Below are 173,052 nucleotides of genomic sequence, written 5' to 3'. Positions count from 1 at the left end.
CAGCATCGAAGCGGTATTCGTCGTTGATCTTGCCTTGAACCCAAGACCCGCCAGCACCGCGGTTGCGATTGCTGATCTTGGTGATCGTCAGGTCGAGGTCGTGTTGGGTCATCTGCTGGTCTCCGTTGTTCGGTTGGTGAATCGTTTTCGCGTTAACACACATGAGCCATGCGGTTTGAACCGCATCAAGCCGGATTCAAAAGGAATTCGAATTCTTTTCTTCGGTGCATACTTGCGTGCGGAAATGTTGGGCGAGCTTTGCGGCTGTGGCTTGCACATCAGCCAGTTCGTCGAAGAACTGTTTCATGGTCGATGGGTCGGAAGCGGCGAGGATCGGCATCTCTTCGACCGCTGCGTACAGGTCGCTGATCGTCTCCAGCGCTCGTCGGTGTGCGCCGAGGAACTGGGCCGAAGTAAGGCGTGTTCGGTTGGTCAAAGTTGGCATCGTGGTGATCTCCGTTTGTTTTTGTTTGAAATGTCGTATGTGATGACACACATGAGCCATGCGGTTCAAACCGCATCAAGCCGAAGGGGAAAAGATTCTGAAGGTTTTCCAAAACCTTTCCCCCGGCGCATCGGCGTGTTGCGATCAGCTATCGCGACATGTTTCCCAGGCCCGCTTGCTGCCGTAGCAGATTTGCCCGCCCTCGACAATGTAGACGGTGTTGTCGTCGGCAACGTCTTTGGCGTCGTCGTCTTCATCCTCATCGTCGGACGCATCGTTCATGTCGCGACCGCTGGTCACGCCGCAGATTCGGTTCTCGAAGGGCCAGTTCTGCTGGGTCATCAGCCGCACTTCGGCGTCGCCTCCGAACTCTTCGCGGTAGTCGTTGAGGATTTCGATCAGGGTGTCGAGATTCATGTTTGTTTCTCCGTATGGGTGAATGAAAATTGGTTATGCGATAACACACATGAGCCATGCGGTTCGGATAACCTCAAGCCGTCCTTGCAATGTTTTCAGCAGGTTTTCTCAGCATTCTTTGGAAGGCAAATATTCGTCGATCGCGTCGGGCAACATGCTGCCGGAAAGGACGTCGATTGCTTTCTCAAACATGCGGAGCTCTGCTTCGAGGGCTCGAGCGGAATCTCCGGTCGCTATTACGAATGCGCCGGCCAGGTTGTCAGCCAGTCGCCTCAACCTCGTGACCAATTCACGGTAGTCCTCGCAGAGATCCAGCGCGGTGGCGCGAGGCATTTGCTTAAAGGCGGTTCTGATAGCAACGGGTCTGGCGTTGGTTCGGGACATCGGTTTGTTCTCCTATTGCATGGTGAAAGCGGTTGGTTGCTGGGCGATGACACACATGAGCCATGCGGTTCTACCGGCAGCAAGCCGATTCCAGCAGCTTTTTCCCATGTTCTTCCATCTTGCTCGGGAGGCCTTACGGGCCCCGACGTTGGCCCATGTTGCGATGTTTTGAGTGTTGGGTACTTGGTCGAAGGTGTTCACAAGAACGCGACTGTGGGCGAGTGTCGCGACCAAGCGGAAGAACGCCGCGCTTCCGTTCGCGGCGTCCGTGGCATTCCGCTGGTCTGTGGTTTAGAGGATCTTTCCGAGGCGGCTGTTCTTCATCGCGTCCAGTGCTTGGACCGCGTTGAAATGTTCGGTAAGAAGCGGGCCGGCGCTGGGTGTTTGTTGTGCGTCGGCGACCTCGAGGGTTTCTGCCAAAGTCATCAAACCCTCGATTGCCTTGTAGTAGGCTTCGCGGATCTCTTGGGCTTGGTGGGCGTCCATCGCCTTGAAGATCTGGCGAAGGGTTGCGTCGGTCGCTGCGTGTGGGTTGTTTGCGTTGGACATGTTTGTGTCTCCGTTTCGGAAAAAGGTTTGAATGGTTTACGCGATGACACACATGAGCCATGCGGTTGGCGAAAGCTCAAGCCGAGCATGCGAGAATTAAGCGTGGAATTCGCAGAATTCTTTCAACTGAAACATGTCGCACAAAACGCGATATGTGGCGACGACAAGAATGCTGGCCCACAATCTTTGAACTACTCAAGTCAACGCCACATTGGCGAAACGGTGGGCCACAAAACGCAAAAACGCCGGGTTGGTTCTCCCGGCGCTTCGCGTGGTTTGCGATTAGGCCGCGCGGTCGTATTTGCGGGCGAGCTCGAGGAGTTTGGTTTTGATCTTTTTCCATTCCGGTTTGGTTTCGCTGGCGATCTCTCCGTAGACCTTGTCGCGGAGGGCTCCCTTGTACCAACCTTTGGTCCATCCGAGTCGGTAGAACAATCGGTTGATTTCGGTTTCACCCTGGCCGGCTCCGGGGCGATCCCAGCAGCTCTTGGTGCCTTCCTTCTTGATGTAGTCCCATTCGCTGCAGCGTTTGGTATTGAGGGCGAGTTCGACCAAGCCCAAAACCATCATCAGGTATCCGACCACCTTGGTCTTATTGAGCGTTCCGCCGAAGGCCCGGAATTCGATTCGGTTCTTGCCGCGGGTCAGGTGGGTCAAGTTCAGCAGGTGGTAGCGATCCGATTCGCATCGGCTCTTGGCGTTGTCTTTGTTGCCGTATTGTTTGATCCGCTTGGCGTACATCATCTGTTCGCGTTTTCGGGTTCCGGTCGAGGCGTAGATCGCTCGTTCATGGTTGCCGACCAAGGAAATCAATCTTGCCAAGGCGGCTGCGTCTCCGTTCCAGCTAACCGTTATGTGCAGGCCGCAGCTGGAATTTACTCGGCCTCCGCGAGCGTTGATCTGGTCGATCGCGTTCTCGATCTGCTTTACGCCTTCAACCCCTTTGAGTATTGGGCTTACAAACTCGCATCCTTTGCGGCTGGCGTTCTCGGGTCGGATGCTGCCGTCGCGTTCTGCTTTCCATCCAGTTGGCAGCCAGGGTACTTGGTATCCGTTGTGGTAGGGTCCGATCGGTGTGTTGTCGGTGCCGGGGAGGGTGGTTTCGAATTCGATTCCGAAGGCGATTTCGTTTGCGTTCATCGTTGCGTTCCTGTGTGGTTCGAGATGTGTTTTGCGTCACGTTTTCTGCGTCGCGATGACACACATGAGCCATGCGTTTCGAGGAACCTCAAGCGAAGTCTTGCATGTTTTTCCCAGTAATTTCCATGTTTTTTGAGAGGCCACCGGTGCCCCAACATTACGCCACCGTCGCGTCCAAACATGCTCCGCATAACCAGGCGAACATGCGGCCAAAACGCGACGGTGCGCAAACGGTGGCCCCACGTTTCGAGATACCAAGTCACGGAGGAATGCGATGAGTGAAGGAACGGGCCAGGTCGATCCGACGAGGCTTCCGGTCGAACAAGCGGCGAAGCTACTTGCGGCCGCATACCGAGAGCGGATCGATCCAGATAAGATCCGCCTCGACATACAAAGCGGTGCGCCGGTGAACGCGGATGGCACGATCAACCTCGTGCAGTACAGCGCGTGGCAAGCAAAGGAGATGGGACGTGGCGAGTGATCCGAGGAAACTAAAACCCAGCGAGCTATGCCGACTGCTGAACTCGACGCCGCTAGGCGAGGTGATCAGCGAGCGGCAGTTGTATCGGCACCGTCAACGCGCCGGCGCACGAATTGGTGACAACAAGACAGTTGATCTGCTTCGCTATTGCGCATGGATGCATCTCGTACGTCATACGCCTCGTACGACGAGCGGTGTCGATCCGTACGATGCGATGAAAGAACGAGCGCGTGCGCGTAACGCAGCGCTCGCACTTGCAGGTCGTGACATTGGTGAACTGCCGGAGGTCGATAACGCAGATCGCAAAGATCGCGCGTCGCGAGACTTCCGATACTTCTGTGAGACCTACTTTCCACTAACGTTCCATCTCGCTTGGTCGCCGGACCACATCAAGGTGATTGAGAAGATCGAGCAAGCGGTTGTGCATGGCGGTTTGTTTGCGCTAGCGATGGCGCGTGGTAGCGGCAAGAGTTCGATCGCCGAAGTCGCGTGTATCTGGGCGGTGCTTTATGGTCATCGCAACTTCGTATGTTTGATCGGCAGCGATGAAGGGCATGCGTGCGATATGCTCGACTCAATCAAAACCGAACTCGATAGCAACGAACTGCTCTTAGCCGACTTCCCCGAGGTCTGCTTCCCGATTCAAGCTCTCGATGGCATCTCGAATCGCGCCAACGGGCAGCTCTACAAAGGCAAACGTACGCAGATCGGATGGACCGCAAAAGAAGTCGTACTGCCAACGATCGAAGGCAGCAGCGCCAGCGGAGCGATTATCAAGGTCGCCGGCCTTACTGGTCGCATCCGAGGTATGAAGTTCAAGCGTCCTGACGGTAGAACAGTGCGTCCGAGTCTCGTGGTGCTCGATGACCCGCAAACGGATGAGAGTGCTCGTTCGCTTTCGCAATGCGCGAATCGCGAAAGTATCCTCGCCGGCGCAGTGCTTGGCCTAGCTGGTCCTGGCAAGAAGATCTCTGGCATCATGCCCTGCACGGTTATTCGCCCAGGTGACATGGCCGACAATATCCTCGATAGAAATCGACACCCGGAGTGGAATGGCGAACGCACCAAGATGGTCTATGCGTTTCCCAAGAATGAATTGTTATGGGAACGCTATGCCGAGATCCGCGCCGAAGGGATGCGTGGCGGTGATGGTGGTGAAGCGGCCACCGAGTTCTATCGGCAAAACCAAGCCGCGATGGATGAGGGGGCTGTTATTGCATGGCAGGAGCGGTTCAACTACGACGAGCTCTCGGCTATTCAACATGCTATGAATCTCAAGTTGCAAGACGAAGCAGCGTTCTTTGCTGAGTACCAGAACCAACCTCTGCCAGCGGAGACTGTTGTTGACGGAATGCTCAAACCAGAAGAGGTCGCGAGCAAAACCAACCGAATGGATCGCGGCTTGGTCTCGATCGGTGCGAACCATCTCACCGCATTCATCGACGTCCAGCAAAAGCTCCTGTTCTATGTGGTCACCGCTTGGGAGGACGACTTCACCGGTTATGTGATCGACTATGGTTGCTACCCTGACCAACAGCGTCCGTACTTCACGCTGCGCGAGGCTCGCCAGACGCTGAGTTCCGAAGCGACTGGAACCGGACTAGAAGGATCGATCTACGCTGGCCTCGAATCGCTGACATCGAAACTGCTCGAACGCGAGTGGCAGCGAGACGACGGCGCTGCGATGCGCATTGGACGCTGTCTGATCGACGCTAACTGGGGGCAATCGACAGATGTGGTCTACCAGTTCTGCCGTCAGGCCACGCACTCCTCTGTGATCATTCCCAGCCACGGTCGCTTCGTCGGCGCTTCGAGTTTGCCATTCAGCGAGTACCGACGCCGGCCAGGTGATCGCGTAGGGCTCAACTGGCGTATCCCCAACGTCGCCGGTAAGCGGGCCATCCGCCACGTGGTCTACGATACCAACTGGTGGAAGTCGTTTATCAACGCTCGGCTGCGTGTTTCGATGGGCGATCGCGGCTGCCTCTCGCTCTTTGGTACGAACGCCGAAACGCATCGCATGCTCGCCGAGCATTTGACCTCGGAGTACTTCGTCAAGACGGAAGCCCGTGGCCGAAGCGTCGACGAGTGGAAGCAGCGACCCGAGCAGCCGGACAACCACTGGTTCGACTGCCTCGTCGGTTCCGCCGTTGCGGCTTCGATAAGCGGCGTCGCATTATTTGGTTCTAACGAAAATCGAATCGAAAACCAACAGAGACGAAGTTTTCGAGAAATGCAAAAATTGAAAAAATCTTGACGGGGTTTTATACATAACCAACATTTCTATGGAACATTTCCAGCCACGATTTGGGTCATCTCATTCATTACTGTTTCGATGTCCTCTATAAAACTTCTGAAACGTCGAGATCTCTCTTCAACGGATGTTCGCTTGTGCGCGAACTCTCCCTCTGCCTCCTTTGACAGAACAATTTCTAACGCGGGACGGTATTTGGTTTCCATCGTCTTAAGTATCCGTTTCTCAATCTCCTGCATATTGTTAATCACGATTGGAAATACTTGGTGAGACAGTTGTTCGTGATACTCTCTAACCTTTGCTAAGTAGTGCGAAGTCAATGTTTGACGAATCTGAGCAGTTTTTCCAGCGAAGTCTGCTTCCTGAATTGCTTGCCCTGCGTTCTGCAGATTCTGAGTTCCCATTCGAGCAGCGTGTTCAAGGCCGTCGAGGATCTCGTTCCCACCCATTAAACCCCAGAAACTCTTGGGCTTGAAAAGGAGCAAAGCATCCAGATCCGTGACTCTACCCATCACCTGGCCATCTACGCGCTCGCAGAATAAGCCTGACTCGTGCTGAATTATTTCGTCGAATGGGGTTGTTACTTCCGCGTTGTAATTGACGTCCTCGCGGATTCCCTCAATTGCAGACTGAACACGCTGTGTAAGTTCCTCAAAAAAGGATTCAACTTGCTGACGCACGATTGCCCGAAAGTTGCGTTTTAACAAAGTGTTAAGGTTATCAACAATTCGCATCTCGATTTCAAAGTGGTAGGGATACTTTCGCAGTTCCCGCTCCGAGATAATCTCTTTGTAAATTTGGTACGCATCTGTCTCGGGACCTGTCTCGAGTTTAGACTTTAGTTCGTCCACCAGCTCCTTGGTTTTCGCAACTAAGATCGCACCTTTCTGTACTGCCACCTCATTTCTGAGTTCTCGAAGCTTTTCTTGGATACCCGTCGCGCGTTCTTGAAATCTCAGATCAACTCTCTGGTGCGTAACCTCCTTCTCCTCTCTTTTAAGATTTCCTGTAATCAACGAATCATCAGCCTCCTTTGCTCTGCGAAGATGGTGTGGGAGCGGCTCGCCGAAATTTGCTCTAGAATTCTCTTGCGCTGCTCTGAGCGTTGTCTGCCGAAGCCGTCCATTTAGGAATTGGACAACCTGTTCTTGCAGATGTGGAATCTGGCTCTCTTGAAACGCAGTTGCGTGCGAGTCAGAGTAACGAACCTGTAAGGCATCTTCATAATCTTTAACATGGTTCTGTAGAGCTAGGTCATCTATTGACTCCCCTTTAATCCCAAGTTGCGAGAGCAATCCATGTAAGGCATTTGTTCTAAATGCTTGATAGCCGATTGGTATGGCAAATTCTTGCATCTTTGCTTCAAAATCCGCTATAGTCTGTCGCTGCTGCTGACTCGAAAGCGAATCCCATCGATTTAGTGCCCAAAATGTTTTTTCGGCTACTTTACTTTCGCCCGCGCGAAAAAGTTCCATAATCTCGACTTCGTCTTTATCGAAAAGTCGAGTTGACATGAGTACAAAGACCACCGCATGGGCGTCCTCCTTTACAAACCTAAACGTTATCTCGCGGTGACGCGGGTTTGGTACGCTGACCCCGGGCAGATCGACTACCACAACATCTTCCGGTACCTGAGTTCCCTGCACAAACAGAACGACTCTGTCTAAAAACATAGCCTCTGTTTCATTTCTAATGATTTCTTGTACTTTACCAATACTAGTCTTTACTATTTGCCCACGTGGTTCAACTCGACGTTTGGCTCGCTCCGTGTGAAACGTTTCAAACTGCTCGATAAGGCGTTTTCCGCGTCCCTCATTCGCTAATGGCTTGACAGACTGAATCATGTTTTGGAACGGCAACTGAGCTAAATCAGGCTGGCCGTACAATTTAGAGATTTCCCTGCGGTACATATCATCCAGTTGCGTGACTTCAGCTTCGTTTAGGTAGTGGAGTTCCGCGCACTCGTCATCGGTAGTAGATCTTACGAATGTTGGTACAGCCGTCGTGACCTTGGTTGACTCTGGTAGCAAGTATCGTCCGAGGAAAGCATTCACCAGAGAAGACTTACCTGCGCTAAACCCACCCACAAATGCAATTGTAAGATCGGGATTTCGAAGCCTGGAAGCTTCACGGTCCAATAGCACAAGCTTTTGGCGCACGTCGATCGGTAGTGAATTGACAAACACCGGATCTCTGGCATTAAGCTCATCTCTGATCTCGCGAAGGCGATTGATTCTTTTGAGTAATGCTTCTCTTGCGGCTTGGTATTCGGCTGGCTTCATTGATGCCCCGGCGATATGGCTTTGTTGGGTTAAGTCGGTTTAATCAACATGGGGGGTGATTATAGGCTCTAGTTGCGGTCATTTGAACCAGAGGCTTACTCCTCCTCTGGCTGATCCCGAACAGGACGACAGCAAAATTTAGGAAATTTACCATATCTCGCAAATACCATCGCCCTTTGGATCGCGAGAAAACGAGCTAAATAGCGATGATTGCTGGGGTTACGACTTCCCGGCGACAGGAAAATTGCCTTGATGAAAAACCTGGAAATGGCCTGGGTGGAGACTGATTTTGGGACGTCGTTCGGACAAATTGCATAGTTAGTACTGGAAGAGGCAATCGAGTTTCTTTTTCACTCGAAGAGGGTTTCCAGATGTCAGACAACTTGCAAGAGACTATTCGCGAAAGTGCCAAGGCACCCGCTAAGGCATCGGGAGATGCCGGCAGCGTCGAGCAGCACAAGCTCACCGAGCAGATTGCTGCTGACAAGTATCTGGCATCCAAGGCGGCCGCCTCTCAACCGAAGCGTGGTCTTCGTTTCAACAAGCTCGTGCCACCGGGTGCAGACTAATCGGTTCGCAACGAATCAAGCTTGATTCTATAGGCAGGGGTGTCGGGTTTAACAGAAGGGATTGATTCACGGATGTTTAAGTTGTTGTCAGGGATTCTGAGCAGGAACGGCGATCGCAAAGATCGGTCGCTCGTCCGTGGACGCTCGGCCCGACACCCCTGGTCGTTGGTGAGATTGCTGGGGCGCTACGACGCTGCGACCACCACGGTCGACAACGTTCGCCACTGGGCGGCGGCTGACGGACTATCGGCCAGTGCGGCCAATAGCCCCGAAGTGCGCCGCACGCTACGCAACCGTTCGCGATACGAGATCGCCAACAACTCTTATGCTCGCGGCATCTCGCTGACTCTAGCCAACGACTGTGTTGGCACTGGACCTCGATTGCAGATGCTAACCGCTGACGCATTCGCAAACCGATTTGTTGAGCAAGAGTTCTTTGCTTGGGCCGATGCAATTGGCTTGGCAGAGAAGCTGCGCACGATGCGGCTGGCCCGCGTGTCGGATGGTGAATCGTTTGGCTTGTTAACTAGTAACCCAAGAATCGAATCACCGGTTCAACTCGATTTGAAGCTGGTCGAAGCTGAACAGATCACGTCACCCATCTTGGCTCTCGACAGTTATCGTTACCTCGATGGCATTCGCTTCGATGAGCACGGAAACCCAATTTCGTATGACGTACTTCGAGAGCATCCAGGTGATGACGCGTTCTCGTTGACTGAGAATTACGACACTATCGATGCCAATTCCGTCCTACATTTTTTCCGCAGCGATCGGCCTGGCCAGATCCGTGGTATTCCCGACATCACGCCGGCGCTTCCACTCTTCGCGCAGCTGCGACGATTCACTTTGGCTGTTTTGGCGGCTGCGGAAACGGCGGCTGACTTCGCAGGGATTCTTTACACCGATGCGCCGGCAGGTGGCGAAGCCGATGCGGCTGAACCGTTCGAGCCGATCGAACTGGAGAAGCGAGCGCTCCTAACGATGCCAGGCGGTTGGAAGATGGCTCAGATGCACGCTGAGCAACCGGCAACCACATACGCCGAGTTCAAGCGTGAGATTCTCAACGAAATCGCACGTTGTTTGAACATGCCGTTCAATGTCGCTGCCGGTAATTCGTCGGGCTACAACTATGCCTCCGGGCGACTCGATCACCAAACCTACTTCAAGTCGATCCGTGTCGAGCAGTCCCAAATGGCTCGCACCATTCTGGATCGCATTCTGTACGCATGGCTGCGCGAGGCGATTCTCATCGAAGGCTATCTGCCTAACTCGCTTCGCACTCTCGACTCGTCGTTCGAGCATCAATGGTTCTGGGACGGACATGAGCATGTCGACCCAGCCAAAGAAGCCAATGCCCAGAAAATCCGCCTCGCCAATCATACGACAACTCTAGCCCATGAATACGCGAGGCAGGGGCGTGATTGGGAGGCGGAACTTAAACAACGCGCGAAAGAGATCTCGCTCATGCGTGAGCTCGGACTCTCGACCGATTCAACTTCACTTTCTCCAGGAGATGTAACGGATGACGAAGACATTGCAGTCGAACAAGCAGAGTGAGGTAGACGCCGAGTCGGTACCAAGCTCTCTGCGAATCGTTTGTGACGATGCCAGTTCGATCAATTTACAGGCCGCTGAGGCTGCCGAAGAAGGCAAGCCGGCGCTGCGAAAGTTCTCGATGGTCGCTTACACCGGTGGCGCGATGCGTCTTGGTGGCTGGCCATATCCCGTAGTCGTTGACTTAGCGGGCATGCGAGTTACTCGCAAGTCTCGCCCCATTCTCAAGGACCACGATCGCGCCAGTATCGTTGGTCACACCGACGACATCATGGTCGGCGATTCTCGGCTCGAAGTTGCTGGCGTGATCTCAGGTGTGGGCAATACCGCGCAGGAAGTGATCGCCACCAGCGAGAACGGCTTTCCTTGGCAAGCATCGCTCGGTGCGAACGCGGACAAGGTTGTTTTCATTCCTGAAGGCAAGACTGCGTCCGCCAACAGTCGCGAGTTCAAAGGTCCTGTGTACATCGCTCGCAAGTCAACGCTGGGTGAAGTCTCGTTCGTGGCCCTTGGTGCCGACGATGACACCGAGGCTCGCATCGCGGCTGGCCAAGCTGGCGATGACGAGGAGATCGACAACGAAGAGTCGGACAACGACAGCACCGAGTTCGATGATTCGGAGCTCGACCCGGTGAATGCAAGCCTGGATATGGGCAGCAAGCCCAAGCGCCCTGTCACGAGTGGAGTCGTTTCCAAGATGCGTATCGAAGCCGCTGCTGAATCCAAACGTATCGCCGGCATTCGCAAAGTGTGTGCTGGCAAGCATCCAGAGATCGAAGCTCGCGCCATTGAACAAGGCTGGAGTGTTACCCAAACGGAGTTGGCAGTGCTACGAATCGAACGCCCCAAGGCCCCCGACCAACAGGCGGGTGAACCCACCTATCGCCGCGAGGTTCTCGAAGCGGCTTGCTGCTTGACCCTCAACATGGACGAGCAAAAGCTGCTCAAAGCTTATGGCGAGCGGACGCTCAATACAGCAGCAAAGTTGGGCAGAATTGGCCTATGTGAGCTGGTTGCAGAATGTGCTCGACTGGAAGGGCACTATGTTCCGCGACTGTTCGGTGATGGGAAAGAGACCATTCGAGCTGGTTTCTCCACAATGTCGCTTCCAGGCATTCTGGAAAACGTCATGAACAAGACGTTGCTTGCAGCCTACGAAGGCACTCCTATCGCAGCATTCGACCTCTGTCGCATCGGCACTGTGAACGATTTCAAAGAGATCTCGCGCTATCGTTTACTCGGGACAGGGAGCTTTGAGAAAGTCGCCCCCGATGGCGAACTCAAGCATGGCGTTCTGTCTGAGCAGAAGTATGCCAACAAGGCCGATACTTACGGTCAGATCCTGTCGCTGACTCGCAACGACATCATCAATGATGATCTGCAAGCGTTCATGAGTATCCCTGAGGAATTGGGACGCAGCGGTGCACAACTCGTTGATGAGTTGTTCTTCACGCTGTTGCTCAGCAATCCGAACGGATTCTTCTCTGCCAACAATGGAAATCTCCTTTCGGGGCTGGAGACGACTTTCGGAGCGCCTTCGCTTACGGTTGCTAAAACTACTTTCCGCAAACAAAAGGCTGGTCCAGGTAACAAACCCAAAGACCATAAACCGATCAACATTCGTCCCGAGTTGTTGGTTGTACCGGTGGAACTGGAGACTGATGCTGAACTCTTGATGGGCTCGGCTCAACTGATGATCGATGCATCAGGCCAGCCCACCAAGATCCCTGTGGACAACCCGCATCGCAATCGCTATCGCGTGATCTCGGCTCCTCATTTGAGCGATCCGTATTACGTCGGTGCTAGCCCCAAGGCCTGGTATCTGTTTGCGAACCCTAAGGTTCTAGCGGCCTTTGAAATCGTCTTTCTCTATGGTCGGCGTACACCCGTGGTTGAGCAGGTTGAAACGCCGCCCAACAAGCTGGGCATCTCTTTCCGCAGCTATTTGGATGTAGGGGTGCGTGAGCAAGACCATCGAGCCGTCGTGAAGAGCAAGGGAGAGGCTTAAGCGAATCGGCTACATAGTGCAGCCGATTCATTTCTGGTCTTCACATTCGAGTAATCATTCAAGAAGGTAAACAAGCATGTCGTTCGCACAATTTGTTCAGCAGGGTGAGGCAATCGACTACACACCCAACGCCGACCTGTCAGCGGGTTCCGTTGTAGTGCAAGGAGACTTAGTGGGCATCACTAAACGGGATATCAAGGCCGGTCAGTTGGGGGCGATCTCGGTCGAGGGTGTCTTTGATATCGCCAAAGAGCCAACTGCACCTATCGCCGCCGGCGCAAAGCTCTACTGGGATGCCGGAAACGATCAGGCTGTGACTACGGCCACCGGCAACAAGTTGCTGGGTAAAGCAGTGGCTGCCGCCGGTGTGAACAGCGCTACGGTGCGTGTTCGCCTAAGCCAGTAGCACAGCTCAGCAATTCAGCCTCAGATGAAATTGTTGTAACAAGCGCAGGAGAAGCACACGTTGAATACCCACCACTTGGCCCTGCTGATCGGCCTATACCTTGGCTGCTGCGGATGTATGCCTGCGCCCACACAAGTTCGCTTACTACCCAAGCCGGAACCGGAGCAACCGCCAGCAAACCTGCCGGTGCAATTGCATCAGCGCAATTGGACGGGATCACTTGGTCAGGGGAGCTGCGTTCACGCCTCGCTTGTGAACCACCTGCGTTGGCTGAACAAGTTTGAACTTGGTGAACGCTGGCGAACGACTTATGCCGACGGCGAGTGGGATTCTCGTCTCCGCGATCGCTTGGATGCTGCCGGCATCGACTACAGCTATACGCTCAAGGCCGACCCACGCTTCCTGGATTGGGCCAGTGCAACCAGGCGTGGAGCGATCCTCTGGTGGAAGCCCGCGCACTGCTGCACGTTCGTCGGCTGGATCGAGCGTGATGGACAGCAATACGCAGCGATCCTCGACAACAACTACCCGGGGCGTTTCGAATTGACACCTCGTGAACAGTTCATCCGCTTATGGGCAGGCTACGGAGGCTTTGCCCTGACCGTTCTCAACGATCCCAGCAGTTCACTGCCTTACCCTAGTTATGAGGTTCTGTAATCACCATGATCAACGATACGATTCGAATTCGCTTAAGTCTGGGGCTGATCGTGGTGGCAATTGTCCACGCAATTCTCTTGGGTGTGGTCTTCACTGCTTTGCATAACAAGCCATCGCAACCGCAGCCCGAACATAGCTGGAGGCTGCCTAGTAACCGTCCGATATCACCCACTGTTGGCACAATTGAAAAATTGCCAGAGCCACAGTCGGTGAACTTGCAGGCACAGGGAGAGATCAAGCAACAGATCCGCAGTTTCCCGCCTTACTGCCTGCCACATCGCCTCTATCCAGCGCCAGTAGTTGTGCAGCCTCCCATCGCGCAGCAACCTAGCATACTCACACCAACTCTAGCTCCTCCTTTACCACCGCTGCCTACGCAAGAGCCGCTGGTTGTAACACCAGTCTCCAACCCGGCTCCGCCTCCACCTAAGAAGAGTTACCAGATCGCCCTGTTCGTTAACACCGATGCGACCAGTCAGCGACTTCAAGCGTGGTTCACGCAGAACAAGGAACTAGCAGCGCTAACGGAAACTTGTGAATTCCAGGTCTACACGGCAACCAATGCACTCTACAAGACTCGCTACGCCGACATTGTGCCTGCGGAACAGTTCCCCGTGGTGCTCTTCCAAGATGCAACTGGCGGGCACATCCACGCCGCTGGTCGGTCGATGATCCCGAGTACGCCTGAGGAGCTATACGCAGACCTTCGCCATGGTTTCACGCTCTACAAGCAAGCCAAAGAGGCACAGAAAACTGGAGCAGTGAAAACCAAGGGTTATTCCTGGGACAATGCGATCACGCCGACGCTGTATCTGTCGGCCGAGGATTGTCCCGATGGCTATTGCCCAACGCCACCCTCCGAGGATCGTCGGCCGCTAGATCGAGTCCGCGATCTATTTGAAGGTACGCAGGACACTCGCAACGCACTGCTTTGGCTGTCAGCCGGCGAGATCGCCACGGTCGCGCTCATCGCAATCGCAGCCGTGCTGCTCGTGTTCATTCTGATCAAGCGCGGCATTAGCTGAGCGTTGCGCTAACCCAATCCATCTTCCTAGTGAGGTTCTAAGCAAACATGTTACTAACCATCGCCATCATTGTGGTTGTCGTCCTGCTGGCAATTGCTCTACTTCCTGTGAAGAAACGGGAACCCGAGCAACTCAAGCAAGCGTCGCCCGTTGCTTTCTTAACTCCAGAACCAGCCCCGCCCGTTCGTCAAACAACGCTTCGTCAGCAGCAGCTTGACGAAGAGGCCCATGCGGTTGCTTCCGAATACCAACGACGCGCCAATGCGGTTTGGCTCGATGAAGTTCGAACGAAGGCTTCGAAGCTGCTGGGCAACACGAAGGCAAAAGCCGAGTCATGACCAACATGCTTCAAAAGGGCCAGGAGTGGCTTGCCTCCAAACTTACCCAGCACGCGTCTCGCCAGGTCGTGTATCGCCGAGGAGAGCTGGGAGCCACGCTCCAAGCCACGATTGGCAAGTCGCTGTACGACCAGGACGATGGCGAGGGCATTGTCACTCGCAGCCAGGTCCGCGACTTCCTGATCGACACGCAATCTCTGCTCCAGTCGATCATCGGAACGCTGCCGCGCCGCGGTGACACGATCGTCGAAAACGATGGCAACCATGCCTTCATCTTTGAAGTGATGGCCCTTGGTGGCGATCCACCTTGGCGCTACAGCGACCCATTCCGCTTGAAACTCCGCATTCACACCAAACAGATCGAATCCCATCCCTCATGACGACCGTTCTACAAGTTGCCGACAGCGTCACCGCCCAGCTCAATGCCGCCGAGTTCGATTTCGAGTTCGTGGCCGAGCGTTTGTATGTTCCCAACTTCGACCTCGAAGACATGAAGGAACTCCGCGTCAGCGTGGTACCTCGCGATGTCGAGTTGCTTCCACATGACCGAGCACACAATCGATACCACTGCCGTGTGGATGTTGCTGTGCAGAAGAAGTTTTCGAAGGGAACCAATGAGGAGATCGACCCGCTGGTGGACCTTGTGGAAAAGATCGCCGACGAGTTTCGCTTGAAGCGGCTCGTGTCATTTCAAGCGGCTCGATGCATCAAGGCCGAACATGCCGTGCTGTACTCCAGCGAACACTGGGAGCAACTGCGTCAGTTTACAAGCTTGTTGACCTTAACCTTTGAACTGGCGCGATGATCAGGCTCACCGTTCGAACTCAATTCGATAAGCGAAAGCTGAAGAAGAAGGTGGAAACTGCCACCTTTACATCGATCAGCGAGGCCGGCGGTGCCATCCGTAAAACTGCAAGTCGGAGCATTCGTAAGCGTAAAAACCCATCCAAGCCTGGAAGCCCACCGAATACCCAGACTGGCATGCTCAGGCGAGTAATTCGCTACGAAGTAACCAATAACAAGACCGAAGTCATCATCGGGCCTGTGAATGAGATCGCAGGCCGCCTTTGGAACCTGCATGAATTCGGAGGCGTGGCAACCAAACGTCGCAAGCTGAAGCCACATCGCTTTCGAGTTGGCGAGCATGGTCCGATCCGAATCAAGCAGCACGGAAGCAAGACGAAGTTTGCGCGGATCGAATTGCGAACCGCAGCACAAGCCAATCGAGCCACTCGCTTGATCGCTGAAGAAAACGAACGCCGCAGTGACAACAAACCTCGTCATTACCCCAAGCGCCCCTTCATGAAGCCGGCACTGGATGCCAACCGGAGTCGGCTCCCCATGTTTTGGGCCAACTCAGTTAAGTAAACGTTCGCCATAAGGAATCATTCACGATGCCAGAAGTAAGACTTGGTCTCGAAGCCGTCCTCACCGTCGACGGCGTCGAGATCACCAATGTCAAGGATCTAACCGTCAGCCTTGAAAAGGCCGAAGCCGACGCCAGCACTCGGGCCAACAACGGCTGGCGCGCAACGGTCGGAACGCTGAAGGATGCGTCCATCGAGTTCACAGTGCTGAACAAGGATGGCGATAGCGCTTTCGGCTTGCTTCAGGGCTTGTGGAGCAGTGGTGATCCTTGTGATGTCGGCATCAGCGACGCTGGTGGCACGCTCACACTGACCTGCGAAGTGATGACCTTCAATGTCAACCAGAACTTGGAAGAGGTCATCTCCGCTGATGTGACTCTCAAGCCAACGCAGTCGAGTTCCGGTGGTGGCATGAATGTGGGACCTGGCTTAGCTGGTCCTTGATCGCTGGCGTTGCTGTTGGTTTAGAGGATTCATAACACTCAGGAAGGCATCATGCAGAAGTTCGTTGACCGCGCCGGTCGCATTTGGATTGTGGATATCGATAACACGACGCTGCGCCGCGTGAAGACTCTCACCGGAGTACATCTTCTTGAAGCAATCGATGGTGATTTGATCACGCGACTCTCGACCGATCCGTTGCTGTTGGGCGATGTTCTGTTTGCGATCTGTAAACCGCAAGCGGACCAGCAGCAGATCACCGACGAAGCCTTTGGTGAAGGTCTAGCTGGTAACTCGATCGACGATGCAACCGGTGCACTCCTCGAAGCGCTGATCAATTACTTCCCGGAGTCCCGACGCCGTCTTCTGCGGAAGGCGGCCGAGAAACAGAAGCTGATCGAGACTCGGGGGATCAGTGCGATCGAGAAGCGACTGGACGACCCGAACTTGGTCGACAAGCTCGTAGAAGATCTCGAACGCAAGCTCGCTGTGCCGACATTGAACGACTCATCGTCCGGCTTGCCGGCATCGTCGGAGTCGATCCAGGCCCCTTAACGCTTCGCCAACTTGTGCTGATGGCCGAGGCCAAACGCCAACACGATTGGAATGTCGCGAGCACCATTATGGCGTTGATGGCCGAGATGAACCGTGATCGTAAGAGACGTCGCAAGCCATTCAAGCCCGACGACTTCAATCCCTACGCAGAGCAGAAATCGATCGTTGCTAAAGGAACCGTTGAACAAGCGGCAACCATGTTGGGAGCAGCTTACACGAGAAACACTCAAGTCTCACCCCTCAAGTCTCAAGCCTCATTATGTCCCAAGTCAGAGCCGGAGGAGCCTACGTCGAGCTGACCGCAAGGAGCGCCCAATTCCTTAAGGGACTTGAAGCTGCGCAAAAGCGGCTCAAATCGTTCGGTGCGTCCACGCGACTGGTCGGCACCAAGCTCACTGGCCTTGGTGTCGCGGCGGCAGCACCTGTGGGAGCCAGCCTGGCAGTTTATACCAGTTTCGATGATGCGATCCGGGCCGCTGGCGCAGCTGCCAATGCAACCGGCGCGACATTGGAATCGCTGCGTAACAAAGCCAAGCACCTGGGAGCCACAACCAGCTTCTCGGCCAGCGAGGTCGCTTCTCTGATGACCGAGCTCGGTCGAGCTGGTTTCTCTCCCAAGCAGATTGAAGAGATGACGGGCGCGGTCATGAATCTCGCCAGAGCCACTGGGACAGATGCAACCGTTAGCTCTGGGATCATGTCAGCCACTATTCGTCAATTCAGCTTGGAAGCAACCGATGCTGTGCGAGTCTCAGATCGATTGACCGCAGCGGCCAATATGTCTTTCAATTCGGTCGAGTCCCTTGGGGAAGCGTTGCAGTATGCAGGTCCCGTGGCAGCTGATGCCAACATGAGCCTCGAAGAAACACTGGCTATTCTTGGAACGCTCGGAAACCTCGGCATTCAAGGTAGCGAAGCGGGTACCGCATTACGCCGATTGCTTACGCTCGGCGCAGCAGAATCCGAGAAATTTCAAAAGGTGTTCGGAGTCGCGACTAAGGACGCGCAAGGAAACGCGAGAGACCTGGTAGACATTCTTGGCGAAGTTGTCGCTGCATCGGCAAACATGGGAAGCGGTGATCGCGCCCAAGCCTTTAACGAAGTCTTCGGTTTGATGGGCATCACCAGTGCGTCGGCGATTGGAAAGACGGTTACTGATACCAAGAAACTGCTTGCCGACCTGAAGAAGTCAAATGGTATCGCCGACAAGACCGCCCGCGATATGGATGCGGGAATCGGTGGCGCGTTTCGAATCTTAAAGAGCTCCATCGAAGGCGTGGCCATTGCGATCGGCGAATCGCTCGACCTCTCGGTCACCAAAATGATGAACGCGATCTCACGGGCTCTTTCCGGTCTGATTGAATGGATCGGTAAGAACCAGGAAGTGGTCAAGAAGGTCGCACTCATAGTTGCCGGTGTCGTCGCTGTCGGCGGAGCCTTCATCGGCATTGGTAGTGCTGCTGCAGTGGCTGCGTTCGCCGTCGGTGGACTAGCTTCGATGTTCTCGCTAGTGGGAACCGCAATTGGAGTCCTTGTGACCATGATTGGCGCTCTGTTCACGCCTCTTGGCTTAGTGGTCGCTGCGGTCGCCGCGCTGGGTGCCTACTTCATCTACTCGTCCGGCATTGCTGGCGAAGCGATCGAGTATTTGAAAGGAATTTTCGAGACGCTGAAGGCTGATACGATCAAGGCCTTTGGTGCGATCGCCAATGCACTGGCTGCCGGCGATATCACCGCAGCAGCCAACGTTCTGTGGACCTATCTCAAGCTGCAGTGGATCAAAGGCACGACCTATCTCAAAGGCGTGTGGGCTGACTTCACCAATTATCTCTCCGATGTTTGGGGCGATACGGCTTATGCCATCGGCGATGTATTGATCAGTGCACTTTCCGGTCTTGCTAGCGTATGGAACGCGACGCTCAGTTTCATGGCCGATGGCTGGACGATCCTTACGACCTCGGTGCAGAAGGGCTGGAACTCAACGATTGGCTTCCTAAAAAAGGGATTCATTCGACTGCGAGAGCTCGTAGATGTTGCTGGCGACGTTTCTGTTCAGATCGGTGGCGTGCTCATCAATGCTCTGGCAGGCGTTGAGACCGCCTGGGTCGAAACCATCGACTATCTCGCCGACACCTGGTCGGTGTTCGTTGCTCAAGTTAAGTCGATGTGGAACTCGACCGTTGGCTTTCTGCGCAAGGCCTGGATCAAACTGAAGTCACTGTTCGATGACGATGTGAATGTCGAAGTCGAAATGGCCAAGATCGACAAGGAGATCCGCACAGCGGACGAAGCTGAAGAAAATAAGAAGCAGCAAGCCATCGCCGATCGTATGAAGCGGCGCGACGCTCGTAAACAGCAGATCGAAGCTAATCGCGTACAGATGCAGGAAGGCATCAAGCAGCAACTTGAAGAACGTCGCAAGGCACGCGCAGGTCGCGACATTGATGCTGAGATGGCGGTCATCGATCAAGAAACCGAAGCCAAGAACCAGGTCGTCGATGCATCGCGAGATGATCAGTTCAAACAGAACGAGGCGGCCGGACAGTCGCGGCAACAGACCATCGACGACACCACCGCAGGGGTTCAAAAGACTCTCGATCAAATGCGTGAGGAGGCTCGCGTTGCCCGCGAAGCTGGTCGCCAATCGCCCGAGGATCGCGCTAAAGAACGTGACCAGCAGGTAGCCGCCGCTCAAGCGGAGTTCGATGCTGCCGTGGAAGCAGCCAATGCTGCAAAACCGCAAGAGCCTGAAGCTGCCAAAGAACCAGACGCCGGCACTCCGATTCCTCCCATGCCCGCGCCACCAGTACCCGGCGATGTGAAGGTTCCCAAGGTCGAAGTCGATGGTATCAAAGATCCCAAACTGAAACCGCCCAAGAAGAAGGACCTCAAGCTTGGGCTCGATCGCTCGGCCAAGGATTCGCTAGATCAGTTCTCCAGTGGCCCAGAAACGGCGACAGAGAAGACCGAGGCGGCTGGCAACTTCGATAGTCGCGGCCTGGGACTTGGTAGCGGCGCATCGCTGATTCCAAATTTGCAGGTCGCTGACAAACCCGACGTTGATGAAGATGCCGATGCCGGCGATCTTGATGTCGATCCGCAGCTAGACGCCGAGCCCGAAAACATGGAGGTGCCCGAAGTCCTTGTTCCGACAAAAGAGACGCCAATAACGCAGTCTCAAGACATGTCGGACGAAGAACTCGACGAGTTGGCCGACGCGCTGTTTCCTGAGGAAACCGAGCCATCGCTCAACCTGGAATCTCTCATTGCTTCCTTTGCTGCCGTGCGAGTTCGACTCGAGGAGTTCGACGCAGCTCTATCGCAAAGTGTCGCGCGGCTGCAGATGCCCCCAGTTACTGGCGAAGGCTTGTCGGATGATGTGAAGCGAGCCATCATTCAAACCGCTGAGAACACCGCTCAGCTGGCCGAACGCGCCCGCACGGGAGGCTTCGTGTTCAGCTAATGGGATTCTCACACGGTGGATATGATTTTGAACTCGCTGCGCTGTCCAAGAAGGCAACGCGTGGCAAGACGACCTCGGATACGTTCGTCTATGTGGCCACCAATGGTGGCTCAGTCGATCCGGCAGTCGCTGCGAGTGCGGCGTTGGCCCACTATCGAGCCACCCAGCGAGACCTGATCCCCTATCTACAGATCGATGGCGAGTACATCAACGAGAAGCACGCACTCGTCACGGCGTCAATCAATCGAACCAAGCTTGATCCGGTCTCGTTCAATACCACTGGCGCATCGACTCACCTTAATCAATCCCTCTTCACTCGTGGAATCTACGCGGCCCCTGGCAAGATCGCTCCGAACTATCGCGGTGCAATTGGCGTGAGCGACTCGGGCGTTGCCGGCGTCGACGTGACCGTCCCGGCGTTCGAGTTCTCTGTCCGCAAGAAGTTTGAATTCGTCTCGACAGCTTATCTGCTCGCTATGGTCGCGATGACCGGCCGCGTCAATTCAAGTCCGTGGTCGATCTTTGCGCCAGGCGAGGCCTTGTTCCTGGGTGGCGAGGGCGGCGAGGACGAACAGAACTGGGTTGATGTGACTTATCACTTCGCGGCGCGTCCTAATGAAATCAACCTTACTGTTGGCAACATCTCTGGCGTGGCGAAGCGAGGCTGGGACTACCTCTGGGTCAAGCACGGCGAAGAGGTGGTTGGCGATCGAGTCTTGCAAGTTCCTGAAGCGGCCTACGTCGAGCAGGTTTACCCCGAAGCGAATTTCAACGCATTGGGGATCGAGTAATGGCAAGACGCGTTCGGCCAGGCGAGAAACTCAATATCACGGCAGCGGAATACAACCGTCTGCTCGCGGCCGCCGATGCCGTTGCGCGTGACCGACTCGCAGGTGGCGCAGGAAACCGCACCCACGTTCGCGACGCTACCACCGTTCGCGTTCACTATCAAAGTGCGACCACGGTGCCCATCGGTGGAATCGTCGGTTTTAACGCCCCATTGGGCGATCCTGACGTCGACAATACAGCACTCGCTCGCTTCGTGCGCGATGCCACGATCCAGTCGGTTCGACCTGTCGCCGACGAGCATATGGGACGATTCGGTGTAGCTATCGAGCCGATCGCCGAGGACAAAGTCGGTCGCGTGGTATTCGCCGGAGTGGTTGCCGCTCGTGTGAATGTTCAAGATACCTGGCATCAATATGCTGATGTCGCCGACTCGGGAGGTACGACACTCCAGTCAAAACCCAACGGCTCCGCCCAGATCCTATGGCGACGTGATGCGAATCAGACCGGCGTCCAGTGGGCTGTCGTTCGCGTTGGTAAGCCGGCCGATCCTGCGTTCCTGGTGAAGGTTCCCAGCGGTGGTATCCCTGGTCGCTCTGGTCTCGCGACCGGGTCCGCCAACTGCGACCTCTTTCAGCTCGACGATGCTGGCACCATTGAGCCGGTCTTGAAACCGAATGGACAAGGCGTTCGCATCATCGCTCGCAACCCGAGTGCCCAGCGCATTCGAGGCCCGGTGTCCAACTATGACGATGGGCAGTATCTCAGCGTCACCTACGATAGCATTCGTTCCTGGATCATCGACCCACCCAAGCAAACGTTGCTCTGCAAACCTGTCTCGCGTCTCAAGGCCAAGAGCTGGGGCATGGCTCGCGAACTGCGGTATGCCAACGGTGTCTGGGCACCGATCGGCGTTAAGGTCGCGGTCTACAACGTCTGTGACTATGCCCTTCTGACAAGCCAACAAATTGTCTGCCACTTTCATGAAGACACCAGCGCTTACCTAACCATCGGATGCCGCTGCTGCGAGGGAAGCAGTAGTTCAAGTTCCAGCAGCAGCTCGTCTAGCTCTTCGAGTTCATCCTCATCGTCGTCGTCGAGCAGCTCCAGCAGCTCCGGCAGTAGTTCATCGAGCCCATCCTCGTCGAGCAGTTCAAGCGTCTCATCAAGTTCATCCAGTTCCATCAGCTCATCGAGTAGCCAATCCTCAATGAGCTCATCGTCGAGCGAGCATTCAAGTTCGTCGCAATCCTACTCGGTACCATCGGTCTCAAGTTCTGGATCGAGTTCGTCTAGTCTCTCGAGTTCATCCGGCTCGAGCTCGTCGCATTCAAGCTCAAGCCAATCATCAAGTTCTGGATCATCTGCATCAAGCGGTTCTTCTAGCGATTCGAGCCAATCGATTTCACTGAGTGAGCCCTCTTACTCAAGCAGTGACTCATCGAGCGGATCAAGCTCTGATTCGAGTCATTCGAGCCAATCCAGCGGCTCCAGTGGATCGAGCTCGAGTGAATCGGAGTCGAGTCAGTCCGAATCAAGTGAATCAGAATCGAGCCAGTCTGAATCGAGCGAATCGGATTCGTCGCGAGAAAGCGAATCGTACTCCAGCGACGGCAGTCACAGCCAATCGTACAGCGCAAGCTACTCGGGATCATCCAGCGGTAGCGATTCCAGCAAGAGCAACTCGAGCGGAAGCGACAGCAGTCAATCCGATAGTTCGGAAAGCGAATCGGCTAGCTCGGAAAGCGAGAGCCAATCGGAAAGCCAATCGGATTCCAACGAACCAAGCAGCGATAGCAGGTCGGTACCGAGTTACTCATGGCCCAGCTATTCGGAGCCCAGATACTCCAGTGGCAGCGTGTCTGTGTCGGCGAGTGACTCCAGCGACAGTGAGAGTAATTCCCAAAGCGAGTCGGAGAGCCAGTCGGAAAGCGAATCAGGTAGCGAATCGCGATCAACGAGCGAGCCATCAAGCAGCGATGGGTCAGAAAGCCGATCCAGCAGCGATCGGCCAAGTTACAGCGATAGTGAAAGCTATAGCGTCCCCTGGTCGACCAGCCATTCCACCAGCGGATCTGGCAGCTATTCGCAGAGCGGCTCAGGCAGCGGATCAACTAGCGGCTCAGGCAGTGACTCATCGCCATCAACGAGCGATTCGCATGATCCATCGACAAGTGACTCACATGATCCATCCACCAGCGAGTCGGATCGTCCGAGCGTAAGCCACTCCGATAGCGAACCGCCAAGCGAACCTCCCACTTCCGACAGCAGCACGAGCGAACCATGCAATACGACATGGATCTGGTCCTGCGGTTGGCAGCTCCTTGAAAGTGATTGTCCCGAAGTTGGCGATCCACCGAGCGGATCGGGTGGGTACGACGGTGAAGTTGTGGAGGTGGCGGCATGATGCATTGTCCCAATCTGACCAACGACAACCGCTGCCAAGTCGCCAGCCATCTAGCCGACTGCTCCGTCCAGGCTTCGTCCAGCGGATGCCGAGCCTGCAGCGAGTGTTCGAATCCGCAAGCTGTCAACCTTGTGACGATCGGTATGGCCATCGTCAACAAGCGTCGACGCAATCAAAACGTCGACGAACTCAAAACACTGCTGAAGAGCTACCTGCCCAATCAGGAAGAGCCCACGACGCTGCGGATCGCAGCCTATAGGCCCGGCCCGGGTAACGAACTTCGCAAGATGCTCGCATGGTTCGCAAGACCAAGCGACACCTGCAAGTGTGAGACCCGCGCCGAGACCATGAATGATTGGGGCGTGGAAGGATGCCGTACGAATCTCGACACCATTATCGAATGGCTTTTGGAAGAAGCCCAACTCAGAGGATTACCCCATGGAAAGTTTACTAGAACCATCGCCAAGTCACTCGTGCTCACTGCCATCCGCCGGTTCGAACGTAAGTTCCCAGACGGTGCACCCGAGCCCAACGAAGACGATTTCGATGCCGACGAAGAAGATCGTTGAACGTTGCTTCCTCATGAATCTCGATCGACGCGACGATCGTCTGCGCGAGTGGATGCAGCAACTACCGCAGCCATGGCCATTCCCAGACGTCGAGCGATTCGCAGCCATCGATGGTCGCAGACTAGCGACGCCCGAGCAGTGGCGTGCCGGCAATGGTGCCTGGGGCTGCTACCGTTCGCACTTGCTGATCCTGGAGAAATGTTTGCTTGAAGGGATCGATTCGTATGTTGTCTTCGAAGATGACGCAGGGTTCGTTCCCGACTTCGTTGAACACCTCGATGCATACGTTCGCGAACTTCCTGAAGACTGGGGACTAGCTTATCTCGGAGGCCAACACCTGTACGCTGCCAAACATCCGCCCAAGAAGATCAGCGACCACGTTTACCGACCTTACAACGTCAATCGCACACATGCCTTCATGGTGCGTGGTCGCGCAACGATGAAGACTCTCTATCGCCACCTCAACTGGAATGACTGGCACCTAAAGCACCACATCGATCATCACCTGGGTCGATTGATTCAGCGGCGATACGAAGCTCTGGTTCAAGGTAAGAACGTTGAGAAAGAATCGATTCCGGTTTACACCCCCGATCGCTGGCTCGTCGGCCAACTGCCGACCAAGTCCAACATCTGCGGTCGCAAGTGGACCCAAACCAGGTTCTTCAACGATGCCAAGAATGCCGACCACAGCGACGCGCCGTTCTTCGCCGTCCTCGGGCCCCATCGCAGTGGAACAAGTTGCGTGGCAATGGTCATGCATCATTTGGGCGTTCACATGGGCAACGAACTCGGTGGCTACGAGGCAACTGGAGGTGGCGAGGCGATCGGGCTAGCGAACCTCTGTGAAAAGGCGATGCGATTCCCAGCGATCGATCCCAAGATCCCGGATGGTCAGCTTGCCAAGCAACTGAAGGCCTGGATCGTAACGCGGAAGGCAGAAGCCATTCGTGACCGCACTGTCGCTGGCGGCAGGTATCCGCATCTTTGCAGATTCGCAAGCCACCTCTCCGACGCTCTCGGTAACTCGCTGCGAATCATCGCCGTGGATCGCCCAATCGAAGCATCGATTCGTTCGCTTCAAGATCGAAGTAGCCGACATCCAGGCCAATGGTTCGCAGCCGGCGATGACGCCTGCGACAAGCTACAGCGTTCGCTTCTTGAACATCGCGAGACGTTCATTCAAGAGCATCCAGAAGTCCCCGTCCATCGGATCAACTTCGCCAAGCTAACGGAAGATCCCGAAACCGCAATCAATGAACTGATCGCATTCCTCGGCATTGAGCCCACTGCCGAAGAGATCGATTCGGCGATCGCCCACGTGAACCCGGAGTTGAGGAAGTTCGGATGACACCAGTGGAAGACGTCCTCGCCAAGATTCGACATCGATACCTCATCATCGGCTCCGGCGCACTGCGGTTGCATGGGATCGATTGGGAAGAAGGTGATCTCGACATTTGGCTTGATCCGAGTCTCAGCGATGACGATTGGCAAGCCTCTGTCGATGATGCCGCTGGTTCTCTCAAGCGACCGTGGAAGCGAGGCGAGCCAGACGGAGCCGGAGGCCTGCGTGCATCAACTCGCATCGCGTGCTCGCCACCGCTGGACGTGATGCGTGAAGTCATGGGCTGCACCGCTGACGATTTCGAGAAGGCCTTCGACAACTCCCTGATCTCGTTTTATGGAAACGTCGCTCCACTGAACTCGATCTTGCATATCAAACGCAGCGCGAAGCGTCTCAAAGACTATCGCCATGCCATCAAACTTGCTCGCAAACTCCTTAACGCGTGGTGAAACATGGAAGCAACTGTACCCATTCAAGACATTACCTTTTGCATCAAGACCATTCATCGGCCTTGGGCCTGCCATCGACTCGTCCAATCGCTTCGAAAGGAGTTCGGCGAACCCAAGATCGTTGTCGTCGACGATGGCCTGCCCGAACATTGGTTCTCGCGCAAGTATCCCGAGACCGCTAAACACTGCAAAGTGATTGACCTTGAGCAACACGATGTGGGCGTCGGAATTGGACGCAACACGGCCATTGATGCCGCCGACACCGAATTCATCTTCCTGCTCGATGACGATCAAATCGTCACACCAGAGCTACACCTCGATCGCGTCTACCAGCGGTTCATCGAGTACGAGCTCGACATTCTGGCTGTCCGTCAGGGCGCTGGTGGCCGGCCTATGCTTTTCAGCCCACTGATGAATGGCAGCCGCATCTGGATGCATCGAGGCGAACACAAACGCATCGGTGAAACCTGCTGGTGCGACATGGTCAGCAACGCATTCCTTGCGTGTCGCGACACGCTCGCCCGCGTTCGCTGGGATGACGAGATCAAAACGTACGAGCACTGGGAGTTTTTCTATCGGGCGTCCCAGATCGAGCATCTGCAAATTGCCGTTGCACTCGACTGCTCAGTAGTCCACGACCATGTGGCAGCTAAGCCTTACGGAGCTCTGCGAGCCCGACCCAAGTTCCGCCGATTGGGGCTTCGTAAACACGGCTTTGATTCACTGCGTTATCCAGGAGGAGGTATCGTCCATGCGTGATCGCGTCACATTCTGCATCAAGACCATCCATCGCCCTCATTGCTGCGCAACGCTCGTCCGCAGCATCTACGAGCATTGTGGCGATGACCGTCCGCTGATTTATGTTCTCGACGACGGGAAGCCTGAGCTGCGATTCTCGCTTACCTGTCCTGACGAAGCAGCGTTGGTCGATAGACTCATTGAGACCGAATATGACATCGGATTGTCGGCTGGTCGCAATCGTCTCGTTGAAGCCGCGCAAACTCGGATGGTGATCTTCTCCGATGACGATCACGTCGTTGGTCCGCAGACGCGACTGAATGATCTCGTGCGCAAGTTCGAATCGAGTCGGCTCGATCTATTGGCAACACTCAGCAAGCAACCACATCGCCCTCATCCGGACGGAACGCCCCGGCTGCTCACTTCGTCCGGTGGCGTACTTCACATTCCACGCGGTGAGTATCGGCGCATTGGTGACATCGCAGAGTGCGCATTCGTTTGTAACTGCTTCGTTGCCCATCGTGACATCTTGCAGGCCATTCGATGGGATGAAGAACTGAAGGTCGACGAGCACTGGGACTTCTTCTGGCGAGCCAAGATTGCCGGCGTCAGGGTTGGAGTGGCGATGGACCACGTATTTCCGCACATCCACGTCGATCCGCCGGCCTACACGCGACATCGACCAGTGTTCTTAAGAGCGGCTCTTCGTAAACACGGATTAAGGAAGGTACTTTGGAAATGAAGCGAGTCATCGCAATTCTGGATCTGCCACCGCGCCGTGCGGTACCGACAGTACGAGAGAGTGTCGAGGCTGCTGCCGAGCGATGGAACGCCGAGTTGCATTGGATTCGACGTCCTCTGCAACCATGCCATCCATTTTGGCAAAAGATGTTCGTCTGTGGTGATGTTGCAAAGCGGTTCGGTCCGTCGCATGTCCTGCAGATCGACAATGACATGGTTATTCGAAGCGACTGCCCATCGCCGTTCGAGTTGGCTCAACCCGGCCAATTCGCAATAGTTGCAGAACGCCAGTGCGCTCAAAACCGAATCGACAACGGCGGGTGGCAAAAGACAGCGCACGAGATTTGGGCCAAACGTTGTCGACTAAATCCCGCGCCGACCTGGATGCATCCTAACGGTGGACTGTATCTCTATGACACCGAGACGTTTGCTCGCATGTTCGAGCGAATCATCCAGTACTTGATCGTGACCTTCGGAGCCAACGATCAAGCAACGGATGAGTCGCTGATCATCAATCAACTGTGGAACGATCAACCTGAGACGATCGCATTTCTCCCGCCTGATTTCAACGTCAGCATGTTGCAGACGCCTGAGTGGGCAACCAATCCAGTGATGCAATCCTTTGTCTACCACTTCATTGGCCCCAGCAAATCGCATCTGGATCGATGTCGCTGGCAGCGAAGCAAACCGGCTGAATTGCCATTTCCTGACAACCGTCAATCGATCGAACTGATAAACGAGTGGAAAGACGATCCGCCAGCGAGCTACGACATTGGCTCAATATTTCGACCCGATCTCGCAGCGAACCTTCTGGCTGTTTATCCGAAGCTGCTCGTTTCAGGAACGTGGTCCGATGAGCTGACAGTTTACGACGAGAGACTGACGAGCTTGGATGAGACGTTCTCATCTCACTTGGTGCTTACTCGGTTTCTCATCCGCCTTGGCGTGAATGCTCGTCGTTTCAAGCTTCGTATCAAAGAGGGCGACGATGGAACGCTTCAGCTTGCCCGCTCTTGAGTACCACGTTGCTCATGGTTGCAACTTGTCCTGCCAGCAGTGTAGCCACTACAGCAATTTTCACTTGGCCGGCAGGTTGCCAACGGTCGCTGACGCGGAGTCCGAGTACTCGCAATGGTCGCATCGACTTAAGCCAACGCGATTCGCCTTGCTTGGCGGCGAGCCGCTGCTAAATCCTGCGATCTCGGAGCACATTCAGCTTGCTCGACAACACTGGCACGACAGTGAACTGATGCTGGTCACCAATGGATTCCTCATGCACCGCTTCCCAGAGTTGCCCCAGGTTCTCGTTGATACAGAGTGCCAACTTGAAATTAGCCAGCATGGAACACATCAAGACTACCTCGAACGGTTCCGCGACGTGAAAGCGATAGTGCGGAGTTGGCGTAAGCAGTATCCGAAGCTTCGCATCAACATTCGCAAATCGCACAAAGGCTGGATGCGGCAATACAACGTTATCGATGGCAAGCCGATGCCATTCAACTCCAAGCCAGACGCTGCGTATCGCGTCTGTATGCAGCGAACGTGCACCCAGCTTGTGAATGGCTGTCTCGCTAAATGTCCCGCACTCGCATATTGGCCACAGCTAGAGACAAAAGCCCACCTCGAATCCATTTCGGAGTGGGATTTGTTCCGTGACTACGAATCTTGCCCGCCAACAGCGAGCGACGACGAGCTTCGCTTATTCCTCGAAACCAAGTCGATTCCCCAGTGCGCGATGTGTCCTAGTAGGCGCGTCGCGTTTCGTCATCCCAGTCCCTTGCAAAGGAGTAACTTGCAATGATTGATAAGTTCAAACCCAAGATGCCACCGTACCCATTCATTCCACCCTTCGATCCGCCGTCAGAACAACCACCGTATATTCCACCGGAGAGTTCTGGAGGCGACGATGAAGGATCGTCAAGCGAAGACCCGGGCCCACGTCCGCCATGGTGGCCCGAGGATTGGCCTTGGCCGCCTCCACCAGATGAACCAGTGGTTATTGAAGCACCACCTCCGCTCCCCAACATCATCTGGCCGCGGCTTCCACCAGATCATCCCTATCACTTGCCACCAGGTTACCACTTCCCCGACAATCTGCCCGAAGGCCATCCAGGACACTATTACCCAGGCATGCCTCCCTACCCTGTACAACTACCTTGATGTTTGCAAGGGTGTCATTCTGAAACTTATTAAATAGCACTGCCTCAATTCTCAAGCACGGGGTCAAGACTGTAGTCGTTGAAGCCAAAACTTTCGCTGAACGGTCGACAATTACGAAATCTACTCCGATCGACTCGCCCCACTATTTGATGAGTCCGTGGAATAGGATGTTCATAATCTGCACGTGCCGTTCTTCAGGCTGTTGGCGTCGGCCGTTGATTCGGTCAGTGAAGATGATGCCGTACAGCAAGTCCGCGATGTGATCCAAGATTTGTTCGGCTGGCAGATCTTGTATTTCTCCCTTTTGCGCCAAATCGGTCAACAGCTCACGCCACGGTTCCATATTAGCTTCGCGGTGAGCAAAGTAGGTGGAATGGGTATGGTCTCGAAAAAAGACTCGTTCTTGAATAAACAGCTCAACGACCTCGGAGTTGTCATGGAAGAAAATCAGATAGCTGAGAACCGCTTGGCTTAGTTTTGCCAGTGGAGTGTGACTCGGGTCAACGCTGGATTGAATCGTCTCGTTCAAGCGATTAACGGCATCCTCCAGGCAGGCAGCAAATAGCTTTTCTTTGCTAGCGAAGTAACGGTATACCAATCCCTTGCTGATCTGAAGGTGGTCGGCGATGGATTGGATGTTTGTGTTGGTATACCCGTGCTCAGCGAAAAGTCGTGCCGCTACCTGCAGAATCTCCGCAATTCTGCGATCTCGAAGCTCAGGATCAACCGGCCGCCCTGGTGAGGGATGCTTTGTGCTGCTATCGCGCGACAATGAACGCTCCTCTCTCAGGGAAACCACGTTAAAAAGTTGGCAAACATTCGGCTTTGCACTTTCCAGGTCAGAAAACTGCATTCAACCAGTGGTGCTTCTGTAGCCATTGTACACACCAAGTGCTTTGTGTTTTCTAAAAGAACCAGGCATATTCAGGGCATCGACAAGCTCTTGTCACGAAACCGTCTAATCAATCTCGTCGAATGACTCGAGTGCTGGCATTGGTGCCGCTTCAATGACCGGATTCTGCGTCATAGCCTGATCGACAACTGGTGTGGAATTCTGCAGATTCCAGCCGCCGCCGAGTGCTTTGTAGAGGCGCACCACGCTCACCACAATATTGCCTTGGGCGGAAATCAATTCGTCCGTGATGAGTGTTAACTGACGTTGGGAATCGAGCACCGCCTGAAATGGGATGGCACCCGATGCGTATTGCTCAGTCGCATTGTCAACCCCCCGTTTCGCGGAAGCAACCGCTTGTTCAAGCTGCTCGGCGATTTCTTGATTGCGACGGTAGCTCACCATAGCATCTTCGACCTCTCCCACGGCGCTGAGCACCGATTGACGATACTGCAATTGTGCTTGACGGTATACAGATTCGGCGGCGTCAATTCCTCGAAGGACTCGACCGAAACTGAAAATGTTCCATCGCACTGCTGGGCCGACGCGCATTCCGAAGCTATCGCTCTCAAAAAGGCTTGAAAGGTTTTTTGTGTCCATTGTAAAGACGCCGGTTAAGGAAACGGACGGGTACAGCTCGGCCTGGGCTACTCCGATGCGCGCACCGGACGCGATGACTTTTTGTTCGGCGGCACGCACGTCAGGTCTCCTGCGGACTAAATCGTGTGGTATTCCGATGTCTATCTGAGCTGGAACGCGAGGAATTGAACTCGAAGGTTCAACGATGTCCAATAATCCCCGGGGTTGCTCGCCGCGCAAGATCGACAAGCGATTGTTAATAATCTCCCGTTCACGCGCGAGATTTGGCACGCTCGCACGGGTCGAGTACAACTGCGCTTCGGCCTGAGCCACATCTAGGTCACTAATGGCTCCCGCCTCAAATCGTCGACGAGTAATAGCTAGCGTTTCCTCCTGGATCGCAATATTGGCGTTAGCTTGTTCGATTCTTGCTTCGATCACTCGCATTGAGACATATGATGCAGCCACGTCGCCAAGCATGCTAACTTGCAAAGCGTTCTTCGCTTCGGCAGTTGCGCGAAGATCGGCACAAGCCGCCTCCGTTAATCGCTTCACGCGACCAAATAAATCAACTTCCCAATTGACGTTGAAACCTGTGGACCACAAATCGAAGGGCGGGAATGGAACCCCCGAGATGCCCGCAGGATTGCCATTATCACTAATATCGATTCGGTTGTACGAAGCCTGATGGGTGACGGAAGGGAACAATCCGCTACGAGTTACGCCCACGCGTGCTCGAGCCTCTTGAATTCGTTCCGCAGCCTCCTGAATGGATAGATTTTGATCTGCGACTTGGTAAATCAATCGATGCATCGCTGGATCTTCGAAGTTCATCCACCAATGGTGGTCAGCCGCATTTCCTGGACCAAATCGTTCGTCGTGATGAGCGTGCCAGTCGGACATCAGCGGGTCGTGCGACGGTCGAACATTAGGCCCCACCACGCAGCCAGTGGCCGACAAGAACAGGCAAGTCGCAAGTAAGAAACCTGCCACGGTCGCGATCCGATCCACCCGCGGCAAGCCCCCAATTGATCGAACGACCCTACCAGACGTAGTCTGAATTTGGCAGTCTTCAGGAATCGCCCCTCTACGTGGTAGACGGAGGGCAGTTTGGAACCAGGATTTATTGCCATCCTTTTCGAAGGAATTCTTTAGGTCGCGTGAAACTTTGCGGCTGAAAACGCATGTCGCCGACTTGAATGACTCGCGGGTCATGTTATTCTACCTGTTTTGATTTTCATTTATGTGACCGGCCAGTCATAAAACTCGAGCACTTGGCTGTATAGTCGGCATTTCCGCGTTGTTAGGCTTAATGCTCGTAACCGTAGTTAGCCTTAGACGGGTAAACAGGTTTGGGAAAACTAGGAGAAATTTTGTGTTTAGGCAATATATTGCTGCTAGGAGCTGGCCCCCGATCGGTGTGCAAACGATAATTCGAGTCACTCAAGCCTTGATAGCCAAGTCCAGCCAACCAGGGTACTTCCAGCTTTGGTTAGCTGTCATGTGGGCATTGGGGTTCGCTTTGGCGGCTGGATGTAACGAGCATCACGAATCGGTGGAGCCTTTCAGGTATGAAGGTCCCCGGAAAGTGAAAACGGCTGCGTTAGAGTCAATCGTTGATAATGTGTTTGCTCAGACTGGGACGATACGTGCGCGACGCGAAATACCGCTGGCCTTTCAGGTACCCGGCCGGATTACCAGTCGGCATGTCGATACGGGTATGACCGTCCGTGCGGGCGATGTGTTGCTGGAACTGGATCGGAAGGACTTCGATGACCAGCTTTCAGCCGCTGTGGCTCAATTGCGAGCCGTTGAGGCGGAGGCGCGCGATTCCGAACGAGAGCTCCAGCGTCAAAAGCAAATGATCACGACCAAAGCCACCAGCCAAATGGCACTCGACAAAGCACTGGCGGCCGTCGATGCCGTGACTCAGCGAGTCGTTGCCACTCAATCGCAGTTAGCTTTGGCCAAAAATTCTCTGGAGTACACCCAGCTTCGGGCTCCCGTGGATGGTCTGTTGGTTGATGTCTTTGGCCAAGCGGGGCAAGTCGTTGGCGTGGGGCAAGAAGTTGCTCGCCTAGCGGAATCGGGAGAACTGGAAGTCGAGGTGGCTTTACCCCAATCGTTGATCGGAAATGTGCCTCAAAACGGCGAATGCTTTCTCAATGGCGGAGAGAAACGATTTCTCATTGAGCTGCGTGAGGTCTCGGGATCAGCAGATCCGATGAGCCGTACTTGGCGGGCTAGGTACCGGGTTCTTAAACCCGAAACTGCTTCCTTACCGCTTGGGTCGATTGTTCGCGTCCGCCTCAAGCTGTCAGATGTCGATCCCTATCTGAAACGAGTCCCCATTGCAGCCATAGATGAACGGGGAGATCAACCGCGTGTCTGGTTGCTGGAAGAAGGCAAAGCAAATCCTCATTCTGTGGAGATTGTCGAATACAACGGGGAGTATTGCAAAATTCGTAGCCAACTACCTGATGGTGCGCCCGTCATTTCCATGGGAACCCACCTGCTGGAAAAAGGAATGTTCGTGGAGGCGATCCAGCAATGAGTTTCCCCAACCTATCCGCATTAGCTGTTCGTGAACGGTCTCTCACTCTATTCTTCATGCTTCTGGCGTTGGCCTCAGGGGCCTACGCTTTTCTGTCTCTTGGGCGTGCTGAAGACCCGGCATTCAAGATTCGAGCTTTGGTCGTGTCGGCAATCTGGCCGGGGGCAACGGCTCAAGAGATGGTCGATCAAGTTGCCGATCGATTGGAAAAGCGATTTCAAGAGGTACCCTATTTCTACCGAGTCGAAACGACTGCCCGGCCTGGTCGGGTCGACATGGTAGTTGAATTCCATGACTATACTCCTGCCAAAGAACTGCCCGAGGTGCTGTACGAAGTTCGCAAGCGAATGTTGGACGACGCCCCTTTCTTGCCTCAGGGCGTGATTGGGCCGATTGTCAACGATGATTTTGCGGATGTCTACTTTAACCTCTTGACAGTAACGGCCCCACAAGTCCCCATGAAGGATATTGTGCGAATCGCTGAGCAAACACGCGACCGACTTTCCCGCGTTCCGGGCGTGCAGAAAGCAGTTCTGATCGGCGAGCGTGCAGAGCGGGTTTATATCGAGTTTGATATGGTCAAGCTCAACTCATTGGGAATAGCCGCTACATCTGTTTTCGAGGCCATCCAAGCCCAGAACCAATTGGTTCCCGCAGGCTTGATTGAAACCGGCGGCCCACGCATCTATTTTCGTTCCGGCGCAGATCTCTCGGACATCGAACGTATCCAACGCCTTCCCATTCGAATCGGTGATCAGCTGATCCAATTGTCGGAACTGGCTGAAGTTCACACCGGCTATGAAGAACCGCCACTCTTTTTGGTTCGTTCGGGTGGCGAAGATGCCCTATTGGTTGGTGTAGTGATGGCGAATGGAGAGAACGGGCTCGAGCTAGGAGATCGTTTAAAGAGTTTTTTGGAGGAAGAGCAATCGCGATTGCCATTAGGGGTCGAGCTACGTCAGTTCACGAACCAAGCCGAGGCGATTTCCCAAGCGGTCGACCTGTTTCAGGTTAAGTTTCTGGTTGCCCTTGGTGTGGTGATGTTAGTGACGCTTTTAGCGTTGGGATTACGCGCCGGTTTAATTGTCGGCATTGCAGTACCAGTGACGCTGGGCATTACGTTTGTGGTCATGAGTATCGTGGGGATCAACTTAGATCGTATCACGCTGGGTGCATTGATTATCTCGCTAGGCTTGTTAGTCGACGACGCCATGATTTCGATCGAGATGATGATTGTAAAGCTGGAAGAGGGCTGGGATCGGGTAAGCGCGGCGGCTCACGCCTGGGACGTGACCGCCGCACCTATGCTATTCGGTACTTTGGTTACGGTGGCAGGTTTTGTACCGATTGGGTTCGCTCGCTCTGGTGTAGGTGAATATGCGGGAAATATCTTTTGGGTACTTTTATATTCTCTAATGGTTTCTTGGGTCGTAGCCGTGACTTTCACACCCTACTTAGGTGTGATGCTGCTTCCAAATTATAAGAAGCATGATGCGGACCACGATATCTATCAGACTCGAGCTTTCCGCATTTTCCGGTCATTGGTTCGCGGTTGCTTGAGATTTCGCTGGCTCGTCATCCTTGCAACTTTTGGGGCTCTGGGCTTATCCATCGTTGGTTTAGCAGGTCCCGTGAAAAAGCAGTTCTTTCCTGGATCTGACCGCCCCGAAGTTCTCATCAACGTCTACATGCCGCAGGGCACTTCGATTCAAGCAACTGAAGCTGTCGTGCGACGATTGGAGGCAGTCGTCGAAGACATTCCCGAGTTCGACCGCTACGCCAGTTTCATTGGGGCAGGTGCTCCGCGGTTTTTCATTTCACTCAATCCAGAACAGCCTGACGGTTCCTTTGGCAAGGTCGTTGCCATTGCGAATGATTCCCATGACCGCGACATCGCCATCAACAAAATTAGAAAGGTGATATCGGAAGGGGCGTTCCCCGAAGCTCGGGTACGCGTCGACAGATTGCTATTTGGACCGGCCTCTGCTTGGCCGGTAGGTATACGGGTAATCGGTCCTGACCCGCAGAAACTTCGAGAAATTGCTGGCAGGGTTCGTGAAATCATGGTTGCCCACCCGCACACGGACAATGTCAACCTTGCATGGAATGAGAGAGTCCCGGTTTACCGGCTCAATGTGGATGTGGACCGATTGCGAGCCATCGGTTTGACCCCCATTGATGTCGCCCGACAGTCTCAGTTTTCGTTCGACGGAGTCCCAGTCACCGAACTGCGACAAGACATTCGAACTGTTGAATTGCGCGCTCGCGGGTTATCAAGTGTCAAGCAGATCGAAGCGTTGCAAGGGCTAGAGATCAAGACACAGGACGGAAGAACGATCCCGGTTGCACAACTAGGGGAATTGCAGGTCGACTTCGAAGAACCTGTTGTACAGCGATATAACAGGGAATTAATGCTTGCCGTTCAGTCCGACGTGATTGGAGCCGAATCGCCAGACGTTGCGGCCCAAGTCTGGCAGGATCTAACCGAGTTACGGACCGAATTGCCTGCTGGCTATCAGTTGACGCAAGCGGGGACGGTAGAAAATTCGGAAAAGGCCAACGCTTCGATCAACAAACTCGGGCCCGTTATGCTCGGATTGATGCTCATCTCAATCATGCTTCAGGTGCGCACCTTTAACGGTGCCTTTACCACACTGGCGACTGCTCCACTGGGGTTGATTGGTGCCGTGGCTGCCTTGCTAATTTTCAATCAACCATTTGGATTCGTTGCTTTGCTAGGCCTGATCGGATTAGCAGGGATTCTAATGCGTAACACATTGATTTTGACCCAGCAGGTCTCTGACAATTTTGCCGCTGGCATGTCGCCTGAAGATTCCATTGTTGAAGCGGTAGTGCGTCGAGCTAGACCGGTGATTTTGACGGCATTGGCTGCCATGTTTGCCTTCATCCCTTTGACCCACGATACGTTTTGGGGACCAATGGCCTACGTCCTCATAGGCGGAATCGCATCCGGAACCGTCATCACACTGTTAGCGGTTCCTGCTTTGTGTAGCCGGTATTTCCTCGCTCGACAGCGCCGTGACGTTCCGAGTAAATAACGATACTTCTTTCGAAATTTGGAGACCGTGATACGACAAGCCGAGAGGACATGATGAATCGATTATTTGAAAGCTCTCTGCTGAACCATGTGGCGGCGTCCAGTCTCCGATTCGACTACACGCCATTGCTCACAGCCAAGGCACAGCCCGAACAGAAGGATTTGGTGGTCAAGGATGAGAAACGGTCGCGCGAGATTCCAATTCGCGTCTACCTGCCCACGGGCCAGGCGACTGCGCCCGTCGTGGTGTTCAGCCACGGACTCGGCGGCAACCGCGAAGGCTCTGCATTTCTGGGCAAGCATTGGGCCGCGCGGGGGTATGTCGCAGTTTTTCTGCAACATCCAGGAAGCGACGACTGCGTCTGGAAGGACAAATCCTTGGCCCAGCGCCGGGCTCTGTTAAAGCAAGCAGCGACTCTAGAGAATCTTCTCCTTCGGGCTCAGGATATACCCGCTGTGCTTGATCAACTCGAAGTTTGGAACATGGAAACCGCGCACGCTTTCGCGGGTCGATTGGACCAAAAGCGGATCGGCATGTCGGGTCACTCATTCGGCGCGGCGACGACGCAGGCGGTCAGTGGCCAGACGTTTCCGATGGGCCAACACGCCGGCGATCTTCGCATTAAAGCCGCCGTCGTGATGAGCCCCACCCGTCCGCTTACCGGAGATACACAACAGGCCTTCGGCGCGGTAAAGATTCCCTGGCTGCTGCTCACCGGGACGAAAGACACGACGATCTTCAACAGAACCGATGCGAAGTCACGGCTCGTAGTCTTCCCAGCGCTGCCCTCGGGTCGCAAATACGAACTAGTGCTTAACAAGGCGAAGCACTCGGTCTTCACCGAACGCGCGTTGCCGCGCGAGACCGCGTCATGCAATCCGAACCATCACCGGGCGATTCTGGCGGTGACGACCGCATTCTGGGATGCGTACCTGTGCGATGATACCGAGGCCCGGAAGTGGCTAGACGGCGAGACTGTGCGGAGCGTACTTGAGAAGGACGATCAGTGGCGGAAGAAATAAGCCGCTCGCCGCAAAGACCGATCCGCGAATTATCGGGAGACATTGCTGGAACTGCTATTCGCAGGCGTTGTGGCGCACCAACAATCGACGGCGGGCTGCGTGAATTCTGGGACAATCCAAGATGCTCACGGATTTCGCATCTTTGCTGACAACTCGCTCCCCTGAAGCCTTCACCTCACTCGCCTGCAACCTCTCGTTCATTTCAATGGTCGCTCAGATTCTTTATAATCCGTTTCAAAAATTCACGAAGCGTCTCGATCTCCACCGGACTCAAACCGTGCTCCGCAATAAGACGGGCTCGCACCGAGCATTCAACAACCACCTCGGCGAGTTCCTCCCCGCATTGATTGAGACCAATCATCTTTCGACGTCCGTCCGACCGATCAGCAACGCGTAGGATCAGGCCATCGCGTTCCATGCGCTCCAGGACGCCAGAAAGAGTGGCGGGTTCGATCCTGAGCACCCTCGCTAGTTGACACTGCGAAAGGTTCCCATTCTTTCGAAGCCAGCCTAGTACTTGAGACTGCCGATAAGTGACACCATAATGAGCAAGTTCAGCATTCAGCGATTGTTGGTATACTCGAGCCGTTTGCGAGAGAATATTTCCGATGTCATGCGAAACGTCAGTCTCGTGAGCTCGACCGTGCGACTTATTTGGTTTAGGTACCGACATCCTAGTTTCGTTCACTTATTCCCCGGCAGCAATCGCCAGACCAAAGAGCAGCCACGACCATTTATTGCTCCAATTGTTTTTCATTTCGTCATACCTGCTGAAACCTCCCGATCCGTCGAGCGCCAACACGAACCGGGCCGTGGCAGAAGCGGACTTCCATCAATTCGCATGTACGCTCTCACTCTTACTCAAAGCGGCTAATTGCTGCGAGTGAAAGCTCGGTGATGTATTGTGCGACCTCGTCGTTTGACGGCGGGTCACTATGCTTTTGCGGTAGCATGGCGAAAGCTACCTTTGCGAACATGCATTGGCTTATGATGCTGCAGGCCAGCCAGAGTCGCTTTGACTGCAAGGAATCGCGGGGGAGCAAGTCCTCAAGAATCGGCAAAAGGACATCCATTATCAGTTGAACGAAACGTGCAGTCTCATCGCTGCGTATTCCAGTTGGTGCCAGCCACTCACGTAGGATCAGCCGCGTCTGCCATGCGACATCGTTCAACTCAGCCATTTGTTCAACAAGCGTGCAAACACACGCATCAAGCCGCACCTTCGCCGGTTCTTCTGGGGAACACGTTGGAAATTGCGATCGGCTGACGGTTGATTCGAGGGCCAAGCCAAGGCTAGCGACATAGAGCGTCCGCTTTTTACGGAAATAGTAATTGACTGCGGCATTGTTCACGCCAGCCGCTTCGCATATCTCGCGGATCGTGGCACCATGGTAACCCTTCGCAGCGAAAATGGGCCCAGCCGCTTCGAGTATTCGTGCGCGGGCTTCGTCATTTGCCATACGGGTGCGCCCCCAGTCCCGTTACAAAGCGCTCGTGAGACTGCCTACCCCGGCGTAGGGAGGAGGCAGTTGATGTACACTTCAACGTTGTCGTAATTCGGATCAAGGTCCTCCACCGAGGTCAATAGAGCTTTCAGTTCATCAGGAATCATTAATCGCTATCCTTGAAACCTTCCAATCGGACGAACATCGAACCGGAGCAGGCCCCACCGAAGAAGACGCGCCCCTTCATCGACGATGCGACGCACTCCGCCGCATCAGCTTGCTTTCGCGGTCTCACGGGTTTTTAATGCGGCAGCCACTTGCGGTTCATTCTTTTCACGCTGTTCGACATCCTGGTCTGCCAAATGAATCGGTCTGGCTTCGATATCCTGCTGCACTGTAACTCCCAGGATGCGCAAGACACCGCAGCTTAGGTCATCCAGCAGGCTGTACACCACCGGGATAACCACGAGCGTTAGCAGCGTCGACGTGAGCATTCCTCCGATTACGCAGGCACCCAAGGGCTGGCGGGTCTCCGATCCAGCCCCCAAGCCGATAGCAATCGGGATCATGCCGGCGATAGTGGAAAAGGCAGTCATCAGAATCGGGCGAAGCCGCACTGGTCCCGCCATTAAGAGCGCTTCGTTCTTTTCCATTCCCTGCTCGCGACGGAGCAGGTTTGTGTAGTCCACCAACAGAATGGCATTTTTGGTGACCAACCCCATCAACATGACCATGCCGATCATACTGTAGATGTTCAGAGTCAGCCCCGTTATCGCCAAGGCGCCCAATGCGCCACCGATCGACAACGGCACCGAGACCATAATAGTGACTGGGTGAATGAAGCTCTCGAACTGCGACGCTAGAACCATGTAGATCAGGACGATCGCGAGAAGGAGCGAGAAAATGATGCTGGCGAATGATTCGGCCATCATGTCTCCGGCACCAGTAAATGCACTGACCACTCCCGGCGGGAGTCCGATTTCACGTTCCATGGACAGCACGTCCGTCATGGCGGCCCCAAGCGGCTTAAAACTCTCTAGGTTGGCCATGATAGTGACCTGCCGCTGCCGATTCTGTCGGTCGATTTGCACCGGGCCGGTGCCTTCCACAACGTCAGCGAGCTGACGGAATTCAACTAAACGTCCACTCCGGGTTCGCACGGGCAGCGCCGCAATCGCCTCGGCACGGTCGCGATCGCCTTCCGCCAGACGCACGCGAACGTCGAAACTCTCGCCCCCCTCCTCGAATGTGCTGACGGGCCTGCCACCCACGAGCGTTTGGACGGCAAGTCCCAGTTTCTCAACGTTGATACCCAGATCGGCCGCCCGATCGCGATCGGGCAGGATCGCCACTTCCGGCTTGCTGGAGTCATACGTAAGGTTGACGTCGACAATCCCCGGGGTCTCGCGCATCCGCTGCGTGACCTGCAGGGCCATCTTCTCAAGTTCAGCGATGTCCGTCCCGCGTAGGTTATATTGCAGCGGAGCCGATCGGAATCCACCGCCCGAAACGCGTGGGATGTATTCGACGCTGATTTTGGAGTGGCCAAGATCCTCCACACTTTGTCGGGCCATTGCCATGATTTCATGCTGGCTGAGTGTCCGCTCCGCCTTGTCCGGGAGTTGGACCAGAATCATGCCGTAATTCACGCGACCTTCCTGGCCGGCTCCAATGGTTGTGTACAAGTTCGTAACATGCGGCAATTCCCACAGCCGACGCTCCACTTCTTCGAGAATTCGGCTGGTTCGATCAATGGACGAGCCGAGCGGCGTTTCGACCTGCACGTTGAACTGCCCCTCGTCCTGCGAGGGCGAGAACTCGGTCCCTATCAACGGCAGGAGCATTACGCTGCCAACTAACACGCCGATTGCCAGCGCCGATACCAACCAGCGGTGCCGCAAAGCAAATCGGAGCGTCAAGCCATACAGCCATTCGGTGCCCGTGAAGAATCGTTCCACGACATTGAATAGTCGCCCGTGTTGAGGGGTAACCTTTAGTACCCGGGAACAGAGCATCGGTGAAAGCCATACGGCGATGAACGTCGAAACCACGACCGCGAATGTGACGGTCATCCCGAACTCATAAAAGAATCGCCCAACCAGGCCATCCATGAAGGCGACTGGAATAAACACGGCGACAATGGCGAGCGATGTCGCAATGACTGCAAAGCCAATTTCCTTCATGCCGGCGATGGCAGCATCGACGCGTGACTTCCCTTGCTCCATATGCCGAAACGCATTCTCCAGTACGACGATGGAGTCGTCGATGACCATGCCGACCGAGATGCTCAACGCCAGAAGCGACATCATATTCAGAGTGAAGCCAAAGGCGAGCATGAAGGCATAGGTGGTGACGATTGTCGTCGGAATGGTGACGGCTGCCACGAAGGCGCCGCGCCAACTCCTCAGGAACAGCAGAATCACCAATACGGCGAGAACACCACCCCGCAGCAGTTCGCCCTGGGCTTCGTTGACACTGTCTGCCACGAACAGCGACAAATCCTGAGTCATTGTCAACTCGTACCGATCCGGGAGGTCGGATTCAATATTGGCCAGGCGCTTCTTAACCTCCGTGGCAACTGCCAGCATGTTCTCACCCGACTGCCGGCGGACTTGCAGCGAGACTGCCCTCTGACTGTTGAGTCGTGAAAGACTGCGGAAGTCTTCCATTCCGTCTTCAACTGTGGCAACGTCCTTCAGGCGAATGGGTGTTCCTTGACGATGCGCCACCACAATGTTTTCGAAGTCCGCAGGACGTTCGATACGTCCTTTGGTCTTGACGACCAATTCGCGCACGTCTGTCTCGACGCGACCGCCGGGAAACTCAACATTTTCCTTTTCGATCGCCTCCACCACGTCCGAAGCCGTTAGGGCATATCCGCGAAGATCGTCCACTCGCAGCCAGATGCGGATTTCGCGGTCACGACCTCCCACGACTTCAACGGCACCGACACCGTCCACGCCTTCAATTTGCGGTTTGATTACGTTGTCCGCGTATTGCGTCAGCTCGCGGATGGAATCGGTTCCCGCCAGCGTAATCGACATGATAGGAGCCGAATCGGGGTCGAACTTCTCGACGACCGGGGGGTCGATCCCCTTCGGCAGGTCCGCCCGAATCGCCGCGACTTTATCCCGCACGTCCTGGGCGGCAATGTCGATGTTCCGCCCCAATTCAAACTCGACGAACGTCATCGACAAGCCGGTTACGCTCTCGCTGCGTAGCGACTTGATGCCGCTGATCGTATTGACCGCTTCCTCGATCGGCTCGGTGACATCCGTTTCGATCGTTTCCGGATCGGAACCTTCATAAAACACCGATACGGTGACGATCGGGAAATCGACGCTTGGAAACAGGTCCACCCCGATTCGGTTGTATGCCACAAGACCGAACACGACCATCGCAGCGACGACCATCGTCGAAAAGACGGGTTGCTTGATCGAAATCTCAGAGATCTTCATCAGTGGTTTCCTCCCGTCAATCCAGCAGCCAATACATGCTTCTCGTCCTGATGCGCTGCATGTCGCTCCGATTCACCGGATTGCACCCGCATGCCGTCAGCCAGCACCGCGGGATCCTGAAGCACGATGCGGTCGCCGTCTGTCAGTCCATCAATGATTTCTGTAATCCCATCTCCTTCCAGTCCCAGGCGGACGACCTTCTGAGTGACTCGTTGAGATTCAGCGTCGTAAACAAATACCTGGGGTTGTCCTCCAGAGTAAACCAGGCTTTTCGTTGGGACGACGAGTGCGTCGCGTGCCGAGTCGATCTCAAATGCCACCTTCACAAACTGCCCGGCCTTAAATTTGCGCTCGTGATTCTCGACCGCCACGCGGACACGGAACGTGCGAGTTTCGTGGTCAATTTTCTCATTGACGAGGACCACCAACCCGGGCACCGAATCGACAGTCCCCGCAGCCTGAACGCGAACCCAATCCTCTATTTGGACTCGCCCCATGTAGCGCTCTGGTATACCAACCTGCACGACGACGAGGCTCAAGTCCATCAGTTCCATCAGTTCCACGCGTGGCTGCGACGTCACGCGTTCCCCCTCTTCGACGAACCGTTCCACGATGACCGCATCATAAGGCGATCGAATGACCGTCTTTTTGAGGCGATCTTCCTTGATCCGTACATCGGCCTCGGCCTGGCTGACAAGGGCCTGTGATACGGCAATTTGCGCCTCGGTCGGACCGGCTTCAGCCTCGGCCAAATCGGCTTCCGCCCGTTCCACTGCAGCCCGCGCAGATCGAAGCTCTGCCCGCACGCGTCCAAATTCCTGCTGCGAAGTGGCCCGCTGGTCAATCAGCGATTCCATTCGCTTAAAGTCAGATTGATTGCGTTCCTCACGGGCCAGGGCTTCCTCACGGGCCGCTGTCAGGCGGCGGATCTCTTCCGGCCTCTTCCAGGCGAGAAGGTCCTCCAGATCCTTTTGAGCCTTCAGCAACTTTGCTTTGGAGGCAGCCAACTCCAGCTCATATTCGGTCGGATCGAGATGAACGAGCACCTCACCTTGAGCGACGGTTTGACCGAGGTCGAGACCCTGGTTTTCAGAATACTTGCGTCCCTCAATTTCGACTTCGATTTTGCGCGATGACCGCGGAATCGACTGAATCACACCATCAACTTCGGCTACCACCATTGTCCGCCGTCGTGGAAGAAAATTGCCTGTCAGTTCCAGTGTCTTGGCGACCGTGCCCTGCCGGACGCTAACCAGTTCGACCGCCATCGCCGGAATCTCCTTCCGGGCACTGGGCTCATGTTGCGAGACGGCTTGCGACTTTTCGAAAAACCAATGACGCGCCGCCAGCGCCAGCGCTCCAACACTTACAACGACAATGAGCGTCGTCACGACCGGTCGTATCAATTTCCTCATATTATTGCATTCTTTTCAGAGGTTTTCTTCGGGCGAACTATTCGACGGACGGAGTTTCGCGACCGACGAGCAGGCCATGAAACACCATGTCCAGGATGGTGTCGCATTGACTGGAGAGCGTTGCCTTACGACCCGAAAAGTAGTTGGTGAACATCGTCCCGTATACCACGTCGGAAACGAATTCGGTGATCCGCTCGACCGGGATGTCGCGCACTACTCCCACTTGTATCAACTCGCGGAATAACGCTTGCCACGGCGCCATGTTGGCGTCGCGGTGAACGAAATAGGTTGGCTTCTTCCTGTCCCGAAAGTGGGCACGTTCATGAATCAGCAGCTCGACGATTTCCGGATGCTCGTCGAAGAAGGCTAGGTAGGCGCGAACACCTTCGGCAATTCGCTCCAGCGGTGGCTCCACGCCTGCGATTGCCGCATCTACCGCACTTTTGAGCCGCCTCATCCCATGATCGACAGCCGCCAGAAAAAGCTCTTCCTTGCTTGGGAAGTAACGATAAACCGTCCCCTTACCGACGCCTGTTTTGTTGGCGATTTCCTGCACGTCTGCCGCCGCGAACCCGTTCTCCGAGAACACGACCGTTGCGGCGTCAAGGATTTCCGCACTGCGCCGCTCCTGGAGTTCTGCGTCAGGAGGGCGCCCCACCGGTCGGGTACTTTTTGAGGTGACTGGCATGGACAGGAATCTCCGGAGGCACTATTTTGTTAACGGACCGGTCCGTCCGTGAATGGAGTTAAGACTAATCGGCTGCCGACACGGCGTCAATCCCAGCTTTTGAAACAGGTGGACCGGAACATTCCGCAGCAGTCGCATCCCGATGCTAAGGCTGTTCAAAAATCCCACCGCAGGAGATCAAATCAATGTCGAAGTGGTTCGTCGTGCTGTCATTCGTTGCCGGGGCAGCCTTATCCTGGGGCGTCTACGTTCCAGTTGTCCACCGGGCCGCGTTCGAGTTAAAAAGCAACCTGCGTGCGTTCATGTTCGTCGGTGCAGCCTACTTCGTCGTCGCGGTGCTGATACCGGCCTTCTTCATCTTCGTGGCTAAGTCCGATCCAACCGTAAAGCCCGGTACCGTGCCGAATTTTCACCTGCACGCCTCGCTCTGGGGGTTGGCCGCAGGGATGGCTGGCGCAATGGGTGCGTTATGCGTGATCTTCGCCGCAACCAAGGCTGGTCCGGGAGCTGCAATCTTTGTGGCACCTCTCGTGTTTGGGGGAGCCCCGATTATCAACACTTTGGCGACGATCTATTACTTTCATCCCACCAAAACCTTGCCAGACTGGCGATTCTTTGCCGGCTTGATCCTGGCAGTCGTCGGTGCGTCGCTCGTGCTGGTCTATAAGCCCGTTGACAAGCCACAGGTGCCAGCACTCTCGCCGGCCGATACTTTGCCCGTCGAACTTCACCGCACTGTCGAACATTGACGTGCGCAAAAAATGGCAAGCAACCTACTGGTTTTTACCAGAGCATGCCGTAGGGTACAGCCAATGACAGAGCGGCAGTCTAACGCACTTGTACCATTCGTTGGCAGTCGGGCGGCAAAGCGAAGGAGCAGGCTTGGGACAGTAATTGTCAGGGCTGCATTGTTTTTGAGGGCACGGCAACACGACGCCCGGTTTGCTGCAGTACCTGTCGGCACAGCGACACGCAATAGGAGTGACGCACGGCGATGGTTTGCGGACGTAGTCATCGGGGCAACACAATGACCAGATGCCAACTCCCCAACCTACATTGCTCGATGGAGCCATTGCATCGCAGGATGCTTCGTCGGCGTGAACTGTCGCTAGCCCCGCTGTCAAGGCGATCGCAACCATCAGCATTCGCACGCTTACTGTAAGAATCCAGCCGCGTTTTATTCTCGATTCAGATTTCATTCTTACATATCCTCCATGTCGTCGGTAACTGGTTGTGGTAGGGGCTGTATCTCAGGGATCTCAGGGCTGGGCGGAACTGGCAGATCTTCGGGCAATCCAGATGAGGAGGCGCTAGCCATCGAGGGATTAAGCCGAATTTCCCACCCGCCACCCATTGCGCGGTAGAGATCGACGAGGCTTTGTGCAGCGTTACCGCGGGCGACCGCCAGTAACTCTTGTTGGTTGAGGAGCAACTGCTGAACGGTGAATAGGCGATTGAAGTCGATTTCGCCCTCCTGGTATTTGACCTGCGCCACACGCTCCGCCTCGCTCGCCTGGCGGGCACTCTCTTCCCGCACCTTGATCTGATCGGTGAAGTGCAGATAAGCGACGATGGCGTTTTCCGCTTCCTCATTGGCTTGGAGAACTGTTTGCTGGTAGCTGGCTACCAATTGCTGGAACCTTGCATCCTGAACGCGAATGTTGTTCAACAGTCGCCCATAGTTGAGCACGTTCCATCGCAAAGATGGCCCTACGGTCCCCCCGAAAGCGCCGCCATTGAAGACATCACTAAAACGTTCGGCCTCCCATGCCATCATGCCGTTGATTGACATGTGGGGATAAAGTTCAGATTGAGCGATTCCGATTTCCGCGCTCTGTGCAGCAACCAATCGTTCAGCACGTCGCACATCGGGACGTCGCCAGATCAATTCTGCGGGTACGCCAGCGGTGACGACATCGGAAGCGCTTGGAATCGAAGCCGGGCCATCGAGCATGTACGATAGGTCGTGAGGGGGCATGCCCATCAGTACTGCCAATCGGTTTTGAGCCTGTCGACGCTGAATCTCAAAGGCCTCAATAGCCGCCAAGGTATTGCCCAGATTCGCCTTCGCCTGCGGGGTGTCCAGTTCACTGTCGGCGGCTTTCGCGTCCAGGCGAGCCTGAGCTACGCGAACACTTTCATTTTGTAGAGTGGCATTCTCACGCGCAACTTCGAGACGTTGCTCCAGCGCTCGCAGTTCCACATAGGTCGTCGCCACCTCTCCGATGAGAACGACTATCGCGTCATCGAATTCTTCCACTGAGGCGTCTAGACGCGCGTCGGCACCCTCGATAGCGCGGCGATATCTGCCCCAAAAGTCCAGCTCCCAGCTGAGGCTACTTCCCACGCGCCAGTTGCTGAATTGCGGCGCAGCCAAATTCGCGAACGGTGAACCGGCAGGAATAGTTGGGAACAAAGCCGTTTGCTGGCTGCGCTGCGTGCGCGTGTAATCCGCGAATACCTCCTGAGTCTGCGGAAAGAGATTGCCTGCCACCACTCCGCGCCTGGCCTGGGATTCCGCCACACGAAAACCTGCTTCGCGCAGTGTGATATTCTGAGAGTAAGCCGTCTGGATAAGGCGGTCGAGCACCGGATCGTTGAAGACGGTCCACCAAGTGCGGTAGTCACCAGACTCGCTGGAAACACGCGAGCTCTGCGAGTCGATCCATTCATCGGCCACTGGCGCGGCGGGCCGCTTGTAATTGGGGCCCACCTTGAAGCCGTTGCGATAGTATTCGCGAACCCCTGTGCAGCCGCTCGCGCAGACGAGTGTCAGCAGGCATGCTGACGCGAGGGCGGCAAGTCGCCGTGAAGCTTCAGCCATCTTTTCGGTCCTCCGTGACCCATAAAACCTATTCGCTCGTCCAGAGCCCTATCGAACCGAAAAGGCCTACGCGAGACGACATAATTCGCGGACCAGCCAGTCCGCAAAATGCTCATCGGCGAAATCCTCGTGCTACTTGATACAAACCGTGCTGTCGGAGCGACCATTTCGCCGCTGTGATGGTTGCAACGGATATTCCGATTTCAAGGACATCCCGCGAGGGATTTAATGCGTCGGGCCATCCCTTATAACACGACGGACCAGTCAGTCTTGAAATTCTGCCGGTGCGATGCTACCCTGTGGACGGACCAGTCAGTCAGAGGATTCTAGTCAGCCAGGAGATTTCCGTGAGCACCATCAAAAACACCCGAGTACGACCCGTTGACGAAGAACTTTGGGAGCGACGCACTGATGAGATCCTTCACGTCGCCGCAACGCTCTTTGCAGAGCGAGGATTCGCTGGCACCGACACCCAAGAGCTGGCTGATCGCGTAAATATTGGAAAAGGAACTTTGTATCGGTATTTTCCCAGCAAGCGGGAGCTATTTCTGGCAGCAGCTGATCGCGCCATGGGCCGACTTCGCGAATACCTCGACGCCGCGATAGGCACTCGCGACGATCCTCTGGAGCAGATTGTCGCAGCGATTGAAGCGTTCCTTGGATTTTTCGACCAACATCCTGAATTCGCCGAGCTCCTGATCCAGGAACGCGCTCTGTTCCGCGATCGCAAGAAACCTACCTACATTGAGCACCGCGAGAAGAACCTCGAGCGTTGGCAGCAGTTGTACAGGTCGCTGATTGATGCGGGGCGCGTGCGCTCGATGCCCGTTCAACGCATCACATCGGTTATCAGCGACCTTGTATATGGAACTATGTTCACAAACCACGTCGCCGGCCGGCAGAGATCCTTGCGTGAACAGGCCGACGATATCGTGGAAATCGTTTTCTACGGCATCCTTTCTGATTCCGAACGAATTTATTGGGAGAGGAAGCGATGAGCCGATTCGCCAGGACAATTTCGCCAATCACTCGCCAAACTGAATACGTTCCGACAGACGCACCAACGCCCGTAGTCTGTAACTGTACCTTTGATGTTCGATGGATGGGGCTACTAGCAGGAGCCTTGTTCATTCTTGCCGGATGCCAGAGGGGCGAGAGCCCCCCGGGAACTTCGGCTGCAGCACCACCTCCACCAAAAGCACTCGTGAGCCACCCGGTAGAGCGCTCTTTAGCCGAGACACGCGAATATACAGGGCATCTTGAAGCTGTCGCGACGGTCTCCATCCGTGCGCGGGTGCGCGGCGTCTTGCAGAAGATCCACTTCCAAGAAGGAGCCGAAATTGAACAGGGAACATTGCTCTACGAACTTGATCCCAGCGAGTATCAGGCAGCAGCAGATGAAAAGGCGGCCGACATAACGGGCCTCGAGCAAGAGTTGAAGCTTGCTGAGTCTGAAGCGAAGCGATCTTCGGAACTATATGAACAGAAAGCGACTTCCAGAGAAACATGGGAATCGAAGCAGAACAAACTGGCGGTGACCAAGGCGGAACGGGAAAAAGCTCGTGCAGCACTCAAGCAAGCGGAATTCAATTTGAGTTACACCAAGATTTACGCACCGATTTCAGGCCGTGTGGGAAGGACGCTCGTGACAGTGGGAAACCTGGTCGGATACAACGAGCCAACCCTATTAACAACCATCGTGAAGATGGACCCCATTTACGTAGATTTCGAGATTCCCGAACGGGATCTCCTGCGTTTCCAGCAAACGGACGAGGCGCAATCTTCGAACTGGTCGCTGATGCGAGCGCCGCTGGGGATCGGATTGGAATCAGAAACGGGTTTTCCGCACGCTGGCATTATTAACTTCCGGGAAAACCGCGTCGAATCAGAAACCGGAACTGTTCTCGTTCGCGGGACGCTTCCTAATTCGGACAGGAAACTCGTCCCCGGCTTGTTCGCTCGCATTCAGGTTCCAGTCGGTCTGCCAAGGACGCGCCTGCTCGTTCCCGAAACCGCACTCGCCGCAGACCAGCGTGGCCGCTACGTACTCGTCGTCGATGCCAACAACACCGTGGAACAACGCCCCGTGCAGATCGAAATAAACATGGAGCACAGAGGATACCTGTCGATTCGCCAAGGATTGACCGCCACCGATCGGGTCATCGTGAGTGGCCTGCAAAAAGCACGTCCTGGCGCCAAGGTAGCACCGGAGTTAGTGCAGCCAGAAGAGGTTGTGAAAGTTGCGGCACCCACCAAAGCGTCACGGCGGGATGTTCAGTGACCCAAGTCCTCGCTTTGCGCCTTCGAACTTGGCTTACAGCGTTCCGCTTTGTGGATGCAATAGAATTCTAAGGTAAACCTATGCTGTCCAAATTCTTCATCGACCGCCCCGTTTTCGCGAATGTCATTGCCATCATTATGGTAATCCTTGGCGTCGTTGCGATGTTCAACCTGCCGGTGGAACAGTATCCCAAGATCACTCCACCGACCGTGCAGGTCACAACTGTGTATCCAGGGGCCAACGCCCGTGTCGTCGCGGAAACCGTCGCCGCACCTATCGAGCAGCAGGTCAACGGTGTTGAAGGTATGTTGTACATGTCGTCCAACTGCTCGGCAGACGGTTCTTACGCGCTAACTGTCACGTTTGACATCGGCGTCGACCTTGACACCGCCCAAGTACTGGTTCAAAACCGCGTCGCGATCGCCGAGCCACTTCTACCGGAGGAAGTACGCCGCCAGGGTATCTCTGTCAAGAAACAATCAACCGACATCATCCTAGTAATCTCGCTTGTTTCTCCAGACGAGACATTCGACAGCCTTTTCATGGCGAACTATTCGACCCTGCGTTTGCGCGATGAGCTGAGCCGTGTTTCAGGAGTAGGTGATGTGGTTGTTCGAGGGGGAACGGACTATAGCATGCGGGTCTGGCTCGATCCCGAGAGACTCAGCGCACGCAATTTAACTACTCAGGACGTGATCTCCGCTTTGCGCGACCAGAACGTCCAGGTGGCTGCTGGCCAGATTGGGCAGGCTCCCGCACCGGAAAATCAGTTGCTTCAGCTCCCCGTGACAGCGATCGGCCGGCTCAGCGATGCTGAACAATTTGAAGAGATTGTCGTCAAGAAGCAGCAAGGACGAGTTACATACCTCCGCGACATCGCCCGCGTCGAACTGGGAAGCCAATCGTACGATTCCTTTAGTGTCCGATCCGGCACCCCGGCCGTGAGTATTCTTATTTACCAGTTACCCGGCGCGAATGCTCTGGAAGTAGCGGAGAATGTTCGCGAGTCCATCGAGCGACTCAAGCAGGATTTTCCAGTTGGTTTGGACTACAACATTCCCTTCGATACTACCAAGTTTGTCGAGGCGGGCGTCGAGGGAGTGTACCATACCTTGATCGAAGCTGGCGTCCTCGTCCTACTGGTAATCCTCGTCTTTTTGCACGACTGGCGTGCAGTGCTGGTACCCGCCACAACCGTTCCGGTGACGATCGTCGGCGCGTTCGCTGTTATGCCGCTTTTGGGCTTCACGATCAACTTCCTAACCTTGTTCGGCTTGGTGCTGGCGATTGGGATCGTCGTCGATGACGCCATTGTCATCGTGGAGAACGCGGCGCACCATGTCGAGCGAGGGCTCAAGCCGCGCGACGCTGCTATCAAGGCGATGGAAGAAATGACGGGGCCGGTCATTAGCATCACGCTAGTTCTTACGGCCGTATTTCTTCCTGCTGCCTTTCTCGGCGGCATTACCGGGCAACTCTACCGACAGTTCGCACTAACAATTGCTGCGACTGCCATCCTCAGCGCGATTAACGCCTTGACGCTGAAGCCGGTGCAGTGTGCGACCTATCTGCGTCCGTTGCCAGAAAAACGCAATCTTTTCGTTCGGGCATTCAATCGAGTCTATGGCTGGGTGGAGCGCCTCTATGTGTTTTTTCTTGGCCAGTTCCTGCGGGTGGCCTTCTTAGGGATGCTACTGTTTTTCGGGCTGATAGCTGGCACCGGCTGGTGGTATTTCTCTCTGCCAACCGGATTCCTACCGACAGAGGACCAGGGATATGTTTTAGTGAGCGTTCAACTGCCCGACGGTGCATCGCAGGAACGGACCAGGGCGGTAGTGGACAAGCTGGACAAAGTGTTTGCGAATGAGCCGGCGATTGACAATTGGCTCGTTCTCGGCGGGCTTTCGATTCTGGATGGTACGACCGCCCCTAATGCCGCGACGGCCTTCGCCGTTTTCAAGGACTGGGGCGAACGTCATGACTCGAAACTCAAGCAAGAGGCGATTGTCGCCAGGCTGCGACAGGAGATGGGACAACTTCACGAGGCCGTGGTTTTCCCGATCGTCCCACCTGCAATCCGAGGGCTGGGGAGTTCAGGCGGTTTTCAGATCCAGATCGAAGACCGCGCCGGCGTGGGCCGAGAAGAATTGTTCCAACGACTTCAAGAGATTATCCAGACCGCACAAAGTCGGCCCGAGCTCGGACCCATGCAGACGACGTTTCGTGCGGGTGTCCCACAATTGTTCGCTGATGTGGATCGGGTAAAAGCACAAAAGCTGGACTTGGACCTCGATGACGTATTCAGCACCCTGCAGGCAAATCTCGGATCGTTTTATGCCAACGATTTTAACAAGTTTGGTCGCACCTATCAGGTCCGTCTTCAAGCTGAGCCGCAATTCCGCAATTCGGCTGACGACATATATCGCCTGCGCGTGCGTAACGCCAACGGGCAAATGATTCCGATTGGATCAGTGCTTACCATCGACGAAGCCTTTGGGCCACAAGTGATTAACAGGTACAATCTTTATCCGACCGCTTCGATTATCGGATCGTCGGCTCCGGGACGAAGTTCCGGCGAAGCGCTTCAGGCGATGGAGAAGGTTGCCCGTGATGTGCTTCCAAACACGATGGGATTCGACTGGACGGGAATGGCCTATCAGGAAAAACTGGTAGGCGGGCAAGCGTTCGCAGTGTTCGCCCTTGCCGTGTTGCTCGTTTACCTCGTCCTCGCCGCCCAATACGAGAGCTGGATTCTCCCCTTTGCCGTGATTCTCGTTGTTCCGATTGGAATGCTTGGTATCGTGGCCGCAGTTTCGTTTCGTGGGATGGACAACAATGTGTACACCCAGATAGGAACGGTCTTGATTATTGCGCTAGCCAGCAAGAATGCGATTCTCATCGTCGAGTTCGCACGAGAATTGCGAATGCACGGTCGAAGTATTCGGGAAGCGGCAATCGAGGCCTCTCGTCTGCGTTTCCGTCCGATCTTGATGACCTCATTCGCATTTATTCTCGGTGTGATGCCGCTGGTCAGAGCCCAAGGAGCCGGCGCCGCCAGCCAGCAGTCCTTGGGAACGGCGGTGGTCGGCGGAATGCTAACTTCTACGATTTTGGCCGTTTTCTTCGTACCTCTCTTCTACGTTGTCATGCAGCATTTGAGTGAATGGCGAAAACCGACTGAAAGTCATGCTGAATCCGATTTCCGAAAAACAGATGAACTTCTGCCATCAGCCGCGCCCAATCCAGACAGGCACACGCCCTAACCTAACCGTAATTAATAGCTTTTGCGCTGCGGCAGCGTGCTGACTTGCACGCTCCCAGACATTAAAAACTCTAACATCGCGATCATCCTGGGGGGATTCCTGAACATAATGAACTGCGCCACCTGATCAGCGGGTTTTGTGGGTGTAATGGATGTGTTAATGATAAAATAGGAATTGCTTCCGCCGCGCGGAAGGTTTAGACTCGCCGGCATGTGAAATCCCATCAATGGTGGGTTTTTGATAACTGCGGAGGTTCGAAGGCGTTTCACCCACAACATAACCGAACGGGTCTCGAACTTCGTAAATCCTTGCGTTGCAAGGCTTTACGAATTTCGAGCGCAGAGAGTATTGTTACGAAGAGGGTTGCGCACGGGGAGCTTTCGTCAAAGTTCTAACTTTGGCGACCAAAAGACTTAACGCCCGGCGTCGAGAGATCGATCGCCGGGCGTTTTTCGTTTCTACCCACTTATTCGCGGGTTTCCTACGCTTTTCGCGGTTCGCCGGCCCAAACCGCCGCGCTCTCTGTTTGCAAAGAGATTTCCGACTCTCGAACGCAACCTTCAAGGTTGCACCCGCCGGTGCGAAAAATCGGACTCGAACTCTCTGACTCTCTCTTTTCGGGGGCCTCCAGAGTTAACAAAGAGTTCTCGTTCGAAGTCCGGGCGAGAACGGTTTCGAACCTTTGTTGCGTGATTCGCAGTCTATGACTCTAATGCCCCTCTGGCGACCATCGAAAGCTAGTTCTCATTGTGCTTGGCAGATGGCGGAAGCATTCAGGCGATACAATAATTGGAAGGTTTATGGGCAAATGGTCAGTGCAAGCACTAGAAACGCAGTTCGGTAGACACAGATGTTAATGACGGATGATCTAGCACAACGAATTGCGAAGGATTTCCAAGGCGAAAAACTAGACGGTTTCACCATCGAGGGGCTACATGCTAAGGGCGGTACAAGCGTAGTTCTGATTGGTACAAATGGCGGCAATCAAGCTGCGATCAAAATCTACGCGCAAGAGCTGTTTCAGAAATCGAATGCCGAGAAGGAGCGGATTGATCGGCAGGTCGAAAAAAGTCACTTGGTTCACCCAAATCTTGTAAGGACTTACTGTGCTGGTGTGCACCGAGGCTATCACTATTTGACGATGGAGTTCGTTGCAGCACCAACCCTAGAAGAGGTTGTTCAAGATTTGCCACGCGAGAAAATTCGTGCAGTTATTCAGCAGATCGCTAAGGCTGCACTCTTCATGCATGCGGACATGCAACAGGTTCATCGAGACATCAAGCCCGCCAATGTTGCCGTCCGAATGGAAGATTTTCACGTTACGCTCCTGGATCTAGGTCTGGTTCGACCTGTAACTGGCGCGACAATTACGGATCAACTTTCTGTTCACATCAGAGGCACCAAAGAATACGCTCCTCCCGAACTGTTGGACAACATGGTGCAATTAGATGAACAAGGCTGGCTTGCTGTAACTTTTTACCAACTAGGCGCAACGCTGTATGAGATGCTGACTTGGAAGGCACCATTTGCGGAACTTCAGGGCGATGCATTGCTAAGAGCGATTCGTGAAGTCCCACCAAGCATTGACTCTGCCGATGCGCCGACAGATCTCGTTAAGCTTTCTCTGGATTGCATGCACAAGGACCCAATTAAACGACTTTCTCTTGTCAGCTGGGAGCGATTCCTAAACACTCCGTCTATTGGCGATCAACTGTCGCAACTAGAAGAGCTTTTAGGAACTTTGCACAGAACAGAAGCCAGAACATTGAACTTCCCAGAAGGAGCCGAGTCTAAACATCGTCTCAAACGGACATTCACAGAGATTGCACATGAAGTCGAGCTAGCGATCCGGTCCTTCATGTCGGGAAAAGAGCTAGTGTTTCCAAACTATACAATCGCAAGACGTGAAGACTTAGAATCGGAGACAAGGTCGATTTTGGTGGTCGAAATTGAGTATGGAGCCCCTCGGCTTCCTAGCTCTGTGTGTTCCGTAATCTCGACAGAAATCACTGACGCTAGTTCACGGTCTTGTACTTGCTCTATGTCTACCTCACTCGGTCAACTTCCACCTCATATTGACGAGCAGGCATTTAGAACATTCTACGAGGGCGTTTTCGTTCTTGAGCAATTCTCGATTTCTGTTCGTGAAGAATTAGCGAGGGACTTAATGCAAATATTAAGGCAAGCCAATGAACAATGAATGGTGGCTCAATTTGACGAAGCTAGATGCCGAGCAAGGAGGAATTCTCAACTTACCGCTTGACCAAGATCATTTGATACTTGGACCTCCCGGTAGTGGGAAGACAAATCTACTGCTGTTGCGAGCCAACTACGTCTCAAAAGTCACGCCCAACATTCTCGTCGTAGTGCTTGGAAGAACGCTGCGTGAGTTTCTTGCTCGCGGGTCCGATCAATACAATTTTGACGTCGATAAGCTAAAGACAAGTTCGAGATGCTTTTACGATCTTCTTAGAGAGTATGGGCACGCAGCCCCGGACGTCGATGTCCCTTTCGATCAAGTTAGGCGAGAACTCGTTGAGAGAGCACGCGCACTACGAGCAAGCCTGGATTATCCACCTTATGATGCGATATTCCTGGATGAGGCACAAGACTTTCTACCCGAAGAAATCGATGTGTTTCGGAGCTTATCGAACCGTATCTTTGCAGTTGCGGATTCAAGGCAACAGCTTTACACGGGCGGTTCAGGCGTTTCAAGTTTGCAATCGGCATGTGCAGTCCATCGACTTCGTTACCACTATCGAAACGGAGTTCAGATTTGCCGAATAGCAGATTCAATTGGCAAAGGAATGGCTTCCTACGAAAGGACGCTTCCCACCTGCAGATATCCCGAGGATAGCTTACCAAGTTTTTTCGAATGGAAAGAATTAGATTTCGATGGGCAAGTTGCAGCCATAGTGAAACAGCTTCAAATTCAAACTAAAGCATTTCCGGGTGAAATGCTCGCAGTAATTTGCCCTCGAAACTCCGATGTCGATCGCATGGGCGACGCGTTGTCGAAGACGGCGCTTGCAGGGATGGTTGTTAAACAATCGTCGGCTGACGGTTACTCGACGTTTGACATGAATATTCCAATTTGTCTAACCACGATGCATGGTTGTAAAGGACTTGAATTTCGAGCGGTACACGGTGCGATGATGGATTCTCTAAAGCGATTTCCCCTGCAGCGCAACCTAATTTTCACCCTTGCAACTCGTGCCAAGACGTCATTGGCGATCTATGGCGATCCCATACCACCATTCGTGAAGAGTGCCATTCTGTCAGTCTCGCCACCAGAAACTCTGCCCTCAATCAATCTGGCTTTTGGGGGTGACGAATAATGATCATAGTTAGTGGCGAGCGCAACGTATTGCTGAGACTGTTTTCGCGGCAACTCTCTCCGGCTGCTCACGGGCGAGTTATCGATTCAGCCAAAGAAATACCACACGAAGAAGTCGTCGCAATTTATCATGATGTGGATAACTCGCAATCTTTTCCTGATACTTTAATAATTGAAACTCCCAATATCCAAGAGTTTTTTGCCTGGTCGAGTACTTACTTGCCTCAGTGGTCACCACTTTCATCAAACATTCGCATCCTCTCGCGAGATCAAATCGACAGGCTAGAAAGAACTCGCCAAACGGCAATTCCACAACGCTTCTTGCGAGGACTCTTTTGCCTTACGGTCGGTGAACTATTTTACGAATGGCGCATGGCCAAAGGACAAGCTTCGCCTAACTTGTTATCTCTCAGGAGCACGTTTGGCTACGCTGCAACCAATGCACTCCTTCTGGGTGAGTATTGCCTCAATAACCTACTTGCTAGATGGTCAAGAACTCAGCATCTTCTTCAGTTAAACCCGCGCCGAATGAACTCAAATACGCTGAAGAATATCTGGTCGCCATTTTTTTTGATGGCAGAATCAGCTTCTTTAGAGAAGGCTATGTCAGTGGAGGCGATTGCGGCTGCAATTTCTGAGGGCTCGCAAGGCAAACTGTTTGATGACAGGGCGTTTGGTGTTTTAGTAAATCCAAGAGGCCGTCGTGAGGATTTCGTTGTTGAGCTCGAGAGGTTTATCCGCACAACAAGATTCGACAATCCAGTTGATTGCTTCTGGGCCGCTACCGTAGCTTCGAAAATGTCATCTGCACCTCTTACGCACTTTGATGTCCTCGGTGACATGACGAACTCAGAGCCTCGTATTTTGCTTTGGTATGCCTTTCTTAGCGGCATGCTTGCCAATGAGCCAGCCTCCAAAGTAATTGAGCGACTTCTATTTCAGTTGGAGGGTGACCTGCGGTCTCAGCTTAGACTAAAGCCGGACATTACTCTTGATGAACTAGAAGTCATTATGAAGCCAGACTCTCAAATTCCAGAGTGGGTGGGGATTGGCGCTCGCTTTGTTAATGTTGAAATTGAACCGGGAGTTTGCTCTTCTTTTCGATTACGTGCACCCACCACAGAGCATAGCGGCCTGCCCATAGCAACCATAGACGATAAGCGTCTATTCGAACAATTGCTTACTCAACTCCGTGATGTCTTTGAAAGAAAGGCAGCGACTCCCACGACCTCCTCTACCAATGACATCAACCCTCGAACGTCAAAGACAAGCCGAAAGAAGAAAAATTGAAGGCGACAGTAGTAGTCATTGCGAACAAATGGTGGGAGGTTACGCCTTTGATGGCTGTCTTGCAGCACTGCAGGAGCATAAAGCCTGAATTCTCTGCTTGTCCCTTTGTTTTTAAGGTTCTAGATTATACGCCACCGCATGCGGCTACTAAGGAGAAGCCCCGATTGCGGCTTCAGTTCGACAGCACCAGAATCGATGTGTGGTGTATAGAGGATTTGATTCCTGAAGGTAGGGACACTTCGTATACCGCAGAAAAGCTTACTGCAATTCAACTTCTGAAAGAGCGACATATAGATCCCGGAAGTATAGTAATTGCTTTTGGTACGGCAGCGAGTCCTAACGCAGACTTTGCGGGAAGTGTTGTCGTTGGCTGCAAGGTCTTTGTCACGGACGCAAAAGAGTACGACAAAGGTTCTCCCACAGCGTCGATTTCCGATAAGCTGAATAGCATAATCGGCTCGTCGTCGGGTGAGATTTTGATAGGTTCAATTAATCAAGAACGCATCAACGATGCGGAGCTGAGGTTTTTAAGTGCGAGAAACGGTGCGGCGGTAGTTCCGAAGCTCTTTGCGAGTCCCACAAGCGTTTCCGTTGGAGTAGTGAATGTTTCGAATAACAAAGAATACAAGAAATGGGATAGTGCTGCATTAGAGCGATTCGCGGTTGTGGCGAGCGGATCATATACCTTATCCATGGATACGACACTCGGGCTCGTGAGACTTAGCCTCAACAATCCATTTTTATTCATTGCGGGGATTGCCAATCGAGTAGGATTTTTTAACGAAGAGGTTGGTAATCGCAAATATTCTCAGAATTTCGCCGCAGTTCACAACGCTGCAATTTGTCTCGCATGGCTCCTGCCGGGTTTCTGCGATAACACGAACGATTGAAAAATTGTCTATCAACGATCACCCACGTAATTCCACTTTTCGGGATCGTTTCGATCGATTTCGAAGTCATCCCATTTGAAGCGATTGGCGTCTGAGATCTTCGCAAGCATACCTACGACCTTCTCCCAATCGGGGCTTGAGTCCGCATTGTCCCAAATCAAGAGGTTCGAGTTTAAGGTAACTGCCAAGATACGCAGCAGAACACTCGTATTAGCGCCGTTATCAAGAGGGATTGGCCGCTCAGCAAGATGCTGAATCGAAATCTTAGTCGCGCCTGTTCGGTGTATTCGATGAGGGACGAAACGCTCAAACTGTGGATGTACATCCACTGCTTGATCACCAGGCAGCGAGCGAAGCTGATGCGGTACACTGCTGGCCGTTCCTTCAAAAAAGACCTTCGCTAGTTGCTCGAAGGCCCAGATGAATGCAGTCACATGACAATGCAATGACAAAACAAATGGAATATATCCTGGTTGGCAATCTCGACTGTCCCTTTCAATTGAAAGTACGTAAACGAAATCATCGTACGGTGTTGTAACACAAGCGTGGCCGAATGCATATGAAACAAGCTGGTTAAACTGATCGCTAAACTTCTCAAATACCTCTTTGTCAATTCCTTTCTTGTCGTTTTGAGTCGGAAGTCGAATAGGGGCTGCGTAAGTCGCAATCTTACTTAGCTGCAAAGACTGCCAATTGAGCTTTTCAGTTCGCTCGGGTGGCAACGCGAGTTCATCTCGCGCTCGCCTCTCTGCTTCTTCTTTCAGCCTCAATAGTTCTTGGACAGGAAATCGAACTTCGTCATCGTCTATCAGTTTTGCACATCCCGTGCACAACCAAATGCCATTCTCGATCGATCTGCGCTGCTCTTTCGTTTGGCTAGCATCGAAGCGGGGGCCGCCAGGCGACGCAGCACAAATGTGTGCCGCAACTCCAATCATCACTCTGCCGTCGGCTTCCGTCGCGGGGCCAGCGGTTGGTGACTTACAACGTGAACACCGCATGCATACCCGAGCTGCAAGCGTATCTTTCGTATCCTTGCTGAAATCATCCCGTCGATTTGGCATAAGTGGACATTGCCCCGATTCTTTCCCGTTCCAATAGTCCCTTGAAAGCTAATGCACTTTCTAAGATTTCTTCCGCACCCTAATCCGTCATTTCGAACCCGCACCGGGTATTCCTACAGATAGACGCGGCTGTTGTGGCTGCGAGTGTCTGTCTTCGAGCCGCCAATTATAGCGGTGTTGAGCATGGAGGTGCGAGTTGCTCTCGTCTGTTCCCCCTTCTTCACTGTCCGCGCCGGCTCGGCGATCGGAAATCGCTGCGATTCTTGCGGCCGGCATCGTTCGGATGAAATCGCGTATGGCGATCCTGGATTCAGAAATCGACGACGATCCAGCGGAATTGCCAACAGCTTGCCTTGAGGTTTCTTCGGAAAGCGTGCTCTCTGTGACCAACGTGGTTAACGACCAGTGAGTCCGTATTTCCGGGAGAAATCAGTGCAAATCGACATCGACAAAGAGGTCGCTCTGCTCCAACGCATGACAGTGGGGCAGCTGCGAGAGAAATTCGAAGAGACGTGGGGCGAGCCGACCAACACTCGCAACAAGCAGTGGCTTGTCAAACGCATCGCTTGGAAGATGCAGGCCAACATCGAAGGTGACATTTCACAGCGGGCCAGGCGTCGCGCCGCTGAACTTGCTCGCGGTACCGACATCCGGACGACTGCCCCCAAAGCCATCAAGCCAGCCCCGAAGGCGACGGGCGACACCGTGACGGGTTTCGTCCAGCCAGAAGAGAACAATCGTCTCCCGCCGCCGAGATCAGAGATCGAGCGAGTCTACAAAGGCGAGAAAATCGTGGTGCTCGTTCTGGATAACGGCTTCGAATACGAGGGAGCCATCTACAAGACGCTCAGCGCTGTGGCCAAGAAGATCACGGGCCAGCACTGCAACGGATACCACTTCTTCAAGCTCAACAAAAAAGGCGGTGACAAATGAACAAGGCCAACATCAATCGCCAGTTGAACTGTGCGATCTACACCCGCAAGTCCACAGACGAAGGGCTCGACAAGGAGTTTAATTCGCTTGACGCTCAACGCGAATGCGCCGAAGCGTACATCAAAAGCCAAACACAGGAAGGCTGGCACTGCCTTCCCGATCGCTATGACGACGGTGGATTTACCGGTGGCAACATGGATCGTCCGGCGCTCAAGCAATTGCTGGCAGACATCGAAGCAGGCAAGGTGAACTGCGTGGTCGTCTACAAGGTCGACCGTCTGAGCCGCTCGCTGATGGACTTCGCTCGCATGCTCGAAGTCTTCGAACGCAACCAGGTCGCGTTCGTCAGCGTGACGCAGCAATTCAACACAACCAACTCCATGGGCCGGTTGATGCTCAACGTGCTGTTGTCATTTGCTCAGTTCGAACGCGAGCTGATCTCTGAACGCACCCGCGACAAAATCGCTGCCGCGCGACGCAAAGGCAAATGGTCTGGTGGCATGCCGCTGCTGGGCTACGACATCGAGCCTCAAGGTGGCAAGCTTCGAATCAATGAGGTCGAGGCCAATAGAGTCAGGGCGATCTACGACCTGTACTTGGAACGTGAATCGATCATGGCGACCATCGCTGAGCTCGACAACCGTGGCTGGAACAATAAGTCATGGAAAACGAAAAAGGGAACTCTTCGGGGCGGCTCGCCGTTTACCAAGGCGACGCTGTTCCGGCTCCTCACCAATGTCACCTACATCGGCAAGCTGGTCTACAAAGACGAAGTGAACGAAGGAGAACACGACGCGATCATCTCAACGGACGTCTGGCAGAAGGTTCAATCGCTTCTGAGTCGCAACGGCCGAACTGGCGGCGTTGAGGCGAGAAACAAATTCGGTGCGATGCTCAAAGGAATCCTTCGATGTGCATGCTGCGACTGTTCGATGACGCCGACGCACACGACCAAGAACGGATCGAAACGCTACCGTTACTATGTTTGCATGAAGGCCCAGAAGCGTGGCTGGAAGAACTGCAAGTCGAAGTCCGTGCCGGTTGCCGAGATCGAGAAGTTTGTCGTTGACAAGATACGCCACGTTGGCCACGACGCGGCGCTCGTCGACGAGGTGGTGGAGCAAACCAAGATCCAATCCGAGCGCGAACTGGGGGCACTTGTGGCCGAACGGGACGAGCTTGTGAAAGAACTGGAGTACTGGAACGAAGCCATCCGCGTTGCCGCTCCCAAGATTAAGCCAGGCTCGCCCGACGCAACCTCTCTGGAGCAATTGGCTGACTGGCACGAGAGTCTTCGGCGCGCCGAACATCGGCATGCGATCGTTACCGCGAAGCTGACGGCGATGCAGGCCCAGACGCTAACCCGCGAAGATGTGGTCAACGCATTGACCAGCTTCGAACCAATCTGGGAATCGCTTACAGTCCGAGAGCAATCAAGGATCGTACAGTTGATCGTCAAGCAGATCGATTACGACGGAGCGACCGGTCGCGTGACCATCACCTTCCATCCTGATGGCATCAAGACGATCGCCATGGAGAACCGTCCTGAACTCGTGGAGACGCATCATGAATAAGCCAGTAAGCGTCGACTTTCAGTTCTCAATAAAGCAACGCGGCCGTGGAGCCAAGAAGCGAATCGTCGAAGGGGCAGCCCCATCGGACGAGTCCAAGTCAGCGCTCGAACGCATCCCTCGCATCTCGCGATACATGGCACTCGCGATCCACTTCGAGGACCTCATTCGGCAACACGTCGTCACCGACTACGCCGACCTCGCCCGCCTCGGGCACGTGACCAGAGCACGCGTGACGCAGATCATGAACTTGCGGCTACTCGCGCCAGAGATCCAGGAGCAGCTACTTGATAATTCAGAGCCTAGCCGCAGAATTCAGGAGGCCGTACAGCTTAAGACCGCTCAATTAATCACTGGACAATTCAGTTGGATTCAACAACGAGAGCTGTGGCATGACTTGATTCTATCGCATTCGCTCAATAGCAAAGTTTCCAGAATCAGGACGTGATGAGTAGTCGACGTATGGGCCGTCATAGCCACACAATTTCAAGATGAATTTGTTTACGAGAACCCGCAACGTATCGAACACTCGATTACCTTCATCTCGAACAGCCAATGATGTTGCACCTTGATCGCTGCCATGTAACGCCGCATTGCGCTGTTTTATTGCGGAAACTTCGTTTGAGTTGAGTAACAAGCCAACCTCCTGAAATGGTAGTTGCAGTTTCGCAGAGTTCGGTGCTCCAGTTAGATTTGACAGCCTTGCTTCCAGCACACCACTCAATTCAAACAATGCTGCCTCGTCAATTCCTGTCAAGTCGGATGATTCTAAATGAGTACGTAGCCTAGAGACGAGCGTTTGGCTCACTAATTCCTGGACTGCAGTAAGCAACTCACGTCGGATGCCCTTCAACAATGGTCTGTTGGACCATATCTGACTCGTGTTGCAATCCAACTCGGGGCGAATCTGCATCCTCGATTTCGTCCAGATGCTTGCCAGCCTTTCGATACTAAGAGACGCTAGAGCAAGTCGGTCATCGAGGACGCCGTGTAACGCTGTCCAGATCGGATGTAAAATTCCCACAAAGTCAACTAACTCCGAATTCTTCTTGAACTCTTCGTACAGCTTTGGCAGGCGTTCTAGAACTTCGTGTCCGAATTCAAATCGCTCGACACCAAACATGGGAAGCGGCGCATGCAACGGCTCGTTTTCTTCGTTATTGGATTGCCGGCATCGCACCGGCCCAAAGTATGTTCGGGTGATTAAATCGTCATTTAAAAACGTGTCCGCAAACGGAAACGCGACCATATCACCATTCAAAAAACTGATAAACGATCGCTCTTCATGTCCAACCCAATCTGTTTCAGAAGCTACTGGCGAGCGCCCGTATGAGACCCAAGATGCGGGTCTCGTGGTAACGAGACCGTTCGCGCCATAGAGCTCGATCTTTGGTGAATTGGATAACAGAATGCGAGACCGCCCTGTGGAAATCGAGCTACCATCCAGATCGTGGAAATCAACTGACTCCGATTGGTGAAAGCAGTTTCCAACATGCCCTATAAAGAACATCCTATATGCGAACGAATCTGTGCCATTGCGAAAAGCAAGTTTTCGTTTTGTCGGAATATCAACAGCAACCGATGCGCAAGAACCCGAAAAGCCGCTACTGCAAGTCAAGCGACCGTTGTGATTGGTTTGAGTCGATACCGGTTTGCCCAGGAATCCGTAGATCCGAACTTCTGTTCCGTCAATCGTAAGTGCAGTCCAGTCCGGTAGGGAAAGATCTACTGTGACGAATCGACCGACGCCGCAAGGCATTTCTTCGGTCGGTCGATAATATGCAGATTGTTCGACGCGAAAGAGATCATGGAAAGTGAATTCTAACTCGACTCCTTCCGTGGCAGTCCATTTCAACCAACCTTCTGTTTTTGGGTACAGTGGACAGTCTCGAAACCGAATACTGTTCAAAGTTACGTGATGTGAGCCGTCCTGATTCTGATCAAGCATAAAGTTGATCCCTGCTCCGCGCTGCGATACGACTACCTGACGTGCGTACGTGATGACCGACTGTAGGTCTCTGCTTTCTCGGCAATTCGTTCCAGTTCTTCTGCATTCAGGGATGCCAGCGCACGAAACACTCCAGGCTGCTCAATGATCCGGTCAGCAATACGCTTGGGGACATGGTGGGCGAGTAGCAATAGCTCCTCTTCGTCCGCCTCCAGGACGTCCGCAAGGCGGTGAATCAGCGACTCGGACGCCGTGCCCTCGAAGTCGAGTTTGTCGTTCTCGACTTTGCTCAGATACGAAAACCCGACGCCGACCAACGGAGCCAGTTGGCGGAGGGAATAGCCTTTTGCTTTGCGGAGTTCACGAATTCGGTCGCCGAACTTGTTCATCTTCATTCCCTGCTTGTTCCAGTGAGGCTAGCATTGTACGATTGTAGCAGCTTGCAGGCAACACTGCCGGTGGTGGAAGAGGTTGTCGAGCGAATCAAGAATGGATCGATCAGCGACTATGTGTTTGATGTGGAAACTGCGAGGATGAAGCGACGGCGATAGGCTGAAATTGACGTGTCCCCAGCGGCAGCTTAAGAGAGCACTCGTTCAACCGGTCTGCTCGAAATGGATTTCTGTTGGTCGAGACTGAGGTAACGAAATTGTTGCGGTGGATGAAATGTCTGCCAAGCTTCTCGCAACTCAACGAGAGTAATTGGCTTTTCAAAGACCTTTACCTGCGAGAAGTGGATGCCGACGGCTAACGTATGGTTACGAAAGTAATCATCAAATTCTGCACGGGTTACTGCTGCAAGCTTTCGTACATTCTTCCACAATTGCTCTGGCTCAGCTGCCTCAATGCGTTCGATAATGGCAGTTGCAACAACGGCGCATGTTGGCATTGATGCATAGATCGCTAGTTGGGAACCTACCTCGGCTCGCGGTACTCGCTTCCTCAACTCCACCAACTTTTGCCCATCCAAAATTGCTTGGACATACCGCGGATGTATCGATAAAAACAGCATTTTCTTAATCCAGTCGTGAGGCTTGCAGATAAATCGTTTCGAATGCCGCTTGGCTTATCTCCAATGCTGAGATGAATTGCTGGCGTTTCATCCCATCTTCTATCAAAATTGCGTTTAGCTCGTCCAGCGAAATTGTCCGTGGGAACAGCTCGGTATTCGTGAATTCCATGGCGAAAGCGAGTGTATCGGGGTTCCCAAAGTGATCCATGAGGTGCCGCCATTCGAAAACTCCAAGTCGCTGATACTCTCGATACAGATCTTTGACGGTACCCGTGACACCTTTGGTCATCACCGAGCATGCTCGAATGCAACCGCCTCCGCGCTGTTTGCTGCCACTCACGTACCAAAGGATGCGCGCGTTATCGCCTTTCGGACTATTCTTGGGTCTCTTGTAATACACGGAATCAGGGTTGATTACCAAGCGAGTGTCCATCGAAAGTAGCGGACGACTCCAGATGCGAAAGTCGAATAATTCCTGCGCCCATTCGGGTTGAATTGGAACAACGTAGGTTGGCAGCTTACCGAATGCTAATTTTCCAGGATGGATCAAGGCCTCAAGCCGCTGCGTACTAGTTTGACAACCGCCTGCAGCTGCGTCCGCGAGGCCAAGGATGCCTGCAAACAACACCGCAGGTAGGCCATTTGCGTCAGTGATTTCATTTATCACTTCCAGAAACGACTTATGATCCCACACTCCCGGTAGCATCGCTCTGATGTATTGTTGATCGGCAATTTGGAACCCACGACGCAAGCATGCCGCAAGAAGTGACGGCTCCACGTGCGGATCTTCAATTTTCAGGATTGTACCTTTGGGAGAGTTTGCTGTTCCAAGTGGCAAATACGCGAGCAATTCAGAGATGACATTACCAAGTCTTGTGCCTGCGAGCCTGCGAGTTACGCGAAAGATGCGAAGACTCTTCTCGCTAGCACTCTTGATTTCAGTCAGAATCATAGCCAAAGACTGTTGATTTGCATCGCGAATGTGAGCGACCTCAAAACGATCCGGAAGGCTGAGTGCTCCGTCGATCATCGCCGCAAGTACGCGCCGACTTTCTCCCTGTTTTTCTTTCGCAAACTCCGCGAGATCGAGTTCATTGATCGATTTTACTCGATGTCGCTCGATGCCTGTGTTTCGCATTTCGCGATATTGATAGATACCTACTCGAACAACTGAGTCAAGTTCCGAAATGATCTCTGAGGGCCGCTGCACCCGAAGGCCAAGGCTACCTAGAATGTCAGGGGCCTTCTTTAGAAGTTCCTCGTCGTAGGTTGCAAACGCGGCAGCATTTCGTGATGCGGCAATCGCTAGATGCCGTTGGTCTGAAATCTCGCTTGGGTCTTTTGGGTCGCCAAATATTTCACGTAGTGCATCTCGGTGTCGCTCAGCTGCGTCAATATCGGAGGAGATGACATTCCACGACGTGCGGATTGATGAAATCATCTCACTTCTCATCGGCTCGTCTTGTCGATCCAAATCATTGAAGACTTCTTCTGTAACCGCAATCGATATTTGATCCGCCAACCAATCGGCAAGCAACCCTGAGGCGCTTTCATGTCTTGGCCGGCTTGGGTATCGAATGTCAATGCAGACGTTTGCGTCGCACACGATCAATGGCTGCTCTGGAAGGCTGGGGGAAAGCTCGAACAACGGCGTATCGTTTAGTGTTAAGGTGTAGCCTATGAGCTCGCTTCCATCGAGTTTCTTACCAGGCATCCGTTTACCTACCACGAACCCTAGACTATGCCAGACTTGTGCTGCCACATAGTCAGCCCTGCAATTGAGACGAATGCGAGCATTTTCCGAATAGTCTGACCGCAACTGGTTTATCAGTAGTCGGCTAATTCCTTTTCCTCTGGATTCGCTGGACACAGCCAAGTGGGCAATCCTGATTTCGCTCTTTTGATTTACGGAGAACAGAACGTATCCCACAATACCTCCACCACTCTTGGCTACAAGTATTTGGCGTTTCGCCAAGCGCTCTTTAAATGCACCCTCCGGAAGAAATCCCAGCTCGCGTTTATTCTGTCGATAAATCGATGTGATTCCTTCGAGTTCTTTCTGCGATGATGCGTACGAGATGGTTGTGTCGTCGATAACTCGGCCTCGCGTTGCAGAGTGGCTAGCATTGGGGGGAATTCGAAGGCCTCATTGTAGGCGAGTTGGCTCTGGCTTTGCATTGGCTGGGTAATTAATCGTTGCACTCTCCCTGCCGGGTTACAGGTTCACCCGTCAAGACGTTGAATTCCAGGCCGTTTTTTTTGGACTGCCTAGGCTCTATCTGTAGGAATACCCCGTGGTACGCGGAAATGACGGCCCAGAGCCGCATCTTTCCCGAGTCGCTGTCAGCGGAAGCAAAGTTCAAATATATTTCCCGATTCGTAGGAGCTGTCACCTAACGTGTCACAGCCATCGGGATGATAGCATTCGCGATTGGCAGTGGCTTGGCCTGGATGGAATCACTCAGGACAACGGTCATGGACTGGCGGATGGGATGCCTACGCTAGGAATTTGCACGGTGGAAGCCGTAGGCCAGCCCCTGCCAATCGCACTTTTTGTGCGTCAGTCGTTTGGATCGCTTGACGTTTTAATCAATGAAGGATTCGTATGGCTATCGACACCTGGGTCGGCCACCAGACTGACGAACAACGTCGTCGCTATAGGCACCTGTTCCAAGATTCACAGAAGAAGGCTCTAGACTCAGTGTTCGCCTAGTGCCTTATCATAGGCCAAGTACTCGGCAAGGAAAGTGACTTCTTGGGTGCTAAAGTAGATGGCCAAGTAAAAGCCCGGTGTGGCTTTCGGTCTGAACTTCTGGCAGACACTAATTTCCTGAATACCAGAGAATTAAGAGCGGCCACGCAAGGTCGCTTCAATTGGTTTGTCGATAGCTAAAAATTGGTCTACAATGGAGATCAGGGCTGAAATGATAGGAGACCACTATGAGTAACCAGATTCCAGTTGAAAGCATGTCGGTTGCTGAGAAGCTCGAAGCAATGGAGCAGCTCTGGGGATCTCTTCGCGAATTTCCTGACAAGATACCTTCGCCTGACTGGCACCGAGAAGTTCTGGAAGAACGGCAGCGCCGTCTTGAAAGCGGCCAGGCGACCGTCTCCAGCTTGGAAGATGTCAGGAAGCGGCTCGAAAATTTGGGCTCATGAATGTTTACCTCTCGTCGGATGCCGAGCAGGATTTGGTCGATGGCTACTGGTTCTACGAGTACCAGGAACTGGGGGCGGGTGCCCACTTCAAGTCATGTCTCTTGAACGACGCGGAACGACTGCGGACGACCGGGGGATCACATCCAATTGTTTCGAATTTTCACCGGGCACTAAGCCAAGTTTTCCCGTTCAGCATCTATTACCGCATGGACGATGAACAATCACTGACCGTTGTGGCAATTTTGGACCAACGGCAAAACCCGTCCAAATTGAGGCGGTTGCTCAAGAATCGAAATTGACAATCTTGGACACTTGGTTTTGTCATTTGTTCGCGGCATATTGGGTGCTAACCAGCGCTGCTAGGCATCGTGAAAACCGGCGGGTATCTGCCCCAATCTTGTTGAAGCAATTGCGTCAAGCGGCATTCTTTTCCAGCCAGAGTTTCAGGGCTTCGTTCTGAATCTGCTGAAAGGAAAATGAGCTTTCTCCCCTCGCCTCTTGTTCTCGAATCCATGCTTCCATCTGAGCGATCAACTTGGGCTGAAACCGCACTGTCTTCTGAACTGTGGCCTTGGCCAGTAGTCGCTGCATCTCATCGGGAGTCTGGAAAGTTTGAGATCGAGCTGCGACTCGTCGCTCGGGTTGACGACTCGGCTTTTTGATTTGGCCTGACGTTTCCTGTGATTCAGTATTCGGCAGATCTGATTCAATCTCTGATTCCGCTGATCGGATTTCCGGATCTGTTTTCATCTGAACCACTTTTTCAGATCGAGATTCAACAACTGTGGGAGTAATTCCCTTTGCGATAAACTCTTCAATTTGAGGCGACAGCGCTAAGGCGTCAGCCGCTGAACGTCTTTCTTTAACCATTTGCAACCTTCCTTAAGTTTTTTACCTTCACAATTTCGCGAAACAATTTGTTGATGTCCTCTTTGGCTTTGATAATCGAAGCAGAATCAGAATCCATTCGCGTGACAACAGTCCCCTTCTGATCAGCTTCAGGAAATGCTTGCAAGTCGCGAATGACTGTCTTTGCAACTTTCAATCCCAACTTTGGAGCCAGCAATTCGATCTCGCGAAAAATCCGCGTGCGAGTTTTCGCTTTGTTTAGAACGAGCCAAGCCTCCCTGGGATTGCCTCCGGTTATGTTTCGTGCAAATTCCAGCACTTCCACAGATGATTGAGTAGATCGTAGACATTTGATGGTTGGCTCCATTGGGAAAATCGCCACATCAGCCATCACCATCAACGCTCGTGCCTCGTCTTCTAGCTTTGCAGGTGCGTCCGCAACAATGTCGTCATACTCTTTGGCGAGTTGCCGAATTGTCTTTGGTATCTGATTGGCATCGAACAAAGTGCCAACCTTGATCGTTGGTTCGGCTTCGGCCACCGCTCTGGCAGTATGCATCTGCTTGTCTGTGTCCAGAACGGCAACCCTTCTCCCCAGATCGTGCAAATAGATCGCTAGCGAGGTCGCTAACGTCGATTTGCCGACTCCACCCTTCTCATTGGCTAATAAGTACATCATGAGAAATGGAATCGCACGGATTCCTGAATCAGGCAAGATGCATTCTTGCCTGAGTGCCTGATTCAGTCACGACTGACTGCAAGACTGCCTGAATCATGACTGATTCAGGCGTGATTCATTCCTGAATCAGTCAGGCAAGCATGAATCATGCAGGCATGACTGAATCGCCAACTATTTGAAATCCAACCGGAATTCGGCCCCAACAGTGGTTTCCGAAAGACAGAAATTGGGACGGAGCGGCCCGTCAGCGAAATTTCTTGGCCAACCCTAGGGGCAAGGAAGGGTTGTCGCTCCAAAAGCCTCTGGAGGCGAATAAACGAACCAGCCAATTTCACCAAAGGACCGATTGTCGGCTCGAAAAAGAGTGCTGATCTTGAACCAAGCGGCTGTGCTGAGTGCTTGCCACTCGATTTACACCCATGCTGGACTGTTGGGACACCTTGCCAGCTCCATTGCAGCAAAACACCGGTAGCCGGTGGTTGACTGAATTGTTTTTCTACTTGCCAGACCCGGACAAAGCAGGGTAGGCTCTGGCTTCAAGTCAATTAAAGTATCTGGGCTTCTCTCTATGAAAATGCACCAATATGGGATGTTTGCACGTGTTTTGAGACAAGCCGTCTTGCAATCCAAACAAGTCTTGCAAGTGTCCCCAGACAAGCTTGCACGTGCTTCGAGACAAGCTTGCACGTGCTCCCAAACAAATTTGCACGTGTTATCAGCCAAGGATCGCCAGTATTTGCTAGAAAATCCAACGACTTACAGCCCCCTAACTCTTAGGACTATAGAAATTAAGAAAGTTCTCTCGAACTTTTTATTTTTGAAATTGGAACCAGCGAATGGAAGATAGCGGACTTGAATCCCCAATCGTACTTCCATCTGACCGCGATTCTTTCGGCGGTAATGAAACTTTAGGGACCAAAGTAATCCCTCTGTTTGGCCGCGACGAAATGAATTTGATCGAGTTCCCGTTCGGTCCCATTACTCCGACCGCGACCAAGACATTAGAAATCGATCACATTGTGCGGGACAAAGTTACCAAGCGAGAAATTTCACGACGACTGATCATCACTGGTTCGGAAGCATTCGGACTGCCACGCCCCATCGATGAACAAGTCCTGGTCGGACTAAAAGCGTTAACCCAAGAATCTGGATTCACTTCGCGGAAGGTTTGGTTTAGCCAATACCACCTCTGCCGCACATTGGGCTGGAATCCCGACGGTAGAGCCTACAAGCGGCTGGAGGCAAGTTTGGATCGAATTGCTGGTACAACCCTCAAGTTCAAGAACTCATGGTGGGATAAGGGCGAAACCAGTTGGCGATCGCATACGTTTCATTTGTTGGACAATGTTGAGCTCTGTTCAGCAGAGCGATACGAACTAATGCGGCAACGAAGTGGCCAGCGTGAGCAAGCAGCTTGCTATTTTGTTTGGAACGAAGTGATCTGGAAGAGCTTCCATGACGGGTATATCAAATTGATCGACATGGAGATGTTTCGGAAGATTGCCAACGGAAGACGACGTGAGGTACCACTGAGACTTTACCGCTGGCTTGATAAGCAGTTCTACCGACGCGAGGTCGTTTCCATCGAGATTTCGAAACTGGCCGTAGGCACACTGGGACTTGCAGCCAAGTATCCCAGCGAATTCAAGCGAGTGATTGAACGAGCAGCCAAGGTGCTGATCGATTCTGGTTTCATGGCAAATGTTGAGTTTCATTTGAGCGCTAACCATACCAGCATCGATGCCATTTTCTACAAAAAGCGAAAGCTCAAGATCGCAGCGATGTCCCGAAAACCGGTCTTCAGCGACAAGACATCCACTCTCATGAATACTCCAGTGAGTACCATTGATCAGCATACAACGTGGCTCGCTCAGCAAAACGAAAATGACTTGATGATGGCCGAGGATCAGGCGTTTGAACAGGCATTTGGATCAAAACTCGAACGCCAATTGATTCAGCAAGATCGGAAAGAGGGAAAACCGATTCTGGAATCGGGCAGATTGCGGCAGGAGTTCATTCGTCGCTTCATGGAACAGGGAATAACCTGCGCAGCAGAAAAGCAGGTCATAGCGAGCTGACCTGCTTGTTTGATTCTACTGTTTTTCAATGTACGTGACGTGGTCATTGATGATCGAGTAGGTGCTATTCCAGGTGATGATCAGCGAATCGAGCAATTTGATTCCAAGAACTTCCCCAGCTTTGGAAATATATTCCGTTGCTTGTTTATCAGCGTCGCTGGGCTGAAGATTTCCGGAAGGGTGATTGTGAGCGACAATAATGGCACAACTTCCGACAACCACCGCTCGTTGAAATATCTCTCTAGGATGAACGAGAGCCTGATTCGCAACACCTGTGGAGATCAACGAGTAACTGACGATTTGATGTGATCCATCCAGATACAGAGCGATGAAGTGTTCGCGACTGTTATCAGGCATTATCGACGAAATAAACCTGGCCACTTGCATTGGGTCTGTAACGGCAAGGAGCTGTTGAGTGGTCAAGCGGTAATTGACATTGACCTCTCTGATGTAAGTTTGATTGAGATGTTTTACGGTTGTACTTGTCATTTTATCCTCCGATGTTTTGCAAAGTTTTCTTTGCCGCATCGCGCTGAGCAGAAAGCGAATACCATCTTGCTTTCACGCGACTTTGGCTCGGTGGAATAGGGAAAGCACGGCAAGTCAAGGTGGAGTCTCGCCGCTAGGCGAGCAGCAGCCGCTTAAAATCAAAAACAAAGAAGGCGGCGGACCTTGACGCCGTGCTAAGATCAGAAGAGCCAAAGACGAGAGTAACGGTATCAGTCGAACAAGAAATCGATGTGACGCGCGCCGTCCAGGACGCGGAGAATCTGAACTGAGTTCGATTCAACTCGGTAAAAGATCACCCAGCGTTGTTGTGGAATGGCGCGTATCCCTGAGCCGAGCTTGGGATAGAGCTGGCCCATTTCGGGGTGATAGCGAAGCATCTCGCATCGTTCTCGGATTCTCTTGACCACCTGAACTGCCGTATGCGGTCGGTCTTCAGCGATGTAATCAAGAATTTCGTCCAGGTCAGCAGAAGCTGCCGGGGTAAACTGAAGCGACTTCATCCTTCGCGGCTGCTCTTCTCGATTTGAGCGGCTCGCTTTTCAATTCGATCAAAAACCTCATCACCGGTCAGCAATTCGCCTCGGTCAGCCTGCTCGATCCCCAACTGGACGGCATCGGATATTTCGACTTTACGCTTGAGTAAATCGACCGCCATATTGAGAGCTTGTTCCATGGAACTGGCCTTGCCGGAATCGATCAGCGATTCGATGAACTTGGAATTATCTGGCGTTAGTTCGACACTGGACATTTTGGTTGGCTCCCGATTAGTATTCTGTCCTTGATTGTACCATAAATCGCCCCGAATTAGCACGTAAGTTCTGCCTGCTAATGCCTGGGGATTTCCTTCCCGAGCTGCTGGCATAATCGCACAGCGATTTTGACAATCTGGTCCCTCGGTAAGCCAAAGTAGTGGGCAGCAAGATCAAGCTGATTTCCGGCTGCTCCGCACTTAAAGCACTTGAAGGCATTCTTCTCTGGTGACACTGCGAAGATGATACTATTTGGGGAAGTGGAGCCATGGATAGGGCAGGCTCCACGGAGGTATCTTCCGCCCTGATAACTTTTGGTTGGCTGCCAACCGTAGAGTTCCAAAACCTCACGCAATGAAACGATCTCTTTGAGCCTGCGAAAGTCGATCGGCTGTAGGTTTCTTCTGTCAGGCGCCGGTTGCATCATGGATGTTACGGCTCCGTCCGTGGCTACAAATTGTAAAGTCCATATCGCCAATTCTCTGACAGTCTGAATCCTTAAGCAAAAAAATTTTGCTTAGCAATTTCACCTATGGCAATCTCTGCCATGGAATACGGAAATACCTCACACCTGCCGCAAGGCGAAACACCTGCTGCGATAAATCGCTCAGCAGGGCTTTCATCTCAGGAGCGACTGTCCGGACCTAAACCACCCTCCAATCCCTGCTACTACGAACTAGAGCAGATAATTGAACTTCGAAACGCCTGGGTTCTGGGCGAAGAGTCTCTTGCAACTGAGGATTCCGTTGAAACCAGTCCTAACTTAAAGCCTCGGGGACAAGAGGAGGTTCTGAAACTTGCGGATTCCGCACTAGGCATTCTGGAAAAGGAGCTTAAGGCCGGAAAAAGCGAGACACTGACGAAATTCCTGACAGCAATGAGCCAGTTTCATAACTACAGCTTCAACAATTTGATGCTGATTGCATTTCAGCGTCCAGACGCTACCCATGTGGCCGGTTTTCAAGCCTGGAAGCAGCTCGGTCGCAGTGTAATGAAAGGGGAGCAGGGAATTAGAATCCTTGCACCGGTCATCTTGAAGCAGAAGCCGGATCTGGAAGGTTTCTCGGAAAGTAAGCAAGATGCTGATCAGGTCGAACAACCAAAGCGCATGTTAGTCGGTTTTAAGGTAGTGTCGGTCTTCGACATTTCTCAAACTGCCGGTGAGCCGTTACCAGACATTGGCACTGTCAAGGGTGATCCGGGCGAGAATCTGGCTCGCATCGAGTCTCTGATACGAAGTAAGGGAATCGAACTTCAATATGAAGAATTGGGAGCAGCCGAGGGGCTTTCCAAAGGTGGGACAATAGTCATTCAACCAGACCTAGGATCGGCTAAAACATTTTCTGTTTTGGCTCACGAGTTGGCCCATGAACTGCTTCATCGGGGTGAAAGAAGAGCAGAGACTACGCGGAACCAGCGGGAACTGGAGGCCGAGGCAGTAGCCTTCGTAGTCTGTCATGCATTTGGAATTGAGAGTGCCAGCCATGCATCCGACTATATTCAGCTCTACAAGGGAGATGCCGAGGAGCTCGGCAAATCGCTGGATGCGATCCGCAGTACAGCAGCCGAGATCATTTGCGGTCTTAAGTCATTGAATCAGGAGTAGCGACCCAGCGGAGATTCAGGCGGAGAGCATGGGTCACTAAATCCTGTCTAATTCATTTTCTGATGCTCACAAGTCTTGTACTTACACCCGTCTCCCTAAACGCTTCGCTGCCGCGAAAGGCATTTTGGGGAAGAGATTCTGTTTCGGCTCCGACCTCATCCAGCCAGGCTCGGAAGGCAATTGAGTTGGCATCGCTACGGAAAAATGGACCTTCGCTCATCACCGATACCAGCCGACCACCAGGAGCCAGTAGGCTGAATGCGTGTCGGACATGTTTGATTTCCTGTCCATCCTCAAACGGAGGATTCATCACAATGCAATCGTACTGGCCTTGATGATCCAGGAAATCCTCAAACGATATATCATATCCCTTGGCTTCCAGAATTTCCTGTAAGCTGCGATTGATCTCAATTCCGGTCACATCTGCGTCTGGAAACTGCTCAGTGATTGCGTCCAGAATGTCGCCTTTACCGCAAGACGGCTCTAGGACTCTTTCCGAACCCTTCAATTGAACCAGTTCCAACATTCGGTTGATCACAGGGCGCGGAGTCGGGAAGAAACCGGGAAGTCGTTTACCACGGAGGCTATCTTCGGCTTTGGTAATCGGATTGTCAGCCAATCGTTCGGCTTGATGGCCTGCCAATTCTCGGATCGCTGCACGTAGCTCTTCAATCGTGTGAATGTTGGCCGCTCTCAGTCGTTTCCAGTCTTCGAGTGACGACTCAAGCCACCTCACCTCGATTCCTGCCGATTTTGCCCGATCCACAAATTCTTGGTAGAGCTCAATTTCATGGGGGCGTTTGAATTCAAAGATCTCTCCGGATTTGGTCGATTTTAGAATCTTTGCCAATCGCTTTGAAATCTGCATGCAACCAGACCGCCCTGCGGCAACGGTCAACACATCCAGCACGTTTCGCTTGTGAACAGTCGGGTAGGGAAGAGCCACAAAGGGAACATCCGACAGATTGGGCAAGCGGTCTCTTTCGAGCTCGCGTTGATCGTAAGTCAGTGGCCTGTCTGCTTCCTCCGCTTCCCGAAATAGAACCGACAGATGATCTTGCTTGGCAGACCTCCAAATGGCATGTAGCGTCTCGACATGTGTCTTCGCTCTAATTCCATCCAGGAACTCGGCCTCACCTCGCGACATTGAATCGGCGATCGACTGAACGGTTTTGGCCAAGGCAATTTCGGCATAGGCCCGGCCTCGCATTCCAGCAGCCATACCGGCTCGGCGTGCGGTGTTCTTGAGCTTCGATTCATCATCAAGCAGGACTTGCTCGGCATTTTCCAGTAAGCGGGATGCTACCTCAGAAAGCCGTTCTGCCGCTGTCTGTTCCCGATGTGCCTTTCGTCCCTCCAGCTCCTCAGTGCGATCCGCGTCACCGTTTAGTAATGCAGCGAACTTAAGAGCTGAGTCTTCAGAGATAAACTGGAAACCGGCATCGGCTTTCCGGAAGGAACTGAACCATCCTCCCAGCATTTTGGCTTTGCGGTTAAGCTCGTTGTAAACATCCCGTTCCACCCGTTCGGTAAGCTGAACTATCCACAACGGGCATCCCTTCTTGTCGTGGTATCCCTGTTTGATAGTAAAGCTGGATTCGGATAGCCCTTCCGACTCGAACTTGGAAACTTGCGTTGGCTTTGCATCAGCCCTTTGCTTTCTACTCTGTTGAGCCGCCAGCCGGTCGTAGGTTTCCAGTTGCTGCTCAGTTAATTGGCCTATCCCCTTCAATCGAATCAGTTCCCGAAACTCGCTTAAGGATTCTGGATTCTCAACGATTTTCTGTTCGGCTTCTTGAGCTTTGGTCCTGGCCTCGTAATAGGATTTAAGATCATCAGCGGTTTGACTCGGGACCAGCTCGCTGAGTCGCTCCTTGAAACTCTGTTGGAGCGGTGAATAGGAGAACGAATCTTTGAGATAAAACGACCTCAGCAATGCGTCATAGATCGACTGGGCATTTTCTTGTTTTGTCCGTCCGCCGAACTTGCCTAGGTTTCGAGCTACATTCTGCATTCTTGTGGCATTAAACCGGGACTTTAGATCGCTCAAAAATGCCTCTTCGGCTTGGAGCATAGAGTTAAACGCGGCATGAAGCTCTTCAATCTCCAAGGTTTGATCGCCAAGTTTTGACCGGAAATGCTTATAGTCGTCCATGGTGAAATTGACCGCAAGTTTCTCGCCATAAGCTGGGACATTTTCCGACATGGCCAATCCATTTTCTGGATAATGCTGTCGATTGCTTGCTTCGACCGTTTGATTGAGCGGACCAGTCAGGAATTCTTCTTCTTCGTCCAGTGGAGCCGGGTAGATCTGCCCCTTGTCGAACCAAATTCCATCCCCTCCAGCACGAAAGCGAACTGCCACTTCCTGTCGAGCATGGGAAATATCGACCACTTCACCGAGTTCAACTTTGGACGGGTCGAAGAACACCTCGACCACATCACCTCGCATGATTGTGAAACGATGGGCAGGGCCATCGATGTCTGCCCGAAGGCGGTCAACGGTAATTAAATCTCGATCCTGCTTAGGAGCTGGCCACTTATATTGCGTCAGTCCTCCAAAGTCAGTCTGTCTCTCTGGCCTTACAAATCCATAGGCTACTTTTGATTGCGTTGTTTGTTCCATTTCATTCTCCAACGATTGGGCATCATTGCCGTTACTCGCTGGAGTTGGGTCGCACGGGAAGTCAAGGGGAAGCCTTTCGGCTCCGCCGAAAGCAGCAGCCTCCAAATCACTTGCAGAATCACCAGAGGCGGCCCTTGACCCCGTGCTACAATCGGAAGTGCTGACGGCAGACACCACCTCATTCTCAGGTGGCAGATCATCCCAATTGAAGGTAAGCTGCGAACTTCTATTTGTAGCTCTCATGGACAACGATCTTGCCATGATCGCCATTGCTACTCAAAAAAATCTTTGCCAGGGTCCCAACATCTGTATCCATGAGCAGGTGGATTGGCTGGATGAGCTCAAAATGTCATGAACTGGATGGTTTCAGCTCTAATCTGAATGAAAGAGCTTACTTTATTAGAATCGCGAAGTGACCAATGTTGTTTTAGTGGCAGCTAAATGCAAAGGTCACGCCCTCCTGTGTCAATAACCGCATTCGGGCGCGAAATACTGCGTAGACAAATGCCCCCAGTTCAAACTGCTCCTGTAGCGGAACGGCCAATCGGCAAGGTCTCTGAATCATTTCCAACCAATCAGGGTCTAGCCACTTTCCAGGCGTGTCTCAAACGGACGGAATCGAAGAAAGAATTGGGATTCGAGTCGGCTCCTCTTCATTGATACCCCAATGGGAATTCGACGGGTCATCATTATTGAAAAGAACCTCCTTTACAGCAACGGATACTGGTGGGGTCTTGAGGAAACTGAAGTAGGTATCAATGGATTGGTCGCATGGAGTGACAACGCAGAAAGCGTCTCTGCCTATAACAACCAGAACACCTAACGCGAATGGAGTCCCGCTAGACTGAAGGCAGATCCAGAACCGTTTGCTATTGATACTGCTCTCAATACGACGACTGGTCGCGATCGGCCAGACCAAGTATTCGTTCTCTTTGAAGGACCTTTGTAGTAGCTCTCGAGTGTTTGTACCTTTCAACGAAGCTTGCAAAAACAGTTCACGAAGCACATCCCCGAGTAGAGTTCCACTTGGAGAAAAGACATGTTTGTAACCCATTAATTTGAACATCGTCAAATGTGCTGCCTTTAAGGCTGTCGCCCAAACCTCTGGAGAGAAGTCTTTGCCAAGTCGAATCTCGAAATTGTTTGAATTTACGGTCGATGCTACCGTCGTGTCTATCTTAACATTGAAATTTGCTACCTCTCTTCCGTTTACTTCGACAATGAGAGGAGTGTGCGTGTCAACTCGACGGATACCATTTGTTCGATAGTGCTCAACCTCTTTACCTTTTATCACAATCTTTGGTTTAGTAGCCTGGCTTAATTTTTTCTCACAAAGAAAATCTACGTCCGCTTTGTTGCGGGCCTGCACAGTATTGAGGTTTGCCTCGCAGAGTTTGCCAAAGGTGTTGTCGACGTCCTTACGCTGCGGAACCCAAGGTCCGCTTCCATTCGTCGACTGGGGTAGAACATGGCCCTTACAAATCTCAACTGCTTCATCCTTATGCAGAATCGGGCAGAAAAATGTCCCTACATCCCTTCCCATAAATTGGCGGAAGTCCTCGTTTAGCTCTTTGAGGCGTCTAAACAGTGCTTCATCCACTTGTTAGTCCTTATACGGCTGGATTCTACATCGGCGCGGGAAGGTCGTAGCTATCCTTTCGGGGATACGTTCTGGATGCATAAGGTTCACACAGAATTGCGAATCATTCATTGTTCGTGCCGAAACGGAAACGACCTGCTCGGCGGCTGAAATGCGCGGCAACTTCCTTTTTGCATTCTTCCAGCGATCGCTAGAATCTGGTGCTAACATTCAAATTCTTAATGAGGCGCCTGGATGTCCAATTATCAAATTCAGACAAACCCTACACATTCAGTTCTTGGCTAGCCGCAATCCATTCAACAAAAGTGTCTTGCCTCTGATGGAAATGGAATTTCTCGGTAGTTGAGTTAGCATACCCACTATCGGGAGGTGTTCCATGGGACAAACAAGACGTAATTTTGGTGCAGAGCAGAAGGCGGAAGTGGTCCGTCGGCATTTGAAGGACAAGGTAGCGGTCAGCGATCTGGCCGACGAGCTGGGCATTCAGCCGAGCCAGATCCATCAATGGGTGAATGCCGTTCTTGCGCAGGCTGAGCAGGCGTTTGTGGGTAAGGGTGGTCGTCGCGTGAAGTCGGCGGCGAAGCTGGAAGATGCCAAACAACGTCAGATCAAGCGGCTTGAGGAGAAGCTGCAGCTGAAGAATGAGGTGATCTCCGAACTCATGGAAGAGAACGTCAAGGCAAAAAAAGAAAATGGGGACCTGTGACTGGACGCTGGGTCCCCCATGATACGCGTGACTCGATCGTTGATTACCTGAGGTATTGGAGCGATCGAGCTGAAATTCCAATGAAACGCTTGCTGTTCTGGCTCGGACTGGCTGCCAGCAAGTTCCACAGCTGGAAGCATCGCTATGGTATGGCCAATGAGCATAATGGCCAGATACCACGTGATTGGTGGATCGAAGAATGGGAAAAGAAAGCCATCGTCGATTACCACGACCAGCATCCACTAGAAGGCTACCGACGCTTGACGTTCATGATGCTTGATGATGACATCGTGGCTGTCAGCCCGAGCACCACATATCGCGTACTGAAAGCTGCTCGGCGATTGGATCGCAAGAACAATCTGCCCAGCAAGAATGGCACAGGTTTCGAACAACCCGAAAAGGCCCATAAACATTGGCATGTTGACATCAGCTACCTCAATCTAGGAGGTACCTTCTACTTCCTGATATCGGTACTCGATGGCTACAGTCGCTACATTGTCCACTGGGAAATTCGCGAGAAGATGGAGGAGCAGGACGTCGAAGTGGTGGTGGCTCGCGCACTGGAAAAGAATCCTGGTGTCAAGCCGCGAATCATCAGTGACAATGGACCACAGTTCATTGCCAAGGACTTCAAGCTCTTTATCCGGATCTTCGGTCTGAGTCACGTTCGTACGAGTCCCTACTATCCCCAAAGCAACGGCAAGTTGGAAAGGTTCCACGGGATCCTGAAGCAGGAATGCATCCGACCTAGTTGTCCAGCAACGGTGGAAGAAGCAAAACGCCGCGTTCACGATTTCGTCGAACATTACAACAACGTGCGTTTGAATAGCGCGATCGGATATATCACTCCGGCCGACAAACTGGCAGACCTCGGACGTGTGATTGCCGCCGAACGCGATCGCAAGCTGGAAGAAGCGCGAAAGCGCCGCGAACTTGCCCGGCAAACGCAGCCGCGAGTTGCATAGTCGATGACGACAGATTAAAAACGAATGCAGTTGTACGGAGGATAGGGCTCTGCAGAGGTGCAACCTGAGCGCCGCACAATCGCGAAGTTGGAAGCTGGGGTGGCGCAAGCCGAGCTTGCGTCACTACCTCCCCTTCCAACTTTGCCCAAAAGCGAAAAACCTCCGCATGGATGCAATCAATTCTCACGCAGGATGCGTTCAACAACTCGCTAACTCTAACCCCTTGCAAATTCCGATTCCCGGTGAACCAAGACAGTTCATTGATGATCTTGGCTGGGACAACTTCAGTTCATCGCAAGAGCTGGAGATTCATGATCAGTGTATTCGGCTCGAGTCGGTCGCCGAAAAGCGTGGCCTGCGTGTATTCAGCTGCAAACTACATCGGACTTCCCTCGCAAACCGTGGTCTTCTTCGCCGAATTCAGAAGCAGCTTATTCGCCAGCACCACGAGCACATTATCGTTTACCACTCGGAAGAACCGCAAAAGCAAGTCTGGCAATGGGCAATTCATCAGATCGACGGACGAAAGGTTCGACATCGAGAGCATCCTTTCCTCTCGTATCAGCCACCGAGGCCATTACTCGAACGGATAAGTAACCTTCGGTTTACATTGGATGATGAGGAGAATGCAACACTTGTCAATGCTATGGAGCGAACGCGTCTCGCTCTCGACGTCGTTCCCGAGCAAGAGATGTTTGCTCGACTGCCTTTTTACGCGAAGCAATCGGATGAACTTGCGGTTGCGATGCGAGAAGGCGAGCCTGGAGCGTTTGACCGTTTTTGTGAGTTTCATTTGCGTTTGGCCAAGCGAGCATCTCGAATGCTATTCCACTGGTTTGGGATGGAAGAAGATGATGCGTTTCAAATCGCCTGTATTGGGCTCATACAGGCTGCGAAGCGATACGATCCCGTTCGTGGCTTGCAGTTTTCGACTATTGCAAGTTATTGGCTACGAGCTTGCTGCCAGCGCCATGGTTTAAATGCTGCATATCTTGTCCGTTTCCCGGTGCATGTGTTCTGGCCGCTATTTGCCGGCAGTCTCATCGCTCAGCACCTTTCTTTCCCAGATTGAAGAACTGGAATCCGTTGATACGGCGCTGCCCTGTGACAGCTCTGGCAACCGAAGTGAGTGATTTGTATTGCTGGCCGTTGAATTCGAATCCAGAACTTCGCACAACCACTCTTATCGTCTGTCCTCTGTAGGTTTTGACCAGAGAAGCCCCAGGCTCAGGGATTCGACGATCGACTGGGGGCTTGAGTACCGTGCTTACCGTTCTGGATGTCGAGGTGTCATCGGCATCCGTCTTTGCCCGAACGCGAAGAATCGATTTTCGAAACGGCCTCTCTGCTGCAATCTGTTTAGCGAGTAGTCTCGATTCCTCGGAGATATCGCCTTTGGTTGCTGCCTGTATGATCCAGAGGATTCGCTTGATGTACCAGCGTTTGCATTTGATCGAGACCCTGCGTGACGACAATCCGTGATAGCGTTCTCAGAGTTCGATGATCGACATTTGTTCGAGTCTGTTTTGCTCTCTCTTTATGTTTAGGCCCATAGGCTCTCCCGTTTGAGGTGCATTTTCGATCGCGTTTCGCGTTAGTCACAGAGAGCGCGAACGACGCGATAACCTCAAGCCGAGATAAGGGGTAAATCGGACTGCCTTGCAAGTAAATACCAGCCATTAGCCCTGATTGCATCGATTCGAGCGACGAACAATCGGTTGCGGATTGCTGGAGGCGATGGGATGATAATTGGACTCGAACACTGAATCTCATCGATCTTAGGTAGTTTCAAGAAGTCGATGTTGCGATCCTTACGCCATCCTCGGGAGCAAGCATTTTGGCAAAATCAAAACCACATGTGACGCGAACAACGCACTGCTGCCCATTCGACCAATTGAGTTGGGAGCAATTCGAGCAACTCACGTTGAGGCTCGCCATGAAAAATGGGTATGAGAATGCAGAGCATTATGGAGCAACTGGGAATGATAAAGCCAGGGATATTGTGGATCGAAGGAAGGGTGCATATTTCCAGTGCAAGAACCAAAAGAGTTTCCCACCGAAAGCCGTAAGGCAAGAGATAGACAAGATTAAGTTGCACAAAGGAGTGAAGTTGGTTGTGTTTGTTATTGCTGGAAAGGTTTCGTCCACTGCACGTGATCTTGCCGTTGATTTACTAGGGAAGATCCCATGCGAGTTTTGGTGTGAATCGAAACTCGATGCGATGGTTAAGGACTCATCCACAATCCTTAGGGACTACTTCGATTATCCTGAATCAAGAAAAAGTACCAAGACGAAGGGTGCGAGAGTGATCCGCCCACTTGTTGGGAAAATTTCAGTTGATCAAAAAGGAAAAGTCAAAGCGACCGATGATGAATTAGCTGAGTATCTATCGGAGATCATCGCGAAGTTTGAGAACTCAAAAAAGATCGGACGCATCCGCATTCAACTGGAGAAACTTCAGGAGATCAATCTCAAGCTAAAGCACAAACAGTATAGTTCTCCGGACCACAAAATTGCATTGATGCGCACCAAGCGTGGGTTGATGGATATTTCGAAGCGCATAGAGCGAGGGCTCACCTTGCTTGGGCTTAGCTGGCGATACTCAGGTACTTTGTCGGACAAAGCAGTCATTGCTCGAACGGTAGTGAGGCAAATTCTCGAGCTTGGCGGTTTTGTGGAGGAGCCTCGTCAACTGCCATTCAATCAACGAGGCGCCACCATTGAGATATTCGCAAGAGAGCGCTCTTATCCTCGCCAGTTGCAATTGGAGACGAGTCGAACGGAATGCGAGGAAATTGAGAAACGAATTGGGTTTTCAGTGTATGGCACTGTAATGAACGGGCAATCATGCTCTTTGTTGCCAGCAGAATTCCTTTGGTTTCGAGCGTATCCCACGATGATTGTTGCAACGGTTTGGTTCAAAGCGTATCCCAATGATGACCAACTTGCCGCTGAAAAATGTGATAGGGACAATTGGCTTTTCGGACTGGCATAGTAGAAAGTCATGCCTTGAGCGTGAGCGATTTTTTGCTTCATACGGTTTCGCTTTCCGTATTTCGCCACTCAAATCAAACTTTTCACCGAAAAGAGAGTCCGAAGGCGAGAAAAAGTATCGAACTGGTTTCGATCGTTCGAACGACACCGAACAGGTCTCGAACTCGCGTAAGTCTTTGCATGTCAGATGTTTATGGCGAATCTCAAAAGAGAGTATTGTTACGAAGAGGGTTGCGCACGGGGAGGGGTGGGGCCGGCGGGGCACGCTGGCTTTAGTCAGCGATGGGAGTCGTGGGCCGAGTTCGGGCTGTAGAATTTGGTGATGTCGATGCCACCGCGCTGCTCCTCTTCAAGCAGCTTGAGGCGTAATTCAAGTTGCTCCAGACGACGCTGCATTTGCGGCAGCAAGGCGGGCAGTGGATCTACCGGTTGAAAGCGCGGTACGGCGGGATAACCGAGATGCCGCTGCATGGCGGCAAATAGGTACAGCGGGTCGTGGCGGCGATTGGCTTGAGCAATCCTGCCTTCCTGGACGCCAAACAGTACCGGATCGCCAGTCGGTAATTCCTCGTCAGTCTGGGTATCTATCTGCGAGCGGCGCTGCTGGGCGAGTTGGCTGCGGGCGTAGATCATGTCGGCCAGGTCAACCAACCCCAGTTGCTTACGGACATTCAAAATCCACCGTTGCCAGTCTCCCACAAAAGCCGGATCCTCCGACATAGCCTTCAGTCCACGATCGTAGTTCAGCCGATTCCGGGCAATCGCCTCGAATTGAAAGAAAAACAGTCCCTGCGGATCTAATGTATCCTGAGTGCGGTACAGCGCCTCGGCGGCCAAGATTTGCAGGCCGGTCCGATAGTCAAAGCGCCCACGGTCGTCTTCGGCTTCAGCTATCAAATAGATTTGGAAAGGCACGAAATAGTGGCTGAGCACCTGCATGCCCGTGTGCATCTTGCCGTGATGTTTCAGTTCTGCCAGCAGAACATCGATAGCCATGGGCAGCCGCGTCGTGGAGAGCAGTTCGTGCTTGGTTTGCTGCATCAGCTCCTGTAACGGCAATCCGGCACCCATCCGCTCCAACAGCACGCGATAGAAATAGGCTTGCTCGACATACTCTTCCTTGGCCAACATACAAGCCGCTCCTCTAAGAAATCACTGAAACCGACTTATGCCGAAGGCTGTTAAGGTTGAAGTAGGTGGAAGGACGTTGAAAGCGAACAAAGAAAGTGGTGGGCCGGCGCGAGGCTGAACCACCTGAATGTGAGCAATTGTATTCGCAAACTCCATGCCTTTGATTCTAGCAGTACTATTTGTATCCCGCTTGTCCCACCCTACAAAGGCTACAAAGGTGCGGAGTAAAGCAGTTTACCATGTGGGGTTAGCCAGTCACCTCCGGACCGCGAAAATAGATCAACCGCATACAACTGGGGACAAACACAATTGCAATCAGCGTAGCGCCCAATACACCCGCTCCGATGGTAATCGCCAGCGGAGGCCAGAAGGCACCTCCGTCCATGATCAGAGGCAAGAAGCCGGCCACGGTGGTGGCCGTGGTGGCCAGCACGTGCCGAGTGATTTCGACGACCGTGTCGACCATAGCTTTCAGGTTACCCAAGCGAGCGGCCAGGTTGTTCTGCAGGGCAGCCACCACAACTATGGAATCGTTAATGGCCACGCCGATCAATCCCATGGTGCCAATAATGGCCATGAATCCAAATGGATGGCCAAATAACCATAAGGCTCCCATACCCAGTCCTACCGACAGTACGGCAACGCCTGAAATCATTGCCGTCAATCGAAATGAAGACAGCGCCAAGACCATCGAGGCCAACATGCCTACCACCAGAATGGCAACATTGGCTAACAGTCGCCCTACCGCGCTGTTGCGTTCGTGGGCTTCGCCTCCCAGTTCCAGGCGATATCCTGGCGGCAATTCAAAACCCTGGCGTTCCAATTCGCTACTGAGTGCTACCAGCGTTCGGGATGGCAACGCTTCGGCGCGCAAGTAAGCTTTGATCTCGTTGATACGCACGCCTCCGTAGCGAGCAATCAGTGCTCGCTGAGGCGTCAAAGAAATGTCAGCAACTGAGGAAATCGGTACCAGTGAGGTCAATACGGGCCAGTCGTCGCTACCACCTGCGGCAGCTCCAGAGGGTGTTTCAGGTGCGGAAGAGAACAATACAGTCTCTCCCAGGGCATCAATGCTGCTCGAGCGCTGATCAGCGATACGCACTCGTACAGGCACCTGTTCGGTCTGCTCGATCAGCGAGCCAGCCTGCAGCCCTTCCAGGCGCGAGAACAATTGATCGGCAATGTCGCGCTCGGTCAGGCCGGCCCAACCTGCTTGCTGCGCGCGGACGGCTACTTGGGCAACGGCACGCGATTCCCCGAGCATCGTTTTGGTATGAATCACTTCGGGCAGGCCAGAAGCGATGCGTCGCAACTGTTCTCCTAAGCTGTCCAGTTGATCGATGTCTGGGCCGGAAATGCGCACTTCAACGGGTGCGTCAAACGGTGGGCCCTGCTCCAACTGTCGCACTAGAATTCGTGCCTCAGGAAACTGTATGTCAACCTGTGCCTGAAGCTGCCGAATCAGATCGCCGGCGGGAAACTCACTGTCAAGATTGACGATCCCTTGGGCAAAATGCGGACTATTTTTGACCCGGCTAATGACGTTGTAATAGAACGAGGGAGCGCTGTTGCCAAAAAACCAGGAAACCTGAGCGATGCGCGGTTGATTGCGCAAAAACCGATCGAGCCGTTGGATAACCGCCTCTGTTTGAGCCATTGAAGCACTCGGCTGCAGTTCAACTTCGATATGAAATTGGCTACGATCCGAGGGTGGAAAGAACTGTTCGCTCAGTCGTGTAGCTGCCACAAACCCCGCGATCGGCAAAGCCACGCCAATAGCAATACCAATCAGTGGCCTGGCAAAAACGAAACTCAAGGCACGCCGATAAACCGCAGTCAGGCGCTCAATAGCGATGCCATGTCGCCAGAGTTGCTTCAAGAAATGAAACGATTCCGGCTGGTGTTGGTTCAAATGGGCCACGCGCTGTTGCAACCAGGCAGCGACTGTGGGCAGAATGGTCAGCGACAAAAACAACGAACTGAACACCGCCAGAATGACCGTCAGTGCGATTGAACCCACGAACTCGCCGGTTGGTCCTTCCATCAGCGCGATGGGAGCAAAGGCGAAAGCGGTGGTCAGCGTCGATGCGGCCAGCGGTGCTGCCAGACGACGGACCATATCCACGGCGGCCTCATAGGCCGACAGCCCGCGCCGCAGACTAATCTCCACTTCGTCTGCGGCGATGATCGCATTGTCGATCAGCATCCCCAAGGCGATGATTAATCCAGTGACTGACATCTGATGAATGGGAATGTCCAAGAGTCGCATACCGGTCAAGACGATCATCGTCGCCAGTGGCAAGGTGGCCGTGACCAGAAGTGAACTGCGCCACCCTAAAAACAACCAGGTGGTCAGCGAGACGGCAACCATGCTGAGGGCCAGATTCGATAGCAGCTTGTGAATGCGTCCCGTAACGAATTTCTCCTGCTGCATGATAATGTCCAGCTTGATTCCCGACGGAAGTTGCGACTGGAATTCCGCCACAACGTCGTCAGCCAGCGCAGCCCACTTGTCGATGCGAAAGTCGCTGCGCAGGATAACGCCCAGGACGACCGATGGCTGCATGTCAATCATAGCTTTCGACCCAGGAGGCTCGGGCGTGCCACGCCGCAACGTAGCAATGTCGCGGACATGCAGTGTGTAGCCGGGTGTCGAGCTGTCTAGTTGCGTGTTGGCGATGTCCTGGAGGCTACTGAACTGATTACGAAACTGAACGACGGTTTCGGTAGCAGCGGAGCGCAGCATTCCGGAGCTGGTCTTGACGTCGGCCTGGCTTAACCGTGCTGCCACCATTGCTGGAGAGACGCCTGATGCAGCCATGCGAGCCGGGTCGATCTCCACCAGGATTTCTTCCTGTGGGTCGCCAAACAGTTCGACCAATTTGGTACCTGGCAGCGCCAGCAGCCGATCTTTTAGCTCCAAGGCTTGTCTTCGCATGACCCCATACCGGGGCTGACCCTGGCCAACCCAAGTAATTCCACCGATCCAGGCGAACGCCGACATTTCGGGTTGATGGAACTCGGGGCGTCGGCAACCTGCCGGGAGTTCGCCGATGGCATCCTCCATCTTGCCGCGCACTTTGGGCCAAATCTGATCCGGCTCGTTGATCGCGTCCAGCAGTTCGATGGTGATCAGCGAAACGCCCGCGCGACTTACCGAACGCAACCGCTTGATCTCCGCCACATCTCTCAGGCGGCGTTCGATCTTCTCGGTGACCAAGGCTTCGACTTTTTCGGCGTCAGCTCCGGGATAGACCGTTGTCAACTGCGCCACGCGAGGTCTCAGCAGCGGGTCTTCGCGACGCGGCAGAACCATCAAGGAACTTAACCCCGAAACGACGATCAGCAGGACCGTCAAAGCGGTCAATCGCCGGTCCCGGTAGAAAGCGGCCGCCAAGCGCGCGACCCCCAATCGCTCCGCCACTTCATTTCCAGGCTGTGTCTGACTGCCCGCAGCGGATGAGCCACTGCCGCCGGTAGCGTTACTTGAGGCGGTCATCGATCACCACCGCCTGCGACTGCGTGTTGCGTAAACTCCAAATCTAAGGGCTCGACCAATTGGCTCAGTACTTTTTGTCCCGCCGTAAGGCGATGCACGCCACTGACAATCAGCAGATCGTCGTCGGACAGGGTGCCTTGAACCTGTGACCAACGGCCGGTAGTTCTTAGCAATTCAACTTGGCAGGCTTGAGCAGTGCACTCGACTGCATTGGCAGTCGTCGCTGGCTGCTCTTCTGGCCTGGCAATCAGCAACGACCACAGTCCGCGTCCAGCCGAGACCAAGGCGCTGGACGGAACCCACCATCCACCTCTATCGACAGGGACCTCAATTTCTAGCTCGATCGCCTGGCCAACTCGATGATGCAATTGACAGTTCGCTAATGCATCCGCAGTTGCAGCCGGTACGACCGCTGCGGTAGTCGGCACTGCCGCAGACGAGGGCAACGAAAACACAGCTTGAACATTACGAGTGCGCTGGTCAATCACGGGCGACAGCCGCGATAATCGTGCTGGCAAACTCAAATCCTCGCACCAAATGCGGGCAGCCCCCAGTATTTGCGGTGAAACCAGATCAGCGGGCAAACCTACGTGCACCTCTAGCTGTTCGGTCTCGGCGACTTCCAGAATCGCTTGGCCGGGACTGACAACCACGCCTTCATCCACAAAGCGAGCTTTCACATGACCGCCAAACGGTGCCAGGATTAGATGATCAGAAATCAGCACAGAGACCTTTTCGATTTGAGCCTGTAAGCTTCGAACTGTTGCCTCTTGAGCCAGAAGTTGTTCGGCCCGCGTCCCCTCTTCCAGCAGTTCGAGCGTCTTGTTGGCGTTATCCAGTTGAGCTTGCGAAGCATGTAGCGCTGTCGCACTTTCGTCGCGCTCTTGCTTGGAAATGCTGGACGACTGGATCAATTGATTGACGCGATCCGCATTAGCCTTGCGTAGAGCCAGCATGGCCTCAGACTCACGGACCTGCGCCTGCGCTTTTTCAATCTCTTGAGCGCGTGGTCCGCGACGTAGTTCCGATAGTCGCGCTTCGGCACCTGACAATTGTGCCACCAGAGCGTCGCGTTCGGCCAAAAGTTCGCGATTGTCCAGCTCGGCCAGAACCTGCCCGGCCTGCACCTGATGGCCCAGATCGACACTTACCTTGGTTACTTTTCCCAGTAACTTCGAAGCCAGAAGGCTGCTGCGACGAGCCTTCACGACTCCGGGAAATCGCTGAGCTAAGGTGGTGGGTTGCAAACTGCCCAGTAGCGCGGTGCTGGTTGGCAAGCGGTAGGCAGTCTCCTGGCCCGAGCGTTTGCCAGTGGCAGCGACGTTCGGGTGATTGCCAATTTTTGCATCCAGCGCTTCACCGCTGGATGGCTCGCTGCCAGACTGTTTGCCGGACTCTAGTGATACGGCTGGTACTGATGCTTGAGGACTTTCGCTGTGAAGCAGCGTTTGTCGGCCATGTTCATCGAACTTCAACATGCCGATGGCGACCCCACCGCCGGACAGCAAAATCACGGCAATTAGCCACAGCGTCATTTTTTGACGCACCGTCATTTTGCCGACAAAAAAAGGGGCTCGACTGCACATCTTAGTGGTCATGTTTGAGTAGCCTCTCACGCAAAGAATTCATCAGTTGGTCGGTTTGTTCGTAGCTGACCAAAGGTTGCCAGTTGTAGCCGTTCATAAGAGTCCAGCCGTGATAGCGAATGCTGCGTTGAGGCTGGTTTACTCCGATGTCGACCAAGGCCGGGCTGGTGGCCATCAGGATCTGGCTGCCGTACATTAGCGCCCAAAATCCGAACACAAACTCTTCAGCCGACAGCTCTTTAGGCAATTGAAGATCGCCCATGGCCACCGCATCGCGCACGACTCCGGCCACAATTGCCATGATGCGTTGTTCGAACTGCTGTACCAATTTTTGGCGAATCTCTGATGATTTTTCGAGAATGGCCCCGCTCCGCAGCATCTCTTCGATCGCAAAATGCTGGCGGAAGTGAGAGGCGTATAGATCGCATGCGCAACCGATGGCTGCCATCCGTTCACGGGATCGCGGCCTGGAAATGGCGGCGGTTTCAAACAGCTTGCGACGCAGCTCCAGCGATTCCAATGCCAGGGCAACTACTATTTCTTCTTTGTTCGGAAAATGGTTGTACAGGGTACCTTTGGCAAACTGCATTTCGGCGGCCAACCGCTCCATGCTCAATCCGCCAAGGCCCTCGGATAAAAGTGTCCCCCGGGCCAATTGCAAAATCTGCTGCTCGCGCTGATCGATCTGTTGTTTTTTGCGGGAGATCGTGCTCATGTCGCCAATATTGACGGACCGTCAATCTTATGTCAAGCGGTTTTCTAGCTGTCGGCCTCGCTTTTTCAAAGAAATACGAGTGGTTACTGGAGGCCGGCAGCGATTTTTGACCGCAAAGTCAGGTAAGGGCAGTAAGTACCGGGCTGGGGAAGAGCGGCTCTGGGCGGAGGCGTTTTACGGTGTAGGAAAGGCCGGCGCGGGCCATGTCCAGCATGGCCGACGTCTCGCGTCGCGTTTTGTAGTCGCGTTGGATTCCCTGATGCTGTCGTCAATGGAAATCGCGGCTGCGGAGGTCCAGGTGGCTTACATGCTGACTAAGATCATCAATGCGACCTGCGACGACATGGATAATGCCCTCGCGGTTTTCCAAGACACCCTGCACTAACCAGGCGTTGGAGCAGCGCGCGACTTTGTAATGCCTGTTCCAAATCTCAGGTTTGACCACCAAGTTAATCGAGCCAAATTCATCTTCCAAAGTCACAAAGGTGATACCTTTGGCGGTGCTTGGCCGCTGACGCAATAGCACCACACCAGCGACGCGCACAAATCGACCATCGACTGCCGATCGCAAATCACGAGATGCGGTGACGCGTAGCCGATCCAGTTGTGGTCGAACAAACGACACCGGGTGTGCTCTCAATGAAAACCCGGTCGTTTCATAATCTGCGTAGACCTCTTGCAGGTCGCTCAACGACCCTAGCCCATCCGGCAGCGGATCGTCTTCATCTGCCCCCATGGCCTCCAATAAACCATGGCTGGCGGAGCTGCGCTCCTGGGCCAAGGCCTGCCAATATGCTGCGCGGCGTTGGCCTGCAATCGACTGCAGCGCTCCGGCATCAGCTAAGCGTGTGACCATCGACTGCGATAGCTTTGTCCGTCGCGCTAAATCACGGACATCCATAAACGGGCCATGCTGATGGCGATCTGCTACGATGGTCAGGCCAATCTCGCTGGGTAAGCCGCGAATCAAGTGCAACCCAATTCGGATCTGTAGATTGGCAGCGGATGCATTCTCAATCGGTTCCAGTGTGGACAGCCATTGGCTGGCATTGATGTCTGCTGGCGCGACACGAACGCCGTGCGACTGAGCGTCCTGCAATAGCTGGGCGGGAGCGTAGAAGCCCATGGGCTGGCTGTTGAGTAGTCCTACGCAGAAGGCGGCCGGATGGTAGTGCTTGAGCCAACTGGACACATAGACCAGCAATGCAAAGCTGGCTGCGTGGGACTCCGGAAAGCCATACTCGCCGAAGCCTCGAATCTGCGTGAAGACGCGCTCGGCAAATTCGGCTGTCAAACCGCGGGCCAGCATGCCATCGATCAGCTTTTTGTGGAATTGGTCAATCAGCCCGGGACGTCGCCAGGCCGCCATCGCACGGCGCAGCAAATCGGCTTCTCCAGGCGTAAAGCCGGCGGCCACGACAGCCAAACGCATGGCTTGCTCTTGAAAGATGGGCACGCCCATCGTCTTTGCCAGCACCTGCTGAATTTCGGCGGTTGGATAGTCAGGCTGCAGGCCACTACGGCGAGCTTTCAGATAAGGATGGACCATCTGACCTTGAATTGGACCCGGGCGCACGATGGCAACTTCGATAACCAAATCGTAAAAGCAGCGTGGTCGTAAGCGTGGTAACATGCTCATCTGCGCGCGACTTTCGATCTGAAAAACTCCGATCGTGTCGGCCTGGCAAATCATGTCGTAGACAGCCGGGTCTTCGGTGGGTACTGAGGCTAGAGTCAAAAGTCGCCCAGAATGCTGGTGGATCAGATCGAAGCATCGGTGAATTGCGCTCAGCATGCCCAGCGCCAGGCAATCGACTTTCAGTATTCCCAACTCATCCAAGTCGTCCTTATTCCACTGAATGACGGTGCGACCATCCATGGTGGCATTTTCGAGTGGGCATAGTTCGCACAGCCAGCCCTGTGTCATAACCATGCCACCTACGTGCTGCGATAAATGGCGTGGAAAGCCAATTAAGCTTTCGACGAGGTACAAGAAGCGTCGTCCTATGTCGGATTGCGGCTTCAAGCCACTTTCGGCGACTCGGTCGGCCAGCGAACCCTCGGTCAATCGCGAATCAACCAGCTGGCACAGTTGAGCGATGCGATCCAGGGAGATTCCTAGGGCTCGTCCGCAATCGCGGATGGCCGAACGAGTGCGGTAGGTGATGACCGTGGCGGTCATCCCCGCGCGGTGCCGACCGTATTTGGTATACAAATACTGCAAGACCTCTTCACGCCGCTGATGTTCAAAGTCCACATCGATGTCTGGTGCTTCGTTGCGCTCCTGGCTGATAAAGCGTTCAAACAACAAGTCCAGTTGGTTTGGATCCACACTGGTGATGCCCAGGCAGTAGCAAACTACGCTGTTGGCGGCAGACCCGCGGCCCTGGCACAAAATGCCTCGACCGCGTGCGAATTGCACGATATCCCAGACGGTCAGAAAATAAGCTTCATACCGCAATTGTTCTATCAGCCGCAGTTCATGATCCAACAGCTTGTGTACTTTGGGGGGGACGCCAGCAGGGTAGCGCTGCGCTGCCCCCTGCCAAGTCAGTTGCTTGAGATAGGCCAGAGGAGTCTGCCCAGCGGGCGCTAGCTCGGTGGGATATTCATAGCGCAGGTCGTCTAGTGTGAATTGCACCCGAGAAGCAATTTCTAGTGTTCGCTCGATAGCCTCGGGACAGTGGGCGAACAATTGGCTGATCGTCTGGCGCTCGCGCAGATGAAACTGGGAATTGGGCAGACGTTGGCTGGCGATCTGATCGATAGTGGTGCGGTGCCGTATGGCCAGCAAGCAGTCGTATAGTAGCGCGCGTTCCGCCGAGTGATAATACACGTCACCGGCGGCTACCAGGGGTACGGACGAGGATTGGCTGAGTCGCATCAGACGCCGGAGTTTCTCTTGATCGTCAACGCCATAATGCAGTTCGGCTAGCAAGTAGCCTCGATCGCCAAACACTTGGCGGAATAATTTCAGCCAGTCCAACCAGCTCTGATCGTCATGCGGATCGAAACTGGCCGCCGGCACTTCCCCGTACCTACTCTGCTCGTGCTTTTTTTTCCTGTAGCTACGCTCGCCAGAGCGTAGAGAATTCAAAGGCACCTCGTCATCCTCTAACCAATCCACTTTTGTCCAGTCGGCGTCCTGAATTTCCCAAGGCGGTGGACGGTCCTTTTTTTCCAATTGCGGATTATTCGGCAGGTTGGGTAGATCCATGGGCTGGCGCAACATCAGTCCGGCCAGCCAGCCCTCAGACAATTCCGCGACATCGCGCCAGTTCAACAGACACTGGCCTTTGGGAGCGGTTAGTCTGCCGCGAGTCAGCAAGCGACATAGTCGACCATAGGCAGCGCGGTCTTGCGGCCAGACCACCAGTGGCGGGCCATCGACCGGATGCAATTCGACGCCCACCACCAGCCGCAGGCCATAGTCTTTGGCTGCGGTGTGAGCCCGCACGATCCCGGCCAGAGAATTGCGATCCGTGATCGCTAGAGCTTGATAGCCCAATTGGGACGCTTGCTGAAACAGCTCGTCGGCGTGTGAAGCGCCTTCCAGAAACGAGAAATTCGATCGGCAGTGCAATTCGACATATTGGAGGTGGCTCATCTCAGCCCCGGCAACGGCTCCAGCTGTGGCTCCAAAACACCCCGAGCGCGGCGCCACATCAACACACCTTCCAGGAACATCCACATCTGCAAGGCCAGGATGCTGCTGCCAAAGGCGATCAAAATCCAGTTGCGTTGAGGTATCCAATCGTAAACCAGCGAATAGGTCATGGCCCAACCAGGAATCAACATCATGAGCAGGGCGGGAATGGCCAGCAATGCAATTTGCTTGTTGCGTCGCCACAGGTAAAACGTTCCCACCATCAGCGCTAGTCCGGCCAGCAGTTGGTTGGTGGCGCCGAACAGCGGCCATAAAATGCTGCCACCGCTGCCTGGTTTGTCGCCAGCAAAAATGGCGATTGCCCCGGCAACGCCCACCGCCGCCGCAGTGGCTACATGTTTGTTGTGGGTCGGCAGACCCAGGCTGCCACCCAATTCTTGAATTACGTAGCGTTGCAATCGAGTCGCAGTATCCAAGGTCGTTGCTGCAAAGCCTGCCACCAAAACCGCCATGATGCCAATGCACAGTTCAATGGGTAAGCCGACGGTGGCCATCAAATTCGCGCTGCCTTCGACAAAAGCCCGCAGTACGACGGGTAGCGAACCAGTAGCTTTCCAGCCTGTGCCTTCGGCCGATACACGATAATACTGATCCCAAGCCGCCCGACCCGTAATTGGCTGACCTGCCGCATCCGTGACGCGCACATAGCCAGTCGGTGAGCCGATGCCCAGCAGCGAGCCTGACTGCGCGCCGCTGTCTGACTTGGCGGAGGAGACAACGGATGCGGCTGCAATTGCCGCATTCCCAGCTTCCGCCGACTGAGTTGACGACTGGGTAACCGCAGGTGACTGCCGCTGCAAAACGCCCATGCCGATTCCGGCGGTGCATGCCAGCACAACGACCACCGCCAGCGCCGATTCAAACAGCATCGCACCGTATCCAACTAACTGTGCATCGCGTTCGTTACCGATTTGCTTACTACTGGTGCCCGAACTGACTAAGCAATGAAAGCCACTGCACGCCCCACAGGCAATAGTGATAAACAAAAACGGAAGCATCGGCGGTGCGTCTACGGGAACTGAATCAGAAACGGCATCAGCCGAAGCGAATAGATCACACTGGCCGGAGACGCTGGCGATCAATAAACCCGCCAACAGGACCGCCAGGCCCACAAACAGTTGATGGCTGTTGACTAGGTCGCGGGGCTGCAACAATAACCATACGGGCAACGTCGATGCAAAATAGCAGTACACCAGCAAGCAGATAGTCCAAATGACGACCGGGTTCAGATAGCCATCGGGTTGACCGGTTGTAATTTGGATTGGCAAGTGGTAGACGCCCAGGTATACCGCGAAATATAAGAGCGATAACGAAACAAGGCCAGGGATAAGCATGGACACTCCCCAACGATGCGTCACCAAGCCAACGCACATCGCCAACGGCATCGCCAGCCACACCGATAGGACGCTCTGGGGATATAGGCTAAAAATCTGAGCGATCACTAGACCGAAAATGGCCAGCACGATCCAAAGTGCCAGTGCCAAGATGGACAAAAAAAGAATGCGTGCGCGCTTGGAGATCATGCGTCCGGCAATTTCGCCGATGGTGTATCCCCGATTGCGCAGCGAAATGACTAGCGCCGACAGATCGTGAACTCCGCCAATCAGGATACCGCCCAGCAGTATCCAGGCTAATGCAGGCAGCCACCCCCAGAACACGGCCAATGCTGGCCCCACAATCGGTCCCGTACCCGCGATGCTGGTAAAATGATGTCCAAACACGACGCTCTTGGGTGAGGGCACATAGTCCTGATCATCTTGAAGAGCTCGACTGGGGACCTGCGCCGTGCTGGATAGTTCAAACAGACTTCGACTGAGCCACCGACCGTATGTCCAATATGCTGCCAGCAATAGCCCCAACGATCCAAAGCATACGACCAGTGTACTCATTGCGAATTCTATTCAAGCTGTGGGCGAAGATTATATTTTCATTCAAAGGAACAATTGGGCCGCTGGCTGGTCGTGGCAATCATCCAAGCCCGGAGCAAATTCATTCTTGCCTCGCTGCCTGCGCCGTTGTCTGCGAAGGCTGCGCGTCGGGACAGGTATGACGATTGGAGCAGGTCGAGCAACCGGTACCATCACCGATGCCACCACAACTGCCTTGAATCGGCTTGCGGCCCAAGATTACCCCAATTGACATGGCAGCCATCACAATCAACAGTGTGATCATGACGACAGCGAAAACAGTCAGAAATGTCATGGCTGGCTAGCCTCCGCTTTTACTTCCGACAACTCAGAGTTCAATTCCGGCAACAAGGTGCGGAACTGCCCGGAGACGATCGATTCCAGGCGGTCATTGACCCGCACAACCAACAGGGCGGACCACTGATGCCGATCGATCAATTGTAATGCTTTCTTCAGCCCCGCCGACATCAAAGTGGTAGCGATCGCATCCGCCGAGGCGCAGTCGGCAGCCAAAACGGAAGCGGATGCAATTGAACTGGCGACCGGCCGGCCGGAGTGAGGGTCGATAAAGTGTGTGAAGGCCTGCCCGTCAAACGTGTGGAAATTTCGATAATCGCCACTTGTGGCCAACGCCATGTTGTCCAAGCTAATAATTTGATCGATTTCGCGTCGCTGCGGATCCGGGCGTTCAATTCCTACTTGCCAGGCTAGACCATCATGGCGGACACCTTTAGCGATAACCTCGCCGCCCACCTCGACAAAATAATTCTCCAGTCCCAATTCCTCCAGCACGCCCGCCACCCGATCCACACCATGTCCCTTAGCAATTGCCGACAGATCGACTCGCAGTCCCGAGACCGTCTTTCGCAGGCCAGGAGGATCGGTACGCACCTCCAGTTTGTCTGAGCCCACGCTGGCCAACAGTGCTTCGATCTGCGGATCGGTGGGCCGCTTGTGGGGGGGCGATTTTGCTCCGAAGCCCCACAATTCAACCAGCGGGCCGACTGTCACATCAAATGCGCCATCCGAATCGCTATAAAACTGTAGGGCCAGTGCCACCACCTGCGCCGTGTGAGCGGAAACAGGAAACCAGTCATCTGCTGAGTATTCATTAAAACGCATCAGCTCCGAATCCTGGCGATAGGTCGACATCTGTGCGTTGACCGACTCCAATTCCAAATGAACCCGCTCGCTAATCTTCAACATCGAAGCGGTATCTGCCACCGGGACATACTTGACGGTGAAACTGGTGCCCATTGTCCGTCCGGATATCGTTTCTTGAAGCCGAGCGGGCGGTCGTCCATAGCAGCCAACCAGCAATGCAAGACTGCTTAGCAGAACCCAAGTCCATTGACGACGCTCAAGGGTACATTTCATGTTCTATTCCTGAATCGAATTATTGTAAACACTGACGCCTGTGCACCCTACGCGCGGCGCGCACAGTCATCGAATTCCCTGACCGGCAACTTGCGCGGAACGCTCGCCAACAGCCTCGCGTTGACCGCTCGTGTCGCCCATTGCGCACTTGAGCGCATGTTGCATGATGTCGCGATGATAGGTCAAAGCTACGTGTCCTTGGCCACGCAACAACCGGCAGTCAGCACCAACTAATACGGATGTGGAGGCCGGAAAGACGATGTTGTCGGTGTTGGAATACCAGTTCACGAACTTGCCGTATGTCCGCTCTGGCCGTTGGACTCGTTCACGCTGAGCCAAATTGACTAACCAATCACTGGCTAGACGCATCTCTTGGCCATTGCGTGCCTTGGCGCCTTCGGCGACCAAGGTACCGTGGTGTGGGCTGCCGATGGTAATGACTTTTTCAACTCGATCGACTGCCGAATCCTCCGATGCCAACCAAGCTCGAGCGGCCAAGCCTCCCATGCTGTGGCAAACCAAGAGCGGCTGGCGCCCGCCCAATTTCTCGGCGCGACCAACTGCCTCTTCGACCAGCGAGACATACTTATCAATCGAACCAAACAGCGGTTCCAGATTCACCGATACATAAGGCACCGCATTGTCGCGCAAGAACCGCATCCATGGTCTCCACAATCCTCGATTGCACACGAAACCATGAATGAACACGACGCACGCATGTTCGGAACGTTCAGTTTGCGAAGAATCGGGTAGCTGTCGCCATCCGAACGGCTGCCACCAGCCGAAGACTTTCAGCATCGTCCACGATTCGATCCACCAGGCGAAAAGCAGTTCGGTTAATGACGCACGGGGTGCCGGATCGCGGCGATTAGCGATTGCCATTCTCGCAAAGCCAGGCAGCATAAATAGCCACGTTGAAGAACCCGCCAACAACAAGATCAGCCATGTCCATGGCGGACCGCTCCAGTAGCATACAGCGCCAATGACGAGTAACTGGGCCAGCACCAACCCCAGCACCAAGCGGCGCACCATGCCAGCTAACCTTGATCGAGTTGCAGGTATCCTCGACTGGGTGTTGTTGTCATTCATGGCGGGCTCCCGGTAACTGCCTGTTCCTGTTTGTAACCGTTGCTGGATATCGTAACCACTGGCGCTGGCGGGGGAGCCGCGCGGGACCAAGCTAGATAATCATGAACGAACTTTGTTAGTCGCAAAGAATCACTGAGCATTCCTTAGTTTGCAATGGCCCCGCTTGTCCCACACTATGAACTACGAAATGCTTGAACGATTGCTCCTTAATTGGCGTTTGATTCCGTGGCGGACGACAGCACGCTATCGCCGGTTAGACTCTGGCGCTGCGCCGACAGCCAATCACTATACGTTCCGGCGGCGATGTGCTGTCGCGCCTGAGCCATCAGTTGCTGGTAGAACGTCAAATTGTGGTGGGTCAGTAGGATTGGCCCCAACATTTCGTTGGCGATAAACAGGTGCCTGAGATAGGCGCGGCTGTGTCGACAGGCCAGGCAGGGGCAAGCCTCGTCCAACGGCCGAGCATCTTCTGCGTACCGCGCGTTGCGCAGGCGTATAGGGCCCTTCCAGGTGAAGGCCATGGCATTGCGGCCATTGCGCGTCGGCATCACACAATCAAACATATCGATACCCCGTGCTATGCCCTCTAGGATATCGATTGGCCGACCGACTCCCATCAGATAGCGAGGCTTATCTGCTGGCAAGTGCGGCGTGGTACACTCGATGGCCTGATACATTTCATCGGGAGTCTCGCCGACGCTAAGTCCGCCCACCGCGTAGCCGTCAAACGGAAGCTCAGTCAATTCTGTGGCGCTCTGGCGACGCAGTTCGGGATCTAGGCCCCCTTGCACTATTGCGAATTTGGCTTGCTGGGGATGGCGAGCTGCTTCCAGGCAGCGCGCGGCCCAGCGCGTCGAGCGTTGCATAGCCTGAAAGACTTTTTCAGGCGACGAGGGGAGCGCAACCACATGGTCCAAAACCATGGCTATATCGCTGCCAAGCTGTTCCTGAATCTCAATCGACCGTTCGGGAGTCAGCTCCAAGAGACTGCCGTCGATGTGTGAACGAAAGCTGGCTCCTTGTTCCGTAATCTTGGAGCGCGCGGCTAAGCTGAATATCTGAAAACCGCCACTGTCGGTAAGAATCGGGCCATCCCAACCCATGAAGCGATGAAGCCCGCCGAGCTGGCCAATGCGCTGGCTGCCTGGCCGCAGAGCCAAATGATAGGTGTTGCCCAGAATCATCTGTGCGCCGGTCGAGCGTACTTGATCGATGGTCATGCCCTTGACGGTCCCCACGGTACCTACGGGCATGAAGGCCGGTGTATCAACCGTGCCTCGCAACGTCGCTAGCCGCCCCAACCGCTGGGCACACGGCTGGGAGGCGGTTAGCAACGAAAATTGAAAACCGTCAGTCATAGGCGACTCAATCAGTCGCCGCGCAGTTTAAGACTGTAACGAGTCAGCTTTTCGCGAACTTCATTGAGGCTGGTCACGCCAAAGTTCTTCGACTCCAACAAGTCATCGCCAGTCTTGCGAATCAGTTCACCGATGGTGTTGATTCCCAATCGAACCATGCACTTGCGAGCGCGGACGGACAGATTCAAATCGCTGATCGGGCGTTCCAAGACCGCTTGTTGATCCGGTGTCATGCCCGACAGATCCAGTGGCGGATCTGGCTCTCGGGCCTGATCGGCTAACTGTCCCAGATACAGCCCCTTGGTGGCCAGCATTTCGCGAATTTCGACCAAGCTGGTTTCCCCGAAATTCTTGCTGGCCAACAACTGCTGCTCGCTGATGCGAACCAAATCCCCCAACGTCTGAATGCCCATCTTGCTCAGACAATTGCGACTGCGAACAGACAGCTCGAAATCGTTCACCGATAGGCTCAGCAACAGCGTCATACGTTCGGTCTGGCGGGCTGCATCTTCGTCGAAATAGATATTGCCGCTGGCAGCAGCGTCTTTCATGTAGAGCCGAGCCCTTTGATGGCCGGGGTAGACATCCAAGATACGCTTGTAGCAGGATTGCGCCTTACCAAACTCGTTGCGATCCTCGTACAACACACCCAGGTTTATGAGAGTTCCGATATGAGCCGGGTAGTTGGACGCTGCACGTTCATAGAGTCGAAAGGCCTCAACCTCATTTCCACGTCGATCGTGCTCCAGTGCCAATCCGAACAGTGCGCCGGGATGTTGATCGTCGTGCTGCAAAGCGCGGTTATACAAGCGAATTACTTCGTCCGAATTACTGTCCAGTGCGGAAACCGTTGCCGCCCGCTGATAATTGTACTCGGCGGTCTGCTCGGCTGGTCCGAAGATGTTATCCAGAATGTCCATCGCCTCGCGCAGTTTGCCCTGATAGCGTTTGATCTCTGCGATCGCGATGTTGCACACATCGGCATCGTAGCCTGCTGTTTTCGCGGTCTCAAAATGGGCAATGGCCGATTCAGCGTCGTCCAGCTGAAAGAGTGTCTTGGCAAGGTAGAACTGAGACAGTGCACCACCATCCGCGTGCATCAATGTCTGTTTGGCCTCGTCGAACCGACCCAGTAGGTACTCGCAGACTCCCAAGCGCACAGATTGCGCCGGGCTGCGATCAGTCGTTTGAGCCAATTCTGCGATGGCGTCGCGCAGCACGCTTAACTGGCTATAATCTTCCGACAGCGTCTTACATAACTGCCGAATCTCCTGCGGACCAAAGGCGTGATTGGCAACCACAACCTCATGAACGTCAAATGCCGAAGCGCTAGACATCCTGAATTGACTCCTCGTTTTTTCAACTCATATAACTAAACCAGAGCCAGCGATGGGAGTCGAACCCATAACCCCCGCATTACGAATGCGGTGCTCTGCCAATTGAAGCTACGCTGGCTTCGTTTTTTCCGTTTCTCCTAACGGCATAGCTGGCCCGTGTTTCAAGATCGTAGCGGACTGGCGCCGCGCCGCGCTTACAAAACACAGTCGCCACGTTCAACCCAATGGGTGGGAACTAAGGCGAACCTAGCCCTCTTTCGCCCAACCAGCTACATCCACATACCATTTGGGAGGGGAGTGCCAGAGGGGTTACACAGCGGAATTAAGCCCGCTAGTTTACTGAATGATGGCACCCTCGTCTAGGCAACCTAGCAGGGGGGATTTGTTGCGGCCGCCAAACGGCTTTCAGCCTCTAGACCGCCTCACCAGATTGACAAAACTCCATCCTGACAGGTACCAGCCGGTGCCAAATGTGCTGCACCAGCGACAGTTAGCCAAAAAAGCTTGTGGAGTTTCACTGAGGCTGTGAATACTCAGTTTAGCCGCACAATCCCTGGAAATCTCTTGTTTTGTCAACAGACAGATGCCTGCCGACGAGATATTGCGGCTGATCGCTGCGATGGTCAGCTGGCTATCCTCGACCAGGATCGATACCGGCCTCACCAGTACCTGCCGATGGCAGGACCGACGTTCCGTTAAATCGTAATGGTAGTCTTCAATGACAAGCTGTTTAACAGCCAACTCCACATCGCAATTGGTCGACGCAAACGAATCGCGCAGCATTTCGCTGCCTCCAAGTGAAGCCAGTATTTGGGCGGGGCGTTGGTCACGCGCCTGCCAACCCTAAGCAGGAGCACCCTGACGGGAACGCAAAGTTTCCAATTGAAACCCTAGTGCGCCCTTGTCAACCGCGCACCTCCTCTGAGACTATTTTTGGCTGATAGCCTGTCGGACAGTGTCGGCTGTAACGAATCCCCGATCTAACATAGCCTGGCTAGGGATTGGACAGAAATTGGCCACAATCATCGGTGCGACCTCGGGCGGGGCCAGAATTCCCCATATAACAACGATACTCACGGCCAACGACAGCCACCTTCACCGCTTCCGTGGCCTGCATGTCGACACACAATTCCTTGCGTTCGAAATCATGACCATCAATCTAGACGAATTTGAACTGCTGGCCCGCACTCGAAAGACGACTAAAGTTTTAGCCGAGGCAGGTTTTGAAGCGCTACAATTCGAGCAGCAGATCCAGCAGTTGTTGCAGTGTGCTGGCCAGGCCCCATTTCACAAAGCCTGTGCGATGCAGCATCGCACGGCGGCGCTCGACGGCATTGAGCCCTGGCGATTTCACATCCTGCCGGCAGTCCAGTGCAGACATCTGGCCGCGCAGATGCGGGATGTAGAAGCCGCTGGTAAAATCCCGGCCATGCTACTGAGTGCACATGCGCTGCTGGTTGCTACCTGGTTGCCTAATCCGACCTGTGGAATTAATGACAGCACCAGCGACAACGAATCGTTCGAGGCGACTGTTGAGAACGTCGAACACATCGCTGCGGCTGCTGCGGCTGTGCAGTCATTGTTGCTTGCCGCTACAGCCGCAGGGCTGGATAACTATTGGTCTTCCGGAGGCGTATTACGATTGTCCACTTGGCGCCGAGCGATTGGCGTCGCGGACAGCGAACGAGTCTTAGGAGCAATCTTCTTGTTCCCATCGCAGTTGCCAGTTCATCCAGCGGCTCAAGTGGTCGGCAGCAAACAACGCGAGCGACGTTCGCCGCCCACGGCCTGGTCGCGGTGGGTCAGTTTCGCAGATGGCGATCAAACCAGTTAGCAAACTGGCGGATGTCCCAAGCCATGCTGGGCCAACCGTGGGCTCCACCAGCATGAACGACCACCTGGACGTCATGATGCAACTCTTTGGCTCGATCGCGGAAGCGTAAGGACTGTTCCAGCGGAACCAGAGTATCCGCGTCGCCGTGATAGATCAGGATTGGCGGCAGGTTGTCGTCGATAAAGTAGATCGGCGAGCACTCGCGGCCAATCTCTTTCCAAACTTCCTTGTCCGCTTGAGCTTCGGGGCCAAACGATTTGACAAAACTCTTTGGCAACCAGCCGTCGCCTAAATTTTCAGTTGATGCTCCGAGATTCAACAAGTCAGTTACCGGATAGAAAATGGCTACCGCCTGGACTTGGCTGCTCATGCGCTCGATAGGGTCTGCGGCTTGACTGTCGCCGGGATCGCCGCGCGTTGCCAGCATCAAACTGAGATGTCCACCAGCGCTACCACCGGTAACGCCGATTTTTTGTGGATCTATGCCGTACTCATCGGCATGCAACCGAATGAAACGCACGCCGCGCTCCATGTCCTGAATGATTTCCTGCACGGTGGCATCTGGCTGCGAGACATGGCAGATGGCAAATACCGTGTAGCCGCGTCGCAGAACCGGTGCTAATATCCAAGCTGGAAACTCACCTGGCTGGCTGGACTTCCAGCCACCGCTGACCAGCATCGCTATGGCTAATCCATTGGGGTTGCTAGGCCGAATGATATCCATCGTCAGCGGACGATCGCCGCGTCGCCCATATTCCACCCCATCGGTGCGCTCGAATTGTGGATGGTAGTACCACCATACTGAGCCAGTACCGACGCCCACCAATGTCAGCATTACGAGTACAAACCAGCCTAGCCGTTTCGACCAGCGTTTCAGGCCACTTGAGAATGCCACATCAACTCTCCATTCGGTATTCGTCGCCGTCAGGTTGACTGGTCCTGAATCGGCTGAGCCAGTTTAACAGATGGTGTAAAGCATACACCGCCAATCCCAAACCCAATGGTGCGATGTACAGAAACATCACAAACACGATCTGTGCTTTCCGCGACGATTCTGCATCCGTCGTCACCTCGGTGAGTCCCCAGAAGGCTCGTAGGTCGTTCGAGAATGCAGGAACGCGCATCGCCAGCCCCAGCAGCATCGCCACGCCGCTAGCCACGACCATCAGCAACAGCAGCATCAACATCGAGAAACTTAGTCGCACCGGCTGTCGTTCTTGAAACGGCGATTCGGCAATGGTCGGTGAACGCTGTGTGTCCTTCAAGGGTCCGATGCTCCATATCCGTCTACGCGGCTTTTCGGGTGAGCGTGTTAACAAGCTGGCGGCAGAATTCTCAAAGTGCAGAAAGCAACGCAACTGGCCGGGCTGCAAACCATTCGGCCCCCGCTAGCCCAACCCAGGCGCTATTTAAATGCGGACAGTTACCACAGATAGGTCGCCACGCTCAAGGGCGGCAACTCCGCAACCAGCCACTGACGCTCGAATTCTACCACAAAACGTTGCGGTTGCCGGCTGGAATTTCCTGCCACCATAACCAGTTGGCCATCGGGATTCTGCAGCACGACATTGCGGAAGCTCCGCAAGTCGGATTCGGAAGACTCAATGTAGACCGCTCCGCGTCGAATAAACTTCATGAACTGGCCCTGCATGTAATAATCAAAATTGTAGCGTACCTGACCGTCGTCCAGCAATTCAATACAAGTGGCGCTGGCCGAATGTGGTCCTCGATTGGGTCGGCGGTGTTCGTCCAGCATGACTACCCAAGCATTGTACGAACGTGCCCAATTCCGCAGAATGTCGATCAATTGCAGAGCGCCACGCGTCCTGAACACCGAGCCCTCGGTGAAATAGATCGACTTGTTCGGATAGCGCTGGTGCAATTGGCTCTGCGCCTGCACCCTGCCTTCGTAATGATGAAACGCCGTACCGTCTACATACTGAGCGGCCTGGGGGTCCTCTAGTACCGCCAGAGGAAACTCCAGCTGATTCCAGTTGTGATCCCAGCACCAAATGCGAGTAGTGATGCCATGCTGCTTGAAAAGTGGACCCAAATGATCGCGAATGAAATCTCGCTGCTGTTCGCCGGTCCAAAGCGTAGTGGGATAGTTCAGATCGGTATGTTGCGGTTCGTTCTGGACAGTTATGGCGTAGATGGGAACGCCTGCTTGCTGATAAGCTTCAATGAATTTCAAGAGATATTTGGCCCAAGTTGCGTAATACTCCGGCTTCAAACTGCCCGTGCCGAGTCGCCCTGAATCCTTCATCCACGCTGGCGGACTCCACGGCGACGCGAAAATCAGCAGGTTGGGATTCAACTGTATGGCGCGCTGGATGATGGGCAGCACGTAACGCCGGTCGGAGTCAATTGAGAAGTTTTCTAGCTCAGGATCGGTCTGGCCTTCTGGCACATCATTATAGGTGTAATAGGGTTCACCGATGAAGTCCGAGGCGCCAATGCAGACACGCATCAGGTTCATGCCAATACCGTATTCAGGATCAACCAGTCGTCGCAGCACGTCGTCTCGTGCGGATGTCGACAGTTTAGAGAGATTCTCGCAGGTCGCATGCTCCAGCGAGGCACCCAGCCCCAGGATTGACTGGCGGCGTTTGCTGGCGTCGACTTCCACAACTGGTGCATCACCCTGGGGTGGAGTCGTTTGCCATTTCAGCGATGGCATTTCTGTCAAACTGTGTGAGTTGTCCTGACTACTGAGGATAACTCGTACCTGACCGGCCAACCTTCCATTAGCAGACTGCGTCCCATCCAAGGCAGACGGCGATGGATTCTCAGTCTGTCCAGACGCAATTGCCGTACACCACCACAGTGAAAATCGAAATACCAACACCAGCCGCAACAGTTGCACCACATATCTCCGTTCACTGATTAACCAAAACGCTACCTTGTCGTACATTGTAGCCCACCTGCGGTGGATCGTCATCCGTGACCCATCGCGTTTCAATAAGCTTCGGCTCGATACGCGTGCCTGCTCGGGTTTATCAGGCTATGTCTAGGCAAAGCGCGTCAGTCTGTTGACTTAGGCACTGGCGAAAGAGAATCCTGATACGGGATGTTCGGTCTCCTATTCAGCAGCCAGCCAAGTGTGTAGCGGTTGAGGTGAAAATGCACTAGAATCTTCGGCTTCTCGAGGAACCAACCAGGCCTTGATGTTTTGACCGCTTCGTTTCTCGTGGCTCCAACATTGATGATGCAATCAACACGATCCCGACCAGAGCAACTCGCAGGCGTTATCGAAGGTTTTTACGGACCTCCGTGGAGTCGAGCCGAGCGGTTGGGGCTACTGGATCAAATGGTTCAGGGCGGTCTGAACACCTACATGTACGCGCCCAAGGATGATCTCAACCATCGTGCATTATGGCGCCAGTGCTACGACGAGCAACAAGCAGCTACCATCAGACAATTGATCTTCGATTGCAGTCACCGTGAGATTCGGTTTATTTATGCTCTCAGTCCCGGGCTGGATATCCGCTTTAGTTCAAGCGAAGAAATGTACCGGTTGCAACTGCGGCTAGCGCAGATGATGGAGTTGGGTTGCAAGCATTTCGCGTTGTTGTTTGATGATATTCCCGACGCGATGCACGAGGACGATCGGCAGCAGTTCGGAAGCTTTGCTGCCGCTCAATGCGAGATTACGAACGAACTATTGCGGTGGGTTCGCGAGCAGCTCTCGGACGCTCAATTTGCATTCTGCCCGACGCCGTATTGCAGTCGCATGCAGCGGCGGAACTTGGGTGGTGCGGACTATCTCCAGACGGTTGGGCGCCAATTGAACAGCGAGATCGATGTGTTCTGGACCGGCCCGGAGATTATTTCGCGCGAGATTACGGTTGACCACATACGTCACATGCAGGCACTGTTGCGGCGTAAACCGCTGATCTGGGACAATCTACATGCCAACGACTACGATGGTCGGCGAATCTATTGTGGTCCGTATGCAGGTCGCCCACTGGCGTTGCGTGGCGAAGTAGCCGGAATCATGCACAATCCGAACTGCGAATTCCCGCTCAACTTTGTCCCCTGGCAAACATTTTCCGACTATTGGCATGCAGGAAGTCAATGGGACGAGCGTAAGAGCTACTTGCAGGCATTGGAATCCTGGCTGCCGCGATTTCGTTCGACCAGCGGTACGATTGGACTGGAGCAGTTGATTCAACTGATCGATTGCTTTTATCTGCCTTTTGAGGAAGGGCCGGTGGCTCAGCAGTTGCACACCGCTGCTCGGCAATTGACCGCAGCCCCCTCACAGCTGTGGCCAGAGCGAGGAGCCCAGTTCGCGGCATTGGCAAAACCACTGCGTAACACCTGTGCAGAAATTGCCAACCTGTACGATCGCGCATTATTTGCCGCCTTGAGCCGGCGAACTTGGGAGTTACGCGAAGAACTGGACTTACTGTTGGCTTGCATGGCTTGCAAAGTTAACGATCCACAGGCGGTCTGTCGTTCAGACTACCATTTGCCAGGCACCTATCGCGGCGGGCTGGTCCCCAAACTTCAACGACTATTGCGGCAAAACGCCGATGAATCGTTCACGCCCATAGTAGATGCCACGCTGTCAGCCGATTCGCTAACGGGAAGTTGATCACTTGTTAGTCTCCTGGGTACTCTCGCCAGTGAGTGGAATGTCAATTCGGCCCTACGGATTGGCGACTGTAACTACCTTAGAATGATGGCCTCAAACAACGATTTCCAGTGGAGCTGAACCAATGCCAACTTTCCGAATGCGCACCGGTGTGCCGGCGGACCAGGCTGCGGCTTATTATATCTGCCTGAAGACGGGCGATCACGGCGGCGACGGCGAGCCGTTTTATCGTGACGACCCCGATGCCTTGGGCAGGATCTTTGTGGGGCCGTATCTGGCCTTCGAACCCGAGCTGAGTTTGATGCTGGAAGACGACGACGGCGTTTGCGGGTACGCCTTCGGTTCTCGGGATTCACACGCTTTTTACCAGCGGTACGAAACCCAGTGGAGGCCCCATCTGTGCGCTCAGTTCCCCATGCCCAGCGGAGACCCCAGCACCTGGACTCGCAGCCAACTGGTGCACTCATGGTACCACCAGCCAGACTACTATTGTCCTGAGCCCTACCAGCAATATCCTTCACACTTGCACATCGATCTGCTGCAGCGGGCTCGCGGCGGCGGTTGGGGTCGAAGAATGATGCAGGAAATTATGCAGCGGCTAAGGCAAGCCGGCTCGCCCGGCGCGCATCTGGGCGTGAGCGTACGCAATCAACCCGCAATGGGTTTCTATCGTACACTCGGCTTCCAGGAATTGGTTCGAGTAGGTAATGACGACGAGGGTTGCGTCTATTTCGGGAAAACGCTTTGACCAGATGCTGTTTTCAGCGATAATCAGCCGACGCTAATTTGCTTTCGTTTCGCGCCAGGCCAGAATTCGACTATGTCTAACCAACTTGCATTGCTGGGCGGTAAACCAATCCGCACTCAACCCTTTCCCGGCTGGCCCATCTTTGATCAAACGGATGAGGCGCGTGTCCTGTCCGCTCTGCGCAGCGGTAAGTGGGGACGGCTGGATGGCCAACAGGTTGCGGAGTTCGAGCAGCGATTTGCAGAAATGCATGGCTGCCAACATGGAATTGCAGTGGTCAATGGCACAGTGTCGCTGCGACTGGCGCTGATGGCAGCGGGCCTTAAGGCAGAAGACGAAGTGATCGTTCCGCCATACACCTTTTACGCTACGGCATCGGCAGTGGTCGAAGCCAATATGATTCCGGTGTTCGCTGACGTCGATCTGCATTCATTCAATCTCTGTCCACGGGCCGTACAGGCGGCTATCACATCTCGCACCCGGGCAATCATTCCCGTGCATTTTGCGGGGCAACCGGCGGACATGGATGCCATCAACCACATTGCTAAACAGCACAACTTGTTAGTGCTGGAGGACGCTGCTCATGCCCATGGAGCCGCGTGGCACAATCGGCCGGCCGGCAGCCTGGGACAGCTTGCGTCCTTTTCGTTCCAGTCCAGTAAGAATTTGACCTGCGGTGAAGGCGGTATCATCACGACTAACGATCAGCAGTTGGCCGACACGTGCCGATCACTGCATAATTGTGGTCGTATCCCAACCGGTGTTTGGTATGAGCACCACACCATTTCCGCCAATTACCGACTAGGGGAGTTACAAGGTGCCTTGCTCAACTCACAGTTGGACCGATTGCAGGAGCAGACTGCGCGGCGCGACGCCAACGGCAGGTTGCTCGCCGAACAACTGGCGAAGCTACCCGGGATCCATCCGCAGCTCAGGCCACAAAGCTGTACACGGCACAGCTACCATCTGTTTATGCTGCGGATTGACCCAGAGTTATTCGGAGTCCCCAGAGCGGCGGTTCTGAGTGCCCTACAGGCAGAAGGTATTCCCTGTTCCGCTGGCTATGGCTATTCATTGTACGATCAACCGCTGTTTCGTAACAAAGCGTTCGGACCGTATTTACCTGAGGCCGTCTCACGGCTCGATTACCAATCGGTGCACTGCCCCAATAGCGATGTGCTGTGTCGTCAGCAGGCGGTATGGTTAGGGCAATCACTCTTGCTGGGCAGTCAGCGCGATACGTACGACATTGCCAACGCATTTGAAAAGATTCAGCAACAGCGACAAGCATTGTTGAATTGGTCACAGCGTGCCTCGCAGGCGACGGCGGGAGCGGCCAGTTGAAGTCGTTGACCTCGTTCCTGGATCGCCATGTCGTTCCGCCGCTCACGGTGCTCAGCGAGAACACTTATCTATCTGCGATTCGCGCCGGTATGGTGACGATTGTGCCGCTGACGATTATCGGCGGCCTGTTCATGATCATTTCCTATCTGCCCGTGGCCGGCTGGGAGCAATTGGTCGAACCCTATCTGCCACTGCTGCAGATTCCGGTCACTGCAACTTTCGGCTTATTGTCCATCTTCGTCTGCTTCTCAATCGCTTACGACTTGGGCCAGCGGCTCAAGCTGGAAGCCGTCAACAGCGCCAGCGTGGCCACGGTGGTATTCATGATGGTTCAACTGGAATTGGAAAGCGGGCGGTTGAACATGGACAATCTCGGTTCGGCGGGCCTGTTCACAGCGATTCTGGTCGCGCTGCTCTCAGTGCGTGTCATGCGGTTTTTCAATGATCGCAATTGGGTTATTAAACTTCCCCAGAATGTGCCCACGGTGGTTTACGAATCGTTTCTGTCGTTGTTGCCGTTGCTGTTTTTGATGGTCAGCTTCTGGGGCGTGCGGTTTGTTGCCGGAATTGATATTAACTGGTTGTTGCAGCAAGCCTTCTCGCCGCTGGTGTTCGCCCTCAACACGCTGCCTGGCATCATGGTGTTCGCCTTTCTAGTAACTTTGCTGTGGTCCGTCGGGATTAACGGCGACAACACACTGGATGCGATTGTAGCGCCCATCTTCTTGCAGTATCTGACGGCCAACGTAGCGGCTATGAGTGCCGGACAGCCGCTGCCGTATGTGACTGCTCAGGGCTTTTTTACCAGCTTCGTTAATGTCGGCGGTACCGGTGCGACGATCGCCTTAGCGCTCGTGATGGTCAACTCGCGCGAGCCCGGCTACCGCCAGATCAGTCGTCTGTCATTGCCGACTCAAGTGTTTGGAATCAACGAGCCAATTTTCTTTGGCTTTCCAATTGTGCTCAATCCAATTTTCATGATCCCTTATGTGCTCAATGCATTGTTGCTGACGGCGGGCACGTTCTTACTGATGGACGGTGGCTGGATCAACAAACCGTTTGTGCACGTACCTTGGACCACGCCGCCGGTGATTGGCCATTTTCTTGTCTCTGGCGGCGACTGGCGGGCGGCCGTGTGGGGTGTGGTGTCCATTCTTATCGCCATGGCTATTTATTTCCCATTCGCTAAAGCCGCTGAGCGCCAGCGCCTGGCCGCCGAAGCCTTAGCGGAAGCTGCTGCTACATGTGGTGGTACACATACATCCCCTGTTGCCGATCATCGTCCGACGTAGCCGCGTTTCTCGATCGCCAGCTAACGTTGTGTTGCTACCGGCTCACCAGCAGCAGCAGCTTGCTTGCCTGGAATTTTCAGTTCTCCAGCTTAAGGCCCAGGAAGCTGCAAAGTACAGCCAGACTCTCTGCAGGCTGTTCCTCCATCGGAATATGGCCGACTCCTGGTAGTATCTCCAGTCGGTCATTGGACAAGTCTTGTTCAAATCTCACAGCCATGTCAACTGGCGTCAATTGGTCCTCGGCGCCCCACATAATGAGTGTGGGTTGAGTAATCTGCTTGATCAAATTCGTTTTTGATTCGGTCGCCGTACGGAAGCGATCACCTAGCGCCTGTCGATTACCTTCTCTGAGAGTTAATTCAAAATACCGGTCGACCAGGGTCTCCGTGACCTTTGCTTTATTGGCGTAGACATTCAAGACACTCGCCTGAACTAAGCTGCGCGGCGTAATGGTCGTCAACAGCCGGTTAAGTACCGGAACTCGGGCCAGACGGAATGCAATCGGCACGCTTTTGGCTGCCGTAGGATAGCCAGAAGCGTCAATCAGCACCAACAACTCAACGCGCTCTGGCCGACTCGCCGCAACATTCCAGGCGATATTGCCTCCCAGCGAATTGCCTGCCAAGACGCACTTGTGAATTTCGAGGTTATTGAGCATGGCCTCGACAAACGCAACGTACTTGTCCATGGCATAATCGCGATCTGGAAATGGGCCGGTCAAGCCAAACCCAGGCAGGTCAAACCTGACCACTCGCTTTTGTTTGGACAAGCTGGCCACCCAGGCATCGAACGTGTGCAGGCTCGATCCAGTTCCGTGCAGCAGAACTATGGGCGTCGGGTCGTCGCTTGGCCCTTCGTCCCGGAGGTGCACCTTCATCCCCAGCACATCGGCAAATTGCGATGGTGGCTGAGCATATTTGCCAGCCAGCCCAGCGACCGATCGATCTCGATATCCCCACAGCATCAGGGCTACTAGCAGCAACGTTGCCGTCCCAACGAACAGCCATCTGCATACACGCAATATCAGGCTCATCGCACGCATTCCTGCCAGCTCCTTACGACTAATTAGTTGGTTAGCGTCACATTCAAACCAGTCTCCGCGCGATCGTACCTGCAGTTCCTTGCCAATCGCTAAATTCAGTGTTTGCCGAATTGGTGACTTTGCCCATGCATAGATTTGAATATACTGTAACCACTTGCTGGTCTGACAGGCAGATGATGACTCACAAAATCATCGCCGATTTATGATCCAGCCCGCTCTGGTCCGTTAGTACACAACCCGTCCCACTTGTGGCGGCGCTGTCATAAAACTTGAAACATTTGCTTCTCGGAGGCTCTTACATGCTCGTGTCCAAATTACCTAGCCGCTGGCTGATACTCTTTTCTGCTACCGTGACGTTGTGCTTGCTGCCAGTGGCACCGACGCTAGCCGTCGATGCAGGATTTGGCGTCGTGGATATCACACCGGCAATTAGCGCTGACACTCCGGTGTGGATGGCCGGTTATGGGCAGAACCGCAAGGCCATGGGCGTTCATGATCCTCTTTATGCGCGGGCCGTCGTACTCCGCGACGGGCAGCAAAAGGTGGCGATCGTGGTTGCTGATGTCGTTGGGATTTTCTATCCCGCGGTGCTAGAAATCCGCCAGCAATTGCCGGGATTCAATTATGTGATGGTGGCTGCATCACATAATCATGAAGGTCCCGACACCATGGGACTGTGGGGGCCGTCGCCGTTTAAGTCCGGTGTTGATCCCGCCTATATGAAGCAGTTGGTTGACGGCTGCGTCCAAGCGGTTCGCGATGCGGATGCGGCGGCCGTAGCCTGCAAAGCCAGTTACGGAACTGCCCAGAGTGAAGTGCTGCTGCGCGACTCACGCTTGCCTACGGTCTACGATCCCGTGCTCCGCGCAGTGCAGTTTACCAATGCCAAAGATGGCTCGGTAGCCGGTATTGTCATTCAATGGAATTGCCACCCAGAAGCGATGGGGCCGCAAAATCAACAACTGACCGCTGACTTCTTGTACGCTACTATTGAGCGCCTGATGGACAAGCATCATTGTCCAGTGGTCGCGATTACCGGTACCGTTGGGGGCTTGATGGCCCCGCCTCGAAACGTGGTCAAGAACGACAAAGGGGAATTCCCTGGCGAAGGGGACTTCGAGTACTGCCGACTGTACGGCGAAGCGGTCGGAGACTTGGCGCTGCAAGCGATTCAAGCCGCGAAACCGATCGTCTTGACGCCTTTCAAAGTTGCCGCCCATCAAGTTGCCCTCCCCATGGACAACCCGGTCTACAAGCTGGGAGCCACTTTGGGACTGATCCGCCGCGATATTCAGCTATTTACTGACGACTTTCGCGACATTGGCGAACCCGTCGATTTTGCTCGAGCCAAAGGTACTGTGGCTATCGTTTCCGAGGTTGCCTGCTTGCAACTGGGCAGTTTGCATGTCGCTGGCATCCCAGGTGAAATCTATCCGGAATTGATCTACGGCCAGTACCAAGAACCGGTTGAACCGAATGTCGATTTCCCAGATGCGAATCTCGAAAAGCCGCTGGTCAAGATTTTGCCGAGCAAGGAATTCTTGATAGTAGGCCTGGCCAATGACGAAGTGGGCTACATCATCCCCAAGCGGCAATGGGACGACCTGCCCCCCTTCGCATACCAGCGGACGTCTAAGCAGTACGGTGAAGTCAATAGCATCGGACCCGAAACTGCGCCGATCATCATGCAAGCCATGGAAGAGTGCGTGCAGGAGTTGTCCAAATCCAAGTAGCAACTACCAACGGCTACCCTTCGTCTAACCTGTAACTGATTGACAACAATAGCTATGGCAACACGTGTAGCGCGATTCCTGTGGCTGGTAGCATTGTTGGCAAGTCCGCTACGGGCTCAGATGGAGTTTGTGGTCCTTCCGCAAGTTATCTCGCTAACTGGCCAGGATGCTATTGCTCATTTGCTAATACAAGAGGCTGCGCCGAATGTTGAAGCTGCACAGGCTGGCGGCCAGCGCGCGGCCGGACCTGCAATTGCCAATGGCGTCACGCTGCAGATTGCCGAGCCTGCTATTGCAAAGATCGAGAACCAATGCGTCATTGCCGTTGCCGACGGAGCGACCGAGTTACTGGTGCGCGTCGCCGGGTACGACCGCATTGCGCGTGTCCCGGTGGTAGTGCGTGGGGCAGGTCAGCCTAGGCAGTGGCAATTCGGCGCGCACGTGCAGTCAATCCTGTCACGCCAAGGCTGCAACAGTGGCGCTTGTCACGGCGCATTGGCTGGCAAAGGAGGCTTTCGATTGTCGCTTCGTGGCTACGATTCAGATGCCGACCATTTCGCGATCACCGCTCATGATTTTGGGCGTCGAATCGAACCGGCTGACCCCACCAATAGCTTGTTATTAACCAAGCCAAGTTTAACCCTGCCGCACAAAGGCGGTTTACGACTTGAACCGGGCACACTCGACTACCGAATACTTGCGCAGTGGATTTCTGCTGGTGCCCCTGGCAGCCAGCAGGATGATGCTCGACTGACCAGCATTGAAGTTCTGCCCGAAGCGGTACAGCTTGAGGTGGACGACAGTCAGCCGCTGGTTGTGCTTGCGCACTATGCCGATGGCCGTACCGAAGATGTAACGACTTGGGCCAGATTCAGCTCGAGCGACGAGACGGTTGCTCGCGTTGATGACAAGGGTATTGTTCAAGTCGTAGGGCGCGGGCGAGGTGCCATAGTAGCTTGGTTCGCCAGCCGCATTGCTAACACCAAGATTGACGTACCGTATCACGAGCCTTACACTCACCCCGCCCCATCATTGGTTGGCGATGCTAGTCAAGTAAGCGCGATGCAGCGCAGTGGCGCGCTTCAAGAGTTCCATCCCCAAAATCTAATCGACCGGGTGTTGTTGGACGAGTGGCGATCGCTGGGCCTCGCCCCGTCGCCAATCTGCGATGACGCCACGTTTCTGCGGCGAGCCTACCTGGATGCGACCGGGGCTTTGCCAACTCCAGAGCAGGTTCAACAGTTCCTGGATGATGCAGATCCGCAGCGCCGCCCACGACTGGTCGACCAGTTGTTGGGCAGTCCTCGGTTCGTTGATTACTGGAGCTACCAGTGGTCAGACCTGCTCCTGGTAAACGGCAATCTATTACGCCCTAAGGCGGTAGAGGCCTTCTATCGCTGGATCCGCACCCAGGTGCAGGACAATGTTCCGTGGGACCAGTTCGCACGACAAATTGTGTTGGCGCGAGGCGACAGTCTACAGTATGGCGCTACCAATTTTTACGCTATCCATCAGACGCCTGAGGCCATGACCGAAAACGTGTGCTTGGCCTTCATGGGCTTGTCCATTGAATGCGCCAAGTGCCACAATCATCCCTTGGAGAAATGGACAAACGATCAGTACTATGCGATGGCCAATCTGTTTTCGCGCGTGCGCGCCAAAGGCTGGGGGGGTGACGCACGTAACGGCGATGGTGTTCGCACGTTGGTCGTGCTGGACCGCGGAGACTTGATTCAGCCATCGCGCGGCCGACCACAACCTCCAGCTGCCCTGGACTCTCCGCCGTTAGATGAACTGGATTCAGAAGATCGCAGAATATCACTGGCTACTTGGTTAACCGCTCCCGAGAATCCTTATTTTAGCCGAGCCATCGTCAATCGCGTGTGGGCCAATTTTTTTGGAGTTGGTCTGATACAGCCGGTGGATGATTTGCGCTCCAGCAATCCGGCCTCCAGCCCGCGACTAATGCGACAGCTTTCCGATTACCTGGCGCAGTCGGGTTACGATCTTCGAGTCCTCATGCGACTGATCATGAACTCCAGCGTATATCAATTGTCATCCGAAGCTACCCCTTTGAATCGCGACGACCAACGATTTTTCTGCCGCTACTATCCGCGACGATTGATGGCCGAAGTGCTGCACGATGCGGTGGTTCAAGTGACCAATGTGCCTACCGTCTTCAAAGAGATTGAATTCTCAGGTGCTGATAAACAGCCGACGGATTTCTATCCTCCAGGCACTACCGCCCTTGGCTTGTACGACTCGGCCGTTGCCAACCGCTTTCTGCAAGCGTTTGGTCGGCACCAGCGGCGCATTACCTGCCAGTGTGAACGTAGCGACCAGCCCACGGTCGTGCAGGTATTGCATCTGAGCAACGGAGAGACCATCAATGAAAAACTGGCCAGTGACGCCTGCGTGCTCACAGACTGGCTGGACAGTTCGCTGCCATTGGAGACGATCGTCCAGCAAGCCTACATCCGCACGTTGTCTCGGCGTCCAGCGACGCTTGAGAGCCAGCGCGTCGTGCAGGAATTGAGGGATGCTCTAGCTGCTGGTGCCTCACCTCGCGAGGCACTGGAAGACCTGCTGTGGAGCCTCCTAAGCAGCTCCGAATTCTTATTTGCTCACTAGCGGCCAGTACCAAGGCACGATAACCATGCTGAGCGCAAAGAGGATCAACGTTACCGGCAACCCAAATCGCACGTAGTCTGAAATGCGATAGGCTCCAGCACCATAGACCATCATGTTGGTCTGATATCCAAATGGCGTTAGAAAACTAGCGGATGCCGCGATCATCACCACGATAACAAACGGCGTCACGTCGACACCCAGCTTGGCGGCTGCGCTGGTGGCTATTGAAAACATCAACACTGCCGCCGCATTGTTGGTCACCAGTTCCGTAGTTAGCATGGTGGCCAAATAGACCGCAGCCAGCGACCAGAGCGGATTCCCGCCCGCCAATTCCAGCAATCCGTTGGCCAGACTAGAAGCTGCACCGCTTTTATCCAGCGCATTGCCGATGCCGATAGCTGCCCCGATCACAATCAGCACTGACCATTCAACGCTACGTAGCGCTTCGCCTTGCGTGCAGCAGCGGCACAGGACCATCAGCAAAGCACCAATCAACGAGGCGGTCAAAATCGACGCTACATTCAGTGCGGCCACAGCCACCAGGCCCAACATGATAATCACCGACAAAGCAGCTCGATCATGCCGTCGGACTGCCGCTTTTTCTACAGCACTGACCAAGATAAAATCTCGCAATTCGCGCTGGCGGTGCATAAACGATGGTGCCGCCTCCAACAGCAATACATCGCCCACCTCCAGCCGCACATCGCCTATCTTGCCTGACAACCGGCGATCGCCACGCGCCACGGCCACGACGGCAGCACCAAACTGCGAGCGGAATTGGCCTTCGCGAATCGTTTTCCCCAGCAGCGAGCAGCGAGCGCTCACGACCGCCTCGACCAACGTTCTTCGCCATGCCGGAACTTGCAACTTACGCGCTTGATCATCGGGACTAATCAGACCACGAATCTTGCGCAGATCGACCACAGTGTCTAACGCACCAACTAGAATCAGCGCATCGCCACCCAGCAAGCGCTCACTGGGCTTGGCTGCTGTGATGATATTGTTTTCACGCTGAATTTCCGCCAGGTATAGGCCCGGCAGATGACGCAAGCCGGCTTCTTCGACAGTCTTCCCAACCAGCGGACCAGCAGGGTCTACTTGCACTTCGACCGTATATTGCTTGGGGTCATCCGACGCGCTCACCGCCGGTCGGCGATCGCGAAGCAGTACTCTGGAACAGGTAATCATGTAGACGAGCACTACTACCAGTGCGGGAATGCCTACCGGTGCCGGTGCGAAAAAGCTCAAACTGGAGTTAAATCGCTGCTCGTACAAATCCCGCACGATTAGATTCGTGCTCGTTCCCATCAGCGTGCACAGTCCGCCAAGAATTACCGCGTACGACAGTGGCAGTAGCAGGCGACTGGGGCTAACTCTCAAACGCTTGCTCAAATCATCTGTCACCGGCAACAATGCCGCCACAATTGGTGTGTTGTTCAAAAAGGCGCTGGCGATCGCCGCAGGTGCAAGTAATCGGAACTGCGCTCCGCGCAGCGTCCGGGCTTTATCCAGCAGCCATCCGGTCGCCAGTTGTGTCCCACCTGTAAATTCCAATCCGGCAACCGCTGCAAACAGCAACGCCACAGTAATCAGCCCCGCGTTTCCAAATCCAGCAACGGCTTCGGTAGGCGATGGTAGCAGCTTGGTGCCCGTCACGTTCTGTGCCAGCATAATCGCGGCCAGGCCAATCAGCGCCAAGACGTCGGCCGTAGCCACCCGAAAAGCCAACCCCACCAACAAGCTAAGCGCGACTGAAATCGACAGCCACGCCTCCCAATTCTCCATTATCCTGATCCCTTAGTCGTGAGCCCAAACCTTATGACTCTGGCCTGTGTGATGCAAATAAATTGGCCCCGCTTACAACTGGTAAATCATGCCAACCACCAGTTAGGTATGATACCGTAGGTTCAAATAGCCGACACAACCCAGTACGCCCTGACCCCACAAGAGCGGCCAATGCTGCACTACAGGTCAATTGTCAGTCAGCGAGACTGTGTGAGTGGCCTGGCCTGTCGCAGGTTAGCTTGACGATCTGCCAGACTATTGACCGGCTTCTGCTGATTCTCCGCCTGAGGATTATCAGGCGCAGAGTTCTCTGCAGTTTGACTGGCAGTGGTGTGAAGTTGAGGTGAATGCGGACTGTTTAGTGCGATCGGTGGAACGACGCCAGGAGCTAAATTCGGGTTGTTGGGTGGAGTACCCAAGTTTGTCGACTCAGATTTCAAATGCTGGTGAAATGCGGGAGGCAGGTCAATTGTATGCACAGGTCTGGCACCGGGGATTGGACCTTGGATCACCGGTTCGCGTGATTCTCGCTGATGACCGACGACTCTGACATTGGATTGACTGTCGGCCAGCTCAGTCGGCTGGTCTTTCGTGCTGGATGCGGGGACTCCCGGCAGAAGTTTAATTGCCGGTTCGGAGATAGTCGTGCCACCTTGACTACCTTCATAACGCGCGATCAGGCTCAATTTTCGCGATGCGCCACCAACCTCGTCCCATGGTAACCAAACGCTATACGACGGACCAAGTTCCGTACGGCTCATGTGCTGTGTGAATTGTTCGGCTGTATACACAAACTTACGTAATGGTTTTTGATCCAGCGGATCGACTTGATCAGCATCAAAGACATAGACTGCCAAGCCCCCATCCACAGTAACGGGCTGATTGATGTCCGTCTTGTAAAAATAAATCCTGCCACCAAAGCCCCGCACGCCTGGTTGCCCAGGTTGATGCAGCACCGAGTCGCTCCATACGGCCAATATCCGATCGGGAACCTGAGGCTTTTCCTGTTTCTTCCAGGGCCATAGCGAATCTGCCTGGAATTTAGGTGAGAACTGACAGCCAGACGACAGCACCACACCCAGAGTCAAGACAATGGTTGCCAGTCGAAATGGCAATCCGACAGTCGCAGGTTGACAATGGACCAACTGGCTCATGGGCGTGCTCCGATCGGTTTGCCAAACGGATCCAGCGGAGCTTGCGACGACGGAAACAGCGCAGCGGGTCGGACTGGCAGACTGGATGAGTCAAATTCGGCCGACTTCAAAGACTCCTCTGGGCCATTGTTAGCTGCAAAACTGGCTGGCACAGTGGCAGAAGATGCAATTGGCAACTCGTTCAGTACTGTGGTCAATGAGCCTGGCGCTCGTGTGGTCTCTGCGGGCATTGATGCCGGTGCGTTGTGCCTGAGAGTCCCCGGCGAAATGGGCATTGCTTCCTGGACTGGAGCTGCGGGAATGCCACGAGGATCAACATCGGGATAGACGATTGGCCATTGATCACCTTCTAGCGAATGCGAGGTCAATCCCGCATAGGACCGAACATCGCCATGGATGTCGAACACATCCGCCTCGCACCAGCTTACTCGTGCAAATTCGGCCTGCTTCAGTCGCTGCATGTCGACCTCATTGCGAATAACGTGTGGCGTCAGGATAATGAGCAACTCGCTGCGATTCATCTCGTCCAATTCATAGCGAAATAGATTCTTTAATACTGGAATGTCACCCAGCCAGGGTACCTTTCGATGCACCTTGTTGGTTTCCTTGGAAATCAGTCCACCCAAAATGATCGTTTCGCCATCGGCAGCGCTGACAGTGGCCTGAGCGGTGATGGTGTCGAGGATGGGCGAGCGGATGACTGATCCGTCTTGGGCAACGGAGATGGGAATTCCCTCACTTTCCGGGCGAATCTTCGATTTTTCTGCGTCAATCTCCATCACCACATTCCCTTCGGGGCTAATGCGCGGCGTCACGCCCAAGATCAAGCCGACATTCTCAAGTGTGACTCCCGTCTGAAATCCAAACTGCGTCACATTGGCGGTGGTGATGCGTGGAATCCGTTGACCTACTTGAATAAACGCCTGTTGGTTGTCGAGCGTCAGGACTTGGGGTCGGCTAAGGATTTCCAGTCGCCGGCAATCTTGCAGCGCTCGCAATAAGAAGCTGACGTTTTCGCTGCTCGCTGATAGGACGAGCCCACCGAAACCCAGTCGCTCATTGTTCCGGCCCACCGAAAAATTGGAAAGACCTTGGCCACCGACTACTCCCGACTTGGCAAGCGATTTTGCCGATCCGCTGTTGCCGAGTGGCGAATTGTTGAAGTTGAATCCGGGCGTATTGCTGGCGGCGACGATTTCGTCAATCGTCTCAGTGACGACGCCACCCGGTGTCGATGTGGATGTGGAGGTGGTCCGCTTTAACAAGTCTCCCAGCAAACTACGGTCAAACAACACGGAACTCTGCAGTCCTAACTCCATGCCAAACTCGTGAGTCGTACCCAAGCTGATCTCGGCAATCAGTACTTGGATCATGACCTGGGGAGGCTGCTGATCCAATTGTTCGATTAACCGACTGATCTCGTCATAGTACCTGGGGGTGGCGCTGAGAATCAACTTGTTTTGGACGGGCTCGGGCACAACCACAACTTCGCGCTCTAATTGGTCAAATGGATTGATGGCACCGGGCGCAGCGGCCTCGACTTGTCGTTTATTGCGTAGAAACTCATTTACGGCCAAGGCAATATCGACTGCCGGGGCATTCTTCAGACGGTAGACGGTGCTCTTGCGCTGCATGGTATCGCTTTCGTCCAAGCGAACGATCAGCGCCTCAACAATCTTCAAATCACCTTCAGAGCCGACAACGATGATGTTGTTGCCGCGACCATCGACGGTGAATCGGAGTGGCACCAGCGAACTTTCGTCCGCTGAAGCCGAAAGCTGTGGGCTTGAATTTGTCGCGGCCGAACTCTGCGAAGGTATCAGCGATCGTAACGTTTCGACTAGCGAACTGGCATCAGCGTTAATGATGGGAAAGATTTTGATCTTGGCGACCATGCCAGGCGTGTCTAGTTGTGCGATCAACTGTTGGATAAGGTTCAAATTCTCTGGGGCTGCCGATACGATCAACGTGTTGTTACGGTCGTTGACGGTGATGCGCGTCGCAGACAGGCTGCTGCTGCTTGCTATAGGCTGACCGTCTTTGTCGATCAATTCGATCGGTAAGCTGCCTTCTGCTGTGCTACTGGCTACCGCTTGCCGCAGTGCCGCTGCAATATCAGCGGCCAAGCTATGTCGGATCTCGAACACTTTGGCTTGCTGCATCGCTTGGCCCCGAGGAATATCCAGCTTGACGATCAACTGACGTATTTCCTCTAAATCTCGTGGCGCAGCATGGATGATCAAAGCATTGGTGCGCGCGTCGATGGCAGATTGAATAATCGGGGATAGGCTGCCAGCACTGGTCCGCGTTTGAAACAGGCTCTGCAATTGCGTTTGCAGTTGGCTAGCCACTGCATGTTTCAGTGGTATGACGTCCAGCATCGAACTTGGTGGTACGGGACGATCAAGCTTGGAGATTAAGTCTTTGGATATCTTCAGGGCATCGCCCCAGCCGATTAGCAGGATGGCATTGGGCTGATACAGTCCAGTAATTTGAACGCGGCCTTGCCTGGTAGCTAGAACCGCCTGCTGGGTCGATTGCAAGAGGGGCGCCAGCGATTGAGAACTCACATGCTGGAGTAGTAGTACTTCGATTTCCGGTTCAGCCAAGCGACTGGCTTCGTCTAACTGTTTGATGATTTCTGCCAGGCCTTCCAGTTGCTTGTCACGGCCCCTTAATATGATGGCATCGATTTCGGGCAACATTTCGACCTGCACACCATCAAACTGCTGCAATGGAAGGCCGCGAAGCTCTTCGGCTTTTGCCTCGTCGCCCTGGCTTGGGGCGCCGGTACTTTCCGTGGACTCTTCTTGTGCGGCAGACGCCGTTAACTGGACGCGCCTAAAGCCTCGAAAAGACGGCAACTGGGACGGAATCTGCGAACTGCCCGATGCGGGTGCTTTTTCTGGAGACTGAAAGACGGCTTGCTTGATCAGACATGCTTGCCCGGCTGAATTGAGCGGAATTATTTTTGCCGAATTGCCGGCCGCGTTATCAGTGTAAGCTCTGCAGAGCTGAGCAATTTGAGCAGTCAACTGAGCCGTTCCGGATAGGCGCAGCACTGAGTTTTGCGGATCAAAACTGAGGATTGCCCGCTGAGTCCCCCGGGAAAACTGGATTTTGCCGTCTGGCAGCGTGCTGGCAGCAGTTTTTTGTGCCAAGCAACCGGCAAGATCGTTCAACAGCGGCTGCATTTGCTGGGAGGGCACTGATATCGTGACCTCGCCCTCAGCATCTGGCCGGCTGATCTCTTGAGCGGTAGCATGAAATCCTAGTAGACACGCGGTGCCAATGATCATGGCTAGGCGAGTAAGCTGGACCTGCATCCCGTCACTTTCTAAGTGGTAGGGGCTAAACGGTGGAGACTGTCCTGGTTGCTACGCTAGCAAGAGCGTGAAGCAGAAACTCTGGCTTCCACCTGTCAGCTGGCGTAGCTATCGAAAGACACTATTCAATGGGAATCATCCAGGTCAACCCGAATTCCGCTGGACAGAGCAAGCGGGGGGCAGAAACAGTGGCATTGGCAACGGAGTACGGTTTCACATGCCCAAGAATCCGCTGCGGAAACCTGACAACTGCGCGGCCTTGATTTCGGCAATCCGCTAGTTCACTAATGAGCTGGCCAGCTGTTCGGGCAAGTCGGCCAGTAGTTTTGAAAGATGTGTCACTCGGCCGCGTTGGGCGGCGGGACCTGCGAGCGTCCCATCAGCCAGAATCGTAGTTGCTTGACGGGCCCGCCACCAAGATGCAATCTCATGAGGCAAAGCTAGCCATTTTTCTGGCGATTGCCACAGATGTTCGCATAGTCGCAGGTAACTCTCCCGATGGACAGCAGCTTTCAAGTAATCCGGGTGTGTTACCAGCAAGGCCATGCCAGAAATGCTTCGCAGCAACTGTAGCTTATGCAGCCAAATCCGAGGGCAGGTCTCACCGAGTGATACAAACAGGGTATGGTCTTGTGGCAGGGTGTATGGCAATTCCACTAATTTGCCCACGATCATAGGCCATGGACTGCCGACACCACCGGGCATCGCTTGATAAGGGTCGATATCAAAGCAGGAGGCGTCATAGTCAAATTCTAGCTGCTGCATCCACTGCAGATTGCGGTGCACCATCGGCGCTCGAAAGCCTGTGGCATTGAACCGCCTGCCTGCCTCATTAATGTGTTTCACACGGTAATTGAAAATCGACTGCGAGGCGAACAACCGCCCGTCGTGATTGTATCCATGTATGCCGATTTCGTTTCCGCGGGCAACCAATTCTCGAATCAACCCGAGGTCCAGTCGATACTTGTGCGGCACGAAATACCAAGCAGACTTCAAGCCATACTTTTCCTCCATGTCAACGATCTCCCGAACGCAGCGCTGGCCCTCCGCCGTCTCGATGTCGTGCGTAAGTGAAACGGCGTACCTCTGCCCATCCGGCCAGGGGTGAAGCACGGGTTGTTCATGACCCGCAGCTTCCGCACAATCCACCGCCGATTTCAGTTCACGCAAGAAGGTCACCGGAGTGTACCAATCCGGAATCGGCTGTATCGCTTGGCGTCGCGACCGCTGCAAGAATTGACGCACGGACAAGGGAATCAGCGGACGCAGCAGATAGTACATTCGGAACGCTAGGCTTAAGCGAGTTTTCTCGACATCGCTTGCAAGATGCCTGGCAAACACAGATTGAACTTCTCCAGGAAAAGCGTAATGAGCGGTCTGTGAAAGTTCGCAGTGTGCTGACGTCCCGTTTAGCTCACTTTGGGGAAGTGATGCGATCGAATACTGGCAATTCGCCGTCAACTCCAGCGTACGATTGGACCAACTGCGCGTAATGCCGAATAGACTGTCATAGGCATGCACGAGCTGGCTGGCCTGATGTTTCCAAGCAAGCTGTTTTTCAATTCTTTCGCGCCCCACAGCGCCTAACTTCTGTCGCAGCTCCACATCGCCCATCAACTGATTAATGAGGCGTGCGTACTGTTGGATGTCATTATCTTTAGCATACAGTGCCGCCGCTCCAGCCGTCTTAATATTCTCTGGAGTTTCAAAGCACACTACGGGCTTGCCCAGAGCCATATACTCCATAGTCTTGATGGTCGTGCAGCTGTCGTTGTAAGGATTGCTGGGGTCTGGAGTACAACAAATATCAAACTCGGCGATCATGGCCGGGATGTCGGCGAAAGGTATTCGCCCTGTGAAGGTAATGATATCCTGGAGCCCCAGGGAGCGCGTCAGGGCCTGCAACTCGCTCAGGGCGGCGCCATGGCCAACCAAGACAACTCGCAAATCATCACGTCGGTATTGTCGTACCACAATGTCGATAGCGCGCACCAGGTAATCTACGCCATCTTGAATACCCATCACGCCTACATAGCCAATAACGATAAGCGACTCACCGCTCGGCCGAGCTGCCGAAGTCTTTGCTTGCAGAAATGACTCATTGGGTCCGTTGCGCACAACGTGGCAACGAACTGGTTGAGCACCACAGCGACGAATCTGAACCTGGCGTTGTGTTTCGTTGGTAGCGATCAGTAGATCGGCAGTTCGCGAGGCGAACTTTTCGAACCCCAAGAGCACTTTAGTAACTAGCCGGTTGCCACGGCCCAGGCGTTGGGCATGGTACAGCTCTGGGGACAGATCATGCAGGTCGTAAATAAACCGCTTGCCAAATAGTCGGTAAAATGCGGGAATGATTGCGTTTACGTCCGGCGGTGTATGCATGTGAATGGCATCAAACCCGCCACGCATCATGACGAACAGACTCAATAGAAACTGCATGACAATCGAATAACCGTATTCAATCATGTAGCCTAGCAGGCCGCCTAGTTCGGGAGGTTGCGGATAGCGAAATACGCGCACGCCGTCGACTGTTTCGTATTTTCGCGTGGCCAATCGGTTCGTAGGGCAGATGACGGTCAACTCATAGCCAGCGGCGGACAGTACTTGCGATTGCATGCGCACGCGCGTATCGTCGGGGAATGATGCGTTTTCCAGCAGCATCAAGATTCTGATTGGGCGCGAGCGCTTGGTCATGGGGAACGAAATTCTCAAACTCGGATGGATTCAGTTATCGCTAGTACAACGAGCGCTAGTTGGCTGAGCGCGACCTGATCTACTTGGAGGCTCTTGCTAGTTCTTCGCCGGGGGCCAGAAAGTCTCGAACTCGCTGATAAATCGCGTTAGCAACTTTCATTTTCCACGGCGAGTAGACCTTGCGGTATCTACCGAAATTGGTTTGTTGGCCACCAAATTTTGATTTGAATTGACCAGGGCCATAACTCTCACCCTCCCAGCCGCCACCTGCCAAGTCAAATACCTCGTACCCTTCGGCTGCAAACGTCCGCATAGCGTGCCAGAACAAACAGCTCATTGCGGGAACTCCGGGAATACGCAAAGTTCCGGCGTACCAACAAATAACCCGGTTTTTAAAAGCCAGAAAGCAGCCCGATGAAACCGCTCGCCCCTCGAAATATGCTGTGTAGATTCGCCAGTGCTGGGCCAGGAACTCCTTGGAGGCAGCTTCAAAGAGCGAACAGTCCACCACCGGCAACTTCGATCGCGCGTAGCTTGCACATACCAGCGCATAGAATTCTGCGATGCCCTGGGGTGTGTTCTGTTCTCGAACCTCAACTCCCTTGCGCTGTGCGCTGCGCACATTATTGCGACGTTTGCCTCCCAAACGTCTAAACAGCTCGTCCTCGCAGGAACACAACGGCAGTTCATAATTCACGTAGCCCAGCTTCTGGTATCCGCAGTCCACCAGCGGGTCTTGGCCAGCGCTTACATCAAACAGCGGACGCACTTCGGCGAACAACGCTCGCGACGCCATGTAGGCATCGTGTTGCGCGATCAGCAGTCTGACCCCCAGATGTCCATTCGCTTCCTCCAAATAAATTGGCTCAGCAAACTGAATGGAGCGTGTGGCCATGGTCGAGGCTGCGTGTGCACCTGTCGTGACGCGAACGGCGACCAACAGCGCACACAGTTTACCGGTAGAATCCAGGGCACCGATAGCATAAGGGATATGCTTCTTCGTTGCCTCGTGGCTACGAATCATAGCGCCAGTATGCAAGGCGGATCCCTTGGGATGGCGGCGCACGAATTCGTCCCATTCGGGAATCTCCCGGTAGTCACGTATCGTCAACAACGATCCACTCCTAGATAGTCCGGTGTCCGAAGGGCGTTTGTCTGCCTGGCAATTTACGACTTGCCAACTGCGCTTGAGACAAAGGTGCGAACACCCTCCGCAACACGTTCCACTTGGTGCCGAGTCATTTCAGGATACAAAGGCAACGACAGGATCTCGTTGGAGTACTGACTGCAAACCGGCAATCCCCAGGGCAAGGTTATCGCACCGTGAAATGGTTGTGCTCGATAGAGCGGATTGGGGTAATGCACGCCGCAGGCAATATTCTGCTGGGCCAAGTGCGCGCTTAATCGGTCGCGTTGCCGGTGGCGAACGACATACAAGTGATAGACATGCTTGTATCCAGCCTGCTCACTGGGTAATTCTAGTTCGGTATCACGCAGTTCCTCAGTGTACCAAGCCGCTACCTGACGCCGTTGTTCAGTCCATTGCTGGATATACTGCATCTTGGTCAACAGCACACAGGCTTGCAGCGTATCTAACCGGCAATTGAACCCCAGCAAGTCGTGACGATTCTTGACCTTTTGGCCGTAATTTCGCCACAACGTTAATTGCTCAGCGATGTCCGGATCGCGAGTTACAATTCCGCCACCGTCGCCAAAGGCTCCAAGATTCTTGCCGGGATAAAAGCTGAAACAACCTATGTCCCCGAACGACCCACAGCGCTGGCCACTGATTTCTGCGCCGTGCGATTGTGCGCAGTCCTCTACGACTCGCAGATTGTGCCTGCCAGCAATATCCAGTATCTCTCTCATCGGGGCTGGATGCCCGTAGAGGTGAACGGGCAGAATGGCGCGAGTTCTAGATGTGACCGCTTCTTCAACCAAGTTGGCGTCGATATTGTATGTTTGAGGGTCAATGTCGACCAATACCGCTGTGGCACCCGTATAAGCGATGGCGAATGCGGTAGCCGCAAATGAATTTCCCACGGTTATGACTTCATCACCTGGACCGATGCCCAGGACTTTCAGTGCCAGATGCAGCGCGTCCGTTCCGTTGGCTACTCCGACGCAATGCGGCACTTGGCAGTATTGTGCAAATTGAGTTTCAAACTCGGCTACTTCCTGGCCAAGTATATACCGGCCTTCGTCAATTACCCGCGCCATGCGCTGCAGAACTTCATCGCGAATTTGCTGCGACTGAGTGGCTAAATCTACAAGTGGGATTGGCGGCAAATTGCGGCCAGTATTGGGCTGAGGTCTGGCGTTCATGTTGATTTGGGTATGTATCCGGATGTGATTCTATGGCCTTTGATCGCCCAACGCTCTGAAAATGGCGGTGCACACGATGCGACTAGGCCGATTAACTATGCTGCTTAAAGCCGGACGTCGATTCAACATGCGATGCCAGCGAAAGCCGGCTATTCAGTCGCTCCTGCCTGCTACAACCGGTTTCACCGCACTGGCCACACTGGGTGCTCTCCCACGGCCCTTTCAGCGGCTGTCCACAACTGCACATGTTCCCAGCGAATCGGGCTGGATTGCCACGAACCAATGAAAACGCTGGCACATTCCGACTAACCACGGCACCGGCTGCGATCACCGAGTAATATCCCAGCTCTAGTCCTGGGCAGATAACCGCCCCTGCACCAATCGAACAGCCCCAGCGAACAACCGTCCGGCACAACCAGTTTTCGCGGACGGTATAACGCTGTTGGGCTTCTGGCATTCTCGGAGATCGCGGATAGCGATCGTTGGTAAACGTGACGCGCGGGCCGATCAGTACACCGTCTTCGATAGTGATCCCTTCCCAAATGCAGACCTGGTTCTTGATGGTTACCTGGTTGCCGACCGAAGCGCCTGATTCCAGGAATGTGTGGTCGCCGATGTTACAACCACTGCCAATTCGCACATTCTGCATGACATGAGCAAATGCCCAGATACTAGTGCCTTCGCCGATGTCTGACGATTCGACCAGTGCTTGAGGGTGAATGTTAACTTTCATAAGCCGCTCCAGTAGCGCCAGGCCAGTCAACGTGCTGCTCGCGAAGCGTGCCGCTCGTCAAGCTCGATATCTGTGCCCAACCAGACGGGAGCACCGTCGCGAAGCAGCGAACGATGTGCAGCTTCCAACACTTCAACCACTGCCAAACCATTTTCCCCGCCTGTGACTGGCAAGCCGCCATCCACAATGCAGCGTATGAAATCAGTGCACTCCGCCTTCAGCGGTTCTTTCTCATTCAGGTACGGGCTATAACTCCCGCCGTGTCGATAGGAGAACTGGAATTCGGCAAAATCGCCGGCCGGTGGAGGTAAATTGACCCCCTTGTCGAACACCTTGATCTTTTCTTGATCCAAGTCGTCGTACACGGCCATCTTCTTGTCCCCGACAACCGTCAATACGCGTTCCTTACGCGGGTCCAGCCAACTGACATGGATCATGCCCATGCGGTTCTCTGGAAAATGCATTGTCAAATTACAGACATCGTGATTACCAGGCTTCAACAAGTCGATTCCGGTGCAGCTAACTCGCAGAGGATTATCGTCCAGGAGGTATAGCATCATCGAGATGTCGTGCGTCGCCAGGTCATACAAAGCGCCTACATCTTTTCGAACTGGCCCGAGATTCAGTCGCCGACTGCTGATGTAGCTCAGTCGCCCTAGCTCTCCTTGGTCGATCAGTTCTTTCAGCTTCAGTACTGGCGTAGAATGCAGAAACACGTGGCCCACGAATAACACTCTCGACAGTGATTCAGCCGTCGCTATCATGTCGCGACACTGTTCCGACGTTTGCGCCAAGGGCTTTTCCACCATGACATGCAGCCCTCGTTCCAGAGCTTGCATGGCCAAAGGAAAGTGCGTGGTCGTCGGAGTAGCAATGACCACCGCGTCAACTAGATTGCTCTCCAACATCTGTGAAAAATCTTGGAAACAGCGTACGCTTGGGTGTCGCTCGCGCATGCGCAGCAACTGATCTGGCCGTTGATCACAAACCGCTGTTACTTTGCAATTCGGGATTTCGGTCAAGCACCGCAGTAGATTAGGGCCCCAGTACCCCAATCCAACCGTACCAATTCGAATCATGTTGAGTTCTCAAAGTTGACAACAAACAATGCACAATTTCTGGCGTGTAGCTTGCTCTAGTTCACAGCGAGCGTTAGTTATTATCCTGACGTGCGACCAGCTTTATCGTTTTCAGTAGGATGCTCATATCCAGCCTGAGCGATCGCCGTTGAATATATTCCAGGTCCTTCTGAACCATCTCGTTGAACGTCAGCTTGTTCTTGCCGCTGACTTGCCACAGACCGGTTACGCCGGGCAATACTTCGAATCGCTTGAGCTGCTCAGGTTCGTAGTCTTCCCACCTCAATACGTCCGGTCTCGGCCCAATCAGACTCATTTCGCCACGCAAAATATTCAGTAGTTGCGGCAGTTCGTCCAGCGATGTACTACGCAGCAGTCGGCCACCCGGAATCATTCGCTTTGATAAATCAGGCTTGGCAGCAGCTTGAGTACTGTCCATCAAGTCAGCTACAAATTGACGGTGGTCTTCGGTGGCGACTGGGCTTTCGTGAAGCGTCCTGAATTTGAATATCACAAATTCTCGACCCATCTCTCCTAAGCGCTTCTGACGAAACAGAACGGGCCGGCCCGACACGACCAGTACTAGTAAACTAATTCCAGCTAGTACCGGCAGCAAAAGCACAGCTAGAAACACGCTAATCACGATATCCATGGCTCGCTTCCAGCTTGGAATCGGGCGATGCCGACAATGCTGAAATGCTCTTCGCTTGCGCTCGTCTTCACTGTGGGCTAACTCATCAGCCAGCGGAAACGCGTTCGCTGAGACGAATAGCGAGAGGGCCGCCGGCGACTCTCGCAAACTCCGATGAATGGTAGCTTTGGAGCTTTCACTCTCTGTGTCGGTCGGACTGCTTCGGCAAGTCGTTTCGGTGATCGCGGCTGTAGCCAAATTTTGCAAATGGGCGTTCAGTTTCATCATTTGGCACATGCGATACAAATTCGCCCACCGACAACGCCGTTGGATAGGGGCGGTAACGTCGTTAGGTAGGGGCCTTGAAAAGCTATAGTAATTCCCACAGAACCGGCTCGCAAACAGAAAGCCTTTTGTTTTCGCGTAATCATTCACAGATCTGTATGCTGATTAACCAAGGCCAGTCTGCAGATATGTTTTCTTACAAAATAGAGAGAAATTTCAATGAGCTTCGTTCTGCCGTTAAGGGGTCTCCCATGGCCGACGCTGGGCTTTAGCGTGAACGGCTGCATCTTTAAAGACCACGACACACGCTAGTAGTTGCAACCGTTTCTTGCGTCTCTAAGCCCATACAGATGGGATAATCAGTGTATTCAGGAGACGATACCAATCAAAATTGTGACTGATCAGCCGCCTCATGATCCTGTTTATTCATTCAAACGGCAGATTACAACTGCGGCCTAGACTTCGTGGACGTCATGATCGCTTCAGCCGCTAGTTTCATTCCAAGCGCAATCTTATGGGTCGCCCGCTAGAGTTTACTCAGCCCCGTCCGATCTTCTGATTGACAATCTCCAGGCAAGCGGTAAAGGCTTCGGTTCCCACAGCTACTCTCACCCAGGGGCAATGCGCCAACCAAGGACGCACCGTCTGGCGTGCCTAACTTCTGGAATGTGAAACGCTCGTGCAGGGTGCAGCATTGAAACAGATGATTCGTAAACATTGGAAAACCCTGTTGGGCCTAATTACGGTACTTCGCTGTTGGTGGCGCACTCGCCTCAGCGGTCAAGTTCGTCGCCGACCCATGGATGTAGCGATTCTGGAAGAGCGGATACTGTATAGCGCCACCCCACTTCCAATTGATATTGTGGCAGCCGCTGCAGAGCTGAACGCTCAGCCTGTGGACTCGTGGGCCGATCCGCTGGGAGACAATTTTGATTACTTGCCGGAAGCCTTATTTGCGCCGGAAGAAATTGCGGCTACAGCTTCACTCGGCATAGAAGAAACCACCGTATCCCCAGATGGTTTGGCTGAAGCACTGCACAACGCCGACCCCTTGTCTGAGGATGAGCTCGATGCCAACAGTGTCACACCATCCAGTTCTGACATATATCCCGTAGACACTCCGGCTACCGAACCCCACCAACTGGATGAGGCCTTTATCGACACTTGCCTGATCGAACAGCAACGGCTTATCGACGAATTGCAGAATGACGCAGCAATCCTCGAGAAGGCATGGGAACCGGCGGATGGGACTACGCTGGGCGGCAATTGGGTACTGGCGTATGCCTCAGAAACTCTAGTGACGGCATCTGCCGTGGCCACCGCCAACCGCCTTGAATGTATGCTGACTCAGCCGGAAGTCTACGATGTCGACCGGCCGATCACTGAACAACAGACAAGCCAGACCGCCGCAACCTGCGACATCCACATTCTTAACCGGGTGGACGAAGGCATCGCGCAGATTACGCGACTGCTGGAGGAATTGACACAATCGGATGTTTCACTGACCTCGGGCGGCGAGATCTTGTTGTGCGGCCTGAGCGTTGTCCCCAGTCCTGGAGGTGATGATGCGCTGCAATCCCTCGCATCGTTCACTGCTGCCGATATGCTGGCGAGTCGCGAAAGTGCTGAGTGCCGATTTCAGGTATGCAATTCTGGGATCGAAGCTCTATCAGCGGGGGTGGAAAACGCGTTGATGTTTTCCAACTCGGGCACGCGGGAGCCGGTTGGAATATCAGCCCCCTGGACACAGATTCTAACGACCGCGAGCGAGGTGGCTGTAGTCGTTGAGCGGATCGAATTGGTGTTCTTGGATCAGGGCGTGGCCGATTACCAGCAGCTCTTGAACGACCTGCAAAACCAAGCCGGCGCAGGGACGCGGCTGGAAGTGGTATTGTTGGGCGCAGATACTGATGGGCTGCTGACAATTAACGCCTACTTGCAGCAAACGGAGCAGCGCTTTGATGCAGTGCACTTCATTACTCACGGCACGGACCGCGCGGTTAAGTTCGGTGATACCTGGTTTGATTTGTCGGCGGTAACCGCTCGCGAGGATGAATTTGCATCTTGGGCAGGTTCGTTGAACGAGCGAGCTGATCTGTTGTTCTACGGGTGCAACCTGGCCAGCACTGATGCGGGCCGTGAGCTATTGACGAATTTTAGGAATCTGACGGGGGCTGACATCGCGGCCAGCGTGACGGCCATTGGAACCGAGAGTTTAGGTGGCAACTGGTTGTTCGAGTTCCAACTTGGAGAGATCGAAACGCAGATTGCCATTAGCGCTGCCATGCAGGCAGAATGGCATGGACTGCTGGATACCTTCATCGTGACCAACGCCAACGATAGCGGTGCAGGTTCGCTTCGTCAGGTCATTCTGGATGCCAATGCATTGGCAGGCCATGACGCGATTCGTTTTGCCATTGCAGGAGATGGTCTGCACACCATCCATCTGCTGGAAGCATTGCCAGAGATCACCGATGCCATCACGATTGACGGTTATTCGCAGCCAATCGTTATTGACGGCAGTGGGACTAGTGCCGGTTCTGGTTTAGTGCTGGCCGAGGGCAGCGATGGGAGTTGGATCATTGGGCTCGGCATCACCGGTTTTGCTGATGCAGGTTTGGAGATAAACAGCCATTCTACCGTACTCGTTGGCAACCACCTGTGGGGTAATGAAGCCAGTCAGTTAAGGATTGCATCGACCGCCTCGGATGCCAGCTTGTATGCCAATTTGATCGGCAGTCAGGCGGAAGTTTTTTGGAACAGTGTGGGAGCCGAATCCACAGAGGCCCAGTGGCATTTCACCGCTCAGACAGCCCTTAATCCGTACCAACCTGCTCTCGATCAACTTCAGGCCAAGGACGTGGTGTTGATCGATCTGCAATTGGAGGACTCAGAAACCCTGATCAGAGCCGTCCGACAGCACGCCCTGGTGTTTGTCTACAACAGTCAGTCGCAATCAGCCGCCGATATTCTGAATCAGGTTGGAAACTGGGCCGTCCAAAGTGAGTCGCAGATCGAAACGTTCTCCATTCTTTCGCACGGCGTGGCCGGCGCCTTTCAGTTAGGCAGCAATTGGATCACGGCCGACAACCTGACGGACTATCAGGCTAGTTTGCAAGTCTTAGGCAAAAGCTTCAGTTCAGATACCAAAATCTATCTACTGGGATGTGACGTTACTGGCGATTTGGCCGGGCAGTTGTTGGTGGAACAATTGGCGGAAATTACGTCCGCCCAAGTGTTCGCATCAAATAATGTGACCGGTGCTGACGGAGACTGGATTCTGGAGTATGCCTCGACGGGAGCTATTTTGAGTGCTGCGCAGGGCTTTACCGCCGTATTCGACATGGAAGAACTGTATTCAGCGGAAGTCAGTCTCGCCTGGTACAACGCAAACTGGCAATATCGGCAAACGGTAACCGTGTCGGCGGCGCTCTTGGACGGTTCGACCAATGCCAGTAATTTTACAATCCTCATCGACGTGACCCAGGCTAGTCTTAGATCAACTGCCAACGGCGGAAATGTAGGTCAGGCTGATGGTGGGGACATTCTATTCACGCTCAGCGACGGCACGACCAAGCTGAGTCACGAAATCGAAAGCTATGATGCTGCTACCGGTCGTATTAAGGCCTGGGTGAATGTACCGACGTTGTCTGCGCTTTCGACTACGTCACTCTATGTCTACTATGGCAATGCTGCGGCGGCAAATCAGTGGAATGATTCTGGCACTTGGAACTCAACGTATGGTGGCGTTTGGCATTTGTCGAACGGGAGCTTTGGAGACAGCACTGCCAACGCCAACAATGGCACCAATGTCGGCAGTACCAACGCCACCGGCATCATTGAAGATGGGCGGTCGTTCAACGGCAGCAATCAAAACATCACGGTAAGCGATGCGAACAGCCTCGACGAGACCCAGACATTTACCATTTCGGCGTGGGTCAGACCGACTGTCAATGACTCCTCCTGGCGGACGATTGTAAGCAAGGGACCGGCCGACAATGCCTGGCATTACTGGTTTGGAATTCGTAATGCCCAACTGGAAGTCTATCTCGTTGGTACACAATATAAATCCAATTATGCGCTGACCTTAAACACCTGGTCGCATGTTGCGATGACATTCGACAATGCAACCGATACTATCGTTGTCTATGTCAATGGTTCGGCGGTCTACACAACCACCAGCGCCTCGGCGAATCCGTCAGCAAACAGTAGTCCGCTTTATATCGGGCGATCCGTGTTAAACAACGAATGGTGGCAAGGCTCGATTGACGAAGTTCGTTTTCAAACCACGGTCGAATCGGCCAACAGCATTCTCGCCCATTATCGCACACAGAGCAGTCCTGGCACCTACACCACGTTCACTGGCGAAGTGGGGCCACCAATCATCACCAGTAATGGCGGTGGCGCAAATGCGGCGGTGCAGATCAATGAGAACTCCACTTTTGTCACGACAGTTACGGCCAGCGATCCCGGGTCTCCACCGCAAACACTGACCTACTCGATTAGCGGTGGTGCCGATGCTGCCAAGTTCACGATTCATAGTAGCACCGGTGTGCTGAGTTTTATTACGGGGCCAAACTATGAGATCCCAACCGATGTTGGAACCGATAATGTTTACAACGTGCAAGTTCAAGTCAGCGATGGAGCGCTGACTACGACGCAGAATATTGCCGTGACGGTCCTGGATGTCAATGAAGCCCCAACAATCACTAACGGTTATACTTACAGCCTGACGAGTACCAATGAAAACACGACTTCCTCCGGCACCTTGGCTTCAACCATCTTAGCGGGTGCCAGTCACGCCGACGTCGACACTGGTGCTGTCAGCGGATTGGCGATCACAGCTACAACGGGCAATGGTACCTGGCAGTACTCGACCGATGGTGTGACTTGGCGTGCTTTTGGGGCGGTTTCCAACACGAACGCCTTGTTGATCACGTCGAGCACGCAGGTTCGCTACATTCCTGACAGTGCTAACGGCGAGACCGCCACCTTCAGCTATCGCGCCTGGGACCGAACCACCGGCACAGCCTCGACCAATGCCACGGCCAACTATGGCAATGCTTCCTCCAACGGCGGCACGACAGCCTATTCAGCCAATGTGGCGTCAGCTTCGATGGTCGTAACCAGCGTCAACGATGCTCCCACGCTCACCAACGGTTACACCTATTCGTTGACCGGCACCAATGAGGACACCACGTCGTCGGGAACATTGGCTTCGGCGATTTTGACTGGCGCCAGCTGGGCGGATGTAGATACCGGTGCCGTCAGCGGATTGGCGATCACAGCTACAACGGGCAATGGTACCTGGCAGTACTCGACCGACGGCGTGACTTGGCGTGCTTTTGGGGCGGTTTCCAACACGAACGCCTTGTTGATCACGTCGAGCACCCAGGTTCGCTACATTCCTGACAGTGCTAACGGCGAGACCGCCACCTTCAGCTATCGCGCCTGGGACCGAACCACCGGCACAGCCTCGACCAATGCCACGGCCAACTATGGCAATGCGTCCTCCAACGGCGGCACGACAGCCTATTCCACGAATGTAGCTTCAGGTTCCATGGTGGTCACGAGTGTCAACGATGCACCCTCTGCTAACGTCGACACGGCCATTGCCGTCGAAGCGGGCGGGATTAGCAATGGTTCAGCGGGAATTAACCCATCGGGTAACGTGTTAACCAACGACACCGACCCGGATGTTGGCGACACACAGGCCGTGATTGGCGTTGCCGCCGGGATTGTGGCGAACACGGTCGGGAGTGTTGGAGCAAATGTGGTCGGCACGTATGGTTCGATTATCATCGCGGCTAACGGTAACTTCACGTATACTGTGGACAACAACAATTCTACGGTACAAGCCTTGAAATCTGCTGCCGAAACACTCAGCGATGTGTTTACCTATACCATGCAGGATTCCGGTGGGTTGACCAGCACGACACAAATCACGGTTACCATCCAAGGCGCTAATGACTCGCCGCTGATTACGTCCAACGGCGGCGGAGCAACTGCGAACGTCAACGTTGTGGAAAATAACAAGGCTGTGACGACTGTCACCAGCGCCGATCCGGATGACAACTCGCCAACCTACTCCATTGTGGGCGGCCTAGATGCAGCTAAATTTACCATCAATTCAAGTACTGGGGCATTAGCGTTTATCGTTGCACCGGACTTTGAAGCACCTAACGATTCGAACCAGGACAACGTCTACCAGGTCACGGTCCAAGCTAGCGATGGACGCGGAGGTTCAAGTACACAAACAATCAGCGTAACGGTGACCGATGCTGTTGGCACTGATGTCATTTACGCGTTCGAAGACACTTACATTACCAGTGTGAACACGGGTTTTAATTATGGGCAATCTTCAAGCCTGATCGTTGACAGATCGGGTGGCAGCATCGGAAATTCTCGAATCCTCATCCAATTTGATCTGTCGGCAATTCCCAGCGACGCAACCATCACCAGCGCGACGTTGATCATGAACTCGACGGCCAATGGCGGCGCGATGAACATTAACGTCTATCGCTTAACGCAAGCTTGGACGGAGGGCGCTCAGTCGGGTGCAGCCGGTGCAGCTAGTTGGACGCAAGCTCAGGCGGGTGTGAACTGGACGTTGGCTGGAGGTGCTTTTAATTCAACCGTGATTGCCACCCTCAATACGGGTGATACTGGCCAACATTCCTGGAATATTACCAGCCTAGTCAACAGTTGGTATCTGGGCAACTTTGCCAACTTTGGATTGGTTATTGGCAGTCCCGATCTTGGGACAACCGCGATCACTTATGACAGTTCCGAATCTGGCAACGGTCCGCAGTTGCTCATTACATTTGACACGAGCAATTTACCGCCTACGATTACCTCTAATGGCGGCGGTGGATCGGCTTCGATATCAGTCGACGAAAATCAAGCGGCTGTAACGACCGTCATGGCAACTGATGCCAATGGTGACACGCTGACATATTCGATCGTCGGTGGGACTGACGGCGGTGCGTTTAACATCCATAACCAGACTGGCGTACTGACCTTTGTAAATCCCCCCGACTACGAGGCACCTACCGATTCAAATCTGGATAACATCTATGAAGTTGTCGTACAGGTGAGCGACGGTCAGGGGGGGCTAGATTCGCAAACGATTTATGTAACAGTCTTAAATATCAACGATGCTCCCACGCTCACCAACGGTTACACCTATTCGTTGACCGGCACCAATGAGGACACTACGTCGTCGGGAACATTGGCTTCGGCGATTTTGACTGGCGCCAGCTGGGCGGATGTAGATGCCGGTGCTGTCAGTGGATTGGCGATCACAGCTACAACGGGCAATGGTACCTGGCAATACTCGACCGACGGCGTGACTTGGCGTGCTTTTGGGGCGGTTTCCAACACGAGCGCCTTGTTGATCACGTCGAGCACCCAGGTTCGCTACATTCCTGACAGTGCTAACGGCGAGACCGCCACCTTCAGCTATCGCGCCTGGGATCAAACCACCGGCACAGCCTCGACCAATGCCACGGCCAACTATGGCAATGCGTCCTCCAACGGCGGCACGACAGCCTATTCAGCCAATGTGGCGTCAGCTTCGATGGTCGTAACCAGCGTCAACGATGCTCCCACCCTCACCAACGGTTACACCTATTCGTTGACCGGCACCAATGAGGACACCACGTCGTCGGGAACATTTGCTTCGGCGATTCTGACTGGCGCCAGCTGGGCGGATGTAGATACTGGTGCTGTCAGCGGATTGGCGATCACAGCTACAACGGGCAATGGTACCTGGCAATACTCGACCGACGGCGTGACTTGGCGTGCTTTCGGGGCGGTTTCCAACACGAACGCCTTGTTGATCACGTCGAGCACCCAGGTTCGCTACATCCCCGACGACAACAACGGCGAAACTGCCACCTTCAGCTATCGCGCCTGGGATCAAACCACCGGCACAGCCTCGACCAATGCCACGGCCAACTATGGCAATGCTTCCTCCAACGGCGGCACGACGGCTTATTCAGCCAATGTGGCGTCAGCTTCGATGGTCGTAACCAGCGTCAACGATGCTCCCACGCTCACCAACGGTTACACCTATTCGTTGACCGGCACCAATGAGGACACCACGTCGTCGGGAACATTGGCTTCGGCGATTTTGACTGGCGCCAGCTGGGCGGATGTAGATGACGGTGCCGTCAGCGGATTGGCGATCACAGCTACAACGGGCAATGGTACCTGGCAATACTCGACCGACGGCGTGACTTGGCGTGCTTTTGGGGCGGTTTCCAACACGAACGCCTTGTTGATCACTTCGAGCACCCAGGTTCGCTACATCCCCGACGACAACAACGGCGAGACCGCCACCTTCAGCTATCGCGCCTGGGATCAAACCACCGGCACAGCCTCGACCAATGCCACGGCCAACTATGGCAATGCTTCTCCAACGGCGGCACAACGGCGTATTCGTCGAACGTCGCGTTGGCCTCCATCGTGGTCAGCCATGTCAATGATGCACCAATTCTTTCTGTCGAAAGTGGCGACTCAATCAGCGATTCGTTAACTGAGGCAAATGCTGGACTATCATCCGATGGTACACCACGGCCAGCGATGTTGATGTGGCAGACATAGTAACAGCCGAAGTCACTTTGGTGGTGGCTACCGAACCACAACAGGATTCTTCCAATAACGCCGCTTTTGTTGGCGATGTTGTCCGTCAACTCAATGGTGATTGATGGCAGCAGCCAGACCGGAACGATCACCTGGCAGTTTGACTCGAGTACCGAGGCGTTTGATTATTTGGCGGTCGGCCAGTCGTTGGTACTGACCTACACCATTCAGGTAGAAGATTCCCAGGCTACCGATACCAGGAGGTGACCATCACCATCACAGGCACCAATGATGCCAGTAATTACGGTCGAAATGGCCGATAATGGTGACCCCTGACGGTTGATGGCAACACATTGACCACCGATTTGAGTGTTGGAGACTTGGATCGCACGATACGGTGACGGCCGCAGTGACCGGCTTCAACAAGTCTGGCAATACACCGGATTGGCACTGATATGCAGTTAGAGGCCCTATTGTCAATCAATACCAGCATCATTTCCGACAGCCAGCAAGCTACAATTAACTGGCAGTTCATTCTGACGGCTACACGTTCGGCTATCTGGCCGCAGGTGAGTCGCCGCCAACCACACCATCACCGTCACCGATTCGCAAACGCAACGGACACGCAGGATATCACGATTGTCATCAAGGTGACAACTCGGCTCCGGTCATTGGTTGAAGCTGGCGACAAGATTCAGATACCTTGCTGAAACGGATTCGACTCTGACCATGGTGGTACGCTGTCGGTTGAAGATGTCAATACTACCGATACCGTGACCGCAGCGGTGTCCAGTGTCGCTTCGGGGACCACGACTGGCCTGCTGTCGAACAACGCAGCTCTGCTGGCCATGCTGTCGGTCAATACGAATGTCGTTAACAACACGAGGAAACGGGAACGATCAACTGGGCGTTTGATTCGGGCAGTGAAGCCTTTGACTACTTGGCTGTAGGTGAATCATTGGTCCTGACCTATACGCTGACCGTCACCGACTCGCAGCCGCGACCGACACGCAAGAAGTCACCGTTACGATCACGGAGCGAATGATGTGCCGGTGATTACGAAATGGCCGATAGTACCGGTGATACCCTGACGGTTGATGGCAACACATTGACCACCAATGCAGCTTGAGCGTAGCTGGATCTGGATCGTACTGATGTTGTTACAGCGGCCGTGACCGGTTTCGGCAAGTCTGCAATACGACCGATTGGGCGCTGAGCGACGCGCAGTTAGAGGCCCTATTGTCAATCAATACCAGCATCATTTCCGACAGCCAGCAGTCAGGCCACTAACTGGCAGTTCGATTCGACGTACACGTTCGGCTATCTGGCCGCAGGTGGTGCTCACGTTGACCCACACCATCACCGTCACCGATTCGCAAACGCAACGGACACGCAGGATATCACGATTGTCATCAATGGTGACAACTCGCCCGGTCATTACGGTTGAAGCTGGCGACAACGATTCAGATACCTTGGCTGAAACTAACACGACTCTGACCAGTGGTACGTCGGTTGAAGATGTCAATACCGAACCGTGATCGCAGCGGTGTCCAGTAGTCGCTTCGGGGACCACGACTGGCCTGCTGTCGAACAATGCAGCTCTGCTGGCGATGTTGTCGGTCAATACGAATGTCGTTAACAACACGAGTGAAACGGGAACGATCAACTGGGCGTTTGATTCGGGCAGTGAGGCCTTTGACTACTTGGCTGTAGGTGACCGCTGTCCGACCTAACGCTGACCGTCACCGACTCGCAGCCGCGACCGACACGCAAGAAGTCACCGTTACGATCACGGGAGCGAATGACGGTGCCGTCAGCGGATTGGCGATCACAGCTACAACGGGCAATGGTACCTGGCAATACTCGACCGACGGCGTGACTTGGCGTGCTTTTGGGGCGGTTTCCAACACGAACGCCTTGTTGATCACTTCGAGCACCCAGGTTCGCTACATCCCCGACGACAACAACGGCGAGACCGCCACCTTCAGCTATCGCGCCTGGGATCAAACCACCGGCACAGCCTCGACCAATGCCACGGCCAACTATGGCAATGCTTCCTCCAACGGCGGCACAACGGCGTATTCGTCGAACGTCGCGTTGGCCTCCATCGTGGTCAGCCATGTCAATGATGCACCAATTCTGTCTGTCGAAAGTGGCGACTCAATCAGCGATTCGTTAACTGAGGCAAATGCTGGACTATCATCCGATGGTACACTCACGGCCAGCGATGTTGATGTGGCAGACATAGTAACAGCCGAAGTCACTTCGGTGGTGGCTACCGGAACCACAACAGGACTTCTTTCCAATAACGCCGCTTTGTTGGCGATGTTGTCCGTCAACTCAATGGTGATTGATGGCAGCAGCCAGACCGGAACGATCACCTGGCAGTTTGACTCGAGTACCGAGGCGTTTGATTATTTGGCGGTCGGCCAGTCGTTGGTACTGACCTACACCATTCAGGTAGAAGATTCCCAGGGGGCTACCGATACTCAGGAGGTGACCATCACCATCACAGGCACCAATGATGTGCCAGTAATTACGGTCGAAATGGCCGATAGTACCGGTGATACCCTGACGGTTGATGGCAACACATTGACCACCGATGGAAGCTTGAGTGTTGGAGACTTGGATCGCACGGATACGGTGACGGCCGCAGTGACCGGCTTCAACAAGTCTGGCAATACTACCGGATTGGCACTGAGCGATGCGCAGTTAGAGGCCCTATTGTCAATCAATACCAGCATCATTTCCGACAGCCAGCAAGCTGGCACAATTAACTGGCAGTTCGATTCTGACGGCTACACGTTCGGCTATCTGGCCGCAGGTGAGTCGCTCACGCTAACCTACACCATCACCGTCACCGATTCGCAAAACGCAACGGACACGCAGGATATCACGATTGTCATCAATGGTGACAACTCGGCTCCGGTCATTACGGTTGAAGCTGGCGACAACGATTCAGATACCTTGGCTGAAACGGATTCGACTCTGACCAGTGGTGGTACGCTGTCGGTTGAAGATGTCAATACTACCGATACCGTGACCGCAGCGGTGTCCAGTGTAGTCGCTTCGGGGACCACGACTGGCCTGCTGTCGAACAACGCAGCTCTGCTGGCCATGCTGTCGGTCAATACGAATGTCGTTAACAACACGAGTGAAACGGGAACGATCAACTGGGCGTTTGATTCGGGCAGTGAAGCCTTTGACTACTTGGCTGTAGGTGAATCATTGGTCCTGACCTATACGCTGACCGTCACCGACTCGCAAAGCGCGACCGACACGCAAGAAGTCACCGTTACGATCACGGGAGCGAATGATGTGCCGGTGATTACGGTCGAAATGGCCGATAGTACCGGTGATACCCTGACGGTTGATGGCAACACATTGACCACCAATGGAAGCTTGAGCGTAGCTGATCTGGATCGTACTGATGTTGTCACAGCGGCAGTGACCGGCTTCAACAAGTCTGGCAATACTACCGGATTGGCGCTGAGCGACGCGCAGTTAGAAGCCCTGTTGTCAATCAATACCAGCATCATTTCCGACAGCCAGCAAGCTGGCACAATTAACTGGCAGTTCGATTCGGACAGCTACACGTTCGGCTATCTGGCCGCAGGTGAGTCGCTCACGTTGACCTACACCATCACCGTGACCGATTCGCAAAACGCAACGGACACGCAGGATATCACGATTGTCATCAATGGTGACAACTCGGCTCCGGTCATTACGGTTGAAGCTGGCGACAACGATTCAGATACCTTGGCTGAAACTAACACGACGGTGACCAGTGGTGGTACGCTGTCGGTTGAAGATATCAATACTACCGATACCGTGACCGCAGCGGTGTCCAGTGTAGTCGCTTCGGGAACCACGACTGGCCTGCTGTCGAACAATGCAGCCCTGCTGGCCATGCTGTCGGTCAATACGAATGTCGTCAACAACACGAGTGAAACGGGAACGATCAACTGGGCGTTTGATTCGGGCAGTGAGGCCTTTGATTATTTGGCTGAGGGCCAGTCACTGGTGTTGACCTATACCATCGCGGTGGCCGATCCGAGTGGAGCCCACGATACACATCAATTGACGATTACCATTACCGGAACCAATGACGCACCGGTGGCCGAGTCCGATTCCGGCCAGGCGACCGAGGCGGGTGGTGTGGCCAATGCAACACCAGGCAGTTCGGCTAGTGGCAATACGCTAGCTAACGATTGGGATGTGGATCAGGGGGACACGCGCAGCGTAGTGGGCGTGGCCGTCGGTGTGCAGGCATCGACCTCCGGTGCGGTAGGCTCGAGCGTTGCGGGCAACTACGGTTGGGTGACTCTGCAGGCCGACGGCAGTTACCAGTATGTGATCGACCAGCTACATCCGGACGTCCAGGCGCTGCGGACCGCTGCCGATACGCTGACCGACACGTTCAGCTATACGATCGCTGATTCAGGCGGTCTAACATCGACCACGCAGCTGGTCATTACCATCCATGGTGCCAACGATGCACCGCATGATCTGACGGCCACGGCTCTGGCGATCGACGAAAATTCGCCTAACGGTTCGGTTGTCGGTTCGGTCGTGGCTAGCGATATCGATGCCGGTGACACGTTTAGCTACTGGTTAGTCAGCAGCGCCGGCGGGCGGTTTGCCATTGATGCCGCGACCGGTCAGATCACGGTGGCCAACGGGACGCTGCTGAACTACGAGGCGGCCGCCAGCCATCAGATTGTGGTACGCGTGACGGATGCTGCTGGTGCTAGCTATGACGAGCAGTTTACGGTGGTGGTCAACGACGTCAACGAAGCGCCGCTGGTGACGCCTGGCTCGTTGACGACCAGTTGGTCTGCGGCGCTGAACCTGTCGGCGCCAGGGTTGCTGGCCTATGCGGCAGACCCAGAGGGCAGTGCGATGACGGTCAGCTTAGTGTCTGGGCCAGCCTCGGGCAGTTTAGTGATACATCCCAATGGAACGCTGACGTTTGTGCCAGCGCCACAGTATGTCGGGCCGGTAACGTTCACGGTAGCCGTCAGCGACGGACAGTTGATAACGCAGGCTGTATTTACGATCAACGTTACAGAGGGCTTCGCACCACCACCCGATGGCGGAGGAGGAGGTAGTGGAGGCCGCGATTCTGATGGCGACAGTTCCACATCCGAGGCAGGCGGCCCCTTGCCCGACGATCGCAAGACAGACAACGATGATTCGACCCAGGACACGTCACTGGTCGCGGACAGTACGCAGCCTGCCCAGCCGGGAGAAGACGTTGTAGCTGAAGTCTCAGGCTGGCACTCCAAGCCGCTAGAATTTGATGCGTTAGGCATTCGTAATCGCCAGTTTGCGGCCCTGGTCTGGCGGACGCAGTTCGAACAGTTCTCGCTGGGCCGCAGAGTAGCCGAAACCGTTCGAGAGCTGGTGAGTGACCTGCCGCAGTATGTCGGCCTATTTGATGACCTGAACACTGATGGCGACAGCGATCGCGGCGGAATTCAATTCATGGTCGGTGTGGATTCAGTGTTTGCGGTCAGCTTGGGAGCAGGTGTTGTGGTGTGGGTCGTCTATCTAGGGCAGGTTGCGCTTGCCGTCCTAGCCAGTTCCGCCGCTTGGGTCCACGTCGATCCGCTGGTGATTATCCAAGGCACAAAGGAGACCAAGGAAGAAGAAGAGGCAGAGAATCAAACCTTCGAGGGTCGGCTGTTTGATAATTGAGAATTGAAATTTTTTAAAATGCGCTTGCCATTGGAGATTTGAGCAGGGCGCGCGGGAATTTTTTAAGAATTGTCCACGGCAAACATTGGCCTTAAGCCACTTGCCGGGCCGCACCGACTGCTGCTGATTTGAAGAGTCCTGAACCGGGCGACTAAGCAGGTCGGTAGCTGAATGAGTATTGATGAACTGCCTGGAAGCGCTGGTGGTACTTCTGAAGGTAATTTCCTATGCGATGGCTCCATTTTACCAATCAGCCAACTTGACTCGCGATTGGCTAGCGTTAAATTCTCCACAATCCCGTCTGTTTACCTCTTTTGTGGAGAATGTCACGATGAAAACTATTGTCGCTACTCTGCTCGCTTTAGTAGTTTGGAGCGCTACGAGTCCGATTGCCGAAGCTGGCTGTCATGGCCGTAGGAACGCTTGTGCTGCGGCATCCATTTGCTGCGCACCGGCTCCAACCTGTTGTGTGCCAGTTCGCGTGTGCTGCGTGCCAGCACCGCGTTGCTGTCCGGCACCTGTCGCGCGAGTTTGTTGTGCTCCAGCCCCAGTCGTGACAAGCTGTTGTGCTCCTGCTCCAGTCGTGACAAGCTGTTGTGCTCCTGCGGTCGTGGTCTCGAGGTGCTGTGCACCTGCCAAGAGCTGTTGCCGCGTTAAGGCACGAAATTGCTGCGTCTCTCCTTCGTGTTGTCCAGCGCCTGTGCGTTGCTGCGCTGTTCCAGTCCCCCGTCGCTGTGCTCCAGCGCGAACCTGCTGTGCACCGGTTCCATGCTGCTAATCTGAGTGAAATTTACTGAGAGATCGTTTGTGCCGACCGCTCTTACTGATGGCTGGCAACTTTGAATCAACTGAGTGAGAGTTGTCTAGCAGTCGATCGATCACCGCAGAAAACCCAACGCAGGTGAATCAGCTTACGCTGACTTCCTGCGTTGGGTAATTTCTGCTGCTACTGGTTCGTAGCATGTCGGAGCCGTGAAATCTGCCGATGCAGATTAGCAACACATCTCTTGTGGCTGAGGGACTGCTCTACCTTCAGTTCACTGACCTTACCGCTAGCCGGTTTAGCAGATGGATTCTCAGATGCGGTAACGAAGTGACTTCGTAAGCGGTAGGAGGCTTGAGCGCGAGATGCGAGTTGTTAGATTAGGCGTGGTAGGATAGCCCGTGCGTACAAAGCCAATTTGTTGAAGGATGCTGGCACACTATGACGGACACCAATCGCAATGCGGAAGTTCGCTCGTCGAAAAGCAGTCGATTGATACGGGCGCTAGATGGCCTGGAGTGGCTGGGCAATAAGTTGCCTGATCCGGCAGTGCTGTTTCTGTTTGGTTTAGCGGCTACATGGTTTTTATCAGGCTGGCTCGCGGGTACCGAGTTCATGGTACCCGGCAAAGCTGAGGCCACCAAGATTGAAAGCCAGTTGACTCCGGAAGCTCTAGCACGATTCCTGGCTGAACTGGTCAAGACGTTTACAAGTTTCAAGCCGCTAGGGGTCGTTTTGGTTGCGTTGCTGGGTGTCGGCATCGCCGAACATGCGGGCTTCATCAACGCTTGCCTGAAGTCACTGTTGCTGATTACACCACGGATGTTGCTTACTCCCATGCTCATCGGTGTGGCATTGCTCAGTCATACGGCAGCCGATGCTGGATATGTGCTGGTCATTCCCATTGGTGGCGTCATGTTCTATGCCGCAGGACGACACCCATTGGCGGGAATTGCGGCGGCCTTCGCTGGAGTTTCAGGTGGCTTCAGCGCCAATTTTTTGTTGTCAGGCATCGATCCACTACTGGCGGGACTGACTCAGGAAGGCAGTGCATTAATTGACAATCAAGTGGCCATCAATCCTCTGTGCAACTATTACTTCACCGCCAGCTCAGGGGTGGTGCTGATCTTGCTGGGATGGCTGGTGACCGACTGGGTGATCGAGCCCAGACTGCGAGGTACTCAAGTGGACGGCATTCAAAGCGATATGCCGTCGATGCCTGAACTGACGAGTCGCGATGTACTGGCTATGGCTTGTGGCCTGGCCGCCGTGCTGGTCATGATTGGAGTTCTAATTTGGTGGGCTTGGCCAACTGACTCAGCGTTGCGAGCCAACGGTTCGCTGACGTCCATTCGCCCCGAGGCCCCATTGATGGCCGCCATTGTGCCGCTGATCTTTCTATTGTTTGCGGTACCCGGAATTATTCACGGTTATATCGCGGGTAGTTTCAAGAGTCACCGCGATGTCATTCGCGGAATGTCCAAGTCCATGGAGAGTATGGGCTATTACTTGGTGATGGTTTTTTTTGCGGCGCTATTCATCGCTGCATTTGATAGTTCCAACATAGGTCGCTGGTTGGCGGTTACTGGGGCCAATTACTTGAAAAACTCGGGAGCACCAAGCGGAGTCATCATCGTTGGCATCGTTGTACTGTCGGCTATGGTGAACTTGCTCATCGGTTCGGCCAGCGCCAAATGGGCAATGCTGGCGCCAATTTTCGTCCCGATGCTGATGATGCTTGGGATGTCCCCCGAGCTGACCCAAGCGGCCTATCGTGTTGGCGATTCCACGACCAATATCGTTACGCCGATGATGCCTTATTTTCCGCTGGTCGTGGTCTATTGTCAGAAGTACGTCAAACAAACCGGTGTTGGCACATTGGTGGCGCTGATGCTACCGTATTCGCTGACGTTCCTGGTCTGTTGGAGTATTTACCTGCTTGTGTACTGGCAATTGGGTTTTCTACTGGGACCAGATGTGAGCTACGAATACGCGATACCGAGCCCCCAATGAGTGTGACCGCGCAAGCCTTGCTGGCCATGTTGCCACTGTTTGCCGTTGCGACGTTGTTGGTCGGTATGCGCTGGCCCGCCAGCCGCGCAATGCCGGTGTGCTGGATAGTCGTCGTGCTGCTGGCTGGATTCTTATGGCAGGTCGCTTGGTCTCAGATTGCGGCCGCATCGTTGGCTGGCTTGCTGATAGCGTTGGAGTTGTTGTACATCATCTTTGGCGCGATTCTGCTGCTGCAGACCTTGCGTCAATCCGGAGCCATGCAGCTAATCCAGCAATCGTTTGTGAGCATAACGCCCGACCGTCGGTTGCAGTTGATTATCGTTGCCTGGTTGTTTGGATCCTTCATTGAGGGAGCAGCAGGATTTGGTTCGCCTGCGGCCATCGTCGTACCGTTGCTAATTGGTTTGGGCTACCCACCGTTGGCGGCTGTGTTGGCGGGAATGATTATCCAGTCGACGCCGGTTTCGTTTGGAGCAGTGGGAACGCCGATTTTGGTTGGCGTTGCGACGGGGCTTGGAAACGACGCGGACGTAATGCAATACGCGGCGCAAGCTGGCTTCGGCGACACCGCTGGGATGCTACGTTGGTTGAGCTGGCGTGTGGCAGTCTTGCATGCGGTTGGCGGAACGTTGATTCCGTTGTTCCTGGTTTCGATTACGACGCGTATGTTTGGCATCAACCGTTCGTTGCTTGATGGATTGGCGGTATGGAAGTTTGCGCTGTTTGCAGCCTGGGCCATGATCATCCCGTATGTTGCACTCGCTTTCTGCTTGGGCCCAGAATTTCCCAGCCTGGGAGGTTCGCTCATCGGATTGGCCGTCGTTTCTGTGGCGGCCCGGCGCGGTTGGTGGGGCGCTCGCGAAGCGGCTGCATCGGGGAGAGGCGAGCTGGAGTTGCCAGAAAACTGGCCCAGCAGTTGGGGCAAATCCGGGTTGTCGCCAGCGGGCATTCAAGGTGACGGGTCAGAAACTAGATCAGCTCGGAACGCGCCTCGCTCGGTTGTTAGTTCAGCGGCCCCAAGCATGCCATCGGGACGCCCCAGACGCGTTGACTATGTATTGGCGTGGGTGCCCTACTTGATAGTAGCTGTTCTGCTGGTAGCAACGCGTGTCGATGTGTTGCCATTGAAGGCCTGGCTGAAGTCGTTCAGCATTCCAATGACCCAGATACTGGGTACCTCGGTCTCACGGACGTCAGAGCCACTCTATCTGCCCGGCAGCATCTTTATATTGGTATCGTTGCTGAGCATCATAATCTGGAGGATGCGTGCGTCGGCCATCTACAGCGCGTGGATCGACTCGGCCCGCACGACACTCAAGGCATCCACGGCGCTGGTTTTTACTGTACCCATGGTGCAAGTATTCATTAACAGCCATGACGGTGCAGCCGAGTACAGCAAGATGCCGCTGGCGCTTGCAGCCGGAGTCGAATATTGGGTCGGGCAGGGCTGGCCGCTGCTGGCCACATTTGTTGGTGGCCTGGGCGCAGCCGTAGCAGGCAGCAATACCGTCAGCAACATGATGTTTGCGCTTTTTCAATTCGAAACAGGGCTACGGCTACAGGTCGATCCGCTGTGGGTTGTAGCCCTGCAAGCAGTGGGCGGCGCGGCGGGAAATGCGATCTGTGTTCACAACGTGGTAGCCGCATCGGCTGTCGCCGGGCTGGCGGGTCAGGAGGGAATCATTATTCGCAAGACGCTGCCGATCTTTGTCTGGTACGCACTTCTAACAGGTGCGGTGGGCTACGCTATCGTCTGGTACAGCACAAAGGGGTGGTTGAATTCTGGCACGTTAATCACAGTAGCCATGCTGCTGAGTGGGCTGGTGGTACTACTTCGCTCACAAGCAATCCAATCGCGCTAAGCTGTACTATCGGTCAATGGACGCAGCGGTTGTTTTGTACTTTTGCCGAATCCGCTAGCCGGCCTCAAGGATCGCTCGTAAATGTTGCGATTACATTTCCAACCACGTTGTGCAGCTTAGTGTTAAACGGACACATTTCAGGTGTCTTCCAGCGTTTACAGCACCACTTCTCATCTCGGACTTACGCTTGGGATACTGCCAAGGAAGCCCGAATTAGCTAGTCTCGAGTGCGTTCCAAGCTAGTCAAATCGCCCCAAAACTTGAGTCACCAGTTCCAGCTCCTGCACCGGAGACGGCAATTGCATATTTGGGGGACAGAATGGAGTCAAGAAAAGCAGATGACGAAATGAAAGTCGACATGAACATCGACATCGCCAATCTACAAGCTGGCTTACAGTTGCGCTTTAATCTAGTTGCACTCAATGGCGTCCTGTTAGCGCCGGCTGGTACCAGAGTTACTGAGGAACTCAAGTCGAGTTGGGCGCGGCGGGGTTACAGTCAGGCACTCACCTCACACGCCACGGATTTGATTGCAACCGATCCAGTACTGGCTCCATACGATGGCCAACCACTGGAGCGGCTTATCAAGAGCCTCGATCAAGCAAGCGCAGCGGTTGTTGAGATCTCCAATCGGCTGGCGGAGAAGTTGCCTGTCAAAATGTCTATGCTGAGCGACACCGTCAGTTGTCAATTGGCCGATATCGAACAGGATGTTGCAATCGGATTGATCGCTGCCTTCACGGGCTCGCAAAATGCGGCCACTGAGGCAGATTTCGCCTTGTCACGACGGTGCTCGCAACTTTCTCTGCTGAGTATGGTTGTCGCGACTGAGCTTGGATTCAGTACTGATGACCGACAAGTGGTTGGAATGGCTGGGCTACTGCATGACCTCTCGTTGTTGCCTGGCATATCGTCCGCAACCACTCGAATTGCAAACCGGAAGTATGCCGGAGATTGGTTGCGACACCACCCCGATATCAGCGTCGAATTGCTGGAGGATTCCATAGGCGTCTCACCCAAGGTCAAGTTGGCTGTGGCGCAGGTCCATGAACAACCAAACGGCCACGGATATCCCAAAGGGTTGGCAGCTCAGCGTGTCATCGCGCCTTCGAGAATTCTTGGTCTGATTGATGCGTACCTGACACTTACTTCCAGGGAACAACCGTCGCCGTTGCCCAAGGGTTGCAATCTACACCCGTCTGATGCGGTGGCCTACCTTATGCGGCACGCCGCAGCAGGCACGTTTTGCTCAGAAACGCTCAAGGCGATGATTCGAACCACATCGCTCTATCCGGTAGGATCGAAAGTTCTGCTGAGCAACGATTCCATTGCTACTGTACATCGCAGCAGTGGTAATAATCCAACACGCCCTATTCTACGGATGGAGGGACCGCGTCCAAAGATGTTCGACTTGCGCAATTCTAAACTGTCCATCATGGAGCCGATCACGGATGAAGCACTGGGCCAGAAGCGCATCAGCAAGTCGCTACTGGATGAGGTGCTGTGGCGGTAGAGTTTGCCACAACTGCCGAGGTCTTCGGGTGTTGACGTCAGGTGGCAACGGGCGTCGTCAGTTTGCAGATGTGGTCGCCGTGACTGTCAATTCCACGCCATAATTATGGGCCGGACGTGGCACTCCCCGCAGGCCTATGCCGAAGTAGTCTAGCGGGATTTTACGCACAATCGCCCGTGTCCTGCCATTGAGTCCAAAATACTTGTCATATTCTGTAAGTCCGTCAACGAGTGCCATTTCTTAGAGTACTAGCACCATGTTCGCCAGAGCATCGCTATACTGTTGCCAGACAATACCGAGTTGTTAAATACTGTTGGATAACATGTGGCACTGGACCGCCAATTCCATTCTGTGACGGAAAGCACCGCACATGCAACTGCATGCGATCGACTGGGTCATACTGTGCGTCTTTTTCATCTTCACATTGTTGGTGGGGCTCGTCGCCTCACGGCGGGCCAGCCAGAGCAGTTCGGATTACTTTTTGTCTGGCCGCAAGGGAACTTGGTGGCTGCTGGGCACATCCATGGTGGCCACAACGTTTGCTGCGGATACGCCCATGCTGGTTACTGGCCTGGTGCGCAAACATGGTGTGGCCGGGAATTGGTTGTGGTGGGCATTTCTGTTGACGGGCATGTTGACGGTTGCCGTCTATGCCAAACTGTGGCGGCGGGCTGGAATTGTAACGGACAACGAATTTTACGAACTGCGTTATGGTGGCTCGATGGCCGCTGCGCTTCGCGGCTTTCGCGCAGTCTATCTGGGACTGATTTTCAACGTCATCGTCATGGCCACAGTCAGCGTGGCAGCCATCAAAATTGGCCGAATCATGTTTAATTTCTCTCCGATGCAGACGCTGCTAATTGCAGGTGGCATAACTGTTTTCTTCAGCGCCGCAGGTGGCTTGACAAGCGTGCTGGTAACCGACTTTGTGATGTTCATTGTAGCCATGGTCGGGTCGATTGGTGCTGCGGCTTGGTTGCTAGAGCAACCCGAGATTGGTGGCCTGAGCGAGCTATTTTCCCACTCGGCAGTGAGCGCGAAATCGAGCTTTCTACCAGCTATCGACTTTAGTACCACAGCTGGGCTAGACTTGGCGATGACCTTGTTGGTTATTCCGCTCTCGGTGCAGTGGTGGGCCGCTTGGTATCCCGGTGCCGAGCCGGGTGGCGGAGGATATATCGCGCAGCGCATGATGGCCGCCAAGAACGAACGTCACGCCACGGGCGCAACGTTGCTGTTCAATGCGGCGCACTATGCATTGCGTCCTTGGCCATGGATTTTGATCGGACTGATGTCGCTGGTCATCTTTCCTGACCTTACCAGTCTGAAAACTCAGTTCCCTGGGGTCGAAGAGCAGTTAATACAGGATGACTTAGCCTATCCGGCCATGTTGCATCGGTTGCCAGCCGGTCTGCTGGGCATTGTGGCAACGTCGCTGGTGGCGGCTTATATGTCGACAATCTCGACACACTTGAATTGGGGTTCGTCCTATCTTGTCAATGATATTTGGCTGCGTTTCATTCACCCAACTGCCAATCAGCGGCAGTTGGTGAACGTCGGTCGCGTTACTACCGTCGTATTGATGCTGCTGGCGGCGTGGCTGGCCCTGCAGTTGGAAAGTGTTCTGGATGGATTCAGTTTGTTACTAAAAGTTGGCTTTGGCACCGGATTGATTTACTTATTACGCTGGTTTTGGTGGCGCATCAACGCGACATCCGAGATTGTAGCCATGGTTGTGTCCGTTTCGATCGCAACCGGATTGCACATCTCAAAGAGCACGCTGCCAGACTGGCAGCAGTTCTTGGTGATTGTCAGCATCACCACGGTTTGCTGGATGAGCGCAGCGCTGTTGGGAGCGCAGGAATCACCGACGACGCTACGCAGCTTTTGCGAGCGAATTCGCCCAGGAGGACCTGGCTGGCGGAAAGTAGTTGCTGATGCGCAGGCCGAAGGCCAATTGAGCAACATTAGCAGTGGCTGGAATCTGAAACGAGAGCTGACGTTTATGGTCGCTGGCTGTATCGCAATTTATGCAGCTCTGTTTTGCAGCGGATACGTTCTGTATGGCCGTTACTGGGAAGCTGGGATTGCCGGAGCTTTCATCGCCCTAGGTACCGTGGTAATGGCAGCCAACTGGCGGGCTGTAGCATCCGGCGAGGCATAGACGGCTGCTGTAGTGGGCATTCAATCGGACAGTAGCGGCAGTGAGGAGTCGACTGGTTCGGACAAACCCTGCTTGAAATGCAGGCGGCAGACCGATGTGTAGCGATCATTGCCGCCGATCTGAACTTGATTACCTTGGCGGACAGCTTTCCCGTCGGAACCAATGCGCAGCACCATGGTTGCCTTGCGCCCACAGTGGCATATTGTTTTGACTTCAACTAGCGAATCCGCCCAGGCTAGCAACTGTTGGCTACCGTCGAATAGATTGCCCTGAAAGTCGGTACGTAAGCCATACGTCAATACGGGGATGTTTAGTGTGTCGCAGACATCACTCAACTGCCGAACTTGGGCCTGAGTCAAGAACTGGGCTTCATCGACCATGATGCAATGAAGCGGTTGCTGCCTATGGAGCTGATCAATCAGTTGAAGCAGGTTTTCATTGGCATGAAATGCGCGCGCATCTGCGCTCAAGCCAATACGAGAGGCAACCTTGCCTTGACAGAATCGATCGTCGATTTCGGGCTGGAGAATTAATGTCCTCATGCCCCGCTCGCGATAATTGTAGCTCGATTGGAGCAGGATTGTTGACTTGCCAGCGTTCATCGCTGAGTAATAGAAATACAGCTTCGCCATTCAAACACCGGATTCTCTAACTATCAGCCTACCAGCGACCTTTAAGGTCTGCAGTTTATCGCAGTATTCCAGCTCGCTCAGCCAGTGGACCCTACGAAAACAAAGTTGTCCAGGATCTGAGATTCTAGTGACTGGTTTGAAGAAATGCGATTGGCGACGTGACTTCTACGGATGCTCAGGTTGATTGACTTTGCAGCCAAGGGTCTGCGGGCCAATTTTACCTGCCCTGACGGCGAGTTTTTTTCATGACCTTTTCGGCCTGTGTTTTTGGTATCGGACGTGCGTGTGTAGGCTACTAATCAAAAAACAGTACCTGTCCGTCTTCCTCTAAATGCAGTGGCTCTGGCTGTATTGACGAACTCGTTGACCTTCTGACTGACGTTTTTATATCCGGTGAGTCAACTTGGCTTGTAGACCATGGTCTTACTGACTCGCCCACCTGAGTTAGCCCAGGGTCGCTGAATGCAGAACCGACCCGACCGCTAGTGGGATTGGCTCGCGGCCACTTGCCACCGACGGTTGCATAGTCATCTATGTATGGCGGGCAACACAAGCTGCATCCACTGAACATCGTCACGAGGTACCCTATGAAACACCAAGTAACGTGCTTGGACGGCACCCTCGGATGCCGACGATCGAATTTAACGTCCATTTTCACAGCCCTCGCGCGATGCATTGAAACTTGCTACTATCGACAGCCCACCAACCTGATGTAAGCCTGCCTGTACGTGGCAGGCCGCGTCGGTATCTAGGATGTGTTCCGGCGTCAGCAGGTAAAGCGGAATGGCTTACGTACGCCATGCTGCTGTCGGAAGTTATCGGACTTTGGCAGCCGTTGGATTTGGTCGAGTTTGTCGGTTAAGATGAATTTGCGGCGCGCCGTAATTGCTAGCCATGAAAGGCTGCTATATTGTCATCGTCAGTAGTGCTATCTTTCTGCGTGCCTGATTCCAACCCACTCCCTGGCTTACTAGAAGCACTCAATGCAATTGTATCTCTATCCACAGCAATTAACCCTGGCCCATCCGTTTACCATCTCGCGCGGCACGATGACCCAGCAAGAAACCCTAATCGTAGAGCTACGAGGCGACGGGGTGAGTGGCTGGGGCGAAGTTACCCAGAACAGCTATTACGGACACACAATCGAGTCGCTGACTAGTTCTCTCACCGCTGCACGCGAATTGCTTCCGGAATACGTGGACAATAAACCGGAAGCGGTTTGGGATAAAGCTGTCCAACTGCTAAGGGGAGACCTGTTTGCCGTGAGTGCGCTGGACATGGCGGCCCACGACTGGCGCGCTCGACGTGACTCGCTGCCAACCTGGCGCTGGTGGGGGCTAGATTGGAACAACGTGCCTGCATCCAGTTACACGATTGCGATGGATTCCATCGACGTAATGCTTCGGAAACTCGAGGAACAACCCAATTGGCCAGTCTACAAGATCAAACTCGGTGGCTCGCAGGATCTTGAAATGGTTCGCGCGCTGCGTTCGGCTACCCCAGCCGTGTTTCGAGTGGACGCGAATTGTGGCTGGAGTGTCCAGCAGACGATCGAACTTTCCCAGGCATTATCTGAGCTGAATGTCGAATTCATTGAGCAACCGTTGCCCGCCAGCGCCCCAAGAGAACATCACCGCAGCGTTTACGAGCACAGCGCACTACCGGTAGTGGCCGATGAAAGCTGCCAGCGCGAGTCAGACGTCGCGGAATGTGCTGGACTGTTCCATGGCATCAACATCAAGCTCTGCAAATGCGGAGGGTTGTCGCCAGCCTTGCGGATGCTACGTCAGGCGAAGCATTTGGGAATGAAGACGATGGTCGGTTGCATGATTGAAAGCTCCATCGCCATCAGCGCTGCCGCGCAGCTTTTGCCATTGCTGGACTACGCCGACTTGGATGGTGCCACTTTGCTGTCCGATGATCCTGCGCAAGGCGTAGTGATTGATAATGGCGTCGCCAGACTTTCGCATGTGCATGGTCACGGGGCGGGCTTGATGTAGCCAATCACTCAAGACGCGATTTGGCATACCCAGCTACCAGATACCGCCTGTCAAGCGTGTCGTTACGATGATGACTATTCAAACGGCACCGGTATTTTTGAGGGATGTCCAGCCAGTTCGCGAACAAGTCGTGGTACTGCATAGCCCGGAAGCATCGATCGCAACTGCGTGAGGATCTGCTGTGCTTCAATATCCGAAACCGCAAAATGCATAGCACCTCGAACAGGGTCTAATTGATGTAGGTAATAGGGCAAGACCTGGGAATTTACTAGCTTTTCGCACAGTTCGCGCTGAACGACTTGGCAGTCATTCACCCCGCGCAGTAGTACGGATTGATTGAGCAGCACTGCTCCAGCTTGACGCAACTCGCGCAGCGATTGTTTGACTTCACTATCGATTTCCGCAGGATGATTAAAGTGCAGCACGCAATAGATCGGACAGCGTGAGCTGCGAATCCAGGCAACCATGGACTGGCAGACCCGACTCGGGATAACGACGGGAAACCGCGTATGGATGCGGATGCGGTGCAGATGCGTAATTGTGTTGAGCTGCTCGACCAGTTGGCTCAGGGACTCGTCTACCACAGACAGTGGATCGCCACCGCTCAGAATCACTTCCGTAATCGACGCGTCCTGGTCGATTGCCTGGATGGCTGGTTGCCAACCCACGGGCCCAACAGGCGCTTGGTGATACGGAAAATGTCTGCGAAAGCAATAGCGACAATGGACGGCGCAAGCCCCGCTGGTAATCAACAAGGCTCGACCAACGTATTTGTGCAGTAGGCCAGGAATGACTTCAGATTGCCTGTCGCCGACTGGATCGTCCCTCCCGGCAGTATCCATCGTCTCCTGCGCCGTAGCTAATACTTGCAGTAACAATGGGTCGCGAGGGTCACTGGGCCTCATTCGCCGAGCGTATTCTTGCGGGACAAACACAGGAAAATCACGTTGAGCCGAACTGCAGCCTAAAGCGGTGGGCAGCCCGAGGCTTTCCAGTAGCTGATGTCCGCTGCGAATCGCCTGTTTTAGAGATCGCTGCCATGTGGCGGTGGGCGGCAAACTGGCTTCGACAAGTTGAGTGGATGCCGCTAGAATTTCTGCCATAGTTGACCCCCCAAAACGCGGGTGCATACCCAAAGGTAGTAAGAACGAGGACTGTTGTGGCCAATTCGTACAAGACCAGCGATTTCCGAAAAGGTTTGAAGGTTCAAATCGACGGCGATCCGTATTTGATGATCGAAATGAATTTTGTAAAGCCGGGAAAAGGCAATGCGCTGTACAAGTGCAAGCTGCGGAATCTGCTACGAGGAACGGTACTGGACCGCACCTACAAGGGCGGTGATGAGCTGGAAGCGGCTGACATCGAGGAAATCTCTGCTCAGTACCTGTATCGCCAAGCAGATACCTTCGTATTCATGGCCGACAATACGTTCGAGCAATACGAGCTGACCGCTGCACAAGTCGATGATGCATGGAAATATCTAAAGGATGGAATGAAATGCACGATGATGCTGTTCAATGGGACGCCGATTACATTGACACCTCCAATACACGTCGAATTGCTGATCACACAGTGCGAACCCGGCGCTAAGGGTGATACCGCTACCAACGTGACCAAGCCGGCCATGACAGAAACGGGAGCCGAGTTCATCGTACCGGGCTTTATCAAGCAAGGTAATGTTATAAAGATCGATACGCGAACTGGTGAATACGTCGAGCGAGTGAATAATTGAGCCACGTGTCCTGACGATTTCCCCTGGATTGGCACGTAAGCCGCCCTAGCTGGCAATTCAAGGCGCAAACGGCACCGTTGTACATATTGCTCAGCGCGATGTTGGTGCTGCTCGGCCGGATGTTACTGGATCGCAAAGCCGCGAATGCGGGACAGCGAATGTCGCCGGCCATACACGACTGTAAAAAAATTGCTGGTGTGGGAAGGATGCTCGCGTGGAAGGATCGAATACTTTTCGGTAAAATTACCGCCCGGGCTGTGTGATTCAGTTGCCTAGGTATGATTCTAGTGCCTAGGTCTCAATCCTGCCAAATAGAACAGATTTGAAGATTGCTGTCGCATGCGGGCTACATGATGCCCAGTCGATTAAGTTATTGAACCACTAAGGAGAATGATACGATGGGCCAGCATACAATTGAGCTTACCGATGGCAATTTTTCCGCCGAGGTTTTGCAGTCCACTACACCCGTATTGGTGGATTTTTGGGCACCCTGGTGCGGACCTTGCCGTCAGATCGCTCCGCTGATCGACCAACTGGCGCAACAATTTGCCGGTAAGGTCAAAGTGGGCAAGCTAAATATCGACGAAAACCCGCAGGCAACCAGTCAGTATGGGATTCAGAGCATTCCGACATTGATCATGTTTCGTGGCGGGAATGTTGCCGAGCAGTTTGTGGGAGCCCCGCCTAAGGCAAAGCTTGAGCAAGTTCTAAACGACAGCGTTTCGGCCTAGCCATCTTTCAGCCAGATATTCTCCGGAGGTCAATTTTTTCCTGGAGTTCAGGAATTGACTGGAGACTTGGTCGGGTCGAGTCCGTTATCCACAGCAGAGTACTCAAGCGTATCCCGTTTTTTCATCGGGCTGCGGTGTATTTCGGTTATCGCGTGGGCTGGTGCCCGCGTGGCTAGACGAAGTAAGAACTAGACTGGATTGAACCGAGGTTCCCGATGCCAAAGAAGATTGTCTATACCTTCACGGATGAAGCGCCTGCCTTGGCGACTCGATCGCTGTTGCCGATTCTGCGCGTATTCACCCAGCCGGTAAATATTGAGCTGGTCGAGCGGGATATTTCGCTGGCCTGCCGCATCTTGGCCAATTTTGCCGATTTCCTGGCGGTAGATCAGAGGCAGCCGGACTGGCTGAAGGAATTGGGCGAGTTGGTGAAGTCGCCTGATGCCAACATCATCAAGCTTCCAAATATCAGCGCATCGCTCCCGCAACTTAAGGAGGCCATCGCAGAATTGCAGTCGCAGGGTTACGCAATACCAGGCTACCCGGAATCGCCGGACGATGATCGGCAGCGCGAGATTCAGATGCGCTATAGTCGAATACAGGGCAGTGCTGTCAACCCGGTGATTCGCGAAGGCAATTCAGACCGGCGCGTAGCTGCTCCGGTCAAAGAGTACGCGCGCCAGCATCCGCACAAGATGGGGGTTTGGCGCAGCGATTCGGCGACACATGTGGCATCCATGTCACACGGCGATTTTTATGGCAGTGAAACGTCCTGCACAATCGAGGCCGACGAAAGCCTGCGAGTTGTCTTGATAACTCAGGATGGAACACAGCAAATACTGAAGTCAGGCATTCAAGTCCAGGCTGGTGATGTGGTTGATGGTAGCTTCTTGTCACTGAAATGTTTGCGAGCGTTTTATGCCGAGCAGTATGAGGCCGCTCGTCGCCAGGGGCAATTGGTTTCGTTGCACCTGAAGGCCACCATGATGAAGGTCTCGGATCCCGTCATGTTTGGTCACGCGGTTTCGGTTTTCATGGCCCCTGTATTTGAGAAGCATGCAACCACGTTCGCTGAGCTGGGCGTTGACGCCAACCAAGGCCTGGCGACACTAGCCGATCGCCTGCAAACTCTTCCAGCACCACAGCAGGCCGAGATCCGTGCTGATATTGCCGCGCAGTTTGCCAGTGGACCTGCGCTAGCCATGGTCAATTCTGATCAGGGCATTACGAATCTCCATGCGCCAAACGACGTTATCATTGATGCATCCATGGCTGCAGCCATTCGCGATGGAGGCAAAATGTGGGGAGCCGACGGACGGCTGCACGATACCAAGATGATCATTCCCGATCGCAGCTACGCTGGGTTCTACCAAGCGGTGATCGACTTTTGTAAGTCCCACGGAGCGTTCGATCCACGCACCATGGGCAATGTATCTAATGTCGGGCTGATGGCGCAGAAAGCCGAAGAGTACGGGTCGCATGACAAGACGTTTATCCTGCCTACTGCTGGCCGTGTGCGCGTCGTTGACAAGCAGGGCCGGACACTGTTGGAACACGAATTGGAGGCCGGTGACATTTGGCGCATGTGTTGTACCAGCGACGAGGCGATTCGCGATTGGGTTCGTCTGGCTGTGCAGCGTGCCAAAGTAACGGGCTTGCCCGCCGTCTTTTGGTTGGACTCCAATCGCGCGCATGATCGCCAGTTGATCGCTAAAGTTGACGCATATTTGGCCGAATACGACCTTCAGGATTTGGATATTCAAATCCTGCCACCCCCCGCGGCTGCACAGCATGCCTGTTGGCGAGCCAAAGAGGGCTTGGATACGATTTCAGTTACCGGCAATGTGCTCCGCGATTTTCTGACAGATCTATTCCCCATCTTGGAATTGGGTACCAGCGCCAAGATGCTGTCAATCGTTCCCCTGCTGGCTGGCGGCAGTCTGTACGAAACCGGTGCCGGGGGCTCGGCTCCCAAGCACGTCGAGCAGTTCATTGCCGAGGGGCACTTGCGCTGGGATTCGATCGGTGAGTTTTTGGCAGTCGGAGCTTCGCTGGAGGATTTGGGCCAACAATCAGGTGAGTTAGAGATACAGGTTCTGGGTGAAACGCTCAATCAAGCCATTGGCGCGATCTTGGATTACGAAAAATCGCCCCAACGCAGCGTTCGGCAATTGGATACGCGTGGCAGCCACTTTTACTTGGCTTTGTATTGGGCGCAGGCGCTGGCCAAACAGGATTCTGCTCCAAGATTACAAGAGATGTTCGCTCCATTGGCACAACAGCTTGCCAATCACGAAAAGCGAATCATCGAAGAAATCGACGCTACCCAGGGAGAGGCGATTGATCTCGGTGGCTACTATCACACCTGCGTCGAAAAGGCAACCTGCGCGATGCGGCCCAGCGCCACGTTCAATCGCATCTTGGACCAAACCTACCAGTCGCTGCGCGCAAGCGATAGGCAGTCCGCTGGACGCGGCAGCCATTAGTCCATCGACTCGTCGCGACGAGGCGTCCAGTTCATGAATGCACAATCAAACTGCATGCCGACCATTCGTCCGGGTCGGAAGATTCTAGGTATCTCTGCGGTACTGTTGCCGCTGACTTGCGAAGATCAAGTGGACTGGCAGTGCTTTAGAAAGCACGTTGAAAAAACGCTGCAAGCTGGATTAATGCCGGCGGTCAACATGGACACCGGTTACGCCAACTTGATCGACGAAGAAACCCGACAGCGTGTGCTGGTTGAAACGCAGTCGCTGTGTAGCGGTGCCGGGTTTGCAGCGGGTGCCTGGGTTGGGGACCATCCGAACCGCCCATGCCAAATCACCGATTATTTTGCTCCCTTGGATGCGATTCAGTCGTGTGGTGGAACGCCGGTTATCTTTCAGTCCTACGGATTGAAGTCGTTGGGCGATGAGGCACGATTATTGGCCTATCGACAGATGGGCGAAGTAGCCGATCGTTACATCGGTTTTGAACTGGGCGAAATGTTTGCCCCGTTCGGACAAATCTATTCTGTGGACTTTTATCGACAGTGGATACAAATCCCGCAATGTATTGGCGCTAAACATAGTTCACTGGATCGACAACTGGAGTGGCAGCGGCTAGCAATTCGTGATTGCCTGCGCCCCGAGTTTCATGTGTTTACTGGCAATGACCTGGCGATCGACATGGTGATGTATGGCAGCGATTACCTATTGGGCCTGAGCACCATGGCACCCGACTGGTTTGCGGTGCGCGATCGCTTGTGGGAGCTGAACGACCCAAGTTTTTACTCGTGGAATGACTGGCTACAGTACCTGGGATTCCTTGCCTTTCGCGATCCGGTGCCAGCCTACAAGCATAGCGCCGCGCAGTTCTTGCAATTGCGAGGCTGGATCAACAGCAATCGGGCCTATCCGGGTTGCCCCTTGCGCCCCGATTCCGACATCAGCATACTGGAAACATTTTTGCGCCAATGCCCGATGAATCGATAAGCTGTCAGCTCACAGGCTATGTCGTTGCAATTCAGCCAAGCGTTGTTGCCAGAGGATATTGCCGGGCTGGATTTCCAACAGCAGCGATAGATACCGCCGGGCCGAGTCGATCATCTTGCTACGTTCGGCCAGATCGGCAGCGGATTGCAGCGCTTGGAGCTTGATTTCGTCCGTTGGCGGCGGCACGCGATACAGTGCCGCGCGACGATAAGCCGCCAGCGCCTGCGGTATCTGATGTGCGCGTTCGAGAAGTTTTGCCAGCGTCAGCCAGATTTTGGCTCGAGACTTTCGGTCGTGGCAAGCGGCCTGCAATACAGCGATCGCCTCGTCAACTCGATCTAATTGCTCAAGTGCCTCGGCCAGCGGGATCGACAGCTCCACCTGCTGTGGTTCTCGAGCCAGTCGTTGCCGATAGACGCGTTCGCGCAGAACATTCCATTCCAACTGACACTGCCGTAGTTGATTCTGAGTCAATACAGTAGGTTCTGCGTCATACTCGCGTTGGGCAGCCTGCAAGAGTTCGGCGGAACGCGCCAACTGCGATTCTTCGTGAAGAAAATTGGCCTGCGGATCATCAGGAAAGCGCGCGACGGCTTTCTCCAAAACCCGGCGCGCATCCAACCAGCGCGATGCAGTCAGGTAGATCTCGGCCAGTTCGAGGTAAGGTGCAACGGTGAGCGGAACATCTTGAAGCTGTCGCTCCAACTCTTGAAATCGAGTGGGCAAGACCGTCCTGGGTGCACCAGGTGTCGACGATTCATCTTCCACAGTCAGGCGAGTCAGCAAGTCTTTCGGATTCAATGGTTGCATTCATCTTCTTCCGCAACGGACACTCACGCAGCCCAATGAACACGCAGCTACATGGATTGTAGCTGTATTATATCCAGTGACTGACAGTCGCGATGCCAGCATGTGGATACGCTAAATTGATGGGTTCGGTCTACCTCATGCCGTATCGACCGGCGAGCAGAGAAAAGAGGTGAAACATCGCCGCCACAGCCGTTGCCAGTCCACTCCATCGATGGACAGCAGTGATGTTGTTCAAACCGGCGGTATCGACGACGGGCAACATGCCAAGCAGCATTGTCCCGGCCGTCGCCACTCCGCTGAGGATCAACAGCCACGCACTCCACTTCTCTAGCCACCATCGATTCTGGTCTCGTTCACCGCGCGGCAAGTAGCCTACAGCCACGACGGCTAAAAAAATCGTAAATGCGCCAGCCGCCATTAAGTGACCCAGCAATGCCTGACGCTGCATGTGGCCCTGCTGCACGATTGAACCGAAGGCGGTTGCGGCCAGCACTAGAATCGCCAGCCAGAATGCGGCGTAGCCCGTGGTTGCGATCCAGCCACGCGGGCGACGGTCACTCACATGTCGCTGCGTCGTATAAACCAGCACACCCCCGATGGCAATTACCGCAGTCGCTCCAGCCAACGCGGGCAAGATAATGGCTTGAAATTGCAGGGTCGCCAGCAGATTGCTACGCACCAAGTCGTGGATTAGCTCCATGGTCAGTGTACTCGTCATCACTTGTATTTAAACTCGCCTAATCGCCGCCTATTCGACTTATGGACGCTCTGCGCGACGCGAACTCAGGCTGCTCGCAGCAGCCGATACCGCTACAGCCAACGTCAGCGCCAGCGACAACAGGCCGACGATCTTAAATAGATCGCGACCAGCGAACAACTGATTCCAATTTCGTAGTCGCTGCACATCTACTTGTTGAAGCCGGTGCACTTTCAGTGGCTCAGTCACTTGGTCAGGCAAAGTTCCAACAGGTGTCACTTCGGCAAAAAAGAACTTGGAATCATCACTATGGCACTGGGTACATCCGCTTGCCCCCAACGATTGTCGAGCCGGGCGAACAGCGTGTGCGACTGGCCATGCATAGGGTTGAGCGGCCATGCCAAGCTTGTCGGCAGATAAATTGCTTAAGCGTCCATCGGGATCTCGAGTCAGGCCGACTCCACCGCTGATGTACACAGCTTGAGCCCCCTCGATTGCTGATTCGATGTCACTCAGCGCCGCCAACATTCGTTGTTCAACCTGTAGCCGACGCTCTTCACTCTCGGCGGCAGCGAGAGCCGCTCGCTGCTGGTCGTTTAGTTCTTCTGGCTTTAGTCGGGCTGCACGTTCGTCGCCCAATATTTCTTGGCGCTTGGCCAGCGACAACTTGATTTCGCCGATCTCCTCTGCCAAATCCTTACGGACCTTGAGCGACTTGCGCACCAAATCGTACGCCTGCTCGGGATTGAGCGGGGTCAGCTGGCCGTCTTTCAGAACAGCCCAATAGCTCGGCCACAGTAGCCGGTGCGGAGTATACCTGCCGTTGGTTTCAGCAGAGGTAAGCTGCCCAGATGCATCCACAGGTAACATTACGCTTCCCAGAATGGCCGGCTGCTCTAGGCCTGTCCGTTTCACATGGCTACCCAACTGATGCACGATGGAGTTCAACTGTCGCGGCACCGGCTGGGAAAGTGCTGGACCAGCGTGACACGCGGTGCAGCTCAGCTTCTCAAAGTGAATTGGCGGCAGTCCATAGTGCGCGGGTTTGGGGGCTCCCAGACGCCCAGCCATTTCAATGGTTGCCGGGCTTGGTGGGACCTGCGTCGCGGCTGGATCGGGCATATGGCACCCCGTGCAACTGAGTGTGCCCACCAATTCACCCGCAGCGTGTTGTTCACCATCGAACCCACGCACCGTTTGGTGATCCAGGCCATTGCGATGGCAGTCGGCACAAGCCACGCCGGCCCGTAAGTGTACATCTTCATCGTGCAGCCAACGCGCACCGCTCAGTGAGTCGGTTGCGATATTGGAGTGGCAGTAGTAACAGGCATCGTTGGATGGCTTGCGCAGCACGTCAATAAACACCTTGCCGTCGCTACGGAATCGGGCGGTATCGTACTGGACTTTGGGCAGCTGGTCACGAGTCTCCTCAGAGGTTGGATCAAAATCTTCCTTCAAGCGCCGCATGCCTCCAGTTACAACGGCCAAGCCCAAGGCTGCGGTCGGCGCATAGGCAAAATTCTGCTCAGCTATTTGCTCGGTCCACACGAACGGGCTGTAGCCGCTGCTGGGCCGATGATGACAGAGCATACAGTCGATGGGCAGTGCGCCTGTAATCCGGCTGCGATCTATGGCGTGTTGAGCGGCTGTGTCGGCTAATGCGGCATAACTCCCCGAACTGTGTGACGCATCAACGGTTAGTCCAGGTAGGTAACCGCCAAGTTTGGCAGCCATTTGCCAATGGGTCAGTCCAAGCTGTTGCGGATGATGAGTGCCTGGCCATCCTCGGTACGACAATGGCAGATGCGTACCGCTACGAGCGTCGCTCCATACTAGCGGCTGACCAGGTCGCCCTGGATCACTGGCTTTGTCGAGCGGTCCGTTGAAATGCCAGCCGTGTGCAATGGTTTTGTAGTCGTGACAACGCCCGCAGGTTTTCTCTGGTGAGTATGGGCGGTGATTGGCTGACGGATCAATGCGCTGGTTCTGGTCATCGTATAAGTCAATCCAATGCACAAAGCCCTTCAAACTGTCTGAGGTCGCATATCGTGACTGTGCCACTGTAGAAGACGGCCAGCTTCCGGCTGCCAATAACAACATCCAGGCAAACCATTTCGGGCCAGCACAGGGTTTCTTATTCTTTAGTCTGAACCAGTTGAACATGGTACCCAACAGTCAAAATTCAAGTAGTCGCCGTCCAAGGCCGGCAGTTCAAGAGCGAATAGACACCTGTAAACCGCTGAACAGTTTAGGCTGTTGAACGTTTTTTAACACTCCCTTTTTATGCTTGCCGCGCAACTTGCAGCCAGCTATGAGACTACGCAATTTGGTCCAGACGTATGCGTGTGCTCAGGCAAAACGGTGCTCGTTCACGCATTAGAGACAAGACAGACGCACTGATCTCAAGTACCAGCATTAGAGCTGCCAAGGGCTGAGCACTAGGAAGCTTCAGCAGCGCAATTGCGCGATGCCCCTGGTCCACGCAGAGTCAATAACGCACAGTCAAGAACAACATTTTGGGTAGTGGTATGCCAAACTCACATTTTAGAAGCCAAACGGACCTGGGCTGCCTACTCAACTCAGCTTGCGAATGTCAGTTTGACGTCAGCTTGGCGCTGTGTATCACAACGGAGTGCAATTTTTTCAATTTGAGTCATCAATCGGCACTGTGTAAACAGCAATTTCCGAAGGCCCTTAAACAGCGTTGCTGAAACAACTTACGATCGCTATGACCGTTGCAACGCTCGCAAAATGAACAACTGGCACAGCAATTGCAATGTGAATTCCGTCATGGAAACAGCAGTTGCCCAAGCGACTGCCAAGCAGTTGACGGCTTATCCGTGCGGATAGGCAATGTGACTGCCCAATGGAATGACCTGGAAAGGAAGGAGAGCGGCATTATGAAAGCTTTAAATGCCAAATTCGATTCTAACGATTCTTCAAGTTACGTCGATCTGAAAACGATTCGACGTCGTGTAGTAGCGATCAAGCGCGGCTGGACAGACGAAACTCGGCAGGCTCGCAAGTTGGAAGGCCTGCGTCGGCGTGCCGAGTTGGAAGCTCTGGTTTCCGGTATGCCGCTGTGTTGGGTCGGTTCGAACAAGGCCATGGCCAAACAGGCGGTCGTCGTCTGACTCAAGCGAGCAAATTCAAACGATCGTCGGGTGCAGATTGTGCGAGCAACCTGGGATGCCCTTGCCTGTTACGGTGAGGTACAATTCATCAGGTGCAAGACATGCAATCCAACGACTGCCAAACTCACAATACAGCGACCGTGAAAGGGGAGTCCTCCCGCCGCAACTACGGTTGCCAACTTACGGAGCTTGGTAGTGGTAACCGTCGCCAGGGTATGGCGTGCTTTCGCCGGGCAATACCGCTGCTATTGCTGCTGATGTTCGGCGCTCACGGCGTGGCTCAAACATCCGAAGTTGACGGTGGACGGGTCGGTTACGTCGTTCGCGTGCCATTGCCGCTGGTTGGTAATCGCGATGCCGAGGTCATCCAGCAAATTCGTAGTGTTGTCGATTCAACACGACAGGACGCATCCGAGCGGCCGGTGCTAGTCCTGCAATTTGAGCCTTTAGGTGGCGGCAGTACGCAGCGAGAAGACGCGCGATCCGACAGTAGCGGCAGCCAGTTCGAGCGTTGCCTGGCACTGGCAAGGTACCTGACCGATCGCGAAACAGCCGGCCTGCGTATCGTTGCCTTTTTGCCAGCCACTGTCGAAGGGCATGCGGTACTGCCGGTTTTGGCCTGCCAAGAGATCTTCGCAGTTCCTGACATTCAGCTGGGCCGCGCCGCTGTAGACCAAGCTGCGGATGCAACCATCCTGGCCGCCTATCAAGACATTCTGGCTCGTGGTCGGACGAATATCCCCGAATCGGTCGTGCAGGCTATGCTGGCCCCCAATGTCGCATTGCGCCGCGTGTCGATGACCGACGAGGACGGCACGCGGGTTATAACTCAGGAGCAGGCTGATCAACTGTCCCAGCAGGGACGATTGCGTGAAATCCATGAATCGGTTTGGAATGGTCGAGAGCTGGCAGCGTTCACATCCCAGCAGATGCGTAATTGGCTGTGGATTCACCCCACCGTCGATAACTCGTTGGAACTCGCCGCCGCACTGAGCGTTGGCGGAAGCCTCCGAACAGCGGCTCAGCTACCGCGCGACTGGCAAGCCGTCAGCGTGGTGCTTTCGGGGAAATTGGATCACTATCGCATCAATCAATTGATTCGGGGCGTTCAACAGGCCATCCAGCAGCAGCCAGTGAATTTGCTGGTGCTGTTGGTCGACGACCTTCACGCCGACTTTGATCAAGCCACGCGCCTAGCCAGCGCGCTGGTAGACCTGCGCGACGAATTGCATTTGGTCAGCTTGATTCGCAGCCCCTTGCAGGGACCCGCTTGTTTGATTCCGGTCGCTTGCCACCAGGTCATTTTGATCGGCGAATCAACGCTTGGCCCTTCCGCTGAGCTGTCGCGAACGGTACGTCCTGACGCCACAGAGTTTCGAGTGCTAGAGCATTTGGCCACAGCCACGGGACGACCGTTACCCTTGTTAATTGTGCTGGCCGATCAACACGCGACGGCGTATAACTACGTTCATCAGACCTCTGGTCGGCGAGAACTGTTTGCTGAGCAACAGGTAATCGCTAAACGCGATCGAGACCTGTGGTTGCCAAAAACGCAAGTCGCCGGGGGGCAAGCCATTCAACAGCAGCTGGCACTGGATTATGGCTTGGTCACCGCCGTTGAAGACACGTCATCCAATGGGTTGGCTCGCATTGGCCTGATCGAAGAGCCGCCGCAGGTAAAACCCGCCTGGCTTGATGAGTGGATTCAGCGAATCGTGGCACAACCTTGGATCGCCAGGCTGTTGCTGGTGATAGGCATGATGGCGCTGATGGCCGAAATCGGTCAGCCCGGAATCGGCCTGGGAGGTCTGGTTGCCGGTCTATGCTTCTTAGGATTTTTTTGGATCTCCGCCCTCAATGGGAACGTCGAGTGGCTTGAGATCTTACTGTTCTGCGGGGGACTGTTCGCTTTGGCAATCGAAGTGTTTGTGTTGCCAGGATTTGGCATCTTCGGCGTCACGGGGCTGACGATGTTACTGGTGTCGCTCGTGCTGGCAGGGCAAACTTTTGTGTGGCCTAGCAACTCGGTGCAACTAGAACAATTCGCCGCAAACCTATTTTGGGTCGCGCTATTAGCTGTTGCAGGAATCGTGGGCCTGGTTTTCATGCAACGACAGTTTGAAAGTATGCCCATGTTCCGTTGGCTGTCGCTGCAACCGACGGGTACGGACGCGATCGAGGAACTGGAGCAGCGTGAATCGCTGGCGCACTTTGATCATTTGGTCGGACAAATTGGACTTACAACCACGCGCCTTAACCCATCTGGCAAAGCGCAGTTTGGCGATGACATCGTATCGGTGATGGGGGCTGGGGGCGTCATTGCGGCGGGTGCCAAGGTACAGGTATTGGAGACGCGCGGTAATGTAATCGTAGTGGAAGAGATGCCATGAAGGTCGGCAAGGTTTATGGTATCGACGTCCACGTGCACTGGTCCTTTTGGGTGCTGGTGTTGTTCTATTTGATATCGGTCTCGCGCACTGGCGGGATCGTTGAGGGCGTGATGGCAGTCACCTTCATCTTAGCCGTCTTCGCTTGTGTACTGCTGCATGAGTTTGGACACGCGGCGGCAGCGGCTTATTACGGCATACCGACTCGCGACATTACATTGCTGCCCTTTGGCGGCATCGCCCGCATCGAGCGAATGCCCGACAAGCCACTTCAGGAGTTGGTGGTCGCACTAGCTGGACCGGCAGTCAACATCGCCATCGCCGCGCTGTTCATAGCACCTGTAACTCTGGGAATCATGACGAATGTCTCGGCACCGGCTGTAGGTTGGGGTACCAACTTTCTGGCCCAATTGTTGGTTGTCAACTTGCTGCTCGTCGGTTTCAACTTGTTGCCCGCGTTTCCGATGGATGGTGGCCGGGTGCTGCGCAGCCTGTTAGCGATTCGCTTGGGCCATTTGCGGGCCACGCAAGTTGCCGTCCGCACTGGCCGCTGGATGGCACTTGCCTTTGCCATTTGGGCTGTGGTCAGCCTCAATGTGGTATTGTTATTAATAGCCGGGTTTATCTATTTCGCAGGACTCGCGGAGCTAATACAGGTCCGCATGCGCATCGCCGGCCAGGCTGCAGACTCACAATCCGCAGGGGCGCAGCACTGGTCATATCAATACTCTAGCTCATGGGCACAGCCGTCTCAGAACGCACCCAATTCTGCGGCCGACGATGACATAATTGACGCAGTTGAAGTCCGGCATATCCGTTAGTCCGCCGGCCATTCGAAGTACTGGGTCACAATCCAGGGCGGGTGTCCTCAATGGCTCGCTCATCTGGCGGTGCGGCTGCTGGTTTCAATTCACGCTGCTTTTGTGAATTGACAATGTTTCGGCATCGTCATGTGCATTGGGATCATACCAATGGGACCACAAAAGCAAGCTACACCTTAGGGGGCTTTGATCTTAGGAGTCTTGGGGTCTTGAATTGCCGCAGGCAGATTGGCTGCGTCCTGCATTTCAAAATTGCGGATGGGTCCACCACCAACATAAACCAATGGTCCCGCCTGTGTACGTCCTGAACTTTCCATCGTTCTATTCCAGGGAATGGCATAAGCCGCGAACAGACCTGTCGTCACATCGGTAACATAGACCAGCGCTCCGCCTGGCCGTGCACCGCCGCCGGAGGTGGGAGTGTTTCCGATGTTTCCGGTTACCATCAGATACTTCGAGTTCTTCCCCATGCCGCCCAATTGTGGCCGAACATTGGTAAAGAATCTTGCGCCGAATGCACCATTGCGCGGATAAAAAATCAAGCACTGAAGGTCACCGGTATTGTAATCCAGAAAGAACACGCCTTCCGCATCTTCGGTTACCTGACCGGTGGCCATCGCCATGTTGTCCGACGAAGCGGCCGTTGCGGCCGCCAATGGTATCGGTAATGCCGGGGCACTACTCTGGTTCGAGCGCCCCAGTCGATAACCAACGGCCAGCATTGACCAGCCGCCTACAACAGTCACCACAAGCACAACCATCGCCACGCAAAACGGGCTTCGTAGCCTATCAGATCGGTGTGGCGCACAAGTAGCACCGGGCTCGCCAAATTCAATCTCATCACGCGACATGACACCAGCTCCTCTGCTTACGATACAACCTGTCGAGCAACGCTTCGTTTCAGCGTCATTCTAGCACATTATGACAGACTGTCTGCGTGAATTTCAATCAACCTCAAACCACGGTGTAGTTTCGCTGGCGCAACTCCTGCGCCAGCACCTCTTTGGCTGATGGTTCACCATGCACCAGCCGAATGGCCTTGGGGCGCTCTGGCATTCCTTCCACAAACCGCAGTAGGTCCGCCTGATCAGCGTGCGCCGAATAGCCGCTCAGCGTGTGCCGGCTGGCACGAATGTCATATCGCTGGCCGTCCAGCATGACCCAATCGGTATCCTGGATGTAGCGTCCCGGCGTACCCATGGCCTGAAAGCCCACAAACACGATATCTGTCGTCGGATCGCCAATGAATTCTTTCAAGTAGTCAACCACCCGCCCGCCAGCGCACATGCCACTGGCCGCGATGACGATGGCAGGCAATTTAGACTTTTGCAAATAGTCGATGGTGTAGCGATGCTCATCGGAACTGCCGATATCCACTAAGTTGTCAAACACAAATGGCTGATCATCAAATTCCAAGACTTGCCGCGCCTCGTCGCTCCAGTACGGACGCAGGCTATCGTACATTTGGCTAAAACGCTGTGCGAGTGGCGAGTCGATGATGATATCCACCCCATTGAGCAATGACTTGCGGGGCGGCTTGCCAATGTGATCGAGAATGGAATTCAACTCGAACAACAGCTCTTGCGTCCGCCCAATGCTAAAGGCGGGAATGATCGTCACACCCTGATTCTCCAAAGTGTGCACCAGCACTTTTTCCAATCGTTGCGCTCGATCGCCGCGATCCTCGTGCAGACGATCGCCGTAGGTACTCTCTAATACCAACAGGTCAGCCCTCTCGGGGCTGGCAGGCGGTATCAAGAGCGGTTGGTCACGCGTTCCCAGGTCGCCGCTAAATACGATACGCTGCCCGTCCTTCTCGAATTCAACGACGGCAGATCCCAGCACATGTCCAGCAGGGCTTAGTCGCATCTGCACACCGCCATCCAGTCGTTTCCATTTATGGTATGCAACAGGTCGTATCTGCTTACGTAGGTCAGCAATAAATCGCTCAATCAACCGCTGATTGCGCGTTAAACCGATACGAACCGCATCCTCCATCACCAGCGGTAAAAGCTTCGCGCTGGGTGGTGAACAGTAAATCGGTTTGCGAAAGCCCGCTCCAATCAGGTAGGGTATGCGACCGACATGATCCAAGTGGATATGAGTGACGACTAGTGCTTGCAAGTTGGCAATAGAAAACTCGATCTCCTCGGAATGCGCTCGCGCGTCCTTGCCTTGAAACAAGCCACAGTCGATCAGCAGCGACCGCGAGGCATCCACCACCAACTCATGACAGGAACCGGTTACACCTTCGTGGGCTCCATGATGCACGACTTCCATGATATTTGATTCTGACGTACAATCCTGCGATCAGGCTGAGTGGTGGAATGGCAGACACACAGGACTTAAAATCCTGTGGGAGGATACTCCCGTGCGGGTTCGAGTCCCGCCTCAGCTACTGGTGGGGTAGCTGGTAACCTTCGAATTGTTGCCGCAACGACAGCTTGTTGACCTTGCCAGTGGCTCCAATGGGAATCTTTTCGACGAGCGCCACATCGTCGGGCATCCACCATTTGGCAATCTTGCCCTGCAAAAAGGCCAGCAGTTTCTCTTTGGTGGGCGTCGCACCTGGCTTGGGCTCGATGATCAGCAGCGGACGTTCGTCCCACTTGGGATGGGCAATGGCAATCACGGCGGCGTTGGCTACCCCGTCGCAGCCGAGTGCAATATTCTCGATATCAATCGAACTAATCCATTCGCCACCCGACTTAATGACGTCTTTGGCTCGGTCGGTGATATGCATAACGCCCAACTGGTCCAACGTAGCAATGTCGCCAGTGTCAAAGAATCCATCAGGCTCAAGGCATTCGCCTTTTGCATTGCGTGCACCAGCGTTTTTGAAGTAGGCACGCGACACGGCTGGGCCGCGCACCAATAGCCTTCCAAACGCCTTTCCATCGCGAGGCAGCTCTGCACCAGCCTCATCGACAATTTTCATCTCGACGGTAAACAAAGCTCGTCCCTGCTTGAGCTTGGTCTTAATTTGCGACTCGCGATCCATAGCGTAGTGCTCGGGTAGCATCTTGCCAATCGTGCCAATCGGACTCATCTCCGTCATCCCCCAAGCATGAATGACTTCAACGCCATAATCATCCTCGAAGGCTCGCAAGATCATCTCTGGCACGGCCGCGCCACCGATGGCAACGCGCTTGAGTGCAGTCAGCTTAAGCTTGTTCTCACGCAGGTAATTCAGCAGCATCATCCACACGGTCGGCACTGCGGCGGTCATGGTGACCTTTTCAGTTTCTAACAACTCATAGACGCTGGCACCGTCCAGTCTGGCACCGGGCATGACCAACTTTGCGCCGCACATCGGCGCGCCAAAGGCTATCGCCCAAGCATTGGCATGAAACATGGGCACTACCGGCAGCACGACATCATTGGCGCCCGCGCCAAAACAATCCACCGAATTGGATGCCAGCGCATGAATCACGTTCGAGCGATGTGAATACAATACGCCTTTGGGGTCTCCTGTTGTTCCCGAGGTGTAACACAAACCGCAGGCGGTGTGCTCGTCGAATCCGCCCCACTCCGCATCGGTCGATTGACCAGCAATAAA

The 173,052-nt window shown here is 54.1% G+C and carries 136 protein-coding genes and 2 tRNA genes (1 of these 138 running past the window's edge); 70 read left to right on the top strand and 68 right to left on the bottom strand.

The annotated features are described in order from the left end of the window. Positions 1 to 196: 196 nt before the first annotated feature. The 5 genes from KF752_10760 to KF752_10740 all read right to left on the bottom strand — a co-directional run bounded on the left by KF752_10760 (position 197) and on the right by KF752_10740 (position 2,935). The gene (locus KF752_10760; protein ID MBX3422022.1) at positions 197 to 445 is read right to left on the bottom strand and encodes a hypothetical protein; all 249 of its coding nucleotides are present in this window, start codon (positions 443 to 445) and stop codon (positions 197 to 199) included. Positions 446 to 589: 144 nt separating this feature from the next. Further along, positions 590 to 862, bottom strand: coding sequence for a hypothetical protein (locus KF752_10755; GenBank protein MBX3422021.1), 273 nt, complete (start codon positions 860 to 862; stop codon positions 590 to 592). A 108-nt stretch (positions 863 to 970) separates the two neighbouring features. After that, entirely contained in the window at positions 971 to 1,246 is a 276-nt protein-coding gene (locus KF752_10750) for a hypothetical protein (GenBank protein MBX3422020.1), read from the bottom strand. Positions 1,247 to 1,537: 291 nt separating this feature from the next. After that, a complete protein-coding gene (locus tag KF752_10745; GenBank protein ID MBX3422019.1) occupies positions 1,538 to 1,795 on the bottom strand; it encodes a hypothetical protein in 258 nt (85 codons plus the stop codon). 282 nt (positions 1,796 to 2,077) lie between these two features. Next, positions 2,078 to 2,935 carry an amidoligase family protein gene (locus KF752_10740; GenBank protein MBX3422018.1) on the bottom strand — a complete coding sequence of 286 codons (858 nt, stop codon included), beginning with the start codon at positions 2,933 to 2,935 and terminating at the stop codon, positions 2,078 to 2,080. Positions 2,936 to 3,209: 274 nt separating this feature from the next. Here KF752_10740 and KF752_10735 point away from each other — a divergent pair, with 274 nt between their 5' ends. Both KF752_10735 and KF752_10730 read left to right on the top strand, forming a co-directional pair. Further along, complete coding sequence (locus KF752_10735) at positions 3,210 to 3,416, top strand: hypothetical protein (GenBank protein ID MBX3422017.1); 207 nt, start codon at positions 3,210 to 3,212, stop codon at positions 3,414 to 3,416. Further along, positions 3,406 to 5,673, top strand: a complete 2,268-nt coding sequence (locus tag KF752_10730; protein ID MBX3422016.1) for a phage terminase large subunit family protein — start codon at positions 3,406 to 3,408, stop codon at positions 5,671 to 5,673. Before KF752_10735 ends, KF752_10730 begins: the two co-directional genes overlap by 11 nt. Before the next feature lie 26 nt (positions 5,674 to 5,699). Here KF752_10730 and KF752_10725 read toward each other — a convergent pair whose 3' ends face one another. Then, entirely contained in the window at positions 5,700 to 7,952 is a 2,253-nt protein-coding gene (locus tag KF752_10725; GenBank protein MBX3422015.1) for a dynamin family protein, read from the bottom strand. Positions 7,953 to 8,323: 371 nt separating this feature from the next. Here KF752_10725 and KF752_10720 point away from each other — a divergent pair, with 371 nt between their 5' ends. From KF752_10720 to KF752_10655, 14 genes are all read left to right on the top strand, one after another. Continuing rightward, positions 8,324 to 8,521, top strand: coding sequence for a hypothetical protein (locus KF752_10720; protein MBX3422014.1), 198 nt, complete (start codon positions 8,324 to 8,326; stop codon positions 8,519 to 8,521). 72 nt (positions 8,522 to 8,593) lie between these two features. Next, positions 8,594 to 10,078, top strand: coding sequence for a phage portal protein (locus tag KF752_10715; protein MBX3422013.1), 1,485 nt, complete (start codon positions 8,594 to 8,596; stop codon positions 10,076 to 10,078). Continuing rightward, positions 10,044 to 12,083 (top strand): hypothetical protein, encoded by a 2,040-nt coding sequence (locus KF752_10710; GenBank protein ID MBX3422012.1) that lies wholly within the window; start codon positions 10,044 to 10,046, stop codon positions 12,081 to 12,083. Before KF752_10715 ends, KF752_10710 begins: the two co-directional genes overlap by 35 nt. Positions 12,084 to 12,159: 76 nt before the next feature. Continuing rightward, the gene (locus KF752_10705; protein ID MBX3422011.1) at positions 12,160 to 12,489 is read left to right on the top strand and encodes a DUF2190 family protein; all 330 of its coding nucleotides are present in this window, start codon (positions 12,160 to 12,162) and stop codon (positions 12,487 to 12,489) included. A gap of 117 nt (positions 12,490 to 12,606) precedes the next feature. Further along, positions 12,607 to 13,146, top strand: coding sequence for a hypothetical protein (locus KF752_10700; GenBank protein MBX3422010.1), 540 nt, complete (start codon positions 12,607 to 12,609; stop codon positions 13,144 to 13,146). Positions 13,147 to 13,151: 5 nt separating this feature from the next. Further along, positions 13,152 to 14,171 (top strand): hypothetical protein, encoded by a 1,020-nt coding sequence (locus KF752_10695; protein MBX3422009.1) that lies wholly within the window; start codon positions 13,152 to 13,154, stop codon positions 14,169 to 14,171. Positions 14,172 to 14,218: 47 nt separating this feature from the next. Further along, positions 14,219 to 14,509, top strand: coding sequence for a hypothetical protein (locus KF752_10690; protein ID MBX3422008.1), 291 nt, complete (start codon positions 14,219 to 14,221; stop codon positions 14,507 to 14,509). Continuing rightward, positions 14,506 to 14,889, top strand: a complete 384-nt coding sequence (locus tag KF752_10685) for a hypothetical protein (protein MBX3422007.1) — start codon at positions 14,506 to 14,508, stop codon at positions 14,887 to 14,889. The genes KF752_10690 and KF752_10685 overlap by 4 nt, the downstream gene beginning before the upstream one ends. Further along, positions 14,886 to 15,314: a hypothetical protein gene (locus KF752_10680; GenBank protein MBX3422006.1), complete on the top strand. Its 429-nt coding sequence runs from the start codon at positions 14,886 to 14,888 to the stop codon at positions 15,312 to 15,314. The genes KF752_10685 and KF752_10680 overlap by 4 nt, the downstream gene beginning before the upstream one ends. After that, a complete protein-coding gene (locus tag KF752_10675; GenBank protein MBX3422005.1) occupies positions 15,311 to 15,877 on the top strand; it encodes a hypothetical protein in 567 nt (188 codons plus the stop codon). The genes KF752_10680 and KF752_10675 overlap by 4 nt, the downstream gene beginning before the upstream one ends. Positions 15,878 to 15,903: 26 nt before the next feature. Beyond that, entirely contained in the window at positions 15,904 to 16,320 is a 417-nt protein-coding gene (locus tag KF752_10670) for a hypothetical protein (protein MBX3422004.1), read from the top strand. Positions 16,321 to 16,371: 51 nt separating this feature from the next. Then, positions 16,372 to 16,872 (top strand): hypothetical protein, encoded by a 501-nt coding sequence (locus tag KF752_10665; GenBank protein MBX3422003.1) that lies wholly within the window; start codon positions 16,372 to 16,374, stop codon positions 16,870 to 16,872. Positions 16,873 to 17,131: 259 nt separating this feature from the next. Continuing rightward, complete coding sequence (locus tag KF752_10660; GenBank protein MBX3422002.1) at positions 17,132 to 20,335, top strand: phage tail tape measure protein; 3,204 nt, start codon at positions 17,132 to 17,134, stop codon at positions 20,333 to 20,335. Continuing rightward, positions 20,335 to 21,126, top strand: coding sequence for a hypothetical protein (locus KF752_10655; GenBank protein MBX3422001.1), 792 nt, complete (start codon positions 20,335 to 20,337; stop codon positions 21,124 to 21,126). The genes KF752_10660 and KF752_10655 overlap by 1 nt, the downstream gene beginning before the upstream one ends. Here KF752_10655 and KF752_10650 read toward each other — a convergent pair. The 4 genes from KF752_10650 to KF752_10635 form a co-directional block, all read right to left on the bottom strand. Next, positions 21,087 to 21,521, bottom strand: a complete 435-nt coding sequence (locus KF752_10650; GenBank protein ID MBX3422000.1) for a hypothetical protein — start codon at positions 21,519 to 21,521, stop codon at positions 21,087 to 21,089. The two genes, KF752_10655 and KF752_10650, sit on opposite strands and share 40 nt — an antisense overlap. Positions 21,522 to 21,602: 81 nt before the next feature. Beyond that, positions 21,603 to 22,106 carry a hypothetical protein gene (locus tag KF752_10645; GenBank protein MBX3421999.1) on the bottom strand — a complete coding sequence of 168 codons (504 nt, stop codon included), beginning with the start codon at positions 22,104 to 22,106 and terminating at the stop codon, positions 21,603 to 21,605. A gap of 14 nt (positions 22,107 to 22,120) precedes the next feature. Next, a complete protein-coding gene (locus tag KF752_10640; protein ID MBX3421998.1) occupies positions 22,121 to 22,306 on the bottom strand; it encodes a hypothetical protein in 186 nt (61 codons plus the stop codon). Between the two features lie 897 nt (positions 22,307 to 23,203). Further along, complete coding sequence (locus KF752_10635; GenBank protein MBX3421997.1) at positions 23,204 to 23,578, bottom strand: hypothetical protein; 375 nt, start codon at positions 23,576 to 23,578, stop codon at positions 23,204 to 23,206. Between KF752_10635 and KF752_10630 the strand changes: the two genes are divergently transcribed. Genes KF752_10630 through KF752_10595 form a run of 8 tightly spaced genes read left to right on the top strand, consistent with a single transcriptional unit; the run spans position 23,525 to position 29,527 of the window. Then, entirely contained in the window at positions 23,525 to 24,097 is a 573-nt protein-coding gene (locus KF752_10630) for a hypothetical protein (GenBank protein ID MBX3421996.1), read from the top strand. The two genes, KF752_10635 and KF752_10630, sit on opposite strands and share 54 nt — an antisense overlap. 13 nt (positions 24,098 to 24,110) lie before the next feature. Then, positions 24,111 to 25,445, top strand: coding sequence for a glycosyltransferase family 25 protein (locus tag KF752_10625; GenBank protein ID MBX3421995.1), 1,335 nt, complete (start codon positions 24,111 to 24,113; stop codon positions 25,443 to 25,445). Further along, positions 25,442 to 25,888: a hypothetical protein gene (locus KF752_10620; GenBank protein ID MBX3421994.1), complete on the top strand. Its 447-nt coding sequence runs from the start codon at positions 25,442 to 25,444 to the stop codon at positions 25,886 to 25,888. The genes KF752_10625 and KF752_10620 overlap by 4 nt, the downstream gene beginning before the upstream one ends. Before the next feature lie 3 nt (positions 25,889 to 25,891). Beyond that, positions 25,892 to 26,647 carry a glycosyltransferase gene (locus tag KF752_10615; protein ID MBX3421993.1) on the top strand — a complete coding sequence of 252 codons (756 nt, stop codon included), beginning with the start codon at positions 25,892 to 25,894 and terminating at the stop codon, positions 26,645 to 26,647. Continuing rightward, positions 26,640 to 27,368 (top strand): glycosyltransferase, encoded by a 729-nt coding sequence (locus tag KF752_10610; protein ID MBX3421992.1) that lies wholly within the window; start codon positions 26,640 to 26,642, stop codon positions 27,366 to 27,368. Before KF752_10615 ends, KF752_10610 begins: the two co-directional genes overlap by 8 nt. Further along, positions 27,359 to 28,384, top strand: coding sequence for a hypothetical protein (locus tag KF752_10605; GenBank protein MBX3421991.1), 1,026 nt, complete (start codon positions 27,359 to 27,361; stop codon positions 28,382 to 28,384). Before KF752_10610 ends, KF752_10605 begins: the two co-directional genes overlap by 10 nt. Continuing rightward, entirely contained in the window at positions 28,317 to 29,168 is an 852-nt protein-coding gene (locus KF752_10600) for a radical SAM protein (protein MBX3421990.1), read from the top strand. The genes KF752_10605 and KF752_10600 overlap by 68 nt, the downstream gene beginning before the upstream one ends. Continuing rightward, on the top strand, positions 29,165 to 29,527 hold the full coding sequence (locus KF752_10595) for a hypothetical protein (protein MBX3421989.1): 363 nt from the start codon (positions 29,165 to 29,167) through the stop codon (positions 29,525 to 29,527). Before KF752_10600 ends, KF752_10595 begins: the two co-directional genes overlap by 4 nt. A 142-nt stretch (positions 29,528 to 29,669) precedes the next feature. Here KF752_10595 and KF752_10590 read toward each other — a convergent pair whose 3' ends face one another. Beyond that, positions 29,670 to 30,299 (bottom strand): TetR/AcrR family transcriptional regulator, encoded by a 630-nt coding sequence (locus KF752_10590; GenBank protein ID MBX3421988.1) that lies wholly within the window; start codon positions 30,297 to 30,299, stop codon positions 29,670 to 29,672. Between the two features lie 186 nt (positions 30,300 to 30,485). Beyond that, positions 30,486 to 31,991: an efflux transporter outer membrane subunit gene (locus tag KF752_10585; GenBank protein ID MBX3421987.1), complete on the bottom strand. Its 1,506-nt coding sequence runs from the start codon at positions 31,989 to 31,991 to the stop codon at positions 30,486 to 30,488. 595 nt (positions 31,992 to 32,586) lie between these two features. On the opposite strand from KF752_10585, the gene KF752_10580 reads away from it, so the two are divergent. Genes KF752_10580 through KF752_10570 form a run of 3 tightly spaced genes read left to right on the top strand, consistent with a single transcriptional unit; the run spans position 32,587 to position 37,633 of the window. Further along, positions 32,587 to 33,552 carry an efflux RND transporter periplasmic adaptor subunit gene (locus KF752_10580; protein MBX3421986.1) on the top strand — a complete coding sequence of 322 codons (966 nt, stop codon included), beginning with the start codon at positions 32,587 to 32,589 and terminating at the stop codon, positions 33,550 to 33,552. Further along, positions 33,549 to 36,611 carry an efflux RND transporter permease subunit gene (locus KF752_10575; GenBank protein ID MBX3421985.1) on the top strand — a complete coding sequence of 1,021 codons (3,063 nt, stop codon included), beginning with the start codon at positions 33,549 to 33,551 and terminating at the stop codon, positions 36,609 to 36,611. The genes KF752_10580 and KF752_10575 overlap by 4 nt, the downstream gene beginning before the upstream one ends. Before the next feature lie 50 nt (positions 36,612 to 36,661). After that, positions 36,662 to 37,633 carry a dienelactone hydrolase gene (locus tag KF752_10570; protein ID MBX3421984.1) on the top strand — a complete coding sequence of 324 codons (972 nt, stop codon included), beginning with the start codon at positions 36,662 to 36,664 and terminating at the stop codon, positions 37,631 to 37,633. A 202-nt stretch (positions 37,634 to 37,835) separates the two neighbouring features. On the opposite strand, the gene KF752_10565 is transcribed toward KF752_10570, so the two are convergent. From KF752_10565 to KF752_10545, 5 genes are all read right to left on the bottom strand, one after another. Then, on the bottom strand, positions 37,836 to 38,306 hold the full coding sequence (locus KF752_10565) for a MarR family transcriptional regulator (protein ID MBX3421983.1): 471 nt from the start codon (positions 38,304 to 38,306) through the stop codon (positions 37,836 to 37,838). A 184-nt stretch (positions 38,307 to 38,490) separates the two neighbouring features. Next, entirely contained in the window at positions 38,491 to 39,093 is a 603-nt protein-coding gene (locus KF752_10560) for a TetR/AcrR family transcriptional regulator (protein MBX3421982.1), read from the bottom strand. Between the two features lie 257 nt (positions 39,094 to 39,350). Beyond that, a complete protein-coding gene (locus KF752_10555) occupies positions 39,351 to 42,536 on the bottom strand; it encodes an efflux RND transporter permease subunit (GenBank protein MBX3421981.1) in 3,186 nt (1,061 codons plus the stop codon). Beyond that, positions 42,536 to 43,927 carry an efflux RND transporter periplasmic adaptor subunit gene (locus KF752_10550; protein ID MBX3421980.1) on the bottom strand — a complete coding sequence of 464 codons (1,392 nt, stop codon included), beginning with the start codon at positions 43,925 to 43,927 and terminating at the stop codon, positions 42,536 to 42,538. Before KF752_10550 ends, KF752_10555 begins: the two co-directional genes overlap by 1 nt. Before the next feature lie 61 nt (positions 43,928 to 43,988). Next, a complete protein-coding gene (locus KF752_10545; protein MBX3421979.1) occupies positions 43,989 to 44,609 on the bottom strand; it encodes a TetR/AcrR family transcriptional regulator in 621 nt (206 codons plus the stop codon). 215 nt (positions 44,610 to 44,824) lie between these two features. Between KF752_10545 and KF752_10540 the strand changes: the two genes are divergently transcribed. After that, entirely contained in the window at positions 44,825 to 45,388 is a 564-nt protein-coding gene (locus KF752_10540) for a hypothetical protein (protein MBX3421978.1), read from the top strand. A 452-nt stretch (positions 45,389 to 45,840) separates the two neighbouring features. On the opposite strand, the gene KF752_10535 is transcribed toward KF752_10540, so the two are convergent. Further along, entirely contained in the window at positions 45,841 to 47,463 is a 1,623-nt protein-coding gene (locus KF752_10535; GenBank protein MBX3421977.1) for an efflux transporter outer membrane subunit, read from the bottom strand. Positions 47,464 to 47,810: 347 nt separating this feature from the next. On the opposite strand from KF752_10535, the gene KF752_10530 reads away from it, so the two are divergent. The 7 genes from KF752_10530 to KF752_10500 all read left to right on the top strand — a co-directional run bounded on the left by KF752_10530 (position 47,811) and on the right by KF752_10500 (position 58,524). Continuing rightward, the gene (locus KF752_10530; protein MBX3421976.1) at positions 47,811 to 48,461 is read left to right on the top strand and encodes a TetR/AcrR family transcriptional regulator; all 651 of its coding nucleotides are present in this window, start codon (positions 47,811 to 47,813) and stop codon (positions 48,459 to 48,461) included. A gap of 206 nt (positions 48,462 to 48,667) precedes the next feature. Next, positions 48,668 to 49,744, top strand: coding sequence for an efflux RND transporter periplasmic adaptor subunit (locus tag KF752_10525; protein ID MBX3421975.1), 1,077 nt, complete (start codon positions 48,668 to 48,670; stop codon positions 49,742 to 49,744). A gap of 83 nt (positions 49,745 to 49,827) precedes the next feature. Next, on the top strand, positions 49,828 to 53,007 hold the full coding sequence (locus tag KF752_10520; GenBank protein MBX3421974.1) for a multidrug efflux RND transporter permease subunit: 3,180 nt from the start codon (positions 49,828 to 49,830) through the stop codon (positions 53,005 to 53,007). A gap of 850 nt (positions 53,008 to 53,857) precedes the next feature. Beyond that, complete coding sequence (locus KF752_10515) at positions 53,858 to 55,207, top strand: protein kinase (GenBank protein MBX3421973.1); 1,350 nt, start codon at positions 53,858 to 53,860, stop codon at positions 55,205 to 55,207. Continuing rightward, positions 55,197 to 56,345 (top strand): ATP-binding domain-containing protein, encoded by a 1,149-nt coding sequence (locus KF752_10510; protein MBX3421972.1) that lies wholly within the window; start codon positions 55,197 to 55,199, stop codon positions 56,343 to 56,345. Before KF752_10515 ends, KF752_10510 begins: the two co-directional genes overlap by 11 nt. Then, positions 56,345 to 57,634, top strand: a complete 1,290-nt coding sequence (locus KF752_10505; GenBank protein MBX3421971.1) for a hypothetical protein — start codon at positions 56,345 to 56,347, stop codon at positions 57,632 to 57,634. The genes KF752_10510 and KF752_10505 overlap by 1 nt, the downstream gene beginning before the upstream one ends. Next, positions 57,631 to 58,524 carry a hypothetical protein gene (locus KF752_10500; protein ID MBX3421970.1) on the top strand — a complete coding sequence of 298 codons (894 nt, stop codon included), beginning with the start codon at positions 57,631 to 57,633 and terminating at the stop codon, positions 58,522 to 58,524. Before KF752_10505 ends, KF752_10500 begins: the two co-directional genes overlap by 4 nt. An 11-nt stretch (positions 58,525 to 58,535) precedes the next feature. Here KF752_10500 and KF752_10495 read toward each other — a convergent pair whose 3' ends face one another. Then, entirely contained in the window at positions 58,536 to 59,465 is a 930-nt protein-coding gene (locus KF752_10495; protein ID MBX3421969.1) for a hypothetical protein, read from the bottom strand. A 555-nt stretch (positions 59,466 to 60,020) separates the two neighbouring features. Here KF752_10495 and KF752_10490 point away from each other — a divergent pair. The 3 genes from KF752_10490 to KF752_10480 are packed head-to-tail and all read left to right on the top strand — an operon-like array spanning position 60,021 to position 62,540. Then, on the top strand, positions 60,021 to 60,521 hold the full coding sequence (locus KF752_10490) for a DUF2924 domain-containing protein (GenBank protein MBX3421968.1): 501 nt from the start codon (positions 60,021 to 60,023) through the stop codon (positions 60,519 to 60,521). Continuing rightward, the gene (locus tag KF752_10485; protein ID MBX3421967.1) at positions 60,518 to 62,095 is read left to right on the top strand and encodes a recombinase family protein; all 1,578 of its coding nucleotides are present in this window, start codon (positions 60,518 to 60,520) and stop codon (positions 62,093 to 62,095) included. Before KF752_10490 ends, KF752_10485 begins: the two co-directional genes overlap by 4 nt. Beyond that, a complete protein-coding gene (locus tag KF752_10480) occupies positions 62,088 to 62,540 on the top strand; it encodes a hypothetical protein (protein ID MBX3421966.1) in 453 nt (150 codons plus the stop codon). The genes KF752_10485 and KF752_10480 overlap by 8 nt, the downstream gene beginning before the upstream one ends. On the opposite strand, the gene KF752_10475 is transcribed toward KF752_10480, so the two are convergent. From KF752_10475 to KF752_10460, 4 genes are all read right to left on the bottom strand, one after another. Continuing rightward, positions 62,496 to 64,040 (bottom strand): hypothetical protein, encoded by a 1,545-nt coding sequence (locus KF752_10475; GenBank protein ID MBX3421965.1) that lies wholly within the window; start codon positions 64,038 to 64,040, stop codon positions 62,496 to 62,498. The two genes, KF752_10480 and KF752_10475, sit on opposite strands and share 45 nt — an antisense overlap. Before the next feature lie 32 nt (positions 64,041 to 64,072). Then, positions 64,073 to 64,429 (bottom strand): helix-turn-helix transcriptional regulator, encoded by a 357-nt coding sequence (locus KF752_10470; protein ID MBX3421964.1) that lies wholly within the window; start codon positions 64,427 to 64,429, stop codon positions 64,073 to 64,075. 191 nt (positions 64,430 to 64,620) lie between these two features. Next, entirely contained in the window at positions 64,621 to 65,052 is a 432-nt protein-coding gene (locus KF752_10465) for an ASCH domain-containing protein (protein ID MBX3421963.1), read from the bottom strand. 4 nt (positions 65,053 to 65,056) lie between these two features. Continuing rightward, positions 65,057 to 67,027, bottom strand: coding sequence for a GNAT family N-acetyltransferase (locus KF752_10460; protein MBX3421962.1), 1,971 nt, complete (start codon positions 67,025 to 67,027; stop codon positions 65,057 to 65,059). A 965-nt stretch (positions 67,028 to 67,992) separates the two neighbouring features. On the opposite strand from KF752_10460, the gene KF752_10455 reads away from it, so the two are divergent. Both KF752_10455 and KF752_10450 read left to right on the top strand, forming a co-directional pair. Next, positions 67,993 to 68,211: an addiction module protein gene (locus KF752_10455; GenBank protein MBX3421961.1), complete on the top strand. Its 219-nt coding sequence runs from the start codon at positions 67,993 to 67,995 to the stop codon at positions 68,209 to 68,211. Further along, positions 68,208 to 68,510, top strand: a complete 303-nt coding sequence (locus tag KF752_10450) for a type II toxin-antitoxin system RelE/ParE family toxin (protein MBX3421960.1) — start codon at positions 68,208 to 68,210, stop codon at positions 68,508 to 68,510. The genes KF752_10455 and KF752_10450 overlap by 4 nt, the downstream gene beginning before the upstream one ends. A gap of 115 nt (positions 68,511 to 68,625) precedes the next feature. On the opposite strand, the gene KF752_10445 is transcribed toward KF752_10450, so the two are convergent. Next, positions 68,626 to 69,081 carry a hypothetical protein gene (locus tag KF752_10445; GenBank protein ID MBX3421959.1) on the bottom strand — a complete coding sequence of 152 codons (456 nt, stop codon included), beginning with the start codon at positions 69,079 to 69,081 and terminating at the stop codon, positions 68,626 to 68,628. Continuing rightward, entirely contained in the window at positions 69,074 to 69,739 is a 666-nt protein-coding gene (locus KF752_10440; protein MBX3421958.1) for a ParA family protein, read from the bottom strand. Before KF752_10440 ends, KF752_10445 begins: the two co-directional genes overlap by 8 nt. A gap of 836 nt (positions 69,740 to 70,575) precedes the next feature. Between KF752_10440 and KF752_10435 the strand changes: the two genes are divergently transcribed. Further along, positions 70,576 to 71,817, top strand: a complete 1,242-nt coding sequence (locus tag KF752_10435) for a replication initiator protein A (protein ID MBX3421957.1) — start codon at positions 70,576 to 70,578, stop codon at positions 71,815 to 71,817. A 15-nt stretch (positions 71,818 to 71,832) separates the two neighbouring features. Here KF752_10435 and KF752_10430 read toward each other — a convergent pair whose 3' ends face one another. From KF752_10430 to KF752_10415, 4 genes are all read right to left on the bottom strand, one after another. After that, a complete protein-coding gene (locus KF752_10430; protein ID MBX3421956.1) occupies positions 71,833 to 72,306 on the bottom strand; it encodes a JAB domain-containing protein in 474 nt (157 codons plus the stop codon). 230 nt (positions 72,307 to 72,536) lie between these two features. Further along, entirely contained in the window at positions 72,537 to 72,827 is a 291-nt protein-coding gene (locus KF752_10425) for a type II toxin-antitoxin system RelE/ParE family toxin (GenBank protein ID MBX3421955.1), read from the bottom strand. Beyond that, positions 72,824 to 73,075, bottom strand: a complete 252-nt coding sequence (locus tag KF752_10420) for a hypothetical protein (GenBank protein MBX3421954.1) — start codon at positions 73,073 to 73,075, stop codon at positions 72,824 to 72,826. Before KF752_10420 ends, KF752_10425 begins: the two co-directional genes overlap by 4 nt. Before the next feature lie 77 nt (positions 73,076 to 73,152). Continuing rightward, the gene (locus KF752_10415) at positions 73,153 to 73,503 is read right to left on the bottom strand and encodes a hypothetical protein (protein ID MBX3421953.1); all 351 of its coding nucleotides are present in this window, start codon (positions 73,501 to 73,503) and stop codon (positions 73,153 to 73,155) included. A gap of 105 nt (positions 73,504 to 73,608) precedes the next feature. On the opposite strand from KF752_10415, the gene KF752_10410 reads away from it, so the two are divergent. Then, a complete protein-coding gene (locus KF752_10410; GenBank protein ID MBX3421952.1) occupies positions 73,609 to 74,682 on the top strand; it encodes an ImmA/IrrE family metallo-endopeptidase in 1,074 nt (357 codons plus the stop codon). 52 nt (positions 74,683 to 74,734) lie between these two features. Here KF752_10410 and KF752_10405 read toward each other — a convergent pair whose 3' ends face one another. Together KF752_10405 and KF752_10400 are read right to left on the bottom strand one after the other, a co-directional pair. After that, the gene (locus tag KF752_10405) at positions 74,735 to 77,308 is read right to left on the bottom strand and encodes a methyltransferase domain-containing protein (GenBank protein MBX3421951.1); all 2,574 of its coding nucleotides are present in this window, start codon (positions 77,306 to 77,308) and stop codon (positions 74,735 to 74,737) included. 604 nt (positions 77,309 to 77,912) lie between these two features. Then, a complete protein-coding gene (locus KF752_10400; protein ID MBX3421950.1) occupies positions 77,913 to 78,908 on the bottom strand; it encodes a hypothetical protein in 996 nt (331 codons plus the stop codon). Between the two features lie 376 nt (positions 78,909 to 79,284). On the opposite strand from KF752_10400, the gene KF752_10395 reads away from it, so the two are divergent. The 3 genes from KF752_10395 (at position 79,285) to KF752_10385 (ending at position 81,651) form a co-directional block, all read left to right on the top strand. Then, positions 79,285 to 79,614, top strand: coding sequence for a transposase (locus tag KF752_10395; GenBank protein ID MBX3421949.1), 330 nt, complete (start codon positions 79,285 to 79,287; stop codon positions 79,612 to 79,614). Positions 79,615 to 79,694: 80 nt separating this feature from the next. Next, on the top strand, positions 79,695 to 80,579 hold the full coding sequence (locus tag KF752_10390; protein MBX3421948.1) for a DDE-type integrase/transposase/recombinase: 885 nt from the start codon (positions 79,695 to 79,697) through the stop codon (positions 80,577 to 80,579). Positions 80,580 to 80,745: 166 nt separating this feature from the next. Beyond that, positions 80,746 to 81,651 carry a hypothetical protein gene (locus KF752_10385; GenBank protein MBX3421947.1) on the top strand — a complete coding sequence of 302 codons (906 nt, stop codon included), beginning with the start codon at positions 80,746 to 80,748 and terminating at the stop codon, positions 81,649 to 81,651. Here KF752_10385 and KF752_10380 read toward each other — a convergent pair. Next, positions 81,620 to 82,054: a DUF2924 domain-containing protein gene (locus KF752_10380; GenBank protein ID MBX3421946.1), complete on the bottom strand. Its 435-nt coding sequence runs from the start codon at positions 82,052 to 82,054 to the stop codon at positions 81,620 to 81,622. The two genes, KF752_10385 and KF752_10380, sit on opposite strands and share 32 nt — an antisense overlap. 362 nt (positions 82,055 to 82,416) lie before the next feature. Here KF752_10380 and KF752_10375 point away from each other — a divergent pair, with 362 nt between their 5' ends. Continuing rightward, entirely contained in the window at positions 82,417 to 83,574 is a 1,158-nt protein-coding gene (locus tag KF752_10375; protein ID MBX3421945.1) for a restriction endonuclease, read from the top strand. Between the two features lie 275 nt (positions 83,575 to 83,849). Here KF752_10375 and KF752_10370 read toward each other — a convergent pair whose 3' ends face one another. From KF752_10370 to KF752_10310, 13 genes are all read right to left on the bottom strand, one after another. Continuing rightward, entirely contained in the window at positions 83,850 to 84,704 is an 855-nt protein-coding gene (locus KF752_10370; protein MBX3421944.1) for a hypothetical protein, read from the bottom strand. A 247-nt stretch (positions 84,705 to 84,951) separates the two neighbouring features. Next, on the bottom strand, positions 84,952 to 88,203 hold the full coding sequence (locus KF752_10365) for an efflux RND transporter permease subunit (protein ID MBX3421943.1): 3,252 nt from the start codon (positions 88,201 to 88,203) through the stop codon (positions 84,952 to 84,954). After that, on the bottom strand, positions 88,200 to 89,801 hold the full coding sequence (locus KF752_10360; protein MBX3421942.1) for an HlyD family efflux transporter periplasmic adaptor subunit: 1,602 nt from the start codon (positions 89,799 to 89,801) through the stop codon (positions 88,200 to 88,202). Before KF752_10360 ends, KF752_10365 begins: the two co-directional genes overlap by 4 nt. Next, positions 89,791 to 90,504: a TetR/AcrR family transcriptional regulator gene (locus KF752_10355; GenBank protein ID MBX3421941.1), complete on the bottom strand. Its 714-nt coding sequence runs from the start codon at positions 90,502 to 90,504 to the stop codon at positions 89,791 to 89,793. Before KF752_10355 ends, KF752_10360 begins: the two co-directional genes overlap by 11 nt. A 268-nt stretch (positions 90,505 to 90,772) precedes the next feature. Then, positions 90,773 to 94,111, bottom strand: a complete 3,339-nt coding sequence (locus KF752_10350; GenBank protein MBX3421940.1) for an error-prone DNA polymerase — start codon at positions 94,109 to 94,111, stop codon at positions 90,773 to 90,775. Beyond that, positions 94,108 to 96,060: a carbon starvation protein A gene (locus KF752_10345; protein MBX3421939.1), complete on the bottom strand. Its 1,953-nt coding sequence runs from the start codon at positions 96,058 to 96,060 to the stop codon at positions 94,108 to 94,110. The genes KF752_10350 and KF752_10345 overlap by 4 nt, the downstream gene beginning before the upstream one ends. A gap of 100 nt (positions 96,061 to 96,160) precedes the next feature. Beyond that, positions 96,161 to 96,373 (bottom strand): (Na+)-NQR maturation NqrM, encoded by a 213-nt coding sequence (gene nqrM, locus KF752_10340; GenBank protein ID MBX3421938.1) that lies wholly within the window; start codon positions 96,371 to 96,373, stop codon positions 96,161 to 96,163. Beyond that, positions 96,370 to 97,455, bottom strand: a complete 1,086-nt coding sequence (locus KF752_10335; protein ID MBX3421937.1) for an FAD:protein FMN transferase — start codon at positions 97,453 to 97,455, stop codon at positions 96,370 to 96,372. Before KF752_10335 ends, nqrM begins: the two co-directional genes overlap by 4 nt. Before the next feature lie 66 nt (positions 97,456 to 97,521). Further along, the gene (locus KF752_10330) at positions 97,522 to 98,544 is read right to left on the bottom strand and encodes an alpha/beta fold hydrolase (protein ID MBX3421936.1); all 1,023 of its coding nucleotides are present in this window, start codon (positions 98,542 to 98,544) and stop codon (positions 97,522 to 97,524) included. 206 nt (positions 98,545 to 98,750) lie between these two features. Next, positions 98,751 to 99,902: a tRNA guanosine(34) transglycosylase Tgt gene (gene tgt / locus KF752_10325; GenBank protein ID MBX3421935.1), complete on the bottom strand. Its 1,152-nt coding sequence runs from the start codon at positions 99,900 to 99,902 to the stop codon at positions 98,751 to 98,753. 11 nt (positions 99,903 to 99,913) lie between these two features. Then, positions 99,914 to 101,239, bottom strand: coding sequence for a tetratricopeptide repeat protein (locus KF752_10320; protein MBX3421934.1), 1,326 nt, complete (start codon positions 101,237 to 101,239; stop codon positions 99,914 to 99,916). 44 nt (positions 101,240 to 101,283) lie between these two features. Beyond that, positions 101,284 to 101,357 (bottom strand) — tRNA-Thr (locus KF752_10315). Positions 101,358 to 101,644: 287 nt separating this feature from the next. Continuing rightward, positions 101,645 to 102,022, bottom strand: coding sequence for a PilZ domain-containing protein (locus tag KF752_10310; protein MBX3421933.1), 378 nt, complete (start codon positions 102,020 to 102,022; stop codon positions 101,645 to 101,647). Positions 102,023 to 102,251: 229 nt separating this feature from the next. Between KF752_10310 and KF752_10305 the strand changes: the two genes are divergently transcribed. Continuing rightward, positions 102,252 to 103,073, top strand: coding sequence for a nitroreductase family protein (locus KF752_10305; protein MBX3421932.1), 822 nt, complete (start codon positions 102,252 to 102,254; stop codon positions 103,071 to 103,073). On the opposite strand, the gene KF752_10300 is transcribed toward KF752_10305, so the two are convergent. The 3 genes from KF752_10300 to KF752_10290 form a co-directional block, all read right to left on the bottom strand. After that, positions 103,042 to 103,968 (bottom strand): alpha/beta hydrolase, encoded by a 927-nt coding sequence (locus tag KF752_10300; protein ID MBX3421931.1) that lies wholly within the window; start codon positions 103,966 to 103,968, stop codon positions 103,042 to 103,044. The two genes, KF752_10305 and KF752_10300, sit on opposite strands and share 32 nt — an antisense overlap. A gap of 1 nt (position 103,969) precedes the next feature. Then, entirely contained in the window at positions 103,970 to 104,338 is a 369-nt protein-coding gene (locus KF752_10295) for a hypothetical protein (GenBank protein MBX3421930.1), read from the bottom strand. A 158-nt stretch (positions 104,339 to 104,496) separates the two neighbouring features. Next, complete coding sequence (locus KF752_10290) at positions 104,497 to 105,987, bottom strand: hypothetical protein (GenBank protein ID MBX3421929.1); 1,491 nt, start codon at positions 105,985 to 105,987, stop codon at positions 104,497 to 104,499. A 291-nt stretch (positions 105,988 to 106,278) separates the two neighbouring features. Between KF752_10290 and KF752_10285 the strand changes: the two genes are divergently transcribed. The 4 genes from KF752_10285 (at position 106,279) to KF752_10270 (ending at position 111,057) form a co-directional block, all read left to right on the top strand. Then, complete coding sequence (locus KF752_10285) at positions 106,279 to 107,673, top strand: beta-N-acetylglucosaminidase domain-containing protein (protein ID MBX3421928.1); 1,395 nt, start codon at positions 106,279 to 106,281, stop codon at positions 107,671 to 107,673. Positions 107,674 to 107,797: 124 nt separating this feature from the next. Next, positions 107,798 to 108,421, top strand: coding sequence for a GNAT family N-acetyltransferase (locus tag KF752_10280; protein MBX3421927.1), 624 nt, complete (start codon positions 107,798 to 107,800; stop codon positions 108,419 to 108,421). Positions 108,422 to 108,493: 72 nt separating this feature from the next. Next, positions 108,494 to 109,765, top strand: coding sequence for a DegT/DnrJ/EryC1/StrS family aminotransferase (locus KF752_10275; protein ID MBX3421926.1), 1,272 nt, complete (start codon positions 108,494 to 108,496; stop codon positions 109,763 to 109,765). Then, complete coding sequence (locus tag KF752_10270; protein ID MBX3421925.1) at positions 109,762 to 111,057, top strand: PTS sugar transporter subunit IIC; 1,296 nt, start codon at positions 109,762 to 109,764, stop codon at positions 111,055 to 111,057. Before KF752_10275 ends, KF752_10270 begins: the two co-directional genes overlap by 4 nt. 76 nt (positions 111,058 to 111,133) lie before the next feature. Here KF752_10270 and KF752_10265 read toward each other — a convergent pair whose 3' ends face one another. After that, entirely contained in the window at positions 111,134 to 112,090 is a 957-nt protein-coding gene (locus KF752_10265) for an alpha/beta hydrolase (GenBank protein MBX3421924.1), read from the bottom strand. Between the two features lie 308 nt (positions 112,091 to 112,398). Here KF752_10265 and KF752_10260 point away from each other — a divergent pair, with 308 nt between their 5' ends. Further along, positions 112,399 to 113,832 carry a neutral/alkaline non-lysosomal ceramidase N-terminal domain-containing protein gene (locus KF752_10260; GenBank protein ID MBX3421923.1) on the top strand — a complete coding sequence of 478 codons (1,434 nt, stop codon included), beginning with the start codon at positions 112,399 to 112,401 and terminating at the stop codon, positions 113,830 to 113,832. Positions 113,833 to 113,886: 54 nt separating this feature from the next. Beyond that, complete coding sequence (locus tag KF752_10255; GenBank protein ID MBX3421922.1) at positions 113,887 to 116,463, top strand: DUF1553 domain-containing protein; 2,577 nt, start codon at positions 113,887 to 113,889, stop codon at positions 116,461 to 116,463. On the opposite strand, the gene KF752_10250 is transcribed toward KF752_10255, so the two are convergent. The 9 genes from KF752_10250 to KF752_10210 form a co-directional block, all read right to left on the bottom strand. Continuing rightward, complete coding sequence (locus KF752_10250; GenBank protein ID MBX3421921.1) at positions 116,449 to 118,248, bottom strand: SLC13 family permease; 1,800 nt, start codon at positions 118,246 to 118,248, stop codon at positions 116,449 to 116,451. The genes KF752_10255 and KF752_10250 overlap by 15 nt on opposite strands. 197 nt (positions 118,249 to 118,445) lie before the next feature. Further along, positions 118,446 to 119,402 (bottom strand): hypothetical protein, encoded by a 957-nt coding sequence (locus tag KF752_10245; GenBank protein MBX3421920.1) that lies wholly within the window; start codon positions 119,400 to 119,402, stop codon positions 118,446 to 118,448. Next, complete coding sequence (locus KF752_10240; protein ID MBX3421919.1) at positions 119,399 to 122,728, bottom strand: hypothetical protein; 3,330 nt, start codon at positions 122,726 to 122,728, stop codon at positions 119,399 to 119,401. The genes KF752_10245 and KF752_10240 overlap by 4 nt, the downstream gene beginning before the upstream one ends. A 276-nt stretch (positions 122,729 to 123,004) precedes the next feature. Next, positions 123,005 to 125,422: a glycosyltransferase gene (locus KF752_10235; protein MBX3421918.1), complete on the bottom strand. Its 2,418-nt coding sequence runs from the start codon at positions 125,420 to 125,422 to the stop codon at positions 123,005 to 123,007. Positions 125,423 to 125,501: 79 nt separating this feature from the next. Continuing rightward, entirely contained in the window at positions 125,502 to 126,536 is a 1,035-nt protein-coding gene (locus tag KF752_10230) for a GNAT family N-acetyltransferase (GenBank protein MBX3421917.1), read from the bottom strand. Positions 126,537 to 126,589: 53 nt separating this feature from the next. After that, positions 126,590 to 127,747, bottom strand: coding sequence for a DegT/DnrJ/EryC1/StrS family aminotransferase (locus KF752_10225; protein MBX3421916.1), 1,158 nt, complete (start codon positions 127,745 to 127,747; stop codon positions 126,590 to 126,592). Positions 127,748 to 127,838: 91 nt separating this feature from the next. After that, positions 127,839 to 128,480, bottom strand: coding sequence for an N-acetyltransferase (locus KF752_10220; protein MBX3421915.1), 642 nt, complete (start codon positions 128,478 to 128,480; stop codon positions 127,839 to 127,841). A gap of 26 nt (positions 128,481 to 128,506) precedes the next feature. Then, positions 128,507 to 129,559: a Gfo/Idh/MocA family oxidoreductase gene (locus KF752_10215; GenBank protein MBX3421914.1), complete on the bottom strand. Its 1,053-nt coding sequence runs from the start codon at positions 129,557 to 129,559 to the stop codon at positions 128,507 to 128,509. Positions 129,560 to 129,632: 73 nt separating this feature from the next. Further along, positions 129,633 to 130,478, bottom strand: coding sequence for a sugar transferase (locus KF752_10210; protein ID MBX3421913.1), 846 nt, complete (start codon positions 130,476 to 130,478; stop codon positions 129,633 to 129,635). A gap of 700 nt (positions 130,479 to 131,178) precedes the next feature. Between KF752_10210 and KF752_10205 the strand changes: the two genes are divergently transcribed. The 3 genes from KF752_10205 (at position 131,179) to KF752_10195 (ending at position 139,771) form a co-directional block, all read left to right on the top strand. After that, the gene (locus KF752_10205) at positions 131,179 to 139,014 is read left to right on the top strand and encodes a DUF2341 domain-containing protein (GenBank protein MBX3421912.1); all 7,836 of its coding nucleotides are present in this window, start codon (positions 131,179 to 131,181) and stop codon (positions 139,012 to 139,014) included. Between the two features lie 143 nt (positions 139,015 to 139,157). Then, a complete protein-coding gene (locus tag KF752_10200) occupies positions 139,158 to 139,328 on the top strand; it encodes a VCBS domain-containing protein (GenBank protein MBX3421911.1) in 171 nt (56 codons plus the stop codon). 188 nt (positions 139,329 to 139,516) lie between these two features. Beyond that, the gene (locus KF752_10195; GenBank protein MBX3421910.1) at positions 139,517 to 139,771 is read left to right on the top strand and encodes a hypothetical protein; all 255 of its coding nucleotides are present in this window, start codon (positions 139,517 to 139,519) and stop codon (positions 139,769 to 139,771) included. Between the two features lie 548 nt (positions 139,772 to 140,319). Here KF752_10195 and KF752_10190 read toward each other — a convergent pair. Further along, the gene (locus KF752_10190; GenBank protein ID MBX3421909.1) at positions 140,320 to 140,706 is read right to left on the bottom strand and encodes a hypothetical protein; all 387 of its coding nucleotides are present in this window, start codon (positions 140,704 to 140,706) and stop codon (positions 140,320 to 140,322) included. Positions 140,707 to 140,774: 68 nt separating this feature from the next. Here KF752_10190 and KF752_10185 point away from each other — a divergent pair, with 68 nt between their 5' ends. Next, on the top strand, positions 140,775 to 144,761 hold the full coding sequence (locus tag KF752_10185; protein ID MBX3421908.1) for a VCBS domain-containing protein: 3,987 nt from the start codon (positions 140,775 to 140,777) through the stop codon (positions 144,759 to 144,761). Positions 144,762 to 145,138: 377 nt separating this feature from the next. Here the strand turns inward: KF752_10185 and KF752_10180 are convergent, their stop codons facing one another. Beyond that, entirely contained in the window at positions 145,139 to 145,351 is a 213-nt protein-coding gene (locus KF752_10180; protein MBX3421907.1) for a hypothetical protein, read from the bottom strand. A 614-nt stretch (positions 145,352 to 145,965) separates the two neighbouring features. On the opposite strand from KF752_10180, the gene KF752_10175 reads away from it, so the two are divergent. The 4 genes from KF752_10175 to KF752_10160 all read left to right on the top strand — a co-directional run bounded on the left by KF752_10175 (position 145,966) and on the right by KF752_10160 (position 153,076). Further along, positions 145,966 to 147,537: an AbgT family transporter gene (locus tag KF752_10175; GenBank protein MBX3421906.1), complete on the top strand. Its 1,572-nt coding sequence runs from the start codon at positions 145,966 to 145,968 to the stop codon at positions 147,535 to 147,537. Beyond that, positions 147,534 to 149,399, top strand: a complete 1,866-nt coding sequence (locus KF752_10170; GenBank protein ID MBX3421905.1) for an L-lactate permease — start codon at positions 147,534 to 147,536, stop codon at positions 149,397 to 149,399. The genes KF752_10175 and KF752_10170 overlap by 4 nt, the downstream gene beginning before the upstream one ends. A gap of 346 nt (positions 149,400 to 149,745) precedes the next feature. Next, entirely contained in the window at positions 149,746 to 150,912 is a 1,167-nt protein-coding gene (locus KF752_10165) for an HD domain-containing protein (protein ID MBX3421904.1), read from the top strand. Between the two features lie 370 nt (positions 150,913 to 151,282). Continuing rightward, on the top strand, positions 151,283 to 153,076 hold the full coding sequence (locus KF752_10160) for a Na+:solute symporter (GenBank protein MBX3421903.1): 1,794 nt from the start codon (positions 151,283 to 151,285) through the stop codon (positions 153,074 to 153,076). A 20-nt stretch (positions 153,077 to 153,096) separates the two neighbouring features. On the opposite strand, the gene KF752_10155 is transcribed toward KF752_10160, so the two are convergent. Next, the gene (locus KF752_10155; GenBank protein ID MBX3421902.1) at positions 153,097 to 153,708 is read right to left on the bottom strand and encodes a thymidine kinase; all 612 of its coding nucleotides are present in this window, start codon (positions 153,706 to 153,708) and stop codon (positions 153,097 to 153,099) included. Between the two features lie 983 nt (positions 153,709 to 154,691). On the opposite strand from KF752_10155, the gene KF752_10150 reads away from it, so the two are divergent. Next, complete coding sequence (locus KF752_10150; protein ID MBX3421901.1) at positions 154,692 to 155,708, top strand: dipeptide epimerase; 1,017 nt, start codon at positions 154,692 to 154,694, stop codon at positions 155,706 to 155,708. Positions 155,709 to 155,782: 74 nt separating this feature from the next. Here KF752_10150 and epmB read toward each other — a convergent pair whose 3' ends face one another. Further along, the gene (epmB, locus tag KF752_10145) at positions 155,783 to 156,811 is read right to left on the bottom strand and encodes an EF-P beta-lysylation protein EpmB (protein MBX3421900.1); all 1,029 of its coding nucleotides are present in this window, start codon (positions 156,809 to 156,811) and stop codon (positions 155,783 to 155,785) included. 56 nt (positions 156,812 to 156,867) lie between these two features. Here epmB and efp point away from each other — a divergent pair, with 56 nt between their 5' ends. The 4 genes from efp to KF752_10125 all read left to right on the top strand — a co-directional run bounded on the left by efp (position 156,868) and on the right by KF752_10125 (position 161,644). Beyond that, positions 156,868 to 157,440, top strand: a complete 573-nt coding sequence (efp, locus tag KF752_10140) for an elongation factor P (protein MBX3421899.1) — start codon at positions 156,868 to 156,870, stop codon at positions 157,438 to 157,440. A gap of 398 nt (positions 157,441 to 157,838) precedes the next feature. Next, on the top strand, positions 157,839 to 158,171 hold the full coding sequence (gene trxA / locus KF752_10135; protein MBX3421898.1) for a thioredoxin: 333 nt from the start codon (positions 157,839 to 157,841) through the stop codon (positions 158,169 to 158,171). 215 nt (positions 158,172 to 158,386) lie between these two features. Beyond that, positions 158,387 to 160,657 carry an NADP-dependent isocitrate dehydrogenase gene (locus KF752_10130; protein MBX3421897.1) on the top strand — a complete coding sequence of 757 codons (2,271 nt, stop codon included), beginning with the start codon at positions 158,387 to 158,389 and terminating at the stop codon, positions 160,655 to 160,657. A 33-nt stretch (positions 160,658 to 160,690) separates the two neighbouring features. Beyond that, positions 160,691 to 161,644 (top strand): dihydrodipicolinate synthase family protein, encoded by a 954-nt coding sequence (locus KF752_10125; protein ID MBX3421896.1) that lies wholly within the window; start codon positions 160,691 to 160,693, stop codon positions 161,642 to 161,644. 9 nt (positions 161,645 to 161,653) lie between these two features. Here the strand turns inward: KF752_10125 and KF752_10120 are convergent, their stop codons facing one another. The 3 genes from KF752_10120 to KF752_10110 form a co-directional block, all read right to left on the bottom strand. Continuing rightward, positions 161,654 to 162,454 (bottom strand): tetratricopeptide repeat protein, encoded by an 801-nt coding sequence (locus tag KF752_10120; GenBank protein MBX3421895.1) that lies wholly within the window; start codon positions 162,452 to 162,454, stop codon positions 161,654 to 161,656. 130 nt (positions 162,455 to 162,584) lie between these two features. After that, positions 162,585 to 163,172 carry a hypothetical protein gene (locus KF752_10115; GenBank protein ID MBX3421894.1) on the bottom strand — a complete coding sequence of 196 codons (588 nt, stop codon included), beginning with the start codon at positions 163,170 to 163,172 and terminating at the stop codon, positions 162,585 to 162,587. Between the two features lie 39 nt (positions 163,173 to 163,211). Further along, complete coding sequence (locus tag KF752_10110; GenBank protein MBX3421893.1) at positions 163,212 to 165,251, bottom strand: hypothetical protein; 2,040 nt, start codon at positions 165,249 to 165,251, stop codon at positions 163,212 to 163,214. Positions 165,252 to 166,051: 800 nt separating this feature from the next. On the opposite strand from KF752_10110, the gene KF752_10105 reads away from it, so the two are divergent. The 3 genes from KF752_10105 (at position 166,052) to KF752_10095 (ending at position 169,493) form a co-directional block, all read left to right on the top strand. Beyond that, a complete protein-coding gene (locus KF752_10105) occupies positions 166,052 to 166,285 on the top strand; it encodes a hypothetical protein (protein ID MBX3421892.1) in 234 nt (77 codons plus the stop codon). A gap of 101 nt (positions 166,286 to 166,386) precedes the next feature. Further along, entirely contained in the window at positions 166,387 to 168,675 is a 2,289-nt protein-coding gene (locus tag KF752_10100) for a hypothetical protein (protein ID MBX3421891.1), read from the top strand. Beyond that, positions 168,672 to 169,493 carry a site-2 protease family protein gene (locus tag KF752_10095; protein MBX3421890.1) on the top strand — a complete coding sequence of 274 codons (822 nt, stop codon included), beginning with the start codon at positions 168,672 to 168,674 and terminating at the stop codon, positions 169,491 to 169,493. The genes KF752_10100 and KF752_10095 overlap by 4 nt, the downstream gene beginning before the upstream one ends. 176 nt (positions 169,494 to 169,669) lie before the next feature. Here the strand turns inward: KF752_10095 and KF752_10090 are convergent, their stop codons facing one another. Further along, positions 169,670 to 170,344 carry a hypothetical protein gene (locus KF752_10090; protein MBX3421889.1) on the bottom strand — a complete coding sequence of 225 codons (675 nt, stop codon included), beginning with the start codon at positions 170,342 to 170,344 and terminating at the stop codon, positions 169,670 to 169,672. Between the two features lie 103 nt (positions 170,345 to 170,447). Further along, positions 170,448 to 171,773, bottom strand: a complete 1,326-nt coding sequence (locus KF752_10085) for an MBL fold metallo-hydrolase (GenBank protein ID MBX3421888.1) — start codon at positions 171,771 to 171,773, stop codon at positions 170,448 to 170,450. Between the two features lie 33 nt (positions 171,774 to 171,806). On the opposite strand from KF752_10085, the gene KF752_10080 reads away from it, so the two are divergent. Continuing rightward, positions 171,807 to 171,891, top strand: a tRNA-Leu gene (locus KF752_10080). Here KF752_10080 and KF752_10075 read toward each other — a convergent pair. Continuing rightward, positions 171,889 to 173,052, bottom strand: the 3' portion of a protein-coding gene (locus KF752_10075) for a long-chain-fatty-acid--CoA ligase (GenBank protein MBX3421887.1). The gene runs 480 nt beyond the window's last position; the window shows 1,164 of its 1,644 coding nt (coding positions 481-1,644); its start codon lies off the right edge, out of view — the gene reads right to left on this strand; the stop codon is at positions 171,889 to 171,891. The two genes, KF752_10080 and KF752_10075, sit on opposite strands and share 3 nt — an antisense overlap.

It is taken from the genome of Pirellulaceae bacterium, from assembly GCA_019636385.1.
GTDB lineage: Bacteria > Planctomycetota > Planctomycetia > Pirellulales > Pirellulaceae > Aureliella.
Note: the sequence above shows the minus strand (reverse complement) of the source record. Positions and strands in the feature narration are given on the sequence as shown.

Bases quoted from the DNA above. Each gene is read 5' to 3' on its own strand.
- KF752_10665 (MBX3422003.1), top strand. From the start codon at position 16,372: ATGCAGAAGTTCGTTGACCGCGCCGGTCGCATTTGGATTGTGGATATC.
- KF752_10600 (MBX3421990.1), top strand. From the start codon at position 28,317: ATGCTCGTCGTTTCAAGCTTCGTATCAAAGAGGGCGACGATGGAACGC.
- KF752_10265 (MBX3421924.1), bottom strand. From the start codon at position 112,090: ATGAGCCTGATATTGCGTGTATGCAGATGGCTGTTCGTTGGGACGGCA.
- KF752_10740 (MBX3422018.1), bottom strand. From the start codon at position 2,935: ATGAACGCAAACGAAATCGCCTTCGGAATCGAATTCGAAACCACCCTC.
- KF752_10150 (MBX3421901.1), top strand. From the start codon at position 154,692: ATGCAATTGTATCTCTATCCACAGCAATTAACCCTGGCCCATCCGTTT.
- KF752_10620 (MBX3421994.1), top strand. From the start codon at position 25,442: ATGACACCAGTGGAAGACGTCCTCGCCAAGATTCGACATCGATACCTC.
- KF752_10390 (MBX3421948.1), top strand. From the start codon at position 79,695: ATGAAACGCTTGCTGTTCTGGCTCGGACTGGCTGCCAGCAAGTTCCAC.
- KF752_10710 (MBX3422012.1), top strand. From the start codon at position 10,044: ATGACGAAGACATTGCAGTCGAACAAGCAGAGTGAGGTAGACGCCGAG.
- KF752_10640 (MBX3421998.1), bottom strand. From the start codon at position 22,306: ATGGAACTGGATGAACTTGATGAGACGCTTGAACTGCTCGACGAGGAT.
- KF752_10175 (MBX3421906.1), top strand. From the start codon at position 145,966: ATGACGGACACCAATCGCAATGCGGAAGTTCGCTCGTCGAAAAGCAGT.
- KF752_10360 (MBX3421942.1), bottom strand. From the start codon at position 89,801: ATGACCACTAAGATGTGCAGTCGAGCCCCTTTTTTTGTCGGCAAAATG.
- KF752_10750 (MBX3422020.1), bottom strand. From the start codon at position 1,246: ATGTCCCGAACCAACGCCAGACCCGTTGCTATCAGAACCGCCTTTAAG.
- KF752_10130 (MBX3421897.1), top strand. From the start codon at position 158,387: ATGCCAAAGAAGATTGTCTATACCTTCACGGATGAAGCGCCTGCCTTG.
- KF752_10635 (MBX3421997.1), bottom strand. From the start codon at position 23,578: ATGGCTGGCGACTTGGCAGCGGTTGTCGTTGGTCAGATTGGGACAATG.
- KF752_10755 (MBX3422021.1), bottom strand. From the start codon at position 862: ATGAATCTCGACACCCTGATCGAAATCCTCAACGACTACCGCGAAGAG.
- KF752_10695 (MBX3422009.1), top strand. From the start codon at position 13,152: ATGATCAACGATACGATTCGAATTCGCTTAAGTCTGGGGCTGATCGTG.
- trxA (MBX3421898.1), top strand. From the start codon at position 157,839: ATGGGCCAGCATACAATTGAGCTTACCGATGGCAATTTTTCCGCCGAG.
- KF752_10320 (MBX3421934.1), bottom strand. From the start codon at position 101,239: ATGTCTAGCGCTTCGGCATTTGACGTTCATGAGGTTGTGGTTGCCAAT.
- KF752_10225 (MBX3421916.1), bottom strand. From the start codon at position 127,747: ATGAACGCCAGACCTCAGCCCAATACTGGCCGCAATTTGCCGCCAATC.
- KF752_10670 (MBX3422004.1), top strand. From the start codon at position 15,904: ATGCCAGAAGTAAGACTTGGTCTCGAAGCCGTCCTCACCGTCGACGGC.
- KF752_10510 (MBX3421972.1), top strand. From the start codon at position 55,197: ATGAACAATGAATGGTGGCTCAATTTGACGAAGCTAGATGCCGAGCAA.
- KF752_10485 (MBX3421967.1), top strand. From the start codon at position 60,518: ATGAACAAGGCCAACATCAATCGCCAGTTGAACTGTGCGATCTACACC.
- KF752_10115 (MBX3421894.1), bottom strand. From the start codon at position 163,172: ATGACGAGTACACTGACCATGGAGCTAATCCACGACTTGGTGCGTAGC.
- KF752_10255 (MBX3421922.1), top strand. From the start codon at position 113,887: ATGGCAACACGTGTAGCGCGATTCCTGTGGCTGGTAGCATTGTTGGCA.
- KF752_10385 (MBX3421947.1), top strand. From the start codon at position 80,746: ATGGATGCAATCAATTCTCACGCAGGATGCGTTCAACAACTCGCTAAC.
- KF752_10245 (MBX3421920.1), bottom strand. From the start codon at position 119,402: ATGAGCCAGTTGGTCCATTGTCAACCTGCGACTGTCGGATTGCCATTT.
- KF752_10575 (MBX3421985.1), top strand. From the start codon at position 33,549: ATGAGTTTCCCCAACCTATCCGCATTAGCTGTTCGTGAACGGTCTCTC.
- KF752_10215 (MBX3421914.1), bottom strand. From the start codon at position 129,559: ATGATTCGAATTGGTACGGTTGGATTGGGGTACTGGGGCCCTAATCTA.
- KF752_10690 (MBX3422008.1), top strand. From the start codon at position 14,219: ATGTTACTAACCATCGCCATCATTGTGGTTGTCGTCCTGCTGGCAATT.
- KF752_10200 (MBX3421911.1), top strand. From the start codon at position 139,158: ATGTTGTCCGTCAACTCAATGGTGATTGATGGCAGCAGCCAGACCGGA.
- KF752_10470 (MBX3421964.1), bottom strand. From the start codon at position 64,429: ATGAACAAGTTCGGCGACCGAATTCGTGAACTCCGCAAAGCAAAAGGC.
- KF752_10090 (MBX3421889.1), bottom strand. From the start codon at position 170,344: ATGTCGCGTGATGAGATTGAATTTGGCGAGCCCGGTGCTACTTGTGCG.
- KF752_10595 (MBX3421989.1), top strand. From the start codon at position 29,165: ATGATTGATAAGTTCAAACCCAAGATGCCACCGTACCCATTCATTCCA.
- KF752_10275 (MBX3421926.1), top strand. From the start codon at position 108,494: ATGTCTAACCAACTTGCATTGCTGGGCGGTAAACCAATCCGCACTCAA.
- KF752_10310 (MBX3421933.1), bottom strand. From the start codon at position 102,022: ATGCTGCGCGATTCGTTTGCGTCGACCAATTGCGATGTGGAGTTGGCT.
- KF752_10655 (MBX3422001.1), top strand. From the start codon at position 20,335: ATGGGATTCTCACACGGTGGATATGATTTTGAACTCGCTGCGCTGTCC.
- KF752_10195 (MBX3421910.1), top strand. From the start codon at position 139,517: ATGCAGTTAGAGGCCCTATTGTCAATCAATACCAGCATCATTTCCGAC.
- KF752_10685 (MBX3422007.1), top strand. From the start codon at position 14,506: ATGACCAACATGCTTCAAAAGGGCCAGGAGTGGCTTGCCTCCAAACTT.
- KF752_10715 (MBX3422013.1), top strand. From the start codon at position 8,594: ATGTTTAAGTTGTTGTCAGGGATTCTGAGCAGGAACGGCGATCGCAAA.
- KF752_10425 (MBX3421955.1), bottom strand. From the start codon at position 72,827: ATGAAGTCGCTTCAGTTTACCCCGGCAGCTTCTGCTGACCTGGACGAA.
- KF752_10700 (MBX3422010.1), top strand. From the start codon at position 12,607: ATGCCTGCGCCCACACAAGTTCGCTTACTACCCAAGCCGGAACCGGAG.
- KF752_10105 (MBX3421892.1), top strand. From the start codon at position 166,052: ATGAAAGCTTTAAATGCCAAATTCGATTCTAACGATTCTTCAAGTTAC.
- KF752_10475 (MBX3421965.1), bottom strand. From the start codon at position 64,040: ATGCTTGATCAGAATCAGGACGGCTCACATCACGTAACTTTGAACAGT.
- KF752_10100 (MBX3421891.1), top strand. From the start codon at position 166,387: ATGCAATCCAACGACTGCCAAACTCACAATACAGCGACCGTGAAAGGG.
- KF752_10365 (MBX3421943.1), bottom strand. From the start codon at position 88,203: ATGACCGCCTCAAGTAACGCTACCGGCGGCAGTGGCTCATCCGCTGCG.
- KF752_10725 (MBX3422015.1), bottom strand. From the start codon at position 7,952: ATGAAGCCAGCCGAATACCAAGCCGCAAGAGAAGCATTACTCAAAAGA.
- KF752_10505 (MBX3421971.1), top strand. From the start codon at position 56,345: ATGATCATAGTTAGTGGCGAGCGCAACGTATTGCTGAGACTGTTTTCG.
- KF752_10110 (MBX3421893.1), bottom strand. From the start codon at position 165,251: ATGTTGTTATTGGCAGCCGGAAGCTGGCCGTCTTCTACAGTGGCACAG.
- KF752_10660 (MBX3422002.1), top strand. From the start codon at position 17,132: ATGTCCCAAGTCAGAGCCGGAGGAGCCTACGTCGAGCTGACCGCAAGG.
- KF752_10220 (MBX3421915.1), bottom strand. From the start codon at position 128,480: ATGAAAGTTAACATTCACCCTCAAGCACTGGTCGAATCGTCAGACATC.
- KF752_10395 (MBX3421949.1), top strand. From the start codon at position 79,285: ATGGGACAAACAAGACGTAATTTTGGTGCAGAGCAGAAGGCGGAAGTG.
- KF752_10625 (MBX3421995.1), top strand. From the start codon at position 24,111: ATGAATCTCGATCGACGCGACGATCGTCTGCGCGAGTGGATGCAGCAA.
- KF752_10120 (MBX3421895.1), bottom strand. From the start codon at position 162,454: ATGCAACCATTGAATCCGAAAGACTTGCTGACTCGCCTGACTGTGGAA.
- KF752_10420 (MBX3421954.1), bottom strand. From the start codon at position 73,075: ATGTCCAGTGTCGAACTAACGCCAGATAATTCCAAGTTCATCGAATCG.
- KF752_10645 (MBX3421999.1), bottom strand. From the start codon at position 22,106: ATGAAAGTGGCAGACAATTTGTTGGCTTGTCAGAAGGGCATAGTCACA.
- KF752_10165 (MBX3421904.1), top strand. From the start codon at position 149,746: ATGAAAGTCGACATGAACATCGACATCGCCAATCTACAAGCTGGCTTA.
- KF752_10570 (MBX3421984.1), top strand. From the start codon at position 36,662: ATGATGAATCGATTATTTGAAAGCTCTCTGCTGAACCATGTGGCGGCG.
- KF752_10630 (MBX3421996.1), top strand. From the start codon at position 23,525: ATGATGCATTGTCCCAATCTGACCAACGACAACCGCTGCCAAGTCGCC.
- KF752_10450 (MBX3421960.1), top strand. From the start codon at position 68,208: ATGAATGTTTACCTCTCGTCGGATGCCGAGCAGGATTTGGTCGATGGC.
- KF752_10350 (MBX3421940.1), bottom strand. From the start codon at position 94,111: ATGAGCCACCTCCAATATGTCGAATTGCACTGCCGATCGAATTTCTCG.
- KF752_10335 (MBX3421937.1), bottom strand. From the start codon at position 97,455: ATGAAATGTACCCTTGAGCGTCGTCAATGGACTTGGGTTCTGCTAAGC.
- KF752_10735 (MBX3422017.1), top strand. From the start codon at position 3,210: ATGAGTGAAGGAACGGGCCAGGTCGATCCGACGAGGCTTCCGGTCGAA.
- KF752_10410 (MBX3421952.1), top strand. From the start codon at position 73,609: ATGGCAATCTCTGCCATGGAATACGGAAATACCTCACACCTGCCGCAA.
- KF752_10285 (MBX3421928.1), top strand. From the start codon at position 106,279: ATGATGCAATCAACACGATCCCGACCAGAGCAACTCGCAGGCGTTATC.
- KF752_10330 (MBX3421936.1), bottom strand. From the start codon at position 98,544: ATGAATGACAACAACACCCAGTCGAGGATACCTGCAACTCGATCAAGG.
- KF752_10345 (MBX3421939.1), bottom strand. From the start codon at position 96,060: ATGAGTACACTGGTCGTATGCTTTGGATCGTTGGGGCTATTGCTGGCA.
- KF752_10240 (MBX3421919.1), bottom strand. From the start codon at position 122,728: ATGCAGGTCCAGCTTACTCGCCTAGCCATGATCATTGGCACCGCGTGT.
- KF752_10260 (MBX3421923.1), top strand. From the start codon at position 112,399: ATGCTCGTGTCCAAATTACCTAGCCGCTGGCTGATACTCTTTTCTGCT.
- KF752_10170 (MBX3421905.1), top strand. From the start codon at position 147,534: ATGAGTGTGACCGCGCAAGCCTTGCTGGCCATGTTGCCACTGTTTGCC.
- KF752_10210 (MBX3421913.1), bottom strand. From the start codon at position 130,478: ATGATGAAACTGAACGCCCATTTGCAAAATTTGGCTACAGCCGCGATC.
- KF752_10515 (MBX3421973.1), top strand. From the start codon at position 53,858: ATGTTAATGACGGATGATCTAGCACAACGAATTGCGAAGGATTTCCAA.
- KF752_10705 (MBX3422011.1), top strand. From the start codon at position 12,160: ATGTCGTTCGCACAATTTGTTCAGCAGGGTGAGGCAATCGACTACACA.
- KF752_10155 (MBX3421902.1), bottom strand. From the start codon at position 153,708: ATGGCGAAGCTGTATTTCTATTACTCAGCGATGAACGCTGGCAAGTCA.
- KF752_10250 (MBX3421921.1), bottom strand. From the start codon at position 118,248: ATGGAGAATTGGGAGGCGTGGCTGTCGATTTCAGTCGCGCTTAGCTTG.
- KF752_10440 (MBX3421958.1), bottom strand. From the start codon at position 69,739: ATGATGTACTTATTAGCCAATGAGAAGGGTGGAGTCGGCAAATCGACG.
- KF752_10465 (MBX3421963.1), bottom strand. From the start codon at position 65,052: ATGCTGTTTTTATCGATACATCCGCGGTATGTCCAAGCAATTTTGGAT.
- KF752_10540 (MBX3421978.1), top strand. From the start codon at position 44,825: ATGTCGAAGTGGTTCGTCGTGCTGTCATTCGTTGCCGGGGCAGCCTTA.
- KF752_10370 (MBX3421944.1), bottom strand. From the start codon at position 84,704: ATGTTGGCCAAGGAAGAGTATGTCGAGCAAGCCTATTTCTATCGCGTG.
- KF752_10415 (MBX3421953.1), bottom strand. From the start codon at position 73,503: ATGATGCAACCGGCGCCTGACAGAAGAAACCTACAGCCGATCGACTTT.
- KF752_10680 (MBX3422006.1), top strand. From the start codon at position 14,886: ATGACGACCGTTCTACAAGTTGCCGACAGCGTCACCGCCCAGCTCAAT.
- KF752_10085 (MBX3421888.1), bottom strand. From the start codon at position 171,773: ATGGAAGTCGTGCATCATGGAGCCCACGAAGGTGTAACCGGTTCCTGT.
- KF752_10435 (MBX3421957.1), top strand. From the start codon at position 70,576: ATGGAAGATAGCGGACTTGAATCCCCAATCGTACTTCCATCTGACCGC.
- KF752_10565 (MBX3421983.1), bottom strand. From the start codon at position 38,306: ATGTCGGTACCTAAACCAAATAAGTCGCACGGTCGAGCTCACGAGACT.
- epmB (MBX3421900.1), bottom strand. From the start codon at position 156,811: ATGGCAGAAATTCTAGCGGCATCCACTCAACTTGTCGAAGCCAGTTTG.
- KF752_10160 (MBX3421903.1), top strand. From the start codon at position 151,283: ATGCAACTGCATGCGATCGACTGGGTCATACTGTGCGTCTTTTTCATC.
- KF752_10205 (MBX3421912.1), top strand. From the start codon at position 131,179: ATGATTCGTAAACATTGGAAAACCCTGTTGGGCCTAATTACGGTACTT.
- KF752_10535 (MBX3421977.1), bottom strand. From the start codon at position 47,463: ATGGCTGAAGCTTCACGGCGACTTGCCGCCCTCGCGTCAGCATGCCTG.
- KF752_10405 (MBX3421951.1), bottom strand. From the start codon at position 77,308: ATGGAACAAACAACGCAATCAAAAGTAGCCTATGGATTTGTAAGGCCA.
- KF752_10615 (MBX3421993.1), top strand. From the start codon at position 25,892: ATGGAAGCAACTGTACCCATTCAAGACATTACCTTTTGCATCAAGACC.
- KF752_10455 (MBX3421961.1), top strand. From the start codon at position 67,993: ATGAGTAACCAGATTCCAGTTGAAAGCATGTCGGTTGCTGAGAAGCTC.
- KF752_10555 (MBX3421981.1), bottom strand. From the start codon at position 42,536: ATGAAGATCTCTGAGATTTCGATCAAGCAACCCGTCTTTTCGACGATG.
- KF752_10235 (MBX3421918.1), bottom strand. From the start codon at position 125,422: ATGACCAAGCGCTCGCGCCCAATCAGAATCTTGATGCTGCTGGAAAAC.
- nqrM (MBX3421938.1), bottom strand. From the start codon at position 96,373: ATGACATTTCTGACTGTTTTCGCTGTCGTCATGATCACACTGTTGATT.
- KF752_10125 (MBX3421896.1), top strand. From the start codon at position 160,691: ATGAATGCACAATCAAACTGCATGCCGACCATTCGTCCGGGTCGGAAG.
- KF752_10720 (MBX3422014.1), top strand. From the start codon at position 8,324: ATGTCAGACAACTTGCAAGAGACTATTCGCGAAAGTGCCAAGGCACCC.
- KF752_10290 (MBX3421929.1), bottom strand. From the start codon at position 105,987: ATGTACGACAAGGTAGCGTTTTGGTTAATCAGTGAACGGAGATATGTG.
- KF752_10355 (MBX3421941.1), bottom strand. From the start codon at position 90,504: ATGAGCACGATCTCCCGCAAAAAACAACAGATCGATCAGCGCGAGCAG.
- KF752_10445 (MBX3421959.1), bottom strand. From the start codon at position 69,081: ATGGTTAAAGAAAGACGTTCAGCGGCTGACGCCTTAGCGCTGTCGCCT.
- KF752_10430 (MBX3421956.1), bottom strand. From the start codon at position 72,306: ATGACAAGTACAACCGTAAAACATCTCAATCAAACTTACATCAGAGAG.
- KF752_10560 (MBX3421982.1), bottom strand. From the start codon at position 39,093: ATGGCAAATGACGAAGCCCGCGCACGAATACTCGAAGCGGCTGGGCCC.
- KF752_10760 (MBX3422022.1), bottom strand. From the start codon at position 445: ATGCCAACTTTGACCAACCGAACACGCCTTACTTCGGCCCAGTTCCTC.
- KF752_10095 (MBX3421890.1), top strand. From the start codon at position 168,672: ATGAAGGTCGGCAAGGTTTATGGTATCGACGTCCACGTGCACTGGTCC.
- KF752_10480 (MBX3421966.1), top strand. From the start codon at position 62,088: ATGAATAAGCCAGTAAGCGTCGACTTTCAGTTCTCAATAAAGCAACGC.
- tgt (MBX3421935.1), bottom strand. From the start codon at position 99,902: ATGACTGACGGTTTTCAATTTTCGTTGCTAACCGCCTCCCAGCCGTGT.
- KF752_10675 (MBX3422005.1), top strand. From the start codon at position 15,311: ATGATCAGGCTCACCGTTCGAACTCAATTCGATAAGCGAAAGCTGAAG.
- KF752_10610 (MBX3421992.1), top strand. From the start codon at position 26,640: ATGCGTGATCGCGTCACATTCTGCATCAAGACCATCCATCGCCCTCAT.
- KF752_10745 (MBX3422019.1), bottom strand. From the start codon at position 1,795: ATGTCCAACGCAAACAACCCACACGCAGCGACCGACGCAACCCTTCGC.
- KF752_10280 (MBX3421927.1), top strand. From the start codon at position 107,798: ATGCCAACTTTCCGAATGCGCACCGGTGTGCCGGCGGACCAGGCTGCG.